215 protein-coding genes, 3 tRNA genes and 10 pseudogenes (1 of these 228 cut by a window edge) are annotated in these 226462 nt (G+C 59.7%); 119 read left to right on the forward strand and 109 right to left on the reverse strand.

Annotation, left to right across the window (positions count from 1 at the left end; all coding sequences use genetic code 11):
- The first annotated feature begins 196 nt into the window (after nucleotides 1-196).
- Nucleotides 197-664, forward strand: a complete 468-nt coding sequence (locus AACY08_RS14470) for a VUT family protein (RefSeq protein ID WP_049711670.1) — start codon at nucleotides 197-199, stop codon at nucleotides 662-664.
- A 70-nt stretch (nucleotides 665-734) separates the two neighbouring features.
- Entirely contained in the window at nucleotides 735-1916 is a 1182-nt protein-coding gene (purT, locus tag AACY08_RS14475; RefSeq protein WP_314567802.1) for a formate-dependent phosphoribosylglycinamide formyltransferase, read from the forward strand.
- A 106-nt stretch (nucleotides 1917-2022) separates the two neighbouring features.
- On the opposite strand, the gene AACY08_RS14480 is transcribed toward purT, so the two are convergent.
- The 3 genes from AACY08_RS14480 to AACY08_RS14490 form a co-directional block, all read right to left on the reverse strand.
- Complete coding sequence (locus AACY08_RS14480) at nucleotides 2023-3333, reverse strand: MFS transporter (protein ID WP_339470054.1); 1311 nt, start codon at nucleotides 3331-3333, stop codon at nucleotides 2023-2025.
- Between the two features lie 385 nt (nucleotides 3334-3718).
- The gene (locus AACY08_RS14485; protein WP_339470055.1) at nucleotides 3719-4960 is read right to left on the reverse strand and encodes a transporter associated domain-containing protein; all 1242 of its coding nucleotides are present in this window, start codon (nucleotides 4958-4960) and stop codon (nucleotides 3719-3721) included.
- Nucleotides 4961-4972: 12 nt separating this feature from the next.
- On the reverse strand, nucleotides 4973-5785 hold the full coding sequence (locus AACY08_RS14490) for a cytochrome C assembly family protein (protein WP_370467834.1): 813 nt from the start codon (nucleotides 5783-5785) through the stop codon (nucleotides 4973-4975).
- Nucleotides 5786-6019: 234 nt separating this feature from the next.
- Here AACY08_RS14490 and ffh point away from each other — a divergent pair, with 234 nt between their 5' ends.
- The 5 genes from ffh to rplS all read left to right on the forward strand — a co-directional run bounded on the left by ffh (nucleotide 6020) and on the right by rplS (nucleotide 9592).
- Complete coding sequence (gene ffh / locus AACY08_RS14495; RefSeq protein ID WP_339417311.1) at nucleotides 6020-7396, forward strand: signal recognition particle protein; 1377 nt, start codon at nucleotides 6020-6022, stop codon at nucleotides 7394-7396.
- A 251-nt stretch (nucleotides 7397-7647) separates the two neighbouring features.
- Entirely contained in the window at nucleotides 7648-7899 is a 252-nt protein-coding gene (gene rpsP / locus AACY08_RS14500; RefSeq protein ID WP_003175899.1) for a 30S ribosomal protein S16, read from the forward strand.
- Between the two features lie 5 nt (nucleotides 7900-7904).
- The gene (rimM, locus tag AACY08_RS14505) at nucleotides 7905-8441 is read left to right on the forward strand and encodes a ribosome maturation factor RimM (RefSeq protein ID WP_339417310.1); all 537 of its coding nucleotides are present in this window, start codon (nucleotides 7905-7907) and stop codon (nucleotides 8439-8441) included.
- Nucleotides 8423-9196, forward strand: coding sequence for a tRNA (guanosine(37)-N1)-methyltransferase TrmD (gene trmD / locus AACY08_RS14510; RefSeq protein ID WP_339417309.1), 774 nt, complete (start codon nucleotides 8423-8425; stop codon nucleotides 9194-9196). The genes rimM and trmD overlap by 19 nt, the downstream gene beginning before the upstream one ends.
- A 45-nt stretch (nucleotides 9197-9241) precedes the next feature.
- A complete protein-coding gene (gene rplS, locus AACY08_RS14515; protein ID WP_003175895.1) occupies nucleotides 9242-9592 on the forward strand; it encodes a 50S ribosomal protein L19 in 351 nt (116 codons plus the stop codon).
- Nucleotides 9593-9679: 87 nt separating this feature from the next.
- On the opposite strand, the gene AACY08_RS14520 is transcribed toward rplS, so the two are convergent.
- Nucleotides 9680-11479: a cation:proton antiporter gene (locus AACY08_RS14520; RefSeq protein ID WP_339417308.1), complete on the reverse strand. Its 1800-nt coding sequence runs from the start codon at nucleotides 11477-11479 to the stop codon at nucleotides 9680-9682.
- A gap of 107 nt (nucleotides 11480-11586) precedes the next feature.
- Between AACY08_RS14520 and xerD the strand changes: the two genes are divergently transcribed.
- From xerD to AACY08_RS14545, 5 genes are all read left to right on the forward strand, one after another.
- Nucleotides 11587-12483, forward strand: a complete 897-nt coding sequence (xerD, locus tag AACY08_RS14525) for a site-specific tyrosine recombinase XerD (protein ID WP_339470057.1) — start codon at nucleotides 11587-11589, stop codon at nucleotides 12481-12483.
- Between the two features lie 141 nt (nucleotides 12484-12624).
- The gene (locus AACY08_RS14530) at nucleotides 12625-13356 is read left to right on the forward strand and encodes a thioredoxin fold domain-containing protein (protein WP_064053737.1); all 732 of its coding nucleotides are present in this window, start codon (nucleotides 12625-12627) and stop codon (nucleotides 13354-13356) included.
- Nucleotides 13357-13485: 129 nt separating this feature from the next.
- Entirely contained in the window at nucleotides 13486-14790 is a 1305-nt protein-coding gene (locus tag AACY08_RS14535) for a homoserine dehydrogenase (RefSeq protein WP_339470061.1), read from the forward strand.
- A 103-nt stretch (nucleotides 14791-14893) separates the two neighbouring features.
- On the forward strand, nucleotides 14894-16303 hold the full coding sequence (thrC, locus tag AACY08_RS14540; RefSeq protein WP_339470063.1) for a threonine synthase: 1410 nt from the start codon (nucleotides 14894-14896) through the stop codon (nucleotides 16301-16303).
- A 248-nt stretch (nucleotides 16304-16551) separates the two neighbouring features.
- The gene (locus AACY08_RS14545; RefSeq protein ID WP_339470064.1) at nucleotides 16552-16836 is read left to right on the forward strand and encodes a DUF3509 domain-containing protein; all 285 of its coding nucleotides are present in this window, start codon (nucleotides 16552-16554) and stop codon (nucleotides 16834-16836) included.
- Between the two features lie 170 nt (nucleotides 16837-17006).
- On the opposite strand, the gene AACY08_RS14550 is transcribed toward AACY08_RS14545, so the two are convergent.
- Nucleotides 17007-17894, reverse strand: coding sequence for a TIGR02285 family protein (locus AACY08_RS14550; protein ID WP_339470065.1), 888 nt, complete (start codon nucleotides 17892-17894; stop codon nucleotides 17007-17009).
- Nucleotides 17894-19093, reverse strand: a complete 1200-nt coding sequence (locus AACY08_RS14555) for a CaiB/BaiF CoA transferase family protein (RefSeq protein ID WP_339470066.1) — start codon at nucleotides 19091-19093, stop codon at nucleotides 17894-17896. The genes AACY08_RS14550 and AACY08_RS14555 overlap by 1 nt, the downstream gene beginning before the upstream one ends.
- A 148-nt stretch (nucleotides 19094-19241) precedes the next feature.
- On the opposite strand from AACY08_RS14555, the gene AACY08_RS14560 reads away from it, so the two are divergent.
- The gene (locus AACY08_RS14560) at nucleotides 19242-19781 is read left to right on the forward strand and encodes a YaeQ family protein (RefSeq protein ID WP_339470067.1); all 540 of its coding nucleotides are present in this window, start codon (nucleotides 19242-19244) and stop codon (nucleotides 19779-19781) included.
- A gap of 64 nt (nucleotides 19782-19845) precedes the next feature.
- Nucleotides 19846-21555 (forward strand): single-stranded-DNA-specific exonuclease RecJ, encoded by a 1710-nt coding sequence (gene recJ, locus AACY08_RS14565; protein WP_339470068.1) that lies wholly within the window; start codon nucleotides 19846-19848, stop codon nucleotides 21553-21555.
- A gap of 153 nt (nucleotides 21556-21708) precedes the next feature.
- Here recJ and AACY08_RS14570 read toward each other — a convergent pair whose 3' ends face one another.
- From AACY08_RS14570 to AACY08_RS14585, 4 genes are all read right to left on the reverse strand, one after another.
- Nucleotides 21709-22995: a virulence factor family protein gene (locus AACY08_RS14570; protein ID WP_339470070.1), complete on the reverse strand. Its 1287-nt coding sequence runs from the start codon at nucleotides 22993-22995 to the stop codon at nucleotides 21709-21711.
- Nucleotides 22995-25637, reverse strand: a complete 2643-nt coding sequence (gene mprF / locus AACY08_RS14575; RefSeq protein ID WP_339470071.1) for a bifunctional lysylphosphatidylglycerol flippase/synthetase MprF — start codon at nucleotides 25635-25637, stop codon at nucleotides 22995-22997. Before mprF ends, AACY08_RS14570 begins: the two co-directional genes overlap by 1 nt.
- Before the next feature lie 278 nt (nucleotides 25638-25915).
- Nucleotides 25916-25992: transfer RNA gene (locus AACY08_RS14580), tRNA-Met, on the reverse strand.
- A gap of 195 nt (nucleotides 25993-26187) precedes the next feature.
- Nucleotides 26188-26264 (reverse strand) — tRNA-Met (locus tag AACY08_RS14585).
- A gap of 278 nt (nucleotides 26265-26542) precedes the next feature.
- Here AACY08_RS14585 and dinB point away from each other — a divergent pair.
- On the forward strand, nucleotides 26543-27601 hold the full coding sequence (gene dinB, locus AACY08_RS14590; RefSeq protein WP_339470072.1) for a DNA polymerase IV: 1059 nt from the start codon (nucleotides 26543-26545) through the stop codon (nucleotides 27599-27601).
- Between the two features lie 129 nt (nucleotides 27602-27730).
- Here dinB and AACY08_RS14595 read toward each other — a convergent pair whose 3' ends face one another.
- The 4 genes from AACY08_RS14595 to AACY08_RS14610 form a co-directional block, all read right to left on the reverse strand.
- Complete coding sequence (locus tag AACY08_RS14595; RefSeq protein WP_339470073.1) at nucleotides 27731-28684, reverse strand: hypothetical protein; 954 nt, start codon at nucleotides 28682-28684, stop codon at nucleotides 27731-27733.
- 20 nt (nucleotides 28685-28704) lie between these two features.
- On the reverse strand, nucleotides 28705-30420 hold the full coding sequence (locus AACY08_RS14600; RefSeq protein WP_339470074.1) for a proline--tRNA ligase: 1716 nt from the start codon (nucleotides 30418-30420) through the stop codon (nucleotides 28705-28707).
- Nucleotides 30421-30631: 211 nt separating this feature from the next.
- Nucleotides 30632-32164 (reverse strand): AmpG family muropeptide MFS transporter, encoded by a 1533-nt coding sequence (locus AACY08_RS14605; RefSeq protein ID WP_339470075.1) that lies wholly within the window; start codon nucleotides 32162-32164, stop codon nucleotides 30632-30634.
- A 43-nt stretch (nucleotides 32165-32207) separates the two neighbouring features.
- Entirely contained in the window at nucleotides 32208-32570 is a 363-nt protein-coding gene (locus AACY08_RS14610) for an MGMT family protein (RefSeq protein WP_339470077.1), read from the reverse strand.
- 141 nt (nucleotides 32571-32711) lie between these two features.
- Here AACY08_RS14610 and AACY08_RS14615 point away from each other — a divergent pair, with 141 nt between their 5' ends.
- The 10 genes from AACY08_RS14615 to AACY08_RS14660 all read left to right on the forward strand — a co-directional run bounded on the left by AACY08_RS14615 (nucleotide 32712) and on the right by AACY08_RS14660 (nucleotide 41445).
- A complete protein-coding gene (locus tag AACY08_RS14615; protein WP_339470078.1) occupies nucleotides 32712-33719 on the forward strand; it encodes a DUF481 domain-containing protein in 1008 nt (335 codons plus the stop codon).
- Nucleotides 33720-33835: 116 nt separating this feature from the next.
- Complete coding sequence (locus AACY08_RS14620; protein ID WP_339470080.1) at nucleotides 33836-34567, forward strand: HugZ family pyridoxamine 5'-phosphate oxidase; 732 nt, start codon at nucleotides 33836-33838, stop codon at nucleotides 34565-34567.
- A 66-nt stretch (nucleotides 34568-34633) separates the two neighbouring features.
- Entirely contained in the window at nucleotides 34634-35110 is a 477-nt protein-coding gene (locus AACY08_RS14625) for an FxsA family protein (RefSeq protein ID WP_339417283.1), read from the forward strand.
- Nucleotides 35111-35357: 247 nt separating this feature from the next.
- Nucleotides 35358-35654, forward strand: coding sequence for a co-chaperone GroES (locus AACY08_RS14630; RefSeq protein WP_003175874.1), 297 nt, complete (start codon nucleotides 35358-35360; stop codon nucleotides 35652-35654).
- A gap of 50 nt (nucleotides 35655-35704) precedes the next feature.
- Entirely contained in the window at nucleotides 35705-37351 is a 1647-nt protein-coding gene (gene groL, locus AACY08_RS14635) for a chaperonin GroEL (RefSeq protein ID WP_339417281.1), read from the forward strand.
- A 322-nt stretch (nucleotides 37352-37673) separates the two neighbouring features.
- Nucleotides 37674-38357 carry a two-component system response regulator ColR gene (gene colR, locus AACY08_RS14640; protein WP_049711697.1) on the forward strand — a complete coding sequence of 228 codons (684 nt, stop codon included), beginning with the start codon at nucleotides 37674-37676 and terminating at the stop codon, nucleotides 38355-38357.
- On the forward strand, nucleotides 38347-39621 hold the full coding sequence (locus AACY08_RS14645; protein ID WP_339470081.1) for a sensor histidine kinase: 1275 nt from the start codon (nucleotides 38347-38349) through the stop codon (nucleotides 39619-39621). The genes colR and AACY08_RS14645 overlap by 11 nt, the downstream gene beginning before the upstream one ends.
- A gap of 195 nt (nucleotides 39622-39816) precedes the next feature.
- Nucleotides 39817-40497, forward strand: a complete 681-nt coding sequence (locus AACY08_RS14650; RefSeq protein WP_339470082.1) for a class I SAM-dependent methyltransferase — start codon at nucleotides 39817-39819, stop codon at nucleotides 40495-40497.
- A gap of 4 nt (nucleotides 40498-40501) precedes the next feature.
- A complete protein-coding gene (locus tag AACY08_RS14655) occupies nucleotides 40502-41221 on the forward strand; it encodes a lipopolysaccharide kinase InaA family protein (RefSeq protein ID WP_339417277.1) in 720 nt (239 codons plus the stop codon).
- On the forward strand, nucleotides 41218-41445 hold the full coding sequence (locus AACY08_RS14660) for a hypothetical protein (RefSeq protein ID WP_339417275.1): 228 nt from the start codon (nucleotides 41218-41220) through the stop codon (nucleotides 41443-41445). Before AACY08_RS14655 ends, AACY08_RS14660 begins: the two co-directional genes overlap by 4 nt.
- Before the next feature lie 74 nt (nucleotides 41446-41519).
- Here AACY08_RS14660 and AACY08_RS14665 read toward each other — a convergent pair whose 3' ends face one another.
- The 6 genes and pseudogenes from AACY08_RS14665 to AACY08_RS14685 all read right to left on the reverse strand — a co-directional run bounded on the left by AACY08_RS14665 (nucleotide 41520) and on the right by AACY08_RS14685 (nucleotide 47170).
- Nucleotides 41520-42956 carry a hypothetical protein gene (locus tag AACY08_RS14665; RefSeq protein ID WP_339470083.1) on the reverse strand — a complete coding sequence of 479 codons (1437 nt, stop codon included), beginning with the start codon at nucleotides 42954-42956 and terminating at the stop codon, nucleotides 41520-41522.
- 122 nt (nucleotides 42957-43078) lie between these two features.
- Nucleotides 43079-43198 (reverse strand): annotated as a pseudogene (locus AACY08_RS30470) (hypothetical protein); the annotation flags it as partial.
- A pseudogene (locus AACY08_RS14670) lies at nucleotides 43197-43430 on the reverse strand (efflux transporter periplasmic adaptor subunit); the annotation flags it as partial. The pseudogenes AACY08_RS14670 and AACY08_RS30470, both read right to left, overlap by 2 nt.
- 116 nt (nucleotides 43431-43546) lie before the next feature.
- On the reverse strand, nucleotides 43547-44644 hold the full coding sequence (locus AACY08_RS14675) for a DUF1513 domain-containing protein (RefSeq protein ID WP_339417333.1): 1098 nt from the start codon (nucleotides 44642-44644) through the stop codon (nucleotides 43547-43549).
- Nucleotides 44645-44646: 2 nt separating this feature from the next.
- Nucleotides 44647-45711 (reverse strand): imelysin family protein, encoded by a 1065-nt coding sequence (locus tag AACY08_RS14680; RefSeq protein WP_339470085.1) that lies wholly within the window; start codon nucleotides 45709-45711, stop codon nucleotides 44647-44649.
- A 31-nt stretch (nucleotides 45712-45742) separates the two neighbouring features.
- Nucleotides 45743-47170: a di-heme oxidoreductase family protein gene (locus AACY08_RS14685; protein WP_339470086.1), complete on the reverse strand. Its 1428-nt coding sequence runs from the start codon at nucleotides 47168-47170 to the stop codon at nucleotides 45743-45745.
- A gap of 140 nt (nucleotides 47171-47310) precedes the next feature.
- Here AACY08_RS14685 and AACY08_RS14690 point away from each other — a divergent pair, with 140 nt between their 5' ends.
- Nucleotides 47311-47874: an NAD(P)H nitroreductase gene (locus tag AACY08_RS14690; protein ID WP_339417265.1), complete on the forward strand. Its 564-nt coding sequence runs from the start codon at nucleotides 47311-47313 to the stop codon at nucleotides 47872-47874.
- Between the two features lie 219 nt (nucleotides 47875-48093).
- On the opposite strand, the gene AACY08_RS14695 is transcribed toward AACY08_RS14690, so the two are convergent.
- From AACY08_RS14695 to gap, 6 genes are all read right to left on the reverse strand, one after another.
- Nucleotides 48094-48495: a YbaN family protein gene (locus AACY08_RS14695; protein WP_339438115.1), complete on the reverse strand. Its 402-nt coding sequence runs from the start codon at nucleotides 48493-48495 to the stop codon at nucleotides 48094-48096.
- A gap of 167 nt (nucleotides 48496-48662) precedes the next feature.
- Nucleotides 48663-49271 (reverse strand): biliverdin-producing heme oxygenase, encoded by a 609-nt coding sequence (locus AACY08_RS14700; protein ID WP_339470088.1) that lies wholly within the window; start codon nucleotides 49269-49271, stop codon nucleotides 48663-48665.
- A 134-nt stretch (nucleotides 49272-49405) separates the two neighbouring features.
- On the reverse strand, nucleotides 49406-51970 hold the full coding sequence (locus tag AACY08_RS14705; RefSeq protein WP_339470090.1) for a TonB-dependent receptor: 2565 nt from the start codon (nucleotides 51968-51970) through the stop codon (nucleotides 49406-49408).
- Between the two features lie 115 nt (nucleotides 51971-52085).
- A complete protein-coding gene (locus AACY08_RS14710; RefSeq protein ID WP_339470091.1) occupies nucleotides 52086-53054 on the reverse strand; it encodes a FecR family protein in 969 nt (322 codons plus the stop codon).
- A gap of 74 nt (nucleotides 53055-53128) precedes the next feature.
- Nucleotides 53129-53647, reverse strand: a complete 519-nt coding sequence (locus tag AACY08_RS14715; RefSeq protein WP_339470092.1) for an RNA polymerase sigma factor — start codon at nucleotides 53645-53647, stop codon at nucleotides 53129-53131.
- A gap of 137 nt (nucleotides 53648-53784) precedes the next feature.
- Nucleotides 53785-54786: a type I glyceraldehyde-3-phosphate dehydrogenase gene (gene gap / locus AACY08_RS14720; RefSeq protein ID WP_049711713.1), complete on the reverse strand. Its 1002-nt coding sequence runs from the start codon at nucleotides 54784-54786 to the stop codon at nucleotides 53785-53787.
- 221 nt (nucleotides 54787-55007) lie between these two features.
- On the opposite strand from gap, the gene edd reads away from it, so the two are divergent.
- From edd to AACY08_RS14740, 4 genes are all read left to right on the forward strand, one after another.
- Complete coding sequence (gene edd / locus AACY08_RS14725; RefSeq protein WP_339470094.1) at nucleotides 55008-56834, forward strand: phosphogluconate dehydratase; 1827 nt, start codon at nucleotides 55008-55010, stop codon at nucleotides 56832-56834.
- Entirely contained in the window at nucleotides 56831-57787 is a 957-nt protein-coding gene (locus AACY08_RS14730) for a glucokinase (protein WP_339417253.1), read from the forward strand. The genes edd and AACY08_RS14730 overlap by 4 nt, the downstream gene beginning before the upstream one ends.
- An 88-nt stretch (nucleotides 57788-57875) precedes the next feature.
- The gene (locus tag AACY08_RS14735) at nucleotides 57876-58610 is read left to right on the forward strand and encodes a response regulator (protein ID WP_025854798.1); all 735 of its coding nucleotides are present in this window, start codon (nucleotides 57876-57878) and stop codon (nucleotides 58608-58610) included.
- A gap of 31 nt (nucleotides 58611-58641) precedes the next feature.
- Nucleotides 58642-60069, forward strand: a complete 1428-nt coding sequence (locus AACY08_RS14740) for an ATP-binding protein (protein ID WP_339470241.1) — start codon at nucleotides 58642-58644, stop codon at nucleotides 60067-60069.
- Between the two features lie 35 nt (nucleotides 60070-60104).
- Here AACY08_RS14740 and AACY08_RS14745 read toward each other — a convergent pair whose 3' ends face one another.
- Nucleotides 60105-61034 (reverse strand): AraC family transcriptional regulator, encoded by a 930-nt coding sequence (locus tag AACY08_RS14745; protein ID WP_339470095.1) that lies wholly within the window; start codon nucleotides 61032-61034, stop codon nucleotides 60105-60107.
- Nucleotides 61035-61361: 327 nt separating this feature from the next.
- Between AACY08_RS14745 and AACY08_RS14750 the strand changes: the two genes are divergently transcribed.
- Nucleotides 61362-61703: an antibiotic biosynthesis monooxygenase family protein gene (locus tag AACY08_RS14750; RefSeq protein WP_339417250.1), complete on the forward strand. Its 342-nt coding sequence runs from the start codon at nucleotides 61362-61364 to the stop codon at nucleotides 61701-61703.
- Between the two features lie 8 nt (nucleotides 61704-61711).
- Nucleotides 61712-61990: a hypothetical protein gene (locus AACY08_RS14755; protein WP_339470096.1), complete on the forward strand. Its 279-nt coding sequence runs from the start codon at nucleotides 61712-61714 to the stop codon at nucleotides 61988-61990.
- Nucleotides 61991-62027: 37 nt separating this feature from the next.
- On the opposite strand, the gene AACY08_RS14760 is transcribed toward AACY08_RS14755, so the two are convergent.
- A complete protein-coding gene (locus AACY08_RS14760; protein WP_339470098.1) occupies nucleotides 62028-62660 on the reverse strand; it encodes a flavin reductase family protein in 633 nt (210 codons plus the stop codon).
- 190 nt (nucleotides 62661-62850) lie between these two features.
- Here AACY08_RS14760 and AACY08_RS14765 point away from each other — a divergent pair, with 190 nt between their 5' ends.
- Nucleotides 62851-63606: a COG4705 family protein gene (locus AACY08_RS14765; protein ID WP_032890866.1), complete on the forward strand. Its 756-nt coding sequence runs from the start codon at nucleotides 62851-62853 to the stop codon at nucleotides 63604-63606.
- Nucleotides 63607-63661: 55 nt separating this feature from the next.
- On the opposite strand, the gene AACY08_RS14770 is transcribed toward AACY08_RS14765, so the two are convergent.
- The 4 genes from AACY08_RS14770 to AACY08_RS14785 all read right to left on the reverse strand — a co-directional run bounded on the left by AACY08_RS14770 (nucleotide 63662) and on the right by AACY08_RS14785 (nucleotide 70016).
- Nucleotides 63662-64981 carry an MFS transporter gene (locus AACY08_RS14770; protein ID WP_339427478.1) on the reverse strand — a complete coding sequence of 440 codons (1320 nt, stop codon included), beginning with the start codon at nucleotides 64979-64981 and terminating at the stop codon, nucleotides 63662-63664.
- 268 nt (nucleotides 64982-65249) lie between these two features.
- Nucleotides 65250-66575 (reverse strand): sigma-54-dependent transcriptional regulator, encoded by a 1326-nt coding sequence (locus AACY08_RS14775; protein ID WP_339436020.1) that lies wholly within the window; start codon nucleotides 66573-66575, stop codon nucleotides 65250-65252.
- On the reverse strand, nucleotides 66569-68335 hold the full coding sequence (locus tag AACY08_RS14780) for an ATP-binding protein (protein WP_339470099.1): 1767 nt from the start codon (nucleotides 68333-68335) through the stop codon (nucleotides 66569-66571). Before AACY08_RS14780 ends, AACY08_RS14775 begins: the two co-directional genes overlap by 7 nt.
- A gap of 157 nt (nucleotides 68336-68492) precedes the next feature.
- The gene (locus AACY08_RS14785) at nucleotides 68493-70016 is read right to left on the reverse strand and encodes a fumarate hydratase (protein ID WP_010208051.1); all 1524 of its coding nucleotides are present in this window, start codon (nucleotides 70014-70016) and stop codon (nucleotides 68493-68495) included.
- A gap of 215 nt (nucleotides 70017-70231) precedes the next feature.
- Between AACY08_RS14785 and AACY08_RS14790 the strand changes: the two genes are divergently transcribed.
- Both AACY08_RS14790 and AACY08_RS14795 read left to right on the forward strand, forming a co-directional pair.
- Nucleotides 70232-71164, forward strand: coding sequence for an iron-sulfur-binding ferredoxin reductase (locus AACY08_RS14790; RefSeq protein ID WP_339470100.1), 933 nt, complete (start codon nucleotides 70232-70234; stop codon nucleotides 71162-71164).
- A gap of 30 nt (nucleotides 71165-71194) precedes the next feature.
- Nucleotides 71195-71944, forward strand: a complete 750-nt coding sequence (locus AACY08_RS14795) for an enoyl-CoA hydratase-related protein (protein WP_339470101.1) — start codon at nucleotides 71195-71197, stop codon at nucleotides 71942-71944.
- Between the two features lie 99 nt (nucleotides 71945-72043).
- Here the strand turns inward: AACY08_RS14795 and pyk are convergent, their stop codons facing one another.
- Entirely contained in the window at nucleotides 72044-73495 is a 1452-nt protein-coding gene (gene pyk / locus AACY08_RS14800) for a pyruvate kinase (protein WP_339417239.1), read from the reverse strand.
- A 173-nt stretch (nucleotides 73496-73668) separates the two neighbouring features.
- Here pyk and AACY08_RS14805 point away from each other — a divergent pair, with 173 nt between their 5' ends.
- Both AACY08_RS14805 and AACY08_RS14810 read left to right on the forward strand, forming a co-directional pair.
- Nucleotides 73669-74043 carry a hypothetical protein gene (locus AACY08_RS14805; protein WP_049711727.1) on the forward strand — a complete coding sequence of 125 codons (375 nt, stop codon included), beginning with the start codon at nucleotides 73669-73671 and terminating at the stop codon, nucleotides 74041-74043.
- 224 nt (nucleotides 74044-74267) lie between these two features.
- Complete coding sequence (locus AACY08_RS14810) at nucleotides 74268-74627, forward strand: PilZ domain-containing protein (protein ID WP_339470102.1); 360 nt, start codon at nucleotides 74268-74270, stop codon at nucleotides 74625-74627.
- A gap of 57 nt (nucleotides 74628-74684) precedes the next feature.
- Here AACY08_RS14810 and AACY08_RS14815 read toward each other — a convergent pair whose 3' ends face one another.
- The 6 genes from AACY08_RS14815 to AACY08_RS14840 are packed head-to-tail and all read right to left on the reverse strand — an operon-like array spanning nucleotide 74685 to nucleotide 81367.
- Entirely contained in the window at nucleotides 74685-76016 is a 1332-nt protein-coding gene (locus AACY08_RS14815) for a DUF58 domain-containing protein (RefSeq protein WP_339470105.1), read from the reverse strand.
- Nucleotides 76017-76023: 7 nt separating this feature from the next.
- Nucleotides 76024-77019, reverse strand: a complete 996-nt coding sequence (locus AACY08_RS14820; protein WP_339436024.1) for an AAA family ATPase — start codon at nucleotides 77017-77019, stop codon at nucleotides 76024-76026.
- A complete protein-coding gene (locus tag AACY08_RS14825) occupies nucleotides 77016-78185 on the reverse strand; it encodes a DUF4350 domain-containing protein (RefSeq protein WP_339470106.1) in 1170 nt (389 codons plus the stop codon). Before AACY08_RS14825 ends, AACY08_RS14820 begins: the two co-directional genes overlap by 4 nt.
- On the reverse strand, nucleotides 78182-79711 hold the full coding sequence (locus tag AACY08_RS14830; RefSeq protein ID WP_339470107.1) for a DUF4129 domain-containing protein: 1530 nt from the start codon (nucleotides 79709-79711) through the stop codon (nucleotides 78182-78184). The genes AACY08_RS14825 and AACY08_RS14830 overlap by 4 nt, the downstream gene beginning before the upstream one ends.
- Nucleotides 79698-80678: a stage II sporulation protein M gene (locus AACY08_RS14835; RefSeq protein WP_339470108.1), complete on the reverse strand. Its 981-nt coding sequence runs from the start codon at nucleotides 80676-80678 to the stop codon at nucleotides 79698-79700. Before AACY08_RS14835 ends, AACY08_RS14830 begins: the two co-directional genes overlap by 14 nt.
- Nucleotides 80675-81367: an RDD family protein gene (locus tag AACY08_RS14840; RefSeq protein WP_339470109.1), complete on the reverse strand. Its 693-nt coding sequence runs from the start codon at nucleotides 81365-81367 to the stop codon at nucleotides 80675-80677. The genes AACY08_RS14835 and AACY08_RS14840 overlap by 4 nt, the downstream gene beginning before the upstream one ends.
- A 167-nt stretch (nucleotides 81368-81534) precedes the next feature.
- Between AACY08_RS14840 and sbcB the strand changes: the two genes are divergently transcribed.
- Nucleotides 81535-82962: an exodeoxyribonuclease I gene (sbcB, locus tag AACY08_RS14845; protein WP_339470111.1), complete on the forward strand. Its 1428-nt coding sequence runs from the start codon at nucleotides 81535-81537 to the stop codon at nucleotides 82960-82962.
- A gap of 89 nt (nucleotides 82963-83051) precedes the next feature.
- Here sbcB and mvaT read toward each other — a convergent pair whose 3' ends face one another.
- Nucleotides 83052-83426 carry a histone-like nucleoid-structuring protein MvaT gene (gene mvaT / locus AACY08_RS14850; protein ID WP_005790963.1) on the reverse strand — a complete coding sequence of 125 codons (375 nt, stop codon included), beginning with the start codon at nucleotides 83424-83426 and terminating at the stop codon, nucleotides 83052-83054.
- 350 nt (nucleotides 83427-83776) lie between these two features.
- Here mvaT and purU point away from each other — a divergent pair, with 350 nt between their 5' ends.
- Together purU and AACY08_RS14860 are read left to right on the forward strand one after the other, a co-directional pair.
- Nucleotides 83777-84625, forward strand: a complete 849-nt coding sequence (gene purU, locus AACY08_RS14855; protein ID WP_339417226.1) for a formyltetrahydrofolate deformylase — start codon at nucleotides 83777-83779, stop codon at nucleotides 84623-84625.
- Nucleotides 84626-84711: 86 nt separating this feature from the next.
- The gene (locus tag AACY08_RS14860; RefSeq protein ID WP_339470113.1) at nucleotides 84712-84882 is read left to right on the forward strand and encodes a hypothetical protein; all 171 of its coding nucleotides are present in this window, start codon (nucleotides 84712-84714) and stop codon (nucleotides 84880-84882) included.
- A gap of 13 nt (nucleotides 84883-84895) precedes the next feature.
- Here the strand turns inward: AACY08_RS14860 and AACY08_RS30475 are convergent, their stop codons facing one another.
- Nucleotides 84896-85660 carry a methyl-accepting chemotaxis protein gene (locus tag AACY08_RS30475; RefSeq protein WP_371905447.1) on the reverse strand — a complete coding sequence of 255 codons (765 nt, stop codon included), beginning with the start codon at nucleotides 85658-85660 and terminating at the stop codon, nucleotides 84896-84898.
- 93 nt (nucleotides 85661-85753) lie between these two features.
- A pseudogene (locus AACY08_RS30480) lies at nucleotides 85754-86785 on the reverse strand (HAMP domain-containing protein); the annotation flags it as partial.
- 204 nt (nucleotides 86786-86989) lie between these two features.
- On the opposite strand from AACY08_RS30480, the gene AACY08_RS14870 reads away from it, so the two are divergent.
- Nucleotides 86990-88468 (forward strand): helicase HerA-like domain-containing protein, encoded by a 1479-nt coding sequence (locus AACY08_RS14870; RefSeq protein ID WP_339470244.1) that lies wholly within the window; start codon nucleotides 86990-86992, stop codon nucleotides 88466-88468.
- A 4-nt stretch (nucleotides 88469-88472) separates the two neighbouring features.
- On the opposite strand, the gene AACY08_RS14875 is transcribed toward AACY08_RS14870, so the two are convergent.
- Nucleotides 88473-88928, reverse strand: a complete 456-nt coding sequence (locus AACY08_RS14875) for a DUF721 domain-containing protein (RefSeq protein ID WP_339470115.1) — start codon at nucleotides 88926-88928, stop codon at nucleotides 88473-88475.
- A 304-nt stretch (nucleotides 88929-89232) separates the two neighbouring features.
- On the opposite strand from AACY08_RS14875, the gene secA reads away from it, so the two are divergent.
- From secA to AACY08_RS14890, 3 genes are all read left to right on the forward strand, one after another.
- Nucleotides 89233-91968, forward strand: a complete 2736-nt coding sequence (gene secA / locus AACY08_RS14880) for a preprotein translocase subunit SecA (protein ID WP_339436027.1) — start codon at nucleotides 89233-89235, stop codon at nucleotides 91966-91968.
- 123 nt (nucleotides 91969-92091) lie between these two features.
- Entirely contained in the window at nucleotides 92092-93309 is a 1218-nt protein-coding gene (gene argJ, locus AACY08_RS14885) for a bifunctional glutamate N-acetyltransferase/amino-acid acetyltransferase ArgJ (protein WP_339470116.1), read from the forward strand.
- Nucleotides 93310-93331: 22 nt separating this feature from the next.
- Nucleotides 93332-94276 carry a Nudix family hydrolase gene (locus tag AACY08_RS14890; protein WP_339470117.1) on the forward strand — a complete coding sequence of 315 codons (945 nt, stop codon included), beginning with the start codon at nucleotides 93332-93334 and terminating at the stop codon, nucleotides 94274-94276.
- Between the two features lie 56 nt (nucleotides 94277-94332).
- Here AACY08_RS14890 and AACY08_RS14895 read toward each other — a convergent pair whose 3' ends face one another.
- From AACY08_RS14895 to AACY08_RS14905, 3 genes are read right to left on the reverse strand one after another with little or no spacing between them, the layout of a single operon-like run.
- On the reverse strand, nucleotides 94333-94911 hold the full coding sequence (locus tag AACY08_RS14895) for a cob(I)yrinic acid a,c-diamide adenosyltransferase (RefSeq protein WP_339417218.1): 579 nt from the start codon (nucleotides 94909-94911) through the stop codon (nucleotides 94333-94335).
- A gap of 2 nt (nucleotides 94912-94913) precedes the next feature.
- A complete protein-coding gene (locus tag AACY08_RS14900) occupies nucleotides 94914-96950 on the reverse strand; it encodes a sensor histidine kinase (RefSeq protein ID WP_339470118.1) in 2037 nt (678 codons plus the stop codon).
- Between the two features lie 46 nt (nucleotides 96951-96996).
- On the reverse strand, nucleotides 96997-97914 hold the full coding sequence (locus tag AACY08_RS14905) for a putative 2-dehydropantoate 2-reductase (RefSeq protein WP_339470119.1): 918 nt from the start codon (nucleotides 97912-97914) through the stop codon (nucleotides 96997-96999).
- A 123-nt stretch (nucleotides 97915-98037) separates the two neighbouring features.
- On the opposite strand from AACY08_RS14905, the gene AACY08_RS14910 reads away from it, so the two are divergent.
- Both AACY08_RS14910 and AACY08_RS14915 read left to right on the forward strand, forming a co-directional pair.
- Nucleotides 98038-98523, forward strand: a complete 486-nt coding sequence (locus AACY08_RS14910) for a YajQ family cyclic di-GMP-binding protein (RefSeq protein ID WP_159955504.1) — start codon at nucleotides 98038-98040, stop codon at nucleotides 98521-98523.
- A 136-nt stretch (nucleotides 98524-98659) separates the two neighbouring features.
- Complete coding sequence (locus AACY08_RS14915; RefSeq protein WP_339470120.1) at nucleotides 98660-99502, forward strand: mechanosensitive ion channel family protein; 843 nt, start codon at nucleotides 98660-98662, stop codon at nucleotides 99500-99502.
- Between the two features lie 176 nt (nucleotides 99503-99678).
- On the opposite strand, the gene AACY08_RS14920 is transcribed toward AACY08_RS14915, so the two are convergent.
- Nucleotides 99679-101001 carry an OprD family porin gene (locus AACY08_RS14920; protein ID WP_339470121.1) on the reverse strand — a complete coding sequence of 441 codons (1323 nt, stop codon included), beginning with the start codon at nucleotides 100999-101001 and terminating at the stop codon, nucleotides 99679-99681.
- Between the two features lie 878 nt (nucleotides 101002-101879).
- Between AACY08_RS14920 and AACY08_RS14925 the strand changes: the two genes are divergently transcribed.
- Both AACY08_RS14925 and AACY08_RS14930 read left to right on the forward strand, forming a co-directional pair.
- Nucleotides 101880-102305: an HIT domain-containing protein gene (locus AACY08_RS14925; protein WP_339470122.1), complete on the forward strand. Its 426-nt coding sequence runs from the start codon at nucleotides 101880-101882 to the stop codon at nucleotides 102303-102305.
- 3 nt (nucleotides 102306-102308) lie between these two features.
- Nucleotides 102309-102515, forward strand: coding sequence for a SlyX family protein (locus AACY08_RS14930; protein WP_015885618.1), 207 nt, complete (start codon nucleotides 102309-102311; stop codon nucleotides 102513-102515).
- A gap of 69 nt (nucleotides 102516-102584) precedes the next feature.
- Here the strand turns inward: AACY08_RS14930 and AACY08_RS14935 are convergent, their stop codons facing one another.
- A complete protein-coding gene (locus tag AACY08_RS14935) occupies nucleotides 102585-103187 on the reverse strand; it encodes a cold-shock protein (RefSeq protein WP_339417205.1) in 603 nt (200 codons plus the stop codon).
- A gap of 413 nt (nucleotides 103188-103600) precedes the next feature.
- Between AACY08_RS14935 and AACY08_RS14940 the strand changes: the two genes are divergently transcribed.
- From AACY08_RS14940 to nadA, 20 genes are all read left to right on the forward strand, one after another.
- Complete coding sequence (locus AACY08_RS14940) at nucleotides 103601-104074, forward strand: Dps family protein (protein ID WP_003193874.1); 474 nt, start codon at nucleotides 103601-103603, stop codon at nucleotides 104072-104074.
- 181 nt (nucleotides 104075-104255) lie between these two features.
- On the forward strand, nucleotides 104256-104600 hold the full coding sequence (locus AACY08_RS14945) for a ribbon-helix-helix domain-containing protein (RefSeq protein WP_339470124.1): 345 nt from the start codon (nucleotides 104256-104258) through the stop codon (nucleotides 104598-104600).
- Nucleotides 104601-104771: 171 nt separating this feature from the next.
- A complete protein-coding gene (locus tag AACY08_RS14950; protein WP_010208103.1) occupies nucleotides 104772-104993 on the forward strand; it encodes an FmdB family zinc ribbon protein in 222 nt (73 codons plus the stop codon).
- A gap of 107 nt (nucleotides 104994-105100) precedes the next feature.
- Complete coding sequence (aspS, locus tag AACY08_RS14955) at nucleotides 105101-106876, forward strand: aspartate--tRNA ligase (protein WP_339470125.1); 1776 nt, start codon at nucleotides 105101-105103, stop codon at nucleotides 106874-106876.
- 150 nt (nucleotides 106877-107026) lie between these two features.
- Complete coding sequence (locus AACY08_RS14960) at nucleotides 107027-107773, forward strand: YebC/PmpR family DNA-binding transcriptional regulator (protein ID WP_339417200.1); 747 nt, start codon at nucleotides 107027-107029, stop codon at nucleotides 107771-107773.
- Between the two features lie 95 nt (nucleotides 107774-107868).
- Nucleotides 107869-108393: a crossover junction endodeoxyribonuclease RuvC gene (gene ruvC, locus AACY08_RS14965; protein WP_339417198.1), complete on the forward strand. Its 525-nt coding sequence runs from the start codon at nucleotides 107869-107871 to the stop codon at nucleotides 108391-108393.
- A gap of 66 nt (nucleotides 108394-108459) precedes the next feature.
- Nucleotides 108460-109071 carry a Holliday junction branch migration protein RuvA gene (gene ruvA, locus AACY08_RS14970; RefSeq protein WP_003175802.1) on the forward strand — a complete coding sequence of 204 codons (612 nt, stop codon included), beginning with the start codon at nucleotides 108460-108462 and terminating at the stop codon, nucleotides 109069-109071.
- Nucleotides 109072-110130 (forward strand): Holliday junction branch migration DNA helicase RuvB, encoded by a 1059-nt coding sequence (gene ruvB / locus AACY08_RS14975; protein WP_024077146.1) that lies wholly within the window; start codon nucleotides 109072-109074, stop codon nucleotides 110128-110130. It begins immediately after the preceding gene.
- 139 nt (nucleotides 110131-110269) lie between these two features.
- Nucleotides 110270-110725, forward strand: coding sequence for a tol-pal system-associated acyl-CoA thioesterase (ybgC, locus tag AACY08_RS14980; protein WP_049711751.1), 456 nt, complete (start codon nucleotides 110270-110272; stop codon nucleotides 110723-110725).
- Nucleotide 110726: 1 nt separating this feature from the next.
- A complete protein-coding gene (tolQ, locus tag AACY08_RS14985) occupies nucleotides 110727-111422 on the forward strand; it encodes a protein TolQ (protein ID WP_339417195.1) in 696 nt (231 codons plus the stop codon).
- Between the two features lie 23 nt (nucleotides 111423-111445).
- On the forward strand, nucleotides 111446-111898 hold the full coding sequence (gene tolR, locus AACY08_RS14990; protein WP_161793227.1) for a protein TolR: 453 nt from the start codon (nucleotides 111446-111448) through the stop codon (nucleotides 111896-111898).
- Nucleotides 111898-112971 carry a cell envelope integrity protein TolA gene (tolA, locus tag AACY08_RS14995; protein WP_339417194.1) on the forward strand — a complete coding sequence of 358 codons (1074 nt, stop codon included), beginning with the start codon at nucleotides 111898-111900 and terminating at the stop codon, nucleotides 112969-112971. The genes tolR and tolA overlap by 1 nt, the downstream gene beginning before the upstream one ends.
- 17 nt (nucleotides 112972-112988) lie before the next feature.
- Nucleotides 112989-114269, forward strand: a complete 1281-nt coding sequence (tolB, locus tag AACY08_RS15000) for a Tol-Pal system beta propeller repeat protein TolB (RefSeq protein WP_339470127.1) — start codon at nucleotides 112989-112991, stop codon at nucleotides 114267-114269.
- 55 nt (nucleotides 114270-114324) lie between these two features.
- Nucleotides 114325-114825: a peptidoglycan-associated lipoprotein Pal gene (pal, locus tag AACY08_RS15005; protein ID WP_003193861.1), complete on the forward strand. Its 501-nt coding sequence runs from the start codon at nucleotides 114325-114327 to the stop codon at nucleotides 114823-114825.
- A gap of 6 nt (nucleotides 114826-114831) precedes the next feature.
- Entirely contained in the window at nucleotides 114832-115659 is an 828-nt protein-coding gene (gene ybgF / locus AACY08_RS15010; RefSeq protein ID WP_339470128.1) for a tol-pal system protein YbgF, read from the forward strand.
- Nucleotides 115660-115823: 164 nt separating this feature from the next.
- Nucleotides 115824-116471: a 7-carboxy-7-deazaguanine synthase QueE gene (gene queE, locus AACY08_RS15015; protein ID WP_339470130.1), complete on the forward strand. Its 648-nt coding sequence runs from the start codon at nucleotides 115824-115826 to the stop codon at nucleotides 116469-116471.
- 16 nt (nucleotides 116472-116487) lie between these two features.
- Complete coding sequence (gene queC / locus AACY08_RS15020) at nucleotides 116488-117162, forward strand: 7-cyano-7-deazaguanine synthase QueC (RefSeq protein ID WP_339470247.1); 675 nt, start codon at nucleotides 116488-116490, stop codon at nucleotides 117160-117162.
- 63 nt (nucleotides 117163-117225) lie between these two features.
- Nucleotides 117226-117301: transfer RNA gene (locus AACY08_RS15025), tRNA-Lys, on the forward strand.
- A gap of 229 nt (nucleotides 117302-117530) precedes the next feature.
- Nucleotides 117531-119108, forward strand: coding sequence for a lactate dehydrogenase (locus AACY08_RS15030; protein WP_339470131.1), 1578 nt, complete (start codon nucleotides 117531-117533; stop codon nucleotides 119106-119108).
- 235 nt (nucleotides 119109-119343) lie between these two features.
- The gene (nadA, locus tag AACY08_RS15035; RefSeq protein WP_339417187.1) at nucleotides 119344-120402 is read left to right on the forward strand and encodes a quinolinate synthase NadA; all 1059 of its coding nucleotides are present in this window, start codon (nucleotides 119344-119346) and stop codon (nucleotides 120400-120402) included.
- 72 nt (nucleotides 120403-120474) lie between these two features.
- Here the strand turns inward: nadA and AACY08_RS15040 are convergent, their stop codons facing one another.
- The 12 genes from AACY08_RS15040 to arcD (AACY08_RS15095) all read right to left on the reverse strand — a co-directional run bounded on the left by AACY08_RS15040 (nucleotide 120475) and on the right by arcD (AACY08_RS15095) (nucleotide 134868).
- Entirely contained in the window at nucleotides 120475-120963 is a 489-nt protein-coding gene (locus AACY08_RS15040) for an RDD family protein (RefSeq protein WP_339438105.1), read from the reverse strand.
- A 95-nt stretch (nucleotides 120964-121058) separates the two neighbouring features.
- Nucleotides 121059-121271, reverse strand: a complete 213-nt coding sequence (locus AACY08_RS15045; protein WP_339470132.1) for a cold-shock protein — start codon at nucleotides 121269-121271, stop codon at nucleotides 121059-121061.
- Nucleotides 121272-121663: 392 nt separating this feature from the next.
- Nucleotides 121664-122788 carry a glycine cleavage system aminomethyltransferase GcvT gene (gcvT, locus tag AACY08_RS15050; protein WP_339417182.1) on the reverse strand — a complete coding sequence of 375 codons (1125 nt, stop codon included), beginning with the start codon at nucleotides 122786-122788 and terminating at the stop codon, nucleotides 121664-121666.
- Between the two features lie 39 nt (nucleotides 122789-122827).
- The gene (locus AACY08_RS15055; protein ID WP_339470133.1) at nucleotides 122828-124204 is read right to left on the reverse strand and encodes an L-serine ammonia-lyase; all 1377 of its coding nucleotides are present in this window, start codon (nucleotides 124202-124204) and stop codon (nucleotides 122828-122830) included.
- 187 nt (nucleotides 124205-124391) lie between these two features.
- Complete coding sequence (gene gcvP, locus AACY08_RS15060; protein WP_339470136.1) at nucleotides 124392-127232, reverse strand: aminomethyl-transferring glycine dehydrogenase; 2841 nt, start codon at nucleotides 127230-127232, stop codon at nucleotides 124392-124394.
- 10 nt (nucleotides 127233-127242) lie between these two features.
- Complete coding sequence (gene gcvH, locus AACY08_RS15065) at nucleotides 127243-127626, reverse strand: glycine cleavage system protein GcvH (RefSeq protein WP_032879722.1); 384 nt, start codon at nucleotides 127624-127626, stop codon at nucleotides 127243-127245.
- Between the two features lie 407 nt (nucleotides 127627-128033).
- Nucleotides 128034-129542 (reverse strand): sigma-54-dependent transcriptional regulator, encoded by a 1509-nt coding sequence (locus AACY08_RS15070; protein WP_339470139.1) that lies wholly within the window; start codon nucleotides 129540-129542, stop codon nucleotides 128034-128036.
- A 111-nt stretch (nucleotides 129543-129653) separates the two neighbouring features.
- Nucleotides 129654-130016 carry a DUF5064 family protein gene (locus AACY08_RS15075; RefSeq protein ID WP_339470141.1) on the reverse strand — a complete coding sequence of 121 codons (363 nt, stop codon included), beginning with the start codon at nucleotides 130014-130016 and terminating at the stop codon, nucleotides 129654-129656.
- Between the two features lie 18 nt (nucleotides 130017-130034).
- Complete coding sequence (gene arcC / locus AACY08_RS15080; RefSeq protein WP_339417173.1) at nucleotides 130035-130964, reverse strand: carbamate kinase; 930 nt, start codon at nucleotides 130962-130964, stop codon at nucleotides 130035-130037.
- Nucleotides 130965-131120: 156 nt separating this feature from the next.
- Complete coding sequence (locus tag AACY08_RS15085; protein WP_339470142.1) at nucleotides 131121-132131, reverse strand: ornithine carbamoyltransferase; 1011 nt, start codon at nucleotides 132129-132131, stop codon at nucleotides 131121-131123.
- Nucleotides 132132-132142: 11 nt separating this feature from the next.
- On the reverse strand, nucleotides 132143-133399 hold the full coding sequence (gene arcA, locus AACY08_RS15090; RefSeq protein WP_339470143.1) for an arginine deiminase: 1257 nt from the start codon (nucleotides 133397-133399) through the stop codon (nucleotides 132143-132145).
- Nucleotides 133400-133440: 41 nt separating this feature from the next.
- Nucleotides 133441-134868, reverse strand: coding sequence for an arginine-ornithine antiporter (arcD, locus tag AACY08_RS15095; RefSeq protein WP_339470144.1), 1428 nt, complete (start codon nucleotides 134866-134868; stop codon nucleotides 133441-133443).
- Nucleotides 134869-135312: 444 nt separating this feature from the next.
- On the opposite strand from arcD (AACY08_RS15095), the gene arcD (AACY08_RS15100) reads away from it, so the two are divergent.
- Nucleotides 135313-136740, forward strand: a complete 1428-nt coding sequence (gene arcD / locus AACY08_RS15100) for an arginine-ornithine antiporter (protein ID WP_339470145.1) — start codon at nucleotides 135313-135315, stop codon at nucleotides 136738-136740.
- Nucleotides 136737-137600, forward strand: a pseudogene (locus tag AACY08_RS15105) (DNA-3-methyladenine glycosylase family protein). Before arcD (AACY08_RS15100) ends, AACY08_RS15105 begins: the two are co-directional and overlap by 4 nt.
- Before the next feature lie 115 nt (nucleotides 137601-137715).
- Here the strand turns inward: AACY08_RS15105 and AACY08_RS15110 are convergent.
- From AACY08_RS15110 to AACY08_RS15140, 7 genes are all read right to left on the reverse strand, one after another.
- Nucleotides 137716-139065 carry a CoA transferase gene (locus AACY08_RS15110; RefSeq protein WP_339470146.1) on the reverse strand — a complete coding sequence of 450 codons (1350 nt, stop codon included), beginning with the start codon at nucleotides 139063-139065 and terminating at the stop codon, nucleotides 137716-137718.
- A gap of 40 nt (nucleotides 139066-139105) precedes the next feature.
- The gene (locus tag AACY08_RS15115; protein WP_339470148.1) at nucleotides 139106-140449 is read right to left on the reverse strand and encodes a sensor histidine kinase; all 1344 of its coding nucleotides are present in this window, start codon (nucleotides 140447-140449) and stop codon (nucleotides 139106-139108) included.
- Nucleotides 140450-140517: 68 nt separating this feature from the next.
- The gene (locus AACY08_RS15120) at nucleotides 140518-140982 is read right to left on the reverse strand and encodes an LTXXQ domain protein (RefSeq protein WP_339470149.1); all 465 of its coding nucleotides are present in this window, start codon (nucleotides 140980-140982) and stop codon (nucleotides 140518-140520) included.
- A 170-nt stretch (nucleotides 140983-141152) separates the two neighbouring features.
- A complete protein-coding gene (locus AACY08_RS15125) occupies nucleotides 141153-141830 on the reverse strand; it encodes a response regulator transcription factor (protein ID WP_339417163.1) in 678 nt (225 codons plus the stop codon).
- Between the two features lie 7 nt (nucleotides 141831-141837).
- Complete coding sequence (locus tag AACY08_RS15130) at nucleotides 141838-142245, reverse strand: translation initiation factor 2 (protein ID WP_339417162.1); 408 nt, start codon at nucleotides 142243-142245, stop codon at nucleotides 141838-141840.
- 106 nt (nucleotides 142246-142351) lie between these two features.
- Nucleotides 142352-142651, reverse strand: coding sequence for a YciI family protein (locus AACY08_RS15135; RefSeq protein WP_339470150.1), 300 nt, complete (start codon nucleotides 142649-142651; stop codon nucleotides 142352-142354).
- Between the two features lies 1 nt (nucleotide 142652).
- On the reverse strand, nucleotides 142653-143249 hold the full coding sequence (locus tag AACY08_RS15140; protein ID WP_314568617.1) for a septation protein A: 597 nt from the start codon (nucleotides 143247-143249) through the stop codon (nucleotides 142653-142655).
- 87 nt (nucleotides 143250-143336) lie between these two features.
- Between AACY08_RS15140 and AACY08_RS15145 the strand changes: the two genes are divergently transcribed.
- The 6 genes from AACY08_RS15145 to rluB all read left to right on the forward strand — a co-directional run bounded on the left by AACY08_RS15145 (nucleotide 143337) and on the right by rluB (nucleotide 148215).
- A complete protein-coding gene (locus AACY08_RS15145) occupies nucleotides 143337-144200 on the forward strand; it encodes a PHP domain-containing protein (protein WP_339470151.1) in 864 nt (287 codons plus the stop codon).
- Between the two features lie 13 nt (nucleotides 144201-144213).
- Entirely contained in the window at nucleotides 144214-144843 is a 630-nt protein-coding gene (locus AACY08_RS15150; protein ID WP_065873575.1) for an L-threonylcarbamoyladenylate synthase, read from the forward strand.
- Between the two features lie 120 nt (nucleotides 144844-144963).
- Nucleotides 144964-145662 carry a segregation and condensation protein A gene (locus AACY08_RS15155; protein ID WP_175403020.1) on the forward strand — a complete coding sequence of 233 codons (699 nt, stop codon included), beginning with the start codon at nucleotides 144964-144966 and terminating at the stop codon, nucleotides 145660-145662.
- Nucleotides 145663-145674: 12 nt separating this feature from the next.
- Nucleotides 145675-146619: an SMC-Scp complex subunit ScpB gene (scpB, locus tag AACY08_RS15160; RefSeq protein ID WP_339470152.1), complete on the forward strand. Its 945-nt coding sequence runs from the start codon at nucleotides 145675-145677 to the stop codon at nucleotides 146617-146619.
- Nucleotides 146620-146670: 51 nt separating this feature from the next.
- The gene (locus AACY08_RS15165) at nucleotides 146671-146862 is read left to right on the forward strand and encodes a DUF1289 domain-containing protein (protein ID WP_339417156.1); all 192 of its coding nucleotides are present in this window, start codon (nucleotides 146671-146673) and stop codon (nucleotides 146860-146862) included.
- A gap of 144 nt (nucleotides 146863-147006) precedes the next feature.
- Nucleotides 147007-148215, forward strand: a complete 1209-nt coding sequence (gene rluB / locus AACY08_RS15170; RefSeq protein ID WP_339470153.1) for a 23S rRNA pseudouridine(2605) synthase RluB — start codon at nucleotides 147007-147009, stop codon at nucleotides 148213-148215.
- Nucleotides 148216-148322: 107 nt separating this feature from the next.
- Here the strand turns inward: rluB and AACY08_RS15175 are convergent, their stop codons facing one another.
- Nucleotides 148323-149282: a leucyl aminopeptidase gene (locus tag AACY08_RS15175; RefSeq protein ID WP_339470154.1), complete on the reverse strand. Its 960-nt coding sequence runs from the start codon at nucleotides 149280-149282 to the stop codon at nucleotides 148323-148325.
- Nucleotides 149283-149355: 73 nt separating this feature from the next.
- Nucleotides 149356-149493 carry a hypothetical protein gene (locus AACY08_RS15180; RefSeq protein WP_003175756.1) on the reverse strand — a complete coding sequence of 46 codons (138 nt, stop codon included), beginning with the start codon at nucleotides 149491-149493 and terminating at the stop codon, nucleotides 149356-149358.
- 637 nt (nucleotides 149494-150130) lie between these two features.
- Between AACY08_RS15180 and AACY08_RS15185 the strand changes: the two genes are divergently transcribed.
- Together AACY08_RS15185 and arfB are read left to right on the forward strand one after the other, a co-directional pair.
- The gene (locus tag AACY08_RS15185) at nucleotides 150131-151552 is read left to right on the forward strand and encodes an amino acid permease (protein ID WP_339470155.1); all 1422 of its coding nucleotides are present in this window, start codon (nucleotides 150131-150133) and stop codon (nucleotides 151550-151552) included.
- Between the two features lie 111 nt (nucleotides 151553-151663).
- Nucleotides 151664-152077, forward strand: coding sequence for an alternative ribosome rescue aminoacyl-tRNA hydrolase ArfB (arfB, locus tag AACY08_RS15190; RefSeq protein ID WP_016975416.1), 414 nt, complete (start codon nucleotides 151664-151666; stop codon nucleotides 152075-152077).
- Here the strand turns inward: arfB and AACY08_RS15195 are convergent.
- The 3 genes from AACY08_RS15195 to AACY08_RS15205 all read right to left on the reverse strand — a co-directional run bounded on the left by AACY08_RS15195 (nucleotide 152074) and on the right by AACY08_RS15205 (nucleotide 154228).
- Nucleotides 152074-153270, reverse strand: a complete 1197-nt coding sequence (locus AACY08_RS15195; RefSeq protein ID WP_339470156.1) for an MFS transporter — start codon at nucleotides 153268-153270, stop codon at nucleotides 152074-152076. The two genes, arfB and AACY08_RS15195, sit on opposite strands and share 4 nt — an antisense overlap.
- Nucleotides 153271-153375: 105 nt before the next feature.
- Nucleotides 153376-153549, reverse strand: a complete 174-nt coding sequence (locus tag AACY08_RS15200; protein WP_339470157.1) for a hypothetical protein — start codon at nucleotides 153547-153549, stop codon at nucleotides 153376-153378.
- Nucleotides 153550-153916: 367 nt separating this feature from the next.
- On the reverse strand, nucleotides 153917-154228 hold the full coding sequence (locus AACY08_RS15205; RefSeq protein ID WP_049711785.1) for a DUF962 domain-containing protein: 312 nt from the start codon (nucleotides 154226-154228) through the stop codon (nucleotides 153917-153919).
- 160 nt (nucleotides 154229-154388) lie between these two features.
- Here AACY08_RS15205 and AACY08_RS15210 point away from each other — a divergent pair, with 160 nt between their 5' ends.
- Nucleotides 154389-155447, forward strand: coding sequence for an AraC family transcriptional regulator (locus AACY08_RS15210; RefSeq protein ID WP_339470158.1), 1059 nt, complete (start codon nucleotides 154389-154391; stop codon nucleotides 155445-155447).
- On the opposite strand, the gene AACY08_RS15215 is transcribed toward AACY08_RS15210, so the two are convergent.
- The 7 genes from AACY08_RS15215 to AACY08_RS15245 all read right to left on the reverse strand — a co-directional run bounded on the left by AACY08_RS15215 (nucleotide 155404) and on the right by AACY08_RS15245 (nucleotide 162966).
- Nucleotides 155404-156858: a TrkH family potassium uptake protein gene (locus AACY08_RS15215; RefSeq protein ID WP_339417138.1), complete on the reverse strand. Its 1455-nt coding sequence runs from the start codon at nucleotides 156856-156858 to the stop codon at nucleotides 155404-155406. The genes AACY08_RS15210 and AACY08_RS15215 overlap by 44 nt on opposite strands.
- Before the next feature lie 255 nt (nucleotides 156859-157113).
- Nucleotides 157114-158457 carry an imelysin family protein gene (locus AACY08_RS15220; RefSeq protein ID WP_339470159.1) on the reverse strand — a complete coding sequence of 448 codons (1344 nt, stop codon included), beginning with the start codon at nucleotides 158455-158457 and terminating at the stop codon, nucleotides 157114-157116.
- 126 nt (nucleotides 158458-158583) lie between these two features.
- Complete coding sequence (locus AACY08_RS15225) at nucleotides 158584-160635, reverse strand: putative bifunctional diguanylate cyclase/phosphodiesterase (protein WP_339470160.1); 2052 nt, start codon at nucleotides 160633-160635, stop codon at nucleotides 158584-158586.
- A 207-nt stretch (nucleotides 160636-160842) separates the two neighbouring features.
- Nucleotides 160843-161031 carry a hypothetical protein gene (locus AACY08_RS15230; protein ID WP_049711790.1) on the reverse strand — a complete coding sequence of 63 codons (189 nt, stop codon included), beginning with the start codon at nucleotides 161029-161031 and terminating at the stop codon, nucleotides 160843-160845.
- Nucleotides 161032-161184: 153 nt separating this feature from the next.
- Entirely contained in the window at nucleotides 161185-161781 is a 597-nt protein-coding gene (locus tag AACY08_RS15235; protein WP_017125974.1) for a superoxide dismutase, read from the reverse strand.
- A gap of 178 nt (nucleotides 161782-161959) precedes the next feature.
- Nucleotides 161960-162559: a LysE/ArgO family amino acid transporter gene (locus tag AACY08_RS15240; protein ID WP_339470161.1), complete on the reverse strand. Its 600-nt coding sequence runs from the start codon at nucleotides 162557-162559 to the stop codon at nucleotides 161960-161962.
- 5 nt (nucleotides 162560-162564) lie between these two features.
- On the reverse strand, nucleotides 162565-162966 hold the full coding sequence (locus tag AACY08_RS15245) for an ACT domain-containing protein (RefSeq protein ID WP_339470162.1): 402 nt from the start codon (nucleotides 162964-162966) through the stop codon (nucleotides 162565-162567).
- A 96-nt stretch (nucleotides 162967-163062) separates the two neighbouring features.
- On the opposite strand from AACY08_RS15245, the gene AACY08_RS15250 reads away from it, so the two are divergent.
- From AACY08_RS15250 to AACY08_RS15295, 10 genes are all read left to right on the forward strand, one after another.
- Nucleotides 163063-163959 carry a LysR family transcriptional regulator ArgP gene (locus AACY08_RS15250; protein WP_339470163.1) on the forward strand — a complete coding sequence of 299 codons (897 nt, stop codon included), beginning with the start codon at nucleotides 163063-163065 and terminating at the stop codon, nucleotides 163957-163959.
- Nucleotides 163960-164057: 98 nt separating this feature from the next.
- Nucleotides 164058-165056, forward strand: coding sequence for an NAD-dependent epimerase/dehydratase family protein (locus AACY08_RS15255; RefSeq protein WP_339470164.1), 999 nt, complete (start codon nucleotides 164058-164060; stop codon nucleotides 165054-165056).
- Between the two features lie 114 nt (nucleotides 165057-165170).
- Nucleotides 165171-166016: an ATPase gene (locus AACY08_RS15260; protein WP_339470166.1), complete on the forward strand. Its 846-nt coding sequence runs from the start codon at nucleotides 165171-165173 to the stop codon at nucleotides 166014-166016.
- Between the two features lie 210 nt (nucleotides 166017-166226).
- Nucleotides 166227-167486 (forward strand): D-mannose isomerase, encoded by a 1260-nt coding sequence (locus AACY08_RS15265; protein ID WP_339470167.1) that lies wholly within the window; start codon nucleotides 166227-166229, stop codon nucleotides 167484-167486.
- Between the two features lie 104 nt (nucleotides 167487-167590).
- Nucleotides 167591-168877, forward strand: a complete 1287-nt coding sequence (locus AACY08_RS15270; RefSeq protein WP_339417115.1) for an ABC transporter substrate-binding protein — start codon at nucleotides 167591-167593, stop codon at nucleotides 168875-168877.
- Between the two features lie 101 nt (nucleotides 168878-168978).
- Nucleotides 168979-169887: a carbohydrate ABC transporter permease gene (locus AACY08_RS15275; RefSeq protein WP_339470168.1), complete on the forward strand. Its 909-nt coding sequence runs from the start codon at nucleotides 168979-168981 to the stop codon at nucleotides 169885-169887.
- Nucleotides 169880-170725 (forward strand): carbohydrate ABC transporter permease, encoded by an 846-nt coding sequence (locus tag AACY08_RS15280; protein WP_065873551.1) that lies wholly within the window; start codon nucleotides 169880-169882, stop codon nucleotides 170723-170725. Before AACY08_RS15275 ends, AACY08_RS15280 begins: the two co-directional genes overlap by 8 nt.
- A gap of 2 nt (nucleotides 170726-170727) precedes the next feature.
- Nucleotides 170728-171888: an ABC transporter ATP-binding protein gene (locus AACY08_RS15285; protein ID WP_339417111.1), complete on the forward strand. Its 1161-nt coding sequence runs from the start codon at nucleotides 170728-170730 to the stop codon at nucleotides 171886-171888.
- A gap of 84 nt (nucleotides 171889-171972) precedes the next feature.
- Entirely contained in the window at nucleotides 171973-173319 is a 1347-nt protein-coding gene (locus AACY08_RS15290; protein ID WP_339417110.1) for a carbohydrate porin, read from the forward strand.
- Between the two features lie 102 nt (nucleotides 173320-173421).
- Nucleotides 173422-174267, forward strand: coding sequence for a D-hexose-6-phosphate mutarotase (locus AACY08_RS15295; protein ID WP_339438098.1), 846 nt, complete (start codon nucleotides 173422-173424; stop codon nucleotides 174265-174267).
- A 114-nt stretch (nucleotides 174268-174381) separates the two neighbouring features.
- Here the strand turns inward: AACY08_RS15295 and AACY08_RS15300 are convergent, their stop codons facing one another.
- On the reverse strand, nucleotides 174382-175242 hold the full coding sequence (locus AACY08_RS15300; protein ID WP_339436061.1) for a MurR/RpiR family transcriptional regulator: 861 nt from the start codon (nucleotides 175240-175242) through the stop codon (nucleotides 174382-174384).
- A gap of 219 nt (nucleotides 175243-175461) precedes the next feature.
- On the opposite strand from AACY08_RS15300, the gene zwf reads away from it, so the two are divergent.
- The 3 genes from zwf to AACY08_RS15315 are packed head-to-tail and all read left to right on the forward strand — an operon-like array spanning nucleotide 175462 to nucleotide 178311.
- On the forward strand, nucleotides 175462-176928 hold the full coding sequence (gene zwf / locus AACY08_RS15305) for a glucose-6-phosphate dehydrogenase (RefSeq protein ID WP_065873547.1): 1467 nt from the start codon (nucleotides 175462-175464) through the stop codon (nucleotides 176926-176928).
- The gene (pgl, locus tag AACY08_RS15310) at nucleotides 176915-177628 is read left to right on the forward strand and encodes a 6-phosphogluconolactonase (RefSeq protein WP_339470169.1); all 714 of its coding nucleotides are present in this window, start codon (nucleotides 176915-176917) and stop codon (nucleotides 177626-177628) included. Before zwf ends, pgl begins: the two co-directional genes overlap by 14 nt.
- 17 nt (nucleotides 177629-177645) lie before the next feature.
- On the forward strand, nucleotides 177646-178311 hold the full coding sequence (locus AACY08_RS15315; RefSeq protein WP_065873545.1) for a bifunctional 4-hydroxy-2-oxoglutarate aldolase/2-dehydro-3-deoxy-phosphogluconate aldolase: 666 nt from the start codon (nucleotides 177646-177648) through the stop codon (nucleotides 178309-178311).
- Nucleotides 178312-178453: 142 nt separating this feature from the next.
- Here the strand turns inward: AACY08_RS15315 and AACY08_RS15320 are convergent, their stop codons facing one another.
- Both AACY08_RS15320 and AACY08_RS15325 read right to left on the reverse strand, forming a co-directional pair.
- The gene (locus tag AACY08_RS15320) at nucleotides 178454-179629 is read right to left on the reverse strand and encodes an aminotransferase class V-fold PLP-dependent enzyme (RefSeq protein ID WP_339470170.1); all 1176 of its coding nucleotides are present in this window, start codon (nucleotides 179627-179629) and stop codon (nucleotides 178454-178456) included.
- Between the two features lie 9 nt (nucleotides 179630-179638).
- Nucleotides 179639-179875 carry a DUF3820 family protein gene (locus tag AACY08_RS15325; protein WP_010208204.1) on the reverse strand — a complete coding sequence of 79 codons (237 nt, stop codon included), beginning with the start codon at nucleotides 179873-179875 and terminating at the stop codon, nucleotides 179639-179641.
- A gap of 206 nt (nucleotides 179876-180081) precedes the next feature.
- On the opposite strand from AACY08_RS15325, the gene AACY08_RS15330 reads away from it, so the two are divergent.
- A complete protein-coding gene (locus tag AACY08_RS15330) occupies nucleotides 180082-180549 on the forward strand; it encodes a ferritin-like domain-containing protein (RefSeq protein ID WP_339470171.1) in 468 nt (155 codons plus the stop codon).
- Nucleotides 180550-180694: 145 nt separating this feature from the next.
- Here AACY08_RS15330 and AACY08_RS15335 read toward each other — a convergent pair whose 3' ends face one another.
- Nucleotides 180695-181165 carry a MaoC family dehydratase gene (locus AACY08_RS15335; protein ID WP_339417104.1) on the reverse strand — a complete coding sequence of 157 codons (471 nt, stop codon included), beginning with the start codon at nucleotides 181163-181165 and terminating at the stop codon, nucleotides 180695-180697.
- A gap of 71 nt (nucleotides 181166-181236) precedes the next feature.
- Nucleotides 181237-182181, reverse strand: a complete 945-nt coding sequence (locus AACY08_RS15340; protein WP_339470172.1) for an alpha/beta hydrolase — start codon at nucleotides 182179-182181, stop codon at nucleotides 181237-181239.
- A gap of 234 nt (nucleotides 182182-182415) precedes the next feature.
- On the opposite strand from AACY08_RS15340, the gene fadD2 reads away from it, so the two are divergent.
- Nucleotides 182416-184104 (forward strand): long-chain-fatty-acid--CoA ligase FadD2, encoded by a 1689-nt coding sequence (fadD2, locus tag AACY08_RS15345; RefSeq protein ID WP_339470174.1) that lies wholly within the window; start codon nucleotides 182416-182418, stop codon nucleotides 184102-184104.
- Between the two features lie 382 nt (nucleotides 184105-184486).
- Complete coding sequence (fadD1, locus tag AACY08_RS15350) at nucleotides 184487-186178, forward strand: long-chain-fatty-acid--CoA ligase FadD1 (RefSeq protein WP_065873541.1); 1692 nt, start codon at nucleotides 184487-184489, stop codon at nucleotides 186176-186178.
- A gap of 78 nt (nucleotides 186179-186256) precedes the next feature.
- Here the strand turns inward: fadD1 and AACY08_RS15355 are convergent, their stop codons facing one another.
- Nucleotides 186257-186634: a hypothetical protein gene (locus AACY08_RS15355; RefSeq protein WP_339417100.1), complete on the reverse strand. Its 378-nt coding sequence runs from the start codon at nucleotides 186632-186634 to the stop codon at nucleotides 186257-186259.
- Between the two features lie 199 nt (nucleotides 186635-186833).
- Here AACY08_RS15355 and AACY08_RS15360 point away from each other — a divergent pair, with 199 nt between their 5' ends.
- The 3 genes from AACY08_RS15360 (at nucleotide 186834) to def (ending at nucleotide 188693) form a co-directional block, all read left to right on the forward strand.
- Nucleotides 186834-187019 (forward strand): CsbD family protein, encoded by a 186-nt coding sequence (locus tag AACY08_RS15360; RefSeq protein ID WP_339470176.1) that lies wholly within the window; start codon nucleotides 186834-186836, stop codon nucleotides 187017-187019.
- A gap of 180 nt (nucleotides 187020-187199) precedes the next feature.
- Nucleotides 187200-188150: a YihY/virulence factor BrkB family protein gene (locus tag AACY08_RS15365; protein WP_339470177.1), complete on the forward strand. Its 951-nt coding sequence runs from the start codon at nucleotides 187200-187202 to the stop codon at nucleotides 188148-188150.
- A gap of 3 nt (nucleotides 188151-188153) precedes the next feature.
- A complete protein-coding gene (gene def / locus AACY08_RS15370; protein ID WP_339470178.1) occupies nucleotides 188154-188693 on the forward strand; it encodes a peptide deformylase in 540 nt (179 codons plus the stop codon).
- Between the two features lie 113 nt (nucleotides 188694-188806).
- On the opposite strand, the pseudogene AACY08_RS15375 reads toward def, so the two are convergent.
- From AACY08_RS15375 to gstA, 3 genes and pseudogenes are all read right to left on the reverse strand, one after another.
- Nucleotides 188807-189032: pseudogene (locus AACY08_RS15375) on the reverse strand (methyltransferase); the annotation flags it as partial.
- A 58-nt stretch (nucleotides 189033-189090) separates the two neighbouring features.
- Entirely contained in the window at nucleotides 189091-189528 is a 438-nt protein-coding gene (locus AACY08_RS15380) for a GNAT family N-acetyltransferase (protein ID WP_339470182.1), read from the reverse strand.
- A 240-nt stretch (nucleotides 189529-189768) separates the two neighbouring features.
- Nucleotides 189769-190377: a glutathione transferase GstA gene (gene gstA / locus AACY08_RS15385; protein WP_339470184.1), complete on the reverse strand. Its 609-nt coding sequence runs from the start codon at nucleotides 190375-190377 to the stop codon at nucleotides 189769-189771.
- Between the two features lie 96 nt (nucleotides 190378-190473).
- Between gstA and AACY08_RS15390 the strand changes: the two genes are divergently transcribed.
- From AACY08_RS15390 to AACY08_RS30490, 3 genes and pseudogenes are all read left to right on the forward strand, one after another.
- Nucleotides 190474-191343, forward strand: coding sequence for a LysR family transcriptional regulator (locus tag AACY08_RS15390; protein WP_339470186.1), 870 nt, complete (start codon nucleotides 190474-190476; stop codon nucleotides 191341-191343).
- Nucleotides 191344-191509: 166 nt separating this feature from the next.
- Nucleotides 191510-192286, forward strand: a pseudogene (locus AACY08_RS30485) (PAS domain-containing protein); the annotation flags it as partial.
- A 123-nt stretch (nucleotides 192287-192409) separates the two neighbouring features.
- Nucleotides 192410-192829, forward strand: a pseudogene (locus AACY08_RS30490) (methyl-accepting chemotaxis protein); the annotation flags it as partial.
- A 74-nt stretch (nucleotides 192830-192903) separates the two neighbouring features.
- Here the strand turns inward: AACY08_RS30490 and AACY08_RS15400 are convergent.
- The 5 genes from AACY08_RS15400 to AACY08_RS15420 all read right to left on the reverse strand — a co-directional run bounded on the left by AACY08_RS15400 (nucleotide 192904) and on the right by AACY08_RS15420 (nucleotide 197644).
- The gene (locus AACY08_RS15400) at nucleotides 192904-193401 is read right to left on the reverse strand and encodes a hypothetical protein (protein WP_339470188.1); all 498 of its coding nucleotides are present in this window, start codon (nucleotides 193399-193401) and stop codon (nucleotides 192904-192906) included.
- A gap of 132 nt (nucleotides 193402-193533) precedes the next feature.
- Complete coding sequence (locus AACY08_RS15405; RefSeq protein ID WP_339470189.1) at nucleotides 193534-194949, reverse strand: MFS transporter; 1416 nt, start codon at nucleotides 194947-194949, stop codon at nucleotides 193534-193536.
- A gap of 127 nt (nucleotides 194950-195076) precedes the next feature.
- A complete protein-coding gene (locus AACY08_RS15410) occupies nucleotides 195077-195829 on the reverse strand; it encodes an NAD-dependent epimerase/dehydratase family protein (RefSeq protein ID WP_339417086.1) in 753 nt (250 codons plus the stop codon).
- A 15-nt stretch (nucleotides 195830-195844) separates the two neighbouring features.
- Nucleotides 195845-196477, reverse strand: a complete 633-nt coding sequence (locus tag AACY08_RS15415) for a glutathione S-transferase family protein (protein ID WP_339470190.1) — start codon at nucleotides 196475-196477, stop codon at nucleotides 195845-195847.
- Between the two features lie 135 nt (nucleotides 196478-196612).
- Complete coding sequence (locus tag AACY08_RS15420; protein ID WP_339470250.1) at nucleotides 196613-197644, reverse strand: LacI family DNA-binding transcriptional regulator; 1032 nt, start codon at nucleotides 197642-197644, stop codon at nucleotides 196613-196615.
- Nucleotides 197645-197857: 213 nt separating this feature from the next.
- Between AACY08_RS15420 and AACY08_RS15425 the strand changes: the two genes are divergently transcribed.
- Both AACY08_RS15425 and AACY08_RS15430 read left to right on the forward strand, forming a co-directional pair.
- A complete protein-coding gene (locus AACY08_RS15425) occupies nucleotides 197858-198391 on the forward strand; it encodes a gluconokinase (protein ID WP_339470192.1) in 534 nt (177 codons plus the stop codon).
- Nucleotides 198392-198474: 83 nt separating this feature from the next.
- A complete protein-coding gene (locus tag AACY08_RS15430; protein WP_339470194.1) occupies nucleotides 198475-199827 on the forward strand; it encodes a GntP family permease in 1353 nt (450 codons plus the stop codon).
- A 162-nt stretch (nucleotides 199828-199989) separates the two neighbouring features.
- Here AACY08_RS15430 and alaC read toward each other — a convergent pair whose 3' ends face one another.
- Nucleotides 199990-201201 carry an alanine transaminase gene (alaC, locus tag AACY08_RS15435; protein WP_339470195.1) on the reverse strand — a complete coding sequence of 404 codons (1212 nt, stop codon included), beginning with the start codon at nucleotides 201199-201201 and terminating at the stop codon, nucleotides 199990-199992.
- 196 nt (nucleotides 201202-201397) lie between these two features.
- Here alaC and AACY08_RS15440 point away from each other — a divergent pair, with 196 nt between their 5' ends.
- Nucleotides 201398-201880, forward strand: a complete 483-nt coding sequence (locus AACY08_RS15440) for a GyrI-like domain-containing protein (protein WP_339436047.1) — start codon at nucleotides 201398-201400, stop codon at nucleotides 201878-201880.
- Nucleotides 201881-201945: 65 nt separating this feature from the next.
- Here AACY08_RS15440 and AACY08_RS15445 read toward each other — a convergent pair whose 3' ends face one another.
- Nucleotides 201946-202440, reverse strand: a complete 495-nt coding sequence (locus AACY08_RS15445; RefSeq protein WP_339470196.1) for a GNAT family N-acetyltransferase — start codon at nucleotides 202438-202440, stop codon at nucleotides 201946-201948.
- A gap of 347 nt (nucleotides 202441-202787) precedes the next feature.
- On the reverse strand, nucleotides 202788-203642 hold the full coding sequence (locus tag AACY08_RS15450) for a LysR family transcriptional regulator (RefSeq protein WP_339470198.1): 855 nt from the start codon (nucleotides 203640-203642) through the stop codon (nucleotides 202788-202790).
- An 89-nt stretch (nucleotides 203643-203731) separates the two neighbouring features.
- Between AACY08_RS15450 and AACY08_RS15455 the strand changes: the two genes are divergently transcribed.
- Entirely contained in the window at nucleotides 203732-204193 is a 462-nt protein-coding gene (locus tag AACY08_RS15455) for a multidrug/biocide efflux PACE transporter (RefSeq protein WP_339470200.1), read from the forward strand.
- 33 nt (nucleotides 204194-204226) lie between these two features.
- Here the strand turns inward: AACY08_RS15455 and AACY08_RS15460 are convergent, their stop codons facing one another.
- Nucleotides 204227-205144: a LysR family transcriptional regulator gene (locus tag AACY08_RS15460; RefSeq protein WP_339417077.1), complete on the reverse strand. Its 918-nt coding sequence runs from the start codon at nucleotides 205142-205144 to the stop codon at nucleotides 204227-204229.
- 121 nt (nucleotides 205145-205265) lie between these two features.
- Here AACY08_RS15460 and AACY08_RS15465 point away from each other — a divergent pair, with 121 nt between their 5' ends.
- The 3 genes from AACY08_RS15465 to AACY08_RS15475 are packed head-to-tail and all read left to right on the forward strand — an operon-like array spanning nucleotide 205266 to nucleotide 207931.
- A complete protein-coding gene (locus AACY08_RS15465) occupies nucleotides 205266-206024 on the forward strand; it encodes a 5-oxoprolinase subunit PxpA (RefSeq protein ID WP_339470202.1) in 759 nt (252 codons plus the stop codon).
- Nucleotides 206025-206081: 57 nt separating this feature from the next.
- On the forward strand, nucleotides 206082-206960 hold the full coding sequence (locus tag AACY08_RS15470) for a 5-oxoprolinase subunit B family protein (RefSeq protein WP_339470203.1): 879 nt from the start codon (nucleotides 206082-206084) through the stop codon (nucleotides 206958-206960).
- Nucleotides 206957-207931 carry a 5-oxoprolinase subunit C family protein gene (locus AACY08_RS15475; protein WP_339470204.1) on the forward strand — a complete coding sequence of 325 codons (975 nt, stop codon included), beginning with the start codon at nucleotides 206957-206959 and terminating at the stop codon, nucleotides 207929-207931. Before AACY08_RS15470 ends, AACY08_RS15475 begins: the two co-directional genes overlap by 4 nt.
- A 53-nt stretch (nucleotides 207932-207984) precedes the next feature.
- On the opposite strand, the gene AACY08_RS15480 is transcribed toward AACY08_RS15475, so the two are convergent.
- Nucleotides 207985-209004, reverse strand: coding sequence for a transporter (locus AACY08_RS15480; protein ID WP_339470205.1), 1020 nt, complete (start codon nucleotides 209002-209004; stop codon nucleotides 207985-207987).
- Between the two features lie 843 nt (nucleotides 209005-209847).
- Between AACY08_RS15480 and AACY08_RS30495 the strand changes: the two are divergent.
- Together AACY08_RS30495 and AACY08_RS30500 are read left to right on the forward strand one after the other, a co-directional pair.
- Nucleotides 209848-209958, forward strand: a pseudogene (locus AACY08_RS30495) (hypothetical protein); the annotation flags it as partial.
- 228 nt (nucleotides 209959-210186) lie between these two features.
- On the forward strand, nucleotides 210187-210891 hold the full coding sequence (locus tag AACY08_RS30500) for a methyl-accepting chemotaxis protein (protein ID WP_445261422.1): 705 nt from the start codon (nucleotides 210187-210189) through the stop codon (nucleotides 210889-210891).
- 55 nt (nucleotides 210892-210946) lie between these two features.
- Here the strand turns inward: AACY08_RS30500 and AACY08_RS15490 are convergent, their stop codons facing one another.
- Nucleotides 210947-211252, reverse strand: a complete 306-nt coding sequence (locus AACY08_RS15490) for a PepSY domain-containing protein (protein WP_339470208.1) — start codon at nucleotides 211250-211252, stop codon at nucleotides 210947-210949.
- Between the two features lie 155 nt (nucleotides 211253-211407).
- Here AACY08_RS15490 and AACY08_RS15495 point away from each other — a divergent pair, with 155 nt between their 5' ends.
- A complete protein-coding gene (locus AACY08_RS15495) occupies nucleotides 211408-212271 on the forward strand; it encodes a sterol desaturase family protein (protein ID WP_339470210.1) in 864 nt (287 codons plus the stop codon).
- On the opposite strand, the gene AACY08_RS15500 is transcribed toward AACY08_RS15495, so the two are convergent.
- Nucleotides 212263-212925 (reverse strand): helix-turn-helix domain-containing protein, encoded by a 663-nt coding sequence (locus AACY08_RS15500; protein ID WP_339470212.1) that lies wholly within the window; start codon nucleotides 212923-212925, stop codon nucleotides 212263-212265. The two genes, AACY08_RS15495 and AACY08_RS15500, sit on opposite strands and share 9 nt — an antisense overlap.
- Nucleotides 212926-214053, reverse strand: coding sequence for a glycerophosphodiester phosphodiesterase family protein (locus AACY08_RS15505; protein ID WP_339470214.1), 1128 nt, complete (start codon nucleotides 214051-214053; stop codon nucleotides 212926-212928).
- A gap of 232 nt (nucleotides 214054-214285) precedes the next feature.
- Between AACY08_RS15505 and AACY08_RS15510 the strand changes: the two genes are divergently transcribed.
- Nucleotides 214286-214609 carry a DUF2025 family protein gene (locus tag AACY08_RS15510; protein ID WP_339417066.1) on the forward strand — a complete coding sequence of 108 codons (324 nt, stop codon included), beginning with the start codon at nucleotides 214286-214288 and terminating at the stop codon, nucleotides 214607-214609.
- A gap of 262 nt (nucleotides 214610-214871) precedes the next feature.
- Here the strand turns inward: AACY08_RS15510 and AACY08_RS15515 are convergent, their stop codons facing one another.
- Both AACY08_RS15515 and AACY08_RS15520 read right to left on the reverse strand, forming a co-directional pair.
- Complete coding sequence (locus AACY08_RS15515; RefSeq protein WP_339470216.1) at nucleotides 214872-215192, reverse strand: antibiotic biosynthesis monooxygenase family protein; 321 nt, start codon at nucleotides 215190-215192, stop codon at nucleotides 214872-214874.
- Nucleotides 215189-215890: a CTP synthase C-terminal region-related (seleno)protein gene (locus tag AACY08_RS15520; protein WP_339470218.1), complete on the reverse strand. Its 702-nt coding sequence runs from the start codon at nucleotides 215888-215890 to the stop codon at nucleotides 215189-215191. Before AACY08_RS15520 ends, AACY08_RS15515 begins: the two co-directional genes overlap by 4 nt.
- 80 nt (nucleotides 215891-215970) lie before the next feature.
- On the opposite strand from AACY08_RS15520, the gene AACY08_RS15525 reads away from it, so the two are divergent.
- The gene (locus tag AACY08_RS15525; protein WP_339470220.1) at nucleotides 215971-216888 is read left to right on the forward strand and encodes a LysR family transcriptional regulator; all 918 of its coding nucleotides are present in this window, start codon (nucleotides 215971-215973) and stop codon (nucleotides 216886-216888) included.
- On the opposite strand, the pseudogene AACY08_RS15530 reads toward AACY08_RS15525, so the two are convergent.
- From AACY08_RS15530 to AACY08_RS15545, 5 genes and pseudogenes are all read right to left on the reverse strand, one after another.
- A pseudogene (locus tag AACY08_RS15530) lies at nucleotides 216873-217058 on the reverse strand (DUF1003 domain-containing protein); the annotation flags it as partial. The gene AACY08_RS15525 and the pseudogene AACY08_RS15530 overlap by 16 nt on opposite strands.
- Before the next feature lie 94 nt (nucleotides 217059-217152).
- Entirely contained in the window at nucleotides 217153-217704 is a 552-nt protein-coding gene (locus AACY08_RS30505) for a methyl-accepting chemotaxis protein (RefSeq protein ID WP_406984835.1), read from the reverse strand.
- A pseudogene (locus AACY08_RS30510) lies at nucleotides 217705-218562 on the reverse strand (PAS domain-containing protein); the annotation flags it as partial.
- Nucleotides 218563-218731: 169 nt separating this feature from the next.
- Complete coding sequence (locus tag AACY08_RS15540; protein ID WP_339470221.1) at nucleotides 218732-219790, reverse strand: diguanylate cyclase; 1059 nt, start codon at nucleotides 219788-219790, stop codon at nucleotides 218732-218734.
- A 190-nt stretch (nucleotides 219791-219980) separates the two neighbouring features.
- Nucleotides 219981-220607, reverse strand: coding sequence for a TetR/AcrR family transcriptional regulator (locus AACY08_RS15545; RefSeq protein WP_339470224.1), 627 nt, complete (start codon nucleotides 220605-220607; stop codon nucleotides 219981-219983).
- A gap of 122 nt (nucleotides 220608-220729) precedes the next feature.
- On the opposite strand from AACY08_RS15545, the gene AACY08_RS15550 reads away from it, so the two are divergent.
- The 4 genes from AACY08_RS15550 (at nucleotide 220730) to AACY08_RS15565 (ending at nucleotide 224901) form a co-directional block, all read left to right on the forward strand.
- Nucleotides 220730-221779: an MBL fold metallo-hydrolase gene (locus AACY08_RS15550; protein ID WP_339470225.1), complete on the forward strand. Its 1050-nt coding sequence runs from the start codon at nucleotides 220730-220732 to the stop codon at nucleotides 221777-221779.
- 272 nt (nucleotides 221780-222051) lie between these two features.
- Nucleotides 222052-222633 carry a hypothetical protein gene (locus AACY08_RS15555; protein ID WP_339470227.1) on the forward strand — a complete coding sequence of 194 codons (582 nt, stop codon included), beginning with the start codon at nucleotides 222052-222054 and terminating at the stop codon, nucleotides 222631-222633.
- A gap of 110 nt (nucleotides 222634-222743) precedes the next feature.
- The gene (locus tag AACY08_RS15560) at nucleotides 222744-224246 is read left to right on the forward strand and encodes an amidase family protein (RefSeq protein ID WP_339470228.1); all 1503 of its coding nucleotides are present in this window, start codon (nucleotides 222744-222746) and stop codon (nucleotides 224244-224246) included.
- A gap of 97 nt (nucleotides 224247-224343) precedes the next feature.
- Complete coding sequence (locus tag AACY08_RS15565; protein WP_339470230.1) at nucleotides 224344-224901, forward strand: hypothetical protein; 558 nt, start codon at nucleotides 224344-224346, stop codon at nucleotides 224899-224901.
- On the opposite strand, the gene AACY08_RS15570 is transcribed toward AACY08_RS15565, so the two are convergent.
- Nucleotides 224831-225211 (reverse strand): helix-turn-helix domain-containing protein, encoded by a 381-nt coding sequence (locus AACY08_RS15570; RefSeq protein WP_339428512.1) that lies wholly within the window; start codon nucleotides 225209-225211, stop codon nucleotides 224831-224833. The two genes, AACY08_RS15565 and AACY08_RS15570, sit on opposite strands and share 71 nt — an antisense overlap.
- 328 nt (nucleotides 225212-225539) lie before the next feature.
- Between AACY08_RS15570 and AACY08_RS15575 the strand changes: the two genes are divergently transcribed.
- Nucleotides 225540-225788 carry a hypothetical protein gene (locus AACY08_RS15575; RefSeq protein ID WP_339470232.1) on the forward strand — a complete coding sequence of 83 codons (249 nt, stop codon included), beginning with the start codon at nucleotides 225540-225542 and terminating at the stop codon, nucleotides 225786-225788.
- Nucleotides 225789-225829: 41 nt separating this feature from the next.
- Nucleotides 225830-226462, forward strand: the 5' portion of a protein-coding gene (locus AACY08_RS15580; protein ID WP_339470235.1) for a DUF6933 domain-containing protein. It continues 33 nt past the right edge of the window; 633 of the gene's 666 nt are visible here — the first part of the coding sequence; its start codon is at nucleotides 225830-225832; its stop codon lies off the right edge, out of view.

A 226462-nucleotide genomic window follows, 5' to 3' on the forward strand; every position in this document is an offset into this window, starting at 1 on the left:
TCGGCAGATGCGCGCCTTGGAACGCAAGGCACGCAAACTGGGATTGCAGCTGGTTAAAGCGGCTTAAATTTTAAGAGCAAAAACAATGAGTTAATTTTTGTTTGATAAGAGCTGGCTTGCCTGCGATGAGGCCCTCCCAGACGACATCTTTCCAATTGTGAAGTACCCTGTGCGGCATCACCCACAGGCCCCCCCCATGCTCTTCCTGATCGCCTATATCAGCAGCGTCGTGCTGATCAACTTCGCCTTTTCCACCGCCCCGCACCTGGATGTCATCTGGTCCGCCTGGGGTGGCCTGGTGTTTATCCTGCGCGACATGGTGCAAACCCGCTTCGGTCACGGCGCAATCCTCGCCATGCTGGCGGCGCTGGTGCTGTCGTATATCACCTCCGACCCTTCTATCGCATTGGCCAGTGCCACAGCGTTTGCGGTCTCCGAGTGCATCGACTGGCTGGTGTTCAGCATCACCAAGCGCCCGCTCCACGACCGCCTGTGGATCAGTTCGGCGCTGAGCATTCCCCTCGACACCTTTATCTTTTTCGGCCTGATCGGCGCGCTCACTCCCGCGGTAGCGGGCACCGCACTGGTGTCGAAATTTGCCGGCGTCACGGTGGTGTGGCTGATCATGGCGTGGCGGATCCGCAAGCGTGCCGTCGCCAACTGAGGCCAATTTTTACAGTTCATGTAAAATGCCGGCCTTTCTCCCCATGATCCGCTCCCCCTGAGGACCTGAGATGACCCGAATCGGAACTCCATTGTCGCCAACCGCGACCCGCGTTTTGCTGTGTGGCTGCGGTGAGCTGGGCAAGGAAGTGGTAATCGAACTGCAGCGCCTGGGCGTTGAAGTGATTGCCGTGGATCGCTACGCCAACGCGCCGGCCATGCAGGTGGCGCACCGTAGCCACGTCATCAACATGCTCGACGGTGCCGCCCTGCGTGCCGTGATCGAAGCCGAGAAGCCGCACTTCATCGTGCCGGAAATCGAAGCCATCGCCACTGCCACCTTGGTCGAGCTGGAAGCCGAAGGCTTCACCGTGATCCCGACCGCGCGCGCTACCTCGCTGACCATGAACCGCGAAGGCATCCGTCGCCTGGCCGCCGAAGAGCTGGACCTGCCGACCTCGCCGTACCACTTCGCCGATACCTTCGAAGACTACAGCAAGGCCGTGCAAGACCTGGGCTTCCCGTGTGTGGTCAAGCCGGTGATGAGTTCGTCGGGCAAGGGCCAGAGCCTGTTGCGCAGCGCTGACGACGTGCAGAAAGCCTGGGATTACGCCCAAGAAGGCGGGCGAGCCGGTAAAGGCCGGGTGATCATCGAAGGCTTTATCGACTTTGACTACGAAATCACCTTGCTGACGGTGCGTCACGTCGGTGGCACCACGTTCTGCGCACCGGTTGGCCATCGTCAGGAGAAGGGCGACTACCAGGAATCCTGGCAGCCACAGGCCATGAGCCCGATTGCGCTGGCCGAATCCGAGCGCGTTGCAAAGGCCGTGACCGAGTCCCTGGGTGGCCGTGGCCTGTTTGGCGTGGAGTTGTTCATCAAGGGTGATCAGGTGTGGTTCAGCGAAGTATCGCCGCGTCCGCATGACACGGGCTTGGTAACCCTGATTTCCCAGGACTTGTCGCAGTTCGCGCTGCACGCTCGCGCAATCCTGGGGTTGCCGATTCCGTTGATCCGTCAGTTCGGGCCTTCGGCTTCGGCGGTGATCCTGGTGGAAGGGCAGTCGACCCAGACGGCGTTCGCCAACCTTGGCGCTGCGTTGAGCGAACCGGACACGGCGTTGCGCCTGTTTGGCAAACCGGAAGTGAAGGGGCAGCGGCGGATGGGTGTGGCGTTGGCGCGGGATGAGTCGATTGAAGCGGCTCGGGCGAAGGCTACCCGTGCTTCCAAAGCCGTTGTAGTCGAGCTGTAATCGAGGCGCGCCTTTCGCGAGCAAGCCCGCTCCTGCATTCGACCGCGTTCCTATTGGATAAATGCGGTCAAACTGTGGGAGCGGGCTTGCTCGCGAAGGGGGTCTATCAGGCGACCTTGTTCAAGTCATTATCCCGCGTCTCTTTCAGGCACAGCACAGCAATCAAACTGAGCAACGCTGCCGCCGACACATACCCACCGACATAACTCAGCCCACCCATCGCCACCAGCTTGGTCGCGAAGAACGGTGCCGCTGAAGCCCCAACGATCCCACCCAGGTTATACGCCGCCGACGCGCCGGTATAACGCACGCGCGTTGGGAACAACTCCGGCAGCATGGCGCCCATCGGCGCGAAGGTCACGCCCATCAGGAACAGCTCCAAGGCCAGGAACAGCGCCACCGCCCAGGTCGAGCCGTGGGTCAGCAGCGGCTCCATGGTGAAGCCCGACAGGATCGCCAGGATCGCACCGACGATCAGCACCGGCCTGCGCCCGTAACGATCACTCGCCAGGGCTGCCAGCGGCGTGGCCAGGCCCATGAACAGCACGGCGAAGCACAACAAGCCAAGGAAGGTCTCACGGCTGTAGCCCAAGGTCGAAACGCCGTAGCTTAGGGAAAACGCCGTGGTGATATAGAACAGCGCATAGCACACCACCATGGACATGGCGCCCAGCAGTACGGGCAGCCAATGCTGGCTGAACAGTTCCACCAGCGGCACTTTTATTGGTGCTTCTTTGGCCACGGCGTTGGCGAATACCGGGGTTTCATGCAGCTTCAGCCGTGCGTACAGGCCAACCATCACTAACGCGGCGCTGAGGATGAACGGAATGCGCCAGCCCCAGCTGCGAAATTGCTCGTCGTTCAGGCTCATGGCCAGGATCAGGAACAAGCCGTTGGCCGCCAGGAACCCGATGGATGGCCCAAGCTGCGGAAACATGCCGAACCATGCGCGTTTGCCCTTGGGCGCATTCTCGGTCGCCAGCAGTGCCGCGCCGCCCCATTCCCCGCCCAGGCCAAGGCCCTGGCCGAAACGCAGTACGCACAACAGGATCGGCGCCCAGGCCCCGATGCTGTCATAACCGGGCAATAAGCCGATCAGCGTGGTGCACACGCCCATCAGCAGCAAGGACGCCACCAGTGTGGATTTGCGGCCGATGCGGTCGCCGAAGTGGCCGAACAGCGCCGAGCCCAGCGGGCGGGCGATAAAGGCGATGCCAAAGGTCAGGAACGACGCCAGCATCTGCGCGGTGCCCGAGGTCTGCGGGAAGAACACCGGGCCGATCACCAGCGCAGCAGCCGTGGCGTAGATATAGAAATCGTAGAACTCGATGGCGGTGCCGACAATGCTCGCGGTGGCAACCCGTGCAGTCGAGTTGGTCGGGGCGGCGGGCGCGGCCTCGTTATAGATGGTGCTCATGGCAGTATCCCTGATGGTCGTTGCGCGTTTGAACGCGGATTATTATTGGTCGAACACCCATGGATCAGGGTAGTGCGCGGGGCGGCTCGGGATGGGAGCGAACACCGGTCAGACAGGATGAAGCGGTGCCTGGACGCGTTGGGTGCGGGTAGCACACGGTCTGGCGGGGCTCTGGTAAGCCGCAGGGATTATAGGAAGGGGTTTGCGGATACAACAAGGGGGGGGCGAGGATCTAAGGTTTGGAGTGGGGTCTACGTGGGAGCTGGCTTGTCGAGTCGTCGCACCGCTGCGACGCAGGCACATCGGTCATTCAGTGAAACCGAAGTGATTTTATCGCAGCGGTGCGGCGATCCGACAAGCCAGCTCCCACAGGGAACGAGTTGATTCAGGCAGCCACCGGCATCCTGCTGGTATGCCAGATCAGTACCTTGCTCACGCGGTTGTCCTCGGTCTCGAGGATTTCCAGGCGATAGCGCCCGATTTTCAGGCACACCGCGCAGTCTGGGATGGTTTCCAGTGCTTCGGTCACCAGGCCATTAAGCGTCTTGGGGCCGTCGCTGGGCAGGTGCCAGTTCAGGCTTTTGTTCAGTTCGCGGATCGAGGCGGCGCCATCGATGATATAGCGGCCATCCGGTTGCGCTTCGATATGCGGGTTGTCGGTACTCTGTTCGCTCTCGAATTCGCCGACGATTTCTTCGAGGATATCTTCCAGGGTGACAATGCCCAGCACTTCGCCGTACTCGTCTACCACCATGCCCAGGCGTCGCTGCTGCTTGTGAAAGTTCAGCAGTTGCAGTTGCAGCGGCGTACTTTCGGGAACGAAATAGGGTTCGTGGCAGGCGGCGAGCAACGCTTCCTTGGTCAGGCTGGCGTCGGGCAGCAGGTGCTGGATCTGCCGCGTGTTGAGCACCGCCTGGACCTGGTTGATATCACTGTGAAACACCGGCAGGCGCGTACGCTCGGAGGTGCGCAGTTGCTCGATGATTTCTTCGGCCGAGTCATCCAGGTTGATGCCGTCCACTTCGCTGCGCGGTACCAGGATGTCGTTGACCGTGATGTTGTCCAGGGCGTGAATGCCGGGCATGCCGGGGCGCTGGTCTTCGTCGGCTTCCGGTTCCGTTTCGTCGTGGTCGTGGTCGGGCAGCGGTTCATCGCTCTTTTTCACCACGCCGGATTGACGTGCGAATGGACGCAACAGTAACAGGCTGATGCCATTGAGCAGCCAGGCAAGGGGGTAAAGGATTTTCAGCGGCATGCCCAAAAGCGTATTGCCAAAGCCCAGCACCGCTTGCGGATAACGAACGGCGAGGGCACGGGGCAGGTAGTCGGCGAGTATCAGCAGGATCGAGCAGGAGATCAGCCAGCCGAGCCAGGGGCCGTTCTGCGCCCAGGCATAGATCGCCAGCAGCGTGCAGAGGATGACCACTGCGGCGCGACACAGGCTGTTGCACAGGATCAGGCTGTTACGCGGGAAGCTCAGGCGGGCGGCAGCCTTGTCACCCTGGCGTGTACCCGGGCGCAAGGCCAGCAAGTGTTGTTGCGCGGCTTCGATGGCGGTAAACAGCGCGGCCCATAACACCAGCAAGGCGATTACTGCGAGCATCGGCTCCAGCGGCAAGTTGTCCATGATCGCAGCCCGTCAGATGTGCAGGATGTATTCGCGAACCAGCTTGCTGCCGAAATAGGCCAGCATCAGCAGGCAGAAACCAGCCAGGGTCCAGCGGATCGCCTTGTGCCCGCGCCAACCGAGGCGGTTGCGGCCCCACAGCAACACGCTGAACACCACCCACGCCAGGCACGCCAGCAGGGTCTTGTGCACCAAGTGCTGGGCGAACAGGTTTTCGACGAACAGCCAGCCGGAAATCAGCGACAGCGACAACAGCGTCCAGCCGGCCCAGAGGAAGCCGAACAGCAGGCTTTCCATGGTTTGCAGCGGCGGGAAGTTCTTGATCAGCCCCGAGGGGTGCTTGTGCTTGAGCTGGTGGTCCTGCAGCAGCAGGAGCAGGGATTGGAAGACGGCAATGGTGAACATACCGTAGGCCAGGATGGAAAGCAGGATGTGCGCGAGGATGCCCGGCTCTTCATCAATCACCTGCACCGTGCCAGTGGGCGCGAATTGCGCCAGCAACACGGTCAGCATGCCCAGTGGGAATAGCAGCACCAGCAGGTTCTCGACGGGAATCCGATAACAGGCCAGCAAGGTCAGTGCGATGACGGCCGCCGCAATCAGGCTGGCGGCGCTGAAAAAATCCAGGCCCAGGCCGACTGGGGTCATCAGGTGGCTAAAAAGACTGGCAGCGTGAGCCAGCAGGGCTAGGACGCCAAGGCCGACCAGCAGGCGTTTATCCGCCTTGGTGCCTTGGGCCAGACGAGTGCCCTGATAAAGAGTCGCAGCGGCATACAAAATGGCGGCGGCGAGGCTGGGTAGCAAACTGGGTGGCAAAGGGAGCATAAATCCTGATAGGCAAGCCCGAAAGGCGCTGAGTTTGGCATACCCCTGCGTAACACGAAAGACTCTCAGGCCAGACAGCGGGTGTGCATGGCGGCAGTCTTCGCTATAATCCGCGACCTGCCCACGCCGCAGGCTCGCCGAGCGCTGTTTCAAATAGCGATTTACCGCAGCCTGGGCCGCCATTACCTCGGTCTACCGATGCACTTCGTTGAATAGGGCCTGAAAGGATCGCGCATGTTTGAAAACCTGACTGACCGTCTCTCGCAGACGCTGCGCCATGTCACCGGCAAGGCCAAGCTGACCGAGGACAATATTAAAGACACCTTGCGTGAAGTGCGCATGGCGTTGCTGGAAGCCGACGTGGCTTTGCCGGTGGTGAAGGACTTCGTCAACTCGGTCAAAGAGCGCGCGGTAGGCACCGAAGTGTCCCGCAGCCTCACGCCGGGCCAGGCCTTTGTGAAGGTCGTCCAGGCCGAGCTCGAAAGCCTGATGGGCGCGGCCAACGAAGACTTGAACCTCAGCGCCGTGCCGCCGGCCGTCGTATTGATGGCCGGTCTGCAGGGTGCGGGTAAAACCACCACCGCCGGCAAGCTGGCGCGCTTCCTTAAAGAGCGCAAGAAAAAGTCCGTCATGGTGGTGTCGGCCGACGTGTACCGTCCGGCGGCCATCAAGCAGTTGGAAATGCTTGCCAGCGAAGTAGGCGTGACCTTCTTCCCGTCTGACCTGAGCCAGAAGCCGGTCGACATCGCCAACGCAGCTATTAAAGAAGCCAAGCTGAAATTCATCGACGTGGTCATCGTCGATACCGCCGGTCGCCTGCACATCGATGAAGAGATGATGGGCGAGATCAAAGCGTTGCACGCTGCGATCAACCCGGTCGAGACGCTGTTCGTGGTCGATGCCATGACCGGCCAGGATGCGGCCAACACCGCCAAGGCTTTTGGTGACGCACTGCCGCTGACCGGCGTGATCCTGACCAAGGTCGACGGTGACGCGCGTGGCGGTGCCGCGTTGTCGGTACGTGCCATCACCGGCAAGCCGATCAAGTTCATCGGTATGGGCGAGAAGAGCGAAGCGCTCGAGCCGTTCCACCCCGAGCGTATTGCCTCGCGAATCCTCGGCATGGGCGACGTGCTCAGCCTGATCGAGCAGGCCGAAGCCACGCTCGACAAGGACAAGGCCGATAAACTGGCCAAGAAGCTGAAGAAGGGCAAGGGCTTCGACCTCGAAGACTTCCGCGACCAGCTGCAACAGATGAAGAACATGGGCGGCCTTGGCGGCCTGATGGACAAGCTGCCGAACATCGGCGGTGTCAACCTGGCGCAAATGGGCAATGCCCAGGGTGCGGCAGAGAAGCAGTTCAAGCAGATGGAAGCCATCATCAACTCCATGACCCCGGCCGAGCGCCGCGACCCTGAGCTGATCAGCGGTTCGCGCAAGCGTCGGATCGCCATGGGTTCCGGCACCCAGGTGCAGGACATCGGTCGCTTGATCAAGCAACACAAGCAGATGCAGAAGATGATGAAGAAATTCTCCGCCAAGGGCGGTATGGCCAAGATGATGCGCGGCATGGGCGGTATGTTGCCCGGCGGCGGTATGCCGAAAATGTAAAGTATTCGAGCGCAAGCCCGGCTTGCGCTCCGACCCACAGGGACGTGGGATCTCCAGCAAACCCGCTATTGGCGGGGGCTGACCTGCCGTTTTAATCGACGGCTCTATAGCAGATCTGAATGGCACGCTGATAGGCGCCAGAAAAAGACATTTGCAAAAGTCCGGATATTCCTTAGAATATGCGGCCTTTCGGGCACCTATGCCCGCTGTGCATTTAGATTTGCAGCACCGACTACAGGAACGATGTTCACATGCTAACAATCCGTCTTGCCCTTGGCGGCTCCAAAAAGCGCCCGTTTTACCACTTGACCGTAACCGACAGCCGCAACCCGCGCGACGGTTCGCACAAGGAACAGGTTGGTTTCTTCAACCCTGTTGCTCGTGGTCAAGAAGTTCGTCTGTCCGTGAACCAAGAGCGCGTAGCCTACTGGCTGAGCGTTGGTGCACAGCCATCCGAGCGCGTTGCAAAGTTGTTGAAGGACTCGGCTAAGGCCGCAGCCTGAGCAATATGAGCGCGACGCCAGCTGTTGCTGATGATTTGATCGTTATCGGCAAGATTTACTCTGTTCATGGCGTTCGCGGCGAAGTGAAGGTGTATTCCTTTACTGATCCGACTGAAAACCTGTTGCAGTACAAAACCTGGACGCTCAAGCGCGAAGGTAGTGTGAAACAGGTCGAGCTGGTCAGTGGACGCGGGAGCGATAAGTTCCTGGTCGCAAAGCTCAAGGGTCTTGATGATCGTGAAGAAGCTCGTCTTCTAGCCGGTTATGAGATCTGCGTGCCGCGCAACCTGTTCCCTGAATTGACCGACGGCGAGTACTACTGGTACCAGCTGGAAGGTCTGAAGGTTATTGATCAACTCGGGCAATTGTTCGGGAAAATCGATCATCTTCTGGAAACCGGCGCCAACGATGTAATGGTGGTCAAGCCTTGCGCTGGCAGCCTGGATGATCGCGAACGCTTGTTGCCCTATACAGAGCAATGCGTGTTGGCCATTGACCTGGCGGCGGGCGAGATGAAGGTGGAATGGGATGCGGACTTCTAAGCGTGGCTAATCTGCGCATTGAAGTGATCAGTTTGTTTCCCGAGATGTTTTCCGCTATCAGCGAGTACGGCATCACCAGTCGGGCGGTGAAACAGGGGCTGTTGCAGCTTACCTGTTGGAACCCGCGAGACTACACGACGGATCGACATCACACTGTGGATGACCGCCCATTTGGCGGTGGCCCAGGCATGGTGATGAAGATCAAGCCCCTGGAAGACGCGTTGGCTCAGGCCAAGGCCGCCGCCGGGGAGAAGGCGAAGGTAATTTACCTGTCCCCTCAAGGCCGTCAGCTGAAACAGGCTGGGGTCCGCGAACTGGCGAATGAGGAAGCACTGATCCTGATTGCCGGTCGCTATGAAGGCATTGACGAGCGTTTTATTGACGCTCATGTCGATGAAGAGTGGTCGATTGGGGACTATGTCCTGTCTGGCGGCGAGCTGCCGGCGATGGTCCTGATAGATGCGGTTACACGACTGCTGCCTGGAGCTTTAGGGCATGCGGACTCCGCGGAGGAAGATTCCTTCACGGACGGTTTGCTGGATTGCCCGCACTACACCCGACCGGAGGTGTATGCGGATCAGCGTGTTCCCGACGTATTGCTAAGTGGCAATCACGCACACATCCGGCGTTGGCGTTTACAGCAGTCCCTTGGTCGGACCTATGAACGACGCGCCGATCTTCTGGATAGCCGCTCGCTTTCTGGAGAAGAGAAGAAGCTGCTCGAGGAATACATCCTCGCGCGGGACGATAGTTAACAACGTATCGATGGTAGGTCCATTGACTTACCTTAGGAGCACAGCATGACTAACAAAATCATCCTTGCACTCGAAGCAGAGCAGATGACCAAAGAGATCCCTACCTTTGCCCCGGGCGACACTATTGTCGTTCAGGTGAAAGTGAAGGAAGGCGACCGTTCGCGTCTGCAAGCGTTCGAAGGCGTGGTAATCGCCAAGCGTAACCGTGGTGTGAACAGTGCTTTCACTGTTCGTAAAATCTCCAACGGTGTTGGCGTAGAGCGTACTTTCCAGACCTACAGCCCGCAAATCGACAGCATGGCCGTCAAGCGTCGCGGTGACGTACGTAAAGCCAAGCTGTACTACCTGCGTGACCTGTCCGGTAAAGCAGCTCGCATCAAGGAAAAACTGGCTTAAGTCCAGCTTCCCGATGCAGAAAAAAGCAGCCTACGGGCTGCTTTTTTGTGCCTGCGATTTGTGTGGATCGCAGGGTGGCAGTTGAGGCTAGGACTGCCCTGGCTGGATGACTGCCAATAACGCCCATCCCGCCACTGGTTTCAAACCGCTCTCTGGTGTTACCACATGCACCCAGCCACTGTTGTCACGGGCAAACAACAGGATCGCCCGTTCACCATGCAGTGCCTGGTAGTCATTCCATCCAAACCCATCGGTCAGGTGGGTGGTGTACAGCTCGGCGCCTTGCCCCAGCAGGCTGGCGAGCTTGGTATAGCTCAAGGGTTGGCTGCCCAGCAGGTGCCCGCGGTGTTCATGACTGGCCCGGTGCTTGTCCGTGCGACGGCTCTCCTGGCTGCTGGTCAGGGTGAACAGGCGATGCCCGAAGTCGTGGCGAAAGCGCATGGCGGCCAGGGTATTCAGTTCACCCGAGGGCGAAAGTGCCAGCAAATGTCCGAGCCCCACAAGGTCCAGGTGCGATTCGGCATGCTGCGAGGCCGGGTTGCCGAAGTAGGTCGGTAGCCCCTCCATGCGACTGGCGCGGATGTTTTCCCAGCTGGAGTCGGTCAACAGCACGCGGCTGCCCAATTGCTGTAGAGCCTTGCCCAGGATGCGCGCCGGGCCATTTGCACCGACGATCAGAAAGCCACTGGGCGCAGGCTCGGCGACTTTCAGCAGGCGGGCCAGGGGGCGGGCGGTGGCGCTTTGCAGTACCACGGTGCCGATGATCACCGCAAAGGTCAGCGGCACCAGCAGCAATGCACCTTCGTGACCGGCTTCATCCAGGCGAATCGCAAATATCGCCGACACCGCTGCGGCCACAATCCCACGGGGCGCAATCCAAGCCAGCAGTGCGCGTTCCCGCCAGTTCAGCTTCGAACCGGCGGTCGACAGCGCGACATTGAGGGGGCGTGCAATAAACTGAATGATCAGCAACAGGATCAGGACGAAGGGCCCCAGGGCAATCAATGCATTCAGGTCCAGGCGTGCCGCCAACAGGATAAACAAGCCGGAGATCAGCAGTACGCTGAGGTTTTCCTTGAAGTGCAGGATGTGTCGCACATCCACGCCTTTCATGTTGGCCATCCACATGCCCATCAGCGTTACCGCCAACAGGCCTGACTCGTGCATGACTTCATTGGCGGCGATGAATACGCCCAGCACCCCGGCCAGGGTCGCCAGGTTGTGCAGGTATTCCGGCAACCACTGTCGACGCATGATCTGCCCCAGCAGCCAGCCGCCGGCAACCCCGAACAGGCTACCGCAGGCAATCACGCCGCCGAAAGTCAGCAGGCTATGGCTCAAGCCATCACCGGAAGCGCGGCTGATGATGAAGCTGTAGACCACCACGGCCAGCAGTGCACCAATCGGGTCGATGACGATACCTTCCCAGCGCAGGATGTTGGCGATGGAGGCTTTGGGGCGCACCACGCGTAGCATCGGGACGATCACCGTCGGGCCCGTCACCAACGTCAGCGTGCCGAACAGCAGCGCCAGCATCCAGTCGAAACCCAGCAGCCAGTGGGTTGCCAGCGTGATTACCGCCCAAGTCGAAAGTGCGCCGAGGGTCACCAGGCGGTGGACGACGCTGCCAATCTCCTTCCATTCCGACAGGTGCAGCGTCAGGCTGCCCTCAAACAGGATCAGCGCCACTGCCAACGACACCAGTGGCATCAGCAAGGGGCCGAACATTTCCTGCGGGTCGAGCCAGCCCAGTACCGGCCCGGCCAGAATCCCGCTCAGCAAGAGGAACAGAATTGCCGGCAGTTTCAGGCGCCAGGCCAGCCATTGGCAGCCGAGTGCGGCCACGCCAATGCCGCCAAAGGCCAACAAAATCTGTTGTTCGTTCATTAAAGCTCCCTGTTCCTTGAAGTAGCGGGCTATGAAAGACTAGTGACCCTAATCACAGTTCACTAATTAATTGCCGCAAAGCCCCGTGCCGCGTCACTTGAGTGCCCATGCCCGCCATTGATCATCCTCTTATCGACCGTTTCCTCGACGCCCTTTGGCTGGAAAAAGGCTTGTCGGACAACACACGCCAGGCTTACCGCAGTGACCTGGCCCTGTTCAACGGCTGGTTGCAGGCGAAAAACCTCGAGCTGACCGATGCCGGACGCGAGCTGATCCTCGATCACTTAGCCTGGCGTCTGGAGCAACACTACAAGCCACGTTCTACTGCGAGATTTCTCTCGGGTGTGCGTGGCTTTTATCGCTATTTACTGCGCGAAAAGCTGATCGCAGCCGATCCGACTCTACAAGTCGACATGCCACAATTAGGTAGGCCGCTTCCTAAGTCTTTGTCGGAAAATGACGTGGAGGCCTTGCTCGCTGCCCCCGACCTCAGCGAAGCCATCGGCCAGCGCGACCGCGCCATGCTCGAGGTTTTGTACGCTTGCGGCCTGCGGGTAACCGAGCTGATCAGCCTGACCCTGGAGCAAGTGAACCTGCGCCAGGGGGTATTGCGGGTGATGGGCAAGGGCAGCAAGGAGCGGTTGGTACCCATGGGGGAGGAGGCGATAGTGTGGGTCGAGCGCTATATGCGTGATGCCCGAAGCGAACTGCTTGGCGGACGCCCCAGTGATGTGTTGTTCCCCAGCCTGCGCGGTGAACAGATGACCCGCCAGACCTTCTGGCACCGCATCAAGCATCAGGCCAAGGTCGCCGGGATCAGCAAGTCCCTGTCGCCCCACACGTTGCGCCATGCCTTCGCCACCCATTTGCTCAACCACGGTGCGGATTTGCGCGTGGTGCAAATGCTGCTCGGCCACAGCGACTTATCCACCACCCAGATCTACACCCACGTGGCGCGCGCACGTTTGCAGGAAATGCACGCCAAGCACCACCCGAGAGGCTGAAAACCGCCAATTTATCCCGCCACGGGCTGCCCTGCGGCCCAACTGTGGTAGGCTTTGCCGGTTAGCAAAGGGGACGGCTCAGACCTGTATTAACAGACCCATGTCTTGCGCCCGTCCCTGCATCTGCCTTCAGGAGTTCCCATGCGCTTGACCCAGATTATTGCCGCCGCAGCCATTGCGTTGGTTTCCACCTTTGTTGTCGCCGATGACGCTGCCGAGCAGACCATCCGCAAGAGCTTGGCCAACCTGCAGCTCGACACCCCGATCGAAAGCATCAGTGCCAGCCCGATGGCCGGCCTTTACGAAGTCAAGCTCAAGGGCAGCCGCGTGCTGTACGCCAGTGCCGACGGCCAGTACATCGTCCAGGGTTACCTGTTCCAATTGAAGGACGGCAAACCGGTCAACCTGACCGAGAAAGCAGAGCGCCTGGGCGTGTCCAAGCTGATCAATGGCATCCCTGTGGCTGAAACCGTGGTCTACCCGGCGATCGGCGAGACCAAGACTCACATCACGGTGTTCACCGATACCACGTGCCCGTACTGCCACAAGCTGCACGCCGAAGTGCCCGCGCTCAACAAGCTGGGCGTGGAAGTGCGCTATGTAGCGTTCCCGCGCCAGGGCCTGGGCTCGCCGGGTGACGAGCAACTGCAAGCCGTATGGTGCTCGGCCGACAAAAAAGCGGCCATGGACAAGATGGTCGACGGCAAGGAAATCAAAGCCGCCAAGTGCGCCAACCCGGTTTCCAAGCAGTTCGCGCTGGGGCAGTCCATTGGCGTGAACGGTACACCGGCCATCGTTTTGGCTGACGGCCAAGTGATTCCGGGCTACCAGCCGGCGCCACAAGTTGCCAAACTGGCGCTGAGTGCCAAATAAACCAGCATCGTCGAACCTTTGACGATCATGGCCCGTGGATAAGTCCACGGGCCATTAATTGAAAGCCGCAGTTATGCGGCTGTTTTCCACGGCCGACCTCGCGTCGGCCGTTTCATGGGGAGTTCTTCAGTGAAACCGGTCAAAGTAGGCATCTGTGGGTTAGGGACCGTCGGTGGCGGCACCTTCAACGTACTTCAGCGTAACGCTGAGGAAATTTCCCGCCGCGCAGGCCGTGGGATTGAAGTGGCGCAAATTGCCACGCGTTCGCCAAAGCCTCAGTTCGCAACGACCGGTATTGCGATTACCAACGATGTCTTCGCCGTTGCCACCAACCCTGAAATCGATATTGTCATCGAGCTGGTCGGCGGCTACACCGTGGCCCGCGAACTGGTGCTCAAGGCCATCGAGAACGGCAAGCACGTGGTCACCGCCAACAAGGCGCTGATCGCCGTGCACGGCAACGAAATCTTCGCCAAGGCGCGTGAAAAGGGCGTGATCGTTGCGTTCGAAGCCGCTGTTGCCGGTGGCATCCCGGTGATCAAGGCGATCCGTGAAGGCCTGTCCGCCAACCGTATCAACTGGGTCGCCGGCATCATCAACGGTACCGGTAACTTCATCCTCACCGAAATGCGCGAGAAGGGGCGAACCTTCGAAGACGTGCTGGCCGAGGCCCAGGCCCTGGGTTACGCCGAAGCCGACCCGACCTTTGATGTGGAAGGTATCGACGCGGCGCACAAGCTGACCATCCTGGCGTCCATCGCCTTTGGTATCCCGCTACAGTTCGACAAGGCTTACACCGAAGGCATCACCCAGCTGACCACTGCTGACGTGAACTACGCCGAAGCCCTGGGTTACCGTATCAAGCACCTGGGCGTAGCGCGCAGCACGTCGGCCGGTATCGAGCTGCGTGTGCACCCGACGCTGATCCCGGCCGATCGCTTGATCGCTAACGTCAATGGCGTGATGAACGCCGTGATGGTCAACGGTGACGCCGCCGGTTCGACCCTGTTCTACGGCGCCGGCGCCGGCATGGAGCCAACGGCTTCGTCGGTGATCGCTGACCTGGTGGACGTGGTCCGCGCCATGACCAGCGACCCGGAGAACCGCGTGCCGCACCTGGCGTTCCAGCCGGACTCGCTGTCGGCCCACCCGATCCTACCGATCGAAGCCTGCGAAAGTGCCTACTACCTGCGAATCCAGGCCCAGGACCATCCGGGCGTGTTGGCCCAGGTCGCCAGCATCCTGTCGGAGCGCGGGATCAACATCGAGTCGATCATGCAGAAGGAAGTCGAGGAGCAAAACGGCCAGGTGCCGATGATCCTGCTGACCCACCGTGTGCTCGAACAACGCATGAACGACGCCATCCGAGCGCTCGAAGCTCTCCAGGGCGTGGTTGGGCCGGTAGTCCGTATCCGCGTCGAACATTTGAATTAATTCAGCTGCAAGCGCCAAGCTACAAGCTTCAAGTAGAAGCAGATCTGCTTTAACTTGAAGCTTGTCACTTGAAGCTTGAAGCCCAAACCGAAGGTTTGCCCCTATGCGCTACATCAGCACCCGCGGCCAGGCACCGGCCCTGAATTTCGAAGACGTTTTGCTGGCAGGTCTTGCCACTGACGGCGGCCTGTACGTGCCGGAAAACCTGCCACGGTTCACCCAGGAAGAAATCGCTTCCTGGGCCGGCCTGCCGTACCACGAGCTGGCCTTCCGGGTGATGCGCCCGTTTGTCACCGGCAGCATTCCGGATGCGGAATTTAAGAAGATTCTGGAAGAGACGTACGGCGTGTTTTCCCACAGCGCCATCGCCCCGTTGCGTCAATTGAACGGCAACGAATGGGTGCTGGAGCTGTTCCACGGCCCGACGCTGGCGTTCAAGGACTTTGCCCTGCAACTGCTGGGTCGCCTGCTCGATTACGTGCTGGAGAAGCGCGGCGAACGCGTGGTGATCATCGGCGCTACCTCCGGTGATACCGGCTCGGCTGCCATCGAAGGCTGCAAACACTGCGAAAACGTCGACATCTTCATCCTGCACCCGCACAAGCGCGTGTCGGAAGTGCAGCGTCGCCAGATGACCACCATTTTTGGTGAGAACATCCATAACATCGCCATTGAAGGCAACTTCGATGACTGCCAGGAAATGGTCAAGAACAGCTTTGCTGACCAGAGCTTCCTGAAAGGTACGCGCCTGGTGGCGGTGAACTCGATCAACTGGGCGCGGATCATGGCCCAGATCGTTTATTACTTCCATGCGTCCCTGCAGTTGGGCGGCCCGGCGCGTTCGGTGTCGTTCTCGGTGCCGACCGGCAACTTCGGCGACATTTTTGCCGGTTACCTGGCACGCAACATGGGCCTGCCGATCAACCAGTTGATCGTCGCCACCAACCGCAACGACATCCTGCACCGTTTCATGAGCGGCAATCAGTACGTCAAGGAAACCCTGCACGCCACGCTGTCGCCGTCGATGGACATCATGGTGTCGTCGAACTTCGAACGCCTGCTGTTTGACATGCACGGTCGCAACGGCGCGGCCATCGCGGGTTTGATGGACACCTTCAAGAGCGGTGGCGGTTTCAGCGTTGACGAAGAGCGTTGGACCGAAACCCGCAAGCTCTTCGACTCCCTGGCTGTGGACGATGCGCAGACCTGCGAAACCATCGCAGAAGTCTATGCCCAGACCGGCGAGTTGCTGGACCCGCACACTGCCATTGGTGTGAAGGCCGCCCGCGAATGCCGTCGCAGCCTGGATATCCCGATGGTGATCCTGGGTACCGCGCACCCGGTGAAATTCCCGGAAGCGGTGGAGAAGGCCGGCGTTGGCAAGGCGCTGGAATTACCGGCGCACTTGGCTGACCTGTTCGAGCGTGAAGAGCGTTGCACTGTATTGGCCAATGACCTGAATGCTGTGCAGGCGTTTGTCAGCCAGCATGGCAACCGTGGTAAGCCGCTGTAAGGCAAACCGTGCAGGCAAAAACGCCGCTTTCCCTTCTCTGGGGTCAGCGGCGTTTTTTATGGCTTGCAGGCCCGGTAGGTGCGGCCGTTTTTTCGTTGTCATGTTGCGAGCGCATGCTGGAATCCGTCAGCCCCTGACGGCCCCAAAAGATGAAAAAGCGAACTTTCCTACGTCACAACCAGTCACTTAGGATAGATGCAGCTCTCCCGTTGAAACGATTGTTCCCGAACTATTGAGTGGTGATCGAGATGGAAAGTATCAGCCTATTGCTAGAAGAAGCGCTGAGCCCTTATCAGGTTTCGCTGACCACCGCCGGTGTGCAGGGCGAGTGCCTGGTGACCGTGAAGAATCCTGCTGGCGCTATCGTGGTCGAGCGCGAAGTTGATCGTGCGCAATTGATGGATAAGCGCGTGCTGGTGGATGTAGTGGATTGCCTGTTGCGCGACATCAAAATTGCCGAGGGGCGCGTGGAACCCTCAGTCATTGCGGCCTTGCGCAACGCCGCCCAGACCCGTGGCGCTGCCGCTGCATGAAGAATTGTTTAAGTGTGGAAACTTCCTACAAGGTGGCCGGTCAGAGTTCGTAACAGCAAGAGCAGACATTGTGCTCCGGTGTTTGTGACGTGCTGTACGGGTCTTTGTAGGCCGCGTTTAACCCCGAGGTGTCTCCCCACACTCCGGGGTTTCTTTTTGCCTGCGATTTGTCAGGGGTCGGGTGAATCCAGGAAAAAGCTCGGGTTGTCCTGCAGATAGTGTTCACGCATGACCGGGTCCAGCCATTCGGCGTAGGAAGCCTGTAGCTGTTCCTGTGGGATATGGCGCAAGGCCCGATCAATTCGCTGTATGGCCTGGCGACCTTCAGGTGTGGCCGAACAACCGATATGCGTACGCTGGTAGGGCGCTGACCCCTTGATGGGGTAGAACATCAGGTCTTCAGGGGCAATGCCTTGTTGCATGGCGTGATAGCGGATCTCCGGCGCGTAACCCAGAACGGCTTCCAGTCGGCCCAGGCGCTGCATTTGCAGCAGGCTGCCCAGGGCGTCATTGCCGTAATGGAGTGCCAGTGTGTGAGGGGCGGCATCCTTGAGTTGTTCGTCGATCAACGGACCGTAGCTGCGTTCGGCGGTTGCGCCAATGCGTGCGGTGGGGGAGCCGAGGAAGGCTTGCAGGTCAAATTGGCCCTCATCAATGAACGCTGCCAGCTCGTCCTGCTGGAGGCGTCGAATGGTCACCCCGTTGCTCACCGAGACGAAGGCCTGGGCGGAAAATACAACATACCTGGCCCGTTCCGCCGTCCACAGCAGCGACGGATCGCACGTCAGGGTGGTGGGGTCGCGCAACATCTGATTACCCCGGGCACGATTGACGTGCATCACCTGGTGCCGATACTCCGGCAGGCGCTCGCTGAGTATGGGCAATAACCTGTCCAGCACCCCTTGGCCCTTCTGTGGTCCCTCAAAGATGGTGACCGGTGGTAAGTCGCGCAGCAGCCAGGTCAGTGTTTCTTCTGCGTGGGCGGACAGCGGCCATTCGCTCGCTATCGCGCAGACAAGGCAGAGTTGCAGTAGCCGGCGCTGAGCAGGGTAAACCATCAAATCGCGCCATCCTCACGCAAGCGAGTAATGGCAGCGCTGTCGTATCCCAGTTTATTGAGTAGCACGTTGTTATGTTCACCCAGCTGCGGCCCGACCCATTCGCAGCTACCTGGCGTGTCCGACAACTTGGGCACGATGCCAGGCATCTTGAAGTCCTTGCCGTCGGGAAGCTGGGCCTTGAGGAACATCTCCCGGGCGAGGAATTGCGGATCGCCGAGCATGTCCTCGGCACTGTAGATGCGACTGGCAGGCACTTCGGCTTTATTCAATATCGCGACCACTTCATCCAGTGGCAGCGAATTCACCCAGCGATCAATTACGCCATACAGCTCATCACGACGGCCATCGCGTCCGTCATTGCTGGTTAACTCTGGATCGTTGGCCAAATCTTCACGGCCAATGGCCGACATAAAGCGCTTGAAGATCGCATCGCCGTTGGCGCCGATCTGTACATGCTTGCCGTCGGCGCTGGTGTGGATGGAGGACGGCGTGATACCGGGCATGATGTTGCCGGTGCGTTCGCGAATAAAACCGAACACATCGAACTCCGGGATCATGCTTTCCATCATGGCGAAGATGGCTTCATACAGCGCTACATCGACCACCTGGCCCACGCCGCCGTTGACTTCGCGATGACGCAGCGCCATCAGCGCGCCGATCACCGCCCACAGCGCGGCAATCGAGTCACCGATGGAAATGCCGGTGCGCACCGGTGGGCGGTCTTCGAAGCCGGTGATATAGCGCAGGCCGCCCATGGATTCGCCCACCGCGCCAAACCCTGGCTGGTCTTTCATCGGGCCGGTCTGGCCAAAGCCGGAGAGACGCACCATCACCAGCTTGGGGTTGAGTGCGTGCAGGGTTTCCCAGCTCAGGCCGAGCTTCTCCAGCACGCCGGGGCGGAAGTTCTCGATCAGGATGTCGGCGTCCGCCAGCAACTGCTTGAGGATGGCCAGGCCGTCCGGGTGCTTGAGGTTCAGCGTCAGCGACTGCTTGTTGCGCGCCTGCACAAACCACCACAACGACGTGCCCTCGTACAGCTTGCGCCACTTGCGTAGCGGGTCGCCGCCGTCCGGCGATTCGACCTTGATCACCTCGGCGCCGAATTCGGCGCAGATACGTGAGGCGAACGGGCCGGCGATCAGGGTACCGAGTTCGATAACTTTCAGGCCGGCAAGCGGTTTGGCATGAAACGACATGATGATCCTTGTCTGCGCAGTGCGGTGGTGTGATGCCTTTTAACATAGGCGGACAGCCCAGGGATAAGGATGATGCAGCGCAGGATTCGTTGAATGGCCCCGCCATCGGTTAGACTGGCCGCCTTTCCCTGTCTCTAGAAGTCCGTTCATGGCCCAGCCGTCCACGACCTACAAATTCGAACTCAACCTTACTGACCTCGATCGCTCGGTGTACGAGAGCGTCAAACAGACCATCGCCCGACACCCTTCGGAAACCGAAGAGCGCATGACCGTGCGTCTGTTGGCCTACGCCCTGTTTTACAACGAGCAACTGGCGTTTGGTCGTGGACTGTCAGATGTAGACGAACCAGCCCTGTGGGAAAAAAGTTTGGATGATCGGGTTTTGCACTGGATCGAAGTCGGCCAACCCGATGCCGACCGCCTGACCTGGTGCTCGCGCCGCACCGAACGCACCAGCCTGCTGGCCTACGGTAGCCTGCGTGTATGGGAAGGCAAGGTGGTGCCGGTGGCGACCAACCTGAAAAACGTACACATCGCCGCCGTGCCCCAGGAAATCCTCGAAGTGCTGGCCAAAGACATGCCCCGTGTTATCAAGTGGGACGTGATGATCAGCGAAGGCACGATCTTCGTCACCGACGACCGTGGCCAGCATGAAGTGCAACTGCAATGGCTGGTCGGTGAGCGTTGAGCGGCAAGCTACAAGCTACAAGCTTGCAGCCAATAATCCCCCAATAGAGAATTCCCCACCCTCCATGCGTATCGATCCTCGCCCATTGCCCGCTATCCTGCCGTTCCTCGGAGATTTGCCACCGCTGTTGACCCGTCTCTACGCCGCACGCGGGGTGCAGTCGGAAGCCGAGCTGGATAAAAGTCTGGTGCGGTTGATCCCTTACCAGCAACTCAAGGGCATCGACGCGGCCGTGGACTTGCTGGTGACGGCGCTGGAGCAACGCCAGCGCATCCTGATCGTCGGTGACTTCGACGCCGATGGCGCCACTGCCAGCACCGTGGGTACCTTGGGCCTGCGTTTGCTCGGAGCGGCGCATGTCGACTATCTGGTGCCCAACCGTTTCGAATACGGCTACGGCCTGACCCCGGAAATCGTCGCCGTGGCCCTGCAGCGCGAACCGCAGTTGCTGATCACCGTGGACAACGGCATCTCCAGCGTCGAAGGCGTGGCAGCCGCCAAAGCCGCGGGGTTGAAGGTGCTGGTGACCGACCACCATTTGCCCGGCGATGAGTTGCCGGCGGCGGATGCCATCGTCAACCCGAACCAGCCGGGCTGTGAGTTCCCGAGCAAGGCCCTGGCCGGCGTGGGCGTGATCTTTTATGTGCTGATGGCCTTGCGTGCGCGCCTGCGCAGTTTGGGGTGGTACGAGAACACGCCGCAGCCGAACATCGGCGAGCTGCTCGACCTGGTCGCTCTGGGCAGCGTCGCCGACGTGGTGCCCCTGGATGCCAACAACCGCATCCTGGTGCATCAGGGCCTGGAGCGTATCCGTGCAGGTCGCGCACGGCCGGGTATCAAGGCGATCCTGGAGGTGGCCAAGCGCGACGCTGCACGCATCACCTCGACCGACCTGGGCTTTATTCTCGGGCCGCGCCTGAATGCCGCTGGGCGCCTGGACGATATGAGTCTGGGTATCGAATGCCTGCTCACCAGCGACTTCGCCGCCGCACGGGAAATGGCGGCGCAACTGGACGGCATGAACCAGGACCGCAAATCCATCGAGCAAGGCATGCAGCGCGAGGCCCTGGCCCAGCTGAAAGACTTGCCGGTGGAGTCGATGCCTTACGGGTTGTGCCTGTTCGACCCGGAGTGGCACCAAGGCGTGATCGGGATTCTCGCGTCGCGCATGAAAGAGCGTTACTTCCGCCCGACCATCGCCTTTGCAGACGCCGGTGACGGCCTGCTCAAGGGCTCAGGGCGCTCCGTGCCGGGTTTTCACATCCGTGATGCCCTGGCAGTGGTCGCAAGCCAGCATCCCAACCTGATCGCCAAATACGGCGGCCACGCCATGGCGGCGGGGCTCACATTGCCCGAGTCGAATTTCCCACTGTTTGCCGAAGCATTTGATGCTGAAGTGCGTCGGCAACTGTGTGAGGAGGACCTGACCGGCAGGTTGTTGACCGACGGTACTCTGGCAGTGGAAGAGTTTCACCTGGAGCTGGCGCGGGCCTTACGGCATGCCGGCCCGTGGGGGCAACACTTTCCCGAGCCGTTGTTCCACGGCGTGTTTCAGTTGGTGGAGCAGCGTGTCGTGGGGGAGCGGCACCTGAAAGTGGTGCTCAAGAGCGAATGCGGCTCGGTGAAACTCGATGGCATTGCGTTTGGGGTGGACCGTGACGTTTGGCCGAACCCTACCGTGCGTTGGGTCGAGCTGGCCTATAAGCTGGATGTGAACGAGTTTCGTGGGAATGAAACCGTGCAGCTGATGATTGCGCACATCGAACCGCGCTAAATATCGGTCACACCCTAAAGCAAATGTGGGAGCGGCGGTTCGACGCTTCGACTTGCTCGCGAATACGGAGTGTCAGTCAATGTTGCTGTGACTGATCCACCGCTTTCGCGAGCAAGCCCGCTCCCACATTTTTAATCCGTGTACAGCCTGAAGTTACTCGGCTTTATCCTTGGCCTGATGCTTCACAATGATATCCACCAACCGCTTGGCCAGCGCCGGGTAGTTCTCATCGAAGTGATGCCCACCTGGCAGCTTCAGCGCTTCACCCACGGCAGTCTTGTCCGTGCAGCCGCTCTCGTCGACTTCTTCTGCACCGTAGATGCACACCACTTTCTCAGGCGGCAGCTTGGCCATTTCCGGGCCCGTGGCGGCTTCTTTGCCGGCGTTACCCAGCCAGCCTTCCACTTCAATCTCAAAGCTGCCGGTGCGTGCGAACGCCAGCAGGATGATTGCATCGACCCGTTGCTGTTCGTTTTCGGGCATACGGTTGTAGATGGCTGGCAATACATCGGCACCGAATGAATAACCGGTCAGCACAAAGCGCTTGGTGCCCCACTTCTGACGGTAGTGTTGCATCAGCTCGGTGAGGTCCTTGGCGCTTTGTTCCGGGGTCTTGTGCTGCCAGTAGTAGCGCAGCGTGTCGATGCCGACGACGGGGTAGCCGATCTTGGCCATTTCGCCGGCCACGTCGCGGTCCAGGTCACGCCAGCCGCCATCACCAGAGAGGAACAGGGTGACGGTGTCCTTGGCCTGGCCTGCCGGCACTTCAACCACTGGAATCGCCAGGCCGCCATTGTCCGAACCTACCAGTTGCTTGCGCAGCTCGTTGTTCAGCACTTGCGGGTAGTGAATGTCGTAGTCGCTGATGCTGGTGGTGGCGCGTGGTGTATCGCGTACGAAACTGGCGCTTTCATCGTCAGGGTTGTCATTCCAGGCCACCAGCCAATTGCCGTGCGCGGCGGTTTTCGGCAGTGGGTCCTTGCAGCCTTCCTGCACCAGGGCGAAGCCGACGGAGATGGCATTGGCCTTGTCGTCATCCTGTGTTGCCAGCCAGCGCCAGGCGAGCGCTGCGCCTGGGCCGATGCCGCTGACCAGGGTGGCCGGGCCCTTGAGCTGGACCAAGGCGCTTTGCAGCGCTTGTTCCTGCAGCTTGCAATCGTCCTTGGGCAGGATCACCTGGACAATCTGCGCCTTGCCGCCTTGGCTCAGAGCGATCAGTTGGCTGTCGGTCAGGATTTCGTCGGCCATTACGGCCACAGCCACACGGGCTTTCGGCGTGCCATTGGGCGTCACGCGGGTCATCACCGATCCATCGGCCTGGGGCAATTGCTCCAGGGTCGGCTGTGGGGCAGGGCGGTTCCAGTACCAAAAGCCGCCGCCTGCGATCAAGGCGAGCAGCACTACAGAGGCCAATACATACCGCCAGGAACGTCGAATCATCAGCGTTTCACCAATCCAGTCAAGCCGCCCGCGATCAGGGCGGCGGTATCGGCCAGTGCCACCAGCGGATCAAGTCCCGCAGGCACGGCCATGTAACGGGGTTCCCAGTCAGGCTGGAACTTGTCTTTGAAGCGGCGCAAACCTTGGAAGTTATACAGTTGTTCGCCACGGCGGAACACCATCGAACCCAGGCGTTGGGTCAACGGCGCGCCGCGGCGTGGTTGCAGGCCCGACAACGGCACCATGCCGAGGCTGAAGCGGGCGTAGCCGTGACTCTTATAATGCTGAATCAGGCCGACCATCATGAATTCCATGGTCAGCTTGGGCGCGTCAGGGTGGGCGCGCATCAGGTCGAGACTGGCCAAGTCGTGGTTGTAGGTCTCGAGCAAGTTGGCGAAGGCCACCGGGTTCCCTTCGAAGCGAATGATCGCAATGCGAAAGTGCTTGAGGTAGTCGTCGCTGAAGCGTCCCAGGGAAAAGCCTTTTTCCCTCACGTTTTTGCCGGTCAGCCAGGCATCCGAGATCACTTTAAGCGCGTCCATCGGTGCCGTGCCCGGTTCAAAGATCTCCAGGGACAAGCCATCGCGGGTGCCGCGGTTCCAGGTATAGCGCAGGTCCTTCATCTCTTTGCCCTTGGCTTCCAGGTCAAAGCGTTTCAGGTCGACGCGGGCTTCTTCACCCAGTTTGATCGCGGTGAGGCCGATGTCCATGTAGTACGGCAGGTTCTCTGCGCGCACTTGATAGAACACCGGGCGCGCGTGGTGGATGTCGCACAGGTCGCGGAACTGCCAGATCATCTCGGCGCGTGGCTGGGTCGGGCCAATCGGGTCGTACAAGGCTACCAGGCTGCGCCCGCGACGGGCGTACATGAGGAAAGCTTCATCATTGGGGTGAAACAGCAGCGCCTTGTCGCCGGTGAGCGCCAGGCCGCCGTCGGGTTGGGACGAGGCCATCAGGATCTTGCTGGCGCGCTCGAGTTCGTCGGGCGTCGGCAGGTGGATCACCGGGCGCGCGGTGCGCAACAGCCAGGTCAGGGAGACGATCACCAGCAGGACGGCGGCGCCCAGCAGCGAGCGCAAACCACGGGGCGCGTTGGCGTCCAGGGTGAACTGCCACCACAGCTGGTGGCTGTAAGGCACGTCTTGATAAGCGAACAGCAGCAGCCAGATCGAAGCCCCTAGCACGCACACGCTTGCCACCAGGTACAGCGGCGAGAAGGGCAGCTCGGTGAGGCGGCTGGCGCGGTAGAACGAGCGTCGGAAGATCGCCAGCAGGATCGCGGTCATGGTCATCAAGCAGGCTTCTTCCCAGTCGAAGCCCTTGAGCAGCGAGAGCAACGCACCGGTCAGCAGCAGCACCATGGTCAGCATCCAGGCGGCCGACAAGCGTCGACGCAGGCCCTGGGCCAGCAACAAGCACAGCACGCCGATCAGGCTGGCGCCAAAGTGCGAGGCGTCAATCAGGCGGTGGGGAATCAAGAAGCCGATGTTTTCCAGGCGTGAGTCGATTTCGGGCGTGGCGCCAGAAAACAGCAGGACCACGCCGGACAAAAAAACCAGTACGGCCAGTACTGGCGCTGCCAGCCCCGAGGCGACCCGCAGGCTTTGCTGGGTCTGGAACAGACGCTGCGCTTCGTTGATCAGCAGGAACACACAGGCGATCAATAGGGGCAGCACCACGTAGATCATGCGGTACAGCAGCAGGGCAGCGGCCAGTGGCGCGGCGCCCAGTTTGTCGGCGAAGGCTGCGAGCAGAATTGCTTCGAATACGCCAACCCCGCCCGGTACATGGCTGAGCACGCCAGCGGCCAGCGCCAGCAGGTACACCAACAGGAAGGGGCCGAAGGGCGGCGCTTCTGGCAGCAACAGATAAAGGACGGTAGCAGCGGCGGCGACGTCCAGCGCGGTGATGATCAGTTGCAGGAAGGTCAAACGCCGGCCCGGCAGACGCAGGGTACGGCGGCCAGCTTTTACCAGCAGATTATCCGGGTAGGGTTGCTCCGGCAGGCGACGACGATAAATGCCGATGCACAGCGCGGCCGACAACAGCAGCACGGCGCCGGCAATGCCGCCCAGCAAACCTTGCGACAGATGCAGATAAGTGGACGCCGCCGGCAAGTTACTCAAGGTGGCCAGTGCCGCCAGCGGCGGCAGGGCGCAGCCCAGGGCCAGGCTGGCGAACACCGTCATGTGCGCCACTTCTGAAGCCCCGATGCCATGGCGTGCATATAAACGGTAACGCACCGAACCGCCCGAGAGCATCGACAAGCCAATCGCATTGCCGATGGCAAACGCGGTAAAGCCACCCAGGGCCAGGGTCTTGGCGGGCAGTTGTACCCCCGCGTAGCGCGCGCCGGAAAATTCATAGCCTAATAGAATGACGAAGCCGGCGACACCTGCGGTAAACGCACCGAGCAGGGCGGGCCTGGGTACTTCCAGAATCGAATCGTGGAGGGCGTAGAGATCCAGCTCCAGCAGCAGGTGTCGGCAGGCGATCAACGCGATGGCGAACAGCAATAGTGTGACGGCCAGCCCGATGGGTTGCCGGTATTTGCTCACCCGATCCAGCCAGCGCAAACGAGCGGGAGGGATCGGTTGTTCTGCTGTAACGGTGTCTTGTGGTTCAGACGAGTTGGCGCGCATCAATCACCTCGTGGATTGTGCGCGACAGGATGGAGGTATCCAGCCAAGTTACCAATCCCTATGGACAAAATAATTACAAATATTAACGCGTATCACCGGGGGCGGCGACAGCGGCCATTGGTCGTAGAGGGAAGCGCTGAGCATTGAGCATAGCTTGCAATGAGATGGACTCTGCAAACCGTGTACGGTTTCATGAAAGATGCCATGCCATTGTTTCAAAAGAACTTTTTTACCGGATACAAAAAAGGCCACTCTTTCGAGTAGCCTTTTTTGATGTTTGGTTGCGGGAGCCGGATTTGAACCGACGACCTTCGGGTTATGAGCCCGACGAGCTACCAGACTGCTCCATCCCGCGTCTGTGGGCGGCATTCTACAGCCCAACGGCAGGGTGTCAACCGTTAATGGATGTATCGGTCAAATAAGTGTGAATTAACCCACTGAGTGGTCACCGATAACGGTAAGTGCGCGATAGGCTTGGATTTTTGTCAGACAATCAAAAAACTGACAGGCACAAAAAAGGCCACTCTTTCGAGTAGCCTTTTTTGATGTTTGGTTGCGGGAGCCGGATTTGAACCGACGACCTTCGGGTTATGAGCCCGACGAGCTACCAGACTGCTCCATCCCGCGTCTGTGTGTCGGCATTCTACAGAGGATCGCGAGCGTGTCAACCCGTGTTCTGAAGAAAAGCGCTTGTGGTTCAATTGGTTAGCTCTCCACCGCTGTACGTGGAAGCGCTGCAAGCCAGTCCGGCCAAGGGTTTCAGCTCTATCGGAATACCAGATTCGATTGAGAAAATAAATTCATGTGCGAATTTTCCTACCGTTCAAACGGAAGAATCAAACTACTGGTGCTATGTACAGGTGTGAGTGCGATACTGGCCACCCGTAGTTTCACATCCTGTTTATATGACGCAGCGCAAAATCATCCACGTTGACTGTGATTGCTTCTACGCCGCCATCGAGATGCGCGATGACCCGAGCCTGGCGCAAAAGCCGCTGGCGGTGGGTGGCTCGGCGGACCGGCGCGGGGTGATCGCTACCTGCAACTATGAGGCGCGGGCCTATGGCGTGCGCTCGGCCATGTCGTCACGCCACGCCTTGAAGCTGTGTCCGGACCTGACCATCGTCAAGCCACGCATGGACGCCTATAAAGAAGCGTCGAAGGAAATCCAGACGCTCTTTCGCGACTACACCGACCTGATCGAACCGCTGTCGCTGGATGAAGCCTATCTGGACGTGTCTGACTGTACGCATTTTGGTGGCAGTGCCACGCGCATCGCCCAGGACATTCGCCGCCGCGTCTCCAACCAGTTGCACATCACCGTGTCCGCTGGTGTCGCGCCGAATAAATTCCTGGCCAAGATCGCCAGCGACTGGAAGAAACCCAATGGATTGTTTGTGATTACCCCGGACCAGGTCGAAGACTTTGTCTCGCAGTTGCGTGTGAGCAAATTGCACGGTGTGGGCAAAGTCACGGCAGAAAAGCTGGCGCGCCTGGGAATTGAAGACTGCCTGCAACTGCGTGAGTGGAACAAGCTGGCGCTGGTGCGGGAATTTGGCAGCTTTGGCGAGCGACTGTGGAGCCTGGCGCGTGGGATTGATGACCGCGCAGTGCACAACGATAGCCGTCGGCAATCCATCAGTGTGGAAAATACCTACGATGTGGACCTGCCGGATCTTTCAAGCTGTCTGGCAAAGCTTCCCGAGCTGATGGAAACCCTGGCCGGGCGTATGGCGCGTATAGACAGCAGTTACCGGGCGGGCAAGCCGTTCGTTAAAGTGAAGTTTCATGACTTTACCCAGACGACACTGGAGCAGGCGGGGGCGGGGAGGGATTTGGAAAGTTATCAACAGCTGCTGACCCAGGCGTTTAAACGGGGTGCGAAGCCGGTGCGGTTGTTGGGGATTGGGGTGCGGTTGCTGGATTTAAGCAACGGCAACGAACAGCTCGAGTTCTCCTGGTAGAAACCGAGAGCGCTATGTGGGAGCGGGCCTGCTCGCGAATGCGGTAGATCAGTCAATGCATCTGGTGACTGACACTCCGTATTCGCGAGCAAGCCCGCACACATTTAGATCTACGATATTCTTGAAGTCTTAGCGCGCGCCAGGATCCGCCACCAACCGCCCCGCATCCTTGGTCAGCGCCTGCAGGAATTCCTGCTGCAACTCGGGATCATTGCGGGTCAGTTCGATCAGGCTTTGTTCCAGCTCGCTTGCTTCTTCTTCCAGGCCCAGCTCTGACAGACGCTTGACCCGGTGCACCCACTGGCTGACTTCGTCGTCTTCCAGGTCGTCGTAGATCAGGCCGTGGGCTTCCAGCAACTTGCCGCGCAGCGTGTTGCTGATCGCCAGTGTCGAGTCCGAATGCACGTCGTCCTGGCCATCTTCCACGCTGATCTTCAAGGTCGTGACGCGGTTAAGGTCCTGCTCGGCAAACGGGCTGTCCAACAGGTTCAGGCGCAAGACGCCGTTGCGGTCGGTGGTCAACTCATGCACGTGCTTGCCCGCAGTAACCTGCACCGGGCGTTCGCTCCAGGGCAGGCTCGAATACTCCACACGCTTGTCGCGCTGGACTTCATCGATACCTGCCAGATTCTGTTGCGCACGGCCATGGGATTGCACGTTCATGAACGGGTTGAGGCCGTCCACGCCGTAGGTCAGCCAGTCGTGGGTCATGCTGGTAGGCAGGTTGCCGAGGGCGAAGATATTCGCCACGTTAGCCCCCGCACCCGCGACCAGGGCGACCGTACCCAAAGGCACTTCATAGAGTTCGCGCCAGGGTTGGTAGGGGGTGTAGCGGTCGTAACGACGGGTGACTTCGAACTCGGTGACCTCGAAGGTCTTTTGCTCGTGAATGCGCACTCGGCGTTGAGGCAGCTCCAGCACTTTGGGGTCGCCTACATCGATCTGCAGGCCGTGGTCGAGCAACTTACGCTCGACCCGCTCCTCGTGCTCACTGCGTTGCGACATCTGGTTGGCGCAGCCGCTGACCAGCAGGGCGCCGCACAAGGCGGCGCCCCCCAGGGCTCTGGTGTTTCGCTTGAACATGACTTCTCTTGATCTGGTTTTCAGCGACGAATACGCGCCTGAAGGAAAGACAGCACGTCAGCCACCGGCAACGGTTGGGCTTCGGCTTCGGTCCGGCTCTTGTATTCCAGATTGCCATCCGCCAGGCCGCGGTCGCTGACCACGATCCGGTGCGGGATGCCAATCAGTTCCATGTCGGCGAACTTGATGCCCGGGCTGGTTTTCTTGTCGCGGTCATCCAGCAACACTTCAAAACCAGCGGCCGTCAGTTCGGCATACAGTTTGTCGGTGGCTTCGCGTACTTGCTCGGTTTCATAGCGCAGCGGTACCAGGGCGACCTGGAACGGCGCCAGGGCGTCACTCCAGATGATGCCTTTCTCGTCGTTGTTCTGCTCGATGGCAGCTGCAACCACGCGCGAAACGCCAATGCCGTAGCAGCCCATTTCCAGGGTGATCGGCTTGCCGTTCTCGCCCAGCACTTCGCACTTCATCGCCTTGCTGTACTTATTGCCCAGCTGGAAGATGTGCCCGACTTCGATGCCGCGCTTGATCTCCAGGGTACCTTTGCCATCCGGGCTCGGGTCACCAGCGACCACGTTACGCAGGTCGGCCACGGTCGGAACCGGCAGGTCACGCTCCCAGTTCACGCCGAAGTAATGCTTGTCGTCGATGTTCGCGCCAATACCGAAGTCGCTCATCAGCTCGACCGAACGGTCGATGATAATTGGCAGCGGCAGGTTCAGTGGGCCCAGGGAACCCGCACCGGCGCCAATGGCGTCGCGCAGTTCGGCATCACTGGCCATGACCAGTGGGTTGGCCACGCCAGGTTGCTGGGCCGCTTTGATTTCGTTGAGTTCGTGGTCGCCACGGATCACCAGGGCGATCAGCTTGCCTTCTTCTTCGGCGTGCACGATCAGGGTCTTGATGGTCTTTTCAATCGGCAGATTGAATTTTTCCACCAGGGCCGCGATGGTCTTGGTCTCTGGTGTATCCACCAAGCGCAGCTCTTCAGCCGGTGCGGGGCGGGACGTTTCCCGTGGCACGGCTTCGGCTTTCTCGATGTTTGCTGCGTAGTCCGAACCGTTGCTGAACACGATATCGTCTTCGCCGGATTCGGCCAGTACGTGGAATTCGTGGGAGCCGGCACCGCCGATGGAACCGTTGTCCGCTTCAACCGCACGGAACTTCAGGCCCAGGCGGGTGAACACGTTGCAGTAGGCTTGGTGCATGCGGTCGTAAGTGACCTGCAGCGACGCCTGGTCGGCGTGGAACGAATACGCGTCTTTCATGATGAATTCACGACCGCGCATCAAGCCGAAGCGTGGGCGGATTTCATCACGGAATTTGGTCTGGATCTGATACAGGTTCAGCGGCAGCTGTTTATAGCTGCTCAGCTCGTTGCGCATCAGGTCGGTGATCACTTCTTCATGGGTCGGGCCGGCGCAGAAGTCGCGGCCATGACGGTCCTTGAAGCGCAGCAACTCAGGGCCGTACTCTTCCCAGCGCCCGGATTCCTGCCACAGTTCAGCCGGTTGGGTGCTCGGCATCAACACTTCCAGAGAGCCGGCAGCGTTCATTTCTTCACGAACGATGGCTTCGACCTTGCGCATCACCTTCAAGCCCATGGGCAGCCAGGTATACAGGCCCGAGGCCAGTTTGCGGATCATGCCGGCGCGCAGCATCAGCTGATGGCTGATTACGACCGCATCGGAAGGCGTTTCTTTCTGTGTGGCGAGCAAATATTGACTGGTGCGCATGGTAGGCCGTTGTCGGTTGCTTGGACTTGAAATGACGCTGGATTGTACGGGCGGTTGCCGCCGGAGTACAGGCATCAGGTTGCGGGGTGTTTCTGTCGGAACCGTGCTTGTGTGGGCGCTGGCTTGCCTGCGATGGGAGCGGCGCGGTGTATCTGTTGCACCCTGGTGATGCTATTGCAGGCAAGCCAGCGCCCATATTGACTGAGGTGTGTCAGTCGTCAGCGGGTGGATTCAACCGAATCCGCCGATTCTCCTGGTACCAATGCAGTGCAATCAGCAGCAATGTCGGTACACCCAGCATGCAGGTGATCAGGAAGAAATTATGGTAGCCGAACTTCTCCACCATCACCCCCGAATACCCGCCGATCAAGCGCGGCAGCAACAGCATGATTGAGCTGAGCAGCGCGTATTGGGTGGCGGAGAACTTGAGGTTGGTCAGGCTCGACAAGTAGGCCACAAATGCCGATGTGGCCATGCCCGAGCTGAAGTTATCCAGGGAAATCGTGAAAATCAGCATCTGCAGGTCCGGGCCCATGTCGGCGAGCGTCACGAACAGCAGGTTGGTGCCGGCAGAGAACACGCCGCCGATAAACAGGATCGGCAGGATGCCGAAGCGCACAATCAGCAGGCCGCCCATGCCGGCGCCGACCAGGGTCATGATCAGGCCGAAGATCTTGCTGACCCCGGCGATCTGGTCCTTGGTAAAGCCTTGGTCGATGTAGAACACGTTGGCCATCACGCCCATCACGGTGTCAGACATGCGATAGGTGGCGATCAGCCCCAGCAGCAGTAAAGCTTGCCAGCGGTAGCGCAGGATGAAGTCGTTGACCGGCGTCAGCACCGGCGCCAGGCCCCGGCGACCCATGGCCGAGAGGCACAGTGCGGTGAGCGTGATATAGAGAATGGCGCGCAGGAAGGCACGGTCGTCCATCAGCAGGTCCCATAGGCTCATACCGTGGAACAGCACGCTTGCGAAATCAGTATTGAACAGCTGGGTGAACATCGCGGGCACCGACACCAGCAATACGATCAGCACAAATACCGAGACCAGTTGATGCACGAAACTGTAGCGCCCGGCCTGCAGCTGGGTGCGCAGTGGCACATTGGGTTCGCGCATGAACAGCGTGGTCAGCAACGCAGGAACCATCAATACGCCGAACAGCACATAGGTGCCGGTCCAGGCCGAGTGTTTATAGTTGAAACCGGTGGAGCCGAAACCTTCAGCGAAAAACAGTGCACCTGCCGTGGCCAGCAGGGCGGCGATGCGATAGCCGGACATATAGCTGGCGGCCAACGCGGCCTGGCGGCTGTCATCGGCGATTTCCAGGCGGTAGGCGTCTACCGCGATATCCTGGGTGGCGGACGCGAAGGCAACGACGACGGCGATAGCGATCAGCCAGGACAAATGTTTCTGCGGGTCGCAAAAGCCCATGCCGATCAATCCGAGGATCACCAGCGACTGGGCAAGGACCAGCCAGGAACGGCGTCGCCCGAGTTTACCGAGCAACGGCAGGCGCCATTGGTCGAGCAGCGGCGACCAGACCCACTTAAAGGCATACGCCAAACCAATCAGGCTTGCATAGCCGATGGTCTCGCGGGCCACGCCGGCCTCCCGCAACCACACCGAAAGCGTCGAGAACACCAACATGTAAGGCAAGCCGGCGGCAAAGCCGAGCAACAACAGCACTAACGTCGAGGGGCTGGCATAGGCAGCGAGCGCGGCGCGCCAGGTTTTACGGGGCATGGGCTGGAGTCTGCCTCAGGTTTGCGGAAACAAAGCGCGCACTCTAACCGCTGTGCTCTACCGGGCGCCAGCCATGGCGCTGAATATCCACGCGATTATTGCGGACCGTGACGCCTTCTTCGCGCAAACGCGCGCGTTGCTCGTCACCCGAGGCACTGCCCACTGGCAGACTTATCCGACCACCGGCACCCAGCACGCGATGCCAGGGAAGTTTGGTGTCTGCAGGCAGTTGACTCAGGGTGCGGCCTACCCAGCGCGCCGCACGCCCCAGCCCAGCCAGGTGGGCCAGCTCGCCGTAGCTGACCACCCACCCTGCGGGCACTTGCGCCAGGGTCAGGTACAGCGCAGTGCGGCGCATTTCGGCAGGGCTTTGCGGGGGCTCGGCGGGTGGATTCACTGTGGGCATATCCGTTGAGATCGGCTGACTTATTGTAAGAAACGTCTGTAAGCATGGCATCGAGGATTGAACTGAATATAAATCCTTGAGTCAGTCGTATCTAACACGATAATGCCCTCTTTTCGCCAACCTCGAGCCCTGAATCCGCTTATGTTGTCCAGAACTCTGCTGTGCCTCGCTGTTTTCAGCGCCTCCACGCCCCTGATGGCCGATACCGTCTGGTTGAAGAACGGTGACCGTCTGACGGGCAAGATCAAGGTCTTCGACGGTGGCAAGTTGCTGATCCAGACCGATTACGCGGGCGCCATTCCTGTGGACTGGAAACAGGTGAAAACCCTGGAAAGCGACCAGGAACTGCTGGTCAAGCAAGATGCCTACACCGGCGAAAAGGCCAAGTCCCTGAAGCCGGCGGATGAAGGCAAGGTGGTGCTGGCCAATGGCGAGGCGCCAAAGACCGTCGAGCTGGCAAGCATCCAGCAGATCCTCAAGCCCAAGCCTGTGATCGAAGACTTGGTGTGGAAGGGCAATGTCGACATGGCCCTGGACTACAAGCGCGCCGAAAAAGATACCAACGACTACGACATCGACTTCAAGACCACCGCGCGGCATGGCCAATGGCGCCACACCGGGCAGGGCCAGTACAACCGCGAGTTCCAGGACGACGTGACCACCACCGACAACTGGGCGTTGGAATATGACCTGGACCGCTTCCTGACCGAGCATTGGTTCTGGCAGGGACGCTTGACTTACAAGCGTGACAAGGTTGAAGACTTGGCTCGACAGCGTACCGTCGGTACCGGCCCGGGCTACCAGTTCTGGGATGATGAGCTGGGCGCATTCTCCCTGGGGTCGCTCGTCAACCGCACCGATTACGAATACGCCGAAGGCGGCAAGGACAACTTCTATTCCCTGGCCATGAAGTGGAACTACAACCGCTACCTGGTGGGCAAGACCGTTGAATTCTTTACGAATGGCGAAGTGGGCAAACCTATCGATGGCCCAGCGGAGTACTCCCTGGATGCGGAAATGGGCCTGCGCTACAAAGTTACCGAGTGGGCTTCGCTCAACCTCAAGGCTGAACGCGACGTCATCAGTGGCGACTCGGAAAGCAGCCTGAGCAAAACCCGCTATACCGCAGGGTTCGGCGTGGCCTGGTAACACCCTTCGACAAATCCCGGCAGGGGCGCCTCTGGCAACCGGCGCGTAGATTGATTACCTTGTGTTGAGATCCATTCCCATGAGTCATGGGCGGCTGAATACCCGAGGAGTCAACGTTGAGCGCACAGGTTGCCAAGAACGCCCGAGAGCTGTTGCTCAAGGAATACCGTGGGGCTCTCGCCACACAGTCCAAAGCCATGCCGGGTTTCCCTTTCGGTTCGGTCGTGCCGTATTGCCTGGATGAGCAGGGCCGTCCGTTGATCCTCATCAGCCGTATTGCCCAGCACACCCACAACCTGCAAAAAGACCCTAAGTGTTCGTTGCTGGTGGGTGAGCGTGAGGCGGATGACGTGCAGTCCGTCGGGCGCCTGACCTACCTGGCTGAGGCCGTAAAACTCGAGGAGGGCGCTGCCATAGAGGCAGCGGCCGAGCGTTATTACCGCTACTTTCCCGATTCGGCCAACTACCACAAAGCCCACGACTTCGACTTCTGGGTGCTCAAGCCGGTGCGCCACCGTTACATCGGCGGCTTTGGGGCGATTCACTGGGTCGACCAGTTGACCCTGGCCAACCCGTTTGCGGGCACGGCTGAGCGCAACATGATCGAACACATGAACAGCGATCACGCCAAGGCCATCGCCCACTACGTCGACTTGGCCGGTTTGCCGACCTCCGAGCCTGCGCAGTTGGCCGGTATCGACAGCGAAGGCATGCACCTGCGTATCGGCCAATCCTTATATTGGTTACCGTTCGCGGAGCCTTGCAACACTCCGACACAAGTGCGCGAAGCTCTGGTTTCACTGGCTCACGCTGACGTCTGGCCAAAAAAAGAAGCGGCTGACGCTTGAATTCACGAAATGGCGACGTCATCTAAAGTGGACTGGCAAGGCATTCTTGCGTTGAGGAACCATTTGATGCGCCCTTTTTTATTGCTCTTTCTGCTGTTCCCGGTGTTGGAGCTGTTCGTATTCGTTCAAGTCAGCAGTGCGATCGGCTTTTTCCCGGCCCTGCTGTTGATCATTCTCGGCTCGATGCTCGGCGTATTGGTGCTGCGCGTCGCCGGCCTGGCCACGGCACTGCGTGCCCGTGAAAGCCTGAATCGTGGCGAGCTGCCCGCACAGACCATGCTTGAAGGCCTGATGATGGCCCTGGCCGGTGGCCTGTTGATCCTGCCGGGCTTTATCAGCGATGTGGTCGGCCTGGTGATGTTGCTGCCAGTCACTCGCAAGCTGCTGGCCGGCAAGATGCGCCAGCGTGCCGAAGAGGCGGCGATTCGCCAGCGTGCGTTCGCCGATGACCTGCAACCCCGTGGCGGTCCGGCTCCGCGCCAGCCACTGGGGCGTGAAGGTGATGTGATCGAAGGCGAATTCGAACAGCGCGACAGCAAATAACCGCTTCACTGGCACGGCACCTCAGGGTGCCGTGTTGCTTTGAGCCGTCGACACACGCAAAAAATTTCCGTCGGGGCCCCTTGTAATAAGCTTATGCGCCCTTATGTAACGGTCACCGCAAGGTTTCTGGTGGTGACACCAGACAGACTTCCGCGTCTTGCTTGGCGAGGCGCGACCGGCACTGCCGGAATACAACCTGCCGGTACTGATACCGGCCGATGAAAAACACAATTAGGAGAGATCGACAATGAGCAAGCTTCGTCCTCTGCACGACCGCGTCGTAATCCGTCGCAGCGAAGAAGAAAAGAAAACCGCTGGCGGTATCGTTCTGCCAGGTTCGGCTGCTGAAAAAGCCAACCACGGTGTGATCGTCGCTGCAGGCCCAGGCAAGACCCTGGAAAACGGTGACGTGCGTGCGCTGGCCGTTAAAGTCGGTGACAAGGTTGTATTTGGTCCTTACTCCGGCAGCAACACTGTGAAAGTCGACGGCGAAGACCTGCTGGTTATGGCTGAGAACGAGATTCTCGCTGTTCTGGAAGACTGATTTCCCCGCTCATTTTCCCGTTACTCCAAAGTATTTAAGGAATATCGATCATGGCTGCTAAAGAAGTTAAATTCGGCGATTCCGCCCGCAAAAAAATGCTCACCGGTGTCAACATCCTGGCTGACGCAGTAAAAGCGACCTTGGGCCCTAAAGGCCGTAACGTGATCATCGAGAAGAGCTTCGGCGCTCCGACCATCACCAAGGACGGCGTTTCGGTAGCAAAAGAAATCGAACTCGAAGATCGTTTCGAAAACATGGGCGCGCAGCTGGTCAAAGACGTTGCCTCCCGTGCCAACGATGACGCAGGCGACGGCACCACCACCGCTACCGTTCTGGCTCAGGCAATCGTCAACGAAGGCTACAAAGCCGTCGCTGCCGGCATGAACCCGATGGACCTCAAGCGCGGCATCGACAAGGCGACCATCGCCATCGTTGCTGAGCTGAAAAACCTGTCCAAGCCATGCGCTGACACCAAGGCTATTGCCCAGGTAGGTACCATCTCCGCCAACTCCGACAGCTCCATCGGCGACATCATTGCCGAAGCCATGGAAAAAGTCGGCAAAGAAGGCGTGATCACCGTTGAAGAAGGTTCTGGCCTGGAAAACGAACTGTCGGTTGTAGAAGGCATGCAGTTCGACCGTGGCTACTTGTCCCCGTACTTCGTCAACAAGCCAGAAACCATGGTTGCCGAGCTGGACAGCCCGCTGATCCTGCTGGTCGACAAAAAGATCTCCAACATCCGCGAAATGCTGCCAGTACTGGAAGCTGTTGCCAAAGCCGGCCGCCCACTGCTGATCGTTTCCGAAGACGTTGAAGGCGAAGCCCTGGCGACGTTGGTAGTGAACAACATGCGTGGCATCGTTAAAGTCGCAGCCGTCAAGGCTCCAGGCTTCGGCGACCGTCGCAAGGCAATGCTGCAGGACATAGCCGTTCTGACCGGCGGTACCGTTATCTCCGAAGAGATCGGCCTGAGCCTGGAAAGCGCCACCCTGGAAAACCTGGGTAGTGCCAAGCGCGTGACCATCTCCAAAGAAAACACCATCATCGTTGACGGTGCTGGCGTTGAAGGCGACATCCAATCGCGCATCACTCAGATCCGCGCCCAGGTTGCCGAGACTTCGTCCGACTACGACCGTGAAAAACTGCAAGAACGTCTGGCCAAGCTGTCCGGCGGCGTTGCCGTGATCAAGGTTGGCGCGGGTTCCGAAGTTGAAATGAAAGAGAAGAAAGCACGCGTTGAAGACGCCCTGCACGCAACCCGCGCAGCCGTCGAAGAAGGCGTGGTACCTGGCGGTGGCGTTGCGCTGATCCGTGCGCTGGAAGCCCTTACTAACCTGACCGGCGACAACGCTGACCAGAACGTCGGTATCGCTGTACTGCGTCGTGCTGTTGAAGCACCACTGCGCCAGATCGCTGCCAACTCCGGCGACGAGCCAAGCGTTGTGGTCAACGAAGTCAAGAACGGCAAAGGTAACTACGGTTACAACGCTGCGACTGGCGTCTACGGCGACATGATCGAAATGGGCATCCTGGACCCTACCAAGGTGACTCGTTCGGCATTGCAAGCTGCAGCCTCCATCGGTGGCCTGATCCTGACCACCGAAGCTGCCATTGCTGACAAGCCTAAGGCTGAAGGCGCTGGCGGTGGCGGTATGCCAGACATGGGCGGCATGGGTGGCATGGGCGGCATGATGTAAGCCAGCCTTACCCCCGTACTGAAAAAGCCCCGCCTGCAGTGATGCAGGCGGGGCTTTTTTATTGTTTGAATTTGAAATGCAGCCAACTGTGGGCGCTGGCTGGCCTGCGAGGGTGCCCTGCGAACCGATGAGGCGTTGAATTAACCGCAAATTTTCGCCCTGGCACTGTCTCCATTGTGTGAAGCCATAGTGAAAATCTCGTTCAATATAAATCTTGGTTGAAAAGCTTTATCAGCGTGCCCTCCAGGCCTATCCCTGAGCCACACTTGGCCTTAAGCTGCGCGAGCCAACACGGCTGTTACCGCGTACGGAGACACTGCCCATGCGAATTCTATTGGTTGAAGACAACCGCGATATTCTGGCCAACCTGGCCGACTACCTGGGGCTGAAAGGCTACACCGTAGACTGTGCGCAGGACGGTTTGTCGGGCCTGCACCTGGCCGCCACCGAGCATTACGATTTGATCGTGCTCGATATCATGCTGCCCGGCATCGATGGCTACACCCTGTGCAAACGCCTGCGCGAAGACGCGCGCCGTGACACGCCGGTGATCATGCTCACCGCCCGCGATCAACTGGATGACCGGCTGCAAGGCTTCAAGTCTGGTGCCGACGATTACCTGCTCAAACCTTTTGCCTTGTCGGAATTGGCGGCGCGGATCGAAGCCGTGCTGCGCCGTGCACAGGGCGGCGGTCGCCGCACGCTGCAGGTGGCTGACTTGAGCTACGACCTCGACACCCTGGAAGTCACTCGCGAAGGTCGCCTGCTCAAGCTCAACCCGGTCGGCCTGAAGCTGCTGGCGGTGCTGATGCAGAAGAGCCCGCACGTGCTACGCCGCGAAATTCTCGAAGAAGCCCTGTGGGGCGATGACTGCCCGGACAGCGACAGCCTGCGCAGCCACGTCCACCAATTGCGCCAAGTGATCGATAAACCGTTCGCCAAGCCATTGCTGCAAACCGTGCACGGCGTCGGTTATCGCTTGGCCGAGGGGCGTGATGGAGTTTAAGCAGAGCCTTGCCCAACGGATCATCATTGCCTTTGCGTTGATGAGTGCATTGGTGGCGGGCGCCTTCGCCATGGGCATCGTCGCGACCGTGCACCTTGTGGAAGAAAAACTGATCTCGGCGGGCCTGGGCGGTGACCTGCAGCGCCTGTTGCTGATGGACACCGTCGAGGACTGGCGCCACCGGCCTGAGCCGGACCAGCTGTTTTACTTCAGCGGTGGCCCCGGCGATTTTGAATTGCCCAAGGATCTGCGTCACCTCGAACCCGGTTTCCACGAAGTGTTCCGCGAGTCGCTCTCTTACCACGCCATGGTTGAAGTGGTCGACGGCCGGCGCTATGTGCTGCTGCAGGATCAAAGCGATTTCGAAGAGCGCGAGCGCGTGCTGTTTGCCGTGGTGCTGGTGGGTTTTGTGCTCAGCCTGGCACTGGCGGTGTTCCTCGGCTGGGTGCTCGCCCGCAAAGTGATGGCGCCGGTCGTACGCCTGGCCCGCCAGGTGCGTCACCGTGACCAATTGCTGGGCCTGGCACCACCGCTGGCGCCGGATTACGCGGCGGATGAAGTGGGTGAGTTGGCCGTGGCCTTCGATGCCACGCTGGGGCGCTTGCGCCAGGCGCTGTCTCGTGAGCAGTTGTTTACCAGTGACGTGAGCCACGAATTGCGCACCCCCTTGATGGTACTGGCGAGTTCTTGCGAGCTGTTGCTGGAAAATCCGGCCATTGATCAGCGAGGCCGTAGCCAGGTCGAGCGGATCGCCCGTGCTTGCGAAGAAATGCGTGAGCTGGTGCAGACCTTTCTCATGCTGGCCCGTGCCCAGCGTGACGATGGCAGCATGTCACCGCAGGTCAGCCTGGAGCAGGTCGCCGATGATCTGCTCGGCATCTGGCGCGAGCCCATTGAGCGTAAGGGCCTGGAGTTGATCTACCAGCCGGGTAACCCGCTGGACACCCGCTACAACGCCACCTTCCTGCATGCGGTGATGGGCAATCTGTTGCGCAATGCCTTGCACTACACCGAGCACGGCTTTATCCGCTTGACCCTCGAGCCGAGTGGCTTTGTGGTGGAAGACTCCGGCGTGGGGATTCCCGAAGACAAGCGCGAAGCGATGTTCGAGCCTTTCGTGCGCGGCAGCGAAAAACGCGGTGACGGCCTGGGCCTCGGTTTGTCACTGGTTCAGCGTATCTGTGAGAACCAGGGCTGGAGCGTGAGCCTCAGCACCATGGAGCCGAATGGCTGCCGTTTTCATGTGCAACTGAGCCAGGTCTAAGCCTGGCTCCACCCCCCTGCCGTTATCCTGCCAGAGTTCCCCGTAATTCGGCGAACATGGCCCCATGCTATTGCTTGTGTCTGTAAAGTCTTGAAATGTATGAGATCGGACAGGACAAGTTTTTCACAACGGGTTGACCTGTTGATCACAGGCTGCTGCTTAAGGTTGTAGGCATCAGCAACTGGAGATCCGCAGATGTCTACCCCGATAAAGCTCGAATTTTCCGAAAAGTACGACGACGAGCACGCCCACGACTATTTGCTCAAGCATCAGGACAATCTGGCACGCCGGCTGTCCCATAAACGCGACGCGCAATTGGCCCGTGGTGCGTTGGCGATGGCCGGTGAGCCTGGTTTGGTGCTGGATTTGCCCTGCGGTGCCGGGCGCTTCTGGCCGCTGCTGGCCGAAAAACCCAATCGTGTGATCATCGGCGCTGACAACTCTGCCTCGATGTTGAAGGTGGCGACGGCCGCTCAACCCGCCGATGTGGTGAAACGGGTACGGCCCTTGCAGACATCCGCGTTTGATATCGATCTGCCGGATAACGCTGTGGATAGCATTTTTTGTATGCGCCTGTTGCACCACATTGGTGATCCGGCGCATCGGGCGGCGGTATTGCGGGAGTTTCAGCGCGTTACCCGTGACAGCGTGATCATTTCGCTGTGGGTCGATGGCAACTTCAAAGCCTGGAAACGCAAGCGTCTCGAAGGGCAGCGTCGCAAAAAAGGTGAGCAGGAAGGTTACCAAAACAGATTTGTGTTACCGGCTGCTACTGTCGAAGCGGAATTCGAGGAAGCCGGCTTTCGTGTTCAGGAATCCCTGGACTTCATACCGCTCTACGCCATGTGGCGGGTGTACGTATTACGCAAGAGGTAACAGGATGGCAGTTGAGTGCGTAGCAGGCAGTCACGTAGCGCCCGAAGAGCGATTCGATTATTTCTGGCGCCAGCAGGGTGAGTGGGTCGAGGAGCCCAACCGCCGGCGCGGTGGTGAAAGTGGCGTGCAGCGCGTGATAAGTCCCAATGGACGTTTGCTCTACTGCAAGCGCCAGACCGGGCATATTTACCGCAGTTGGCTGCACCCCTTCGGCCGTCCCACCGTGCTGCGTGAGCGCGATGCCATCAAAGGCCTGCGCCTGTTGGACGTACGCGTTCCGGAAATGGTCTTTTGCGAGGCACGCCGCGACCCCGAGCACCGTTGGCAGGCACTGCTGGTGACCGCAGCCCTTGATGGCTTTGACGAAATTGAAAACTGGTACGCCGCCGGTGGTCGCGAGCAATACGGCGAGCAGGTGCATGAACGCGTGCTCAAGGAATTGGCCGGCACCCTGGCGCGCATGCACAAGGGGCGTTGGCAGCATGGCTGTCTGTACATCAAGCATATTTTTGTGCGGGTGACAGGCGAAGGTGATTCGGCCAATGTCGAAGTGGCGCTGCTGGATTTCGAGAAATGCCGCCAGCGCTTGACCGCTTATCGGGCGGCCTCCCATGACATGCTGCAATTGCGCCGCCATTCGTCGTGGAACGATACCGATTGGAAAAAACTCAGCTACTTTTACGAGACGGCGTTTGGCAGCGCTATCAAGGGTTTAACCAGATGAAGCTAGAAATAGCACGAGGTTTATTTTTGGTCGGTGCGCTGGGCGTTGCAGCCTTGGCGCTGGCGGCGTGGGAGCAGCCTCGCACACAGGTGCTCAGTGCAACGCAGAGTGGCGGGCAATGCCTGTTACCGCGCGTGGCCAAGGCGAGCACAGCGGTCAAGCCTGATCATGAGTTACTGCTCTTTATGTTCGGCATGTCTCAAGGGATGAGGCCACAGAGTTGAAACGATTCAAACCAACATGAAAAGACCTCGCAGTGCGAGGTTTTTTTTTGCAAAGTAGGTCGGTGTCTACCTGTTTAACCCGCTAACGCGGTGTAGCCGCTATTGCTAAAGTTGATAAGCGCGCTTGCCTCAGTGTGTGGGTTAGCGCCATCACTTGTGAAGCCAGTCAGATGGCCAGGACCGATGTCGTCAAACCCCTCGTCAAGCCTATAAAAGGTGGGGTTTGCGTCGAGGTAGTTTGCAACTTTAGCGATGTTGTACGCTGCGTTGGCACGCGACTCGGCATTTGTGTTGTTCTCGCTCCAGTCGCCTGTCAGTGCCTTCAGTTTCTCGAGAATCCTGGCACCACCTTGAATTCCAGCCAAGGACTCTTCCAACCTGCCAATGATTGGATTCGCGTTGAGGATTTGATCAGCTGTGCGCTTATCACCTTCAGGCCGCCCGGAAGGGGACGGAGGTATTTTCTGAGGGCGTTTTTCATTGTCTGAGGCAAGCGGAGTGCCGTGATTGCCCAAGGCTGCGTAACCTTCCTCGCTGAATTTTTTCACGAGGTCGGCCTCAGAGCCTTTCACAATCGTGACTTCATCGAAGGGCGGTGGGAGTGGGTCCTGATGTTCACCCGTGATCTTGCCGTCACCTTGCTTGCTCGGGTTTCTAGCGGATTCCTTTACGTCGAGGCCATCGATGTAATTGAACAGACGTGCAGCATTAAAGGCTGCATCCGCACGTTTTTCCGGATCCGGATTGCTGCCGGTCCAGTCACCCAGATGCTTGAACAGCGATTCTTTCGTAATAGACGAGGGCAAGTTGTTCAAGATGGGATTGTCCTTGATGATCTGTTCTGCTGTGCGACGGTCCCCTTTTGGTCTTCCGGTGGCGCCGTTCGGGGCGTAGTCAATATTGTTTTCAGTCCTTGAGGTTTGATCGCTCTTGGTGGTGTCCGTTTTCGAGGCGTTCTGCTGGTCTTTTATCCTGGCTTTTTCGGCTTCTATGGCTGTGTTTTCCGCCTTTTGTGATTCTGCCTCTGGGTCTATCAATGCCGAGTAGCCGTGTTGCAGGAAGTTCTCCATTAGTTCCGCATTACTGGCTTCACGGGGTGGATAACCAGCGTACCGAAGGCCATCAGTCGCCTCACTGTTGGGTCTGCTATTGGCCGTTCTGCTGTCTTTCCCGGATTCGATGTAACTGAACACTCGGGCAGCGTTGTACGCAGCATCGGCCCTCGACTTGGGGTCGGGGTTGTTCGGCGTCCAGTCACCCACCTGCTTGTAGAGTCGCTCTTTGTAACCTTTCGGGTAGTCGATTTTGTCGAAGATATCCAATGAGGGATTGGCCTGGAGAATGTCCTCAGCGCTTCGATGATCGCCGTACGGCCTGCCAGTGGCGTGGGACGGGGGGGCGGCGTTGTCTTTTTCAGTGGCCAAGACACCGCTTGTCTGGCTGGTTGATGGCGTCTGGCTTTTTAAGCAAGTGTTCAGGGGGACGGCATAGTTTGATGGTTTGAGTTCCATTTCTTCTTTTTACCTGGAGGTTAGATCGTGCCTGTAGTGGCGGTCGATAGGACCTTGGTTCCAAAGTCTGTAAAAAGTCGAGTTAGCGGCATTCTTTAGGCGTTGCAGGGTTTAGCCGTCGTTTAGATCGTTCGATCCTGTTTGGCAAGCAACGTATAGACACAGGGCAATACAAACAGCGTAAACAAAGTGCCAACCGACATCCCTGTCGCAATCACCATTCCGATATCAAACCGGCTCACCAGCCACCTCCAGGCTCAGGTTCACACCTTGTAAGGCTTTGAGTGAGCCGACGGATGGAAGGCGCTGTTGCCAGGATTGTTCGACCACCGTCGCGACCGCCACGCTGACCGCCGGTTTTGGCTTGGAAAAGACCTGGATCTGCTGGTAGATGGAAAAGGCTTTGTAGCCCCCCAGCAGCATGACGATTGACAGGACGATACCCAACATGATAAGCATGCGACGGCGCAGCATATTCCAATTCCCTGGAAAACATTGGCAGGCGATTTTTTGTAGAAGTGTAGTGGGTATTCCAGACGGTGTTTATCACCGGGAACAGGGCCAGGACTGGCCCTGTTCAGAGGGGAGCGTCAGATCAGATGCAGATGGTTATCCCAGAGCCCTGCCGGCAATTCCAACGGTTTTGCTGCCAACTGTTTCTGACGGCAATCGTAGAACCGGCAACGGCCTTGGCCCGAGGTCACGACAAAACCATCCTCGACGGCACCGACACCGGCACAGTCGGGTAATGGTCCATCCAGGCGCAGCTCGCCACTGTCCATGTCCCAGATAAAGAAGCGGTTGCCCCGTGGGGCGGTCAACGCCACCAGGCGCAATTCACTGTGCACCGCGACGCTGGCGGTGTAGTGCCCCATCGACTGCAACTGCTCATCGGCCACCGGGAACGCGACGAAAGGCTGGCCCGGTCGCTTGATCGCCAACAATTCGGAACGCTCCTGGGACGGCCCCATGAACTGCTGCCCGGTAAGGATGGTGCCATCGCTGGCGATCCCCATATGGCGCACGCTGTTCATCTGCTGGCCGAGGGTTTCCTTACTGATCAGCGTACCGTCGCGGTGCATCAGCACGAGACTCGGTTCCATGGCGTTGAGGTTCATCTCCACGCGGCTTTCGGCTTCGGTGCGAATGCCGCCGTTGGCCACCACCAGGGTTTCGCCGTCGGGCATCCACGACACCTGATGTGGGCCGATCCCATGGGTGGAAATCTCGCCACTGTGCACCAGCCGCTCGCCTTCGAACCTGTACACACCGAGCAGGCCACGGCCGGGGTCGGACGTGTCGTTTTCGGTGGCGTACAGCCAGTCGCCGCTTTTGTGAATGACCGCATGGCCATAGAAGTGGCGATTGGCGTGGGAGGTGATGGTTTGCAGCAGCGCACCACTGCGCAGGTCGATCAGATAACTCTCAGTGCCTGGGCGACGGGCAACAAACAGTGCAATGGGCAGCGTCGGGTGGTTGATGATGTCGTGACAGCGCTGGCCGACCTGGGTGGCAAACACTTGCTTGCCGTCCAGGCGATAGCCCACAGCGTAGTGCTTGCCGTCCGCATCATCGCGCGCCGAGAGCAGCAGCGGGCTTTTGTCTTTGCTTTTGAACAGCGTCCAGCCACCCAAGGTGAGCGCACTGAGCAGCATGCTGCCAACCGCCAAAGCCTGTCGCCTAAGCATCATCAGTCACCGTCGTTGGCATTGAAGCCCAGTTGGATGCCCAGCGCTTTGGCCAGCTCGCCTTCGTGCAGGCGGTGGACAACGTTGAGGCTGTCATAAATGTCGTTGAGCTGCTGGCGTCCGGCGTCGTCGGCCAGCAGTTCGTTGAAGGTACGCTGGTTGCTGTCTAACAGCTTCAGCGACGCGGCATAGGCGGCATCGATCTTGTCGGCCAACGGCTTCTGCTCGGCAGGCAACAGGCCGCGTAGGCCTTTGTTGTCGACGCCGACCCACACAGTCTGGGCCGCCGCGAGGCTGGCCTCGAGGCTTTGCAGGGACGACTGGCTGCGCCACGCATCGGCCTGGAATGGCTGCGGGATACCCTTGGTCTGGCGACCCATCGGCGTGCCGAGTTTTTTCTTCAGGGTGTCCAGTGCGGTCACCTGGACGCGCAGCAGGTCAGCGATGGCTTCGTGGGAGTCCGCGTAGCGCTGGTTAGGAAACTTGGTCATCTGCGCAAGCATGCCGTCGGTGCTGTTCCAGCTGGCCAGGATTTCTTCGGCCAGGGCCTTCTGACGGTCGCCGATAGCCACCAGCAGCGGGCAGTAACGGGCTTTCTGAGCGTCGTCGGCGATGTCGGTCTTGGCGTCGTAGAGGATGTATTCGTAGGCCGACAGGCCTTGCACGACCACGCTGGACTTGGCCAGGGCCGCGACGTCGATCTGTGGCTGGCTGTCGACCAGTTGTTCGACTTGGCGGCCGACCAGGTTTTTCTTGTCCGGCCAGAACTGCACCTGCCAAGCACGGTTGCCCTCGGCTAGCGGGCCGATCAGCAGCGGTTGCAACTCGGCCCAGGCCTTTTGCGCATGCAGGAAGTCGGCGCGGGCGGTGTCCAGGCTTTCCTTGCCTTGGCAGTAAGCCAGGGCGCTGACGGCCAGTTGGCGGTCGGCTTCAACCCAACGGCTGTACGTCGGCAAAATCACTTGCTTGGCGATAGCCGCCGAGGTCACTGCTTGCGGGTCTTGCGGTGAGCAAGCGCCGAGGGCGAGTGCGGCAAGGCTGGTGAACAACAACTTGGGACGGAACATGTCGAGCTCCCTTCTGTAATTGGGGCAAAGCTTATAAAGAATTTAGGAACGCCAGCAACGCAGCGCGCTGCTCGGCATTGAAAGACAACACATGCTGCTGCGCCGCTTGTGCTTCGCCGCCGTGCCACAGCACGGCTTCGAGCAGGTTGCGCGCGCGGCCGTCATGCAAGAACTGGGTGTGGCCACTCACGGTCTGCGTCAGGCCAATGCCCCACAACGGCGGCGTGCGCCAGTCTCGGCCACCGGCCTTGAATTCGCTACGGTTGTCGGTCAATCCGTCGCCCATATCGTGTAACAGCAGGTCGCTGTAGGGGCGGATCACTTGGCTGGCCAGTTCAGGTTCGGAGGCAGAGGCGGCCGTGGTGAACGCGGGTGTGTGGCAACCCTGGCAGCCCGCTTGATAGAACAGATTTTTACCGGCCAGCACTTGCGGCGAGTTGACGTCGCGGCGCACTGGCACCGCCAGGTTGCGCGTGTAGAACAGCACCAGGCGCAGAATGTTGTCGCTGACTTCAGGCTCGCCGTCGGGGCCATTGCCGTTAGGCGCCTGCTTGCAGGCGACTTGAGCATCGGTGCAGTCATCGAACGGTCTCAGGGACGTGGTGAGGCCCATATCACCAGAAAACGCGTGAACATTTTGTTGATTGAGGTTGGGTTGCCCGGCTTTCCAGCCGAAACGCCCCAGCACGGTTTTTTGCTGGGCGTCGTCCCAGACCCAATTGGCGCGGCCGACGATGGCTTCTTTGTCGGCCGTCTTGGGGTCACTGTTGCGCAGGATATCGGCGTCGCTGATGGCTTCCAGCAGGCCCAGGCCGATCATCGGCGGGGCGATGCGCGCGGAGAAGCGTGTATCCGGATGCATCGGGCCGTAGCCAAGCTGGGTGAATTGCAGGGCCGGCTTGCGTAGTTCGACTACCGTGCCGTCCGTGAAGGTAACGTTGACCGGCGTGTAGTCGACCCGCACCTTGCCTTCGGGCGCAACGCCGGGCACGGCCATGTCTTGCAGTTGCCCGCCGTAGACCGGTTCGGGCACTACGCCGATTTGTTCGATCAGCTTGGCATACGCAGGGCTACTTGGAATGGACAGGCGCACCAGCATCGACACCGCATTCGGTGCGTCGGGCAACGGTGGGTGCCCACGGCCGTCTTTTATATGGCAGTTCTGGCAGGCATTCGTATTGAACAACGGGCCCAGGCCATCACGCGCCGTGGTGGTGGACGGCGCGATCACCCATGGGCTGCGAAAGAAGCTGTTGCCCACGCTGAAATCCAGGCGCCGCGTGGCTGATAAGTTGGCCGAAGGCAGGGAAAACGCGTTCTGGTCGCGCTTGTTCACCGTCGCTGCGCCGCCCGCCCGTGATTCACCGGGCTCGGCCTTGGTGAACCTGGGTGCGTCATCGCAGGCCGCCAGGCTCAAGGACAGCAGTACTGCGGACAGGCGAAAAAACGGACGGAACATCGAAAGCCCTAAGCGAATGCGCAAATTATGGGCGCAAAGTCTAACAGGGCAGGGCGCAATGAATAAGAGCAATTATCGTTTAGTGGCATCCCGATTCATTCCCGCTAGAATGACCGCACATTTTTCTCTGGAGGTGGCCAATGCAGGCTCTCGACGCTTTGCTCAACCGTGTTTCCGTGCCGCGCTTGCTGGAACCGGCCCCGACCCAGGAGCAGCGCGACGTGCTGTTCGCCGCCGCCATGCGGGCGCCCGACCACGGGCAGTTGCGCCCTTGGCGTTTCCTGACGGTGGAAGGCGCCGCCCGCGAGCAAATGGGCACGTTGCTGGCTGAGGCGGCGCGCCTGCAAGACGCTGAAGCGCCGCAAGCCGCCATCGACAAAGCCCAGAATGGCCCGCTGCGTGCGCCGTTGGTCGTGGTGGTGATTGCCCACTTGCAGGAACATTTCAAGGTGCCGAAGTCCGAGCAACTGCTGGCTGCGGCCTGCGCTGCCCATGGGATCCTGTTGGCGGCCTACGCCCAGGGGATTGGTGCGGTGTGGCGCACTGGCGAATTGTCCTACTCGGCGCACGTTGCTAAAGGCCTGGGGCTGACGGCGGATGAGGAAGTGATTGGTTTCCTGTATCTGGGTACGCCGCAAAATCCGCCGCGTACTGCGCCGAAAGAGGATGTGGCGGCGTTTGTTCAAGCCTGGCCCGGTCGTTAAGTCGCTGCAAATCTGCTTTATGTGGGAGCTGGCTTGCCTGCGATGGCGGTGGGTCAGTCAATGATGTGTTGCTGATGCACCGCCATCGCGGGCAAGCCCGCTCCCACAGAGGGCGTCTTTGAATTTGGCTCGAATGCAGGGGCGCCACTCAGCGCTATGTCTGAAACATCGGTGTCATAAATCAATTCATGCGCGGTAGGTGAATGCCTAGAGGCAGCGTTATGTGGGGTGTGTAAGCCGTTCCGGGCGTGACCAGATCCACAGGTTGCCCAGGCTCATGCCGGCAATCGCCAGGTAGATCGGCCAGCCGTGGTCGAGTATCGCCAGCATCAGAATCGCGCAGAGCAGCATGCTCACGGTGGCGCTGACCTTGGCCCGCCGCGTGATGATCTTGCCGTTGCGCCAGTTGGACAGGATCGGCCCGAACAGCCGGTGGTTTTCCAGCCAGGCGCTAAGGCGCGGCGAACTTTTGGTGGCGGCCCAGGCGGCCAACAGGATGAATTCGGTGGTGGGCAAACCCGGGATGACGATCGCCACCAATCCGATGCCCAGGCTGACGTAGGCCAGCAGGCCAAAGAGGATCTGCGCGATTTTCGAGGTGGATTGGGGTTTGCGGGTCATGGTGAAGCTTATCTGGTAGGGAAAATGCGAATTATCTGAGCTGGAATGCAATCAAGTGTGGGAGCTGGCTTGCCTGCGATAGCTGTGTGTCAGTCACTGCATCTATACCTGACGCACCGCTATCGCAGGCAAGCCAGCTCCCACATTGATCCGGTTCTACCGGAACATTACGCCAGTTCAGGGGCGCTAGCGTACGCCTGTTCCAGCAAGATGGTGAAGCGTACAAACGCGTCGACCGCGCCTTTTTCCACTGCGGCTTCCTCTTCGGCGCTGAACGCCAAGGCGTCGAGGGTGCGGGTGAAGCGCTTCCAGCCTTCGGCACGACCGCCGGCCGGTTCACCCAAGTGGCGGGCACCGAAGGTTTCGCTCAGGCCCAGGCCCACGGCGCGCTTGATCAGGAACGCAGCGCCCAGCTTGGAACCCTCGGAAACGAACAGCCAGCCGAGGGCTTCGGCCTTGCTCGGGTTCTTCACGGCGCCAGCCACCGGCGCAGGCACTTCGGTGTCCAGGTCGGCCAGGTCCTGCTTGGCGGCGTCGGCACGGCAGCGCTCCGCCAGGTCCGGCACGATCTTGATCAGTTCGGCATCGTTGTAAAGGGCCACCAATTCCGACTGGAACAGATACTGCGCCACCACGAAACGCGCGAAGTTGGCCTGGGTCTCGAACGGCGCGTGGGCTTTGACCAATGCGTCGAGCTTGGTGTGCGGCTCGTTCGTGATCTGGTTCAGGCGCTGGGAGCGCAGGCTTGGACGTTCTGCGGTAGGAGAAGCGGTCATGAATAAGTCCTTGAGAAGGGGAGCGCCTTATTGCTCTTAAAGAGAGCGGTTATCAACTAGACGAACAAGAAGACGCGGCACAGTAAAAAATCCTCACCCCGGCGATGAAATTTCGACGAGGTGAGTGGTGCGGGTCAGATGTCCCAGACCACGTTGATCGCAACGTTGCGACCCGGCTGAGTCAGGCGGTCGAGGTTGGCGGGTGAGGTCACACCGGCCTCGCCGACACCGTCGTAGCTGCGCACGTCATCCCAGTTCCAGTACTTCTTGTCGGTCAGGTTGTAAAGACCACCGTTGAGGGTCACGTCGTGGGTGACCTTATAGAAGGCGGTCAGGTCGACAATGCCGAAGCCTGGGGTCTTGAAGGGGCCAGTGGTGCTGCCGTCAGGCGCATGGAAGGTGGTGCTGTCGACGCGATTCTGTTTTTTCACCAGGGTCCAGCTCAGCAGGCCACCGTAGTTGTCCTGGTCGTAGCCCAGGCCGAATACGCCCTTGAGCGGGTTGATGCTGTTGAGCGCCTCGCCATTATCGTCGTTGCGGCCATAGGTGTAGCCAACCGAACCCTGGGTGTACATGCCTTGCGGTGCGCCAAACGCGTCAAGGTTCAGGCGCCCTTTGGCTTCGATCCCCTTGATGGTGGCGTGCTTGATGTTGTTGGCTTCGAATTGCTGTGAGGTGCTGCCGGCGACGGAGGCGTCCTCGTCGATAAAATCGCGGTATTTGTTGTAGAACACGGCGATATCAAACGAACCGGAGTCGAAGTTGCCACGAATCCCGGTTTCCACGCCCTTGCTGCTTTCCGGCTTGAGGTCCGGGTTGGGCTCGACGGTGTAGCCCTGCTGCAGGTTTTCGAAGCGGCCGTACAAGGCTTTGGCAGACGGTGTGCGGAAGCCTTCAGCGTATTGACCAAACCAGGTGTAGTGATCGGTCAGCGCGTAGGTCAGGCCGAATTTGGGCGTCACACGGTGCCAGGTTTTTTCCTTGTCACTGTGGGCGTAGATCCGCGTCGGGTCGACGGTGTTGAGGAACGCTTCAGTTAACTTGGGCTTGAGTTGGGTGTAGTCATAGCGCACCGCGGGCAGGAAGGTCCACTTGTCCCAAGTGATCTGGTCCTGCGCGAACAGCGAGTAAGTGTTGATAGTCGGGTCCGGGAAGTCGCTGGCTTTTTTCACGCTGTCGCTGGCCATCGGGCTGGGTGCGCCGATGGCCGTGCAACCGCTGCCGACCGCCAGGCAGGTGGCGGCGCCTTCGCGGGAGCCGGTGACTTTCTGTTGTTTGAGGGTGGTGCCATAGGTCAGTTGGTGATCGGTTTCACCCAGGCTGAAGGTCTTATCCAGCTGTGCGTCGAACACCCACTGTTTTTCTTCATAAAGGGTTTCGCGGGTGCGCAATACACGCCGTGATGGCTGGTAGATCTCGGCGGTGGTCTGGTCGGTCTTGGCGATCTGGTAGTTGAGGCTGGTCTTGATGTGATCGGCAATCGGCGATTCGAGGGCGAAGCGGTTTTCGATACCGAAACGTTCACGGGTGATGGTGTCGTTGCCCGACCGCGCCCGGTAGAAGTTGAAGCCGCGCCCGCCTGTGAACGGGCCGCCCACGGCATTCTTGAGGTTGACGTCGCGATCGTCCTTGAACTTCTCGTAAGTCAGGCCCAGTCGGTTGTCATCGCCATAATTCCAACCGAGCTTGGCCAGCACGTTAGTGGTGCGCGCATCCTCGGGGTTGGCACCGGTACGCGCCAGGCCCGTGGCGTTGTTGCCGTCGTAGGATTCCATTTCGTGACCATTACGCTGGCTCAGGTGCAGCAAGCCGTCGAAGTCCTGTACGCGCCCGGCGACGGTGGCGGAGGTCAACCAGCTCTCGTCGGCGGAGCTGTAGCCGGTCTTCAGGCGGGCGCCGACGTCCTGGCCGGGCTTGATGATGTCATCCGGGTCGAGGGTGAAATAGCTGACGGCGCCACCAATGGCGCTGCTGCCATACAGGGCCGAGGCCGGGCCGCGCAGGATTTCCACGCGCTTGACGATTTCCGGGTCCACGTAATTGCGGCGGGTCTTCGCGTAAGGGCCGTTGAAGAAATTGTCCGGCACTTCCACGCCATCCACCTGGGTGAGGATGCGGTCGCCGTCAATGCCACGAATGTTGTAGCCCGAGTTGCTCGCCCGGCCGCCGGCGCCGCCCACTGAGACGTTGGGCTCGTAACGCACTAGCTCGCGAAGTGTGTTCACGTTCTGGCGGTCCAGCTCCTCACGTTCATACACGCTGACGCTGCTCGGCACGCTATTTACATCCTGCTCGTTACGGGTGGCGCTGATAGTCACCTGCTGCAGGTTGAGGGTGCTTCCCGCTGCGCGCTTTTCCAGGACGATGTTGTTGTTGCCCAGTTTGCGGTAGCTCAAGTTGGTCCCCACCAACAGCCGATCCAGGGCTTTTTCCGGCGACAACGGGCCGCGTGCGCCAGGGGACGATACGCCCTGGCCGAGTTCCGCTGGCAGGCCGACTTGCCAACCGGTTACGGCGGTAAAGGCGTTGAGTGCCGAGACCAGCGGCTGCTGCTCGATGCTGAAGGTGTAGTTGCCATGGCTGCGCGGCGCAGGTTCGGCAGCAGCGGCCGTCATCACTGGCGCAGCGGCCAGTAGGATAGCCGCTGTCAGCAAGGACAGGACGGGCGAGGAGGACCGGCGGTTGAAACAAGAGGACATCGAGAGCGCTCCGGGATACGAATCTTATAGTTGCGAACCGAGACAAATAAGAATCAGTTGCATTGGCTAAGACGAGACGTACCACCGACAGCTATCGAGTAAAAATAATTCTCATTTAGTTCAAGATCACCAGCGCCGGGTATTCCGACAGCTTGGCCGAGGTGATGTGAGCCAGTGAACGCACGACGTCCAGGGGCTGGTCGAGGCGGTAATTGCCGGTGACGGCGACGCTGGCGAGCCGGTCGTTGGTGTTGACGATCCAGCCGGGGTAATAGCGGCGCAGTTCGGCGAGCACTTCGCTCATCGGACAGTTTTCGAAGATCAGCCGGCCTTGTACCCAGGCCAGGTCTTTGTTGGCGTCCAGCTTGGCAGGCTGGCCGAAGCCGTTGGGCCCGATGCGGATACTTTCACCGGCGCTCAGGCGCACGCGGGCATCGTCGAAGGTATTGCTCAGGTCGACATCGCCGCGCTGCACTTGCACTTGGGCTTCACCGTTGAGGTAGCGCACGGCGAAAGTGGTGTCGCGTACGCTGGCACGTACGGGGCCGGCGTCGATTTCCAGGGGCAGGCCATGACTGGGCACGACGTCGAAAAACGCCTCGCCCTGATACAGGCGGGCGATGCGCTGGTGGTCCTTGATGCTGCTGGAAAACGCCGAGTTGGTGTTGAGCAACACCTTCGAACCGTCGTCCAATTGCAGGCGCTGGCGTTCGCCCACCACGGTGAGGTGGTCAGCTTGCAGACGTACCGGCAGGTCGCTGAAGCTGAACAGGCCGATCAACAGCACGGCGGCGGTGGCCAACGGTTTCCAATGCGGTTTGACCCGGCGCCAGGCGCTGGGCTTGCGTGGCACGGCCAGGGCAACGGCGGCGCTGTGTACCGGCGCGCCACCCCAGGCTGCCTGGGCCTTGCCGAAGGCGCGGACGTGAGCCGGGTCACGCGTCAGCCAGGCTTCAAATTCGGCCTGCTGCCCGGGCTGCGGGCACTGCAAGGCGATCAGCCAGTCGAGGGCTTGGTCCATAGCCGTGTCTTGCAACACCTCATGAGCCAGCTCATGGGGCCGCAGTTTATTCGGGTCCGTCACGGTGTTCCTCGGGTCTTCGCCACGTTCTATTCAACTTTCGTACAGCCTGTGCCTACGCTTCTGTCGGGTGAAGCTTAAGGCCGATCCAGCCGTTCAGCCACACCTACACAGATGGCCATGATCAATTTCAGTTCCTTTTGCACGGTGCTCAAGGACACGTGCAACTGATCAGCAATCTGCTGGTAGCTGCAACCATGCAGGCGGCTGAGGATGAAAATCTGCTGCTGACGGGCGCTCAACTGGCCCAGGCTGACGCTCAGGGCCTCAAGCATTTGCTCGGCCTGGGTGGCGTCCTCGGGTGTACTGATAGGGGCGGCGACGCTTTGCAGAACGTCCAGCGGGACATCTTCCTGCAACGTGCGGGCCTGGATCCGACGCGCGCGCAGGTGATCCAGCGCCAGGTTGCGCGCCGTCTGATAGACAAAAGGTTCAAGGTGATCGATCGGCCGCTCGCTCAGGGCCCGGGTGACGCGCAGGTAGGTTTCCTGCAACAGGTCCTCGGCGGTGCTGTGATTATTCACCATCCGCTGCAAGGTGCGAAGCAGAATCACCCGTTGGGTGAGAAAGACATGGTTGAAGCGAGATTGGCTCACAGTGATACCAGACCGATATGCAGTTAATGATAATGCTTATCATCAACTCAAATGGCAAGGGGCACTTTGAGCGGTTTTGCACAGGACAAGTGTGGGAGCGAGCAAGCCCGCTCCCACACAAGCCCACTCCCACTGGATTACTCGGCGTTGCACAGCGCCAGGCAGTTATCCAGCATACGGTTGGAGAAGCCCCACTCGTTGTCGTACCACGCCAGCACTTTCAGCAACTTGCCACTGACCTTGGTGTGATTGGCATCGAAGATCGACGACAGCGGGTTGTGGTTGAAGTCACTGGAAACCAGCGGCAGGGTGTTGTAGCCGAGGATCTTCGAGTGCTGGCTGGCTTCTTTGAGCAGCGCGTTGACCTGTTCGGCAGTGGCTTCTTTCTTCAGCTGTACGGTGAGGTCCACCAGCGACACGTTGATCACCGGCACCCGCACGGCCATGCCGGTCAGTTTGCCCGCCAGTTCCGGCAGCACCAGGCCGACCGCTTCAGCCGCGCCGGTCTTGCTCGGTATCATGTTCTGGGTGGCCGAACGCGCGCGGTACGGGTCGGTGTGGTAGACGTCGGTGAGGTTCTGGTCGTTGGTGTAGGCGTGAATCGTGGTCATCAGGCCGCTTTCGATACCCAGCTCGCGGTGCAGCACTTGGGCCACAGGCGCCAGGCAGTTGGTGGTGCACGAGGCGTTGGAGATGATCTGGTGGGATTGACGCAAAATGTCGTGGTTCACGCCGTAGACCACAGTGGCGTCCGCGCCCTTGGCCGGTGCAGAGATGATCACCTTGCGCGCGCCAGCAGTAATATGGGCGGCAGCCTTGTCCCGGTCAGTGAACAGACCGGTGCATTCGAACACCACGTCGATCTTGTGTGCAGCCCATGGCAGGTCGGCCGGGTTGCGAATGGCACTGACGGCAATCCGGTCACCATTGACGGTCAGGCTTTCCTGATCGTGTGCGACCTCTGCTTCGAAAGTGCCATGCACGGTGTCGTATTTGAGCAGGTGGGCGTTGATCGAACTGTCGCCCAGATCATTGATGGCGACGATCTGCAAATCCTGGCGGTAGCCTTGGGTATACAGTGCGCGCAGGACATTACGGCCGATACGGCCAAAACCATTGATTGCGATACGAAGAGTCATTGGAGAGTGCCTGTCGTCGATTTGTTGTAAGAATTACAAGATTATTCGCATAAAAATAGAAAACAAGCCTTTTTAGTGGCAATATTTTGTTCAATCTACAACGAGTGACCTGAATCAACTGGTCCGATGATCCAAATGCCTACCTGCCATCCCATGCGCTGCGGGCGTTTGATCAACCCAGGAACGAGGGTCGCCACATCCGTTAGCCTGGAGTTCTACACATGCATCCCCGCGTTCTTGAGGTCACCGAACGGCTTATCGCCCGCAGCCGCGTCACTCGCGAGGCTTACCTTGCGCTCATTCGCGGTGCAGCCATCGACGGTCCGATGCGCGGTAAGCTGCAATGCGCCAACTTCGCCCACGGCGTGGCCGGTTGCGGCACTGAAGATAAAAATAGCCTGCGTATGATGAATGCCGCCAACGTGGCAATTGTTTCGTCATATAACGACATGCTCTCGGCGCATCAGCCGTACGAACACTTCCCGGAACAGATCAAAAAAGCCCTGCGCGAAGTCGGTTCGGTCGGCCAGTTCGCCGGTGGCACCCCCGCCATGTGCGACGGCGTGACTCAAGGCGAGCCAGGTATGGAGCTGAGCCTGCTCAGCCGTGAAGTGATTGCCATGTCCACGGCGGTAGCGCTGTCCCACAACATGTTTGACGCGGCGCTGATGCTCGGCATCTGCGACAAGATCGTCCCCGGCCTCATGATGGGCGCACTGCGCTACGGCCACCTGCCGATGATCTTCGTCCCGGGCGGCCCGATGCCGTCGGGCATCTCCAACAAACAGAAAGCCGATGTGCGCCAGCGCTATGCCGAAGGCAAGGCGACCCGCGAAGAGCTGCTGGAATCGGAGATGAAGTCCTACCACAGCCCTGGCACCTGCACCTTCTATGGCACTGCCAACACCAACCAATTGCTGATGGAAGTGATGGGCCTGCACTTGCCGGGCGCCTCGTTCGTCAACCCGTACACGCCGCTGCGTGACGCACTGACCCGCGAAGCCGCGCACCAGGTCACGCGCCTGACCAAGGCCAACGGCAGCTTCACGCCGATCGGCGAGATCGTCGACGAGAAGTCCATCGTCAACTCCATCGTCGCCCTCAACGCCACCGGCGGTTCCACCAACCACACGCTGCACATGCCGGCTATCGCCATGTCGGCGGGCATTATTCTCACCTGGCAGGACATGGCCGACCTCTCCGAGGTGGTGCCGACCCTGTCCCACGTGTATCCGAACGGCAAGGCGGACATCAACCACTTCCAGGCGGCGGGCGGCATGTCGTTCCTGATCCGTGAACTGCTTGAAGCCGGCCTGCTCCATGAAGACGTCAACACCGTGGCTGGCAAGGGCCTGAGCCGTTATATCCAGGAACCGTTCCTGGTGGATGGCGAGCTGGTCTGGCGCGACGGTCCGATCGAAAGCCTCGACGAAACCATCCTGCGCCCCGTGGCCCGTGCATTCTCGCCGGAAGGTGGTTTGCGTGTGATGGAAGGCAACCTCGGCCGCGGTGTGATGAAAGTCTCTGCTGTAGCCCCAGAGCACCAGATCGTCGAAGCGCCGGCGGTGGTGTTCCAGGATCAGCAGGACCTGGCCGATGCGTTCAAGGCCGGTCAGTTGGAAAAAGATTTCGTCGCGGTAATGCGCTTCCAGGGCCCGCGCTCCAACGGCATGCCCGAGCTGCACAAGATGACGCCGTTCCTGGGTGTACTGCAGGACCGTGGTTTCAAGGTGGCATTGGTGACAGACGGGCGTATGTCCGGCGCGTCGGGTAAGATTCCCGCCGCGATTCACGTCAACCCCGAAGCCCAAAGCGGCGGGCCGCTGGCGCGGGTGCGCGATGGCGATATCATTCGTGTGGATGGCGTTACCGGCACCTTGGAGCTTAAGGTGGACGCCGAAGCATTTGCAGCGCGCACGCCTGCCACGGGCCTTCTGGGCAATAACGTGGGGGCCGGTCGTGAGCTGTTTGCATTTATGCGCTTGGCCGCAAGCTCCGCAGAGCAGGGCGCCAGCGCCTTTACCTCTGCCCTGGAGACGCTTAAGTGAAGCTAGCGCTGGTCGGTGATATCGGTGGAACCAACGCGCGTTTCGCGTTGTGGCGGGACCAGGCGTTGCATTCGATCCGCGTGCATGCCACGGCGGATCATTCCAGCCCCGAAGAGGCGATCAAGGTTTATCTCAAGGAAGAAGGCCTGGAAATCGGTGACATCGGTGCGGTGTGCCTGTCGGTGGCCGGGCCGGTCAGTGGGGATGAATTTAAATTCACCAACAATCACTGGCGCCTGAGCAAGACCGCTTTCTGTAAAGCCTTGCAGGTGGATGAGCTGCTACTGGTCAACGACTTCTCGGCCATGGCCTTGGGCATGACGCGCTTGCAGCCCGACGAGTTTCGTGTGGTCTGCGAAGGCACGCCGGAGCCGTTGCGCCCGGCGGTGGTGATTGGTCCTGGCACCGGCCTGGGTGTTGGCACATTGCTGGATTTGGGCGGCGGGCGTTTCGCCGCATTGCCGGGCGAGGGCGGCCATGTCGACCTGCCTTTGAGCAGCCCGCGGGAAACCCAGTTGTGGCAGCACATCTACAACGAGATCGGCCACGTCAGCGCCGAAACCGCCTTGAGCGGAGGCGGCTTGCCGCGCCTGTATCGAGCGATTTGTGCAGTGGACGGGCACCCTCCGGTGCTGGACACGCCCGAAGCCATCACGGCGGCAGGCCTGGCCGGCGACCCGGTGGCGATGGAAGTGTTAGACCAGTTCAGCATCTGGCTGGGCCGAGTAGCCGGCAACAACGTGCTGACCACCGGCGGGCGAGGTGGCGTGTACATCGTGGGCGGCGTGATACCGAGGTTTGCCGACTTCTTTATCAGCAGCGGTTTCGCCAAGAGCTTCGCGGACAAAGGCTGCATGAGCGACTACTTCAAGGGCATTCCGGTGTGGTTGGTGACAGCCCCGTATTCTGGATTGACCGGGGCTGGCGTGGCTTTGGAGCAGGCGTTTGCGTAGGCCGTGATGGCCCCATTGCGAGCAAGTCGAAGGGGCCCTTGAGAGCAACAAATGACTTAAGCTTGGCCATAACAACAAGGAGGACCCCGTGAGCGTAATCAGTAAATCCATTCTCCTCGTCGACGACGACCAGGAAATCCGCGAGTTGCTGCAGACCTACCTCAGTCGCGCCGGTTTCCAGGTGCGTGGCGTGCCGGATGGCGCGGGGTTCCGCCAGGCGATGAACGAGGCGCCGTGCGACCTGGTCATCCTTGATGTGATGTTGCCGGACGAAGACGGTTTCAGCCTCTGCCGCTGGATCCGCCAGCACCCGCGCCAGGCGCAGGTGCCGATCATCATGCTCACTGCCAGCTCTGACGAAGCCGACCGCGTGATCGGCCTGGAGCTGGGAGCCGATGACTACATCGGCAAACCCTTCAGCCCCCGTGAGCTGCAGGCGCGGATCAAAGCGCTATTGCGCCGTTGCCAGTTTGGCCAGGAACGCAGCGTAGGCGGGGATGTGCTGGTGTTTGATGAGTGGCGCCTGGACATGATCAGCCACCGGCTGTTTCATGTGGATGGCGAAGAAGTGATCCTCTCCGGTGCCGACTTTGCCCTGCTCAAATTGTTTCTCGACCACCCCCAACAGATCCTCGACCGTGACACCATCGGCAACGCCACCCGTGGTCGCGACTTGATGCCGCTGGACCGTATCGTCGACATGGCTGTCAGCCGCCTGCGCCAACGCCTGCGCGATACCGAAAAACCCCCGAGGCTGATCCGCACCGTGCGCGGCAGCGGTTATCAACTGGCAGCCAGCGTGGTTGCCGGCAATGCCCACTGAACATGTGACCGAGCGCCGCCGCCGTTTCCCGGTGCCACGCTCGCTGCTGGGGCGCATGCTGCTACTGACGCTGCTGGCAGTGTTGTTTGCCCAGGCGCTGTCCAGCGTGATCTGGGTGTCGCAGTTGCGCGCCACCCAGCTCGAGGGCCTGGTCACCAGTGCCCGCAGCCTGGCGCATTCGATGACCGCCAGCGTGAGCTACTTCCGTTCGTTGCCGGTGGCGTACCGCCCGTTGGTCCTGGATCAATTGCGCAGCATGGGCGGCACCCGTTTCGTGGTCACCCTCAACGACCGACCGCTGGACATGGAGGTCTTGCCGCAGACCCCGCGCAAGCAGGCCGTGCTGGTGGCCGTGGATGAAGTGCTGCGCCAGACCCTCGGTGCCGACGTGCACATCTCGGTGGAGTTCGTCAGCACCGAAGACCTGCGCATCTTCAACGCCGGCCTGAAACTCGACGAATTGCCGCGCTCCTGGGCGCATTACGCGTTGACCCTGGAACCGGTGAATCCGCCCGTGTTGGTGACCCAGATCCAACTCGCCCCGGGCGAATGGCTGTACATCGCTTCGCTGCTGCCCGAGCCCTACACCAGTCTTGAAGAACAAGGCCTGCCGTCCCAGCAAGTGTGGTTTATCGTGCTGACCAGCGGTTTCCTGCTGCTGTTTATCGGCTTGTTGGTGCACTGGCAGAGTCGGCCCCTCAAACGCCTGGCGAGGGCGGCGCGGGATATGTCCTTGGGGGCTGACGTAGAGCCGGTAGCCGAAGGCGGCGGCAGCGAAGTGGTGGAAGTGGGCCGTGCGTTCAACGCGATGCGCGAACGTATCAGCCGCTACCTGACCGAGCGCAGCCAGTTGTTCAGCGCCATTTCCCATGATTTGCGCACACCGATTACCCGTCTGCGCCTGCGCGTGGAACTGCTTGAGGACGAAAACCTGCAAACCAAATTCGGCCGAGATCTTGATGAATTAGAGTTGCTGGTGAAAGGCGCGCTGCAATGCGTGAAAGACACCGATATTCACGAAAATATCGAGCCGGTGGACCTGAACCACGTGCTCGACTGCCTGGTGGAACCGTACCTGGCGCCGAACGGCAATGGGCGCGTCACCCAGCATGGCCGTGCACTGACCCCTTATCCCGGCAAGCCGCTGGCGCTCAAACGTTGCATCGGCAACCTGATCGACAACGCGTTGAAATACGGGCAGAACGCGCATTTGCACATCGAGGATGATGGCTCGGAGTTCGTTCTGCACGTGGATGACGAGGGGCCTGGGGTTCCGGAGCAGCGGCTGGAGCAAGTGTTTGAACCGCACTTTCGTCTGGCCGGGCACCAGCAGGGTTACGGCTTGGGATTAGGGATTGCGCGCAATATTGCCCACAGCCATGGCGGTGAAGTCAGTTTGCAGAACCTGCGTGAGGGCGGGTTGCGCGTGACTCTTCAACTGCCTCGCGGCCTCGACTGAATAAACGCGGATCCCACACGTTGATCTCCATCCGGTCAGATGCTTTGGCGCAATCTAGCCAAATCCCTCAATGGCGGCGCCCCAAACAACCGGCTGTATTCGCGGCTGAACTGTGACGCGCTCTCATACCCCACGCGATATCCCGCCGCCGACGCCTCGAGCCCCTCGGCAATCATCAACCGCCGCGCTTCCTGCAAGCGCAACTGTTTCTGGTATTGCAACGGGCTCATGGCTGTAATTGCCTTGAAGCGGTGGTGCAAGGTCGAGACGCTCAGGTTCACTTCCCTGGCCAAGTCGTCGATGCGCAGCGGTTGCTCGTAGTTGCTGTTCAACCACTTGATCGCCTGGCTCACTCGGTGGCTCTGGCTGTTGGCCACGGCAATTTCATACAACCGATAGCCCTGCGGACCCCGTAACAGGCGATAAAGAATTTCCCGATTGATCAGCGGCGCAAGCATGGCGATGTCTTTGGGCGTATCCAGCAACCGCGCCAGGCGCAGCACCGCGTCGAGTAACTGGTTGTCGATGCGGTCGACGTACATGCCGCGGGAGGTCGGGCGCGACGGCACACCCATCGGGCCGGCTTCCGCGATCAGCGCAGTGAGTTGGGCCGGGTCGATGTTGATCCTGATCGACAGGTTGGGGTCTTGCGGCGTGGCCTCCATGATCCGGCCAGCCACCGGCATCGCTACCGAGAACACCAGGTAATTGAGCGGGTCGTAGGCGAACACTTCATCCGCGAGGCGTACTTCCTTGCTGCCGCTGGCCAGAATGCACAGGGCCGGCTCCACCAGTACCGGCATGAAGTCGCGCGGTGCATTGTGGCGGTTCAGGTACAGCGAGGTGATTGCCGTACCGTATGAGCCGTCTTCCCAGGTATGCCGCTGCACAATGCTCGCCAGTTCGGCGCGCTGCTTTTCCATCTCGGCATCGAGGGGGAGGGATCGGGGTTCGGGCGACGGCATGGGGCGTCCTCTACAGGCTACTTCGATGGGATCAGCTTAGCGGCGGCTGTGCAAACAGTGTTACGTCGATTCTGCACAATCCTTGCCTGATCCTGCGGCACACCGTGAATCAGGCAATCGTGGGGACTGTCATCTCCCTGAAACAAGGCGGTTGCCCTTGGAATAAATGCCGGGGCCAAACGTCCTATCTGCGCTTCTCGCAGGATTGTGCAATAAGCCAGCAGGAATCGACTAACCGCGCCCGCACCTGCGCCGTTATCGTTGATCCTGTGGCAACACGCCCCCACAGTGCTTGCCGAGCATCACTTCTCAACGGGAGAGTCGAACATGTCCACCCCCATTCCCGCGAGCCATATGGCCTTTATCCGCGCCCGCACCGGGTGCAGCACCGAACTCGGTGCACGCTTGAGCAGTTTGATCGAACCGGGCCGCCAGGCTCAGGGTTGCCTGCAATTCTCGTTGCAGCGTTCCCAGGTCGACCCCGATGTCTGGCTGGTCTCGGGCTTTTGGAGCAGCGAGCAGGCGATGAGCGCCTACTTCAATTCTCCGGCCCTGATGATTTTTACCGAGCTGTTGAACGACAGGGTGGTTCGCAGCATGGACTTCCAGACCTTTACCGATGCCTCAGCCGCCAATGCCTATGGCGAGTACCTGCAACTCGCCGGTTAGGGTTTAGAATGGCCGACTTTCCATTGGCCAGGACCTGCAACATGGCACGTAAACAATTTGCTCAACACGAAGCCGTTTCCGCCGTCGTACCCGGAGAAGGTGGCTACAGCGCCGCCGTTGCCGTCAAGGCACTCGATGGCATGGGCGCACCTCGGTTTCACAAGATCCTTGATGGACAGACGTTCAAGACGGCTTCCGATGCTGATGATGCGGCCACTGTGCAATTGGAGCGATTGGTCGATGTCGATGAAGACGGTCAGCTGAGTTGGGCAACTGCCGAAAACTAGAGCGCGCTGCCGCTCCCACATTTAGACCGCAGGCCAATCAGGGTTTTGTGGCACCAGGGCGATACATCTTGAACAGCGCCTCCGGCCCTAGCTGGAAGTAATCTGCCGGCCCGCCGCCACGCAAAATCGGCTCGGCGGCGGCGGTGTCATAGATGCCATCCTTGAGCAGCCACTTGGCGATATGCACCGCGACCACCTCGCCCAGCACCAGCCAGCTCGGCACCAGCGCCTTGTCGGCACGTTGCAGTTGGATGATTTGCGTCACCTTGCACTCGAACGACACCGGGCTCTCGCCCACCCGTGGTACGCCAACGATCTTCGAAGCTACCGGCGTCAAGCCGGACAACTCGAATTCGTTTACCTCTGGCGATACGGCGGCGCAGCTCTGGTTCATCTGCTCGGCCAACGGGCGGGTCGCCAGGTTCCACACAAACTCGCCGGTCTGCTCGATGTTGTTCAGGCTGTCTTTGCGCCCGACGCTGGAAAACCCAATGATCGGCGGAATGTAGTTGAACGCATTGAAGAAGCTGTAGGGCGCCAGGTTCAGGCGGCCTGCGCTGTCGTGCGACGAGATCCAGCCGATTGGCCGTGGACCAACGATGGCATTGAATGGGTCATGGGGCAGGCCGTGGCCGATGGCGGGTTCGTAGAAATGGATATCGTCAGACATGAGCCGGGGTTCCTGCTACGCAATTCTGGGAGGCAGTCATAGTGCAGCCCGTGGCAGCGAATTTCCATCAAGCCATGGAATTTTCATTCATCGCCCACCTATTTTTCACAGCGGTCCGTTCAGTCTGCGCTCAAGGTCGACATCCCTATAAGTCGGCCATCGAAAGACTGAGCTTCGGAGCCTTCTACTTATGAATAAACTTCCTCAGATCACCCTGGCGTTCTGGGTCATGAAAATCTGCGCAACCACCTTGGGCGAAACCGCCGGGGACTTGTTGTCGATGACCCTAAATGTCGGTTACGCGATCAGTTCGATGATTTTGATCAGCGTGTTCCTGGTCACCCTGGTGACGCAACTCTGGTCCAAAACCTACAACCCGGTGCTGTATTGGATCGTGATTTTGTCCACCAGTACTGCGGGTACCACGATGTCCGACTTCATGGACCGTACCCTGGGGCTGGGTTACGCCACGGGGTCGATGATCCTGATCGTGATCCTGATGATCATCTTTGCGTTGTGGCACCTCAGCGGTGACTCGCTGAACGTGAACAAGGTGCAGACCTTCCGGGGTGAGTTGTTCTATTGGATGGCGATCCTGTTCTCCAACACCCTGGGCACCGCATTGGGCGACTTCCTGGCGGATGATTCGGGTCTCGGCTTCGCCGGTGGTGCCTTGTTGATTGGCTCGACCATCGCTGCGGTGGTGGCGCTCAAGTACTTCACCCAAATCTCGTCGGTGTTGTTGTTCTGGGTGGCGTTTGTGTTGACCCGGCCGTTTGGTGCAACCCTGGGCGACTTCCTGACCAAGCCCCATGAAAAGGGCGGGCTGGATTTCGGCACCATTGGATCATCGGCGGTATTGGCGGCGGTGTTGGTGGTGATGATTGCCGGGGCGTCGTATGCGCAGCGGCGGTATGGGCGCAACGAGGTGGCGGAACTGTCCTGATTAACTCAGCGATATAAAACCAATATGGGAGGGGGCTTGCCCCCCTCCCACATGTTTAGTCGGTGGTAATCCGCGAATGCTTGCGCGTGTCTCTCATGGTCAAGTAGACCACCAGCGACACTGCAATACACGCCGTCACATACCAGTAGTAACCGGTTTCCATGCCGATGCTCTTGAACCACAGTGCGATGTATTCAGCGGTACCGCCGAAGATCGACACGGTCAGTGCATAGGGCAGGCCCACACCCAGTGCGCGGATTTCAGTCGGGAACAGCTCGGCCTTCACCACGGCGTTGATCGAGGTGTAACCGCTGACGATGATCAGTGCTGCCATGATCAGGAAGAACGCGCCCCACCAGCTCTGGATGGTGTGCAGGGTGGTGAGGATCGGCACGGTGAACAGGGTGCCGAGGATACCGAAGGCGATCAGGATTGGCCGACGGCCGACTTTATCCGACAGCCCGCCGACGATCGGTTGCAGGCACATGAACAGAAACAGCGTCGCCGCCGAGATGGTGGTGGAGTCGGAAATGCTCATGCCGACGGTGTTCACCAGGTATTTCTGCATGTAGGTGGTGTAGGTGTAGAAGGCCAGGGTGCCGCCCATGGTCAGGCCGACCACGGTCATCAGTTCCTTGGGGTGGCGCATCAAGGTGCGCATCGCGCTTTCCTTGGCTTTTTCCTTCTTGGTGAACGACTCGGTTTCTTCCATGCCGCGACGCAGGTACAGCGCGACGACTGCACACAGGGCGCCGATGGCGAACGGGATACGCCAGCCCCACGCGTACAACTGCTCGGTGGTCAGCACTTGCTGCAGCACGATCAGTACCGCCAGGGCGATGAGCTGGCCCGAGATCAGGGTTACGTACTGGAAGCTGGAGTAGAAACCACGACGTTCCTTGGTCGCCATCTCGCTGAGGTAAGTGGCGGAGGTACCGTATTCGCCCCCGACCGACAGCCCCTGCAGCAAGCGGGCAAACACCAGCAGGATCGGCGCACCGATACCAATCATTTCATAACCCGGGCTCAGGGCAATCAGCAGCGAGCCGAAGCACATCAAGTAGACCGAGGCCATCAGGGCCTTTTTACGCCCGACTTTGTCGGCGTACAGGCCCATCAGCCAGCCACCGATCGGGCGCATCAGGAAGCCGACGGCGAAGATCGCGGCAGTGTTGAGCAGTTGGGCGGTGGTGTCGCCTTTCGGGAAGAAGGCTTTGGCGAAGTACAGCGAGAAAGCGGCGTAGACGTACCAGTCGTACCACTCGACCATGTTGCCGACCGATCCGCTGAAAATCGATTTGATCCGGCTGGAAGTGGTGCGTGCTTTTGCCGGCGCAGCCGCCGACCCCAGAGGCAGGGAGTTGGAGTTATCCATTGAAGGATCCTTCATCTAATTGTTTTTGTGGAGCGTGCTTGAGCACTGCCTGGCTTGGGCTAAAGCAGGAGCTGTGCCAGGTAGATGAAGGCCCGGAATAGAAGGGTTACAGGGTTTTTTTGAGCGGAAAGTCGCTGATAATTTGCAGGTGATGAGCGGAAATCCGCTTATGGACACCGGCGTCATCGCAGGCCAGCTCCCATATTTTGAATGGTGAACACCGTCAACTGTGGGCGCTGGCCTGCCAGCGATGGCGATCAGAAGGTCGCTAGAGAAACATCTCTCGCACCAACCCATGCCGCTGCATCTTCTCATTCAAGGTTCGCCGGGGCAGTTGCAGCTCGGCCAGCACGGCCTTGATATCGCCCTTGTGCCGCGTCAGCGCAGCCTTCAGGCAATGTGCTTCAAACGCCTCCTGCTGCGCCGCCAACGATTGTCCGGCCTCGACGCCTTCCGGTTCCGGCTCGCCAAGGCCCAGTACCTGGCGCTCGGCAACGTTGGCCAATTCACGCACATTGCCCGGCCAGTCATGGCTGAGCAGGCGCCCCAGTTGCGCACCGCTCAGCGGTTCAACGCGGCGGCCCAGGCGTTCGGCGGCACTCTGTGCAAAGTGGTCGAACAGCAACGGGATATCTTCACGGCGCTCACGCAAGGGCGGTAGGCGCAATTGCGCGACGTTCAATCGGTAGGCCAAGTCTTCGCGAAAGCGCCCGGCGCGGGCCTCTTCCAGCAGGTCCGGCTTGGTGGCGGCGATGATGCGCAGATCCACGTGGATACTTTGGTTGGAGCCCAGTCGCTCGAGCTTCTGTTCCTGCAATACGCGCAGCAGTTTCACCTGCTGGGCCAGCGGCATGCTTTCGATTTCATCGAGGAACAGCGTGCCGCCGTGGGCGTATTCCAGTTTGCCGATGCGCTTGCCCTGGGCGCCGGTGAATGCGCCGCTTTCGTGGCCGAACAGCTCGGCCTCGAACAACTGCTCGGGGATCGCCGCGCAGTTGAGTGCCACAAAGGGTTTTTTCGCCCGGGGGCCGAAGTCATGCAGGCAACGGGCAACCCGCTCCTTGCCACTGCCGGTCTCGCCACGGATCAGCACATTGACCGGCAGGCTCGCCAAATCCAGCACCTGGCGGCGTAGGGTTTGCAAACCTCTAGACACGCCTAAAAGGGTCGACTCCAACTGTGCGCGATGATCGGCCTGTTGATGCAGGCGACGGTTTTCCAGGATCAATCCACGCTTGTCCAAGGCGCGGCGCAGGCTGTTGAGCAGGGCGTCGGGGCTGAAGGGTTTTTCCAGGAAGTCGTAGGCACCGTCGCGCATGGCGTCGACGGCCATCGGCACATCGCCGTGGCCGGTCAGCAATATCACCGGCAAATCCGCATCACGGCGCTGCACTTCGGCCAACAGTTCCAGGCCGCTGAGCCCCGGCATACGTACGTCGCTCAGGATCACCCCGGGAAAGTCCTTGGGCAGTTTCGCCAGGCATTCCTCGGCGCGGCTGAACAACTGCACTTCAAACCCAGACAGGCTCAACCACTGCTCGACCGCCTTACGGATACTGGCTTCGTCGTCGACCACAATCACCGCGTTCAACATAGGTCGGGCGTCTCCAGCGCGATAGGCAGGGTCAGGGTGAAAGCCGCGCCGTCGCCACGGTTGGCGGCGATCAGGCGGCCGCCCAGTTCGTGCACGATAGCGTAGGACACTGCCAGCCCCAGGCCGAGCCCGTCACCCACTGGCTTGGTGGTGAAGAACGGGTCGAACACGTTGTTCAGGTGTTCTTCGGCAATCCCGCCGCCGCTGTCGCTGACGGTGAGTTGCCACAGTTGTTCATCGGCGTGCAGGCGGATTTCCAGGCGTTTACGTGGCTTTTCGGCCATGGCGTCGAGCGCGTTGCGCAGCAGGTTGATCAGTACCTGTTCCAGGCGGATTGCATCGCCACGGACCCAGGCGGGGCGTGTCAGGTCCAGCACGACGCCGATGGCTTCATCGCGCAAGCGTGCGTCGAGCAGGTGCAAGGACTGATCGACCACGCTGGCCAAGTCCAGTCGTTCACGCAGGCCGCTCGGGCTTTTGCGCGCGAAGGTCTTGAGGTGGCCGGTGAGCGCGGCCATGCGCGTGAGCATGTCGTCCAGCGGCGTGAGCGCCTTGTAGGCGTCGTCGACGCGGCCGTGATCCAGCAGCAGGCGCAAGGTGGCCAACTGCATGCGCTGGGCGGTCAGCGGCTGATTGATTTCATGGGCGAGGGCGGCGGACATTTGCCCCAGTGCCGCCAATTTGGCCGACTGCACCAGGCCATCCTGGGCAGTGCGTAGCGCCTGGGTGCGTTCTTCCACCAGTTGCTCAAGCTCTTCGCGGCTGCGCTGGCGCAGGCGGGCCAGGCGCCAGCGCTGGGTCAGGAACAGCACCAGGAACACCAGCGCCAGCCAGGAACCGGCGGCGGCGAGGCCGGCGTTGCGCTGGTCCTCAAAAGCGAACTGCGGTTTACGCAGCAGGTGCAGGGTCCAGCCTTCGGCCTTCAGCGGCAGGGATTCCCAGATGTAATTGGCGTTACCGTCCGGACCATTGACGCGCATCAAATGGCTGTTTTCGTCAAAGCGTTGCAGCGTCTGGGTGTCCAACGGCTGCAGGTGTTTTTTGTCGTATTGGCGGGTGGCCTTGAGTTCGGCGAGATCGCTGGCCGACAGCGGCCGCAGGTTGCGATAACGCCAGCCCGGTTGATTGGCGATAAACACGATGCCACGCGCGTCGCTGACCAGCAGCAGGTCATTGCCCTGGGCCCACTCGCGCTCAAGTTCGGGGAACTCCAGCTTGACCACCATGGCGCCGAGAAACTGTTCGTGCTCGTCCACCACGGCGCTGGAGAGAAAGTAACCCGGTATGCCAGTGGTCACGCCGACCGCGTAAAAACGCCCGGTGCCCTGGCTCAGGGTCTGGATGAAATACGGCCGGAAGGCGTAGTTATGGCCGACATAGCTGCTCGGCAGGCTCCAGTTGCTGGCGGCAACGGCGAGGCCGGTGCGGTCCATCAATTCCAGGGTGGACGATTGCGCGGCACCGTTTATGCGTTCGAGCTTGCGGTTCAGTACGTCCTGAGTTTGAGCATCCACCGGCCTTTTCAAGGCATTGATCATCTCCGAGTCCAGCGCCAGCACAGCCGGGAGCGCTCGGTAGCGTTCGATCAGGGTATGCAGTGAGTTGGCATACAGCGCGAGTTGCTGGTTGGCACGGGCCGCATCCTCCCCCAGAGCCTGGCGTTCGGCATGGCGCGTGGCCAAGGCCGCGGCCAGCACCGCACCGGCGATGATCAGCAAGGAATAGAAGGTCAGGCGCAGGGGGCGAGGGATCACGATCATACGGTGATGAGCAGGCGCAGAAAGGGGAGTGCACCATAGCATGCGCGACGTTAATGTTGTGGCGAGCGGGGCCGGCTCACGGCAGAGAAATCAGCAGGCAATAAAAAGGCGACTGGGCCATGAGCCGCAGTCGCCTTTGTCCCCGCGAAAGAAGCGCTTACTGCACTTCTACCGCCAGGCTTTCACTGATCTTTTTCTGCCAGATGGCAGGACCGGTGATGTGCACGGATTCGCCCTTGCTGTCCACCGCAACGGTGACCGGCATGTCTTTCACGTCGAACTCGTAGATCGCTTCCATGCCCAGTTCGGCGAAGGCGACAACGCGCGACTTCTTGATGGCTTGCGCCACCAGGTAAGCAGCACCGCCAACGGCCATCAGGTACACGGCTTTGTGGTCCTTGATCGCTTCGATGGCGGTCGGGCCGCGCTCGGATTTGCCGATCATGCCCAGCAGGCCGGTTTGCTCGAGGATCTGACGCGTGAACTTGTCCATCCGCGTCGCGGTGGTCGGGCCAGCCGGGCCAACCACTTCTTCGCGCACCGGATCAACCGGGCCAACGTAGTAGATGAAGCGACCCTTGAGGTCCACTGGCAGGGTTTCGCCCTTGTTCAGCATCTCGACCATGCGCTTGTGCGCCGCATCGCGACCGGTGAGCATCTTACCGTTGAGCAACACGGTCTCGCCCGGCTTCCAGCTCTGCACTTCTTCTGGGGTCAGGGTGTCGAGGTTGACGCGACGGGCCGATGGGCCGGCTTCCCAGACGATTTCCGGGTAGGCGTCCAGCGGTGGCGCTTCCAGCGACGCCGGGCCCGAACCGTCGAGCACGAAGTGTGCGTGACGGGTGGCGGCGCAGTTGGGGATCATGCACACCGGCAGCGAGGCGGCGTGGGTCGGGTAGTCCATGATTTTGACGTCGAGCACCGTGGTCAGGCCACCCAGGCCCTGGGCGCCGATGCCCAGTTGGTTGACCTTCTCGAACAGCTCCAGGCGCATCTCTTCGATACGGTTCTGCGGGCCGCGCTTTTTCAGCTCGTGGATGTCGATGGATTCCATCAACACTTCCTTGGCCATCACGGCGGCTTTTTCGGCGGTACCGCCGATGCCAATGCCGAGCATGCCCGGTGGGCACCAGCCGGCACCCATGGTCGGAACGGTCTTCAAGACCCAGTCGACGATCGAGTCGGACGGGTTGAGCATGGCCATTTTCGACTTATTCTCGGAACCGCCACCCTTGGCCGCTACGTCCACTTCCACGGTGTTACCCGGGACGATGGAGTAGTGGATGACCGCCGGGGTGTTGTCCTTGGTGTTCTTACGCGCGCCTGCCGGGTCGGCCAGGATGGATGCACGCAGGACGTTTTCCGGCAGGTTGTAGGCGCGACGCACGCCCTCGTTGATCATGTCGTCCAGGCCCATGGTGGCGCCATCCCAACGTACGTCCATGCCCACGCGCACGAACACGGTAACGATACCGGTGTCCTGGCAGATCGGGCGATGGCCGGTGGCGCACATGCGCGAGTTGATCAGGATCTGGGCGATGGAGTCACGGGCCGCTGGCGATTCTTCGCGCAGGTAGGCTTCGTGCATGGCCTGGATGAAATCAACCGGATGGTAGTAGGAAATGAATTGCAGGGCGTCAGCAACGCTCTGAATCAGGTCGTCTTGCTTGATCACGGTCATGAGTCGCGCTCCTCTATAAGGGAACATTCAATAAGGTGGCTTCAGTGGGGTGCATCGGTCGGCTGAAACCACCTTTCCAAGGCACGCCACTGGTGCAGGCGCGACGCTAAAAAGGCGCGGCAGTATAACCCGACACGGTGGCCGATACACCCGACTATGGTCAAACTGTCGCAGGCATGATTCCCTGTGCGCGCCTCTTATGATGGAGTCCTTATATGCCTGAACTGTACGTCGGCGAACGCCATTGGTCGGTATCCACCGGCAGCAACCTGCTGGATGCCCTGAACCAGGCAGGTGTTGCTGTGCCTTACAGTTGCCGCGCTGGGAGTTGCCATGCCTGCCTGGTGCGTTGCCAAGGTGATGTCGAGGACAAGCAACCCGAGGCCTTGAGCCCGGCGCAACGCCAGGATGGCTGGCGGTTGGCCTGTCAGTGCCAGGTCAGCGGGGATGTGCGGGTCGAGGCGTTTGACCCGACGCGTGAGGGTTTGCCGGCGCAGGTAGTGGGTGCTGATTGGCTGAATCCGAGCGTGCTGCGCCTGCGCCTGCAGTCGGAGCGTGGCCTGCGTTACCGGGCCGGGCAGCACCTGGTGTTGTGGGCGGGGCAGGTGGCACGTCCATATTCCCTGGCGAGCCTGCCACAGGAAGATCCCTTTCTGGAGTTTCACCTTGACTGCTGCCACCCCGGCGAATTCAGCGATCTTGCCCGGCAGTTGCAGATTGGCGATCACCTGCGCCTGGGCGAACTGCGTGGCGGTGCGCTGCAATACGACCCCGACTGGCAATCCCGACCGCTGTGGCTGCTGGCCTCCGGCACAGGGTTAGGGCCGTTGTGGGGCGTGTTGCGCGAGGCGCTGCGCCAGGATCACCAGGGCGCCATCCGCGTGATTCACCTGGCCCATGATGCTCAAGGCCATTATCTCGCCGAACCCTTGGCGGCGTTGGCTGCGCAGCATCCCAACCTCACGGTGGAGCTGTGGACGGCGGCCGGGTCGGCACAGGCATTGGCGCAACTGCGGCTTGTTTCGCGGCAAACGCTGGCTCTACTCTGCGGTCACCCCGTCAGCGTCGAGGCCTTTTCCAAGCGCCTGTTCCTGGCGGGACTGCCGCGTAATCAACTGCTGGCCGATGTGTTCCTGCCCCGTGGTTGAGCGCTGAACTCCACAGCCGCGAGATCTGCCATGACTGACGCCCTCCTGCAGCACCGCGAACGCGGGCTGATGATCCTGCAGCTCAATCGTCCCGAGAAGAAAAATGCGCTGACTCGGGCCATGTATACCCAATTGGCCGAGGCGCTCGAGCAGGCCGATGCGGATGTGGATATCCGCTGCGTGCTGATCCAGGGCAGCAGTGAGTGTTTCACTGCGGGCAACGACATCGGCGACTTTCTCGAACAGCCGCCCAGCGACCTCGACAGCCCACCGTTTCATTTCATGAAGAGCCTGCTCAACTGCCGCAAGCCGGTGATCGCCGCGGTAGCAGGTGCAGCGGTGGGTATCGGTACAACCCTGCTGCTGCATTGCGACCTTGTGTATGTCAGCCGTGATGCACGATTGCGCATGCCGTTCGTCAACCTGGGGCTGTGTCCGGAGTTTGGTTCGAGCCTGATCCTGCCGAGGTTGTTGGGTCACGCCAAGGCGGCTGAGTTATTGCTGCTGGGCGAGGGCTTCAGCGGCGAGCAGGCGGCGGCGTGGGGGATTGCCACCGAGGCGTTGGGTAGCGGCGAGGCGGCGTTGGCCAGGGCGCGGGAAATGGCCGAGCGCTTTGAGACATTGGCGCCGGGAGCGGTGCAGGTGACCAAGCAACTCATGAAGAGTGTGGATCGCGAGCAATTGCGGCAGGTGATTGAGGAGGAGGGCGCGTTGTTTACCCAGCGGTTGAGGTCGCCGGAGGCGATTGCTGCGTTGTCGGCTTTCATTTCTCGGCGCTGATGTTGTATGGCTAGGCCATTGAAGCCAATACAAAAACCAATCTGAAAAACAAAAGCCCCGCCATTCACATGGCGGGGCTTTTGTTTTTCAGCGCGTCACTCAGACCATTGGGTCGCCCACGTGCAGGATCTTCATGCCGTTGGTGCCACCGATGGTGTGGTAGCTGTCGCCCTTGGTCAGGATGACCCAGTCGCCTTTCTCCACGACGCCGCGCTTGATCAGCTCGTCGATGGCCGCCTGGCTGACTTCATGCGGTGGCAACGAAGCCGGGTCGAACGGGACGGTGTACACGCCACGGAACATGGCCGCGCGGGCCTGGGTTTCGCGGTGCGGGGAGAACGCATAGATCGGTACCGAGGAACGGATGCGCGACATGATCAGCGGCGTATAGCCACTTTCGGTCAAGGCGATGATCGCCTTCACACCCGGGAAGTGGTTGGCGGTGTACATGGCCGCCAGGGCGATACTCTGGTCGCAGCTTTCGAACTCTTTGCCAATGCGGTGGCTGGAGGTCTTGCTGGTCGGGTGCTTTTCGGCGCCGAGGCAGATACGCGCCATGGCTTGCACCGCTTCCAGCGGATACGGGCCAGCGGCACTTTCAGCTGAGAGCATCACCGCATCGGTGTAGTCGAGCACGGCGTTGGCTACGTCGGACACTTCGGCGCGGGTCGGCATCGGGTTCTGGATCATCGACTCCATCATCTGGGTCGCTACGATCACCGCTTTGTTGTGGCGGCGCGCGTGCAGGATGATCTTCTTCTGGATACCGATCAGCTCAGCGTCACCGATTTCCACGCCCAGGTCGCCACGCGCAACCATCACCGCGTCGGAAGCCTTGATCAGGCCGTCGAGGGTTTCGTCGTTGGCCACAGCTTCGGCGCGTTCGATCTTCGCCACCAGCCAGGCAGTACCGCCGGCTTCGTCGCGCAGTTTACGGGCGTATTCCATGTCGGCGGCGTCGCGCGGGAAGGACACCGCGAGGTAGTCCACTTCCATTTCGGCGGCAAGCTTGATGTCGGCCTTGTCTTTTTCCGTCAGGGCCGGCGCCGTCAGGCCACCACCGCGACGGTTGATGCCTTTGTGGTCAGACAGCGGACCACCGATCAACACGACGCAATGCAGCTCAGTCGGGGTCGCGGTTTCGACGCGCATCACAACACGACCGTCGTCCAGCAGCAGTTCGTCACCGACGCCGCAGTCCTTGACCAGGTCCGGGTAGTCGATACCCACGACTTGCTGGTTGCCTTCGGTCAGCGGATGGCTGGTGGAGAACGTGAAGTTGTCACCGATCTTCAGCTCGATCCGCTTGTTGGCGAATTTGGCGATACGGATTTTCGGGCCTTGCAGGTCACCCAGCAGTGCCACGAAGCGGCCGTGCTTGGCGGCCAGGTCACGCACCAGCTTGGCGCGAGCCTTGTGCTCGTCTGGGGTGCCGTGGGAAAAGTTCAGACGGGCGACGTCCAAGCCAGCCAGAATCAGCTGTTCGAGGACTTCCGGCGAGTTGCTGGCCGGGCCAAGGGTGGCGACGATTTTGGTGCGACGGACGGACATGCACAGACTCCTGAGTTCAAGCGCTGAGGAAGGCTACTATGCTCTTTCGTTGTAGTCATTGTTCGTTTGCACTACTTATCGACGATTGACTTGTTTTCGTTGTGGCTGAATACGAACATCCTTGAAGATTTTCGACGATGGGTCGATACACTGCACAAGACAGGAGAACCCTCATGCGAATTTTGCTCATTGCTGCCCTGGCCGTCAGTGTTGTCGGCTGCACCCGTTGGTCGATGGATCACCATTTGAACAATGCCTACCGCGCCTACAAGGTCGGTGATTGTGAGCGTGTCACCCTGGAATTGTCCCAGGTCGACCGCGAAAGTCGTACCCGGCGTTATGTACAGCCGGAGGTCTCGATGTTGCGCGGCCAATGCCTGGAACGGCAAAAGCTGTTTGTCGACGCGGTACAGACTTATCAATTCATCATTAATCAGTACCCGTCGAGTGAGTACGCCTACCGTGCTCGCGCGAGGCTCGACACCTTGCAACAACTTGGGCATTACCCCGGAGCCCGCGTCGCTCAGCCGCGTCCAGCCTCCCTTTGATGATATTCGTCATTTCATAACTGGCCTGCTGCAAGTCTTGAGCTATTCTTTGAATGTTCGTTTGTACAAGTTTCCATTCGAACGAATCAAGGGTCCGGACTCGGCGGCCGTCCATCGGCAACTATTGCCTGTTGTCGCACCGAGATCCAGGGAGAGCGAGCGGTTTTTCTCGTACCGAATCACTGGCACGGCCGCAGTCATGGCCATTGGATGGCGATCTCACCATGTTTACCGACCGACGGATTGAGCGGCATCAGCTACCTTACTTTCTGCAAGTGTTTAACCGTCTCACCGATAAGCCCATCGGCTTCTTGGGCAATGTCTCGGAAGGTGGGCTGATGTTAATCAGCCAATTGCCCATGATGGTCGACGTGGACTTCGAGCTGCGGTTGAAGATTCCCAGTGCTGACGGCACCTTCCATCCAATCGATCTGACGGCAACCTGCCTGTGGAGCCACGAGGATATCAACCCGCAGCAGTACGATTCAGGTTTCAGCGTGCTCCACGCTCCTGAGGAATATGGGCAACTGATCAACGTGTTGCTGCACTACTTCAGTTTTGATCCCTTGCAGGCTTCGGCCTAGACACAGTGCATTTTCTATCCGGTTTTTTGGGGGGGCTGCCGTGTGCGCGTGCTCTTTTCAGAGCGCACCCGCTTTCTTCCAGCCCAGGTAACGTGTCACCAGGGCCGGTCCCAGTTCACACGGCAAGGTGTCCAATACGGATAGGCCTTGGGCGGCGAGGCGGTCATGCAATTCGTCGCGGGTATTCAGGTAGTCGATGGTGCCGCTGTAGGCCAAGGCTTCAGGCAAGGTTTGCACGGGCGCCTGGCGCAGTTGATCGAGTACTTCCTCGCGCAAACTGGCGACCAGCACCCTGTGCTGACGGCTGATACGCTTGACTGCAGTCAGCAGTGCCTCATCGTCCTCATCGCGCAGGTTGGTCACCACGATTACCAACGCGCGCCGCTTTTGTCGAGTCAGCAAATCACTTGCCGCGGTCTGGTAATCGGCAGTCCGTCGGGTGGTCTCGAGGTCGTACACGGCGTTGAGCAACAGGTTCAGCTGGCCGCTGCCCTTGACCGGTGCCAGGTAGCGTGGCGGGTCACCGGCAAAGGTGCACAGGCCCACCGCATCACCCTGGCGCAAGGCAACGTAGCTGAGCAACAGACAGGCATTGAGGGCGTGGTCAAAATGCGACAGCTCGCCATCCTGGCTACGCATGCGTCGTCCACAATCAAGCATGAACACGATCTGTTGGTCGCGCTCATCCTGGTATTCACGGGCGATGGGCGTGCGCTGTCGGGCGGTGGCCTTCCAATCGATCTGCCTTAGGCTGTCACCGTCGCGAAACTCGCGCAGTTGATGAAACGCCTGCCCCAATCCACGTCGTTGACGTTGACGCACACCCAGTTGGCTCAGCCAGTTGTCCACCCCCAGCAATTGCGCGCCGTACAGTCGGGCGAAATCCGGGTAGACACGTGTGGCATCGCTCACATCGATAAGTCGCCGCGCCGACCACAGGCCCATGGGGCTGGGCAGGTGAATTTCACAGCAACTGAAACTGAAATGCCCGCGCCGCAAAGGGCGAAGGCGGTAACCCAGCTCACTGCTTTCACCCGGGCGCAGCGCTATGGACTGGGGCAGGTTCTCGACACTCAATCCATCGGGGACATGATCGAATACCTGCACCGTCAGCGGCTGTGGGAAGTCATGCTCCAAAGCCAGCCGTACTTCGCCCCACCGTCCCAGCGCCAGGCTGCCGGGCAGCTGTCGTTGCACACGGGGGGATGGACGCCGACGCATGCGTATCGCATCCAGCGTAGCCAGCAGCAACAGTGCGAGGAGCAACCCCCATGCGATTGAGTGCAAGGTGTCGGGCACCTTGAACTGCAATGCTGTTGCGGTGCCTAGCAATATGCCCAAGGCCAGCAATACGCCGAGCCAGTTCAGCAGCAGACGGGTCGGTTTCATGGGCGAGTCATTGCCGAGGCGCCGGAATCTGATCGAGCATTTGCTTGAGCACCTGGTCGACCTCCAGCCCGTCGATGTCCAACTCTGGCGCTATACGCACCCGATGACGCAGTACGGCCAAGGCGCATCCCTTGATGTCGTCCGGGGTGACGAATTCACCACCGCGCAACAGGGCGCGAGCACGCGCGCAACGCACCAGGGCGATGGAGGCCCGCGGCCCGGCGCCGATGGTCAGCCCCGGCCAACTACGAGTGGTGCGCGCCAGGCGCACGGCATAGTCGAGCACCTGTTCATCCAGGGCCAATTCACTGGCAAACCGCTGCAGTTGCAGCACGTCCTCGGCCTGCAATACGGTGCGCAATGGGTGTACATCCAGCATGTCGGCCCGGGACGAGCGCGTTACTTCGCGCACCATATCCAGCTCCTGCTGCGCGTCGGGATAATCCATGCGCACCTTGAGCATAAAACGATCCAGTTCCGCTTCCGGTAAGGGGTAGGTGCCTTCCTGTTCGATGGGGTTCTGGGTCGCCAGTACCATGAACGGTTGGCCGATAGGCAGCGCCTCGCCTTCAAGGGTGACTTGCCGTTCCTGCATGGCCTCAAGCAAGGCCGCCTGGGTCTTGGCCGGGGCGCGGTTGATTTCGTCGGCCAGCAACAAGTGGGTGAACACCGGGCCTTTGCGCAATTTGAATTGCTCGGTGTGCAGGTCATATACGGCGTGGCCGGTGACATCGCTGGGCATCAGGTCCGGGGTGAACTGGATACGCGCGAAATCGCCATCAAAGCAACGTGCGAGGGCGCGTACCAGCAGGGTTTTGCCCAGCCCAGGCACCCCTTCGAGCAGCACGTGGCCACCGGCGATCAGTGCAGTCAGGACATCGTCGATCACCTGGTCCTGGCCAATCACCGCCTTGCGCAATTCAGTGCGCAGAGCCTGGGCTTGCCCGCTGGCACGTTGCAAGGTTTCGCTGGTCAGGGCAGTGGCGCTTGGAATTTCGCTCATAGGGCATTCCTGAGGGTTTGCAGGCACGCCACCTGCCGGCTGAAATCGGCGCTGGAAAGCCGTTTTGCCGGAAGTGGGCCAAGGGCCTGGCTGATGACGTGAGAGGGTTGGTGCGTCAGGTGTTCAAGTACCCGCCACTGTTCTGCATTGTCGAGGTGTTCAAAACCGGTGTGACGACGCTTGGCGGCACGCAAGACATCGCGCTGCAGGGCACGCAGCAGCGTGCCCTGGCCGCTGCGGCGCAGCAGGAAGTCGGCGCTGGCTTTCAGGTGTTCCTGCCACTGGCGGCGTGCATTGGGTGGGGCAGGCTGGATCGGGCCCTGACGCATTCCGGCCCGCCACAGTGCCAGGGCGACCAAAGCAATGACTGCGACCAGAGCCTGGGGGAAGTACCGCAACAGCAGGGTAAACAAGTCGTCGAAGTCGCTGTTGAACAGCAGGGTCACGGCTGTGCCCTGGGTCAGATACCACAGCAGCCAGGCATTGTCGTGCCTACCAATACTCGGGGTTTTCCACAGGTCACTGTCGGTGATCACCGTGACGCGGCCTCTGCCAAGGTCGAGTTGCATCAGGTGGCTCGACGTTGCGCTGTTGGCAGAAAACTGGGCCAGGTGCTTGGGGTCGGTAAGGTTGAAGTCCGTGTCGAAACTGACATAAGCCGGTGCGGTTTCATTGTCGACGTAGAGTTTGGTCAGGTCCGGGGCTTTCTTTTTGAGAGGCGTCTTCTCTGTAGGTGCAAGCTCTTCAGGTTCATCACTCAAGGTCTGGTGGATATCCAGGCGATCGAGCAGCAGGTCGCCGCTTTTGCCAGTCTCTTCATCCCATAGCGCCTCGGCCACCAATAACAGATGGCCGCCGGATTTGACCCAAGCTAACAGTTGCTCTACCTGGCGTGGTGACATGTTGCTGCGCTCGCCAAGCAATAAAAGGCTGTGGCCCTTGGCCGGCAGCGTCGTCAGCCGTTCCGCGCTGTTGGCATGGTCCACGGACAGGCCTTGTTGGCTTAGAAAGTGTTCCGCCGCCAGGTAGGGGTTTGCCAGGGCTTCTGGAGAAGGGCCGCGATCCACCACTTCGTCGTAGGGGATCGCCTTGCTCCACACGAAGTAACCACCCGCGCCAAGCAGGCACGCCAGCAATAGTCCCACCCATATTAGAGGCCGGTTCATGGGTTGTTCCCCGAGCTGAACAGGGTGCGCCAATCAGTGCAGAGTTTTTGCTGGGCTGAAAGGGGTGGAAGGTGATGGCCGTAGGCAAGGTTTTGCCAATGGCGGGTCAATTCGTCACTGAAGGCCAGCAACTGCGGTTGTTGCAGTTGGTGCACGCGCGCCAGGACCTGGCCTTCCGTGTCAGCGCTTTTAAGCGGCAGATTGAAATCATGCAGCAGTCGGCTTAACAGGCCGCGGTACAGCAGGCCGAGGGCTTCCCTTGGTTGGGTGGCCCATAGGTCCTCGGCGGCGCTGGCAACATCGTCGGGCAAGGTTTCGGTGCCCAGTTCGAGACCGAATAATTGTGTCGGCACGGGTTTCATGACGTTTGGCTTGCGCGGCCCGCGCCGGCTGACAAACGTGCTCAACCAGTCGCGATAACGCCATGCCAGCATGATCAAGACGCCGATCAGCAGGCCCCACAACAGTACCTCCAAGCCCTGGGCGATGCGCTTGAAGGTATTGCTGTTGAGGTTGTTCAGCAGCGCCTTCAACCAGTACGGGAGTTTACCGTCGCTGTGAGCCTTGTTTTTAACAGGGGTCTTGTCTTCGCCAAAGCGATAGCGGGTAACGGTTTCCGGATTTTTGAAGGGAGGCTTATCCAGCAGCGACTTGATGGATTGGCTCGCGTCCTGGGTGTTCAGTGGCTTGGCGGGGCTGGAAGCATCGGCCATGGCGGGTGGGCTGAATGGCAGCAGCGTCAGCCCTATTATCACTAATAATAGCGGCGCTACGCTGCTCAGGCGCTGACGAAGGCGTCGGAACGCCAGTTCCAGGTCCCAGGCCTCGAGTACGGTGCGGCGGTTAAGGTAAAGGCTGAAACCGCAGGCGACATAGATGGGCTCCCAAAACACCAGGATCAAGGCATAGAACGCGTTACTCAGGTGTTCCAGCCACAATTTTTCCGAGCTTGTCGCCAGTGCCAGACGTTGCCAGTCCCACTCCATCTCCACGTTCTGGGGAATGAACAGATAGAGCAGTGCCATGCAACCAAACCACAGGCCGATTTCCAGGTGCACCCCGATGGTTGTCAACCAACGTGCGGCTCCTGCGTTACGTTGCTGCAGCACGCCCAGTCGTTTTTGGCGTGCCGGACCCTCCAGGCCTTCGAGTTGACTCACTGGCATCAAAAAGCTGCGGCTCAGGCTGAACCGTCGCCAGGTCAGGCAGGCCAGCAGTTGGCCTTTCAGCAGTTTCGGCCACTGGCGCACGGCCTGCTTGATGCTGGGTGTTTCGCCAAATAAGGCCTTGGACAGGATGTAAAGCGGCAAGCGGTCAAAGGCCGGTTTGAGCCACCAGAACACGAATAGTGCAGTAGACGGGTACTGCCACAGCAGTGCAGTGAGTAAGACGAACACTGGCAGGCTCACCAGCGCCCAACTGCCCATCAGTAGCAGGCGATATTCGCGGGCCATCAATACGCCAAGGTCCATGGCTTCCCAGGCAGTACGTGGGCGGATTACCACGCTTGCATCACTCACGCGCATAGCGAGTCCTTCCGGCAAGGCCCAGGTAAGCCGCCACCAGCAGCCACAGAGCAGCGCCCACCAAGTATTTGACCCAAGGGGTGATGGCGGTGGTGGACGACCAATAAGCTTCGATAAAGGCTGCGATCAGCAGGAAGATCATGACGCCGCACAACATCTGCACGCTCTTGCGTGCCGCGCGCCGCAATGATTCGCCACGGGTCAATTGCCCTGGAGCAATCAGCGCCCAGCCCAGTTGCAAGCCTGCGGCACCGGCGAGCGCGATCGCTGTCAGCTCGAATGCACCATGGCCGATGACGAATGACCAGAAGGTCTGCCCGTAGCCGATTTCAGTCAGGTGCCCGGAGACTGCACCGATGACCAGGCCGTTGAAAATCAGAAAGAACACGCTGCCCAGCCCGAACAGTAAACCGGCGGCAAACGTCTGGAACGCTATGCCGGTGTTGTGCATAACGTAGTAGCCGAACATCATCCAGTCTTCGCTTGACGCACGCTCGGCGGCGCGGCCCAGGCGGCTGGCGTCGGGGTCATACATGCCCTGCATCTCGGCCACTTGCTGCGGGCTGACGATGCTGTAGATCAGGTCGGGGAACAGGTAGACCAACAGCGCGATACCCACCAGGCTGCCAAAGAACAGCAGGCTGGCGATCAGCACGAAACGCCATTGCTCGCGCACCAACCGAGGAAAATCAGCGAGTACGAACCCGAGCACATTTGCCGCCAATTGGCTGCGATGACGGTAGAGCTGTTGGTGGCCGCGCAGGGCCAGTTGTTGCAACGGGTCTATCAGATAGCTGCTGTAGCCCCGCGCCTGGGCTAAGGCCAGGTGTTGGCACAATCGTCGGTATTGATGGGGGAAGTCGGCCACGTCACTGGCTTTGGCCTTGCCCTGCTCCAACTGTTTCAGGTGTTCGGCAAAGGCTTGCCATTGAGGCTGGTGGCGGCTTTCGAAAAGGCTCTGTTTCATGTCGGCCCCAATAGGCCACGGGCAACACCATTGAGTTGCTCCACGGCGCGGGCCGGGGATACCTGCAAGGGAGAGGCGAGAATAGAGGCCAACTCATGAACGCGTTCGGTGGACAGTTCACCCTGACGTTCCGCGAAGCCAAGGATGGCCCGCTGTTCATTCAAATCCAGGGCGAAGGGCAGGCGCAAGGCCGCCGCTTGCGGGATTTGAGGGCGCGGCAACGACTGTTCCCGGTAGATCACCAGTGTGCCGGCGGCCAAGTCACCTAGGCGCTTGAAGTGAGGGTGTTGCAGGCAACTGATCGCGCCGAGAAAGTAGCCGAATGGCAGCATGTCGACAAACCGCAGCAGGTTACGGATCAGTGATGCGGACCAGCCAACCGGAGTGCCGTCATCTTGGACGACACGCAGCCCCATGACCTGTTTGCCGGGTGAGCAGCCCTGGTTGAGTACCTCGAACAGCACCATGTACCACCAACTGATCAGGAACAGCAGCAGCGAACCCAGGCCGATGCCGACGTTGCCGAGCAAGGCCAATGGCACCAGCAGAATGCCCATGACGATCCCGCGCAAACCAAGGTCGAAGGCAAAGGCCAGCACGCGTGGCACCAGGCCGGCCGGGCGCAGGGGCAGGTCGATGCCCTCAGGGGTTTCGATCTGGTAGCGGGTGTCCAATGGGGCTGACGGCATCGCGATCCTTGGCAGTGCGCAGAGGCTGGGAGACACGGATGCTAGCAGTGTCGGCGCTGGAAGCAACCATTCAAGGTTTTGCTGGATGTTTGTACAGTACATTTGGTGCTGGTCGCGGACGCCGTTCAGCGCCTAGACTTTGTCGATCTTCAGGACAGGAATAGCCCGTGACCTCCATTTTCTGGTACGACTATGAAACCACCGGCATCAACCCGCGTAGCGATCGTCCACTCCAGGTAGCCGGCATCCGGACGGACTTTGAACTCAATGAGATTGGCGCGCCGGTCAATCTTTACTGCCAGCCCAGCGACGATATCCTGCCGCATCCCGTCGCCTGCGCGATTACCGGTATCACGCCCGCAATACTCGCGGAAAAAGGCCTGGCCGAGGCCGACTTCATGACGCGAGTGCATGCTGAACTGGCCGCGCCGGGTACGTGCGGCGCCGGCTACAACACCTTGCGATTTGACGATGAAATGACGCGCTACAGCCTGTACCGCAATTTTTTCGACCCTTACGCGCGGGAGTGGCAGGGCGGTAACAGTCGCTGGGATTTAATCGACGTGGTCCGCACGGCCTATGCCTTGCGCCCGGAAGGTATTGAATGGCCGCAACAGGATGGGCGTGTCACGCTCAAGCTGGAGCGCCTGACCGAAGCCAACGGTATCGACCATGGCCAGGCTCATGATGCGTTGTCCGATGTACGCGCCACGATTGCGTTGGCTCGACGGGTTCGTGAGAAACAGCCCAAGCTGTATGAATGGTTGTTTCAACTGCGCAGCAAGCAACGTGTGATGGACCAGGTGCGCCTGCTGCAACCGATGGTGCATATCTCCGGGCGTTTTTCCGCCGAGCGCCATTACCTGGGGGTGGTGCTGCCGCTGGCGTGGCACCCGCGCAACCGTAATGCATTGATCGTCTGCGATCTGGGGCTTGATCCGCAAGGGTTGCTTGACCTTGATGCGGATGCCTTGCGCCAGCGCCTTTACACCCGTCGTGACGATCTTGGCGAGGGTGAGCTGCCGGTACCGCTCAAGTTGGTACATATCAATCGCTGCCCGGTGGTTGCCCCGTTGAATGTGCTGCGGGCTGAAGACCGTGAACGCTTGCACTTGGATATGAACATCTATCAGGAACGAGCGCTGCGGCTAACTGACGCACAGGAACTTTGGCGCGATAAGTTGGCGGCCATTTACGCCGAGGAAGATTTCGTACCGAGTTCAGACCCGGAGCAACAGCTTTATGATGGTTTTATCGGAGATCGTGATCGGCGCTTATGCGAACAAGTCCGGATGGCCGAGCCTGCGCAATTAGCTCGCCAGCAATGGCCTTTTGATGATCAGCGTTTGCCTGAATTATTGTTTCGCTACCGCGCGCGTAACTTCCCCGATACCTTGAACAATGAGGAGCAACAACGCTGGGCACTTTTCTGTCAGCAACGTTTGTCTGACCCGCAGTGGGGCGCGCCGAATACCCTCAGGGCATTTAAGCAGGCTCGGCAAGAGTTTTCCGTTAGTGCAACGCCGTTGCAGGCTGAGGTACTGGAGCAGTGGCAGGAGTATGCGGACTCTCTGGCCGCCAAGGTAAACCTGTAGTCGACTTTGACAAAATAGGCAGGCAATAAAAAACGCCAGCAGGCTGGCGTTTTTAAAATGTTGCGTATCAGGCGCAGGCCTGGCGAGTCTTAGCCCAGCAGGGTAGCCCAGCCTTCAACCACGTCACCGCCCCACTTGGCTTTCCACTCTTTCAGGGTTTTGTGGTTGCCACCTTTGGTTTCAATCACTTCACCGTTGTGCGGGTTTTTGTATTGCTTGACCTTGCGAGCGCGCTTGGTGCCAGTAGTTTTTACCGCGCCGCGCGGTGCTTTAACTTTCGACTCTGGATCCAGCAGCGCGATGATGTCACGCAGGGATTTGGAGTATTCACCCATCAGGGTGCGCAATTTGCCTTCGAATTCCAGCTCGGTTTGCAGTTTGTCGTCTTGGGACAGATTCTTCAAACGGGCTTGCAGCTCTTTGATAGCTTCTTCGGTGGCACGGTATTCGTTGATCAGAGACATGTGGACTACCTTATGTAGAGCGCTGATTGACAGGGACAGTGGCCCAATAATAGTCAGGCGGTTTCCCCAAGTAAACATTTAAGGTCGTATTTATGTGAATTACTTTGAATGTTTGTAGCCTTGCTATGCATTCGAGTTAATTACTAGGGCGTCAACCTAAAGATAACCTGCTTGACATGCGAGGAACACCCATCGGGTAACGCAGTAGATTCATATAAAGGTGGTAAAGCCATAGGCTATTAAGGGGCATGGTACGGGCCTGCGATCAGAATAAGCTTCAACGAATACTGCAGTTTTCTCGCGCAATCGCTAGAATGGCGGCCTTTGCGAAGTTCTGGAGTTTTCCCCTAATGCGCACTTTTCGGCTGGTGATTGCTTGCCCGGACCGGGTCGGCATCGTTGCCAAAGTCAGTAACTTTCTGGCCTCCCACAATGGTTGGATCACCGAAGCGAGTCATCACTCGGACAATCTCAGCGGTTGGTTCTTCATGCGTCACGAGATTCGTGCCGACTCGCTGCCTTTTGGTCTTGATGCCTTCCGCGAGGCGTTTGCGCCGATCGCCGAAGAGTTTTCGATGACCTGGCACGTCACCGACACCGAGCAGAAAAAACGTGTGGTGTTGATGGCCAGTCGCGAATCCCACTGCCTGGCTGATTTGCTGCACCGCTGGCACAGCGATGAACTGGACTGCGAGATCGCTTGCGTGATTTCCAACCATGACGACCTGCGCAGCATGGTTGAATGGCATGGCATCCCGTATTGCCACGTGCCGGTCAACCCGCAGGACAAGGAGCCGGCGTTCGCCGAAGTCTCGCGCCTGGTCAAGCAACATGAAGCCGACGTTGTGGTGCTGGCGCGCTACATGCAGATCCTGCCGCCGGAGCTATGCCGCGAATATGCTGGCAAGGTGATCAACATCCACCACAGCTTCCTGCCATCGTTCGTAGGGGCCAAGCCTTACCACCAGGCTTCTCTGCGCGGCGTGAAGTTGATCGGTGCGACCTGCCACTACGTCACCGAAGAACTGGACGCTGGTCCGATCATCGAGCAAGACGTGGTGCGTGTCAGCCACAGCGACAGCATTGAGGACATGGTGCGTTTCGGCCGTGACGTCGAAAAGATGGTCCTGGCCCGTGGCCTGCGTTACCACTTGGAAGACCGCGTGCTGGTGCACGGCAACAAGACGGTCGTGTTCTGACCGACGTGTTGTGATTGAAGAATGAAGGGCCTGGGCGTTAAATCGCTCCAGGCCCTTTTTCTTTGTGCGCTGTTGAGGATTGAGTCATGAGTGACCCGCTGGACAAAGCCACGTCAAAAGCCCCGGCGACCCTGGGGGAAGGGTGTTTGAGCCGATATGACCCGGATGACCTCGACAGTGAGGACGGCACCGAATTTCCCGGTGCCGCCGAGTTGTGGGAGCAGGAGCAGGGTAAGGCCGATCCCGAGGACGCGTAATCGCCCGCCTGGATCAGATGCGGAAACTGCCCACCAATTGCTTCAGTCGTGACGCTTGCCGCTCAAGGTCACCACAGGCGCGCAGCGTGGATTGCAGGTTTTCCACGCCTTCCTGATTGAGGGTGTTGATCTCGGTAATGTCCATGTTGATCGACTCCACCACCGAGGTTTGTTCTTCAGTGGCAGTGGCGACCGACTGGTTCATGCCATCGATCTCACCGATACGCTGAGTCACACTGTTCAGGCGTTCGCCGGCCAGGTTGGCGATGTCCACACTGTCGAGGCTGTGACGCTGGCTTTCACTCATGGTGCTGACCGAATCCCGGGCGCCGATCTGCAGTTCCTCGATCATCGTTTGTACTTGTTGCGCCGATTCTTGGGTGCGGTGAGCCAGGTTGCGCACTTCGTCCGCGACCACCGCAAACCCACGTCCGGCTTCCCCTGCGCGGGCCGCTTCGATGGCGGCGTTCAGTGCCAGCAGGTTGGTTTGCTGGGAAATACTGGTGATCACCTCAAGAATCTGGCCGATATTCACTGTCTTGCTATTCAGCGCTTCGATGTTGCTGCTGGAAGCGCTGATCATCGCCGACAGTTGGTTCATCGCCTTGATATTGCGCTCCACCACTTGCTGGCCGTCTTCGGCCAAGTGCCGCGCGTCGCTGGCCTGGCTCGACGCTTGAGCGGCATTACGCGCGATTTCCTGGGCGGCGGCGCCCAGTTCGTTGATGGCGGCAGCCACGCTGTTGGTGCGGTTGGCCTGCTCGTCGGAGTTGACCATCGACGAATTGGACGCGCTGACGACCCGCAGTGCCACTTCATTGACCTGTTCGGTGGCGGAGGACACTTCACGGATCGAGGTATGAATACGCTCCACAAACCGGTTGAATGCGTTACCCAGTGTGCCGAATTCATCATTGTTCTGGATGCTCAGGCGACGGGTCAGATCGCCTTCGCCGTCTGCAATGTCCTGCATGGCGCGCGTCATCAGATGCAGTGGTTGCAACAGCACGCGGATCAGCATGCCGAGCAGGGCGATGATGATCACCACGGCAATGATCGTAGCGATGACCGCGGAAGTGCGGAACTCGCTGAGCATGGCGAAGGATTTGTCTTTATCTACCGAAATGCCGAGGTACCAGTTCACCGAGGGCAGGCCCTTGATCGGTGTAAAGGTCACGATAGCGTCTTTGCCGTTGGCCTCGACTTCGCTGAAGTCTGCACTGATCTTCGGGGTGTTTTTCGGGTACACGTCGGCCAGGGTCTTCATCACCAGGTTTTTGTCCGGGTGTACCAGTACTTTGCCATCGGCACTGACCAGGAAGGCATAACCCATGCCGCCGAAGTTCAGCGCGCCAATGTTATCCACTAGGGTTTTCAGGCTCAGGTCGCCACCGACCACGCCGATGCTCTGGGTGCCCTGGGTGCTGGGGGTGGCAACGGAAATGATCAGTTTGCCGGTGGCGGCATCGATGTAGGGTTCGGTCAGGGTTGAACCGTTGCTGCTCTGGGCGCCTTTGTACCAGGGGCGCACACGCGGATCGAAGCCGTCCGGCATCTTGGTGTCGGGGCGGATGGTGAAGGCACCCTTGCTGTCGCCGACGTAGGTTGCCATGAACGAAGAGGTCAGTGTTTTTTGTTCCAGCAGGCTGGCAACGGCGGCAGGCTCGGGGTTGATAGCGATGTTTTGCGCGGCGTTTTCGACCAGTGCAATGCGCCCGGTCAGCCAGGTTTGAATGTTGCTGGCGGTGACATCGCCCATTTCATGCAGGTAGTTGTTGAGGTCGTCACGAATCGCGTTGCGTTGCAGGTAATCGTTGTAGAGGGTAAACAGCGCGAAAGCGGCGATGACGATAAGGGAGGCTGCAAGCAGGATTTTATGGCTGAAACGCAGATTTTTATTCATGGCTTGTAGGGTCCGCTATGGTCTTAATATCCGAGGCGCGTCCTCGTGGGATACGCAAAATAGTAGCGTCAAAAAAGGTGTAATAATTCGTTTGATAGCGCTGTGGGTCCCTGTAGGAACTATCCGACCTATTTTTAGACTTTGTGGGTCTCACATAGTCCTGTATCGACCTGACGACAGTAAAGATTAACCATGGGTGACGAAATGCCTGACTCCACGCAACTCCTTATCGGTGCTGACCTTACTGGCCAGCCTATCGCCCAGGCCATGCGCTTGGCCAACCGTCACGGGTTGATCGCCGGCGCCACCGGCATGGGCAAGACCGTCACGTTGCAACGTCTGGCCGAAGCCTTCAGTGATGCCGGCGTGGCAGTGTTTGCCGCCGACATCAAGGGTGACCTGTGCGGCCTGGGCGCTGCGGCGAACCCCCAAGGCAAGGTGGCCGAGCGTATCGCCGGCATGCCTTTCCTGAATTACACGGCCAAGGCTTATCCGGTCACGCTGTGGGACATCCACGGGCAGTCTGGCCATCCGTTGCGCACCACTATCAGCGAAATGGGGCCGTTGTTGCTCGGTAGCCTGCTGGAACTTACCGACAGCCAGCAGTCGGCCCTCTACGCAGCCTTCAAGGTGGCGGATCGCGAAGGCCTGTTGCTTCTGGACCTCAAAGACCTCAAGGCACTGCTTAACCATCTGCGCTATCACCCGGAATTGCTGGGCGAAGACGCAGCGCTGATGACCACTGGTTCCAGCCAGGCATTGTTACGACGCCTAGCGGTGTTGGAACAGCAGGGCGCCGAAGCCTTGTTTGGCGAGCCGGCCTTGCAATTGGAAGATATCCTGCAGCCCACCAGCGACGGGCGCGGGCGCATCCACCTGCTGGACGCCAGCCGCTTGGTGCACGAAGCGCCGAAGGTATACGCGACGTTCCTGCTGTGGCTGTTGGCGGAATTGTTCGAGCAACTGCCCGAGCGCGGTGACGCCGACAAACCGCTGCTCGCACTGTTTTTTGACGAAGCGCATTTGCTGTTCGCCGACACGCCCAAGGCGTTGCAAGAGCGTTTGGAGCAGGTGGTGCGGCTGATTCGTTCGAAAGGCGTTGGCGTGTATTTTGTCACCCAGTCGCCAGGCGACCTGCCGGACAGCGTATTGGCCCAACTCGGCCTGCGCATCCAGCATGGCCTGCGGGCGTTTACCACTAAAGAACAGAAGTCTTTGCGCGCCGTAGCGGACGGCTTCCGGCCAAACCCGGCCTTTGACGCGTTGTCGGTATTGACCGAACTGGGCACGGGTGAGGCTTTGGTGGGCACCTTGCAGGAAAAGGGCACGCCGGAGGTGGTCCAGCGCGTACTGGTCGCACCGCCACAATCACGGATCGGGCCGCTCAGCGAAACCGAGCGCGCTGCCTTGATCGCCAGTTCGCCCTTGCAGCGCCGGTATGACAAACCGATCGATCGGGAATCCGCTTATGAAGTGCTGATGTCACGCAAGGAGCTTGGGCCGACCGAGGAGGCCGCGCCGGCCACCGATGAGCCAAGCTTTACCGACAGGGCCGGGGCGTTTCTCGGCACGACGGCGGGCAAGGCGCTGAAGTCCGCGATGCAGCAAGCCGCCAATCAGATGGGCCGGCAACTGGTGCGTGGTTTATTGGGGTCGTTATTGGGCGGGAGCAAACGCAAATAGCGAATCAGGGTTTGGGCTTGGCGTGGGCGGCCAGCCGCTCAAGCGCCGCGCGCAAGCCGGGGTCGCTGATCCCGTCGGCCGTTGCCTGAATGGTTTCGGCCGCATTTGTCGAGAGGTCCAGGGTATGACCCTTCACGCCGGGTAGGGGGGTGGGCGGTTGTACTTTGAATTGGACGCGCGTCAAACCCGCAAACTCATCAAAGGTCATCAATTGACGCTGCAGGCGTTTTTGCTGATAACGCAAACGCGTTGCCCAGTGACCATCTGTGACAATAAGCAGCAGGTTCCCCTCACGCCACGACGCCACGCGGCAGTGTTCGCGCGCGGCGGGTTGCAGCTGGCTTTCGAGAAGGCGTTGCAGATGGCCCAAGCGTTGCGCATGGCCAAAGATAGCTTTCAACGGCTTGGCTTCGCGCAGCAACACGGCCGGCGCGCGGGCTGTTAGGGGGCGAAATGCCATTATTGGACACCTTAAGTAACAGAGCGGCCATCTTAGCAGAAAGCGCTTGTATGCCCCCAGGCCATGCCTTCGTGGGTTTTGTGCGTGAAATCAATCAGTAACTTCTTCGCTCCATGGGTTGAAGTTCCAGCAAAAGCCCTTATTTTAAACGTGCCCTCTCACGGCGCTATGCCAGCCTCGCGGAACAACGCCACTTTCCTCACCCACGAATCCGGGTAGAATGCGCGTTCGCATGCGGCCGTGAGGGCTGCTCGGGCCACTGACGGTGCGCCCTCCATCCCTATGTGTGGAAGAACCTGCCGATATGTTTGCGCCTTTGTTAAAGAAACTTTTTGGAAGCAAGAATGAGCGTGAAGTCAAACGCATGCTCAAGACGGTGCAGCTGGTCAATGCCTTCGAAGAGCAGATGGTTGCCCTTTCGGACGAGCAATTGCGCGCCAAGACCGAAGAGTTCAAGGCCCGCATAGCCAAAGGTGAAACCCTCGACAAGCTGCTTCCCGAAGCCTTTGCGGTCGCCCGAGAAGCCGGCAAGCGTGTCATGGGCATGCGCCACTTCGACGTCCAGTTGATCGGCGGCATGACCTTGCATGAAGGCATGATTGCCGAAATGCGTACCGGTGAAGGCAAGACCCTGGTGGCTACCCTGGGCGTTTACCTCAACGCACTGTCCGGCAAGGGCGTGCACGTTGTAACGGTGAACGACTACCTGGCTCGCCGGGACGCCAACTGGATGCGCCCGCTCTATGAATTCCTCGGCCTGACCGTCGGCGTTGTGACGCCGTTCCAGCCGCCGGAAGAGAAGCGTGCCGCCTACGCTGCCGACATCACCTACGGCACCAACAACGAATTCGGTTTCGACTACTTGCGCGACAACATGGCGTTCAGCATGGATGAGAAATTCCAGCGCGAACTCAACTTTGCCGTGATCGACGAAGTCGACTCCATCCTCATCGACGAAGCCCGTACCCCACTGATCATCTCCGGCCAGGCCGAAGACAGCTCGCGCCTGTACACCGAGATCAACAAGTTGATCCCGCGTCTGGAGCAGCACATCGAAGAAGTGGAAGGCGTAGTGACCAAAGAAGGTCACTTCACCATCGATGAGAAGACCCGCCAGGTCGAACTCAACGAAGGCGGCCACCAGTTCGTCGAAGACATGCTCACCCAGATCGGCCTGCTGGCCGAAGGCGAAAGCCTGTACTCGGCGCACAACCTGGGCCTGTTGACCCACGTGTATGCCGGTCTGCGCGCCCACAAGCTGTTCCATCGCAACGTCGAATATATCGTGCAGGACGGCCAAGTCGTTCTGGTTGACGAACACACCGGCCGTACCATGCCGGGGCGTCGTCTGTCCGAGGGCCTGCACCAGGCTATCGAAGCCAAGGAAGTGCTCAACATCCAGGCTGAAAGCCAGACGTTGGCCTCCACCACGTTCCAGAACTACTTCCGTCTGTACAACAAACTGTCCGGCATGACCGGTACGGCCGACACTGAAGCGTTCGAATTCCACCAGATCTACGGTCTGTCGGTGATGGTTATCCCGCCGAACAAGCCGCTGGCGCGTAAGGACTACAACGACCTGGTCTTCCTGACTGCCGACGAGAAATATGCAGCGATCGTCGCCGACATCAAGGAATGCATGACTCACGGCCGTCCAGTGCTGGTGGGTACTGCCACCATCGAAACGTCCGAACACATGTCCAGCCTGCTCAATAAGGAAGGCATCGAGCACAAGGTCCTCAACGCCAAGTTCCACGAAAAAGAAGCCGAGATCATCGCCCAGGCGGGTCGCCCAGGCGCGCTGACCATCGCCACCAACATGGCCGGTCGTGGTACCGACATCCTGTTGGGCGGTAACTGGGAAGTGGAAGTGGCTTCGCTGGAAGACCCGACTCCAGAGCAGATCGCGCAGATCAAGGCGGATTGGCAGAAACGCCACCAGGCCGTGCTGGAATCCGGTGGCCTGCAGGTGATCGCTTCCGAGCGTCACGAATCGCGTCGTATCGACAACCAGCTGCGTGGTCGTGCCGGTCGTCAGGGTGACGCCGGTTCCAGCCGCTTCTACCTGTCGCTGGAAGACAGCCTGATGCGCATCTTCGCCTCGGACCGCGTGAAGAATTTCATGAAGGCTTTGGGCATGCAGTCCGGTGAAGCGATCGAGCACCGTATGGTGACCAACGCCATCGAGAAGGCACAGCGCAAGGTTGAAGGGCGTAACTTCGATATTCGTAAGCAACTGCTCGAGTTCGATGACGTCAACAACGAACAGCGTAAAGTGATCTATCACATGCGTAACACGTTGCTGGCCGCCGACAACATTGGCGAGACCATTGCTGACTTCCGTCAGGACGTGCTCAATGCCACCGTCAGCGCTCACATCCCGCCACAATCCCTGCCGGAACAGTGGGATGTTGCCGGCCTGGAAGCGGCGTTGAAGAGCGACTTCGGTGTCGACTTGCCGGTTCAGCAATGGCTGGACGAAGACGATCACCTGTACGAAGAGACGCTGCGCGAGAAGCTGATGGCCGAGCTGCTGGCTGCGTACAACGAGAAAGAAGAGCAGGCGAGTGCCGAAGCACTGCGCACGTTCGAGAAGCAAATCGTACTGCGCGTGCTGGACGACCTGTGGAAAGACCACCTGTCGACCATGGACCACCTGCGTCACGGTATCCACCTGCGTGGCTACGCCCAGAAGAACCCGAAGCAGGAGTACAAGCGCGAGTCGTTCACGTTGTTCTCCGAACTGCTGGATTCGATCAAGCGCGATTCGATCCGCGTGCTGTCCCATGTTCAGGTGCGTCGCGAAGACCCGATCGAGGAAGAGGCCCGCCTGCGCGAGGAGGCCGAGGCACTGGCGGCACGCATGCAGTTCCAGCATGACGAGGCGCCAGGTCTGGAAGCCCCTGAAGTACTGGCCGAAGAGACTGATGTGGCCCTGGCTCAAACCCCGGTTCGCAACGACCAGAAGCTGGGTCGCAACGAGCTGTGCTATTGCGGTTCGGGCAAGAAGTTCAAACACTGCCACGGCCAGATCGAATAAGATTTCTGCCTGACGCTGCAACACCCTGCGCCGCGACCGGCCTCTGCCGTCGCGGCGTTTTGCCATTAATTTCGCCGTCGATCATGACGGTACAGACATCACCCATTTTTAAGGAGCGCATTCATGGCTGTTGGTCTTGGTCCTTTGCCCACATTGCACCCGGTTGCCGGTTTTGAACTGGGTATCGCTTCGGCCGGCATCAAACGCCCGGGTCGCAAGGATGTGGTGGTGATGCGTTGCGCCGAAGGCTCGACCGTCGCCGGGGTGTTCACCCTCAATGCGTTCTGTGCCGCGCCGGTGATCCTGGCCAAGCAACGCGTGGCTGGCACCATCCGTTACTTACTGACCAACACCGGCAATGCCAACGCCGGGACCGGCGAGCCTGGCCTGGTTGCTGCTGCTCGCACCTGCGCCAAGCTGGCCCAGTTGACCGGCGTCGACGCCAGCCACGTGCTGCCGTACTCCACTGGCGTAATCGGTGAGCCGCTGCCCGTGGAAAAAATCGAAGGCGCACTGCAAGCCGCACTCGATGACCTGTCTGTGGATAACTGGGCGGCAGCGGCTACCGGCATCATGACCACCGACACCCTGCCAAAAGGCGCGAGCCGCCAGTTCGTGCACGACGGCGTGACCGTCACCGTGACAGGCATCAGCAAGGGCGCAGGCATGATCCGCCCGAACATGGCCACCATGCTCGGTTACATCGCCACCGACGCCAAAGTCTCTCGCGACGTGCTGCACAGCTTGATCCTGGACGGCGCCAACAAGTCGTTCAACCGCATCACCATCGATGGCGATACCTCGACCAACGACTGCTGCATGCTGATCGCCACCGGCCAGGCCAACCTGCCGGAAATCACCGAGGCCAGCGGCCCGCTGTTCGCGGCCTTGAAGCAGGCAGTGTTCGAAGTGTGCATGGACGTGGCCCAGGCCATCGTGCGTGACGGCGAGGGTGCGACCAAGTTTGTGACGGTTGAAGTCAACGGCGGCGGCAATCACCAGGAATGCCTGGATGTCGGTTACACCGTGGCTCACTCGCCACTGATCAAGACCGCATTGTTCGCCTCTGACCCTAACTGGGGCCGTATCCTGGCAGCAGTCGGCCGTGCCGGCGTGCCAGACCTGGACGTGAGCAAGATCGACGTGTTTCTCGGTGATGTGTGCATTGCCAGCCGTGGCGCCCGCGCCGAGACCTACACCGAAGCCCAAGGCTCGGCGGTGATGCAGCAGGAAGAAATCACCATCCGCATCGAGCTCGGTCGCGGCGAGTGCAGCGAAACCATCTGGACCACCGACCTGTCCCACGAGTACGTGAAGATCAACGCGGAATACCGTACCTGATAGCAAAAAAAGGAAAAGCGCGGTGAAACGAGTGCATGTAGCAGCAGCGGTGATCCGCGGTGTCGACGGCAGGATCCTGCTGGCGCGCCGCGCCGATACCCAGCATCAGGGCGGCCTCTGGGAGTTTCCTGGAGGCAAGGTGGAGGCTGATGAGTCGGTCGCCAGCGCACTGTCGCGCGAATTGCAGGAAGAGCTGGGCATCCAGGTCACCACGGCGCGGCCGCTGATCAAGGTGCAACATGATTACCCGGACAAGCAGGTGTTGCTGGATGTCTGGGAAGTCTCGGCCTTTACCGGCGAACCCCACGGCGCCGAAGGGCAGCCGCTGGAATGGGTTGCCCCTCGGGACCTGCTCAACTATGAGTTCCCGGCAGCCAATGCGCCGATTGTGGCGGCTGCGCGTTTGCCGGCTGAATACCTGATCACCCCTGGCGAGCTGGAAACCCCGACACTGTTGCGCGGTATCCAGCAAGCCATCGCCGGCGGCATCAAGCTGGTTCAGTTGCGTGCACCCAACGGCTACGACCCCAAATACCGCGATCTTGCGGTGGATGCGGTGGGTTTGTGCGCGGGCAAGGCTCAGTTGATGCTCAAGGGGCCATTTGAGTGGTTGGGGGATTTTCCTTCGGCGGGCTGGCACATGACTTCGGCGCAACTGCGTAAATATGCGAGCAAAGGCCGGCCGCTGCCTAAAGATCGCTGGTTGGCGGCGTCTTGCCACTCTGCCGAGGAGTTGGCGCTGGCGGAAATGATGGACGTGGATTTTGTCACGCTGTCGCCAGTGCAGCCGACGCAGACTCATCCTGATGCACAGCCGTTGGGTTGGGAGCAGGCGGCTGAGTTGATCAGCGGGTTCAGCAAACCGGTGTTTCTGTTGGGTGGAGTTGGGCCTGCTGAGCGGGAAAAGGCTTGGGAGGCTGGGGCTCAAGGTGTCGCTGGGATCAGGGCGTTCTGGCCCGAGGCATGAAACTCCACCCTAGCAGCTGCCTCGCTTGAGCTCGACAGCTGCTACGCGAGGGTTTGTCAGTGAGGCTTGGCCGCTGCCTGCCACAACACCTCAGCAACACCCTGACGCCTGGCAATCACCCGCGCCGCCACAAACAACAAATCCGACAATCGATTGATATACGCCAACCCGACCCCTTCCAACGGCTCCACCGCATTCAAGTGCTGACACCGCCGCTCCGCAGTGCGTGCCAGGCTGCGGCATACATGGGCCTGGGCGATCAACGCCGAGCCACCGGGCAGGATGAAGTTCTCCAGCGGGCCCACTTCCTCATTCCAGCGATCAATTGCCGCTTCCAGCCGGTCCACTTCTGCCGCATTCAATGCCTTGTACACCGGCATGGCCAACTCACCGCCCAAGTCGAACAGTCGATGCTGGCAAGGCGTGAGTACTTCAACCACATCCATCAACTCAGGGTGCTTGCCGCTTTGCTCTTCAAGATTGGCCAGCAGCAACCCCAGCTGGCTGTTCAGCGTATCCACTTCACCAATGGCTTCCACCCGTGGGTGGTCCTTGGGCACGCGGCGGCCGTCGCCCAGGCCGGTTTCGCCGGTGTCGCCAGTGCGGGTGTAGATCTTCGACAGGCGAAAGCCCATGGTCAGTGCTCCAGTTGGTTCAATTCGTAGGCGGGCAGTTGGCTGCCGGCCAAGGGTAGGCGCAGGGTGAAGCAGGTGCCTTGGCCGAGGGTGGAGTGCACCTCCATCTGGCCTTTGTGGTTGTTGGTGATGATGAAATAGGACACCGACAGCCCAAGCCCGGTGCCCTGGCCGATTTCCTTGGTGGTAAAGAACGGTTCGAAGGTGCGCTTACGCACGTTCTCGCTCATGCCGATGCCGTTGTCTTCCACCTGGATCTCCGCCCACGGCGGGTTGAGACGGGTACGCAGGATAATGTGCCCCGGCTCACTACCGTCTGCACGCAGGTGGATGGCCTGGGCGGCATTTTTCAGCAGGTTGAGCAGCACCTGTTCCAACTCGTTGGCAGTGCCCGGAACCGGGCCCAGTTGGGGGTCGAACTGGCGGGTGATCGCCAGACCCTTGAAGTCAAAGCCGATAGCAAGGTCGAAGTCGTTACCGGCGATTTCCACGGCTTGGTCGATCAGCGCCGGCAAATCGCAAGGCGCCATTTGCCGGTTGCTACGGCGGCTGAAACTGAGCATATGGGTGACGATCTTCGCCGCCCGGGCTCCGGCCTGCTGAATACCATCGAGCAGTTGCGGCACTTCGCGGCCTTCGAGGTAACGGTTGACCGTGTCCAGTTCGATGCCAGCCTGTTCAGCGTGCTCCAGGTTCTTGGGTAGGTCGGGAGACAAGCGGCGGCGGATGTTCTGCACGTTATGCAGGATCGCCCCCAGCGGGTTATTGATCTCATGGGCCATACCAGCGGCCAGGCCACCCACAGAGAGCATTTTTTCCGACTGCACCATCATTTCTTCCAGGGACAGGCGCTGGGTGATGTCATCGATCCGGATCACCACGCCACGCCCAGCGCCCCCCATCAGCGGGTAGAAGGTCAGGGCATAGTGCTTGGGCTCATCGTCTTTGAACCACGTGACGCGCTCGATGCGCTCCACCGTGTGCTGTTCTACGGCTGCCCTGATCTGCGGCAGGTACGGTTTGAGCGGCTGGAACGCCAGGTAAATCGGCTGGTTCAGGGCTTCATCCAGGCGCGTGCCGGAGAGGGCGCTGGCCTCCTGGTTCCATTGGGTGACGTAGAGCTGTTCATCCAGGGCGATCAGCGCTGAGGGCATCGAGTCGATGATACTGTTCAGATAGTTCTGAAACCCGGTGAGCTTTTTCTCGATCTTGCTGCGAACCTGGACTTCCAGTTCGAGCTTGCGATTGGTGTGGCGCGTTTCTTCGGCCAGGCCTTGGGCCTGGTCATAGGCGGACTGGGAGTCGTCACGCGCACGCTTGAGTTGCTGCTCGCGCGCTTCGATACGCGACAGCATGGTGTTGAAGGCTTCGGCCAGGCTGCCGATTTCATCGTGATTGCCGCGGCCGGCGCGCAGGGCGTAGTTCTCTTCGCGGGTGACTTGGCGCGAGAGTTCTTCCAGTTCGTGGATCGGACGGGTGATCAGGCGTTTGATCTGGCGGGCAATGACCAGCCACAGCAGCACGCTGAAAATCAGGATACCCAGGCTGGCCGTGAGCGTGCCGGTATAGAACGCCACCGGCAATTCACTGCTGGCCACCAGCAACAGATGCCCGGACGGCTGGCCCGCACGGGGCAGGGTGATGATCTGATTGCTGCGAAACTCGGTGACACGCCAGGCTTCGATGTGCCGGTAGTGGTCCGGCAGGTGCAGGCGGTCGCCGTGTTGCATCTGCGCCAAAAGGTTGCCAGCACCGTCGTACAGGGCGGCGGCACGCAGGGGGGAATAGCTGGTCAGCTCATTGAGCAGGGCGTCAGCTTTCGCGGGCGACTCAAGGGCCTCGGCGGCGAGCGCGGGGTTGGACACCAGGCGGCCAATGGCCTGCAACGCCTGGGGCGCCATGCTTTCCTGGGAGATCCAGTAGGCAGCGCTGATAAAAGTCAGGTTGGCCACCAGCAAGACGGTGGTCAGCAGCACCAGCAGGGCTGCCAGCAGTTTCTGCCCGACCGGTAAGTTTTCAAGACGCTGGCGCAACGGCATCAGGGTTTTCCCAGGCAATAGACAGACGGGCAGGGTAGCGCGTGGCTCAGTCGCGGGGCAATCCGCGCGCGAGTAACTGCTCGACCAGGCGTACTTGCAGCTGTTGCAAATGCGGCAGGCTCAACTGATGACGGCTGGCTGCCTGGCAAGCATAGCCCAATAGATAGCTGATTTCGGTGCGTCGGCCGGCGGCCACGTCCTGGAACATGGAGGAGTAGTTGGCGGCCGTGGCGTGGATTACCCGTTCCACTTCTTGCAGCAGGTCCTGCGCGGCTGCGGCTTGGCCGCAGCATTCCAGCAGTTCACCGAGTTCGGCGCAGAGGGTGGCGACTTCGCAGTGATGGGCTTGCAGTTCTCCATTGCGGCACTGGTACAGCACCGTCAGTGGGTTGATCGCGCAATTGAGGGCCAATTTACGCCACAGCCGCGTGAGGATATCGGTGCTCCAATCGTGGGGGATGCTGGCGGCGTTCAAATCATCGAGCCAAAGTGGCGGGGTAGGGTGGCTGGCGTCTCCCAGCCAGGTATAGCCATGGCCGGCGAACACCACGCGCCAGTCGCCATCGCGAAATGCGCCTTCGGTGCTGGAGGCAAAGATGCAGCGAACCTGGGGCAGTTGCGCGGCCATTGCGTCTTGGCTGCCCAGGCCGTTCTGCAACAGGATCAGCTCGGCATCGGGTGTCAGTCGATGTTGCAACTGTGCGACAGCGTCTTGGGCGTCGTAGGCTTTGCACGCCACCAGCAGGCGATGAATCGGTTCGGGGCTGTCGGGCGTTTCGCCGATGACTGGGTAAGTGTGTTCGACGCCTTGTTCTATCAGGGTCAGCCCTTTGGCGGCCTGATAACTGGCCAGGCGTGCCTCATCGCGCAGGATCAACCTTACGGGCACGCCCGCACGTGCCAGGCGAGTGGCCCAGAGTGTGCCCAGGCTGCCAGCGCCGAGAATATGCCAGGTGGTCGACATCAGTTTGTGCTCCGTAGGGTCGCTCACAGTGAACGCGGCGAAAGAACCGCTATAATGCTCCGGCATTTTAGCTCGGGCGCGCTCCATCTCTACTGAGCCCGCCCCTTATATTGGAGAAATGACATGCCTTCGTTCGACGTGGTATCCGAACTGGACAAACACGAAGTCACCAACGCCGTCGAGAACGCCGTCAAGGAGCTGGATCGCCGCTATGACTTGAAAGGCAAGGGCAGCTTCGAATTCAAGGAAAAGGACCTGACCGTCAACCTGACCGCTGAAGCCGATTTCCAGCTGGAAGCGATGATCGAGATCCTCAAGCTGTCGCTGGTCAAGCGCAAGATCGATGCGCAGTGCCTTGAAATCAAGGACGCCTACGCCTCCGGCAAGCTGATGAAGCAGGAAGCCGTGCTCAAGGAAGGCATCGATAAGGAGCTGGCGAAGAAGATCGTTGCCCACGTCAAGGACGCCAAGCTGAAAGTCCAGGCCGCCATCCAGGGTGAGCAGGTGCGTATCACTGGCAAGAAGCGTGACGACCTCCAAGAGGCCATCGCGGCCTTGCGTGCCAAGACGTTCGATATGCCGCTGCAATTCAATAACTTCCGCGACTGATGGCACACTGGGGAACCCGCGGGCGTTTTTGACGTCCCACGCCCCACACACCTGCGCCCACTCTTGAGCCCTACGGGGCTCAATTGCATTTGTGGCCCGTGAATACGCCGAACATCCGGTAACCAGGAGAATGTTGATGGATTTGAACGCTGAAATGGATCACTTGATCAAGACCTCACAGTCGTGGATCCCGATGATCATGGAATATGGCAGCCGGGTATTGCTCGCAGTAATCACCCTGGCCATTGGTTGGTGGCTGATCAACGTATTTACCCACCGAGTAGGGCGGTTGCTGGCCATCCGTAACGCGGACCTGGCACTGCAGCACTTCGTCACCAGCCTGGCGAACATCGCGCTCAAAGTCATGCTGATTGTCAGCGTGGCCTCAATGATCGGCGTAGCGACCACCTCGTTCGTTGCTGCGATCGGTGCCGCTACCCTGGCCATTGGCCTGGCATTGCAAGGCAGCCTGGCCAACTTCGCCGGCGGCGTATTGATTCTGTTGTTCCGCCCGTTCCGTATTGGTGACTGGATCGAAGCCCAGGGCACCTCGGGTACGGTCGACAGCATCCAGATCTTCCACACTGTGCTGCGTACCGGCGACAACAAGACGGTGATCTTACCTAACGGCATCCTGTCCAACGGCATCATCACCAATACCAATCGTCAGCCGACTCGCAAGGTCGTGTTTGACGTGGGTGTGGACTATGACGCTGACCTGCAGAAAGCTCGCGAAGTGCTGCTGGAGTTGGCGCAAGATCCGCGCGTGCTGGCGGAGCCGATGGCTGTGGCCGTGGTTTCAACCTTGGGCGACAGTTCGATCACCGTGTCCCTGCGCTGCTGGACCAAGACGTCGGATTACTGGGATTTGGTGTTCTTGTTCAATGAGCTGGCACGTGACCGTTTGAAAGCGGTGGGAATTGATATTCCGTTTCCGCAGCGGGTTATTCGGGTGGTGCAGGAAACAGCCGAGAAGTAATAAATAACGATTGTTGCAAGGCAACGTGGGCGAAAAGTCGGACTCAGTGATGGTTAGTTTGCTAGCTATGTAATTTGAAGCCCTGACAGTAATAAAATAGACATAAAAAAACCGCGTACCCGAACAGGTATGCGGTTTTTTTATTGCATTTAAACGGTAATCGAACTACCGGTTAATTACAAAATGCTCAACGGGTATTCGACAATCAGACGAGTGTCATTGTTGTCAGCGGAATAACCACTGTAGGCACCGTTAGAGCGATACATGGCGAAGCGCAGGCGGAACGACAGGTCTTTGGCCGGTCCGCTTTGCATAACGTACTTGGACTCTGCGTCCCACTCGTTTTCCTTGCCTTCACCCAAGCCATTGGTCTTGATGTTGTCACCTTTGACGTAGCGGGTCATGAAGCTCAGGCCAGGAACACCGTAGGTCGCCATGTTGATGTCGTAACGAGCCTGCCAGGAACGTTCGTCGCGACCCACGAAGTCGGAGATCTGGATCGAGTTGGAGACGAAGATCGTACCGTTACCGTCGACGCCATAGTAGTAGCCGTTGTCACCGCTGGAGCGTTGGTGAGCGATCGTGAACTTGTGAGCGCCAATGCTGTAGGCGGCTTGCAGGCTCCACAGGTTGTTGTCTACACCCCGAGTACCGTCGCCGATCATATCGACCTGGTCACCACGCTTGTCACCCCGGGTACGGTACCCGTTGAGATCGAAGTTCAGCGATTGGGTGTCGCTCATCGGAAAGGTGTAGTTCAGATTGACATACTGCTTCTTGAAGTACTGATCAACATCCGACGCTGCGAAAGTGCCGGTAAGGCCTTCGGTAAATGCGTAGGTTGCGCCGAAGATATTGGCTGCGGTCAGACCTTTGCCATTGTCGAAGCCGTCGGAAACACCGCTGATGCTGTCGCGGCCCATGCCGGTTTGCTTGCTCAGGGCGGTGAAGCGACCTGCACTCAGCTCCAGGCCTTTGATTTCAGTGGAGGTGATCATAGTGCCCGTAGCGATTTCAGGCAGCAGGCGGCTGTCATCAGTCGAGAACACAGGGCTGGCGACGGTTTGTTGACCGTATTTCAAAACAGTATCGGAAATACGGAACTTGATGGCCGCGCCGCCCTTGGACTGAGTCCGTTCAGGGTTGCCATCACTGTCATTGGCGAACAGGCCGTTACCGCGACGGCCCGAACCGCCATCCAGCTTGGCCGAGCCCATCACGAATGCGTCAAGGCCAACACCAACGGTACCTTGCGTGAAGCCGGACTTGTATTGGAGCAGCTCACTGATACCGGTATCTTGACGATAGCCGCTTGTGCTCGAAGAAGGGTTACTCGCGCCATTCTTGTAATCACGGTTCATGTATTCCATCCGAGACTTGGCCGTGAGGCTTTGATCTTCGAGGAAACCCTTGGATTCGTCTTGAGAAGACGCCATTGCGAACTGCGTAGTGCCTGCTGAGACAGCCAGGGCGATCATGCTCCACTTCATCACGCGCATCGTGATTTGCTCCTTTGGTTTTAGGAAGAGTACTGCCGTCCCACCTGTATTTTTGTCTGGGCGGCTCTTTCTTTTTGTGTCGGCGCAAAGTTATATCACGCTGACAATGTTGGCGATACTTGCCCCACTTTCCTTTCAGCTTCTTTACGAGCGACGAGCGGGTCGTAAATTGCTAGATCCATGTCGCAATTTCACAGCCTCACTGTAGCGAGACTGACAACTTCAATGCGGTGTCCAAACCGTTAAAAGCGCGTAGAAAACGTGACTTTAAAGTTTGAAATCTTCCCTGGTGCACACTGAACCGCTGTTTTTTCATCGCGAAACACCTGGATCCCTTCAGGTGCCGTTGCCGACGATAGGGGGATGAATGCAACAAGCGCGCCCAAACCGAAAATTGAATGTCATTTTTTCGTGAAAAACGTTGCAGCTTCGTGAAAACCGCATAAGCACGGGGTTTTTACGCCGATTGGTTTGGCCGCGATGCCCATGCTCTTTGGCTGTCCGCGAGTGCATAAATCCTTAATCTTGCAAAAACGTTACCCGTTCACCCCATTCGGTGGGTAGACGGAGGCTCGCTTTGAGGCATGAGTGGGTCATTTTGGTGCAATAACCCTCATGGCTCGATGTGCAGTGATGGCTCAATGCCTTTTTGTGTTGAGGCCTCTGTATCGAGGGTCTCGTCGCAATGGTTCGACCAGCATCTGGCCAATCGCTGAAGTATTGGTCATTGAGCGTAGTCGAAATATTCGACTGTCTCGAAATGGTGCGCATTTTTTTTGCCATGCGTTGCCAATGCGCCTCTGGCGCGGCGTGAAGCAGTACCGATTCGCAGGTATGCTATCGGCCTTGAACCTGTCCTGCCGAACGGAGTGCCTGCGGTGTTCGCTTTAGATCAACGCCTTCAACAAGACACGCTGGTCATTGGGGATTTCCCCCTCTGTCGCCTGCTGCTGTCCAATGACTCGAACTACCCTTGGTTCATCCTGGTGCCGCGTATCAACGGTATCAGCGAAGTGTTTCAGCTGGATGTCACCGACCAGCAGCGCTTATGGCAAGAAACCACCGCCTTGGCGCAATTGCTGAATGAAGGCCTTGCGGCTGAAAAGATGAATATCGGCGCACTGGGCAACGTAGTCAGTCAGTTGCACGTGCACGTGATCGTGCGCAAACGCGACGACGCCGCTTGGCCGGCGCCGGTGTGGGGCAGGCATCCGGCCCAGCCTTACACCGATGAGCAAGTGACAGCCATCCGCGCTCGTCTGCGTGAGCTGCTGCCTGCCGATTTCATCTTTACCCAGGGCTGAATTATGGATTTGCAAGATCGCGTTACCGACCTGGAAAGCCGGCTGGCCTTCCAGGACGACACCATCGAGACCCTCAATGATATTCTGGTCACGCAGCAACGTGCGGTCGAGCGCCTGCAGTTGCAGATGACCGCGCTGCTCAAGCGCCAGGAAGAGATGGGCGGCCAATTCGAGACATCGGAAGAAGAAGCGCCGCCGCCTCACTATTAATAGCCGCGCATAAAAAAACCGCGATCCAGCAATGCTGGCTCGCGGTTTTTTTTGCTGCGAAGGCGCGTATCAGCGACGCGGCAGTGCAGCGATCACGTCTTCGGCTTGCAGGCCTTTGTCGCGATTCATGACGGAGAATTCCACGCGCTGGCCTTCCACCAGGACGCGATGGCCTTCGCCGCGAATGGCCCGGAAGTGGACGAAGATATCGTCGCCCGAATCGCGGGAAATAAAGCCGAAGCCCTTGGACGTGTTGAACCACTTGACGGTACCGGTATCCCGATTGGTCATGTCGTAGGTTGGCGACGAGGCCGCAGGAGACGAACGGTAGAAGCTGATGGCCAAGTGAAGAACGATGGCGACCACAGCAATCACCAGGCTGAGCAGGATGGCCGGGTGGCCACCGACTTCAGGCATGGGGGCCAGGAGGGTGAGGGTTTGTACGACAACGGTCAGCACCAGCAGCGCGCTGACCAGGTTTTGCAGTTGATGACGTGTGCCTTTGTTCCAGTAAGGGATCACGGGTGCCAGCGTCAGGTTAAGAAGGCCGAACAAGGCCAGGTACAGAGCGTCGTGTTGTTCCAGGTAGGGAGGGCTTCCCTGTTGCAAGCTCGGTATAAAGGACAGCAGCAAAGCTGCAACGCCCGTTAGCAGGTGGACGATTTTCAACATTTTGATTAACTCACGTTAAGACGGATCACGAGGAAGAGCTGACTGGCACGGTTCGCTTCTGAACAATGGGAGGCGTTGGGCACGTGCGCGGGTATCAGCCTATGTCGCTGCCGCAGAAAGTAACGGCGACGACACGCCGTCTATTTAACAGCAAAGGCTGTGCCTACTCAAATCAAGCATTTCGGGGTGTTGCAAGGAGGACCGCATTTCTGCGTCAAACGCTTGTCCTAGACACGTGCAGGCCATTCAAGCGGCTGGTAGAGATATTTCCCACATGGCTCGACGGCTGCGGCTGCGCCGTTTGGCAGGTTACACCGGGGCGAATTGCCGCTCCGGGCTGCGCATCACCGGCACTCTTGCTAGAGTGGTCCTGCACCTGATCAACAAATGCTTGTCAATTGAAGGGGATAAACATGGCAATCGATATCGGTATCAGTGAAGAAGATCGTAAATCCATCGTCGATGGGCTTTCACGACTGCTTTCCGATACCTACGTACTGTATCTGAAGACCCACAACTTCCATTGGAACGTCACGGGCCCCATGTTCCGTACGTTGCACCTGATGTTTGAAGAGCAGTACAACGAGTTGGCCCTGGCGGTGGACTCCATTGCCGAGCGTATCCGTGCCCTGGGTTTCCCGGCGCCGGGTGCCTATTCGATCTATGCCCGCCTTTCTTCTATCAAGGAAGAAGAGGGCGTACCCAGTGCCGAAGAGATGATCAAGCAACTGGTGGCTGGTCAGGAAGCCGTCACTCGCACAGCGCGCGGCATCTTCCCATTGCTCGACAAGGTCAGCGATGAGCCGACGGCCGACCTGTTGACCCAGCGTATGCAGGTTCACGAGAAAACCGCGTGGATGCTGCGTTCGCTGCTTGAAAACCAGTAAACGCCGACCCTGAGTGGCGCCGTCCTGGCGCCGCTCGCTTGTTTCCGCGCATTTCCTGGCGTTGTCCTACGCCGATCAACTCCCGCGTCTTCTGGCTGCCCGTTGCTCGCTGCTGTTTTATAGGGCCACTGCCCAAGGGGATATCCCGTGGGCTGCTGTTTGGCAATGGAGTGTCAGGTGTATGTCACGTGGAGTCGGTAATGGAGTGATGGAAACCGGTGGTTTTCATAAGATACAGGTCGACCCTTTTGCAAAAGGGTTCGATATGGGACTGGCCAAGCCATTGTCTCGGTCGGTGAGGCTCAATGGGTTTTCCACTTGTCTGCGGCTGGAGCAGATCTATTGGAATATCCTCACGGAAATAGCCAGGATCAACGCCTGTTCAGTCAGTGCGTTGCTGTCTTACGTCGATCGGGAAGTGCACTTGCGTTATGGAGGTGTGAAGAACTTCAGTGGGTTGGTCAGGGTGGTGTGCGTGGTTTACCTCTTGAAAGGGCGTATTGAACCTTCATACTCACCGAGGTAGTCACCGGGCACCGGGGCCGGCCCATGTATGAGCTGAGGTGGGTAAGGCTCAGGACAGAAAGCCGGCTGCGCTGCCTCGATTTACCAGATATAATCCCGCGCTTTGCTACGCATGCTGCGAACCCGCAGGGCAGGCGTGGCGCAGTAACGATCTGATCGCCGAGACATCTCCATGCCCATGTACGACTATCAATGCGCTTCCTGTGGTCATCAGTTGGAAGCCATTCAGAAGATCAGCGCCGCGCCGTTGGTCGATTGCCCTGCCTGCCAGGCTCCGGAGCTCAAGAAGATGTTGTCCATGCCGGGCTTCCGCTTGAGCGGCAGCGGCTGGTACGAGACCGACTTCAAGACCGGCTCGAAGAAGAACCTGGCCGGCGGCGACAAAGCAGACTGAGTTGAACTCTACGCGCAGGCTCCTGCATTATCCGTCCCCTGCTTTAATGTACGGTGACGAGGCGGGCCTCCACCGAATTTCGAATTACGAGAAGTGAAACCACTACCATGATGCGCAGCCACTATTGCGGCCAACTGAACGAGACCCTGGAAGGTCAGGAAATCACCCTTTGCGGATGGGTTCACCGTCGCCGCGACCACGGCGGGGTCATCTTCCTCGATATCCGTGATCGTGATGGTCTGGCCCAAGTGGTGTTCGACCCGGATCGCGCCGAGAGCTTCGCTGCCGCCGACCGCGTGCGCAGCGAATACGTTGTGAAGATCACCGGCAAGGTTCGCCTGCGTCCCGCTGGCGCTGTGAACAAGAACATGGCGTCCGGCGGCATCGAAGTGCTGGGCTACGAGCTGGAAGTGCTGAACGAGTCGGAAACCCCGCCGTTCCCACTCAATGAGTACTCCGACGTGGGCGAAGAAACCCGCCTGCGCTACCGCTTCCTGGACCTGCGTCGTCCGGAAATGGCCGAGAAGCTGCGCCTGCGTTCGCGCATGACCACCAGCATCCGCCGCTTTCTCGACGAAAACGGCTTCCTGGACGTTGAAACGCCGATCCTGACCCGGGCCACCCCGGAAGGCGCGCGTGACTACCTGGTGCCTAGCCGTACCCACGCCGGCAGCTTCTTCGCTTTGCCGCAATCGCCGCAGTTGTTCAAGCAACTGCTGATGGTGGCCGGCTTCGACCGTTACTACCAGATCGCCAAGTGCTTCCGTGACGAAGACCTGCGCGCCGACCGCCAGCCGGAATTCACCCAGATCGACATCGAGACCAGTTTCCTCGATGAAAAAGAGATCATGGGCCTCACCGAGCAAATGATCCGCAACCTGTTCAAGGAAGTGCTGGACCTGGAGTTCGGCGAATTCCCGCACATGACCTTCGAAGAAGCCATGCGCCGCTACGGTTCCGATAAGCCAGACCTGCGTAACCCGCTGGAACTGGTGGACGTGGCCGACCAGCTCAAGGAAGTCGACTTCAAGGTGTTCAGCGGCCCGGCCAACGATCCTAAATGCCGCATCGCCGCCCTGCGCGTGCCTGGCGGCGCGAGCATGCCGCGCAAGCAGATCGACGATTACACCAAGTTCGTCGGCATCTACGGTGCCAAGGGCCTGGCATACATCAAGGTCAACGAGCGCGCCAATGGCGTTGAGGGTCTGCAATCGCCGATCGTCAAGAACATCCCGCTGGACAACCTGAACGCGATCCTCGATCGCGTCGGTGCGGTCGATGGCGACATCGTGTTCTTCGGCGCCGACAAATCCAAGATCGTCAGCGAAGCGCTGGGCGCACTGCGCATCAAGCTGGGCACCGACCTCGACCTGCTGACCTGCAAGTGGGCACCGATGTGGGTTGTCGACTTCCCGATGTTCGAAGAGAACGACGACGGCAGCTTCAGCGCCTTGCACCACCCGTTCACCGCGCCGAAGTGCACGCCGGCAGAGCTGGAAGCCAATCCGGCTGGCGCTCTGTCCCGTGCCTACGACATGGTGTTGAACGGTACTGAGCTGGGTGGCGGCTCGATCCGTATCCACCGCAAAGAGATGCAACAGTCGGTCTTCCGTCTGCTGGGTATCAACGAAGCGGAACAGGAAGAGAAATTCGGCTTCCTGCTCGACGCCCTGAAATACGGTGCACCGCCCCACGGTGGCCTGGCCTTCGGCCTGGACCGCCTGGTGATGCTGATGACCGGCGCCCAGTCGATCCGTGAAGTGATCGCCTTCCCGAAAACCCAGAGTGCTGCGGACGTCATGACCCAGGCTCCAGGTGTGGTGGATGCCAAGGCATTGCGCGAACTGCACATTCGTCTGCGTGAGGCGCCGAAAGCTGAGTAAGGCCGCAGCGTGAAAGCGCACTGAGGTTTACGCAGTCTAAAAAGGCGCATCTTCGGATGCGCCTTTGCGTTACAAGGGCTGTGCTTTAAAGAGGGAAGTCCCACCTGGGGTGGGATTGTTAAGGTTTCTACAGAATTTCGGAGTTGTGTTATGGCTGGCCATTCCAAGTGGGCGAACATCAAGCACCGCAAAGAGCGTCAAGATGCCAAGAAAGGCAAGATCTTCACCAAGTGGATCCGAGAGCTGACCGTCGCTGCCCGCCAAGGCGGTGGTGACCCTGGCTCCAACCCGCGTCTGCGCCTGGCGCTGGACAAGGCCCTGGGTGCGAACATGAGCCGCGATATCATCGACCGCGCCGTGGCCCGTGGCGCCGGTGCCGCCGATACCGACGACATGGTCGAGCTGAGCTACGAAGGCTATGGCCCGGGCGGGGTGGCGGTGATGGTCGAGTGTATGACCGACAACCGCAACCGCACCGCAGCGGCTGTGCGCCATGCGTTCAGCAAATGCGGCGGCAACCTCGGTACTGACGGTTCGGTGGCCTACTTGTTCGAGCGCAAGGGGCAGATTTCCTTTGCACCGGGTGTGGATGAAGATGCACTGATCGAAGCCGCGATGGAGGCGGATGCCGACGACGTGGTGACCAACGACGACGGCTCCATCGACGTGTTCACCTCGTTTGCCGGGTTCTATGCCGTGCGCAATGCGTTGGAAGCCGCTGGTTTCAAAGGCACTGACGCGGAAATCGTGATGCTGCCGACCACCAGCGCCGAGCTGGATCTGGACGGTGCGCAGAAAGTGCTGAAGATGCTGGACATGCTCGAAGACCTGGATGATGTGCAGAATGTGTATTCGAACGCCGATATCCCGGAAGAAGTTGCCGCACAGCTAGGCTGATGGGTGACGTAGATCAAAATGTGGGAGCGAGCAAGCCCGTTCCCACATTGGATCTCCTCTGTATCGAAAATTGTTTTACCCAACCTGCAGGCGTTATGACTTTAATCCTAGGTATCGACCCCGGTTCGCGCATCACCGGTTTTGGCGTGGTGCAACACACCCCGCGCGGCTGCATCTATGTCGCCTCGGGTTGCATCCGTACCGGCGCGGGCGAGTTGGCCGAGCGCCTGCAGATTGTCTATCGCGGCGTGCGTGAGGTGATCCAGACGTACGGGCCGGTGACCATGGGCATCGAGAAGGTGTTCATGGCAAAGAACGCCGACTCAGCCCTTAAGCTTGGCCAGGCCCGTGGCGCGGCCATCGTGGCCGGCGCGGAGGAGGGCATGGAGATTGCCGAGTACACCGCGACGCAGGTCAAGCAGGCCGTGGTTGGCACCGGTGGGGCCAACAAGGAACAGGTGCAGATGATGGTCATGCACATGCTCAAACTCACCGCCAAGCCGCAGATTGACGCCTCCGACGCCCTGGCCATCGCCATTTGCCATGCGCACACCCGATCCAGTCTGCTACCGCACGGCCTCGGTACGGCACGCAGTCGTGGCGGGCGCCTGCGTCTCTGATAGCATCAGCGCAATCGTTATTTCCGGTCAGGCCTTGATCTGACCTCAAGCTTTAAGGAACGAACCGTGATTGGACGCTTGCGCGGCACCCTGGCTGAGAAACAGCCGCCGCACCTGATTCTGGATGTAAATGGGTTGGGGTATGAGCTGGAAGTGCCCATGACCACCTTGTATCGCCTGCCGTCGGTCGGTGAGCCGATAACACTGCACACTCATTTGGTGGTGCGCGAAGACGCACAACTGCTCTATGGTTTCATTGGCAAGCGCGACCGTGACTTCTTCCGCGAGCTGATCCGCCTCAATGGTGTGGGGCCGAAACTGGCCCTGGCCTTGATGTCGAGCCTGGAAGTGGATGAACTGGTGCGAGCCGTTTCGGCCCAGGATACCTCTGCGTTGACCAAGGTGCCCGGCGTCGGCAAAAAGACCGCCGAGCGCCTGCTGGTGGAACTCAAGGACCGCTTCAAGGCCTGGGAAGTCGTGCCGAGCATGTTTGCCCTGGTGCCGAACCAGCCGGATATGCCGGCGGGGCAGGTCGCGAGCGCCGAAAGTGATGCGGTCAGTGCGCTGATCTCCCTGGGCTACAAGCCGCAGGAAGCCAGCAAGGCCGTATCGGCCATCAAGGACAAGAACCTGAGCAGTGAAGACATGATCCGCCGTGCCCTGAAGGGAATGATTTAAGTGATTGAAGCTGATCGTCTGATCGCGGCCACCGGCCCGCGCGACCGTGAAGAAATCCAGGACCGCGCCATCCGTCCACTGAGCCTGGCGGATTATATCGGCCAGCCTACCGTGCGCGAGCAGATGGAATTGTTTATCCAGGCCGCGCGCGGACGCAGTGAATCCCTGGATCACACGCTGATCTTCGGCCCGCCGGGTCTGGGCAAGACCACCCTGGCCAACATCATTGCCCAGGAAATGGGCGTGTCGATCAAGTCGACCTCCGGCCCGGTGCTGGAGCGTCCGGGCGACCTGGCAGCATTGCTGACCAACCTTGAGCCGCACGATGTGCTGTTTATCGACGAGATCCACCGACTCTCGCCGATTGTCGAGGAAGTGCTGTATCCCGCGATGGAAGACTTCCAGCTCGATATCATGATCGGCGAAGGCCCTGCGGCGCGCTCGATCAAGCTCGACCTGCCACCTTTCACGCTCGTCGGCGCCACCACCCGCGCCGGCATGTTGACCAACCCGCTGCGAGACCGTTTCGGCATTGTTCAACGTCTAGAGTTCTATAGCACCGCAGACTTGGCGACCATCGTCAGCCGTTCGGCAGGCATTCTTGGCTTGCCGCTGGACCCGGAAGGCGCGTTTGAAATCGCCCGTCGCGCCCGTGGCACGCCACGGATTGCCAACCGCTTGCTGCGTCGCGTGAGGGATTTCGCCGAAGTGCGGGCCAAGGGCCATATCACCAAGCCCGTGGCCGACCTGGCCTTGAACCTGCTGGATGTGGATGAACACGGCTTTGATCACCAGGATCGACGTCTACTCTTGACCATGATCGAGAAGTTCGACGGGGGGCCGGTGGGCGTCGACAGCCTGGCGGCGGCGATCAGTGAGGAGCGCCATACCATTGAGGATGTGCTGGAGCCGTACCTGATCCAACAGGGTTATATCATGCGCACTCCGAGGGGCCGCGTCGTGACGCGCCATGCCTACCTGCACTTCGGATTAAACATTCCGTCACGATTGGGTGAGATGCCCGTGGTAGACGAATTCCTCGATGCAGTGGACGATTAAAAGCTTCACGAAAGTCGATTTATTCGATGTTTGTGCTGTCCTAGTGGCTGGCGTCGTCTTTCAGTCACTGGATATGTTTCAGAGAATGAAAAAACAGTTGCCTGGCCGGATTGGCAACCTGAGGAGTAAGCACTAGAGTATGCGCGCGCAAAACGGGGATCAGTCGTTCGCTCATCGCTGTCGCGTTTATTACGAGGACACCGACGCGGGCGGCATCGTGTATTACGTCAATTACCTCAAGTTCATGGAGCGGGCTCGAACCGAGCGGCTACGGGAGCTGGGCTTTGCCCAATCCGAGCTGGCAGGGGAGGACCTGTTATTCGTCGTGCATTCCAGCGAGGCGCGTTATCACGCGCCGGCGCGGCTGGACGATGAATTGCTGGTAAGCGCTGAAGTAATCGAATTGAACCGTGTCAGCCTGCGTTTCAAGCAGCAGGTCAGGCGGGCAACGGATGCAACGCTGCTCTGCGAGGGGCAGTTCCTGGTGGCCTGTGTGCGCACCAATAGTTTGAAACCCCGGGCCATTCCCGAAGCTCTACGTGCGGCCTTTGCTGGCGTAAGCGGCGCGGGTAAACAATCAAAGCAGGAGATTTAGCGTGGAACCTACCGTCGTCGACCATTCCTCCATGTGGAGCCTGGTCAGTAATGCCAGTGTTGTGGTTCAACTGGTGATGCTGACCCTGGTAGCCGCATCGGTTACCTCTTGGGTCATGATTTTTCAGCGCAGCAACCTGCTGCGTGCCGGTCGACGTGCCCTGGAGAGCTTTGAAGAGCGCTTCTGGTCGGGTATCGACCTGTCCAAGCTGTACCGCCAGGCCGGTAGCAACCCGGACCCGGATTCGGGCGTCGAGCAGATCTTCCGCGCGGGCTTCAAAGAATTCTCCCGTCTGCGCCAGCAGCCAGGCGTGGACCCGGAAGCGGTCATGGAAGGTGTGGCCCGTGCCATGCGCGTCGCCATTTCCCGTGAAGAAGAGAAGCTTGAGCAAAGCTTGCCGTTCCTCGCCACCGTCGGTTCCGTGAGCCCGTACATCGGCCTGTTCGGTACCGTGTGGGGGATCATGAACTCCTTCCGCGGCCTGGCCCAGGCCCAGCAAGCGACCCTGGCCACCGTGGCCCCGGGTATCGCTGAAGCCCTGGTCGCCACCGCGATCGGCCTGTTCGCTGCGATCCCGGCAGTAATCGCCTACAACCGTTTCGCCGCTACCAGCGAGACGTTGATTGGCCGTTACTACACCTTCGCCGATGAGTTCCAGGCGATCCTGCACCGTAAAGTGCACACCAGCGAAGAATAAGCAGGTAATTCCCAATGGCTTTAATCGCTCGAGCTCGCAAAAAGCGCAAGCCGGTCGCCGAGATGAACGTAGTGCCTTACATCGACGTGATGCTGGTGCTGCTGGTTATCTTCATGGTGACCGCGCCGATGCTCAACCAGGGCGTGAAGGTTGATCTGCCCAAGGTTTCCAGTGAAGCCTTGCCGCAAGACAACAACACCCAGGTCCTGACCATTTCGATCAAGGCTGACAAGACCTATTACTGGAACCTTGGCAGCGAAGTCGACACCCAGAAGCAGCAGGACAAGGCCCTCACCTTGCCAGCGATGACTGACGCTGTGACCAAGATCATTCGCTCCGGCAACGAAGGCGGCAAGCACACCCAGGTCTTCATTCGCGGTGACAAGTCGGTCGATTACGGCTCCGTCATGGGCGCCATGGGCGGGCTGCAGAAGGCCGGCGTCGGTAACGTTGGCTTGATTACCGAGGCGCCCTGATGCAGCAACAGCGAGAGCCGTCCGCCTCGGAAAGCTTCTTCTGGCCTAGCGTCTGGGCAATTGCCCTGCACGTCCTGGTGTTTGGCATGCTGTTCGTCAGCTTTGCCATGACCCCGGACCTGCCGCCAGCCAAGCCGATCGTGCAGGCGACCCTGTATCAGCTGAAATCGAAAAGTCAGGCCACCACCCAGACCAATCAGAAGATTGCGGGTGAGGCCCAGAAGTCGGCTGCGCGCCAGACTGAAGTCGAACAGATGGAACAGAAGAAGGTCGAGCAGGAAGCGGTGAAGGCTGCTGCGGAACAAAAGAAAGAAGAGGCGGCTCAAAAGGCCGAGGAATCGAAAAAGGCTGACGAAGCCAAGAAAGCTGATGAGGCGAAAAAGGCTGATGAGGCCAAGAAGTCCGAGAAAGCTGCCGAAGCTAAAAAGGCTGAAGAGAAACAATTGGCTGATATAGCCAAAAAGAAATCTGAAGAAGAAGCCAAGAAAGCTGCTGAAGAAGAGGCCAAGAAAAAGGCCGCTGAAGACGCCAAGAAGAAAATAGTCGAAGACGCGAAGAAAAAAGCCGCCGAAGACGCCAAGAAAAAAGCTGAAGCAGACCAGGCGAAGAAGAAAATCGCCGACGACGCGAAGAAGAAAGCTGCCGCCGACGCCACCAAGAAAAAGGCCCAGGAAGCAGCGCGTAAATCCGCCGAAGAGAAAAAGGCCCAGGCCTTGGCAGATTTGCTTTCCGACACGCCTCAGCGTCAGCAAGCCTTGGCCGATGAGCAAGGCGATGATGTCGCAGGCAGTTTCGACGACCTGATTCGGGCGCGGGCAGCAGAAGGCTGGACACGTCCACCTTCGGCGCGTAAAGGCATGACAGTAGTGCTGCAGATCGGCATGTTGCCGGACGGTACGGTGACTTCGGTCAGCGTGGCCAAGTCCAGTGGTGACGGTTCGTTCGACAGTTCGGCGGTTGCCGCGGTCAAGAATATTGGCCGGTTGACCGAGATGCAGGGAATGAAACCAAGCGACTTCGCTCCCTATCGATCATTCAAGATGACATTCACACCTGAGGATCTAGCCTTGTGAGAAACCTTCTTCGAGGAATGCTTGTCGTTATTTGCTGTATGGCAGGGATAGCGGCGGCGGATGAAAAGAACATCCTGGTCACCAGCGGTAGCGATCGGGCCACCCCGATCGCGGTAGTACCGTTCGGCTGGCAGGGCGGCAGCGTGCTGCCGGACGACATAGCCCAGATCGTCAGTGACGACCTGCGCAACTCCGGCTACTACGCACCGATTCCAAAGGGCAACATGATCAGCCAGCCTAACCAGGCCAGCGAAGTTGTGTTCCGAGACTGGAAGGCTGTTGGCGCCCAATACCTGATGGTCGGCAACATCACGCCGGCCGGCGGTCGCCTGCAAATCACCTACACCTTGTTCAACGTGGCGACCGAGCAGCAGGTCTTGACCGGCAGCGTTTCGGGCACCGCCGAACAACTGCGGGACATGGCCCACTACATCTCGGACCAGTCGTTTGAAAAACTCACCGGCATCAAGGGTGCGTTCTCGACGCGTCTGCTTTATGTAACGGCTGAACGTTTTTCCGTGGATAACACGCGCTACACGCTGCAGCGCTCGGACTACGACGGTGCACGCGCAGTGACCCTGCTGCAATCGCGTGAGCCAATCCTGTCGCCGCGCTTTGCGCCGGACGGCAAGCGTATTGCCTATGTGTCTTTTGAACAGCGCCGCCCACGGATTTTCGTGCAGCACATTGATACTGGCCGTCGTGAGCAGATCACTAACTTTGAAGGCCTCAACGGTGCACCCGCGTGGTCGCCGGATGGTTCGCGCCTGGCGTTCGTGCTGTCCAAAGATGGCAACCCGGATATCTATGTGATGAACATGGCTTCGCGCCAGCTCAGCCGCGTAACCAATGGCCCTGGCATCAATACCGAGCCGTTCTGGGGTAAGGATGGTTCGACCATTTACTTCACCTCTGACCGTGGCGGTAAGCCACAGGTCTACAAGGCAAACGTGAATGGCGGCGGTGCGGAACGTGTGACCTTTATTGGTAACTACAACGCCAACCCTAAGCTTTCGGCCGATGAAAAGACGTTGGTGATGATTCACCGTCAGGATGGTTTCACTAATTTCCGGGTTGCGGCCCAGGATTTGCAGCGCGGAACCGTAAAAATCCTCACAGATACCAACCTTGATGAGTCAGCCACTGTTGCGCCCAACGGCACCATGGTAATCTACGCCACCCGCCAGCAGGGCCGGGGAGTCTTGATGCTCGTGTCCATTAATGGACGCGTAAGGCTCCCGCTTCCTACCGCACAAGGCGAAGTCAGAGAACCATCCTGGTCCCCTTACCTGAACTGACGCGGCGCTACAAAAAGAAGTACTTAACACACTGGGGTTCATTAGGAGTTTCACGATGGAAATGCTGAAGTTTGGTAAGTTTGCTGCTCTGGCTCTGGCTCTGTCCGTAGCTGTTGGTTGCTCGTCTAAAGGCGGCGACAATGCCGGTGAAGGCGCAGCTGTTGATCCAAACGCTGGTTACGGCGCTAACACTGGTGCAGTTGACGGCTCCCTGAGCGAAGAAGCTGCTCTGCGCGCTATCACCACTTTCTACTTCGAATACGACAGTTCGGACCTGAAACCAGAGGCCATGCGCGCTCTGGACGTTCACGCGAAGGACCTGAAAGCTAACGGCGCTCGCGTTGTTCTGGAAGGTAACACTGACGCCCGTGGTACTCGTGAGTACAACATGGCACTGGGCGAGCGTCGTGCGAAAGCCGTTCAGCGCTACCTGGTACTGCAAGGTGTTGCTCCAGGCCAACTGGAACTGGTTTCCTACGGTAAAGAGCGTCCAGTTGCCACCGGTAACGATGAGCAGTCCTGGGCTCAAAACCGTCGCGTCGAACTGCGTAAGTAATTCGTCATGCGAACGTGCCGTCGTGCTCTAACTGTATTGGCTCTCAGTCTCGCACCGCTTGCGGTGTGGGCTGCGGTTCCTGTGGAAGATAGCAACTCAGGCTATAACAATAGCGCGAGCAGCTATCCACCAGCGGGTTATGGTACGAACGGCGCCTATGCGGGGGGAGCGGCTACGTCCGCTCCCTCGGCACAGGGCGAACTGTTCAACCAGCTGCAACGCATGCAGGATCAATTGGCGCAGCAACAAGGCACCATTGAGGTACTGCAGAATCAAGTGAACCAGCTGAAGCAAGAAGGCCTGGAGCGTTACCAGGATCTTGATCGACGTATTGGAGCCGGTGTTGCACCTGCCGCCACTCCTGATAATTCTTCTGCCGGTGGTGCGCCTAGCGCTGCTGCCGGTGGTGTCGCAGCGGGGGCTGCAAGCCAAGCCCCTGCCAGCAGCGAACCGGGTGATCCGGCGAAGGAAAAGCTGTATTACGATGCAGCCTTCGACCTGATCAAAGCCAAGGATTTCGATAGGGCCAGCCAGGCTTTTACCGCTTTCCTGCGCAAATACCCGAACAGCCAGTACGCGGGCAACGCCCAATACTGGTTGGGCGAAGTCAACTTGGCCAAAGGTGATCTGCAGGGGGCGGGCCAGGCATTTGCCAAGGTCAGCCAGCTGTACCCCAAGCACGCCAAGGTGCCGGATTCGCTGTACAAACTCGCTGACGTAGAACGCCGCCTGGGTCATACCGACAAGGTCAAAGGTATTCTGCAGCAGGTCGTGGCCCAATATCCGGGTACTTCCGCTGCCCAGTTGGCCCAGCGGGACCTGCAACGCTTGTAAGCGATGCCGCCCGTTTAGAAGAAACCCGCGCCTGGCGCGGGTTTTTTCGTTAGAATCCACGCCCTTTTATGAAACACGCTTCCTGGGGTCTACGCGTTGGCGGGGTCTCTTGAGGTGCCTGACGGAGGCGGACAGCCTGTTTAGCTGTTACGCCCGTGGCGACTATGCACGACACATTAAGAATTACCGAAGTTTTTTACTCGTTGCAGGGTGAAACGCGAACGGCTGGCCTGCCCACAGTATTCGTGCGGCTGACCGGTTGCCCTTTGCGTTGCCAATACTGCGACAGCGCCTACGCCTTCAGTGGCGGCACGGTGCGCACCCTCAATGACATCCTGGAGCAGGTTGCCGGTTATAAGCCGCGCTACGTCTGCGTGACCGGCGGTGAGCCGCTGGCCCAGCCCAATGCCATCCCTTTGCTCAAGCAGCTGTGTGATGCCGGCTATGAAGTGTCGCTGGAGACCAGTGGCGCTCTGGACATCTCTGCGGTTGACCCCCGTGTAAGTCGCGTGGTCGACCTCAAGACTCCAGGCTCCAAGGAAGCACATCGCAACCGCTACGAGAACATCGACCTGCTGACGGCGAACGACCAGGTCAAGTTCGTTATCTGTTCCCGCGACGATTACGACTGGGCAAACTCCAAGCTGATTCAATATGGCTTGGATCGTCGCGCGGGCGAGGTGCTGTTCTCGCCAAGCCACCATGACCTGAACGCGCGTGACCTTGCCGATTGGGTCGTGGCGGACAATCTACCGGTCCGCCTGCAATTGCAGTTGCATAAATACCTTTGGAACGACGAGCCAGGACGCTGATATGACAGAACAAACAATGGATCAAAAACGCGCGGTAATCCTCCTTTCCGGTGGCCTTGATTCCGCCACAGTGGTTGCCATGGCACAAGCGCAAGGCTACAGCTGCTATACCATGAGCTTCGACTACGGCCAGCGCCACCGTGCCGAGCTGAACGCCGCCGCCCGCGTCGCTCGTGAGATGGGCGTGGTAGAGCACAAGGTGATCGGCCTCAATCTCAACGGCATCGGCGGCTCCGCGCTGACCGACAGCAGCATCGATGTACCGGAAGCGCCCAGCGAAGGTATCCCGGTGACTTATGTGCCTGCACGTAACACCGTGTTCCTGTCCCTGGCCCTCGGCTGGGCAGAAGTGCTCAGCGCCCGTGACATCTTTATCGGCGTCAATGCGGTGGATTACTCCGGCTACCCGGACTGCCGCCCAGAGTTCGTTGAGTCGTTCGAGCGCATGGCCAACCTGGCAACAAAGGCCGGTGTAGAGGGGCAGGGCTTCCGCATCCTCGCGCCGCTGCAAAACCTGAGCAAGGCCGATATCGTCAAGGCTGGCGTAGGACTTGGCGTTGATTATTCGCTGACTGTTTCCTGCTATCAGGCAGACGATGACGGCCGTGCTTGTGGGAAATGCGATAGCTGCCGACTGCGTGCAGAAGGCTTCCAAGCGGCCGGAATTGCTGACCCAACGCGTTATTTCTGATTTATTTCAAATAAGGTGTTGAATAATCCTTAGAAATCAGTATTATACGCGCCACCACACAGCGGGTCGTTAGCTCAGTTGGTAGAGCAGTTGGCTTTTAACCAATTGGTCGTAGGTTCGAATCCCACACGACCCACCATATTTGGCGGATTTAGAAAATCCGGAAGGCCCACGCAAGTGAGGATTTCCGGGTTTTTTTTTGCCTGTTTGAACATACCCAAAGCCCCAGGCGGACCAGAAGCCTGGGGCATTTTTGTTTCTGTTCGACGGCAAGCGTCACAGGGGCAAGGCTTTTTCTCCCCGTTTGTTGTCAAACGATCCGAATCGCGAGTAGATTGAGTGCTATACAGCTCAGGACAAGGACCGTCATGACCACGCTTTCGCCTATCACCTCCGCCACTACGCTTGTTCCCCGTCCGGCAGAAGCGCCGAGCGCCACTCTGGCGCAAAGCACGGACGTCAGCGTAAAGCGACCGTCCCTGGTCGTCAGCCTGGGCAATGTTGTCTCCGATACGCTTGCTGACACGTATTCCCGCAGGGGGCAATTACCGGGTCAAGAGACCGTGCGTGCCTGGGAAAGCGAAAGCCAGGATGCGCTCAGCAAAACCCTAAATACCAACTTCAACTCGTTGTCCACAGCCAGCCGCTTCAGTGGCCTCGGCACCGGCTTGGTTGCGCAATTCGTCAAGGGCGGCGGGGTGGGGGTTTCCCAGTCTGTTTTGTACGCGAGTGCGGATCGGGCGCAAAACGCCGGCGAACTCAAGATCGATCAGAGCCTGCTGCACACCAAGGCCGATAATCTGCTGAGCCTCAGCATCCAGACCGCCAGCGGCAAGACCGTGACCTTCAGCCTCTCCAGCCAGGCCGATGGCCTGGGTGTGCAGGCCACCGTGGATGGCGGCACCTTGAGCGATGACGAACTCGAGGCGGTCGGCAAATTGGGCAGCGCCTTCCAGGCCGCCGTAGACGGGGTGACTGCGACGCCGCCGAAGCTCGACCTCAGCCAACTGACGCAGTTTGATTCCAAGCTGCTGGCCTCGGTGAACCTCAACGCCACGCTAAAGGGCCTGGACGGTCAGGACCTGAGCCTGGCCTTCCACGCCGACAGTCAAAGCCGTACTACACGCATGAGTGGCCCGCTGGGCGAACTTAACGTGGCAGTGGACCTGAAAAACAGCGCGATCCTGGGCGATGCCAAGCAGCAGGCCAATGCGCTGAAAAGCTACCTCACCCAGTTTGATCGCGCGCAGGAACGCGGCAGCGCCAAGCCGGAGTTGATGGCGATGTTCAAGGACGCGTTCCGCGCCATGAACAGCCATTATCCACAGGCCATTTCCCTGCCGGAAGCGCTGACCCGCAACCCGACCGACCAGGGACTGCTGACCGGCCTTGCTGATTTCAAGGCGTCGATCAAGCAGGCCACTGACTCACCCAACCCGATGCGCCCGTCCGAGGTGGACGGCTTTGCCTATCAAGTGTCGCAAAAGACCCGCGTCGGCGGCAGCAGCGCATTGGACCGCAACGTCAGCCAGGACCAGCAGTCGAGCCTCTCCGCGAGTTTCCATAAAGGCCTCAAGGGTGGAAAGGCACCGGCTCTGGATGGCAGCCTGGAGTCGCAGAACTATCTTTATGTGCAAGTGCAGGACAAGGCCAGCAGTTCGGCCAATCTCTCCTACAAGGACGGCTTGCTGGTCAACGCATCCGTCGAGCAGAGTGCCAGCCAGAACACTCGTACGCAGAAGTATGTGATGGGCAAGCTGATGGAGGACACCACTGTGCCGAAAGACGCCTCGGTCAAGCGCGATTACCTCGTCCTTCTCGAATACGCGGCCAAGGAAAGCAAGAAGTCCAAAGATGCACTGCAGGCGTCCACATTGAAAGATGCCCTGGCCGACCTGCATGCCTCGGTAATGTTGCAGGAAGATCCATCCGCACTGGTGCGCTGACACCGCTTGCGAGAACGGGCAGCCCCGCCCTGGGGTTTCCCGTTTTTTGCCTGACAGACGCGCCCGCAGATGCCAGATTAGGCTTTTGAATCCATTCGATATTCTGTAGCCTTGCCGAGCTTCACCTTTACCCGTGCTTGATGAACACAATCACTTCGTCCGGCGGCGCCCGAAGGGCTCCAGAGCCGGTGGTACACTCGACTTTCGCGCTACTGCGCCTGCAGGTCTTGCGAACATGACGCAAATTTCTGAACGCCTTCTGGTCCAAGCCCATCTCGACGCCAAGCAGCCCAAGGCCCTTAGCGCCGATGAAGAGGCGAGCCTGCGCACCGCCATCGCTGCTGAGCTCAAAGCTCAAGACGCCGTCCTGGTTGCCCACTTCTATTGTGATCCGGTGATCCAGGCCCTGGCCGAAGAAACCGGTGGCTGTGTCTCCGACTCCCTGGAAATGGCCCGCTTCGGCGCCGCGCATCCGGCCAAGACCGTGCTAGTTGCCGGTGTGCGCTTCATGGGCGAGACCGCCAAAATCCTTACGCCCGAAAAACGCATTCTCATGCCGACGCTGGAAGCCACGTGTTCCCTGGACCTGGGTTGCCCGGTGGAGGAGTTTTCGGCGTTCTGTGATCAGCATCCCGAGCGCACCGTGGTGGTGTACGCCAACACGTCGGCGGCGGTCAAAGCCCGGGCGGATTGGGTGGTGACCTCCAGCTGTGCGCTGGAAATTGTCGAAAGCCTGATGGACAACGGCGAGACGATCATCTGGGGCCCGGACAAGCACCTGGGTACTTACATCCAGCGCCAGACCGGTGCCGATATGCTGTTGTGGGACGGTGCCTGCATCGTCCACGAAGAGTTCAAGTCCAAGCAGTTGGAAGACATGAAGGCGCTGTACCCGGATGCAGCCATTCTGGTGCACCCGGAGTCGCCGACCGCGGTGATTGAACTGGCTGACGCCGTGGGTTCAACCAGCCAACTGATCGCGGCTGCCCAACGCTTGCCGAACAAGACCTTTATCGTCGCCACCGACCGCGGCATCTTCTACAAGATGCAGCAGCTGTGCCCGGACAAAGTCTTTATCGAAGCGCCTACCGCCGGCAACGGCGCCGCGTGCCGCAGTTGCGCACACTGCCCGTGGATGGCGATGAACACGCTGGAGCGCACGCTGCAGTGCCTGCGTGAGGGTAGCAACGAGATCTTCGTCGAGCCGTCGGTGATCCCGCATGCGGTGCGCCCGCTCAAGCGCATGTTGGACTTCACCCAGGCGGCGCGCCTGAAGCTGGCCGGCAACGCCTGACCCCGTTGTGAACACTGTCAAACTGTGGGAGCTGGCAAACCAGCTCCCACAGTTGATGTGTGTCGTCTGCAATTACTTCTTCTGCTTCGGAACCCGCACCAGTTGCGTATCCGAATAGATATCGTGCCAGCTGCGCTTTTGCTTATCGAACAGCGACCAGATAAACCCCAGGCCCACGCACAGCCACGACGCAATCGACACCACAAAGCGCAACAGCGCCTGCCACAGGCTGATCCGCGAGCCGTCGGCGTTCTGCACGCGCACGCCCCACACCTGCATGCCCAGGGTCTGCCCGGAATGGGTCCAGAACTTGGCGAAGAAACCAAACAGCACAAACAACAGAATCGTCGACAGCAGCGGATCGCCATCCAGTGCGCCGGACTCGGTGAGCGTGCGCATCCTGGCTTCGCCCATAAACGCGATCCAGATCAGCTTGTAGATGAACGCAGTAACGATCAGCAGCGCGGTGCACAACAGGAAGTCGTAGAACATCGCTGCCAAGCGACGGCCCAGGCCAACGGCGGGGAAATCGCCTGTGGGGCTCAGCAGGGGTTTCGACATGGCAGGGCTCTCTAATGGAAAAAGCCATTTTACGAGCAATCGCACATAAAAAAGCCCCTGATGTCAGCATCAAGGGCTTTTTGTCGCAGTTGGGATCAGCCTTCTGCTTGTACTTCGTCAGCCTGCATGCCTTTCTGGCCTTGCACAGCAACGAACGTCACTTTCTGGCCTTCTTTCAGGCTCTTGAAGCCGTTGCCCTGAATGGCGCGGAAATGCACGAACAGATCCGGACCGCTTTCTGGCGTGATAAAACCAAACCCTTTCTCGTCGTTAAACCACTTGACGGTACCGCTCTGACGTTCAGACATTTTCTTATTTCCTTGACGCTAAAATTAATGACAGCCTCTTTCACATGAAAGAGCACTGGGCTGGGTTGCAGGAAAGTAAGAGACGTCGAACGGGTTGTAGCACAACTACTTCAGCTACTGCCCAGGTCCAGGTTCCAAGCGACCCATGCAAACACAGTGCGCAAACTCTACGCCAACTAATAGATAAAAAACAAGCCCTGGCAAATGCCCCGTGTTTGCTGGGCTTTATGACGCGTTGGTGAATAATGAGGCGTCGACTTATTCGATAGAGTTGGTCACTTGTTATAGGTTTAAACACTTAATAAAGACTATCGGTGATGCACTGTTTTGTGGCGGTTGCGTTACAGATTAGTGCACGCTGGCCCAACCGCGTTACTTATAGAAACAGTCAATCAGCCGCGGTAGTAACGTTGCGGCACAAATGGCATTTTACTTACACGCAGTGGCACTTTTTTCCCACGCACCAGCGCAGACACTTCGGTATCCAGCGCGATGAATGCACTGTCCAGGTAACCCATAGCCAGCGGGCCACCCAGCGTCGGACCGAAACCACCGCTGCACACCCTGCCAATCACTGTGCCGTGTTCGTCAACGATTTCCGCGCCTTCACGCACTGGCGTGCGCTCCTGTGGCAACAGGCCAACACGTTTACGGCTTACGCCGGCTTGCTGCTGGGTGAAGACCTTGTCGGCGCCCGGGAAGCCACCGGCACGCGCGCCGTCGGCGCGGCGGGCCTTGGAGATCGCCCACAACAGGCTGGCTTCGATGGGTGTGGTGTCGGTGTTCATGTCGTGGCCATACAGGCACAGGCCGGCTTCCAGGCGCAGCGAATCGCGGGCGCCCAGGCCGATGGCCTGTACTTCGGTCTCAGCGAGCAGGCTGCGGGCCAGGCTTTCGGCGTTGGCGGCCGGCACGGAGATTTCAAAGCCGTCCTCACCGGTGTAGCCCGAACGACTGACGTAGCAGTCCACACCCAGCAGGCGCAGGGTGGTGAACTGCATGAAGGTCATCTTGGTGACTTCCGGTGCCAGGCGTGCCAGTACCTTGACCGCCGCCGGCCCCTGCAGGGCCAGCAATGCACGCTCTTCGAACAGCGGTTCGATGCTGCACTGGTCGCCGATATGCTGGCGCAGGTGCGCCAGATCCTGATCCTTGCAGGCGGCGTTGACCACCAGGAACAGCTCGTCGTTACCCAGGTTGGCCACCATCAGGTCGTCGAGAATGCCGCCCTGGTCATTGGTGAACATCGCGTAGCGCTGCATGCCCACCGGCAAGTCGATGATGTCGACCGGCACCAGGGTTTCCAGGGCTTTGGCCGCATTGGCGCCGGTGAGGCGGATCTGGCCCATGTGGGACACGTCGAACAGCCCGGCTTGATCACGGGTGTGCAGGTGTTCCTTCATCACACCCAGAGGGTATTGCACCGGCATGTCGTAGCCGGCGAAGGGCACCATGCGCGCGCCCAGCTCAATGTGCAGGGCGTGCAATGGGGTTTTCAACAGGGTTTCGGTGGACATATTCAGCTCCTGAAAAACGTGCTGGCGCGCCGTTAGGCGTCAGCACTCGATAATGTTGACCGCCAAACCGCCACGGGCGGTTTCCTTGTATTTGCTTTTCATGTCGGCGCCGGTCTGGCGCATGGTGCGGATGACTTTATCCAGCGAGACGAAATGTTGGCCGTCGCCGCGCAAGGCCATACGCACTGCATTGATCGCCTTGACCGAACCCATGGCATTGCGCTCGATGCAGGGCACTTGCACCAGCCCGCCAATCGGGTCGCAGGTCAGGCCTAGGTTGTGTTCCATGCCGATCTCGGCGGCGTTTTCCACTTGGGAGACGCTGCCACCCAATACTTCGCACAGCGCGCCCGCCGCCATCGAACAGGCCACGCCTACTTCACCCTGGCAACCGACTTCGGCGCCGGAAATCGAGGCGTTTTCCTTGTACAGAATGCCGATGGCAGCAGCGGTGAGCAGAAAACGCACCACGCCGTCTTCGTTCGCGCCGGGGATAAAGCGCATGTAGTAATGCAGTACGGCTGGCACGATCCCGGCCGCGCCGTTGGTCGGCGCCGTGACTACGCGCCCGCCGTTGGCGTTTTCTTCGTTGACTGCCAGGGCGTAAAGGTTGACCCAATCCAGCACCGACAACGGGTCGCGCAGCGCCGATTCCGGGTGCTTGCACAGCTGGCGATGCAGCGCAGCAGCGCGCCGCTTGACCTTCAAGCCACCCGGCAAAATCCCCTCATTGCGGCAGCCCGCGTCGACGCAGTCCTGCATCACTTGCCAGATTTTCAACAGGCCTGCGCGGGTCTCCGCTTCGGGGCGCCAGGCACTTTCATTGGTCAGCATCACCTGGCTGATGGACAACCCATAGGTAGTGCAATGACCGAGCAGGTCTTTGGCGTGTTTGAAGGGGAAGGTCAGCGGCGTGGCGTCTTCGACAATCCGATCAGCGCCTGCGGCGTCCTCATCTACCACAAACCCGCCACCGACCGAGTAGTACTCGCGGCTGCGGATCTGGATGTTGGTGGCGTCAAAGGCACGAAAGATCATGCCGTTGGGGTGGTAGGTGAGGGGTTTGCGAATCATCGCCAAGTGTTCTTTCTCATTGAACGCAATGCTGTGTTCGCCGAGCAAATTCAGGCAGCCGTCCTTGCGCATCTGCGCCAGGCGCGTCGCCACGGTTTCGGTGTTGACGCTGTCCGGGTGTTCGCCTTCCAGTCCGAGCAGCACGGCCTTGTCGCTGCCGTGGCCTTTGCCGGTGGCGCCCAGCGATCCATAGAGTTCCACCTTGACGGTGGTGGTGGCGCTCAGCAGGTTGTCACGGCGCAAGCCCTCAACAAACCGGGCTGCGGCGCGCATCGGGCCGACGGTGTGGGAACTGGAGGGGCCGATGCCAATCTTGAACAGGTCGAACACGCTAAGGGACATGGTTGTTCTCCGGTTTCTTATTATGTGTGGGAGGTACTCGATTCAACTGTGGAAGAGGTTTGTGTGGGAGCCGGGCTTGCCCGCGATGCAGGCACCTCGGTCCATCTGGCAGACCGAGGTGAGGCTATTGCAGGCAAGCCAGCTCCCACACAAGCCAGCTTTCACATCTAATCGAGCACAGCCTCAGTTATGCGTAGCTCTCGATCGACGGGCATGCACACACCAGGTTGCGATCGCCAAACACGTTGTCGACCCGGCCAACCGGCGGCCAGTATTTGCCTTCGATCAACGAAGCCACCGGGTACACAGCCTGTTCACGGCTATACGGGTGTGTCCACTCGCCCACCAGCTCGGCTGCGGTGTGCGGCGCGTTCTTCAGCGGGTTGTCATCCTTGTCCAGGGTGCCATTTTCCACGGCGCGGATTTCTTCGCGGATGGCGATCATGGCGTCGCAGAAGCGGTCCAGTTCTTCCTTGGATTCGCTCTCGGTCGGCTCGATCATCAACGTGCCCGCGACCGGGAACGACATGGTCGGCGCATGGAAGCCGAAGTCGATCAGGCGCTTGGCCACGTCATCTACGCTGATGCCACTGCTGTCTTTGAGTGGGCGCAGGTCGAGGATGCATTCATGCGCTACCAGGCCGTTGCTGCCCGTGTAGAGCACGGGGTAGTGCTCCTCCAGACGACGGGAAATGTAGTTGGCATTCAGGATCGCCAGTTGCGAAGCGCGCTTGAGGCCCGCGCCGCCCATCATGCTGATGTACATCCAGGTGATCGGCAGAATGCTTGCGCTGCCGAACGGCGCCGCGCAGACCGCGCCTTCCTTGCGTTCCATGGCTGCGTGGCCTGGCAGGAACGGCGTGAGGTGCGACTTGACGCCAATCGGGCCGACGCCCGGGCCGCCACCGCCGTGGGGAATGCAGAAGGTCTTGTGCAGGTTCAGGTGGGACACGTCGCCGCCGAACTTGCCCGGGGCGCACAGGCCGACCATGGCGTTCATGTTGGCGCCGTCGATGTACACCTGGCCGCCGTTGTCGTGAATGATGCCGCAGATTTCGCGGATACCTTCTTCGAACACACCATGGGTGGACGGGTAGGTAATCATCAGCGCGGCGAGGTGGTCGCTGTGCTCGATGGCCTTGGCACGCAGGTCTTCGATATCGACGTTGCCACGCGCATCGCAGGCTGTGACGACAACGCGCATGCCAGCCATGTTGGCGGTGGCAGGGTTGGTGCCGTGGGCCGACGATGGGATCAGGCAGATGTCGCGGCGTTCATCGCCACGGCTCTGGTGGTAAGCACGGATGGCCAACAGGCCCGCGTACTCGCCTTGGGAGCCGGCGTTCGGTTGCAGGGAGATTGCATCGTAACCGGTGGCCGCGCAGAGCATGGCTTCCAGGTCGGAGGTCAGCTCCAGGTAACCGGTGCTTTGCTCGGCCGGGGCGAAGGGGTGCAGGGCACCGAACTCGGCCCAGGTCACCGGGATCATTTCGCTGGCGGCGTTTAGCTTCATGGTGCACGAGCCCAGCGGGATCATGGTGCGGTCCAGCGCCAGGTCCTTGTCGGCCAGCTTGCGCAGGTAGCGCATCAGCTCGGTTTCCGAGTGATAACGGTTGAACACCGGGTGGCTGAGGACGGGCGACTGGCGCAGCAGTGCGGCCGGTAGGGCGCTGTCAGCGTTGGCAGTGAAGGCTGGCAGCGGCTTGCCGTCGGCGAAGATGCTCCACAGCGTTTCGATATCCGCCTGGGTGGTGGTTTCGTCCACCGACACGCCAAGACGCTCAGCGTCCACCACACGCAGGTTGATGCGCTGGGCACGGGCCTTGTCGTGCAGGGCGGCGGTGTTGGCGCCGGTGTTGAGGGTAATGGTGTCGAAGAAGTTGGCTTGCTCGACTTTCAGGCCCAGGGCGGTCAAGCCCTTGGCCAGGATCGCGGTCAACTGGTGCACGCGCTGGGCGATCTGGGTCAGGCCTTTGGGGCCGTGGTACACGGCGTACATGCTGGCGATGTTGGCCAGCAGCACTTGGGCGGTGCAGATGTTGCTGGTGGCCTTTTCGCGGCGGATATGCTGCTCGCGGGTCTGCATCGCCAGGCGCAGGGCCGGCTTGCCGAAACGGTCGACGGACACACCAACCAAGCGGCCCGGCATGTCGCGCTTGAACGCATCCTTGGTGGAGAAGTACGCCGCGTGCGGGCCACCGAAGCCCAGCGGCACGCCGAAGCGTTGCGCGCTGCCGATGGCCACGTCGGCGCCGAATTCACCCGGTGGGGTCAGCAGGGTCAGGGCCAGCAGGTCAGCGGCTACCGCGACCAGTGCGTTGGCGGCGTGGAAGCGCTCGGTGAGCTCGCGGTAGTCGAACACGTCACCGTTGCTGGCTGGATATTGCAGCAAGGCGCCGAAAAACGGGGTGACGTCGTTCAGTTCGCGCTCATCGCCTACGACCACATCGATACCCAACGGCTCGGCACGGGTGCGCAGCACGTCGAGGGTTTGCGGGTGGCTGTGGATCGAGGCGAAGAAGGCATTGCTGCTCTTGTTCTTGCTCAGGCGTTTGCAGAAGGTCATGGCCTCGGCGGCAGCGGTGGCTTCGTCGAGCAGTGAGGCGTTGGCGATCGGCAGGCCGGTGAGGTCGCTGATCAGGGTCTGGAAATTCAGCAGCGCTTCCAGGCGGCCTTGGGAAATCTCTGGCTGGTACGGCGTGTAGGCGGTGTACCAGGCCGGATTTTCCAGCAGGTTGCGCAGGATCGGCGACGGTGTGTGGCAGTTGTAGTAGCCCTGGCCGATGTAGGTTTTGAACAATTGGTTCTTGCCGGCGATGGCCTTGATCCTGGCCAGGGCCTCGGCTTCGCTCAGGCCGTCTTCCAGGCCGAGCACGCTGGTGCCCTTGATGCTTTCCGGGATCACGCTGGCGCTCAGGGCTTCCAGGGAGTCGAAACCCAGGCTGGCGAGCATGTGCTGCTCGTCTTCCTGGCGCGGGCCGATGTGGCGGGCGATAAATTCGTTGGCAGTGCTCAAGTTGATCGTCATGGCGCGCTCCTCAGGCTTCAGCGTTGGCTTTGATCAGGCGGTCGTACGCGTCCTGATCCAGCAGTTTAGCTACCGCCTCGGCGTCGGCCGGTTTAAAGCGGAAGAACCAACCTTCGCCCATCGGGTCTTCGTTGACCAGTTCCGGGCTGCCATCGAGTTTGTCGTTCACTTCGAGCACTTCACCGTCCAAAGGCATGTACACGCCGCTGGCGGCTTTTACGGACTCGACGGTAGACGCTTCGGCGCCCTTGTCGTAAGCCTGCAACTCCGGCAGTTGCACGAAAACCACATCACCCAGCGCGTTCTGCGCAAAAGCGGTGATACCCACGGTGACACTGCCGTCAGCTTCGGCGCGCAGCCATTCGTGATCTTCAGTGAAACGCAACTCGCTCATGGAAACTCCTCGGGGCCAGATTCGTCTGGTGGACGGGATTGGAATAATGTGGAGTTACTTAGCAATATCGCGGCCAAGCTTGTTAAAGCCTTTTAAATCAAGGGTTTAATAAAAAATGGTTATGACGATAGGGCATTTAGCTGTAGCGATTTCGCTACACTCCGACGCGCAGAAAAAAGCCTATGCGGATCAAAGCCTTGCATGGCGCGCAAAAAACAAGGTTGTAGCGATATCGTTCCACTGTAGCGCTTTCAGTACAGCCGATGTCGTTCTCAGACCACCTTTTGCAATACGGTCCTGTGGGGGCTGGCTGGCCTGCGATGGCGGTCCATCAGACCCAAATGGGCCGGCTGACCCACCGCTATCGCAGGCCAGCCAGCTCCCCCATTGAGACTGCGTTTGTTCAGTCAGGGTTTGTTGGGAATGCCGTACTTGCGCAGGCGATGGGCAATCGCCGTGTGGGAAGTCTGCAAGCGGCTGGCCAGTTGGCGCGTCGAGGGGTAGCTGCTGTAGAGCTTTTCCAGCAGGCTGCGCTCGAAATCTTCCATGGCCTGTTCCAGGCTGTCGACTTCACCGTCGCCCTGGCGCGCTACTGACGTGCCGGCGATGTCGAGGTCGCCAATGTCCACCAGGCTGCTTTCACAGATGGCGGCGGCGCGGAAGACCACGTTTTGCAACTGGCGCACATTGCCCGGCCAGCGGTTGCCCAACAGCGCCGGGTAAGTGCCGGGCGCCAGGCGGCAGACCGGACGCTGGATCTGCGCACAAGCCTGCTGCATGAAATAGCGCGCCAGCAGCAGGATGTCCTGGCCGCGTTCGCGCAGCGGCGGTACTTCGACGTTGAGCACATTGAGACGGTAGAACAAGTCTTCGCGAAAGGTGCCCTCGCTGACCATCTTTTCTAGGTCGCGGTGGGTGGCGCTGAGGATGCGCACATTGACCTTAACTTCACGGTCACCACCGACGCGACGGAAGCTGCCGTCATTGAGAAAACGCAGCAGCTTGGCCTGCAGGTACGGCGACATCTCACCGATCTCATCCAGGAACACCGTGCCCTGGTTGGCCAACTCCATCAGCCCCGGCTTGCCGCCGCGTTGCGCGCCGGTAAAGGCGCCCGGTGCATAACCGAACAGCTCACTTTCGGCGAGGTTTTCCGGCAGCGCCGCGCAGTTCAATGCCAGAAAGGGCGCGCTGTGACGCGCGCTGATGGCGTGGCAGGCACGTGCCACCAGCTCCTTGCCGGTGCCGGTTTCGCCTTGAATCAGTAACGGTGCATCCAATGCCGCCACCCGCTGCGCGCGCGCCTTGAGCGTGCGGATGACGGGGGATTCGCCGAGCAGCGCATCAAACCCTTCGGCATGGTCGTGGTGCAGCGCCGACAGTTGTTCGCCGATACGGTTGGGTTGGTAGAGGGTGAGCAGGGCACCGGCGTCGGTGATCGGCGTGGCGTCCAGCAGCAAGGTCTGGCCGTTGACGCTGATCTCACGCAGCGGCAGGCGAAAGCCGTGTTCCAGCAACGTGTCCAGCAGCGTCGGGTCGTTGAACAGCTCGCTGATGCTTTCCCCGGCCGGTTCGCGGCCATACAGGGCGATCAGTGCCGGGTTGGCCAACAGAATCTTGCCGGCGCTATCCAGGGCCAGCACCGGGTCGGTCATGGCGGCCAGCAGGGCATCGAGTTGCAGGTGGCGGCGTTGACCGGGGAGGATATCCACCACCGTGACCGCCTGTACGCCGTGCACGCGGAAGAGGGCGTCGCGCAGCGCTTCCAGCACCTCAGCGCTCAGGGTCGGCGCATCGATGTAGACATTGGGCGGCACCATTTCCACCGCATCCAGGTTGAGATTACGCCCACCGAGCAAGGCCAGGACTTCCTGGGTGATGCCGACGCGGTCGATGAAGCTGACGTGGATACGCATGGGGCGGATCTTGATTCTGGAGTGCGGAGGGTGGCCAGTATGCCTTGGAGATGATGGAGATCAAAATGTGGGAGCAAGCCAGCCAGCTCCCACAGGGGATTTGCGGTGTTGTTACTCCAGGTGCTCGGGCTTGACTGGATCACCCGGTTTCACATCCAGCTGATGCCGCACATCCTCGAACATCAAGTCGTACTGCTTGTGCATCGAGCCGTTTAACACCGCGGCCTTGGGCATTCCATACTTCTGCGCAATATTCATCGCATGCCGCGCAAAGTCGAACGCCTGGTCCTTGGGCAGGAAGAACGCTTCCTTGAGGTCCTTGCCCTGCACCGAGCCATGCAGCTTGAACAGCATTCCCTTGCCTTCCTTGGGGTCCTGGCTGACTTCATAGTCGATGCACAGGTTGTAGCTGTAGTCCTGGGCATTCAGCGCGTGACGTTCAACGTGCAAGTGACCCGGTTCAAAGGTGGCCATAGGCGTCTCTCCTCCACTTCACAGATAGGTGATGCCAGGTTTTGCCGTGCTGATGCGTGTACCGGCGCTGCCCTGGACGATGGCTTCGATGTCCGAGAGTGAACCGATGACGGCGGTTTTGCCAGTCTGGCGGGCGAACTCGCAGGCGGCTTGCACCTTGGGCCCCATGGAACCGGCGGCGAAGCCGAGTTTTTCCATTTCGTCAGGGTGGGCCTGGCCGATGGCTTTTTGGGTCGGCTTGCCGTAGTCGATGAAAGCGGCGTTGACATCGGTGGCGATCACCAGCAAATCGGCGTCCAGTTGCGCAGCCAGCAAGGATGAGCAGAGGTCTTTGTCGATCACCGCTTCGATGCCTTGGAGCTTGCCGTCTTCGCCGTACATTGTCGGGATGCCGCCACCTCCGGCGCAGATCACGATGGCGCTTTTTTCCAGTAGCCACTTGATCGGGCGGATTTCAAAGATTCGTTTCGGCCGTGGGCTGGCGACCACACGGCGGTATTTATCGCCGTCTGGTGCAATTGCCCAGCCTTTTTCGGCGGCGAGCTTTTGCGCTTCGGCCTTGGAGTACACCGGGCCGATGGGCTTGGTCGGGTTCTGGAACGCTGGGTCCTTGGCGTCGACTTCCACCTGGGTGAGCAAGGTGGCGAACGGCACTTCGAAGTCCAATAGATTGCCCAGTTCCTGCTCGATGATGTAGCCGATCATGCCTTCGGTCTCGGCGCCGAGCACGTCCAGCGGGTAGGGCGAAACCTGGGTGTAGGCCGCCGCCTGCAATGACAGCAGGCCGACTTGCGGGCCATTGCCGTGGGCGATCACCAGCTCGTTGCCGGTATGGATCTTGGCGATCTGCTCGGTGGCGATGCGGATATTGGCGCGTTGGTTGTCCGCCGTCATGGGTTCACCACGGCGGAGCAGGGCGTTGCCGCCCAGGGCTACGACGATGCGCATACAGAGTGTCCTTCTGAAAGTTCTGATGAAGGAACGCGGTCAATGTGGGAGCTGGCTTGCCTGCGATAGCATCACCGCGGTCTGCTTGATAGACCGAGGTGCCTGCATCGCGGGCAAGCCCGGCTCCCACATTTGTCCTCATTGCCAACTTAAGGGTTAGATATCCGCCAACGCCGACACCAGAATCGCCTTGATGGTATGCATGCGGTTCTCCGCCTGCTCAAACGCGATGTTGGCCGGCGATTCAAACACCTCTTCAGTCACTTCCACGCCATTGGCCAGGTTCGGATAGCGCGAGGCGATGTCCTTGCCGACCTTGGTTTCGCTGTTATGGAACGCCGGCAGGCAGTGCATGAACTTCACGCGTGGGTTGCCCGAGGCTTTCATCATCTTGGCGTTGACTTGGTACGGCAGCAGTTGCTCGATGCGCTCGTCCCACGCTTCCACCGGCTCACCCATCGACACCCAGATATCGGTGTGGATGAAGTCCACGCCTTTCACGGCTTCTTTCGGGTCTTCGGTGATGGTGATGCGTGCGCCGCTTTCTTCGGCGAACGCCTGGCATTGCTTGATGAAATCTTCGTGCGGCCACAGGGCTTTCGGCGCACCGATGCGCACGTCCATGCCCAGCTTGGCGCCGATCATCAGCAGCGAGTTGCCCATGTTGTAACGGGCATCGCCGAGGTAGGCGTAGCTGATGTCATGCAGCGGCTTGTCGCTGTGTTCGCGCATGGTCAGGGTGTCGGCGATCATTTGCGTCGGGTGGAATTCGGCGGTGAGTCCGTTGAACACCGGCACGCCGGCGAATTTGGCCAGCTCTTCGACGATTTCCTGCTCGAAGCCACGGTACTCAATGGCATCGAACATGCGCCCGAGCACGCGGGCGGTGTCTTTCATGCTTTCTTTGTGGCCGATCTGCGATGAAACCGGATCGATATAGGTGACGTGGGCACCCTGGTCATGGGCCGCGACTTCGAAAGCGCAACGGGTGCGGGTCGAGGTTTTTTCGAAGATCAGCGCGATGTTCTTGCCTTTCAGGTGTGCACGCTCGGTGCCGGTGTATTTGGCGCGTTTGAGGTCGCGGGACAGGTCCAGCAGGTAGTGAAGCTCGCGGGTGGTGTGGTGCATCAGCGAGAGCAGGCTGCGGTTGCGCATGTTGAAAGCCATGATGGATCTCCTTAATAGTCGATTGGGTCGCGGATGATCGGGCAGGTCATGCAGTGGCCGCCGCCACGGCCGCGGCCGAGTTCACCGGCGCTGATGGTGATGACTTCCACACCGGCCTTGCGCAGCAAGGTGTTGGTGTAGGTGTTGCGGTCGTAACCGATCACCACGCCAGGCTCCACGGCGACCACGTTGTTGCCGTCGTCCCACTGCTCGCGTTCGGCGGCGAAGCTGTTGCCACCGGTTTCAACCACACGCAGGGCCTTGAGGTTGAGCGCTGCGGCTACGGTCTCAAGGAAGTTGGTTTTCTCGCGTTGGATATCGATACCGTGCGGCTTGCTTTCGTCAGGGCGCAGGGTGAAGGGGACGATTTGGTTGACCACTTCGGGGAAGATGGTGACCAGGTCGCGATCGCAGAAGCTGAACACGGTATCCAGGTGCATCGCCGCGCGGGATTTCGGCAGGCCGGCAACGATCACGCGTTCCACGGCTTTGTTTTTGAACAAGTTGCGCGCCAATTGGCCGATGGCTTGGTGGGACGAGCGTTCGCCCATACCGATCAAGACCACGCCGTTACCAATCGGCATCACGTCGCCGCCTTCCAGCGTGGCGGCACCGTGTTCCTGGTCGGGGTCGCCGTACCAGATCTGGAAGTCCGCGTGGGTGAACTCAGGGTGGAATTTATAGATGGCGCTGGCCAACAGGGTTTCCTGGCGTCGCGCCGGCCAGTACATCGGGTTCAGCGTCACGCCGCCGTAGATCCAGCAGGTGGTGTCACGGGTGAACTGGGTGTTGGGCAGCGGGGGCAGGATGAAACTGGCGTGGCCGAGGAAGTCGCGGAACATCTCGATGGTCTTGCCACCAAAGCTGCTCGGCAGGTCATCCGCCGATACGCCGCCGATCAGGAACTCAGCGGTCTTGCGCGGCTCCAGGCTGCGCAGCCAGGAGCTGACTTCATCAACCAGGCCCAGGCCAACCGTGTTGGAGGTGATCTTGCGCGCCAGGATCCAGTCGAGCGCTTCAGGGTTGGCAACGATGTCGGTCAGCAGGTTGTGCATTTCCAGCACATCAATGTCCCGCTCGCGCATCTTGGTCACGAAGTCGAAATGGTCGCGCTTGGCCTGTGCGACCCACAGCACATCATCGAACAGCAGTTCATCGCAGTTGTTGGGCGTCAGTCGTTGATGGGCCAAGCCAGGGGAGCACACCATGACTTTGCGCAGTTTGCCGGCTTCGGAATGTACGCCGTACTTTACTTTTTCCGTGGTCATTACAGATCCTCCAAGGAACAACAGTTTCTTTGGGTAAAAAGCTACAAGGTCAAAAAGCCGTCGTAGAGCCCATACGCCGCCACTAGGGCGCCAATGACCACTGCGGCGAAAATCAGCTTCTCGACGAGGGTGAAAATCGGTTTGCCCAGTTCACGCTTGGCCTTGGCGAACAGGATCGCGCCAGGGGCGTAGAGCAGGGCGGAGAGCAACAGGTATTTGGTGCCGCCGGCGTAGAGCAGCCAGATCGCGTAGATCAGGGCGACCGCGCCAATGAACAGGTCTTTCTTGCGTTCGGCCAGGGCGTTTTCGTAGGTTTCGCCACGCACCGCCAGCAGCAGGGCGTAGGCCGCCGACCACAGGTAAGGCACCAGGATCATCGAGGTGGCGAGGTAGATCAGCGACAGGTAGGTGCTGGCGGAAAACAGTGTGATTACCAGGAAAATCTGCACCATCGCGTTGGTCAGCCAAAGGGCATTGACCGGCACGTGGTTGGCGTTTTCCTTACGCAGGAACTCCGGCATGGTGTGGTCCTTGGCAGCGGCGAACATGATCTCCGCACACAGCAGCACCCATGACAGCAACGCCCCGAGCAGCGAGATGATCAAGCCGACGCTGATCAGCACCGCGCCCCAGTGGCCCACCACATGCTCCAGCACGGCGGCCATCGACGGGTTCTGCAGCTTGGCCAGTTCTGGCTGAGTCATGATCCCCAGGGACAGTACGTTCACCAGCATCAGGAACAGCAGCACCGTAATAAAGCCGATCACGGTGGCCTTGCCCACGTCGGAGCGTTTTTCCGCACGGGAGGAGAAGATGCTCGCGCCTTCGATGCCGATGAACACCCACACAGTGACCAGCATCATGTTGCGCACCTGGTTCATCACACTGCCCAGGTCAGGGTTTTTCACGCCCCAGATGTCCGCGGTGAAGATGTCCAGCTTGAACGCGAACACTGCGATCAACACGAACAGCACCAGCGGCACGACCTTGGCGACGGTGGTCACCAGGTTGATGAACGCCGCTTCCTTGATCCCGCGCAGTACCAGGAAATGCACGGCCCACAGCAGTACCGACGCACCGATCACTGCGGCCGGCGTGTTGCCTTCGCCAAAGATCGGGAAAAAGTAGCCGAGGGTGCTGAACAGCAACACGAAGTAACCGACGTTGCCCAGCCAGGCGCTGATCCAGTAGCCCCACGCGGAGGAGAAACCCATGTATTCGCCAAAACCGGCCTTGGCGTAGGCGTACACCCCGCCGTCGAGGTCGGGCTTGCGGTTGGCAAGAGTTTGAAAGACAAACGCGAGGGTCAGCATGCCGATGGCGGTAATCACCCAACCAATCAACACCGCACCGACATCGGCGCTGGCGGCCATGTTTTGCGGCAGTGAGAAGATCCCGCCACCAATCATTGAACCGACGACAAGTGCAACCAGTGCGCCTAATCGAAGTTTTCCGGGAGATTCAGACATCGCATAACTCCAATGCAGGAGAAGAGAGGCCACAGAATAATTGCGTGCGCTAATCAATCATCTGACTCAGATCACTTCATTGGCAGATACCCTTGTGAATTAATAACTTGGGGTGGAAAGTCTCAGGCACTATTTTTCCGCGCAAAGCCGCTTCCCAGAGCGATCCCTGCATTTTGATTAATCATTTAGTGCTGCGTATGGACGTTTGAAGCTAGGCCGTTTTTCGATGATGCAAGCTTTTCGAAAATGCGACAGCAAGTGGCTCGGACGCGACAAAGTAGTGCCCTATTTAAATTATAAATAAGCCTGAACTATAAAAACTGTCATGCCTTTGGGTTATGAGGGGGTGTTTTTATCGCTGTCTCTAATAAACGTTATACTCGCTGAATTAATTAGTTGAGTGCGCGGCTGTCAACTCAAGCTGTTATTTGCTCAGGAGTCCACATGTCCCAGCCGGCCCAGAAACTTCGACTCAGTGCCTTGATCGCCCTGGTGGTGGGGTCGATGATCGGCGGCGGGATCTTCTCCCTACCGCAGAACATGGCCGCGCGCGCCGAGGTAGGTGCCGTATTGATCGGCTGGGCGATCACCGCCGTCGGCATGCTGACCCTTGCGTTTGTGTTCCAGACCCTGGCCAATCGCAAACCCGATCTGGACTCGGGGGTGTATGCCTACGCCAAGGCGGGTTTCGGCGACTATATGGGCTTCTCCTCCGCATGGGGCTATTGGATCAGCGCATGGATGGGCAACGTCGGTTACTTCGTGTTGCTGTTCAGTACCCTCGGTTACTTTTTTCCGGTGTTTGGCCAGGGCAACACACCAGTGGCCATCGGCTGTGCGTCGTTGCTGCTGTGGGGCGTACATTTCCTGGTAATGCGCGGGATCAAGGAGGCGGCCCTCATCAACCAGATCACCACGGTGGCCAAGATCGTGCCGTTGCTGATGTTCATCGTGATCGCCGCCGTAGCGTTCAAGGCGGATATTTTCACCCGGGACATCTGGGGCCTGGGCAATCCGGACATCGGCAATGTGGTGGACCAGGTGCGCAACATGATGCTGGTCACCGTGTTTGTGTTTATCGGCATCGAGGGCGCCAGCGTGTATTCGGCGCGCGCCGAGAAACGCTCGGACGTGGGCCGCGCCACGCTGATCGGCTTTCTTGGCGTGTTGGCGTTGCTGGTGCTGGTGAATGTGCTGTCCCTGGGGATCATGAGCCAGCCGGAGCTCGCGCAGTTGCAAAACCCGTCCCTGGCCGGTGTGCTGGAGCATATCGTCGGGCCCTGGGGCGCGATGGCAATCAGCATTGGCCTGGCGGTGTCACTGCTCGGCGCCTTACTGTCCTGGGCGCTGCTCTGCGCGGAAATTCTCTACGCCACCGCCCATGACAAGACCATGCCGGCCTTTCTGAAAAAGGCAAATGCCAACCAGGTGCCGGTCAACGCGTTGTGGCTGACCAATGTGATGATCCAGGCCTTCCTGGTGATTACACTGTTTTCCCACAGCACCTACACCACCCTGATTTACCTGGCCTCGTCGATGATTCTGGTGCCGTACCTGTGGTCGGCGGCGTATGCGGTGTTGTTGAGCGGGCGTGGCGAAACCTATGAGGGCGCTCACGGCCAGCGCATGAAAGACTTGCTGGTGGGCCTGATCGCCCTCGGCTATGCGGTGTGGCTGCTCTACGCTGGCGGCTTGAAGTACCTGCTGCTGTCGGCGCTGCTGTATGCACCGGGCGTGATCCTATTTGCCCTCGCCAAGCGTGAGCAGGGCCAGCCTCTGTTTACCCACCTGGAAAAAGGCATTTTCAGCTGCGTGATCGCGGGCGCCGGGTTGGCGGCGTATGGGCTGTATAGCGGAGTGCTGTCGCTGTGAGACTGGCGTATCAGCCGCCTTATGACTGGGCGGCGATGGTGGGTTTTCTATCGGCGCGCGCTATCGCTGGGATGGAGACGGTCGAAGCTGGCATGTACCGGCGCAGTATCAGCGTGAGCGGCCAGCACGGCTGGCTCAGCGTGGTACCGGGGGCTGGCGATTGGTTGGACGTGGCGGTGGAGTTTCCAGAGGGTTCGGCGCTGCCTGAGATCGAACGGCGCTTGCGCAAGCTGTTTGATCTGGATGCCCAGCCTGAGTTGATCAACGCGCAATTGGCGACGGACCCGTTGATGGCGCAGTTGGTGGCGGCGCGTCCCGGCCTGCGCGTGCCGTGCACTTGGGATGGCCTGGAACTGGCGATTCGGGCAGTGCTGGGCCAGCAGATCACGGTAGTGGCCGCGATTCGTTTGGCGGGCAAGCTGGTGGCGCAATACGGCCAGCCGCTGCAAACGCCGTATGCGGGTATCACGCATGTTTTTCCCACGCCCGAGGTATTGGCGGCGGCGGACCTGGCGACCTTGGGCATGCCCAAGGCGCGCGGGCGCACGTTGTCGGGTGTCGCACAGGCGTTGCTGGATGATCCTGAAGTGTTCGAACCCAAGGCCAGCCTCAAGGAAGGCGTGGCACGGCTGGTGGCTTTACCGGGGATTGGCGATTGGACGGCGCAGTACATCGCAATGCGCCAGATGCGTGAGGCGGATGCGTTTGCGACGGGGGATATCGGGCTGATTAATGCGCTGGCAGCGTTGGAGGGGGGGCCGGTTTAGGCGCGGCAGTTGTCGGCGCGGGCTGAGGCTTGGCGGCCGCTCAGGGCTTATGCGGCGCAGCATTTGTGGACGTTGTTGCAACGGTCAGATTGATAGTGTCTGTACTGGCCTCTTCGCGAGCAAGTCCGCTGCCACATTCGACCGCATTCCAAGGGATGTACTCGGCCAAAATGTGGCAGCGGGCTTGCTCGCGAAAGCTATTCCAAGGTCACCACTGCGGCCGGTGCGCCCCCAATTCCCCAGCCGGCAAATCCCACTGCAACGGCGTGCCGCTGATGGTCAGCGGCGCCAACAACCGATGGGCCTGGCCCCAGCTTGTTTGCTCCATCACCAAACCCTGATCCCCTGGCTCTTCAGCGCGCAACCCCGGTTGCTCCGGCACCTGTCCCGCCTCCACCAATAACTTCGCCGTACGTGCCAACGACAACCGCGCCGAACCGCCGCGCCCGGTTTTCAACCGTTCGCTCACTGCCTGAATCGCACTGGCCGCCATCAAATACCCGGTCGCGTGATCCAGCGCCTGCAACGGCAGCGGTACCGGTTTATCCGATTGTTTCCAGGCCATGCCCGCGTCGGCAATCCCGCTGCTCATTTGCACCAGGCTGTCGAAACCCCGGCGATTTCGCCACGGGCCGCTCCAGCCGTAGGCGTTGAGACTCACGTCGATCAGGCCGGGGGTGAGGGTTTGCAGTTCGTTGGCGGTGTAACCCAATTGCTCCAAGGCGTCGGCACGGTAGCCGTGGAACAGAATGTCGGCCTCCTTGAGCAGGCTTTCGAAAATCCGACGGCCTTCGGGGGTCTTCAAGTCGAGACGGGCACAGCGTTTGCCGAGGGTCATTTCCGGTACTACGCCGGGTTCGTTCCAGGTCGGCGAGTCGATACGCAGCACGTCGGCGCCCAGGCCCGCGAGAAAACGACTGGCCACGGGGCCGGCCAGCACGCGAGTCAGGTCCAGCACCTTGATGCCCGCGAGTGGCCGCGTCACCGAGCCGAGCCAGGGTTTGTCGGCGTCGGTTTCAAAGGTCTGGCGCTGCACCAGGTCTTCAGCATTCACCGCCAACCCTTGCGGATGCACTTGCCAGGCCTGCCAGGCACGCATCTGCGCCGCACAGCCACCTTCATCGACGACCGCCTGTTCCAGTTCAGCGGCGCTCCATGGGGCAACGCGGGCAGCCATCTCGGCACGGTCAGTGACTTTGCCTAACACCCGCTCGGCGGCGCCTCGGTGATGGGGGGCGTTGGTGTGCAAGCGAATCCAGCCATCGGCGCTGGCATAGTCACCGGCTACCGGATCCCACAGCGGCGGCACTTGCCAGCCCACCGGGCGAATCGAGGATGAAAACCAGAAAGAGGCGAGGCGCCGGTCCACGCTGATGCCGGGCAAGCGCCCGGTCTGTTGCCGGATCAACTGGGCCAAGGCCTGGCCGGCAGCGCCGATACTGGCGCTGGCCAGCTCGGTCACGGCGAAGGTCGAGGGCAGGGCGCCGGCTTCGGTAAAGGTCAGGGGCGTTTGCGGCAGGTCGAGTGCAGCTTGGATGGGAGTCAGCAGGTCAGTCATCGAAGGCCCTCCGTAAGAGAAGGGCCACTATAAGAGATGATCAGCCCGGTGTGACAACCCCAGGCACCAACGGCAGCTCGATGCTGGCGATAAAACCACCCTCTGCAGGGTTGGCCAGGATCAGGCTGCCACCGTGGCGTTCGGCGGCGCGACGGGCAATCGCCAGGCCCAGGCCGTGGCCTTGTGCTGTTTGGCCGGGAGCGCGATAGAACGGTTCGCCCAACTGGCTCAAGTGTTCGGCTTCAACGCCTGGGCCGTGGTCGCGCACGCTGATCAGGATGCGCTCGCCCAGGCGCTGGGCCTGCAACTCGATCGGCAAGCCCGGCGGGTTAAAGCGCTGTGCATTGCGCAGCAAGTTATCCACAGCACGTTCGATCATGGTCGGCCACCCCTTGAGGTGCAGGTCGGTGTGAGTGATCAGGTTCACTGCTTGGTCCGGCGCGCTAAGTTGCGCGTCTTTCTGCAGGGTCTTGAGCAGCGGGTTGAGGTCGATGTCTTCGGCGCTGGCATTGTCGGCGTCGACACGGGCCAATACCAGGATTTCGCTGATCAGCGCTTCCAGTCGATCGCATTCGCGGGTCAGGCGTGGCCAGAGTTTTTCCCGCTCTTCGGGGTTGGCGCGTTCGGCCAAGGCCAGGGCGATTCGCAAGCGGGCCAGGGGCGAGCGCAGTTCGTGGGACACGTCCCGCAGCAATTGGCGCTGACTGCCGATCAGGCTTTGCAGGCGCGCGCCCATGCGGTTGAAGTCGGTGGCCAACACGCCGAACTCATCGCGCCGGTTAGCCAGTTGCGCCAAGCTGTTTTGCTGGTAGGTGGCCTGGCCGAGGTCATGCACTGCACCACGCAGACGGCTGAGCGGGCGAGTGATGGACAACGTCACCAGCAGGCTGAACAGGGTCAGCACTACCAGCGCAATTGCCAGTGCACTCAACGGCCACGTCAGGCTACTGCGGTGCCATTCGTCCAGTTCCGGGTGCGGGATGCGGTAGATCAACAGGTAGGTGTCGCCGGTTTTTGCACTGGTGTATTCGGCGGTCAGGCGGCGCCAGGGCAGGTGCCCGTCCTGGCTGTCATTCTGGCGAGCTTCGAAGGCGGCGGCGCGACGTGGGAAAGTGCCGCGCACCACCGGGTCGCCGCTTTCGTTGAGCACTTGCACGTCGATGTGGTACTGGCGTTTGCGCTGTTGCAGCAGATCCTGCGCAGCGGCCTCACCCTGGGCTTCGTAGAGTTGGGTCCACTCTTGCGCCAGGTTATTGAGGCCGGGGTGACGGCTGAGAATCCAGGCATCTTGATTGAGCATGTGCCCAATCAGGATCGACAACCCGGCAACCAGGGCGATGGCCAGCCAGAAACTGGCCAGGATGCGCCAGAACAATGAACGCACAGGAAACCCTCAAACAGGAAAAGCCCAGTGGCGCAGGCCACTGGGCTGGGAACGTTAATGGGAGGGCATTATTGCGCTTTTTGCGGCTGTTGCGCTTTCCAGGCTTGGAATTCCTTCCATTCGGCACGACGCTGTTCTTGCTTCTTGACGATCTCGTCGAACTTTTTCTGCTGGTCAGGCTTGAGTACCGCGCGGATATCGGCCTGGGTTTTCAGCTTGCCGGCGGCGATTTCGTCCTGCATGGCTTTCTGGTCAGCGGCTGGCAGTTTGTCCAAGTACTTCTTGGTCAAGTCTTTGCGAGCGTGCCATTGGTCGCCCATCAGTTTGCCGATCTGCTGGCGCTGTTCCTTGCTCAGGTCCAGTTGGCTGAAGGGGCCGCCTTTGCCACGCGGACCGTGTTCACCGCCGTGGCCCGGGCCACCCATCATGTGACCTTCCGGGCCACCCATCGGGCCTGGGCCTTCCGGCATTGCTGCCATGGCAACGGTCGGCAGGGCAGCGGCGAACATCAAAGCGATAAGGGTCTTGCGCATGGTGATTCTCCTGTCTCTATTCCGGTGAGTCCGGATGTGAGTAGATTACGCAGATCAAGGTCAGCCGCCGTCAGGAGAGGGTAAAGGTTTGGTAAGGGGAGGGGGGGCAGCTGCAAGTTTTTAGCTGCAAGCGGCAAGTAAGAGCTGTTCGCTTGCAGCTTGCAGCTGCTTTAAAGACTGTAATAGTAACCACGGCTACGCAATGCCACGATCCGCGGCCGGCCATCCGGGTGCGGGCCGATCTTTTTGCGCAGGTTGCTGACGTGCATGTCCAGGCTGCGATCGTAAAGGGTCAACTTGCGGCCCAGGGCGATCTGCGCCAGTTCCTGTTTGTCCAGTGGCTCGCCGGGTTGGCGTAGCAGGGCTTCCAGCAGACGACTTTCAGAGACGGTGAGGGTGAACTCCTGTTCATCGATGCTGACCACGCCGCGCACCGGGCTGAAGCACAAGTCGCCCAGTTCCAGCTGTGAGGACACGGCAGCCGGGTGGCTGCGGCGCAGCACGGCGCGCAGGCGAGCGGTAAGCTCACGCGGGTCGCAGGGCTTGGCCAGGTAATCGTCGGCGCCCAGTTCCAGGCCGAGGATGCGGTCCAGGGGTTCGCCGCGGGCCGAGAGCATCAGCACTGGCAGCTCCGGGTGGTCGTTGCGCAATTGCTTGAGCAGCTCCAGCCCGCTGCCGTCGGGCAGCATCACGTCGAGCACCACCGCCGCCGGGGCGCTGTCGGCCAAGGCTTTGCGTGCGCTCAAGCCGTCATGGCAGGCGCGCACCTGGAAGCCTTCCTGGCTCAGCCAACGGGTCAGCAGCTCGCAGAGCTCCTGGTCATCATCTATCAGTAACAGCTCGCTCATGACTCACTCAATTTAGCCATTGTCGACGGCGACGGTGCCCACCGCTGGCGAAGATCCCGCACAGCAGGGCGATCAGAGCGACGGCCCCGCCGGTGACAAACCATTGCTGTTGCTCGGTCAGCCAGCGGGTCAAGGCGCCGCCCTGTGAATCTTTGAGTTGCTGGGCCAGGCGTTGATTCTCTTGGCGAAGGCGACTCAATTGGGCGCTTTCGCGGGAGGCCTCCGCACTTTGCAGCTGCTTGCCCAGTTCTTCACGCTGGCGTTCGCTTTCTTTCAAACGTTGCTGCAACTCGGTGATCTGGGCGCCGGCACTCAAGGACAGGGGCGTGGAACTGCCGGTGTTCGAGGTTTCTTCAGCGTGGGCCGTAGCCCCGATCATTAACACTGCCAACAGACACAACTGACGTAAGCGCATCGGAACTCCTGATTCCACACGAATATTCAGAACGTTGTCGGCAGGTTACTCAGAATAATGAGCAATTAGGAGCGCGCCGAACTGAAATGGTTCGGCGCGACCTGAGTCAAGGCAGGACTTGCTTGAACGGCTTGATCACGACGTCAGCGTAAACGCCTGCTGCAACGTAAGGATCGGCCTTGGCCCAAGCCTGGGCATCGGCCAGGGAAGCGAAGTCGGCGACGATCAGGCTACCGGTGAAACCGGCATCGCCTGGGTCATTGCTGTCCACCGCCGGATGCGGGCCAGCCAATACGATACGGCCTTCGGCTTGCAGCTGTTTGAGGCGCTCGACGTGCGCCGGGCGCACGGAAAGGCGCTTTTCCAGCGAGTTGGCAACGTCGGTAGCAATGATGGCGTAGAGCATGTCAGTCCTCGGTTTTTGGCGTGGTAGGGTCGGTGTCATGCAGATGGCGCGACAGGTAAATACCCTGGGCAACCAGGAACAGCACGGTCATGCCAAGGCTGCCGAAGACTTTGAAGTCGACCCAGTAGTCCTGGAAGGTGAACGCCACGAACAGGTTGGCGGCGCCGCAGAACAGGAAAAACACGATCCAGGCAATGTTCAGGCGCACCCACACCGGCTCTGGCAGGGTCAGGGCATGGCCCATGATCCGCTTGATCAGCAGGCGGTCACCGATGAAATGGCTGCCGATAAACGCCAGGGCGAACAGCCAGTTCACCACCGGGGCTTTCCATTTAAGGAAGGTTTCGCTGTGAAAGGCCAGGGTCAGGCTGCCGAAGACCAGGCACGCAACCAGGGTCAGCCATTGGCTTTTTTCCAGCTTGCGCTGGGAGATGAAGAGGGCGCCGTAGACCACGAGTGAGCTGATGATGAGCACGGCGGTGGCGCTGTAGATGCCCCCGAACGTCAGCTCATGGCCGGCCAGATCAATGACCCTGGGGTCGAGTTTGTAAACGATGAAAAACAGCAACAGCGGGATGAAGTCGATGAATTGTTTCACAGTAAGAGCCAGAAGCTGGATGTGGCGGCATAATAACAAACATCCTTGGTAGCGAAAGCGCCAGCTGACTTGAGGTTACAAAGCCCCGTGAATGTTGATTTGCACTGCCACAGCACGGCCTCCGACGGCGCCCTGGCGCCTGCGGTACTGGTTGCGCGTGCGTTTGAAAAAGGCGTGCGAGTCCTTTCGTTGACCGACCACGACACCCTCGAAGGGCTGGACGAAGCCCGCGAAACCGCGCAGGCGCTGGGCATGCAGCTGGTCAACGGTGTGGAATTGTCCTGCACCTGGGGCGGCGCCACCATTCATGTGCTTGGCTACGGGTTTGATCAGAAAGCCCCGGCATTGGTGCAGGCCATCGCTAATTTGCACGATGGCCGTTGGCTGCGGTCAGAAGAAATAAGCCGCAAACTCAGCCTTAAAGGCATGCCCAATGCCCTCGACGGCGCCCGCGCCATCCAGCAGGAACTGGGCGACAGCGGCAACGCACCGGCCCGGCCGCATTTTGCCGACTGGATGGTACGTGAAGGTTTTGTTAAAGACCGTGCCGAAGCCTTTCGCAAATGGCTGGGCGCCGGCAAGTTGGGGGATGTGAAGTTGCATTGGCCGACCTTGGAAGACACCGTCGAGACCCTGCGCGCCTCCGGGGCCTGGGTCAGCCTGGCGCACCCTTGGCATTACGATTTCACCCGCAGTAAGCGCCGCAAGCTGATCAGCGACTATATTGGTGCGGGTGGCCACGCGATTGAAGTGGTCAACGGGCATCAACCCGCCGAACAAGTGGGCAGCCTGGCGATTCTTGCTCGCGAATTTGGTCTGCTGGTCAGCGCCGGCAGTGACTTTCATGGCCCAGGCGGCTGGTCCGAGATCGGCGAGTATCGCCAGGTCCCGGAGGACTTGCCGCTCTTGTGGGGGCGATTCAAGCATGACCCCATTATTGCCACCGTCTGAACAGGTAGAACACGTGAGTCAATTTTTCCAGATTCATCCGGAAAACCCCCAGGCGCGCCTGATTAAACAGGCCGTCGAGATCATTCGCGCCGGCGGCGTGGTGATCTACCCAACGGATTCGTCCTACGCTATTGGTTGCCAGATCGGCGACAAGGGCGCGGTAGAGCGTGTAAGGCGACTGCGTGACCTGGACAAGAACCACAACTTTGCGCTGATCTGCAGCGACTTGTCCCAACTGGGGCTGTTCGCCAAGGTCGACACCGGCACCTTCCGCCTGCTCAAGGCTCACACGCCGGGCCCCTACACGTTCATTCTCAACGCCACCCGTGAAGTGCCGCGCCTGCTGCTGCACCCGAAGAAGCGCACCATCGGTCTGCGCGTGCCGGAGCATCCGATTGCCCTGGCGCTGCTGGCCGAGCTGGGTGAGCCACTGATGAGCGTGTCGTTGATCATGCCCGGCGACAGCGAACCGCTGGAAGACCCGTACGAAATGCGCCAGCTCCTGGAAAAACAGGTGGACCTGATCATCGACGGCGGCTTCGGGGGTGGCAAAGCCTCTACGGTGATCAACCTGGCCGACGGCGAACCGGAGGTAATCCGTGTGGGGTGCGGCGACCCGGCTCCGTTTATGGTTGAGGCCTGAATGTCGTCTGTGGAAACCGTCGACAGCCAGGCCGGCGCCCAGCAGGAACTGCCATTTGCAATGGTGTATGGCCAGGCCGTGCTGGAAATGCCGCTGGACTTGTACATCCCGCCGGACGCCCTGGAAGTCTTCCTTGAAGCCTTCGAAGGCCCGCTGGACTTGCTGCTCTACCTGATCCGCAAGCAGAACATCAACATCCTCGACATCCCGGTGGCGGAAATCACCCGTCAGTACATGGGCTATGTCGAGTTGATGCAGTCGGTGCGCCTGGAACTGGCCGCCGAGTACCTGGTGATGGCCGCCATGCTTGCCGAGATCAAGTCGCGCATGCTGCTGCCGCGGTCGGAGACGGTTGAGGCCGAAGAAGACGACCCGCGCGCCGAACTGATCCGTCGCCTGCAAGAATACGAGCGCTTCAAGGCGGCCGCCGAAGGCATCGATGGTTTGAGCCGGGTCGGCCGTGACGTGGTGGTGCCCAAACTCGACGCGCCCGAGGCCCGTGCGCGCAAGTTGCTGCCGGACGTGAGCCTGGAAGAATTATTGATGTCCATGGCCGAGGTATTGCGCCGTGGGGATATGTTTGAAAGCCACCAGGTCAGCCGCGAAGCGTTGTCGACCCGCGAGCGCATGAGTGATGTGCTGGATCGCCTCAAGGGTGGCGGGTTTGTGCCTTTTGTCGAACTGTTTACGAAAGAAGAAGGGCGCCTGGGGGTGGTGGTGACGTTTATGGCGATCCTTGAATTGGTCAAGGAGTCCTTGGTCGAGCTGGTCCAGAATGAGCCTTTTGCGGCTATCCACGTGCGGGCGCGAGCCGAATAAAGAGCTGAATCGATGAATCTGACTGAACCCCGCGAACTGGCGACGCTGCTGGAGGCTTTTCTCCTGGCCTCGGGTAAACCGCAATCCCTGGAGCGCTTGTTCGAACTCTTTGAAGCGTCCGAGCGCCCTGAGCCGCCGGTGTTCAAGAAGGCGCTGGAGATATTGCGCAAATCCTGCGACGGCCGTGCCTTTGAACTGCGCGAGGTGGCGTCGGGTTATCGCCTTCAGATCCGTGAAAAGTTTTCCCCGTGGGTTGGGCGTTTATGGGAAGAGCGCCCGCAACGTTATTCGCGTGCAATGCTGGAAACCATGGCGCTGATCGCCTACCGCCAGCCCATCACCCGAGGCGAGATCGAGGACGTACGTGGCGTGGCGGTCAATAGCCATATCGTCAAGACCTTGCTGGAGCGCGAGTGGATCCGCATCGTTGGCTACCGTGACGTTCCCGGCAAACCGGCGATGTTTGCCACCACCAAGGTGTTCCTCGACCACTTCAACCTGAAAAACCTCGACGACCTGCCGCCGCTCGCCGAACTGCGCGAAATGGAGCCAGACCCGGTGCTGGACTTCGACGACGCCCCCGTGCCCGCCAGTTTGCAAGCGTTGGCGGATGCCAGTGCCGAGCCGGAAGAGCCGAAGGACGAGACCAGTTTCCACACGTTGTTGCTGGAGCTGGACGACATGGAGCAGGGGATCAAGACCGACTTCGACGATTTGCTGCGTGACGGCGCGTTTGAACCTGAAACCCAGCTGAACGTTGAAGTTGAGCCTGAAGTCGAACCTGAGATTGAGGTTCAGCCTGAGCCCGAGGAAGATAGCCTCGGCGTCGCCGAAGCCCGCGAGAAACTCCTGGCCGCCGTCGCCGCCCTCGAACAGCCGCCGCTGAGCGACGAAGAAGACGAAGCCCGCGCCCTGGCCGAAGCCATCGAAAACGAGCGCCGCGAGTTCGAAGACTGACGCGAGCAAACCCGCTCCCACATTTGATTATTGTTGCCAGGGAGAAATCATATGAGTTCAACCAAAGACCCCTGCATCAGCGTCTGCAAATTCAGCGACGACATTTGCGTCGGCTGTGGCCGCAACAAGCGCGAAATCCGTGCCTGGAAGAAACTCGACAAGGTCGACAAGCGCACAGTGTTGGCCGAGGCCGAGCTCCGATTGCTGGCGCTGGGCGCCACCGGTCGGCGGAAAAGCAAATGACTTGGGCCATATCGACTAGTCTCTGATGCGCAACGCGCGTCATGCGCGTATGATTCGCGACCCTTTGCCGAGCTATTCGGCCAAAGCCCCGCTTTCAACACTCTTCAGGCCACGCCTGAATCGACCCACCGGGAGGTGCTTAAGATGAACGACAAAGACCAGAACGACAGCCAGGAAATCGGCCCAGCAGGTGAAAAACTGCAAAAGGTGCTGGCGCGTATCGGCGTGGGCTCGCGCCGCGACGTCGAAGCCTGGATCACTCAGAAGCGCATCAAGGTCAACGGCGTCGAGGCCACCCTCGGCCAGCGCGTCGACCTGCACGATGCAATCACCATTGATGGCAAGGTCATCAAGCGTGAAGAGGCCGCCGAATCGGTGCGCCGCGTGATCATGTACAACAAGCCCGATGGCGAGATTTGCACCCGTGACGACCCGGAAGGCCGTCCGACCGTGTTCGACAAGATGCCTAAGCCAAAAGAAGGCCGTTGGATCAACATCGGTCGTCTCGACATCAACACCACCGGCTTGCTGATGTTCACCACTGACGGTGAATTGGCCAACCGCCTGATGCACCCGTCCTACGAGATGGACCGCGAATACGCTGTGCGTGTGCGTGGCGAAGTCGATGACGAGATGATCGAGCGCTTGAAAGCCGGCGTGGTGCTGGAAGACGGCCCGGCCAAGTTCACCGATATCAAGCAGGCCCCAGGTGGCGAAGGTTTCAACCACTGGTACCACTGCGTGGTGATGGAAGGTCGTAACCGTGAAGTCCGTCGCCTGTGGGAATCCCAGGGCCTGGTGGTCAGCCGCCTGAAGCGCGTGCGTTTCGGTCCGGTGTTCCTGAACTCCGACCTGCCGATGGGCCGCTGGCGCGAAATGAGCCAGTACGAAGTCGACATCCTCAGCGCCGAAGTCGGCCTGACGCCAGTCGCGATGCCGCAGATGAACGCCAAGAGCAAAGACAAGCTTGAGCGTATGCAGCGTAAATCGTCGCGTCCGGTTGCTCGTACCGAGCGCGTTGCCCGCACCCTGCGCCCTGCGCTGAATGCACCGGCTACCGGCGGTCGTATTTCCCGTGAGCCGCAGATCGAAGGCGAGCGTCGTCCAACCGCGCCATCGCGCCAGGAAGGCGAGCGTGCTCCACGCACGCCGCGCCCAGCTCCGGCCGGTGGTCGCAGCAATCGCGGTGAAGCGGATCGCCCCGCCGACAGCGCCAGCACCAAGCGTCCAGCCAAGCCGACGGCAAACAAGCGCCCCGGCCCGAAACTGGTCGCGGACGAGCCGTCGGGCAAGCGCCGTGGCGCTCCGGCCGGTTCGGGTCAGCGTCCTGGTTTTGGTCGTAAGAAGCCTTAAGAGCAGCGGCAAGCTTTTAGCTTCAAGCTGCAAGAGAAACGCGCTGGCCCTCACAGGTTGGCGCTTTTTTTTGCTTGAAGCTTATAGCTTACGACTTGTAGCTGGCTCTAAAACGCAAATCTCCCATCAAAAACCGGTTTATCGTCCAGGGCCAAAGTCCCACTGGCAAAGATCAGGTCCAGGTGATGGCTGCCTTTCTGCCCACCTCCCAAGCCCAAATGCAACCCACAATGGCGCTCCTCAAACCCGGCATTGCGCGCATACAAATCCTTGACCCCTTCATTGGTACCAATCCCCAATTCCTCCACGCGCCGGTTGGACGGGTTGGCATTCAGGTACTTGTTGAAGTCATCGGCCAACCCCGGCACCTCACTGGCTACGCTGCAGACGGTCGAGTGCTCGATCCACAGCTCCAGCGGTGATTGCAGCACGCCATATTTGCGTGCAAACGGGATGGTGCTGAGAAAGGTGCCGACAAACCGCACCTGGCCATTGATGGCTTCGCTGTGGGTCGCGATCTCGCCGGGTGCGAGGTCGTGGTTGCCGATGCCGTTGATATTGGTCCACTTCTTGATGCTGCTCAGCGGCGCCTCCAGCCGCGAGCCGTGCTTGTCGGTGAAGCGCAGCACATTGGCCTGGGACATGCGCCGGATCAACGTGGCATTGAGGTCGGCAATGCGCTGTGGCTCGACGCTGAAGGTGTCGTAGAAATAGTCGCCGTAATCCTTGAACAGCAGGGATTTCTTCCAGTGCTCGGCCATCACGCCCTGCAGCGCGCGGATAAAGTCCGGGCCTTCGGCGCGTGGGTTGGGCAAGGTCGAGGAATCGTATAAAAACAGATAGAGGTCGCAGGCTTCGATGGCTTGGGCCAGCGCGTCGCTGGCGGCCAGGTCCAGGCGCTGCACCTGGAAATTGAAACGGGCGGCGCTGCTGTGGGTGATCGCCTGGGCAATGGCGTCGTAGCGCTCGGTATGGCCCAGTAACACGGTGGGACGATTCAGGCCGCTGAGGGCCGGGTGGTGCGCGAGGTAGTAGAGAAAGTGTTCGACGGCGCGGGCCTTGTCCATGACGTGCATCCTTTTGTGCCTTGGGTAAGGGTGGCAGGTGCCGTGCACAGCACCTGCCGGATACCTGCCGATTTTAGAAAGGCCACATCGCGGTGCCGAACGGCACGACGGCATCGGCTTGCATCATTTCAACGGCGGCCTCATGGGTCGGCGCTTCAAACCAATCGTCGAGTTGCAGTTCGGTTTCCAGGTCGTTTTCCAGTGCTTGCATGGTGTATCTCCTAGAGGACGGTGTTTGAGAACGGCTTGCCAACGGGCTGCGCTGGGCAAGTGGGATGAACCTAGGAGAGCCTGTTTCAGAATGCAAAATATTTATTGACACGGTTCCAATTGAATAATTTTTTCTGTTTTGGGTCGTCAGCTTTTTTTTCATAAAAAACAGCAGGCTGATCAGGATGATTTTTAAGAAGTTTCCCGTCGCCAATTTTCCGTGAGTTCACGCTTGTAACGTAGATTTTCCGCGCTGTAACGATTAATTGACGATAAAACCGCGTGCTTGTTGAGCGGTGAAGTCCTGTAAGAAATGCCTGACAGATCGTCGCATGCACCGTTGCGGGGCGGCCTCAAGCTGTCGAGCGGTGTACAATCCGCCGCGTTTTACTGTGACGCCCTTGCGTACCCACGCAAAAGGCCAAGACCTCAGGGTTATCGACCCTGATCACTCCGCCCGGCCACGAGCCAGACGGGTTCGATTTCGTCACAGATAAAAATAAACAGGTGACGCATGACCGTTAGAAAGACGCTGTACTCCTGGTGCCTGCGCTGGGGTTTGAGCAGCGCTGCTTGAGTCGAGATTCAAGGCAGCAACGTGCATTCAACATCATCAAACCTTGCGTGAGATCCTTTTCATGAGCGGACCCCATTCCTCTTCAGGCGAGCTGAAACGCGGCTTGAAAAATCGGCATATCCAATTGATCGCCCTCGGTGGCGCCATCGGCACCGGCCTGTTCCTGGGCTCTGCCGGGGTGCTCAAATCCGCCGGCCCTTCGATGATCCTGGGTTATGCCATCTGCGGCTTCATTGCCTTCATGATCATGCGCCAGCTCGGCGAAATGATCGTTGAAGAGCCGGTCGCTGGTTCCTTCAGCCACTTTGCTCACAAGTACTGGGGCGGTTTCGCTGGCTTCCTGTCGGGTTGGAACTGCTGGATCCTGTACATTTTGGTGGGCATGTCGGAGCTGACGGCCGTCGGCAAATACGTGCATTACTGGTGGCCGGAGATTCCGACTTGGGTCTCGGCGGCAGCGTTCTTCGTGCTGATCAACCTGATCAATCTGGCCAACGTCAAAGTCTTTGGTGAGGCTGAGTTCTGGTTCGCCATCATCAAGGTGGTGGCCATCGTCGGCATGATCGCCCTGGGCAGCTACATGCTGGTCAGCGGCAGCGGCGGGCCGCAGGCTTCGGTGACTAACCTGTGGGAGCACGGTGGGTTCTTCCCTCACGGCGTCGGCGGTTTGGTGATGGCCATGGCGATCATCATGTTCTCCTTCGGTGGCCTGGAAATGCTTGGCTTCACCGCTGCCGAAGCTGACCAGCCACGCACCGTGATCCCGAAAGCGATCAACCAAGTGATCTACCGCATCCTGATTTTCTACATCGGTGCTCTGGTCGTGCTGTTGTCGCTGACACCGTGGGACAGCCTGCTGACAACCCTCAACGCCTCCGGCGATGCCTACAGCGGCAGCCCGTTCGTGCAGGTGTTCTCGATGCTGGGCAGCAACACCGCCGCGCATATTCTTAACTTCGTGGTCCTGACGGCGGCGCTGTCGGTATACAACAGCGGCACTTACTGCAACAGCCGCATGCTGCTGGGCATGGCCGAACAGGGTGATGCGCCCAAAGCACTGGCGAAGATCGACAAGCGCGGCGTGCCAGTGCGCTCCATCCTCGCCTCGGCGGCGATCACCCTGGTGGCGGTGTTGATGAACTACCTGATCCCGCAACACGCACTGGAACTGCTGATGTCTCTGGTCGTGGCTACGCTGGTGATCAACTGGGCGATGATCAGCTTCTCCCACTTCAAGTTCCGCCAGCACATGAACCGCACCGGCCAAGTGCCGTTGTTCAAGGCGCTGTGGTACCCGTATGGCAACTATGTATGCCTGGCGTTCGTGGTGTTTATCCTGGTGATCATGCTGATGATTCCAGGGATTCAGGTGTCGGTGTACGCGATCCCGGTGTGGGTGGCGTTTATGGCGGTGTGTTACTGGATCAAGAACAAGCGCGCTGCGCAGCCGTACCCTCACGTGGTAACGCCAGCCGCGAAGTAACCCTTTGGCGTGTTGAGCAAACCCGGACCTGCGCCGGGTTTGCTGTTTCAGGGGCAAGGGCAAGGCGCATTCGCGTATCCTTGGATACCTTCGACCGGAACCCTTTGCCCAATGCTGGTGATTTCCAACAACGTGCACCTGCCCGACGCCGAGATCGAGCTGACCGCCATTCGCGCCCAAGGCGCCGGTGGGCAGAACGTGAATAAGGTGTCGAGCGCGGTGCACCTGCGTTTTGACATTCCGGCGTCGTCGCTGCCGGAGTTCTATAAGGAGCGGCTGCTGGCGCTGCGCGATAGCCGTATCACCAGCGAAGGCGTGCTGGTGCTCAAGGCCCAGCAATACCGGACCCAGGAACAGAATCGAGCGGATGCGCTGGAGCGTTTGGTGGAGTTGATTCTCAGCGCCACCAAGGTCGAGAAGAAGCGCCGCCCGACCAAGCCGACCCTGGGCTCGAAAAAGCGTCGCCTCGAATCCAAGACCAAGCGTGGCAGCATCAAGGCTGGGCGCGGCAAGGTCGACTTTTAGTCGCCGCGCGCTTCACGGGCCTTGGGTGCCTGGCGGTACAGGTACACGCTCAGTAGCAAACCACCCAGGGCGGCGAGGGCGGCGAACAGGAAGATCGACGCAAAGCCGAAGCCAGCCGCCACGGCCCCGGCGAGCGGGCCGGTGATGCCCAGCGATAAATCGATAAACAGCGAATAGGCCCCCACCGCCGAGCCACGGCTGGACGCCGGTACCAGGTTCACTGCCTCCACCCCCAACGCCGGAAACACCAGGGAAAAGCCGAAGCCGCTCAACGCCGCGCCGGCCAGGGCCAGGTTGGCGTCCGGCGCCAGCCACAGCAACAGCAGCCCTAGGATTTCTACCGACAGGCAGGCAATCGCCACGCGAAAGCCGCCGATCCGGTTGATCAGGTTACCGAACAGCAAGCGCGCGCTGATGAAACTGGCGCCGAACAGGCTCAGGGCCCACACCGCGTTATCCCAGTGCTGGGTGGTGTAATACAAGGTGATAAACGTGGCGATGGTGCCAAAGCCGATGGAGCCCAACGCCAGCGCGCAGCCGTGGGGCAATACCCGGCCCAGTACATTCATGAACGGCAGGCGCACGCCAGCGACGATCGGCGCTGCGACTTTGTTCCAGGCCAGCAATAAGCCGACGACCGCCAGCAGAATGATGCTGACGCCCATGCTCCATAGCCCGAAGTTTCTCACCAGCAGCACACCCATAGGTGCTCCTACTGCCAAGGCGCCATAGCTGGCGATGCCGTTCCAGGAGATGACTTTGGCGGTATTTGCCGCACCGACCCGGCCGATGCCCCAGCCGATGGCGCCCGAACCCACCAGGCTTTCAGCGCTGCCTAGGACCAGTCGGCCAATCAGCAGGCTGCAGAGGCTCACGGCAGGCACGCTTGAAAACCACGCCGCGAGCAGCATGAACACGCCACTCAGGCCACAGCCCGCTAAACCGATCAGCACCGCACGCTTGCTGCCCAGGTTGTCGATGATTTTGCCCGCGTAGGGGCGGCTCAGCAGGGTGGCCAGGTATTGCACGCTGATCACCAGGCCGGCAATCACCGCGCCGTAGCCCAGTTCACTGTGGACATAGCCTGGCAATACGGCCAGGGGAATGCCGATATTCAGGTAGCCGATAAAGGTGAACAGTACGATGGAAACAACGTGCAGCGTGACCGCCATGGGGCGCTGGGTATCTGGCATGGGGAGAGGTCCACTGTCGCAGCAGGTAAAGATAGGCTGCTAATGATACCGGTGGTTTGGCCCGCGCAGGGCGGTAAAACGCAAAAACCTCAGGTCACAAAGAACTCAGGTTTGCGCAGGGGCCAGCAATTGCGTAGTGACCAGGGCGGCCAGCGCGTTTTCCTGGGTGCCGAAGCGCTTGAGCAGCACGGCTTGTTTGTCTGCGCTGAGGCGGTTCCAGACCTCGACCATCTGCAGGGCAGCATCGAGTACGGCGGTGTCCGGGGGAGTGTCAGTCATGGCAGGTATCTCGGATGATTCAGGCAGTGTGGAAAGCGCTCAAAGCTGCGCTTTCCACACGGTCTGGTACGGCGTCAGTCCTGGCTTTTGCTGTCGACTGGTTTTGCTTCTTTGGCCTCAGGCTGCTTGTCGCTGGCCTGCTGCGGTGTTGGCTGCTCTGTAGGGTGCAGGCTTGGGAAGGGGAGATTAGGTATCTCGTGCATTGTCGTCGCTCCTCGCAAGGTCTGTTTTTTCAATCGCAGGTGATTGCGCGCTCTCAAAAAGCCTTGGCAGGATACAGCACTGTAAATGACAAATAGACTTTTATCTCGACGAATAGGTGACCCTTGATCCTGCAAACGCAAGTGACATGGGGTCACACTTACCTTTAGAAAGGCACTTTGCCCAGGATCATGTCGCGATACATCACAAAATCCCCGAGCAAGCTGTAGAACGGGTGCTGAAACGTCGCCGGGCGGTTTTTTTCGAAGAAGAAGTGACCGATCCACGCAAAGCTGTAGCCAGCAATCGGCACGGCAATCAGTAGGCCCAGCGAGCCTCTCCCGATGGCGTACGCCAAAATCCCGATCACCAGCGTGGTGCCGATAAAATGTAGGCGCCGGCACGTGCTGTTGCCGTGCTCGCTCAGGTAATAAGGGTAGAACTCAGCAAAGCTATTGAATTGCTTGACGTTTTCCACAGTGACCGGCCCTTTGATTGTTATGCCGCCCAACAGGTGTTCGGCGGGGAGCTTATTTGAGTCTAGAGTGATCAGTGGTAACGGCCAGTGACAATAGATGCCACTTTAGTATCCTTGGCTTCCTGGCTGCCATTTGAACCTGCTTTTTTAAGAAGACGCCATGAGCGAACGAACAACTTCTGCAAGCTGGGCGATGGGGATCGTCAAGGCATTGGAAATGGACGGCTTGGATTGCCGCGCCTTGTTCAAGCAGCTCGGCCTGGACTACGCCGCCCTGAATGACCCCGATGCGCGGTTTCCGCAAGACTCCATGACGCGCCTGTGGCAACGGGCGGTAGCGCTTTCAGGCAACCCGGCGATCGGCCTGAACATGGGTAAAGTGGTGCGCCCGGCGTCGTTTCATGTGGCTGGCTATGCACTGATGTCCAGCAATACCCTTGCCGAGGGCTTTATGCGCCTGGTGCGCTACCAGCGCATCATTGCCGAAAGTGCAGACCTGAGTTTCCGACTGATCCCCGAAGGTTATGCGCTGATTCTGACGGTGCATGGCGATCACCTGCCGCCCACCCGGCAAAGCGCCGAAGCTTCGCTGGCCAGCGCCTTGGCCCTGTGCGGTTGGCTGACCGGTCGTACCCTGCAGCCGCGCAAGGTGGTGTTGCAAGGTGATCAGCCGGCGGACCTGTCACCCTACAAACAAGCCTTCCATGCGCCTTTGGAATTCAACGCGCCCTATGACGCGCTGATTTTCGAGCGGGCCGACATGGACGCGCAGTTGCCCACGGCCAACGAGGCCATGGCGCTGCTGCATGATCGATTTGCCGGCGAATACCTGGCGCGTTTTTCGGAGAGCCGCGTGACCCACAAGGCACGGCAGGTGTTGTGCCGGCTGTTGCCCCAGGGTGAGCCCAAACGAGAAGTGGTGGCCCAGACGTTGCACCTTTCCCAGCGCACCTTGCAGCGGCGTCTACAGGAGGAGGGCACCAGCTTTCAGACCCTGCTCGATGACACCCGCCGCGAATTGGCCGAGCAGTACCTGGCGCAGCCCAGCATGACGTTATTGGAAATCGCCTACCTGTTGGGTTTTGCCGACCCGAGCAACTTCTTTCGCGCGTTTCGTCGTTGGTTCGACGCCACGCCCGGCGAATACCGGGCGCGGTTGCTGGAAGCGTCGGCCGTCAGTGGCGCCAAAACGCCGGAATGCACAGAACAAAGACTGTAATGATCTCCAGTCGGCCCAGCAGCATGCCGAGTGACAGGATCCACTTGGCCGCATCCGGCAGGCTGGCGAAGTTACCCGCAGGGCCAATGGTTTCGCCCAGGCCAGGGCCGACGCCGGAGACGGTACTGGCTGCGCCGGTCAAGGCGGTCATCCAGTCCAGGCCCAGAAGCGACAAGGCCAGGGCGATGGCGCAGATGGTAATGGCGAAGAAAAACGAGAACGTCAGGATCGAACGCACGATCTCTTCGTCAAGGCGATGGCCGTTGTACTTCTGCTTGATCACCGCGCGCGGGTGAATCAGTTGGTTCAAGTTGGCCTTGAGCAGGATATAGGCGACCTGAAAACGGAAGATCTTGATCCCACCCGCCGTAGAGCCTGAACAACCACCGATAAAGCCCAGGTAAAAGAACAGCATCAGTGAGAAGTTGCCCCACAGGCTGTAGTCCCCCAATGCAAAACCCGTGGTGGTGACCACCGAGGTCACGTTCAACGCCACATGACGCAAGGCTTCCAGCCAATGCAGGTTGGTGGTCCACCAGTACCAGGTGCCCAGTACCAGCCAGGTCACGATCAACAAACCGAGCAAACCCTGCACTTGCTGATCCTTGATCAACGCCTTGCGGTTGCCACGCAAGGTGGCCACATAGAGCGTGAACGGCAAGCTGCCGAGGATCATCACCACCACCGCCACCCAGTGCACGGCAGGTTGTTTCCAGTGGGCCAGGGACTCATCCGAAGTGGAGAAGCCCCCGGTGGAAATCGCCGACATCGCGTGGTTGATCGCATCGAACAGGCCCATCCCGGCCCACCAGAACGCCAGGCTGCCGAGGATGGTGATGCCGACGTAGGCCGCCACGATCAGCCGCGCCACCATGTGCGAGCGGGGCATGACCTTTTCCGAGCGGTCCGAGGATTCGGTCTGGAACAGGCGCATGCCACCAATGCGCAGCAGTGGCAGGATCGCCACCGCCATGCCGATAAAGCCGATGCCACCCAGCCAGTGCAGCAGCGAGCGCCAGATCAGGATGCCTGGCGACATGGCGTCCAGGCCGCTCAACACGGTGGAGCCGGTGGCGGTGATACCGGACATGCTTTCAAAAAACGAGTCGGTGTAGCTGATGTGTTGGGTCAACAGAAACGGCAACGCCGCAAAGATGCACACCACCACCCAGCTTGTCACTGTGAGCAGGTACATGTCCCGCGGGCGCAGGTGCACATGCTCGGGGCGACCTGGAATCACCAGGGCCAGGCCGGCAAGAAAGGTGATCATGCTGGCCCACAGGAAAGAGGGCAGGTCACTGGTGCGTTCGAAGATCACCAGGGTCGCCATTGGCACGACCATGGCGATCGCGAGGGTGATCAGGAAGATGCCGATGATGAAACCGATAATGCGTAGGGTCGGCAACGCCATGAAGTGAGCTCGGGGTTATTGGGCAGAGGCGCCATTCTACCTGCGGTGCAGGTCTTGTAAACCGGGGCTTGGAAGCGATGTAAGTCTGATGTGGGCTTGCTCGCGAATGCGCAGTGTCAGTCAACGGATTCACTTGCTGATCCACCGCATTCGCGAGCAAGCCCGCACACATTGGTTTTGTGGCGCCTGATTGATTGTCGACAGGCGCACACAAAAAAGGCGACCCAAAGGCCGCCTTTTCCAATTCGCTACTGATCAGAACTCGTGATCAGCGCTGTCCGGGTTCAAGTCGCTGATGCCCAGCTTGCCTGCCGCCGCTTCGATCGAACCGGTCTGCTTGACCAGCGCAGCGATGGCGTCACGCACGATCTGGTTGCCCGCATCGTTACCGGCAGCGATCAACTGGTCGTAGTGCTCACCCTTGTTGGCGTGGTCAACCATGACCTGGATCTTCGCTTCGGTGGCTGCCAGCTCCGCTTTCAGCGCGGTATCGGCAGCTGGATCGGCCTTGGCCACCAGGGATGACAGGCTGGCGCCGGTCATTTTGGTGCCGTCAACGCGGGTGTACTCGCCCAGGTAGACGTTGCGGATACCCTTGGCGTCATAGAAGTGCGAGTTGTGGGTGTTGTCGCTGAAGCAGTCTTGCTCGTCTTCCGGCGAGTTGGCTTCCAGGGAAACCTTCATGCGCTCACCGGCCAGTTCGCCGAGGGACAGGCTGCCCATGCCGAACAGCATCTTGCGCACGCCGTCGGTGGCAGGTTCTGCCTCCAGGGTGGCGCGGTAGTTGTCTTCGACGTTTGGTTTCCAGTTGCCGACCATTTCTTCCAGGTCGCTGACCAGCAGTTGAGTCACAGCGCTCAGGTAGGCACGGCGACGCTCGTTGTGGCCGCCTGTAGCGCCGTCGCCGGTCAGGTAGTCCGACGCAGGACGGTTGCCGGCGCCTGGGCCGGTGCCGTTCAGGTCTTGGCCCCAGAGCAGGAATTCGATGGCGTGGTAACCGGTGGCGACGTTGGCCTCGGAGCCGCCCAGCTCATTGAGGCTGGCGAGTTTTTCCGGGGTGATGTCCTTCACGTCGACCTTGTCTTCGCCGACCTGGATCTCGGTATTGGCGATGATGTTGGCGGTGGCGCCTGGGTTACCCAAGGCGTGTTCGTAGGACTTGTCGGTGTAGTCGATCAGGCCTTCGTCGAGCGGCCATGCGTTCACCTGGCCTTCCCAGTCGTCGATGATGGTGTTGCCGAAGCGGAATACTTCGCTTTGCAGGTACGGAACGCGGGCGGCGACCCAGGCGGTACGCGCGGCTTTCAGGGTTTCGTCGTTCGGCTTGGCGAGAAACGCGTCGATCGCAGTTTGCAGGGTTTTAGCGGTGGACTCGGCGTCACTGTAGACCGCAAACACCATGTCTGCGTAATGCGCGACCACGGCCTTGGCGGCGGCTTCGTCGATCTGACCGGCAGGGGTGGCAGCGGCTGGAGCGGTGGTGCTGGTAGCCGGGGTCGGCGCCTGGTTTGCAGGGGCCTTGTCTTTACCTTCGCCGCAACCGGCGAGAGAAATGGCAATGGCCAGTAGACTGGCGGTGGCCAGGGGCATACGAATCATGGCGAACATCCTGCTTCGGTTGTTGAGAGGGCGCGCGGGGGCGCGCAAAGCTGCGACATAATGCGAAAGATTTGCATTTTGTGTAAAGGGTTATACGCGGGAAATATTCAGTATCATCTTGCCAGGTCAGAGAATGGCGGCGTTATTGCGCTCCGATTGCTTCAAAAAAGCCGCCAGCTCTCGGGCCTGCAAGGGTTTGCTGTAGTGGTAACCCTGACCCTCATGGCAGCCTTCGGAGATGATGTAAGCCTCCTGCTCAGCGGTTTCCACGCCTTCGGCGATCACCTGCATGCCCAGGCTTTTGCCCAGCTGGATGATCGCGCGCACGATGGTGGCGTCGTCATCATCGTCCAGCAGGTCCTGGACGAAGCTCTTGTCTATCTTGATCTTGTCCAAGGGCAGGCTTTTCAAGTAGCTGAGGGATGAGTAGCCGGTGCCGAAGTCATCAATCGCGATCAACGCCCCGGACCGGCGCAGGCTCAGCAGGTGCTGGGCGGCGGTGCTGATGTCTTCCATCAAGCCGGTTTCCGTGACTTCCAGTTCCAGGCTGCGCGGCGGCAAGCGGTAGATTTGCATCAGGTTATTGACCACCCGCGGCAACTCGGTGTGGTGCAACTGCACGGTGGACAGGTTGACCGCCATGCGCAGGTCGGTAAAGCCCAGGTCGTGCCATTCGCGTAATTGGCGGCAGGCTTGGTCGAGTACCCATTCGCCTATCGGGATAATCGTGCCGTTTTGCTCCGCCAGCGGGATAAACAGGTCCGGCGGGACCATGCCGTGTTCCGGGTGCTGCCAGCGCAGCAGGGCTTCCACGCCCACTACACGGTGGTCGCGGTAACTGATCTGCGGCTGGTACACCAGGTGGAATTGATTGCGGCTGAGGGCGTCGCGCAGGTCTTTTTCCAGCTCCCGGCGGCGGCGCATTTCACTGTCGACGCTGGCGATATAGAACTGATAGCGGTTGCGCGAGCGGGTCTTGGCCAGGGTCATGGTCTGTTCGGCTTTTTGCAGCAGCGTTTCAGTGCTGTCGCCGTCTTCCGGGAATAAGGTGATGCCGATGGTGGCGCGCAGTCGAATCTGTTGGTGATCGAGGACGAAGTCTGCTTCCAGGTCATCAAGGATGCTTTGCGCCAGCTCGGCGGCTTCGTAAGGCTGTTCGATATCGGCTTGGACCAGCGCAAACTGATCTCCGCCCAGACGGGCCAGGGTGCCGAGGCGCCCACTGTGCGCGCGTAAACGGTCTGCCAGCGCCAGCAGCAGTTTGTCGCCGGCCTGATAGGTGAACTGTTCGTTGACGCTTTTGAAATCATCCAGCCCCACGCACAACACTGCTACGCGCCGTTGTCGGCGGCCTGCGTCAATAAGGATCTTGTCCAGTTGCTCCTGCAGTTTCTGGCGGTTCGGTAAACCGGTCAGGAAGTCGTACTGGGCCATGCGCAGCAGGCTGGTTTCGGCTTCATGGCGCAGGTGGGTGTTGCGCTCGATTGACTCGAGCAGCTGGTTGGCGGTGTTGATCCACAGCCCCAATTCGTTGCGTTCGTGACCCTTGAGCTGCGGGATCTTGTGTTCGCTGGGCCGGTCCGGGTTGATCGACGTCAGGTGTTCGATAATCCGCGACAGCGGCTTGGTCAGCAGCCAGTGATAAACCAGGTAGAGCACTAGGCCCATGGCGAGGGCGCGCAATACACCGGAAATAAAAATGATCACCGAATTGACGATAAATCCCTGGCCATAGGTGGCCGTGTCGAGGGTGATACTCAGGTCACCGTAATACTCGCTGTAGGGGCCTTTGCCGACCAGGGGCGTGGTAAACGTGCGTTCCTGGCCAAGAATCAGGTCGGTCAACCAGCGGCTGGGGGCGTGCTGCAAAGTGCGGCTCTTCTCGGCCAGCATGGTTTCGTCGGGGTGGCCGATGGACGCCATGCGCACCGCGTCATCCTGGAACAGCCCCTCAATCACTTGCATGCCCATTTCGCGGTCCAGGCTGTAGATGGCCTGGGTCGAGGGGTCGCGAAACATGTCGAGGATGCGCTGTGCATCGCTGACCACGGCCTGGCGCGTCTTGTAGGCATCGTAAACGATCTGCGCCACGCTCAGCGATACGCCCACAATCAATGCCGACAGCAGCACAACCCGTAGCAACTTCACGGACAAGCTGTTCTTGAGTTCCAGCTTCAAAGGGGCATTCCTTGTCTCATGCGGGTGGCCTTCAATATGCCATGAGTATTGGCAATCACGTGAGGGCAGTCAAAGGAACATTAGAGCCGCAGACGTCTTGATGCGGGATACGCAGAAAAAACCAAAAAAAACGGCGGATTTACTCCGCCGTCTGGGTGCTCGACTGACCTGTGGTCAGGTCAATGCCCTTCCAGGCCGTGAGCGTGTTCACTGATAGGCGGAAATCTCGATCTTTGGCGGCGGTGGCGGCATCATGTCTTCGCCTGGCCGGCCGGGTGCATTGGCACCACCGCCTTCACCGCCCCCTCCACCACCCGCACCACCGGCGAGGCCTTTCATCAGCCCGCTGATGAGTTGCATCGCCATCTGCCCACCTGCTTTTCCGATTTCTTCCATCGTGACTCTCCAGAAGCGTGTGAGAGGGTTATTCCTCTCACTGCGTGGGTGGCACATTCCTTTGTGCGGGTTCCACCATTCCGGGCAAGTCGCTGATGTTGAACGCACAAAAAAGCCCGGCAATCGCCGGGCTCTTTCTACTGCAAGCGTTGCTTAGGCAGTGAAGGTTTTGCCTTCGAACTGCTCAGCCACGAACTTCCAGTTGACCAGGTTCCAGAACGCTTCCACATACTTTGGACGCACGTTGCGGTAGTCGATGTAGTAGGCGTGTTCCCACACATCGCAGGTCAGCAGCGGGGTGTCACCGCTGGTCAGCGGGTTGCCGGCGCCGATGGTGCTGGCCAGGGCCAGGGAACCGTCAGCCTTTTTCACCAGCCAGCCCCAACCGGAACCGAAGGTGCCGACAGAAGTCTTGGTGAACTCTTCCTTGAACTTGTCGAACGAACCAAACGCAGCGTTGATGGCTTCAGCCAGCGCGCCGGTAGGTTGGCCGCCGGCGTTTGGCGCCAGGCAGTTCCAGTAGAAGGTGTGGTTCCAGACCTGAGCGGCGTTGTTGAAGATGCCGCCCGAAGAGGATTTAACGATCTCTTCCAGGGTCTTGCCTTCGAACTCGGTGCCTGGCACCAGGTTGTTCAGGTTCACGACATAGGTGTTGTGGTGCTTGTCGTGGTGAAATTCCAAGGTTTCCTTGGAGATGTGCGGCTGCAGGGCATCGTGTGCGTAGGGCAGCGGCGGCAATTCGAAAGCCATGATGATTCTCCTAATCAGGTCAGTTGCGGTGAGCGCAAGGCCGATCACGGGCGGCCAAACAAGCGCCGGGGAGTTTGTACTCTTTGCGGCGCCGGGTCCGGATCATAGCACCGGGGGTGCGGCAAAACCACGCAACAACTGTGTGGGATAGAGGTTCCAGAGCGTTTTGGAATATTCCTCAGGCGCTGATCAATTGGTAGGCCACGCTGAACATCATCAGTGCTACCAACAGGTCCAGCAGGCGCCAGGTGGCGGGACGCGCCAGCCAGGGGGCCAGCCAGGCCGCGCCGAGTGCCAAAGTCGCGAACCACAGGAGCGAGGCGCTGGCGGCACCGGCCACATAGGCGCCGGGCTCGGTTTGTTGCGCGCCGAGAGAGCCGATCAGCAATACAGTGTCCAAGTACACGTGAGGGTTGAGCAGTGTCACCGCCAAGGCACTGAGCAACACGGCGCGCAAGGACCGCACCTGCAGGTTGTCGCCTTGTTCCAGGCTCTGTTTTGAACAGGCCCGACGCAGTGCACAAGCCCCGTACCAGATCAGGAATGCTGCGCCGCCCCAGCGCGCAATCGCCAGCAGTAAAGGGTTTTGTGCCAGCACTGTGGCCAGGCCAAACACCCCGGCAGCCACCAGCAGGGCATCGCAGATCACACACAACGCCGCGACCGGCAAGTGATGCTCGCGACGCAGGCTTTGCGCCAATACAAAGGCATTCTGGGAACCGATGGCCATGATCAGGCCGAGCGCGACCAGCAGGCCATTCAGATAGCTTTGCCACATAGGGTTTACTCCGCGTCCGCTGCCAATCGCCGCAAAACGTGCAGGGCGCGCTCGGCGTCGGCACGCCCGACAAACAGGTGGTCGTGGTAATAGCCGGCAATCACATTGCAACTGATGCCGGCCTTGCCCAGTGCGCTGGCGAAGGCGGCGGTCAAGCCCACGGCTTCCAGGGCCGAGTGCACATTCAAGGTGATCCACGCGGCAACGTAGTCAAAGGCCAGGCCCGCCTGTTCCGCCTGCTGGCGTTCAACGATCAGGGTCAGGCCTTCCTGCTCGCGAAAGCTGCCGATCACCTCGCAACCGGCAGGGATACGGTGATCGGGCAGGGTGCAGAACACGTAGTCACCCTCATTGAGATGGGGGCTCATGCTGCGCAGCAAGGTTGCCAGGGCGGTTTCGCCAGCCATGGGAGGTTCCTTATAGAGAGAAGCGATGCTGGCTATTCTCTTGGCATAGGCTGTATAAGAAAAACAAATATTACTGATCGCTCATTAGAGAAACTGATGTTCGACTATAAATTGCTTTCTGCCCTGGCGGCGGTGGTGGAACAGGCTGGCTTCGAGCGCGCCGCGCAAGTGTTGGGGCTCTCGCAATCGGCGATCTCCCAGCGCATCAAGTTGCTCGAGGCGCGCATCGGCCAGCCGGTGCTGGTGCGGGCCACGCCGCCGACGCCTACCGAGATCGGCCGTCGCCTGCTCAACCATGTGCAACAGGTGCGCCTGTTGGAGCGCGACCTGCAAAGTCAGGTGCCGGCACTGGACGAGGAAGGCATGCCCGAGCGTCTGCGCATCGCGTTAAACGCCGATAGCCTGGCCACCTGGTGGGCCGAGGCCGTCAGCGATTTTTGCGCCGAACAACATTTGCTGCTGGATTTGGTGGTGGAAGACCAGACCGTGGGCCTCAAACGCATGCGTGCTGGCGAAGTGGCCGCCTGCATCTGCGCCAGCGAGCGCCCGGTTGCTGGGGCACGCAGCCTGTTGCTGGGCGCTATGCGCTACCGGGCGCTGGCGAGCCCGGTTTTTATAACCCGGCACTTTCCGGATGGCGTACGCGCTGATCAACTGGCGCGCACCCCGGCACTGGTGTTCGGCCCGGATGATTTCCTGCAACACCGTTACCTGGCGTCCCTCGGTGTGGACGGTGGTTTCGAGCACCATTTGTGCCCATCGTCCGAAGGCTTCATCCGTTTGACAGAAGCAGGCCTGGGCTGGGGGCTGGTGCCGGAATTGCAGGTGCGCGACCAACTGGAAAAGGGCGTATTGCTCGAGTTATTGCCAGATAAGCCCATCGACGTGCCGTTGTACTGGCATCATTGGCGCAGTGGCGGGCAACTGCTGGGCTTGTTGACCGATCACCTGGCCCAGGCATGTGGCCAATGGTTGGTGCCCTATCAGCAGTGACAAGCGTCAAGCTGCAAGCTGCAAGAGAAGAACTTGCAGATCGTATTTAACTTGCGGCTTATAGCTTGAAGCTTGCAGCTGCATCCGTAGGAGGCTCCATGAAAGTTCTGGTCACCGGCGCAAGCGGCTTCATTGGCGGGCGCTTTGCGCGTTTCGCCTTGGAGCAGGGCCTGGACGTGCGGGTCAACGGGCGGCGCGCCGAAGGTGTGGAACACCTGGTGAGGCGCGGCGCTGAGTTTATCCAGGGTGATCTGAATGACGCCGACCTGGTGCGCGGGCTGTGCCGCGATGTCGAAGCCGTGGTGCATTGCGCTGGCGCTGTCGGGCTGTGGGGGCGCTATCAGGACTTTCACCAGGGCAACGTGCTGGTCACTGAGAACGTGGTCGAGGCCTGCCTCAAGCAACGGGTCGGCCGACTGGTGCACCTGTCGTCGCCATCGATCTACTTTGACGGCCGCGACCACCTGGGCCTGACTGAAGAGCAAGTCCCCAAGCGCTTCAAGCATCCCTATGCAGCCACCAAATACCTGGCGGAACAAAAGGTATTCGGCGCCCAGGAGTTCGGCCTCGAAGTGCTGGCCCTGCGCCCGCGCTTCGTTACTGGCGCCGGCGACATGAGCATCTTCCCACGCCTGCTGAAAATGCAGCGCAAGAACCGCCTGGCTATCGTCGGCGATGGCCTGAACAAAGTCGATTTCACCAGCGTGCACAACCTCAACGAAGCGCTGCTCAGCAGCCTGCTCGCTACCGGTTCAGCGCTAGGCAAGGCCTACAACATCAGCAACGGCACGCCGGTGCCGGTGTGGGATGTGGTGAACTACGTGATGCGCCAAATGGAGTTGCCGCAGGTAACGCGGTATCGGTCCTACGGTTTGTCCTACAGCGTAGCGGCCCTCAACGAAGCCTTCTGCGCAATGTGGCCAGGGCGTCCGGAGCCAGCATTGTCACGCCTGGGCATGCAAGTCATGAACAAAGATTTCACGTTAGACATCAGCCGCGCCAGGCATTATCTGGACTACGAGCCCAAGGTCAGCCTGTGGACCGCCCTCGACGAGTTCTGCAGTTGGTGGAAGGCCCAGGACCCAGGGTTCAAGTAAGCACACAACAGGCAACACTTCGGGAACCGAATCTGGCATTCCAGGTCGATCAGTGCGCCGGGAAGGCGGTTTATACTCCCGTCGCTCGCCACTTCACCGATTCAGGGTTGATTCATGCGCAACGATGCTAAAGACGACTTCGACAACGTTCCCAGCCTGCGGGCCGATGTCGGGGATGACGATGATTTCGAACCTACCCCGGCCACCTCGGTGCGTTCGCGCAACACTAAGGTCGTCAAGGTCAAGAGCGCCAGCACTGGCCCGTTGTGGGCTTTGATCGGCGCTTTGCTGATCGCTTTTGCGGGCCTGGCCTGGTGGAGCTTCCAGCAGATTTCCCTGATGGGCCAGCAATTGGTTGCCACCCAGGAAAGTTTTGCGCGCATCAGCGAAGAAGCGGCGGGGCGTCTGCAAGATATTTCCGGCAAGGTGGTGGCCAGTGAAGCCAGCGTCAACAACGGCAGCGAAGCGTTGAAACTGCAGATCAAGCAACTCGAAAGCCAGTTGCTGGAGCAGGGCAAACAGCAGGTCGGCGTGGCCGGCCGGGCCACCGAGTTGGATAAGCGCCTGGCGCAAATGACAGCCAGCACCACTGAACTGTCTAACGCCAACAGCAAGCTGCAAGGCCAGGTCCAGGCCCTGACCGACGCCGTGGCGACGCTTAAGGCGGCGCAAGGCGACGCAGGTAAGCGCGATGCCGAAATCAAAGAGCTTTCCGCTGACGTGGCCGCGTTGAAGAAACAGGGCAACCCAAGTGCGGCCATCGCCCGCATCGAGCAGGATCTGGTAGTGCTCAAAAGCGCGCAGGATAACCAGCCGGTCAATAGCGATGCGCCTACGAATAAAGAGTTCGACGTGTTCCGCATCCAGACCACGCGTAATATCACCACCTTGCAGAGCCAGGTGCGGAACCTGCAGCAACAGCTCAACGCGCCGGCGAAGATCACCCCGCGTGGCCAGTGACCGTTGCTGAGATAACACGGGTGTAAACCGATTTAAATGGGGGGGGGCGAGCACGCCCGCTCCCCCATTCGAGTTGCAGCCAAGCGCTCGATAATGGTCGCTTGCAACATTGTCACCAGTCGGTGACATTTCCCATCCCCTTCGTTACATGCCCCCACCGCGCCCTTGTTTAGACTCCGGTCATCCCACAAAAAATAATAAGGGCCACCCATGACCACGCAACCACTGCCTGCCAGCAGTTGGCTGAACGCGCCTGCCCATCACGCTTGGCTTGCCGCCGAAGGCCAGCGCCTGCTGGCATTCGCCAAGGCGTCTCGACTGCCCGATGGTTTCGGTAACCTTGACGACAAGGGCCAGTTGCCAGCCGATGCCCACGCCGAAACCATGAACACCGCCCGCATGACTCACAGCTTCGCCATGGCTCATGCCTTGGGCTTGCCTGGGTATGCCGAGCTGGTCGCACACGGTGTGGCGGCCCTCAGTGGTCCGCTGCGCGACGCTGAGCACGGAGGCTGGTTCGCCGCCCCCCACGCCCTCGATGGCAATCGTGGCAAGGCTGCTTACCTGCACGCCTTTGTCGCCTTGGCCGCGAGCTCGGCGGTGGTGGCCGGCGCTCCCGGTGCACAAAACCTGTTGAACGACGCCATCCATATCATCGACCAGTTTTTCTGGAGCGAGGAGGAGGGCGTGATGCTCGAGTCGTTCGCCCAAGACTGGAGCGGCATCGAAGCCTATCGCGGCGCCAACAGCAACATGCACGCCACCGAAGCCTTCCTCGCCCTGGCCGATGTCACCGGCGATACACGCTGGCTGGACCGCGCGATGCGGATCGTCGAGCGGGTGATCCACACCCACGCCGCCGCCAACCAGCACATGGTGATCGAGCATTTCGACGCGCACTGGCAACCGCTGCTCGGTTACAACGAAGACAACCCCGCCGACGGCTTCCGGCCCTACGGCATTACCCCCGGCCACGGTTTTGAATGGGCACGGTTGGTGCTGCATTTGGAAGCGGCACGCCTGCAAGCCGGGTTGGCCACGCCGGACTGGTTGGTGAACGACGCCAAGGGCCTGTTCGCCAGCGCCTGCGAATATGCCTGGTCCGTGGATGGCGCCCCCGGCATCGTCTACACCCTGGACTGGACCTACCGACCGGTTGTGCGCGAGCGCTTGCATTGGACCCACGCCGAAGCCAGCGCCGCTGCCCAAGCCTTGCTCAAGCGTACCGGCGAGTTGCACTACGAAACGTGGTACCGGCGCTTCTGGGAGTTTTGCGAGGCCCACTTTATCGACCGTACCCACGGCAGTTGGCACCACGAACTCAGCCCTCATAACACGCCCAGCAGCAACATCTGGGGCGGCAAGCCAGACCTGTACCATGCCTGGCAAGCGGTATTGCTGCCTGTGCTGCCGTTAGCGCCAAGCATGGCCAGTGCAATAGGGGCTGGGCGTTATGTCACCAGTTGGTGACATTTGGGCGTCCCTTTGTTACCTGCGCCTCAAAAATCCATGTTTAAACTCCGTGCAGCGCAAGCTTAAGACTTGCATGCATAACAACAAGAAAAGGTATTCAGATGAACGCGATTAATCGCCTCGCCGTAGCTATTTCCATTGCCTCGTTGTTTCCCCTCAGTGCATTTGCCGCCGACTCGAAAGGGACGGTTGAAGTTGTGCATTGGTGGACCTCGGGCGGTGAAAAAGCGGCTGTAGATGTCCTGAAGGCCCAAGTTGAAAAAGACGGCTTCACCTGGAAAGACGGTGCCGTCGCAGGTGGCGGTGGCGCCACGGCCATGACCGTGCTGAAAAGCCGCGCGGTCGCCGGCAACCCGCCCGCCGTTGCCCAGATCAAAGGCCCCGACATCCAGGAATGGGCGTCCACCGGCCTGCTCGACACCGACGTTCTGAAGTCTGTCGCCAAAGACGAAAAATGGGACTCCCTGCTCGACAAGAAAGTCTCCGACACCGTGAAGTACGACGGTGACTACGTTGCCGTACCGGTCAACATCCACCGCGTGAACTGGCTGTGGATCAACCCGGAAGTCTTCAAGAAAGCCGGCATCACCAAGAACCCAACCACCCTCGAAGAATTCTACGCAGCGGGCGACAAGCTCAAGGCCGCGGGCTTCATTCCGCTCGCCCATGGTGGCCAGCCGTGGCAGGACAGCACCGTTTTCGAAGCCGTCGTCCTGTCGGTGATGGGTGCCGATGGCTACAAGAAAGCCCTGGTCGACCTGGATAACGCCGCACTGACCGGTCCGGAAATGGTCAAGTCGCTGACCGAGCTGAAGAAAGTCGCGACTTACATGGACGTCGACGGTAAAGGCCAGGACTGGAACCTCGAAGCGGGCAAAGTCATCAACGGCAAGGCCGGCATGCAGATCATGGGTGACTGGGCCAAGTCCGAATGGACCGCTGCCAAGAAAGTCGCCGGTAAAGACTACGAGTGCGTAGCGTTCCCGGGCACCGACAAAGCCTTTACCTACAACATCGACTCCCTGGCGGTGTTCAAGCAGAAAGACAAAGGCACTGCGGCGGGTCAGCAGGACATCGCCAAAGTCGTGCTGGGTGAAAACTTCCAGAAAGTGTTCAGCATCAACAAGGGTTCGATCCCTGTGCGTAACGACATGCTGACCAAAATGGATTCGTACGGCTTCGACTCTTGCGCCCAGGCTGCCGCCAAGGACTTCCTGGCAGACGCCAAGACCGGCGGCCTGCAGCCAAGCATGGCGCACAACATGGCTACGACCCTGGCTGTGCAAGGTGCGTTCTTTGACGTCGTGACCAACTTCATCAACGACCCGAAAGCTGACCCAGCCGACACCGCCAAGAAACTCGGCGCTGCGATCAAGTCGGCCAAATAAGCTACAAGCTGCAAGTTAAACGCTGCAACTGGTGTGCTGCCTCTCTTGCCGCTTGTAGCTTGTAACTTGCAGCTGCCTTTATTCTTTTAGTGGATTTTCCCATGAGTTCTGTTGCTGTGTTCAGCAAAGCCTCGCCGTTCGATGCACTGCAGCGCTGGCTACCCAAACTGGTGCTGGCGCCCAGCATGTTCATCGTGTTGGTGGGCTTCTACGGCTACATCCTGTGGACGTTTGTACTGTCGTTTACGACATCTACGTTCCTGCCAAGCTACAAATGGGCGGGTCTTGCGCAATATGAGCGTCTGTTCGACAACGACCGCTGGTGGGTCGCGAGCAAGAACTTGGCCCTGTTTGGCGGGATGTTTATCGGCATCACCCTGGTTATCGGCGTGACACTGGCGATCTTCCTCGACCAGAAAATCCGTCGCGAAGGCTTTATCCGCACCGTTTACCTGTACCCCATGGCGCTCTCGATGATCGTCACCGGTACCGCCTGGAAATGGCTGCTCAACCCGGGCATGGGCCTGGACAAACTTCTGCGTGACTGGGGCTGGGAAGGCTTCCGTCTCGATTGGCTGATCGACCCGGACCGCGTGGTCTACTGCCTGGTGATTGCCGCGGTATGGCAAGCGTCGGGCTTCATCATGGCGATGTTCCTCGCCGGCCTGCGGGGGGTTGATCAATCGATCATCCGCGCCGCGCAGATCGACGGCGCGAGCATGCCGCGCATCTACTGGAGCGTGGTGCTGCCGAGCCTGCGTCCGGTGTTCTTCAGTGCGGTGATGATCCTGGCGCACATTGCGATCAAGAGCTTCGACCTGGTGGCGGCGATGACTGCTGGCGGCCCAGGCTATTCGTCCGACCTGCCTGCGATGTTCATGTACTCGTTCACCTTCAGCCGTGGCCAGATGGGCGTGGGCTCGGCCAGTGCAATCCTGATGCTCGGTGCGATCCTCGCGATCATCGTGCCTTACCTCTACTCCGAGCTGAGGACCAAACGTAATGACTAGTCTCGTCTCCAAATCGCCCATCAGCCTGAGTCGCATCGCGATCTACGCGGTGCTGATCCTTGCCGTGCTGCTGTACCTGGTGCCGCTGGTGGTGATGCTGCTCACCAGCTTCAAGACCCCGGAAGACATCAGCACCGGCAACCTGCTGAGCTGGCCAACCGTGGTCTCCGGCATCGGCTGGGTCAAGGCCTGGGCCACCGTGGATGGCTACTTCTGGAACTCGATCAAGATCACAGTGCCCGCTGTGCTGATCTCCACCGCTATCGGTGCGTTGAACGGCTACGTGCTGTCGTTCTGGCGCTTCCGGGGTTCGCAGTTGTTCTTCGGTCTGTTGTTGTTCGGCTGCTTCCTGCCATTCCAGACCGTGCTGCTGCCGGCTTCCTTCACCCTCGGCAAGATGGGCCTCGCCAGCACCACCACCGGCCTGGTGTTTATCCATGTGGTCTACGGCCTGGCGTTCACCACGCTGTTTTTCCGTAATTACTACGTCAGCATTCCGGATGCGCTGATCAAGGCGGCGCGCCTGGACGGTGCCGGTTTCTTCACCATTTTCCGCCTGATCATCCTGCCGATGTCGACCCCGATCATCATGGTCTGCCTGATCTGGCAGTTCACCCAGATCTGGAACGACTTCCTGTTCGGTGTGGTGTTCTCCAGTGGCGACTCCCAGCCCATCACGGTGGCGCTGAACAACCTGGTCAACACCAGCACTGGGGCCAAGGAATATAACGTGGACATGGCGGCGGCGATGATCGCCGGGCTGCCGACCCTGCTGGTCTATGTGATCGCAGGCAAGTATTTCGTGCGCGGCCTCACGGCCGGCGCGGTCAAGGGGTAATCATGGCTACGCTTGAACTTCGCAATGTAAACAAGACCTATGGCGCCGGCCTGCCCGACACCTTGAAGAATATCGAACTGTCGATCAAGGAAGGCGAATTCCTGATCCTGGTCGGCCCTTCGGGGTGCGGTAAATCCACGCTGATGAACTGCATCGCTGGCCTGGAAACCATCACCGGTGGCGCGATCATGATCGGTGATCAAGACGTGAGCGGCATGAGCCCCAAGGATCGCGACATCGCCATGGTGTTCCAGTCCTACGCGCTGTACCCGACCATGAGCGTGCGCGAGAACATCGAGTTCGGCCTCAAGATCCGCAAGATGCCCCAGGCCGAGATCGACGCTGAAGTGGCGCGCGTGGCCAAGCTGCTGCAGATCGAACACCTGCTTAACCGCAAGCCGGGCCAGCTATCCGGTGGCCAGCAACAGCGTGTGGCCATGGGCCGTGCCCTGGCGCGTCGGCCGAAGATCTACCTGTTCGACGAACCGCTGTCCAACCTCGACGCCAAGCTACGCGTCGAGATGCGCACCGAAATGAAACTGATGCACCAGCGTCTCAAGACCACCACGGTCTACGTGACCCACGACCAGATCGAAGCGATGACCCTGGGCGATAAAGTCGCGGTGATGAAGGACGGCATCATTCAGCAGTTCGGCACGCCAAAAGACATCTACAACAACCCGGCCAACCAGTTCGTGGCGAGCTTTATCGGTTCGCCGCCGATGAACTTCGTGCCCCTGCGCCTGCAGCGCAAGGACGGTCGCCTGGTGGCCGTGCTCGACAGCGGCCAGGCCCGTTGCGAGCTGGCGCTGAACGTGACAGACGCCGGCCTTGAAGACCGCGACGTGATCCTGGGCTTGCGTCCGGAGCAAATCATGTTGGCGGCGGGTGAGGGCGACACGGCGTCGAGTATTCGTGCCGAAGTCCAGGTCACCGAGCCGACCGGCCCGGATACCCTGGTGTTTGTGCAACTCAACGACACCAAGGTCTGCTGCCGACTGTCGCCCGACGTGGCACCCCAGGTGGGCGAGACCCTGACGTTGCAATTCGACCCTTCCAAGGTCTTGCTGTTCGACGCCCAAACGGGCGAGCGATTGGGCACTGCTTCCTCATTGCCTGCACAGGGGCATGCCGACAATGTGGCCCAATTCAAAGGCCGCTGAAGCAGATAACGTGTTGTTTTAGATAAAAAAGTTAACCGCGTTAAATAAAAACAGTTTAATAACAATAAAGACGAGGATGTAGGGATGAAAAAGCAACACAACAACACTCGATTGATCTGCCAAATGTCAGCCGCAGCAGCCCTGGTATTGTCCGCCAATGCGATGGCGGCCGATGCGTTCAGCGCTGATTCGAAGTGGATGACCGGCGATTGGGGCGGTGAACGTACCAAGCTGATCGAGCAAGGTATCGACATCAAGGCTGACTACGTAGGGGAGATGGGCTACAACGCGCATGGCGGTTACAACACCGACAAGACGGGTCGTTACGCCGACCAGTTCGGTTTGGGCGTAGCGCTGGACCTGCAAAAGCTGTGGGGTTGGGATAACACCCAGGCCAAGATCCAGTTCACCAACCGTAATGGCCAGAACATCTCCAACGACCGCATCGGCGACCCACGTGCCGGCACGCTCAGTTCGTCGATGGAAGTCTACGGCCGTGGCCACATGGTGCGTCTGACCCAGTTCTGGATCCAGCACCAGATGTTCGACAACAAGCTGGACGTCAAACTCGGCTACTTCGGTGAAGGCGAAGACTTCAACACCTTCCCGTGCGACTTCCAGAACCTGTCGTTCTGCGGCTCCCAGGTCGGCAACTACGTGAACACCTGGTACAACTGGCCCGTCAGCCAGGCCGCGATCCGCGTGAAGTACAACATCACGCCTGAGCTGTATGCGCAAATCGGTGCCTACAACCAGAACCCATCGCAGCTCGAGCACGGCAACGGCTTCAAGCTCAGCGGCAGCGGCACCAAGGGCACCGTGATTCCTGTGGAATTGGTTTGGTCGCCGAAGGTCAACAACCTGCCGGGCGAATACCGTGTGGGTTACTACAAGAGCGCGGCTGATGCTGCCGACGTACGTGAAGACGTGAACGGCAACGATGCGGCTACCACTGGCGCCGCGTACCGTACCCGCAGCAGCAAGAAAGGCTACTGGTTTGTTGCCCAACAGCAACTCACCACGCATAACGGCGACGCTTCCCGCGGCTTGAATATCGCGGCCAACGCCACCTTCCACGACAAAGAAACCAACCTGGTCGACAACTACCAGTCGTTGATGCTGGTGTACAAAGGCCCATTCGACGCACGTCCAAAAGATGACGTCGGCATTGGCGCTGCTCGCCTGCACGTCAACGATGACGTGAAGAAGAACGCTGAGCTGCTGAACGTCGCCAATGGTGTGAATGATTACGACAATGCGCTGTTCTCGCCCATTCGCGAGACCGAGTACAACTTCGAAATCAACTACGGCTTCCACGTTACCAACTGGCTGACCGTGCGTCCTAACCTGCAATACGTCGTCCAGCCTGGCGGCGTGGATAAAGTCGACAACGCGCTCGTGGCGGGTCTGAAAATTCAGTCTACGTTCTAACGCTGTTGCGATAAGCTCCTCTCTCTGTGCGCATTTTGCGGGTAGCCATGGCTATCCGCTTTTTTTTGGGTCGCATTGTGAAGATATTCAGGACCGTGGCACATGCATGAGCAACCGCTGCAACGTTTTTTCAAATCCCTGCGCGAGCGTCCAGTGTTCGCCTGGGAGCGCTTTCAGATGCGCGATGTATTGGTCATTGATCATCCGCTGTGCCAGGCGGTGTTCAGTCGCCAGGGCGCGCAGCTGTTGCACTTCCAACCCCGTGGCCAGAAACCCTGGTTGTGGTGTGCAGCCAAGTGGCCACAGGTCGGCGCCATCCGTGGTGGCGTACCGGTGTGCTGGCCGTGGTATGGCCGCCACCCGAGCGAAAATGCCTGGCCGTCCCATGGCTGGGCGCGGCTGATCGACTGGAAACTGCTCGACAGCAGCACTGACGACGAGGGTGTGCGCCTGCACTGGCAATTGCAGTTGTGCGACTGGCAGGTGGACTTGCACGCGCACCTGGGGGAGACCCTGGAACTGCGCCTGAGCACCGAGCACCAGGACGAGCTGCCGTGCCAGCTGAGCCATGCTTTGCACGCTTATTGGCGTATCGGTCACGTTGATGAGGTAGCGCTGTCTGGGCTTGATGGCGCGCAAGGTTACGACCAGCTCAATCGCCAGGTTTGCCAGCAGGAAGGTGAGCTAAGGGTAGAGGGCGGGTGCCAGCGGGTGTTTCAGCATGACGGTGAGTTGCAGCTCAAGGACCATGCCTGGCAGCGTGAACTGTGCATTGATACGGGTGACAGCGCCGACACGGTGGTGTGGCATCCCGGCAGCCGGCCACTGTTGGGGGTGAGCTTTAACGAGGCGTCGGGGTTTGTGTGCGTGGAGTCGGCGATGCCCGGGGCCAGTTTGGCGCCGGGGGAGAGGGCGCATTTGAGTTTGCAGGCGCGGGCAGGGTTTTAGCGGTGTGGCTGATGACGCTATCGCGGGCAAGCCCGGCGCCCACATGGGAATGCATTCCAGTGTGGAAGCGGGCTTGACCGCGATCAGGCCGGTAGTGCCACGGCAAATTTCTGTTTAGTTGAACTCATCGCCCACCGGATACCGGCTGTCATTCAAGCTTTCCTTGATCTTGCGCAAATGCGGCTGGAAATCCACGCCACGACGCAAAGTCATGCCGGTCGCCAACACATCCAGCACCGTCAACTGGATGATCCGCGAGGTCATCGGCATGTAGATGTCGGTGTCTTCCGGCAGCGGAATGTTCAAGCTCACCGTACTGGCCTTGGCCAGCGGCGAATTCTCAGCCGTCACGCCCAGCACGGAAGCGCCGTTTTCCCGTGCGATCCTCGCCACTTCCACCAGCTCACGGGTACGCCCGGTGTAGGAAATGATCACGAACAACTCGCCCGTGTGCGCCACCGAGGCGATCATGCGCTGCATCAGCACGTCGGCGTGGGCGGTAACGGCCAGGTTGAAACGGAAGAACTTGTGCAGCGCATCCATGGCCACCGGGGCCGAAGCGCCCAGGCCGAAGAAGTGGATCTGCCGTGCCTGGATCAACAAATCCACGGCTTTGCTGATCAGGGCAGGGTCCAGCGCCTGGCAGGCACTGTCCAGCGAGGCGATGGCGCTGCCGAAGATTTTCTGGGTGTAGGCCTCAGGGTTATCATCGGCCTCCACCGCGTGGCTGACATACGCCGCGCCACTGGCCAGGCTTTGCGCCAGCTGCAATTTCAGTTCAGGGTAACCGCTCACGCCGAACGAACGGCAGAAACGGTTGACCGTCGGTTCACTGACCGAGGCAGCCTGGGCGAGGGCGGCGATAGAGAAGCGGGTCGCCTGCTGCGGGTTGAGCAGGATGACCTCGGCGACTTTTTTCTCTGCCTTGTTCAATTCTTCGAGGCGATTCCGGATCTGTTCCAGAAGATTTCGCACGCGGTCCATTCAGTCTTTCCTTCGGGCGACGATGCAAATAAAAGGTGGCGACCAATCGATGAGTGGTCTTTTGCGGTGGCCTATCCTACTGAGGGTAGCTGAACACCACCACTCGCAATGCGTATTTCGGGAAAATGTTGTGGTTATTACTACATTTTTCCTTGAGTGATGCCTTGAAAAAAGGTATTTGTAGCTTAACTTGATAAAAGAACAAACATCATGCCTTCGATAACCGTAGAACCCTGCACCTTTGCCCTGTTTGGCGCCTTGGGTGATCTGGCGCTGCGCAAGTTATTTCCTGCCCTCTATCAACTCGATGGCGCGGGGCTGCTGCACGACGACACGCGCATCCTGGCCCTGGCCCGTGAAGCCGGTTCCGAGCAACAACACCTGGCCCATATCGAGCAAGCACTGCGCAAATACGTCGGCAAGGAACTGGACGAAGCCATCGCCCAGCGTTTCCTCGCGCGCCTGACTTACGTTCACGTCGACTTCATGAAGGCTGATGATTACGTGGCCCTGGCTGAAATCGCCGGCACAGAGCAGCGTCTGATCGCCTATTTCGCCACGCCTGCAGCAGTCTACGGCGCGATCTGCGAGAACCTGTCCAAGGTCGGCCTGGCGGAAAACACCCGCGTCGTGCTGGAAAAGCCGATCGGTTCGGACCTGGAGTCCTCGCGCAAGGTCAATGACGCCGTTGCGCAGTATTTTCCGGAAAACCGCACCTACCGCATCGACCACTATCTGGGCAAGGAAACCGTCCAGAACCTGATCGCGCTGCGTTTCGCCAACAGTCTGTTCGAAACCCAGTGGAACCAGAATTACATTTCCCACGTGGAAATTACCGTGGCCGAGCAGGTCGGTATCGAGGGTCGTTGGGGCTACTTCGACAAGGCCGGCCAACTGCGCGACATGATCCAGAACCACCTGTTGCAACTGCTCTGCCTGATCGCCATGGACCCGCCGGCCGACCTGTCCGCAGACAGCATCCGCGACGAGAAGGTCAAGGTGCTCAAGGCCCTGGCGCCAATCAGCCCGGACGGGCTAACCACCCAAGTGGTGCGCGGCCAGTACATTGCCGGCTACAGCGCCGGCAAGCCAGTGCCGGGTTACCTGGAAGAAGAGAACTCCAACACCCAGAGCGACACTGAAACCTTCGTCGCCCTGCGCGCCGATATCCGCAACTGGCGTTGGGCCGGCGTGCCGTTCTACCTGCGCACCGGCAAGCGCATGCCGCAGAAGTTGTCGCAGATTGTCATCCACTTCAAGGAACCGTCCCACTACATTTTCGCCCCCGAGCAGCGCTTGCAGATCAGCAACAAGCTGATCATCCGCCTGCAACCGGACGAAGGTATTTCCTTGCGCGTGATGACCAAGGAGCAGGGCCTGGACAAGGGCATGCAACTGCGCAGCGGCCCACTGCAACTGAATTTTTCCGACACCTACCGCAGCGCACGGATTCCCGATGCTTATGAGCGGTTGTTGCTTGAAGTGATGCGCGGCAATCAGAACCTGTTTGTTCGCAAAGATGAAATCGAAGCCGCGTGGAAGTGGTGTGACCAGTTGATCGCCGGGTGGAAAAAATCCGGTGATGCGCCCAAGCCGTACGCGGCGGGTTCCTGGGGGCCGATGAGCTCGATTGCCCTGATCACGCGGGATGGGAGGTCGTGGTATGGCGATATCTGAATTGAAACTGCCTCAGGGTGTCAGCGCCCATGAGTACCGTACGCCGGCCTTGTTGGCGGACGGCCTGGCCAATGACGTGGCCGAACAACTGCGCGCGGCTATCAGTGCCCGTGGCGAAGCGACCCTGGTCGTCTCCGGCGGGCGTAGCCCCGTGGCGTTTTTCCAGAACCTGGCCAAGCAAGGCCTGGACTGGTCCAAGGTCACGGTCACGCTGGCCGATGAGCGTTGGGTGCCGGTTGAGCACGCCGACAGCAATGCCGGCCTGTTGAAGCAACACCTGCTGCAGGGCCCGGCGGCCAAGGCCAGGTTCCTCAGCCTGTACAGCGCCGCAGCTAATCTTGAAGACGCTGCCGAGCAGGCTGATCGCCTGCTGGGCGAGTTGCCAGCCATCGATGTGCTGGTGCTCGGGATGGGCGATGACGGCCACACCGCATCGCTGTTTCCCAACAGCCCGAACCTGATTGAAGCCTTGCAGGCCGACGGTACCCGCCGTTGCTGGCCGATGCTGGCGCCGACCGTGCCACATCAGCGCTTGACCATGAGTCGCGCCCTGCTGGCCACTGCCCATTACACCGTCCTGTCGATTTCCGGCAGTTCGAAGTTGACCACCTTGAGCGCCGCGCTGGCCAGTGACGATGTCTCTGCCATGCCGATTCGCGCGTTTTTGCAACCTACATTAGAGATTTACTGGTGCCCATGAGCCAAGGATCAGCCGCTATGAAAAGCCCTCAACCGACCGTGTCCATGGCGGATAAAGTTGCCCTGATCGACAGCCTCTGCGCGAAGGCGCGGATCCTGCCGGTGATCACCATTGCCCGCGAACAGGACATCCTGCCGCTGGCCGATGCCTTGGCAGCCGGCGGTTTGACCGCATTGGAAGTGACCCTGCGTTCCGAGTTCGGCCTCAAGGCCATTCAGGTATTGCGCGAGCAACGCCCTGAACTGTGCACCGGTGCCGGCACTGTGCTGGATCGCCACATGCTCGAAGCGGCCGAAGTGGCGGGCTCGCAATTCATCGTCACCCCCGGCATTACCCGCGACCTGCTGGAAGCTTCGGTGCACAGCCCGATTCCGCTGCTGCCGGGCATCAGTAATGCGTCGGGCATCATGGAAGGCTATGGCCTGGGCTATCGCCGCTTCAAGCTGTTCCCAGCCGAAGTCAGCGGTGGCGTTGCTGCCATCAAGGCCCTCGGTGGCCCGTTTGGCGAAGTGAAATTCTGCCCGACTGGCGGCGTTAGCCCGGCCAATATCAAAAGCTACATGGCGTTGAAAAACGTGATGTGCGTGGGTGGCAGCTGGATGCTCGATCCTGAGTGGATCAAGAACGGCGACTGGGCTCGTATCCAGGAAGTCACCGCCGAAGCGCTAGCACTGTTGGATTGATCTGATTTATCGAATCGTTGTTGCTGTGCTTAACGGCATTTTTGCGGTGCACTTGGTCGGTGTGCCGCTTTTTTTTGCCTGCATAAAACCTCAAGAACATTGATGTTCAGATGCAGGAGCTGGCAAGCCAGCTCCTGCATTTTTAATCTGCGTTCAGTTGGGTAATTGCTTGGACCAACACATTGATATCTGCCGATGAAGTCAGCAACCCCGGCGTCACCCGGATACAGGTGCCAAATGCTGCGCCGGTGCGGGTAGTGGTAAACAAGTCATAGTCCTTGAGCAGCCTATCCACCATCACCTGCTGATCCCGCCCGACAAACTTGAACGCCGTAATCCCGCAATACAGCCTCGGATCATCCGGGGTCAGCACTTCAATCCCCGGCAACGCCCGCACCTGGCTTACCCACCGATCCCGCAGGTAGTTCACCCGCGCACCCTTGGCCGCCGAGCCACCCAATTCCCGGTGCTCTTCAAACACTAACGGCAAGGTCATCAGCGCTGGAAAGTTCGGCGTGCTGTAGGACGTGCGCGCGCGTACGTCGGTAGCCGGGTAGTGAAACTCGCCCATGTCCGTGTCGATATCGCCCAGGCGCTCCGGGGCGATGTACAGAAAGCCCACTGTCAACGGCGCGCCGATCCATTTGTGCAAGTTGAAGCCGGCAAACTGAATGCCCAATTCGGCGAGGTTGAACTCGATCTGGCCCAGAGCGTGGGCGCCATCCAGGATCACATCGATTTCATGCTCGCGCGCCGCCTGGGCAATCGCTGCAACGGGCATGACCAGCCCGGTGCGGTGGGTAACGTGGGTCAGCGCCATCATTTTGAGGCGTGGGTACTTAACGAACGCTTCGCGATAAGTGTGCACCAAGCTGTCGAAACTGGCCGGGTGCGTGTGGGACAGTTCGATCACCTCCACGCCGCGATAGCCTGCCAGCCAGCGCATGGCGCCTTTCACGGTGTCGTACTCCAGGTCACTGATGAGCACTTGATCGCCCGGTTGCAGGCGGTTGTAGTTGCGGATCAGCGATTGCAGGGCTTCAGTGGCGTTACGGGTAAAGGCCACTGACGCTGGGTCGACATCCATTAGCCCGGCCAACTGCCGACGAATCTCGACGTTTTCGCCTGTTTCGAACGTCTGACGCACATAGAGCGAGTTGCTGCGGTTGATAAACGCAACGTGTTCCAGGTACTGCGTTTGCACCGCTTGGCTCATGTGGCCGAAGTAGCCGTTTTCCAGATTGATCGGGCCGGGTTCCAGGGCATAGCGCTGGGCGATGGCCAGCCAGTGAAGTTCGTTGTCTGCATTGCGTGGCATAGGGCGCTCTTAATGACGAGGGGCGGGTTTACCGTGTTTAGCGCGCAGCGGTTCAAGCAATTCAGACAATCCGTTGCTGTCGATTTCCTGCATCAATGCCAGCAACCCGCCCAATTCGCCGTGAGGGAAGCCTTCACGGGCAAACCAGTTCAGATAGGGGCCTGGCAGGTCGGCGATGATCCGTCCCTTGTATTTGCCGAAGGGCATTTCGCGGGTGATCAGTAGTTCGAGTTTTTCGGGGTTCATGGGCGCTTCGTGAAGGTCAGTCGTAGCAGTGGAAAATACAGGCATTCTGCATGAAGGCCAAATGACAGATCATGCAAAAAACGCAAATACAGAAGGTTCAAGAATTTTTAAGCTATTGATTTATAAGGATAAATATTTTTTAAAGAAGCTGGCACGGACGCTGCAATTCTTATTGCAACCTTCTAACCTGCCAAAGGAATTGAAAAATGACTGACATCAATAAAGAATCCATCTCCGTACTCAACGACCTGATCGAGACCAGCATTGACGGTCAGAAAGGTTTCAAAGAGTGCGCTGAAGACATCAAGCACCCAGAACTCAAAGCACTGTTCGCCAAACGTTCCACTGATTGCGCGACAGCTGCAGCTGAACTGAAAACCGCCGTACGTGCCCTGGGTGGCGATCCGGAAGATTCCGGCAGTGTTTCTGGCGCCCTGCACCGCGGCTGGGTCGATGTTAAATCGATGGTGACTGGTAAAGATGAAGAAGCTGTGCTGAATGAGGCCGAGCGCGGTGAAGACCACGCACTGAAGGCTTATCGTGAAGCGATTGAGAAGATCAACAACCACAACCTGCTGGGTATTCGTGATCTGGTTGAGCGTCAGTACCACGGCGTACAACGCAACCACGACCAGGTAAAAGCCCTGCGTAACCAGGCTCGCGCTCAGTCGTAAGCTTCGCGCTGTAAATGCTGTAAACAATGTGGGAGCGGGCTTGCTCGCGAATGCGGTTTTTCAGTCTCATCTCTATTGACTGAACTATCGCTTTCGCGGGCAAGCCCGCTCCCACATTTGTAGTGCGTGAATCTTAAGATCTGGGTCAGCCGATGCTGATTGGCGGCAGCTCGGTCAAAGTAACAACCTGCTGTTTACGCGGCGCCAAAATCTCCGCCTCACCGTCCACCACCAATTCATCACGCTGGTTGAACACACGGGTGGCAATCCGCACACGAAACTTCGGCAACTTCTCGAGAATTTCCAGGCGCACGGTCAGGGTGTCGCCGATCTTCACTGGCTTCTGGAAGCTCATCTGCTGGCCAATGTAGATCGTGCCCGGCCCAGGCAACTCGCAAGCAACCGCCGCGCTGATCAGGGCGCCGCTGAACATGCCATGGGCGATACGCTCCTTGAACATGGTGGCCTTGGCGTATTCGGCGTCCAGGTGCACCGGGTTGTGGTCACCGGACATGGCGGCGAACAGCTGGATATCGCGCTCTTCCACCCGCTTGCTGTAGCTGGCGGTCTGGCCGACTTCGAGGGCTTCGTACGGGGTGTTGGTTACCTGGGTCATCTAAAGGTGCATCCTGTGGCTAATCGGTAATTTAATTGGCTGATTTTAAAAGGCTAATTTTCACAAAGAGGTTATTCGCAGCGAGTCGGCCTGCGTAATGTCAGGGCCTGGTCGAGCCACGCCAGCACATCCGCTGTAACGTGATCACGGTTGGTTTCATTGAACACTTCATGGCGCGCCTGCGGGTAGATATTCAGGTGCAGGTGCTGGCAGCCGGCTTCACGCAACGCATGGGCCAGGCTTTTGAGACGCTTGCCTTCACTCACCGGATCACATTCGCCGCCCATCACCAGGATCGGCAGGCCCGGATCGATCTGCGCGAGATTGGACGCTTTGCTGATTTGCTGCAAGCCGCCGAGCAGGTCGATCCACAGTTGGTTGGTGCAGCGGAACCCACACAGCGGGTCATTGATGTAATTATCAACTTCGGCCGGGTCACGGCTGAGCCAGTCGAAAGCGGTGCGATTGGGTTTGAACGCCTTGTTGAACGATCCAAACGACAGGAATTCGATCAGCGCACTGCGCCCGCGCAAGCCCTGGCGCAAGCGTTCGGCCCGGGCAATCACCCGTGCGGCGCGATACAGCGCCACCGGCTGGAAATTCGAACCGCTGAGAATCACCCCATGCAGGCTGGCGCTATGGTGCAGCAAGTACGCCTGGGCGATATAACTGCCCATGCTGTGGCCCAGCAGAATGATCGGCAGCCCCGGCTGCTGTTGGCCGATATGCTGGTTGAGGCTGGCGAGGTCGCCCACCACTTTGTTCCAGCCGTCCTTTTCGGCGTAGAGGCCCAAGGAGCCTTCATCGGCAGTACGGCCATGGCCCCGCTGGTCCAGCGCATATAAACCGTAGCCGGCGCCGCACAAGGCTTCAGCCAGGCGTGCATAACGACCGCTGTGCTCGGCCATGCCATGGGACAGCATCACCACGGCCTTGGCGCAGCCGTCGGGCATCCATTGGTTGACGTACAGGCGGCTGCGGTCATTCGCGGTCAGCCAGAAGGTGCTGTGGTTCATGGCGGTTCCTTTGCTCACGTTCTGCTCAAGGTCTGCGTTGCAGTGTATAGCTCATCCCACGGAAGCGTCTGATCAGTGCGGGCACGTGTAGGAAGATTCACGCAATCAATGAAGCGCCGTCCTGTATTTGCCTGTTTGGCCATAGCTGCTAACGTCCCCAAAGCTCCGCTTTTTATCGCTGTACACTTTTGCAGCAGCAGCGGCCGGACACACTCAGGTAAGAGGACAAGAATAATGCAACCTGATTTCTGGAATGACAAACGCGCGGCGGGCGTTCCCAATGACATCGACCTGGGGGCCTACAAGTCGGTGATCGAAGTCTTCGAGCGCTCGTGCAAGACTTTTGCCGACCGTCCGGCATTCAGCAACATGGGCATCACCCTGACCTACGCCGAGCTTGAACGCCAGAGCGCGGCGTTTGCCGGCTACCTGCAACAGCACACCGACCTCAAGCCGGGCGAGCGTATCGCGGTACAAATGCCCAACGTGCTGCATTACCCGATTGCCGTGTTCGGCGCACTGCGCGCCGGGCTGATCGTGGTCAACACCAACCCGCTGTACACCCCGCGCGAGATGCGTCACCAGTTCAAGGACGCTGGCGTGCGGGCGCTGGTCTACCTCAACCTGTTCGGTTCGCGGGTGCAGGAAGTGTGCAGCGACACCGAGATCGACTACCTGATCGAAGCCAAGATGGGCGACTTCATGCCCGCCGCCAAGGGCTGGCTGGTCAATACCTTGGTTGATAAGGTCAAGAAGATGGTCCCAGCCTACAGTCTGCCGCGCGCCGTCTCCTTCAAGCGGGCGTTGCGCATGGGCTCGGGCCTGGGTCTTACCCGTCACCCGATGACCCTGGACGACATCGCCGTGCTGCAATACACCGGCGGCACCACCGGCCTGGCCAAGGGCGCGATGCTCACCCACGGCAACCTGGTGGCCAACATGCAACAGGTGCACGCCTGCATGTCTCAGACCGGCGAGGACGGCCACCCGCTGATCAAGGAAGGGCAGGAGGTGATGATCGCGCCGCTGCCGCTGTACCACATCTATGCATTCACCGCGAATTGCATGTGCATGATGGTCTCCGGCAACCATAACGTGCTGATCACGAACCCACGGGACATCGGCGGCTTTATCAAAGAGCTGAAGAAGTGGCGGTTTACTGGGTTGTTGGGGCTAAACACGCTGTTTGTCGCGTTGATGGACCACCCGGACTTCAAGACCCTGGATTTCTCCCACCTCAAGCTCACCAACTCCGGCGGCACTGCGTTGATCAAGGCCACAGCTGAGCGTTGGGAGCAAATCACCGGTTGTGCGATTGGTGAGGGCTATGGCCTGACAGAAACCTCCCCGGTGGCCAGCACCAACCCGTACGGCAACAAATCCCGGCTGGGCACCGTGGGCATTCCGGTGCCGGCCACGGCGATGAAGGTGATTGATGATCAGGGCGTCGAGCTGCCGTTGGGCGAGCGCGGCGAGCTGTGCATCAAAGGCCCGCAGGTGATGAAGGGCTACTGGCAGCAACCGGCCGCCACCGCCGAGGCCCTGGACGCCGAGGGGTGGCTGAAGACCGGTGACATCGCGGTGATCGATGACGATGGCTTCGTGCGCATCGTCGACCGCAAGAAAGACCTGATCATCGTCTCGGGCTTCAACGTGTACCCCAACGAAATCGAAGACGTGGTAATGGCCCACCCGGCCGTGGCCAACTGCGCGGTGATTGGCGTGCCGGATGAACGCACCGGGGAGGCGGTGAAGCTGTTTGTGGTGGCGCGCGCGGAGGGTGTGAGCCTTGAGGAGTTGAAGGCGTACTGCAAGACCAACTTCACGGGGTACAAAGTGCCTAAGCATATTGTGTTGCGCGAATCGTTGCCGATGACGCCGGTGGGGAAAATTCTGCGGCGTGAGCTGCGCGACATCGCCTGATTTGAAACGGGGTAAAAGATGCGGGAGCGGGCTTGCTCGCGAATGCGCTGGATCAGTCACCAAATGTATCGACTGAACCACTGCATTCGCGAGCAAGCCCGCTCCCACATTCTTATTTGTCGCTCTGTAGCGCGCATTCCAGAGCCGTTTTCTAGCTTATAGAATCTTTGCTCTAAAAATGACCACTGGCTATTCTTGAGTCATGTTTATGACCGTAGGGCCCTCGTTTGGCTCTAGGCGGCCCTTGGCAAAGCTGCTACTCTCGGCGCGCTTTGTGACGTCTCGGCCTGCTTTAAAGCGCCAGATTCACCTAAAAAACACACACCAATAATAATCGCATCAAATGCGATGATGAATTCGCGTCGCTGAGGAGTGGGCTTCCATGAACGAAGACTTTTGGAAGGATAAGTACCCCGCCGGGATTGCTGCAGAAATCAATCCAGACGAGTATCCGAATATTCAGGCGGTACTGAAGCAGTCCTGCCAGCGCTTCGCCAACAAACCGGCTTTCAGCAACCTGGGCAAGACAATCACCTACGGTGAATTGTACGAACTGTCCGGCGCCTTCGCCGCCTACCTGCAACAGCATACCGACTTGAAGCCCGGCGATCGAATCGCCGTGCAACTGCCCAACGTCCTGCAATATCCGGTCGCGGTGTTCGGCGCCATCCGTGCCGGCCTGATCGTGGTCAACACCAACCCGCTGTACACCGCGCGGGAAATGGAACACCAATTCAACGACTCCGGTGCCAAGGCCCTGATCTGCCTGGCCAACATGGCGCACCTGGCGGAAAAGGTCGTGCCCAAGACCGCCGTCAAGCATGTGATCGTCACCGAAGTCGCCGACCTGTTGCCGCCGCTCAAGCGTCTGCTGATCAACAGCGTCATCAAGTACGTTAAGAAAATGGTCCCGGCTTACCACTTGCCACAGGCGATCAAATTCAACGACGTACTCGCCAAGGGCCATGGCCAGGCGGTCAACGAAGTCAGCCCGGCCAGCAGTGATGTGGCCGTGCTGCAATACACCGGCGGTACCACCGGCGTGGCCAAGGGCGCGATGCTCACCCACCGCAACCTGGTCGCCAACATGCTGCAATGCAAGGCGCTGATGGGCTCCAACCTCAACGAAGGCTGCGAGATCCTCATCACGCCGCTGCCGCTTTACCACATCTATGCGTTCACCTTCCATTGCATGGCGATGATGCTGATCGGTAACCACAACATCCTGATCAGCAACCCGCGTGACTTGCCGGCGATGGTCAAGGAACTGTCGAAGTGGAAGTTCAGCGGCTTTGTCGGCCTTAACACCCTGTTCGTGGCGCTGTGCAACAACGAGGCGTTCCGCAAGCTGGACTTCTCTGCGCTGAAAGTCACCTTGTCGGGCGGTATGGCCCTGCAACTGGCGGCAGCCGAGCGTTGGAAGGCCGTGACCGGCTGTGGCATCTGCGAAGGTTACGGCATGACCGAAACCAGCCCGGTGGCGACGGTGAACCCGATCCAGCATATCCAGCTCGGTACCATCGGGATTCCGGTGCCGTCTACTGTGTGTAAAGTCATTTCCGACGACGGCACCGAGCTGGCGCTGGGCGAAACCGGCGAGCTGTGCGTCAAGGGCCCGCAAGTCATGAAGGGTTACTGGCAGCGCCAGGACGCCACCGACGAGATGCTCGACAGCGAAGGTTGGCTGAAGACCGGCGACATCGCGATCATCCAGCCCGACGGCTACATGCGCATTGTCGACCGCAAGAAGGACATGATCCTGGTCTCGGGCTTCAACGTGTACCCCAACGAGCTCGAAGACGTACTGGCGGGCCTGCCGGGCGTGCTGCAGTGCGCAGCCATCGGCGTGCCGGACGAGAAGTCCGGGGAGCACATCAAGCTGTTTATCGTGGTCAAGCCGGGCGCAACCCTGACCAAGGAGCAGGTGATGGAGCATATGCGCGCCAACGTCACCGCCTACAAAGTGCCCAAGGCGGTGGAGTTCCGTGATGCGTTGCCGACCACCAACGTGGGCAAGATCCTGCGGCGTGAATTGCGCGATGAAGAGTTGAAGAAGCTAGGTCTGAAAAAGTAACCCATAAAAAACCCCGCAAATGCGGGGTTTTTATTGGGCTATCGCAGGCAAGCCTGCTCCACATTTTTAATCCGGTGTTTACAGGGCGAACGGGGCGAAGCTCACGCCTGCACCCGCCGGGCGCACGTCCTTCAAGAACGAATCCTTATCCGCACTCAGCTCCAGGGTGATCTCCGGGCTACGCTTGCCCGCATTACGCACCACCAGGCCTTCGACCTTCTCACGCAAAAACACCGTCGGCACCTTCAGGTGCAGCAACTGGTCAGTCTCGGCGTTGTGCATCAACAAGTGAATCCACTCGTACTGGCCCACGGCGATACGGCCCAGCGGCAGGTCGAACCACCAGATGTTGCGTTTCTGGTCCAGTTCGGTGAAGTGGCAGTTGTTGACGCCGAGTACGGCACCGCCCAGTTCAGTGTTTCTGCGGGCGATAGCCTGTGCTTTATTGAGTTTCATAACCTTCCTACGGGATCTGTTATTCAGCGTTGTAGCCTGAATGTGCCGGGCATTCTCGTGGGTTGGCCACAAAACATAAAGCCCAACCTGCGACTGGCGATGAAATGCACAGGCAAAAATAATTGAAACTCTGCCAAATCGCCTCGGGTCAATCTTTACGTGATGACCAAAAACCATCGATTGTTCCAGGAGAAATACCATGAGCAGCACATCGGATAAGGTAAAAGGTGTAACGAACGAAGTGGCCGGCAACGTGAAGCAAGGTGTCGGTAAAGTGACTGGCGACGAAAAACTGCGCGCTGAAGGTGTGGTACAGGAAAAGAAAGGCGAAGTGCAGAAAGCGGTCGGCGATACCAAAGACGCTGTGAAAAAAGCGACCCAGTAATTTCGAATCGCGGGCTGGTTTTACGCAGCCCGACGGCCATCCACGGATGGCCGTTTTTGTATCCCTCGTTGCAACTAAACTTTCGAAATTGTTTCAAAGTCGCCAAATGGGCTACTTTGATGTAGAAAACGGCCCCTGAGTCGCCCACGAACTCAACCTTTTGCGGCGAAAGGAGACGCTATGCTTTTTCCGGTATTACAAGGCCTCAAACTGCACAAAGTGCTGGTGCGCACCGTCACGGAATTCGTCGATGACGAGATGCCCACCTACGCCTCGGCGCTGGCCTACCAGATGCTGTTCTCGCTGTTTCCCTTTCTGCTGTTCCTGATCGCGCTGATCGGTTTCCTGCACCTGCCGGATTTCTTCTCCTGGCTGCGCCTGCAGTCGGAGCTGGTGTTGCCGCCCCAGGCGCTGGAGCAGGTCAACCCGGTCATCGACCAGTTGCAGCAATCCAAGGGTGGCCTGCTGTCCGTGGGTATCGTGATCGCGCTGTGGACGGCTTCGGCCGGCGTGCGCCTGATGATGAGTGCGATGAACGCCGCCTACGACGTGGTTGAAGGCCGGCCGATCTGGAAGCGTTTCCCGCTGTCGATTCTCTATACCATCGGTATTGCCGGCATGCTGTTGGCCGCCGCCGCGCTGATGGTGCTTGGCCCGCAGGTGATGGAGTGGATCGCCGCGCAGATCGGCATGCAGGAATTCGTGGTCACCCTGTGGACCATCCTGCGCTGGCCGCTGATCGTGATCCTGCTGATGTTCTCCGTGGCCCTCATGTACTACGTGATGCCCGACGTCGAGCAGGAATTCCGTTTTATCACGCCAGGCTCGGTGCTGGCGGTGGTGGTGTGGATCGTCGCGTCCCTGGGGTTTGGCTATTACGTCAAAACCTTTGCCGACTACAACGCCATGTATGGCAGTATCGGCGCAATTATCGTGCTGCTCCTGTACTTCTATATTTCCGCCGCGGTGCTGCTGCTGGGTGCGGAGATGAATGCAGTGATCGAACACATGTCCGCCGAAGGTAAGGAACCGGGTGAAAAAGAGTTTGATGCGCCGGCTCATACCACTGAAAAACAGCACGTCTCAGGCCTCGGCCGGGACCATTCCAAGCCCACCCCTGACGAAGTCTGATCGATGATCCGTGAAATCCTGAAAATGGGCGACGAGCGCCTGCTGCGTATCGCGCCGCCGGTTCCGCCGGAAATGTTCGACAGCCCCGAGCTGTGGCAATTGATCGATGACATGTTCCAGACCATGGAACATGTGGGCGGCGTCGGCCTGGCCGCACCGCAGATTGGTGTCGACCTGCAATTGGTGATCTTTGGTTTCGAGTCCAGCGAACGCTACCCGGACGCGCCGCCGGTGCCGCAGACCATCCTGATCAACCCGCTGATCACACCACTGAGCCCAGTGCTGGAGGAGGGCTACGAAGGTTGCCTGTCTGTGCCGGGCCTGCGTGGCGCGGTGAGCCGTTACCAGCAGATTCGCTACGAGGGCTTCGATCCGAAGGGTGAGCCTATCGTGCGTTTTGCCGATGGTTTTCATGCGCGGGTGGTGCAGCATGAGTGCGATCACTTGATCGGCCGGTTGTACCCGTCACGAGTTACGGATTTCAGTAAGTTCGGGTTTATTGACGTGATGTTCCCGGAGCTCGAGCCCACTGCTGACGAATAGCTTTCAGATCCAATGAGGTCCAAATGTGGGAGCGAGCAAGCCCGCTTCCACATTGAGCCCGCGTTCTGCTCAGGTTATTTAGCAGGCTTTACGAACCGCAACGTCCTCCCATCCTTTTTCTTCAGGTTTTCTTCGGATGTGTGCGCGTAAGCACTGCTGCTTGCGGCCTGCACGGCGGCGATGGATGCCGATAGCCGTCGAGGGCCCTTTGGCCGGGTCGCGCCAACTGCCGGCGAGCACGCTCTGGTATTGCTTGGCGCTGATCGGTGCCTCGGCCGCCTGGCTCAAGACCGGGGCGAGCAGGGCGGTGAGGGAGAGAACTGCAAGCGTCGTGTTCATGATCATCCTGTAAGCGCCACTGTGCCGCCGAGGCTAGCATGGCGCTCGCAGGCGCTGATCACACATTATCCGGGGTCGACGTCACCAAACGATCCAAGCCCATCGCGATCATGGGTTTGTTGCGTTTGTAGCGCACCAACCGCTCGCTAAGCGATTGCGGCAGCAGCGTGTCCTGTGTGAATCCCATGCGCTGGTATAGCCCTTCCAGATCCGGATGACACAACAACCAAACGGTTCCCTCGCAAGCAGCCACCGCCGTAAGAATCAATCGCGCCGCCAACCCCTGGCCGCGATACGCGGGTGCCACACACACACCGCTCAACCACTGCCCACCCACCACCGGCGTGAGGCACAGCCCCGCGACGATCTCACCCTCCCGGGCCACCCACAAACGCCCGCCCTTGAGCGCCTTCATCGGCGAATTATGGCTGCGGTAAAACTTGTTCAGCAGCGGCCACAACGGCTCTGCCAGCGGTTCGATGTGTAATTCGGGCATGGTGTTCAGGCAGCGTTATCAAGGGCTGGGGATTATAAGCGCCTTCTACGTCGCAATAGGTGGTATACCCAGTGCTACATCCCCTGTTCAGTGGAGCACGCATCATGGCCAAAGGTATGGATTCAAAGAAAGCCGCGAAGAAAAAACCGGCAAAGACCGCCGATGAAAAACGCGCTGACAAGAAAGCCAAGAAAACCGAGACAGGTCTGTTCGGTCACTGAGACCCGTTTTTGAATGAACTCAGCTTTCGGGGGATTCGGCGGCCAGCGAGGCAATCACTGCTGGCCGCTCACCCACCCGCTGCTGAAATGCCGCCAGCGCCGGCCACTCGCTCAGATCAATCGCGTGAAAGGCCGCCCAGCGCAGCACCACGAACAGGTACGCATCCGCTACTGAGAACTGCGAACCCAGCAAGTAATCCTGGCGTTCCAGCGTCTGCACCAGCACCGCAAAACGCTTGAACAGCGTCGCCTGGAACATGGCCCGCACCTCGCCCTGAATCGCATCATTGAAGAACACCGCCGACCCACCATGCACTTCGGTGGCGATAAAATTCAGCCATTCCTGCAAACGCACACGCTCCCAGCGGCCATTGGCCGGCGCTAGATTTGCTGTGGGTTTCAGGTCAGCCAGATACTGCAGGATCGCGCTGGCTTCGGTCAGCACCTGGCCGTTGTCCAGTTTCAGCGCTGCAACGTAGCCCTTGGGGTTGATCTGCAGGAAGTCTTCGCCGTCGGCGGTGGTCTTGGCCTGGTTATCGACCCGCACCAGGTCGAACGGCAACGCCAGTTCGCGCAGCACGATATGCGGTGCGAGGGAGCAGGCGTGGGGGAAGAAATACAGTTTCATCTTGAACAGCTCCGTTGAATTTGCGCCAGTCTCGCGGGCATGGCACCGTGCGTAAAATTAAACCTTCAGACTCCTGCCATAAGGACAGCGAATGCCATGATGAACCTGATGCACTGGCGCCTGCTGGTGGCCGTGGCCGATCACGGCAGCATCACTGCCGCCGCCGAGCGCGTCGGTATGACTCAATCCGCCGCCAGCCAGGCCATGGCCGGCATGGAGGCGACCCTGGGCGCGCAGCTGTTTACCCGTGCACCACGCAAGACCTCGCCCACCGCACTGGGCTTGAGTGTGATCGAACAGGCGCGGGTGATGCTCAAAGCCTTGCAGACCATTCGCAGCACCGTGGATGAAGCCCGCCCAATGCTGCGTGGGACGATTCGCATCGCCAGTTTTCCCATGGTGCTGGCCAGGTTCCTGACGCCGTTGTTGCAGCGCTTTGCCCAGCTTTATCCGGGGATCGAGGTGACCACCCTGGATGTCACCGACAACGAAGTGCTCACCTTGCTCGACGCGGAGTTGATCGACTTGGGTGTAGTGCTCAACCCCAAGCCCGAGCGCAATGCCACGGTATTGGGCCGGGACTTCTGGATGGTCGTACTACCGGTGGCCCATGCGCTGGCGCAACGTCCGGCCGATGCCAGTGTGTCGCTTGAGGAATTACTTGAGCAGCCGTTCGTGCTTGCCACCGGTGGGTGTACCGCGAATGCGCGCAGCCTGGGCGCCGCAGCGGGGCTGACGCTGCGCGATATCCGCGTGGAAGTGCGCGAATGGAACAGCGCGTTCAGCCTGGTGCGCGAGGGCGTGGGCGTTACGCTGGTGCCGGAAATGGCTCTGCCGGCCCAGCGCAAAGGCTTGCGCGTGATGCCGCTGACGGTGCCGCTGCACCGTGAGTTTGCCTTGGTCGGCTCGCCCACCCGTGACCCTTCAGCCGCTGCCCGCGCTTTATTAGAAATGCTGGCTGATTAGTGGCCTTGCATAGTGCCTAGCCCTGTCTATGCTCACCCATAACCGTTGATGACGCTTGGCAGATAAAGCGATTTGGATGGTTATTCCCCATGAAGGTGTACCAGCACTACCCAACATATGAATGGAACGCGCCTTCCGTGCGCCGGGAATCCAGGGTGATCTGACCATGTTCAACCGCCATCACAAATCCGACCTGCTTGAAATCCAACGCTTTTCCTGCGCACTTACCGAAACCAACGCCAAACTCGCGGCCATCAGCCGCTCCATGGCCATGATCGAGTTCGACGCCAGTGGCGTGATCCTCGACGCCAACGACAACTTCTGCAAAACCATGGGCTACAGCGCCGAGGAGATTCGCGGCAAGCATCACCGCCTCTTTTGCGACGACGCCTACACCCACACCTACGGTTACGCCAAGCTATGGCGCGACTTGGCGCGGGGCGAGGCGCTGAGTGGCACCTTCATGCGCTTGAACAAGCACGGCCAGGAGGTGTGGCTGGAAGCCAGCTACATGCCGGTGCTGGACAAGGACAATCAGGTGCAGAGCGTGATCAAAGTCGCGTCGGATATTTCTGCGCGGGTTCACCACGAACATGAAAACCAGAGCCTGATCGACGCCATAGGCCGTTCCATGGCAGTCATCGAGTTCACGCCTCAGGGCCAGATTCTCAATGCCAACGAAAACTTCCTGAAGACCGTGCAGTATTCCCTGGATGAAATCGTCGGCCAGCACCACAGCATGTTCTGCCACCGCAACGAAGTGGAGTCGCCGGCCTACACTGCATTCTGGGCTTCCCTCAATCGCGGTGAATACCATTCACACCGCTTCGAGCGCAAAAACAAATACGGCAAGACCCTGTTCCTGGAAGCCTCCTACAACCCGATCTTCGACCCCAATGGCCGCTTGTACAAAGTGGTGAAGTTCGCGAGCGACATTACCGACCAGGTCACCACCCTGCGCACCGCTGCCGACTCGGCCCACGCCACCTCGGTGCAAAACGATGCCTGCGCGCGCAAGGGCTCGGAGGTGGTGCAGCAAACCGTGCAGATCATCGAACAGATTTCCCACGACTTGAACCAGGCCGCCGAGAGCATTGATGCGGTCAACAAGCAGTCGGACATCATCGGCGCCATCGTCCAGACCATCAGCGGCATTGCCGAGCAAACCAATATGCTCGCGCTGAACGCTGCAATTGAAGCAGCGCGGGCCGGTGAGCAAGGGCGCGGCTTTGCAGTGGTGGCCGACGAAGTGCGCAGCCTCGCGGCGCGCACCAGCCAAGCGACGGTGGAGATAGTGGGTGTGGTGCGCAAGAACCACGACCTGTCGCTGAGCGCGGTGTCGAGCATGCAATCGAGCTTGAGCCGCACGGGGCTCGGGGTGGAGCTGGCAAATGAAGCGGGGCAGGTGATCCTGGAGATTCAGGAAGGGTCACGGCATGTGGTGGATGCGATCGGGCTGTTCAACTCGACCCTAAAACTTCAGTAACACTGAGCAGGCTTGTAGTAATGAGCGGGCTGTGCGACGACTCGACAAGCCCGCTCATTACAGGTCGAACAAGATTAGATCGCGGCCAAGGTTTCTTTCACGGTTTGCGCCTGAGGCTCAACCGTCTTCGCCGCTACCTGCTGCTCTTGTTGCTGCTTCAAACGGTCAGCCACTTGCTTTGAAATAGCGTCCTGCTTTTCCTGCGACAAGTTCTGCACATCCGCCTCGGTCAAACCCTGTTCCTTGAGCAATTGCTCACGGATACGCTCGGCCGGCGTCTTGCTCATGTAGTCGGTAAAATCCGCCCGCGCGCCGGAGGTAGCGCTGGTCGCCGGCACATCGGAGGCCGAAGCGGAGGCCTGCAGTTGCACGCGGGTCTTGGCGAAGGCTTCGTCGATACGGTCGGTAGCCTTGTCCAGTTCCTTTTGCGCGGCCGGCATGGTCACGCTTTGCTGCGTCGCCTGCAGGGCACCGCTGTACAGCGCGCTGGCAGCGGCGTTGGCAGGGTCCATATCAGGCCGTTTGATCTGTTGAACGGTCGACATGGCTTGTGTGTTGTTGTTAACCAGCATGATCGGTCACCTGTGGAGTGTTCGGTGCCACAGCTGGAGCAAATAGCGTGCCGGGTGCGAAGCGCCCGGTTTTATTGGGGATGATGTCGCCGCCGCGGCAAGTAGTGTCCCACAGGCGGCCAACCGTTGCCGTCAATGGGCGATATTTTCCAATGCCAAGTTACGCGTACGCGGCCCGAACCAACTGATGGTGATCATCACGATCAACATGCTGCTGGCAATAAACGCCAACACCCCAGGCGTGCCCAGGTGTTCAAGGATAAAACCGATCAACAGGCTGCTGAACACCGTGGACAAACGGCTGAACGAATAATAGAACCCCACCGCCCGCGCGCGGATGTTGGTGGGGAACAGCTCGCTCTGGTACGAGTGATAGCTGAAGCTCAGCCAGGCATTGCAGAACGTGATCATCACCCCGCAGATCACCAGCCCCACCGCCGTGGTTTGCAGCGCGAACAGGCTGCCGAAGATCACCGCGCCCATGGCTGAGCCGACGATCTGCCATTTGTTTTCAAAGCGGTTGGCCACTTTCACAAACAGCAACGGCCCCAGCGGGTAGGCGAGTGTGATGATAAAGGCGTAGAGCAAGCTGTGGGTCACGCTGACGCCCTGGCCCGAAAGCAGCGCCGGCAACCAATTGCCAAAGCCGAAAAAGCCGATGGCCTGAAACACATGAAACACAATCAGCATCAACGCGCGGCGACGGTACGGCGGTTGCCAGATGTCGGCAAAACGGCCACTGCCCTGCACGCTGACGGCCTGCGGCTCGGGTTCGTCCAGCGGTTTGCCGTGATCTTTCTGACAGCGCGCCTCCAGGTTATCCAGGATCGCACCGGCTTCTTCGAAGCGGCCCTTTTGCGCAAGCCAACGCGGTGACTCCGGCAGGCGTTTGCGCAGTTGCCAGATAAACAACGCAAACACCGCGCTCGACAGTACCACCCAGCGCCAGCCGGACACGCCGAACGGCGCTTGCGGCACCAGCCACCACGACATCAATGCCACGGCCGGCACTGACAGAAATTGGATAAAGAATGCGAAGGCAAACGCCGAGCTGCGCATGCGCTTGGGCACCAGTTCCGAGAGGTAGGCGTCGATGGTCACCAGCTCAATGCCCAGGCCAATCCCCACCAGAAAACGCATGCAGATGATGCCCACGGCGGAGGTCTGGATACCCATCAACACGGTGGCGACGGTGTACCAGATCAACGCAAAGGTGAAGATCGCCCGCCGACCATAGCGGTCGGCGATGGGGCTGAGCAGGCTGGCGCCGAGGAACAGGCCAAGGAAGGTTACCGAGGCGAACGCGGCTTGGTCGGAGAAGCCGAATACGCCCGCGCTGCCGGTATGGAAAATCCCGTCGCTGATCAAGCCGGGGCTGATATAGGCGGTCTGGAACAGGTCATACAGCTCGAAAAAGCCGCCAATCGACAGCAGTGCCACCAGGCGCGAGACCGTCGCAACGGCGGGCAGGCGGTCGATGCGCGCGCTGATATGGGCTGCACGGAGGGGGTCGATGCCGTCGGCGGCAGAGGCGGTGAGTGTGGACATGGGAGGAGATTCCAGGGGCAGTGACCTGGAATCTTAGCGGGCTAACGGAAATCGGTGCTTGTGAAGTTGTGCATGTTTGGCTGCACATTCACCGATTTATTGCGCCAAAACTTCATATTTCAAGGTTTTATGGCGCAGAGCCTCCGTAGGCTATGGGTATTTCGAACGTCTGGAAGGCGTCGTCCACCGGTTGGTAACCCAGCACGCGTGTGGTTTCGCTCAGGTCCAAGCGCTTGAAGCGGTTATTGGATATGCCATGGGCGATCAGGTGCTTCACGCCTTCAGCCTCCACCGAACGCTGCAGCAACTGCACCGCATCACGCGGGCTGAGCCAGGCGCTGAGGTCGCGGGCGTTGTTCAGGTCGTGGGTTTCGGGGAATTCAAAGGCGCCGATGCGCAGGGCGATCGTCGAAAGTGGCGTTTTGGCTGCGTAGTAACCACACAGCGCTTCGCCATAGCATTTGCTCACGCCATACAGGTTGGCGGGCATGACCTGCATGCCAGGCGTGATCTGGCGGTCTACCGGGTAGCCTTCGATGGTCTGGGCGCTGCTGGCGAACACCAGGCGTTTTACCCCGGCGGCCACGGCGGCTTCGAACAGGTAGGTGGTGGCGAGGATATTGTTGGGCAGCAATTCGTCGAATGAGGCGCTGGCGTGCGGAATACCTGACAGGTGCACGATAACCTCGATGCCGTCGAGCAGGGCGACCAGGCTGGATGGGTCGCTGAGGTCGGCGTGCACAAAACGGTGCTCGGCCAGGTCGAAATTCGGCGCGATACGGTCCGTGAGGGTGAAACGGTAGCGGTCTTTCGAGGCTTCGAAAAACGTCTTGCCGATTCTGCCGCAGGCGCCAGTGAGCAGTACGTTGAGGCCTTTCACGGTGGAGTCCTTCTTTTAGTTATGGCCGTCAAGGGCGAAAGCCTGGAACCCTTGGTGCTGGCCCAGTCGCTGATAGTACGCGGCAATGGCCGGGTAGGGCGGGCGCTCCATAGGCGTCATCTGCCAGCGGTGCACCGACAGCCCGATCAGGATGTCGGCGAGGGTGAATTCATCACCGGCCACGTAAGCGTTTGTGCGAACGAGCTGTTGTTCCAGAATGCCCATCTTGTCGTTCCAGACCTGCACAGCAGCGGCGATCTGCGCGGCGTCCAGACCATCCGGGTTGTTGCGCACCAAGGCCGTGAACGCATCGCCCCAGGCGCGGTTGAGTTCGATGGCTTGCCAGTCTATCCATTGCTCGATCCGGGCCCGCGGCGCAGGTTCGGCGGGCAGCAGGTCATGCCGTTGGTAGAGGTTCACGAGGTAGCGGCAGATGGTGTTGGACTCCCACAGCACGCCGTGGTCGTCGATCAGCACGGGGATTTGGGCGTTGGGGTTCAAGGCGAGGAATTCAGCGGACTGGGTGGGCTTGAAGCCGATGCCCCAGTCTTCGCGCTGGTAGTCGATGCCCAGTTCCTGGCAGGTCCATAGCACTTTGCGCACGTTGATGGAGGACGTGCGGCCGAGGATTTTCAGTGAGTGTCCCATGGTGCTTCCCTTGCGATGGAGAGCAGCCAATCTAGCAGGGGCAGGAAGCTACGGCGATATTTCAACGCGGGCACGGTAAAAAATGTGGGAGCTGGCAAGCCAGCTCCCACATTGGAGGGTGTGCTGCATTACAGGTCAGGTACTCTCCCGCACCTGCAATTCAAACCCCATATCCACCACCGGCTTGGCGATCTTGTTACCCGCCATGATCGTCAGCAAATGCTCCGCCGAACGCCGGCCAATCGCTTCACGCGGCGTGCTGATGCTGCTCAGGCGCGGCACCATATAGGACGAGGCGGGCAGGTCGTTGAAACCCAGCACCGCGACGCGCTCCGGCACCTTGATGCCATGGCGCATGGCTTCCAGCAGCGCGCCTTGGGCCAGGTCGTCGTTGCCAAAGAAGATCGCATCCACATCCGGATGGGCGGCCAACAGCTGCAAAAACAGCTCGCCACCCAAGCCGACCGAAGAGGGCCGCGGTGTCAGCAATTCCAGCGCCGGGTCATACAGGCCGGCCTGTTGCAGCGCCCCGCGGAAACCTTCGCCACGCAGCAAGGTGCGTTGGTCCAGTTGCGCGCCGATATACGCCAATCGTTTGTACCCACGGGACAGCAAATGCGCTGCCGCCGTTTCACCCGCCGCCAGCTGCGAGAAACCCACGCAGTTCACGCCGGCATTCGGGTCCAGGTCCATCATGTACACGCAGGGCACGTTGCTGGCCTCGACCATCCGTCGGGCGCTTTCGGTGCGATCGAACCCGGTGAGTAGCAATCCACGTGGCTGGTAGGCCATGTAGTTGCGCAGCAGGTTTTCTTCTTCATCACGCGAATAGTGGAAGTTACCGATCAACACTTCAAAGCCCTTGGGCCGCAGCACTTGGTGAATGGCTTCAAGGGTTTCGATGAACAGCAGGTTGGACAGCGACGGCACCAACACCACCACCGAATGGCTCTGCGCCGAGGCCAGGGCACGGGCGGCGGGGTTGACCACGTAGTTGAGTTCGGCGGCGGCCTGCTGCACTTTTTCCACCAGCTCGGTGGCGACGGTGCTGATGCCACGCAGGGCGCGCGACGCGGTAATCGGGCTGACGCCGGCCAGGCGGGCGACCTCGTTAAGGGTCGGGCGACCCGTGGTGCGCAATTTTTTATCGTTCTTAGAGGTCATCAGGCGGCTTGCCAAACAAAAATCGAGGCACTAAGGTAGCGCTGTCTCCAAACGGCTGCAAATGCTTGAACGTTGGGTTGCCTGATCCCGTTCGAATGATTGGAGCGGATGCACGCGTCACTCCATAAAAAAAGACAAGACGGCGCGGGAAAAGCCTGTTTTTGCACTAGCCTTACAGCGTGCAAAGGTAGCGCTATCTGCGTCCTGAGGTGTTTCATGAGTCAACCTGTTACCGCCCTGGTTATCATGGGTGTTGCCGGCTGTGGCAAGACCAGCGTCAGCGAGGCCCTGTGCCGGCTGAACGGCGCCACCGCCATTGAAGGCGACAGCTTTCACCCCGCCGCGAATATCGAAAAGATGAGCGCCGGCCACCCCCTCGACGACGACGACCGCGCCGGCTGGCTCGACATCCTGTGCGAGGAACTGCGCCGTTCGCTCAAGGCCGGCGAACACCCGGTGCTCACCTGCTCCTCACTCAAGAAAAAATACCGCGACCACCTGCGCGAAGCCGCGCCGGGCCTGGGGTTTGTCTTTTTGGAGCTGACCCGCGAAGTGGCCGCCGACCGCGTGTCCCATCGCCCCGGCCATTTCATGCCGGCCAGCCTGATCGACAGCCAGTTCGCTACCCTCGAATCGCCGATAGGCGAACCGCTGACCCTGGCCCTCAACGCCAGCGAAGACAGCATCGAGGAACTGGCCGAGCAGACCAACACCTGGTGGCTGCAACACGGCTTTGAACCAACCCGATAATTTTTTGCCGGAAAGATAGCGCTATCCCCGGCGAAAGATTCAACACCCGCTTTAATAACAACAACAAACAGGAGAGACCCCCCATGTTTGGCATGTCCCACGAGTCCTACCTGCTGCTAGACGCAGTGGTCACTATCATCGGGTTGATCGTTCTGATCACCAAGTTCAAGGTGCACCCGTTCATTGCACTGATCATCGCGGCCGGCTTCCTCGGCCTGACCTCGGGCATGCCCGTGGACAAGATCATCAAGGCGTTCCAGGACGGTTTCGGCGGGGTGCTCGGCTTTGTCGGCATCATCCTCGCGCTGGGCACCATGCTCGGCAAGATGATGGCCGAATCCGGCGGCGCCGATCAGATCGCCCAGACCCTGATCCGCGCCTTTGGCAAGGACAAGGTCCAGTGGGCGATGATGTTTGCCGCGTTCCTGGTGGGTATCCCGCTGTTCTTCGAGATCGGTTTTGTCTTGCTGATCCCGCTGGTATTCATCGTCGCGCGACGCACCGGCGTGTCGCTGATCAAGATCGGCATCCCGCTGCTGGCCGGCCTGTCGGCCGTACACGGCCTGGTGCCACCGCACCCGGGCCCGCTGCTGGCCATCGGCGTGTTTGGCGCGGACATCGGCAAGACCATCCTGTACGGCCTGATCGTCGCACTGCCGACTGCCATCATCGCCGGCCCGATCTTCGGTACGTTTATCGCCAAGTACATCCCGGGCAACCCGTCCCAGGAACTGGTCGACCAACTGGCCCGCGATACCGATAACAAGTCGTTGCCGAGCTTTGGCATCACCCTGGTCACCGTGCTGCTGCCGGTGTTCCTGATGCTGCTCAAAACCTTTGCCGACATCGCGTTTGCCGAAGGCAGCGTGGTGCGCAACTGGATGGACATGATCGGTCACCCGATCACTGCGCTGCTGCTGGCGTTGCTGCTGTCGCTGTATACCTTCGGCCATCGCCAGGGCATTCACTCCAAGCAAATCCTCAAGCTGCTCGACGCCAGCCTTGCGCCGACCGCCGCGATCATTCTGATCATCGGTGCCGGTGGTGGCTTCAAGCAGATGCTGGTGACCAGCGGTGTGGGCGACGTGATCGGCCATATGGCGGTGAACGCGCAGATCAACCCGATCCTGCTGGCGTGGCTGGTGGCGGCGGTGATTCGCGTCGCGACGGGCTCGGCCACCGTGGCGACCATTACTGGCGCGGGCATTGTGGTGCCAGTGGTAGGCATGATTCCAGGGGTTAACCGTGAGCTGCTGGTGTTGGCGACAGGGGCGGGTTCGTTGATCCTGTCTCACGTCAACGATGCGGGGTTCTGGCTGGTGAAGCAGTACTTCAACATGACCGTGGCTGAGACGTTCAAGACGTGGACGGCGATGGAGACGATTCTGTCGATCGTGGCGTTGATCTTTATCATGCTGTTGTCGTTGGTGGTGTGACGTACACACCCTGAAGCTTGGGTGAAAACCCGATGCAAATGTGGGAGCGGGCTTGCTCGCGAATGCGGTGGATCAGTCGCCAACTCCATTGACTGACATTGCGCTTTCGCGAGCAAGCCCGCTTGTACACAGTTTTAATCACATCCCAACAGGTGAGTCGGGTCAGGCCTTGGTGACCAGGCCATCCGCCCGGAACATCCCGCGAATCCCCCGCACTGCCTGGCGAATCCGGTCCTGGTTCTCGATCAGCGCAAAGCGCACATGATCATCGCCATACTCGCCAAACCCAATCCCCGGCGACACACACACCTTGGCTTCCAGCAGCAGTTTCTTGGCAAACTCCAGCGAGCCCATGGCAGCATACGCTTCGGGGATTTTCGCCCAGACGTACATCGACGCCTTTGGATTCTCGACCATCCAGCCCAGCTCATGCAGGCCCTTGACCAGCACGTTACGCCGCTGGCGATACTGCTCGGCAATGTCCTTCACGCACTGCTGATCGCCTTCCAGCGCCGCAATCGCCGCCACTTGCAGCGGAGTGAAAGTGCCGTAGTCGTGATAACTCTTGATCCGCGCCAGGGCGTTGACCAGTTCCGGGTTACCCACCATGAAACCGATGCGCCAGCCGGCCATGTTGTAGCTCTTGGACAGGGTGAAAAACTCCACCGCAATGTCCTTGGCGCCCGGCACCTGCATGATCGACGGGGCTTTCCAGCCGTCGTAGACGATGTCGGCGTAGGCCAGGTCGTGCACCACCAGCACGTCGTACTGCTTGGCCAGCGCAATCACACGCTCGAAGAAATCCAACTCCACGCACTGCGCAGTGGGGTTGGACGGGAAGCCCAGGATCATCATCTTCGGTTTGGGGATCGAACCGCGAATCGCCCGTTCCAGTTCAGCGAAGAAGTCCACGCCAGGAATCAGCGGCACCGAGCGGACCTGGGCGCCGGCAATCACGGCACCGTAGATGTGGATCGGGTAGCTCGGGTTCGGCACCAAAACAGTGTCGCCCTGGTCCAGGGTGGCCAGCATCAAGTGCGCCAGGCCTTCCTTGGAACCGATGGTCACGATGGCCTCGGTTTCCGGGTTGATGTCCACTTCATAGCGGTCTTTGTACCAGCGCGAAATCGCCCGGCGCAGGCGCGGAATGCCTTTGGAGGTGGAGTAGCCGTGGGTGTCTTCACGCTGGGCGACGGTGACCATTTTCTCCACGATATGCGGTGGGGTCGGGCCGTCAGGGTTACCCATGCTCAAGTCGATGATGTCTTCGCCGCGCCGACGCGCAGCCATCTTCAGCTCGGCAGTGATATTGAACACGTAAGGGGGGAGTCGATCTATGCGCGCAAAGCGGCGCGGCAAACCTTGGTCAGCCATTGTTGCCTCGAGAGTACGTAAGCGCCCGGAACCGTCCGAGCGACGTCGGCCACTGCGGTGGCCTGCGGGGCAGACAATACGGTCGGTGATGGCCAGTTGTCCAGATGCGTAGGAAAATTTTCTGCATGGAGTCCAATACGGATATGCCCCTATACTCGATACGGGTTTGTTCCCTCATAAGAAGGAGACTGTTCGTATGGATCAGCAGACAAAACAACCGTTAGAACCGCGCATGGAAGCGGGCAAGGCTCTGGTGATTGCCGGTGTACAAGGGCGTTATTCAAAAGCCACCGTGGGTGATATCCCCAAACTGTGGGAGTTGTTTGATACCTGCATCAAGGACATCAAGCAGCGCGTTGGCGGGGTGACGTATGGCGTTTGCCATAACCCCCATCACGGCGAATTCGATTACATGGCCGGTGTTGAAGTCCCGAGTAAAGCCGAAGTGCCGGGCAATTTCGAGTCTATCGAAATTCCGCCGCTCAACTATGCCGTGTTCCCGCATTACGGGCCGGTGCAGGCGCTTGAGCAAACCTACGAGCGCATCATGTTCGAATGGCTGCCATCTTCGGGCTATAAGGTGATAGGCGCGGATTTCGAGCGATACAGTGCGGATTTTGATGGGCGCAAAGGCACCGGCACGGTGGAGATCTGGTTGCCGGTTGGCGAAAGAGGCTGAAACTGCTGCCCATGCCACGTAAACAGGACATGCACGTGCGAACGTCCTGTTTACGTGACATTCCGCTAAGGATTAAACGCCCACCTCAACCGGCGCTCATACCCAATCCGCCCCTTGTACGCCTCCCCACTGTCCACCCATCCTGCCGCCAGATACAGTCGCATCGCCGGCACATTTTCCGCGTCCACCGACAACTCCAAGCCCTTGATCTGTGGCCACGCTTGCAATGCCGCCGCCGGCAACGCCTGCAAACATGCCTTGCCGAATCCGCGCCCTTGCTGGTGCCGGTCCACCTGCAATGCATGCAGCGTCGCGCTGTGTTCATCGGCCCAATGGGGCAGGCAAGGTGGGCGTTTGAGCAACAGGAAGGCCACGGGCTGGTTGTCGGCGAGCAGGGCGAAGCCTTTGATCGCGTCGGGATAGGGATTGACCAGCAGGCTGTTCAGCGCACAGTAGATATCACCGGAATACGCCAGTTGCTCGGGATGCACTTGCAGGGTGTCGAGCTGCTGTTTCTGTACAAGGCTCAGCGTCTCATAGGAGACGAGGCGGGTTTCCATGGGGGGGCGCATCCGAAATCCTACGAAGAGGCGTGATTCTAGCGGGTTTGGCGTCTGTCGGGTCGACCGGAAACCTTGAGCGACGCGAACTATAGTGAGTCCCGTGCGCCCATTGAGTCTCTGAACACAGCACTCATAAGACTCAAGAGGTTTCATGACAGATGGGGTCAGAGCCTGGATCGGTTGGTGACGCGGGTCACCGAAGGCATGCGGGATCGAGCGCACGGTAGGTGATCAAAATGTGAGAGCAGGCTTGCTCGCGAACGCGATGTTCCAGCCACACATAAATTGACTCACCCCCCGCTCTCGCGAGCAAGCCCGCTTTGATCTTCATTGTCTGGCCGGGATCACTCAAGCATCTTGCCCAACAACCAACTCCCCGCCGGCCCAGGCGGGTGCTGCCGCGACCACAGCGCATCCACCGCCACCGAGCGCGGCCAACTGCGTGCTTTGAGCTCGACCAATTGGCCGCCATCAAAACGTTCGACCAACCAGCGCGGCAGCGGTGCCCAGCCGAAGCCCAGTTGCGCCATTTCCATCAACATCAAGTAACTCGGCGCCGACCACACGCGGCCGCTGGGGCGGGTTTCAGTCGGGTTGATGATGCTGGCCAGGCGCAGTTCGCGATGCTGCTGCAGCGTGTCGGCGGGGATGTTTTTCAGGTTGGCCAGTGGGTGTCTGGCCGCGACGAACAGTGAGATTTCCGTGCTTTCTGCTACCGGCGCGCCGGTGAGGTCGGGCGGGTAGTTATCCTGTTTTTCAATAAAAGCGAGGTGCGCGCGGCCACTTTGTACCAAGGCAACCAAATCCTCGCACTCAGCGATCAGGCATTCCAGTTCAAGGTCCGGGTAACGCTGCTCAAAGGCGCTGAGCGCGACCTCGAAGCGATCGGACTGGTAAGTATCGGACATGGCGATGGTCAGCTTCGGCTCCAAACCCTGGGCCAACTGGCTCGCTGCCAGCTCCAAACGACTGCTGGCCTCCAGCACCTGCTCGGCGCGTTGCAGCAACACATGGCCGGCCGGCGTCAGCGTCGGCTTGCGGCTAGTGCGGTCAAACAGCACCACATTCAGGTCAATCTCCAGGCTCGCCACTGCCGCGCTGACGGTGGACTGGCTCTTGCCCAGCTTGCGCGCCGCTGCGGAAAACGAGCCCTGGGTGGCTGCCTGCACAAACGCCAGCAGCACTTCATGGGAGGCCATTACTATCGCCTTGATCGATGGTTATTGGTTATGAAGTATCGAGTCAGAGAGCGATCATGGCAACCCTCGTCACTCACTGAGCCCAGGTTATGAGCCCTACCAAGTCGGTTACTGAACGTGTTTGCCAAGCCATCGGTTTTGAGGGATTGGCATTGTTGATCTGCACCCCATTGCTGGCGTGGATCATGGACAAGCCCGCCCTGGAAATGGGCATGGTCACCCTGGCGATCAGCCTGATCGCGCTGACCTGGAACGTGATCTTCAACGGCCTGTTCGACCGCCTCAAGGTGCGCCTGCAACTGGCCAACACGCCGTGGACGCGGGTGTTGCATGCGTTGCTGTTTGAAGGCGGGCTGATTCTGGTGTGCGTGCCGCTGATCGCGGCGTGGCTGAACATCAGCCTGATCCAGGCGTTCATCCTCGACATAGGTGTACTGCTGTTTTTCCTGCCGTACACCTATGTGTATCACTGGGGCTATGACGTGCTGCGCGAGAAGCGCCTGGGGATTAAAGAAACATCCCCCCCGAAGCCTCAATGCGCTGACCGGTGATCCAGTTGCTGCCGCCACCTTGCAAGCCCGGCTCTAGCGTCGCGCCGACAACTGCTGCGGCGCCAGGAACGCGTCGTGGAAGTAATCGCGCACCGCCTGCATCGCCGGGGTAAACGCACGCTCACGGTGCCAAGCCAGGCCGACGCTCATGGGCGTTACCGGGTCGGTGACGGTCAGGGTTTCGATGCGTTTGCCTTCCAATGACCAAGGCCTGTGCACCAGGTCTGACAGGATCGCCACACCACTGCCATTGGCAACCATGCTGCGCACTGCCTCCACCGAACTGGTGCGCAGCCGCACCTCTGGTGCTTGCCCGGCCTGCTCCCAGTAGCGCATGGCGCTGTGCTCGGCCTCGTCGACGGTGAGCAGGATGTAGGGCTCCTGGGCCACATCCGCCAGGCTCACGGCGCCGCGTTCGCACAGGGGGTGATGGCTGGGCAGCCACAGGCGGCGTTCCGAATTGAACAGGATTTCCGAGACGATATCCGGGTGGGTGAGGTTGGCGGTGAGCACCACCGCCATGTCGAACTGGCCGTCGAGCAAACCTTGTTCGATGGCTTGGCGCTCCTGCTCAAAGACCTCGATGGTGACGTCCGGGTGCCAGTGTTCCATGCGTTGCAAGTGGTGGGGCAGGAAGTAGCCGAGCACCGTATAGCTGGCCGCCAGGCGCAACACGCCACTGGCGCGGTAGTCGGGCAACGGGCTGTTCAACGCATCATCGACACTGCGCACAATTACATAGGCGCGGTTGAGAAAGTGCCGGCCGGCGTCGGTCAGGTTCATGCCCTGGGCCGAGCGTACGAACAGTTGCACACCCAGCATGGCCTCCAATTCCTTGATCGCCGTGGTCACTGCCGATTGGGAGATATTCAGGTGAATCGCCGCCTGGGAAATCTGGCCAATCTCAGCCGTGGCGACGAAATAGCGGACTTGGCGCAAGGTCAGGGACATCTGCCTCTCCAAAACGTAGGGCTATCTGATTTTCAGAAGATGGGCTATCTGATAATAGATCTTCCCAAGGGGTCAAGCTGCAGCCTACTTTCCAGCATCACCTTTTGGCGGAGCGACCCTGATGCAGGCAGTGGATTTCAACTCAGACATGGGCGAAGGCTTCGGCCCCTGGACCATTGGCGACGGCGTCGACGCGGAGCTGATGGCTTATATCAGCTCGGCCAATATCGCTACCGGCTTTCATGCCGGTGACCCCGGCACCATGCGCCGTACCGTCGAGCGTGCCAAGCAACTGGGCGTCGCTATCGGTGCGCACCCTGGCTTTCGTGATTTGGTCGGCTTCGGCCGGCGCCACATCAACGCCCCGGCGCAGGAACTGGTGGACGACATGCTCTATCAGCTCGGCGCGCTGCGTGAAATTGCACGTGCCCAAGGTATGATCCTGCAACACATCAAGCCCCATGGCGCGCTGTATATGCACCTCGCCCGCGACGAAGAAGCCGCGCGGCTGCTGGTGCAAAACCTGCAAATCATCGAGCCGACATTGCTGCTGTACTGCATGCCCAACTCGGTGATCTGGCGCGTCGCCCAGGAACTCGGGCAGCCGGTGGTGCGCGAGTTTTATGCCGACCGTGAGTACGATCTGACGGGCTCCATCGTGTTTACGCGCAATGTGCGGGCGCTGGATCCGGCGACGGTGGCGGCGCGAGTCCTGCGTGCGTGCCAGACCGGTCTGGTGCGTACCGTTGAAGGCGAAGACTTGTTTATCGAATTCGATTCCATCTGCCTGCACAGCGACACGCCCGGCGCGCTTGAACTGGTGGAAGCGACCCGCGAAGCCCTGGACCGAGCGGGCATCACCGTCAAAACACCCCAATAAGATCGAAACATTATTTTTTTCGCCTGCCTTTCTACAATGATTCCAAGAGGAACAGACATGGCTGAAACGTCTCCCATCCGCTACAGCTTCGGCGGTGATGAACACCTGTTTGCCGAGGTCAGCGAGAGCATGTCCCTGGAGGCCTTTTTCAAAGGCATGGCCGTGACGCGTGCGGTGGAACGCCTGGCGCTGGAGGGCGTGCTGGACGTGTGCCTGGCCAATGCATCGTTCCAGATTCGCTTCGACCCCGACCGCATCGCGCCCCATGCACTGCTCGATGCGGTGCAAACCGCCGAATCCCAGGCCGTGGCCGAACGCATCCTGCACACGCGCATCATTGAAATTCCAGTGCTCTACAACGACCCCTGGACCCATGAAACCCTGATGCGCTTTCGCGACCGCCATCAAGACCCCAGCGGCACCGACCTTGAATACGCGGCGCGCATCAATGGCCTGGCCGATGTGGATGCGTTTATCGCCGCCCACAGTGGTGCGCCGTGGTTTGTGTCGATGGTCGGCTTTGTCGCGGGCTTGCCGTTCATGTTCCAGATGGTCGAGCGCGAGCGGCAGTTGCAGGTGCCCAAGTACCTGCGCCCGCGCACCGACACGCCGAAACTCACCCTCGGCCATGGCGGCTGCTTTGGTTGCATCTATTCGGTACGCGGTGCCGGTGGTTACCAGATGTTCGGCGTGACCCCGGCGCCGATCTACGACCCGGCGCAGCAATTGGCGTACCTCAAGGAACACATGGTGTTCTTCCGTCCCGGCGATATCGTGCAATTCAAACCGATGGACCGTGACGCCTACGACCTGGCGGTGGCCGAAGTGGACGCAGGACGTTTCGACCTGCGCATCCGCTCGGTGGAGTTTTCCCTCGACGCCTTTCTCGCCGACCCCATTGGTTATCCGAAATCTTTGCAGGAGGCGCTGGCATGATCAAGGTCCTCAAACCCGGCCTCGCCACCTCCGTGCAAGACCTTGGCCGCGAAGGTTATTACCACTTGGGCATCCCGCCGTCGGGCGCGTTGGACCAATATGCGTTGAGTGCGGCCAATCACCTGGTGGGTAATCCGGTCGGCGCGGCGGGGTTGGAATGCACGCTGATAGGCCCCGAACTGGCGTTTCAACAGGACGCGTTGGTGGCACTCAGCGGTGCCTTGATGTCGCCGCGCCTGGACGGTGAAGTGGTGCACCAGGACACCGCGTTCCAGGTGCGCGCCGGGCAGGTTTTACGCTTTGAATTTCCCAAGGCCGGCGCGCGGACCTATCTCGCGGTGGCCGGTGGTATTGATGTGCCGCGGGTGCTCGGCAGTCGTTCGACCTACACCCTCGGCGCACTCGGTGGGTTTCACGGTCGGCGCTTGCAGGAAGGCGATGAATTGCCCATCGGTGAGGCCAGCGGTACGGGCCGTGCGGGCAACAGTTTGCCGATGGCGTTGCGCCGATCGGTGGGCGGTGATGTGACCCTGCGTGTGGTGCCGGGGCTGTATTACGAGCGCCTCACGGATGCGGCCAAAAGCAGTTTTTTTGCCGAGCCCTGGACGGTGGGTTCCGAAGCCGACCGCATCGGCTATCGCTTCAAAGGCGGCAGTGCACTGAGCTTTCAGCCAAGGGAGCAGCCGTTTGGCGCGGGCTCCGATCCTTCGAATATCGTCGACAGTTGCTACCCGATTGGTTCGATCCAGGTGCCGGCCGGGTTGGAGCCGATCGTGTTGCATCGGGACGCGGTGTCGGGCGGCGGGTACGCGATGATTGGCACGGTCATCAGTGCCGATCTGGACTTGATCGGGCAGATGCAGCCGAACCAGCGGGCCGGGTTTGTGGCGGTGACGCTGGAGGAAGCACTGGAGGCGCGGCGGGTGTACAAGAAACGGGTCAACGCGATGGTTGGACTCTTCAATCACTGAAGAAATACACAACCAAATGTGGGAGCGAGCCCGCTCCCGCAGTTGATCTCATTTCAAGATGAAAATTTGCGGAAGGCCCAGCGCCCGGCAATCAAGGTGAAGGTCGCCACCAACGCCACCAGAATCCAAAACCCCTCCGGATCCTGGGAAAGTGGCACACCCCCCACGTTCATCCCAAAAAAACCGGCAATGATGTTGATCGGCAATGCCAGCACCGTCACCACCGTAAGGGTGAACAACGTGCGGTTGCTTTGCTCGTTGAGGTTGGCTGCGATCTCTTCCTGCAGCAGCTTGATGCGTTCGCCCAAGGCCATCAGGTCGTTGATGATCAGCGCAAACTCCTCGGTGGATTTACGCAGTTCCTTCACGTCTTCCTTTTGCAGCCACTGCGGCGGGCGGTTGAGCAGACGCAGCAGCGAGCCCGGCTCCAGCGCCAGCAGGCGTTGCAGGCGCACCAGCACCCGGCGCGCGGCACCCAGTTCGGCGCGGTTGGTGGACAAGCGCGAGGACAGCAACTGGTCTTCGATATGGTCGACGCTGATGCTGGTCTTGCGCACGATCTGCGTCAGTACTTCACCCTGGTCGCGCAGCAGGTGCACCAGCAATGCCAGCGGTGAGCGGAAGCTCTCACCAGCCTTTACCGACGAACGTAATTTGTCCACCGAGTGCAGTGGTTGCAGGCGCGCGCTGATCAACAGACGGCTGCGGGCGCAGACCCAGAGCGTGGAAATATCCGACGAGACCATGCTGCTGAAGTTGAACACCACGTCGTTGACCACTGCCAGCAAGGCCGAGTCGACATGTTCGATACGCGTGGAGCGCGAGCCTTCATGCAAGGCTTCGAAGAACTCTTCCGGCAGGTCCAGGTGTGCCTGCATCCAGCGTTCGCACGCCGCGTGGGCCAGGTTCAGGTGCAGCCACAAAAACGCTTCCGGGTCGGCCGGTTGCTGCAGGGCCTGAAGCGCCGTGGCCGAATCTATCTGCTCGCCCTTTTCACCGGGCCGAAAACGGAAACCGTAGAGCAAGCCAAACAGATCGGGATCCTGGTGGCTGTGATCAATGCTGTGGTTCATGGGGGCTCGCAGAGAAATGGCCTGTAGGACGTTTCACAGGTCGCGTGGGCGATCATTGCAAGGTGAAATGACAGTTTTGTGACGATTTTGGAATTATTTCGTTGTGGTGACATTTATTTGACCGGTTGTCAGCAACCGTTCAAGAAGCCTCCAGCTCGGCCGATTCATGGCATATGAACCGCCGTGGATGGGCGGTGCTTTGACGACAAGGACGTTAGGCGTGCACGCACCAATTCCTTGTATCGAGGCTTTTCCCCGATGAATGCTTTGCGAACCTCCTTGAGAGCACAAATCCTGTCGCTGCTCGGTGGCAGCCTGTTGGCGATGTTGCTGATCGCCCTGGCGTGTTTCAACTTCCTGTCCAACGGCGTGCAGAGTTATCGCAGTTTGATTGATGGGCCGTTACTGACTTCACAGATGATTGACGAGGCCAACCTGCAATTCAAAGTGCAGGTGCAGGAATGGAAAAACGTCCTGCTGCGCGGTAAGCAGCCTCAGGACATGGAGAAATATTGGGGCCAGTTCCAGGACCGTCAGCGCGATGTGCAAGACATCCTTACGCGGCTGGTCACCCAGACCACCGGCGACCCGACCCTGAGCCGGCGTATCGAAACCCTGCGCCAGGAACACGTGCAACTCGGCGTGGCCTACCAGAAGGGCCGCGATGCCTACGTAGCGGCGGGCGGCGATGCAACCGCCGGCGACACGGCGGTCAAGGGCGTGGACCGCGCTGCCAGCGAGCAGATGAGTGCACTGGTCAACGACCTGCGTGCGCACGGCAGCCAGCAATCCAAAGCCATTAGCGCCTACGCTGAGCGCACCGTGTTGGTGGGCCTGGCGGTTATGTTGCTGTCCGGTGTGTTGATCGGCCTGTTCAGCCTCTGGCTGATCAACCGTAACCTGATCCTGCCGATCCGCAGCCTGATCGATTACGTGACGCAACTGAGCCACGGTCGCTTCGCCGAGCGTGTGGCCAGCCGTCGCCAGGATGAGCTGGGCCATCTGGCCGCAGCGGCGAATACCTTGCGCGATTTTCTTGCCGAAACGTTCAGCCGCCTGCAGCGCAGCGCCACCGACCTGGTCAGCTCCAGCGGCGAGTTGAATGCGATCGCCGGGCAGATGGCGAACGGTACCAGCGATCAATTCAACCGCACCGACCAGGTGGCCACGGCCATGACGGAAATGTCGGCCACCGCCCAGGAAGTCGCGCGCCACGCCGCCAGTGCCTCCCGTGCTGCTGATGAGGCCGATCATTCGGCCCGCGAAGGTGGTGAAGTGATGAAGGTTACCATCGCCACCATCGGCCAGATGCGCAACGAGATCCTCAACACCGGCACCATCATCCGCCGCCTGGAAACCGATAGTGTGCGCATCGGCAAGGTGCTGGAAGTGATACGCGGGATCGCCGAGCAGACCAATCTGCTGGCGCTCAACGCCGCCATCGAAGCCGCGCGCGCAGGCGAGGCCGGCCGTGGTTTCGCGGTAGTGGCCGATGAAGTGCGCAGCCTGGCGCAACGCACGGCGGCGTCGATCATCGAGATCAACGGCATTATCGAGGCCGTGCAAACCGGCGCGGTGGACGCGGCCGAAGCCATCCTGAGCGGCCAGTCGTGCAGTGATGACAGTGTGGAGAAGGTGACGCAGGCCGGCGCCATGCTGGCTCACATCACCCAGGCGGTGGAGGCGATCCGCGACATGAACCGCCAGATCGCCACGGCTGCCGAGGAGCAGACGTCGGTGGCGGAGGATATCTCGCGCAACATCACGCAGATCACCACTGTGGCCACGGCCAACCTCGATAACGTCAAGCGCACCGAAGCGGCAAGCCACAACCTGCGCGGGTTGTCGAGCGAGTTGAATGAGGTGACGGCGCGTCTTGGCGCCTGATCGGGCATAAAAAAACGCCACACCCTAGGGTGGCGTTTTTTTTTGCGTATTCGACTCAAGTATCGAGTTTGTTTTCCAGGACTTCGCTGGTTTTGGCGTCGAGTTTCAGGTCCCACTTTTTGCCGGTGGTGTCGGTCAGGTCCACTTCGTAGACCAGGCGACCGGCTTCGTTGTCCAGCTCGGTGTCATTGATGGTGGCGCCGGGGTGTTTGGCCAGGGCGTCTTTGTTGAGCTGCTCGAAAGGCTTCACGGCGCCGGACTGCAACAGGCCTGGAATCTGGTCTGGGCGAACGTCTGCCTGAGCCAGGCCAGCAGTCAGGGTCAGGGCGGTAGCGGCGAACAAAGCGGTCAGGTTTTTCATGGTGTGTGTCCTTGTCTGGTGAGCTGTTTAAGTGGGGTCAGGTTATCCAGCGCAACTTAATTCATCCTTAATTATTTCAAGCGGTTGCGCAGTTTGTTCAATCCGACGCGCGCGGGGGATTTCATGCTGGGGGCTCACTTCAAAGGAGACTCGGCATGAAACGGTTAGTGAGTTGGATCTACGCGCCCGCCTTTTTGCTGGGGTTTATCGGTTGCGGACTCTGGCAGCCGAACAGCTTGATTCTGCTGTTCGTGATTGCCGTCGCAGTGTCATTCCTGGCAGAGCGGTGGTTGCCCTATGAACCGCAGTGGAATCGTAGCCTGGGCGATCGGCGGCGCGACACCTTGCACGCCTTGGTCAACGAAAGCCTGAATGCCGCTGGATTGTTGATCCTGCCGGGGCTCACGGCGCTGTTGGCGTTTGAAGGTATCTGGCCGCGTGGCTGGCCGCTGTGGGAGCAACTGCTGATGGCGATTGTGCTCGCTGATGCCGGTATTACCTTGATGCATTACGCCAGCCACCGCATTAGGCCGCTGTGGCGTTTGCATGCGGTGCATCACAGCGTGCAGCGGCTTTACGGTTTCAATGGGTTGATGAAGCATCCGTTGCACCAGATGCTGGAAGCCACGGCGGGGCTGCTGCCATTGATCCTGCTGGGCATTCCCTCTCCGGTGGCGCAGTTGCTGGCATTGGCCATCGCCGTTCAATTGCTGTTGCAGCATTCCAATGTGGACATGCGCCTGGGGCCGTTGCGCTGGGTGTTCGCCTGGGCGCCTGTGCATCGGTTTCACCATATGAAGTATGGTCGCGCCGGGGATGTGAATTTCGGGCTGTTTTTCAATCTGTGGGATTGGCTGCTGGGCACGGCGTTCTATCGCGAGGGGTATCGCATGGGGCCGGGAGATCTGGGGATTGGCAGTCGACCGGATTTCCCGGTGGCGTATGGGGAACAGTTGCGTGACCCGTTCAGGCCGGTTGCCTTGAGCAAGGAACCGGCACTGCCAGACGATTTACGCTAATAGCTGCACCTCCAGCTGGCGCAATGAGGCTGCCGCCGTGACGCCAAACAACTGCTTCATGGTCCGTGAGAAGTGCGCGGAATCAGCAAAACCCGCACCGTGCGCAGCGTCGGTCAGCGTGCCGCCGGCGAGTGCCAATTGCAGGGCGATGCGCAAGCGTCGCCATAGCACCAGGCGGCGCACGGGCAAGCCGAATTGATCCGAGAACAGCCGCTCCAGTTGGCTCAATGACAGGTGCGCCGCTTCGGCCAGGGCGTGGGCAGAAACCTTGCCGCTCAACTGCTGATCCAGTGCAGCAAGGGCACGCTCCACCCGTGGATCATCCTGCGTGCGCCGGGGGAGTTGGCGTAACCCGTCCAGGGACAGCTGTTCGTGGATCAACAGGTGTTGCAAGTGGGCGGTATCAAACACGGCGGGTTCGGCATACAGCACCCTCACCTCACCCTCAGTGTCGAGAATGGCGTGGGTCTGCCGCGAAGGGATAAACAGGCGATGGGCTGTGGTGACCTGGCCATCAAGGCTGACCGTGATTGGCCGGGCGCAGAGCATCAACTGATGGGCGTAATGCGCATGGGGCGCGGTGCGCCCCAGCTCGCCGAGGATCAGGCCGTAGTCACGCCCCAACCACAGGCGGCCTGACCATTGGGCCTTCACTCAGTACTTATAGTCGTTCAGCAGGTCCTGCACGCTGGACGACGGCCAGCGTTTGTAGAACTTCAGCAGTTCGGCGGCGCGGTTGGTGAAGATGCCATCGACGCCCGCTTTCATCACCTTCTCGAAGTCGACCGGCTCATCCACGGTGTAGACGTGTACCAGCAAGCCTTTGTCGTGGGTCAGCTTGTTCATCTCGGGTTTGACCAAGTCCGAATAGCTCTGGTCGCCGTGGTCTGTCAGCTCAGCCGATGGGCCGGTGCCGATGGCGCCGAGGTTCTTGGCTTCGTCGACCCATTTTTCGAACTCGGCAGCGTCCTTAGGCGCCTGCTTGGCGTAGTAGGCGGCCTTGGTCGGTTCGCCGGATTCGGCGAAGGTCTGCTTGTTTTTCGGTTCGATGCTGCCTTCGCCCACCCACAGCAGGAGGATTTTCGGGGTGTTGGGCATTTCGTTCTGCAGCGCTTTGAGGCTCGCCACTTCGAAAGTTTGCAGCACCACGCGGCCCTTGCCCTGGCCGACGCCGGTGTTGCTCTTGCCCAGCTTGGAACCGGCGGAACTCAGCCAGCCTTTGTCCAGCAGCTTGTTCTTCAGGTCGGCTTCGATGCCCGGGAATTGCTTGGGCTCCTTGGTTTCGATGTAGAGGCCGGGTTTGTGCTGCGGGTTGCCCTCGGCGATCTTGATGATGTCGTCCAGGCTCTGGATTTTCAAGCCGACGAAACCCGGGCGCGCACGGTCCGGGTAGGCGGCGTTGAACCAACTGCCGGCGTCTAGGGTTTGCAATTCTTTCCAGGTGAATTCGTTGGCCGGGGCGTCCTTGCGGTCGGGAAACTTGGTGGCCACGTCGGTGGTGCGCTGCAGGTTGTTGTCGTGCAGGGCGAACAGCACGCCGTCCTTGCTGCGCTGCAGGTCCAGTTCCAGGTAGTCGGCGCCCAAGTCACGCGCAACCTTGTAGGCGGCGGCGGTGGACTCAGGCGCGTCGTATGAAGCGCCCCGGTGGGCGATCACGGCAGGGTAGGGGATGCCTTCGTTAGTCGCCAATTCAGCCGGTCTGATCGGGTCGGCAGCCTGTGCTTGGCCAAGGCCGAGCATCAGGGCCAGCAGCAGGGCGCTCTTGGTAAACGTGACAGGCATATGCGAAGTCCTTTCGTGGAGGAGGCTTTGAGAAGGCCTCCTTTTTAACAATTGATGGCGAAAGGCGCTATCACCAAACCGACATTAAAGTGCGCATGGGCAAAATTTTCGGGTTTTTAGGGGATGCATTGCAGTACTCTTGCCCGAAGCTGCCCCATTAGAGGACGCTACTTTTTGCCACGCGTGTAAACCATCTTTCCAGTCCATATAGGACTTTTCAGTGAGGTTTACCATGCGCATCACCTCCGAGCTTATCTGCCAGGCCGCCGACCAACTCCACGGATTTGTTGGCCTCAACCGCAAGACCGGCCAGTACATCGTACGTTTCAGCGAAGACGCCTTCGGTATGGACGTGGCCGATGACGGCATCATCCCCACCGCCGAGTTTGTCTGGCTGCCGGCCCCGGAGCAGACCATGACCCTGTCCCGCGAGCGCCTCCAGTTGTTGCTGGATCAGAACATCGACGACCGCATCAACATCACCGAACCGCTGCGGGTGTACATGCGGAGGGCGGAGATTGCGCAGATCAGTGCGTTGCGCAGTCTGGTGAGCTGAATAACGAGGCCGATAAACTGTGGGAGCAAGCTTGTCGAATCGCAGCATAGCTAACTACACACTTTAAATATGATCGTGCGTAGCAGATGTCGAGCCCTGGCGAGGCTGCGTTTGCGGCCTGTCTGACACAACGCTGACGCAGCCACGCCGTGGCTCGACAGTTGCTATGCAGAAAATGTATAGACCTCTGGCTATCGTAGCGATGCGGCGATCCGACAAGTCAGCTCCCACAGAATTTTTGTGCTGCTCTTCAGGCACTATTTCAATGGTGGAGTGTGTAAGCCCGCTCTACTTTGCACACCCGGGTCTGAAAGGCCGAGTACCAAGTGGCGCGCCCCTGTTCGCGCACCGCTCGATGCTCGGCGTGCTGCTTCCACGCCAAAATCGCCGCCTCACTCTCCCAGTACGACACGGTAATCCCCAGGCCATCTTCCCGTGCCGATTCCACACCGAGAAACCCCGGTTGTTCGCGCGCCAGTTCCAGCATGCGGTTGGCCGCCTGGCCGTAACCTTGATCGCCCTCGGTGCGCAGTGAGCTGAAAATCACCGCGTAGTAGGGCGGGGCAGGCGTGCGCGCGATCATGCCGACACCGCCTGACAGGCTTTGAGCAGGGCAATCGCCAAGGGTGGGGTGATGCCTTTTAATGCGTTGCGTTCGGGTTGGAACAGGGTGGCCACGAAGAACGGGTGGCCGAGCAGTTCCACCACGCGCAGGTCACCTGCCGCGTCATGGCCACTGGGGATCAGATCGCCTTCCAGCAGGGCATTGAGAAACTCAGGGTTCACGCCATAGCGGCAACGATAACCTTCCTGTACATCAAGAGCCCCGTAGGCTTCGGCGATGCGGGTGTAGGGCGCCAAACGCACGGTGTCGGTGGCTTCCACCAGTGTGCAGCTCAGTGGCGTGATCACCGCGCGCTTTGCATGCGGAGCGAGTTCGCCATGCTCGGCGTCCTTCCAGCCCAGCACATTGCGGGCATATTCCAACACCGCGTGTTGAAAACCGCCGCAGGTGCCGAGAAACGGACGCCGCTGTTCGCGGGCAAAACGGATCGCTCGCAGTGCGCCATCGGTGTCGCGGTAGGGACTGCCGGGCACGCACCAGAACCCGTCGAAGCCATGCAGTGACTGGGGCAGCGCATCCGTGTCGAGCCACTGGGTATGAACGATCAGACCCAAGGTGTCAGCTGCCTGTTGCAACGCCACGGGTATGGCCTGGTGGGCGATAACATCGGGGTTGTAATCGCCGATCAGGGCGAGGTGCAAGGGTGTGGCGTTCATCGTGTACGTCCCATGGCTTGTGGAGTCCTGGGGTGCACTATAGATTGGCGCCAGCGCAATCAAAATTGGCGTTTGCCCACATGTTCAATGCAGCAACGCACTATTCAATTGACTACCCTGACCTGTCGCTGATCCTCGCCCTGGTGCGCGGCGGCACCCTCGCGCGGGCGGCGGCGTTGTTGCGAGTGGACGTGTCCACGGTGTTCCGCGCAGTGCGGCGCCTGGAGGCGGCGCTGGGCCAGACACTGTTTGAAAAGAGCCGCACGGGCTACTTGCCCACCAGCCTGGCAAGCAACCTGGCCCAGCAGGCGGAGCGCGCTGAACAAGCACTGGAGGCGGCGCGTGTTGGCGTGGAGCAGGGGGGGGAAGTGATCAGCGGCACGGTGCGCCTGACCTGTACCGATTCGGTGTTGCAGGGTTTATTGCTGCCGGCCCTGGCGCAATTCATGCCGCAGTACCCTGCGCTGATCCTGGAGCTGAGCACGTCGAATGATTTCGCCAACCTCAGCCGCCGCGACGCTGACATCGCCCTGCGCCTGACCCGCACGCCGCCGGAGCATCTAGTGGGCCGTCGCCTTGGTAGCGTGGCCTATCAGGTATGCGCCAGCCCTGGTTTCGCCCGCCAACATGCGGGCCGTGAGTTGGCCGACCTGCCCTGGATCGCCCCGGATGACTTCCTGCCCGACCACCCTACGGTCGCCTGGCGCCGCGTGCACCTGCCCGGTGTGCGCCCCAGTTATCGCTGCAACAGCATGTTGTCGGTCACCGAGTTGGTGCGGGCGGGGCTAGGGGTGGCGGCGTTGCCGGACTTTCTATTGGATGCAGGCCTGCAACCGCTGGGTCCCGCGTTGGCCGGGCACGATACGGCGTTGTGGTTGCTCACGCGCGCGGACTGCCGGGCGTTGCGCTCGGTGGTGACGTTGTTCGATGAACTGGGGCGGCGTATTGGGATGAAGTGTGGCACCGCCGCTCCCACCGGGGATCACGGGTGTTCTTGAGGTTTTCGGACAAAGTGCTCATGCATTTCACACGTCAGGCTTTCGATGTGTTCTGTCAGTTGTTTGGTCATTTCCGTAAGCCGGGTATTTTGCTCCAGCCGTTCCAGTAACCGTCTGGTGGCCTGCTCGGTCTGGGCCTGGCGCTCGGTATTGACAGTCACCAAGGCTTCGGGCTTTTCTGGGGGCATGCTGAGCTCGGGTCTTTTGCTTGCAGACAATTCAGCACTATTGACCGAGCCCCCCGGCAGGCACATGAAGAACCGGTCAGTTGCCGCCGCGCTCATTGGCAAACGCACTCACCGCCTGGACCGCCTCGCTGGTGCCTTCGCGAATCTGCAGGATTACCGTGCCGGCGCGATTCGCCAGGTCGACCCCTTGCGCAGCGCGGTCGCGGGTGCCGTCCATGCTGTGGATGGCCTGGCGGGTTTCATCCTGGATCATCGCGATCATGCTGGAAATTTCCGTCGTGGAACCGCTGGTGCGCGCCGCCAGTTGGCGTACTTCATCTGCCACCACGGCGAACCCGCGACCTTGTTCGCCTGCACGCGCCGCCTCGATGGCGGCGTTGAGTGCCAGCAGGTTGGTCTGGTCGGCGATGCCGCGAATGGTATTGACGATGGTGGTAATCTGCTGCGAACGCTCGCCCAACTTGGCGATCAGTTGCGAAGAGCTATCGATGTCCGCGGCAATGTCGCGCATGCCACTGGCCGTTTGCTGGATTACTTCGGCGCCTTTTTCGGCGATGTCCCGAGTGGTCAGGGAGATGTGGTACGCCTGGGCCGCGCTGGCGGCGTCGGCGGCATGTTGTTGCACCATAGCGGTGACGTCGGAGGCGAACTTGACCACTTTGCACAGGCGCCCGCTGGCGTCGTACACCGGGTTGTAGTTGGCTTCGAGCCACACGGTTTGGCCATTTTTATCCACCCGCTCGAACTGGCCGCTGAACAATTCGCCCTGGTTCAGGCGCTGCCAGAAATCACTGTAGGCCGAGCTTTTGGTCATCTCTGCGGTGCAGAACATGCGGTGATGCTGACCCTGGATCTGCGCCAGGCTGTAGCCCATGCGCTGCAGGAAGTTTGCGTTGGCAGTGATGATGGTGCCGTCGAGGTTGAACTCGATCACCGCCATGGCACGGCCGATGGCCTCGAGTTTGGCATTGGCTTCGCTTTCGGCCTGTAGCCGTGGGGTGACGTCCATGGCGTACTTCACCACTTTGATCACTTGACCTGCGTCATCGCGCACCGGGTTGTAGCTGGCTTCCAGCCACACCGACTGGCCATCGCCGGCCACGCGTTCAAAGGTGCCGGACTGGAACTGGCCATTGCGCAAGGTCGACCACAATTGGTTGTACTCGGCGCTGCGGGCGAACGCTGGCGTACAGAACATTCGATGGGACTGCCCCTCGATCTGCTCGGCGCGGTAGCCCATGGTCTGGAGGAAGTTGAGGTTGGCTCGCAACACGTTGCCGGACAGGTCGAATTCGATCACCGCCATGGAGCGCTCTATGGCGTCCAGCAAGCTGGACTGTTGGGCAATGGTGTGTTGCAAGGTGTTGATGGTTTTTTTATGGGCGTTGAATAGCATGTTCGGGTGCTCGGGCAAGCAAACTTCTAGGGTTTCCGTGGGTACGCGCCTGCCCCCGTAGGGCATCCGCCATACGGTTGACTTGCTCATTGTCAGCTTCCTTGTGCTGACAGGGGGGGGACAACGGGTTCAGAGTGATCAGCCTGGCAAGAAGTTCGCCCCAGGGGCAGGACCTTTTTGGGTAGCCGACCAATAGTGGCATTGTGCTTCCTTCTCGGGTGCTGAGAGGAAGATTCAGACGAAGAGTCGTAGGACAACTTCAGGCGGAATGGGCGATCATTCCTTCGCTGACATTGACCCGGTTACGCCCGGTGTCCTTGGCGGCGTACAGTGCCCGATCCGCCGCATTCAGCCACATCGCGGCATCGGTGAAGAAGGGCTGGAAATCTGCCAGGCCGATGCTCAGTCTGGCACGCAGCTCTGGGATCTGCGGGTTGCGATAATTGCAGAAGGTTTCGCGCATGCGTTCCATCACCTGCGCCGCCTCTTCCAACGGTACTTGCGGAAGAATCACACAGAACTCATCGCCACCGTAACGCCCCGCCAAGTCGTTTTCACGCAGATTGCGCCGCAGTTCCAGGCTCAATTGGCGCAGTACGGCATCACCGACGATGTGGCCGTGGGTATCGTTGATCTGTTTGAAGTGATCGATATCGATCAAGGCAATCGTGGCGTGGCTTTGTTGCTGCTGGCACTTGTGGAACTTGAGGTGCAGCAGGTCTTTCCATGAACCGTGGTTAAGCAGGCCGGTGAGGCTGTCAGTGCGGCTGAGGGCGCTGAGCGCGCGTTTATGCTCCGACAGTTTGATCGCCAACTGGTAGCAGACCGCGCCGATGACCATGGGGTAGAGGGTCAACATCGGCAGGCAGGTGTAAACCTGAATGAGGCTGACACTGGGGTTGAACGTGAAGCCGAACAGCGCACCTGCGACTCCGATACCGGCGGCTTGCGCCAACAACCCGCGCAGGAACAGACGCTTGCCGCCCGCAGCGACGTTGTTCATGGTCATCATTGAAAGGATCGTCACGGTTGTCAGGGGCGTGAACTGCGTGGCCGCGGCCCAGAATCCACCACACAACGAGTCGTACAGCAGATTGCGCTGTTCGGCCTGATAGGGGAATTGCGAACGAGTCGAGAGTTGGTACGCCAGATGCGCCCAGGCAAAACCGTGGAACAGCAGGAATGCCCAGACCCAGCCCGGCATCGCGAGCGGATAAAGGGCGCCTGTGACACTGATGCAGCCGATACCAAAACCGATAATCCTTGGCTTGTAGATACGCCTGGCAAATGAAAGCCCTTTGCCTCGTCTGTTTTCCATAAATTCCTGGGGCCGTTCTTTTTCTGCGGGTGCAGCAATGTGCGTCAGCGGGTTGAACCGTTGCTCGGATAATAATTGTGAATTGTCAGTGATCCGCGTGGGAATAATCAGTGTCCTTCCAAGCCATTTGTGCAGGACAGCGTGCGAATACGTCAAAAACGACTAGGAATGTCGCTCAAGCAATGGTTTGTTACTGATGACTGGGAAGGGTGACCGCGTAGCCGGCCAGGAACAGGTCAATGGCTGACTCGATAACGCTGGCCTGATTGGCCGCGTCGAGTACCGGCTGGCCCAAAGTGATCTGCGGCCAGAATGCAAAGGCTTTGAGCAGGCTCTGGATCTGGTGCGCGGCAAATGCCGGGTCGCTGCAGTTGAGCCGGCCGTCCTCTTGAGCGGCGCGTACCCATTGGGTGAAGCCTTCTTCACGTTTGCTCAGGCGGGTGACCATGTCTTGTGCGCGCTCCGGTGAGTGGATGGTGGCGGCGATCGCCACCCGGGCCAGGTCGAGGAAATTGGCGTCCGACATCATCTTCATCTTCGCTTCCAGCAACCCACGCAGTTGTTCACGCAGCGGGCGATCGCTGGCGTAGCTGACGTCGAGTTGTGCGACGCTGCTGGCCCAGAGTTGATGGAGTATTTCGGCGAACAACTCTTCCTTGCTGGGGAAGTGGTTATACACCGTGCGCTTGGAAACGCCGGCGGTGGCGGCGATCTTGTCCATGCTGGTGACCTCGAAACCGCAAACGCGAAACTCGGCGATGGCCGCTGCCACGATGGCTTCGCGTTTGCGGTCGGTGAGGCGTTGAGGGGCAGTCATGGGTAGCGCTCGGCTCTTCAGGGGAAATTACACTCGGTAGTTTACTTGCTCCGGATTTTGTTGCAATCTTGAAACTACACTGTGCAGTGTAACTTATACCGATCCGTAGGAGTCACCCGGTAATGGCCACGATCTCGTCCCGTGTCGATTCTTCGCCAGCAGCGCCCCGGCAAGACCAGGGCCACTTCAGCAATGATGCCCCTGTGCAGCAGGGTGGTTTTGGCAAGACCTTGCGTATTTTCTGGAACATGCTGTTCAACAAGCCTCGCAGCACGCGACCGGTGGGACAGATCCCGGTGCAACCGCTGACCCGCGAGCAGTTACTGGCGGCTCCGGATCACAGCGTGTTCCGCCTCGGGCATTCCACCGTACTGCTGAAAATGCGCGGTAAATTCTGGGTGACCGACCCGGTGTTCGCCGAGCGTGCGTCACCGTTCCGTTGGGCCGGCCCCAAGCGTTTCCATCAGCCGCCCATCAGTCTTGAGGAATTACCGCCGTTGGAAGCGGTAATTCTTTCCCACAACCACTACGACCATCTCGACCGCAAGGCTGTCGTCCAATTGGCTGACAAAACCCGCTATTTTCTTGCGCCCCTGGGCGTGGGCGACATCCTGGTGAAGTGGGGCGTGGAGGCAAGCAAAGTGCGGCAGTTGGATTGGTGGCAAGGCACCGAGGTGGATGGCATTCGCTTTGTCGCCGCGCCTGCGCAGCATTTTTCCGGGCGCGGCCTGTTTGATGCCAACCAGACTTTGTGGTGTTCCTGGGTGATGATCGATGGCGCGCGGCGGATCTTTTTCAGCGGAGATACCGGTTACTTCGATGGCTTTAAGCGTATTGGCGAACAGTACGGCCCGTTTGACCTGACGTTGATGGAAACAGGTGCTTACAACGTCGATTGGCCCCATGTGCACATGCAGCCGGAGCAAACCCTGCAAGCGCACATCGACCTCAAAGGCCGCTGGCTGCTGCCGATTCACAACGGCACCTTCGACCTGGCGTTTCACGCGTGGCACGAACCGTTTGACCGCATCATGGCCCTGGCGTGGGAGCGCAGCGTTTCGATTACCACGCCGCCGATGGGGCAGGCATTCAGCTTGAATCAACCCGAGCGTGGGTATGCATGGTGGTTGGAGGTGGAAACCCGAGGCGCACAGGAACACCTCGCCAACTGACGAAAGAGGTACCGGAAAAAGGAGTTATCAAGCTGTTTCAGAGCTGCGACAGGTGCCAGGCAAGGGTGCGATGATTCCCGGGAAGTCATTTCTCGGGGGCAGATCTTATGGAGAGTAAGTGTGGGAAATATTGGCAAGCGGGTATGGCGTGTCCGACAGATCAACCCGCACCTGTGTTCGCTGAACGTTCAGGTCTGGCAATTACGTCCAAGGATCATGCGAGCCTGAGAGGCATCAATTTTGGTGTCGATCCCCGCGCTCATGATCAGCCTGTGAGCAGCGTTCCGGTCCCGGGGTATGACGCCCCAGGACTTCCCCTTAAACCCCTGCGCGACCCGTCGCTGTCTCTGATTGCCTTGAGTGGTGTCGATCCTTCTGGGCCGGTGATGGTGCAAGTGCCCCTCGTCCAAAATAACAGCCCCTTTACGCCAGCCCAGGCGTTGAGCGGCAGGCGCGTGGGGTTTGCCGAGCGGTTTGCCGGCGGCCATGAACATGCGTTCATAGACCACAGCCCATCCTTCCTGAGAGCGCTGGACATCCTGTCACGGGCGGGGGCTCAGCCGGTGCCGGTGCTTGCCCACCAAGGCAATGGCCGGCAGTACACGCGCAATGAAATCGATGAACTTGTGCATGAATATCAACTGGACGCGTTGGTGTCTGACAGCCGCAGCGCCGCGTTCCATAGCGCTTGCAGGAGTGGGTATCCGGTGCTTGGCGAACCACTGGGGGATGGTGCGACACTTTGGTTCTACGGTGCGCAATGGTCGAGGGATTCGCTGAAAAGCCTGGTACAGGGGTATCGGAGCGTTCGGGATCTGATGGATGCAGGAGTGGCTACCCACAGCGTTGAATAATCCTACGTTGTAAATGACCTGCGTCGCGCTGCTGAACGGGGGATGGGTTTTTAGGCTGGGGCACGGATCAATTTGGGTCCTTCGTCATTTCTTACCCCCGAAGAGGTCTTATGTTAGGTATCGCATATGGTATGGGCTCCATCGTTCGGCAACTCGTGCAGTCTTTTGCTGGCGACTACGCGCCCGTAGCGTCAAAGGCAGTTCCTCCAGGTACCGAGTACCTGAGTGTCAAAGAACTCGGCACGCAAATGGCCCGGTCGGACGGGCTAACATCGGCCGATCTGGTCACTTACCTGCAGGAACGGATTCGCAAGGTGGACCCGCAACTGAGCTCCGTCATTGAACTCAATCCTGAAGCACTTGAGACGGCACGCGAGTTGGATCGTGAGCGAGCCAGCGGCAAAGTGCGCGGGCCGCTGCATGGCATTCCTATTTTGCTCAAGGACACCATTGAAACCTCAGGCATGCAAACCAGTGCAGGTGCGTATGGACTGTTCGGCGCAACGGCCGGCAAGAACGCGCCGTTGGTTGATCGCCTGATTCAGCAGGGCGCGGTGATCCTGGGTAAAACCAATATGACCGAACTGGCTGGGTTTCGAGGTGGCCCTGACGGCTGGAGTAGCCGGGGTGGGCAAACCCGCAACCCTCACCATCCTGATGCTGACGTCGGCGGTTCCAGCTCCGGTTCCGCCGCCGCAGTCGCCGCTGGCCTGGCACCCTTGGCGGTGGGGGCTGAAACCAATGGTTCGATCATTGTGCCGGCAGCGTTCAATGGTGTTGTCGGGCTCAAGCCCAGCGTCGGTCTGCTGGATCGCAATGGGATTATCCCCGCGAGCCAGCGCCAGGACACACCGGGCCCGATGGCTCGCTCGGTGTTCGACGTAGCGCTGATGCTCAACGCCATGTCCGGCAGCGATCCTCAGGACCCAGCGAGTGTAGGCGCGCTCCAAGGTATTGATTACACCGGTCTACTGGTTTCGGGCGCCTTGAAAGGCAAGCGTATTGGATATCCCGCGACGTTCTCCGCACATGGCGAAACCCTGCCAGTGGTGAATAGTGTGCAATTTGGCCGGACACTTGAGGTGCTTCGCGAGCAGGGTGCGGTATTGGTGCCGGTCAACATGCGCCTGGCCGATGCTTCACGCTACGACGAGTTGCTACTTTCGGATGTGAAAGAGGAGTTGAATGGTTACCTGGCCCAGCGCTCGGGCTTGCCGGTCAAGTCACTGACCGAACTGATCAAGTTCAACGATAAACGCGATGGATCCGACGCGGATCATCAGCCAGTGCTCAAGCAAATCAGCGCTTCAACCCTGACGCCGGAGGAGCGCAAGCCACTGTGGGACGCGCTCATCCAGGATTTTCGCAGCACGGTGGACGGCCCTATCAAGTCGGAAAAACTCGACGCCATGGTCTCGGATTTCGAGACCAACAGTTACTTCGGTGTCGCAGCGGCCGGCTACCCAGGGATCGCCGTACCTTCCGGGACGAACGAGGACGGGCTACCGACCAGTGCGTACTTTTTTGGTACCCGCTGGTCCGAGCCCACTTTGTTGGCAGTGGCCCATGGGTATGAGCAGGCAGCCCAGGCGGCAATCAAGCCTGGGCTTTGACCGGGCACATAATTTCACATCACAAATGGGGCGTCGGGTACTGCAACCGCCGTCCTGAGGTTCCCGGCGTCTTAGATCAGTGCCATGGAGGGCCGCCATGGCCTACAGAATTTACATCCTCGGTGCAGCGGGCGCCGGTACCACGACGTCGGGCAAGGCCTCGGCCGAACGCTTGAACGTTGCCTATTTTGATTCGGACAACGTTTACTGGCAGCAGACGCCAAACTATTCCACCGTCGCACGCCCCAAAGATGAACGCATCCGCCTGCTGCAGGACCCGACCACCGATCTCGAAGGTTGGGTGCTGTCCGGCTCACTGTGCGGCTGGGCCGACCCCATGATCCCGCACTTCACCCACGTGGTGTTCCTGCGCCTGGATTCGGAAGTACGCCTGCACCGTCTGCTCTTGCGGGAAGTGCAGCGTTACGGCGCTGAAATCCTCCAAGGTGGCAGCCGACATGAAAATAGCGTGGCCTTTCTGGCCTGGGCTGCCCGCTATGATGGCGGTAACCACAGCCTGGGTAGCTTGCGTCGGCATGAAACCTGGTTAAAGGCGCTGACGTGCCCGGTGATAGGGCTGGACTCTACGCACCATTCGGTTGAGGGGTTGGTGAGTCAATTGATGCCGTTGTTGTGCCGATCAAGCGGGAGATGATGCCTTGGGGTGTGGGCTCGGTTGAGGTCGTGTCAAACCGGCGCACACTCATCCCCCACCCCGGCGCAAACCCCGGGAAAAACACCAACCCCTCGGCCTCCAACCGAAACGCCAATGCCAGGCGGGTTTCATCACCCACATCGCGCTGGCGTTCAAACTGTTGAACCGCCTCCACCGACACACCTGCCAGGCGGGCCAGGTCTTCCCGGCTCCAGCCCAGCATCGCGCGTGCCTGTACGCTGTGTTTGGCGGTGAATTGATGCAGGACGATCTGCTGTTCTACGAAAGAGCTCATTGCCAGAGAGGACATGGGGTTTCTCCAGGGTTCGACGGGGAGGACAAACTATACTGTTTTTTTGTACAGTTGTTTTGACCGCTCATCAACTGGATATTTTTCAGCGCCTGCTTTGGACTATTTTGAGGCCTGCAACATCGTGCCTTCGAGCTGGATCTCCGCTCGGCCGAATTGACCGCGTGGATTGCGATATTCAAACTCTGAGAGAGACGCAGGAGGGGGTGATGGCTATTTCCGAAAGCGATTGGAAGAAATGTAAAGCGCTGAGAAAAATCGCGCTGGAGCGGTTCCACCTTGGCGTACTGAGTGACGCGAAGTCTGTCAGTGAGAACGGAACGGTGCATTGTCTCCGGTCAACCGCTACAGAACGCTCTACTGCCTTGTTAGGGGCCGTGACAAGGACATTGTTGAAATATTCGACGGATTCAGTCGTTCACGCGCCCTCAGCAATCTGGCTATGAGGGTGGCTCATGATTTGTTGACGGATACTGAGCTTGCCGTGCTCAGCGAGGACGCTCGGGATGCCATTAGCTATGCGGTCAGGCAGCCTTATGAAATCAATTGGGTTGATGAGCCTGAATCAGACCCCTGAGTATTGGCTTAGGCGCCCTGTTTAGTCTTTAAGGAAAAACGGTGACATTAACGTTCAATTGTTCACAAGCTGCCTGTGATTTCTTCAGCCGCATTCATAAGGGCAAAAAAATCACAACGGTTCATCAAGCGCCTCCGACGCAAGCTTCAGGGGAGGATCTGCATACCAACCCCGATCAATGGCTGGTGCACGCAGCAACCGTTCAGCGTAAACATGTACTGCTGGCGATTCACTTGAAAACCCGTTATTGCATGCTGTTTTTTGACATGAAAAAAGCTGATGCCGAAGGGTTTGTGCAGACGTTTATCAACCGCTGGACAAACGGTGTCATGGATTTGGCCATGAAGGGCGGGCTACTGGACTTTGTTGATTCGCAAATCATCGAGCAGTTATCGAACGATTTGCGCCAATCCTTTCTTATGCTCCAGCGCGGCGATCGCAGTGGCCAAACACACATCAATGAAGTGCTTCGATTTTTCAAATGGGATGCTGAAGATTTTGATTTTGTAAACCAACCCTGGAGCGCTGTTCGCTACGACGCTCTTACTAATCAAAGACCTAGAAGCATCAAGCAGCAGAAGGGTTACATCTACCCCGATGAGGAGATGTTGATTCACTGGTTGATCACCGTAGGCCGCGTGCCTGTTTCGAAAGCGGAACAGGTTCGTGAGATC

It is taken from the genome of Pseudomonas sp. EL_65y_Pfl1_R83, assembly GCF_963970695.1.
In the GTDB taxonomy this organism is placed as follows: Bacteria; Pseudomonadota; Gammaproteobacteria; order Pseudomonadales; family Pseudomonadaceae; genus Aquipseudomonas; species Aquipseudomonas tritici.

Coding starts and splice junctions, on each gene's coding strand:
- AACY08_RS14470 (WP_049711670.1), top strand. CDS start 197: ATGCTCTTCCTGATCGCCTATATCAGCAGCGTCGTGCTGATCAACTTC.
- purT (WP_314567802.1), top strand. CDS start 735: ATGACCCGAATCGGAACTCCATTGTCGCCAACCGCGACCCGCGTTTTG.
- AACY08_RS14480 (WP_339470054.1), bottom strand. CDS start 3,333: ATGAGCACCATCTATAACGAGGCCGCGCCCGCCGCCCCGACCAACTCG.
- AACY08_RS14485 (WP_339470055.1), bottom strand. CDS start 4,960: ATGGACAACTTGCCGCTGGAGCCGATGCTCGCAGTAATCGCCTTGCTG.
- AACY08_RS14490 (WP_370467834.1), bottom strand. CDS start 5,785: ATGCTCCCTTTGCCACCCAGTTTGCTACCCAGCCTCGCCGCCGCCATT.
- ffh (WP_339417311.1), top strand. CDS start 6,020: ATGTTTGAAAACCTGACTGACCGTCTCTCGCAGACGCTGCGCCATGTC.
- rpsP (WP_003175899.1), top strand. CDS start 7,648: ATGCTAACAATCCGTCTTGCCCTTGGCGGCTCCAAAAAGCGCCCGTTT.
- rimM (WP_339417310.1), top strand. CDS start 7,905: ATGAGCGCGACGCCAGCTGTTGCTGATGATTTGATCGTTATCGGCAAG.
- trmD (WP_339417309.1), top strand. CDS start 8,423: ATGGGATGCGGACTTCTAAGCGTGGCTAATCTGCGCATTGAAGTGATC.
- rplS (WP_003175895.1), top strand. CDS start 9,242: ATGACTAACAAAATCATCCTTGCACTCGAAGCAGAGCAGATGACCAAA.
- AACY08_RS14520 (WP_339417308.1), bottom strand. CDS start 11,479: ATGAACGAACAACAGATTTTGTTGGCCTTTGGCGGCATTGGCGTGGCC.
- xerD (WP_339470057.1), top strand. CDS start 11,587: ATGCCCGCCATTGATCATCCTCTTATCGACCGTTTCCTCGACGCCCTT.
- AACY08_RS14530 (WP_064053737.1), top strand. CDS start 12,625: ATGCGCTTGACCCAGATTATTGCCGCCGCAGCCATTGCGTTGGTTTCC.
- thrC (WP_339470063.1), top strand. CDS start 14,894: ATGCGCTACATCAGCACCCGCGGCCAGGCACCGGCCCTGAATTTCGAA.
- AACY08_RS14545 (WP_339470064.1), top strand. CDS start 16,552: ATGGAAAGTATCAGCCTATTGCTAGAAGAAGCGCTGAGCCCTTATCAG.
- AACY08_RS14550 (WP_339470065.1), bottom strand. CDS start 17,894: ATGGTTTACCCTGCTCAGCGCCGGCTACTGCAACTCTGCCTTGTCTGC.
- AACY08_RS14555 (WP_339470066.1), bottom strand. CDS start 19,093: ATGTCGTTTCATGCCAAACCGCTTGCCGGCCTGAAAGTTATCGAACTC.
- AACY08_RS14560 (WP_339470067.1), top strand. CDS start 19,242: ATGGCCCAGCCGTCCACGACCTACAAATTCGAACTCAACCTTACTGAC.
- recJ (WP_339470068.1), top strand. CDS start 19,846: ATGCGTATCGATCCTCGCCCATTGCCCGCTATCCTGCCGTTCCTCGGA.
- AACY08_RS14570 (WP_339470070.1), bottom strand. CDS start 22,995: ATGATTCGACGTTCCTGGCGGTATGTATTGGCCTCTGTAGTGCTGCTC.
- mprF (WP_339470071.1), bottom strand. CDS start 25,637: ATGCGCGCCAACTCGTCTGAACCACAAGACACCGTTACAGCAGAACAA.
- dinB (WP_339470072.1), top strand. CDS start 26,543: ATGACGCAGCGCAAAATCATCCACGTTGACTGTGATTGCTTCTACGCC.
- AACY08_RS14595 (WP_339470073.1), bottom strand. CDS start 28,684: ATGTTCAAGCGAAACACCAGAGCCCTGGGGGGCGCCGCCTTGTGCGGC.
- AACY08_RS14600 (WP_339470074.1), bottom strand. CDS start 30,420: ATGCGCACCAGTCAATATTTGCTCGCCACACAGAAAGAAACGCCTTCC.
- AACY08_RS14605 (WP_339470075.1), bottom strand. CDS start 32,164: ATGCCCCGTAAAACCTGGCGCGCCGCGCTCGCTGCCTATGCCAGCCCC.
- AACY08_RS14610 (WP_339470077.1), bottom strand. CDS start 32,570: ATGCCCACAGTGAATCCACCCGCCGAGCCCCCGCAAAGCCCTGCCGAA.
- AACY08_RS14615 (WP_339470078.1), top strand. CDS start 32,712: ATGTTGTCCAGAACTCTGCTGTGCCTCGCTGTTTTCAGCGCCTCCACG.
- AACY08_RS14625 (WP_339417283.1), top strand. CDS start 34,634: ATGCGCCCTTTTTTATTGCTCTTTCTGCTGTTCCCGGTGTTGGAGCTG.
- AACY08_RS14630 (WP_003175874.1), top strand. CDS start 35,358: ATGAGCAAGCTTCGTCCTCTGCACGACCGCGTCGTAATCCGTCGCAGC.
- groL (WP_339417281.1), top strand. CDS start 35,705: ATGGCTGCTAAAGAAGTTAAATTCGGCGATTCCGCCCGCAAAAAAATG.
- colR (WP_049711697.1), top strand. CDS start 37,674: ATGCGAATTCTATTGGTTGAAGACAACCGCGATATTCTGGCCAACCTG.
- AACY08_RS14645 (WP_339470081.1), top strand. CDS start 38,347: ATGGAGTTTAAGCAGAGCCTTGCCCAACGGATCATCATTGCCTTTGCG.
- AACY08_RS14650 (WP_339470082.1), top strand. CDS start 39,817: ATGTCTACCCCGATAAAGCTCGAATTTTCCGAAAAGTACGACGACGAG.
- AACY08_RS14655 (WP_339417277.1), top strand. CDS start 40,502: ATGGCAGTTGAGTGCGTAGCAGGCAGTCACGTAGCGCCCGAAGAGCGA.
- AACY08_RS14660 (WP_339417275.1), top strand. CDS start 41,218: ATGAAGCTAGAAATAGCACGAGGTTTATTTTTGGTCGGTGCGCTGGGC.
- AACY08_RS14665 (WP_339470083.1), bottom strand. CDS start 42,956: ATGGAACTCAAACCATCAAACTATGCCGTCCCCCTGAACACTTGCTTA.
- AACY08_RS14675 (WP_339417333.1), bottom strand. CDS start 44,644: ATGCTTAGGCGACAGGCTTTGGCGGTTGGCAGCATGCTGCTCAGTGCG.
- AACY08_RS14680 (WP_339470085.1), bottom strand. CDS start 45,711: ATGTTCCGTCCCAAGTTGTTGTTCACCAGCCTTGCCGCACTCGCCCTC.
- AACY08_RS14685 (WP_339470086.1), bottom strand. CDS start 47,170: ATGTTCCGTCCGTTTTTTCGCCTGTCCGCAGTACTGCTGTCCTTGAGC.
- AACY08_RS14690 (WP_339417265.1), top strand. CDS start 47,311: ATGCAGGCTCTCGACGCTTTGCTCAACCGTGTTTCCGTGCCGCGCTTG.
- AACY08_RS14695 (WP_339438115.1), bottom strand. CDS start 48,495: ATGACCCGCAAACCCCAATCCACCTCGAAAATCGCGCAGATCCTCTTT.
- AACY08_RS14700 (WP_339470088.1), bottom strand. CDS start 49,271: ATGACCGCTTCTCCTACCGCAGAACGTCCAAGCCTGCGCTCCCAGCGC.
- AACY08_RS14705 (WP_339470090.1), bottom strand. CDS start 51,970: ATGTCCTCTTGTTTCAACCGCCGGTCCTCCTCGCCCGTCCTGTCCTTG.
- gap (WP_049711713.1), bottom strand. CDS start 54,786: ATGACTCTTCGTATCGCAATCAATGGTTTTGGCCGTATCGGCCGTAAT.
- edd (WP_339470094.1), top strand. CDS start 55,008: ATGCATCCCCGCGTTCTTGAGGTCACCGAACGGCTTATCGCCCGCAGC.
- AACY08_RS14745 (WP_339470095.1), bottom strand. CDS start 61,034: ATGCCGTCGCCCGAACCCCGATCCCTCCCCCTCGATGCCGAGATGGAA.
- AACY08_RS14750 (WP_339417250.1), top strand. CDS start 61,362: ATGTCCACCCCCATTCCCGCGAGCCATATGGCCTTTATCCGCGCCCGC.
- AACY08_RS14755 (WP_339470096.1), top strand. CDS start 61,712: ATGGCCGACTTTCCATTGGCCAGGACCTGCAACATGGCACGTAAACAA.
- AACY08_RS14760 (WP_339470098.1), bottom strand. CDS start 62,660: ATGTCTGACGATATCCATTTCTACGAACCCGCCATCGGCCACGGCCTG.
- AACY08_RS14765 (WP_032890866.1), top strand. CDS start 62,851: ATGAATAAACTTCCTCAGATCACCCTGGCGTTCTGGGTCATGAAAATC.
- AACY08_RS14770 (WP_339427478.1), bottom strand. CDS start 64,981: ATGGATAACTCCAACTCCCTGCCTCTGGGGTCGGCGGCTGCGCCGGCA.
- AACY08_RS14775 (WP_339436020.1), bottom strand. CDS start 66,575: ATGTTGAACGCGGTGATTGTGGTCGACGACGAAGCCAGTATCCGTAAG.
- AACY08_RS14780 (WP_339470099.1), bottom strand. CDS start 68,335: ATGATCGTGATCCCTCGCCCCCTGCGCCTGACCTTCTATTCCTTGCTG.
- AACY08_RS14785 (WP_010208051.1), bottom strand. CDS start 70,016: ATGACCGTGATCAAGCAAGACGACCTGATTCAGAGCGTTGCTGACGCC.
- AACY08_RS14790 (WP_339470100.1), top strand. CDS start 70,232: ATGCCTGAACTGTACGTCGGCGAACGCCATTGGTCGGTATCCACCGGC.
- AACY08_RS14795 (WP_339470101.1), top strand. CDS start 71,195: ATGACTGACGCCCTCCTGCAGCACCGCGAACGCGGGCTGATGATCCTG.
- pyk (WP_339417239.1), bottom strand. CDS start 73,495: ATGTCCGTCCGTCGCACCAAAATCGTCGCCACCCTTGGCCCGGCCAGC.
- AACY08_RS14805 (WP_049711727.1), top strand. CDS start 73,669: ATGCGAATTTTGCTCATTGCTGCCCTGGCCGTCAGTGTTGTCGGCTGC.
- AACY08_RS14810 (WP_339470102.1), top strand. CDS start 74,268: ATGTTTACCGACCGACGGATTGAGCGGCATCAGCTACCTTACTTTCTG.
- AACY08_RS14815 (WP_339470105.1), bottom strand. CDS start 76,016: ATGAAACCGACCCGTCTGCTGCTGAACTGGCTCGGCGTATTGCTGGCC.
- AACY08_RS14820 (WP_339436024.1), bottom strand. CDS start 77,019: ATGAGCGAAATTCCAAGCGCCACTGCCCTGACCAGCGAAACCTTGCAA.
- AACY08_RS14825 (WP_339470106.1), bottom strand. CDS start 78,185: ATGAACCGGCCTCTAATATGGGTGGGACTATTGCTGGCGTGCCTGCTT.
- AACY08_RS14830 (WP_339470107.1), bottom strand. CDS start 79,711: ATGCGCGTGAGTGATGCAAGCGTGGTAATCCGCCCACGTACTGCCTGG.
- AACY08_RS14835 (WP_339470108.1), bottom strand. CDS start 80,678: ATGAAACAGAGCCTTTTCGAAAGCCGCCACCAGCCTCAATGGCAAGCC.
- AACY08_RS14840 (WP_339470109.1), bottom strand. CDS start 81,367: ATGCCGTCAGCCCCATTGGACACCCGCTACCAGATCGAAACCCCTGAG.
- mvaT (WP_005790963.1), bottom strand. CDS start 83,426: ATGTCTCTGATCAACGAATACCGTGCCACCGAAGAAGCTATCAAAGAG.
- purU (WP_339417226.1), top strand. CDS start 83,777: ATGCGCACTTTTCGGCTGGTGATTGCTTGCCCGGACCGGGTCGGCATC.
- AACY08_RS14860 (WP_339470113.1), top strand. CDS start 84,712: ATGAGTGACCCGCTGGACAAAGCCACGTCAAAAGCCCCGGCGACCCTG.
- AACY08_RS30475 (WP_371905447.1), bottom strand. CDS start 85,660: ATGGTCAACTCCGACGAGCAGGCCAACCGCACCAACAGCGTGGCTGCC.
- AACY08_RS14870 (WP_339470244.1), top strand. CDS start 86,990: ATGCCTGACTCCACGCAACTCCTTATCGGTGCTGACCTTACTGGCCAG.
- AACY08_RS14875 (WP_339470115.1), bottom strand. CDS start 88,928: ATGGCATTTCGCCCCCTAACAGCCCGCGCGCCGGCCGTGTTGCTGCGC.
- secA (WP_339436027.1), top strand. CDS start 89,233: ATGTTTGCGCCTTTGTTAAAGAAACTTTTTGGAAGCAAGAATGAGCGT.
- argJ (WP_339470116.1), top strand. CDS start 92,092: ATGGCTGTTGGTCTTGGTCCTTTGCCCACATTGCACCCGGTTGCCGGT.
- AACY08_RS14895 (WP_339417218.1), bottom strand. CDS start 94,911: ATGGGCTTTCGCCTGTCGAAGATCTACACCCGCACTGGCGACACCGGC.
- AACY08_RS14900 (WP_339470118.1), bottom strand. CDS start 96,950: ATGCCGTTGCGCCAGCGTCTTGAAAACTTACCGGTCGGGCAGAAACTG.
- AACY08_RS14905 (WP_339470119.1), bottom strand. CDS start 97,914: ATGTCGACCACCTGGCATATTCTCGGCGCTGGCAGCCTGGGCACACTC.
- AACY08_RS14910 (WP_159955504.1), top strand. CDS start 98,038: ATGCCTTCGTTCGACGTGGTATCCGAACTGGACAAACACGAAGTCACC.
- AACY08_RS14915 (WP_339470120.1), top strand. CDS start 98,660: ATGGATTTGAACGCTGAAATGGATCACTTGATCAAGACCTCACAGTCG.
- AACY08_RS14920 (WP_339470121.1), bottom strand. CDS start 101,001: ATGCGCGTGATGAAGTGGAGCATGATCGCCCTGGCTGTCTCAGCAGGC.
- AACY08_RS14930 (WP_015885618.1), top strand. CDS start 102,309: ATGGATTTGCAAGATCGCGTTACCGACCTGGAAAGCCGGCTGGCCTTC.
- AACY08_RS14935 (WP_339417205.1), bottom strand. CDS start 103,187: ATGTTGAAAATCGTCCACCTGCTAACGGGCGTTGCAGCTTTGCTGCTG.
- AACY08_RS14940 (WP_003193874.1), top strand. CDS start 103,601: ATGGCAATCGATATCGGTATCAGTGAAGAAGATCGTAAATCCATCGTC.
- AACY08_RS14945 (WP_339470124.1), top strand. CDS start 104,256: ATGTCACGTGGAGTCGGTAATGGAGTGATGGAAACCGGTGGTTTTCAT.
- AACY08_RS14950 (WP_010208103.1), top strand. CDS start 104,772: ATGCCCATGTACGACTATCAATGCGCTTCCTGTGGTCATCAGTTGGAA.
- aspS (WP_339470125.1), top strand. CDS start 105,101: ATGATGCGCAGCCACTATTGCGGCCAACTGAACGAGACCCTGGAAGGT.
- AACY08_RS14960 (WP_339417200.1), top strand. CDS start 107,027: ATGGCTGGCCATTCCAAGTGGGCGAACATCAAGCACCGCAAAGAGCGT.
- ruvC (WP_339417198.1), top strand. CDS start 107,869: ATGACTTTAATCCTAGGTATCGACCCCGGTTCGCGCATCACCGGTTTT.
- ybgC (WP_049711751.1), top strand. CDS start 110,270: ATGCGCGCGCAAAACGGGGATCAGTCGTTCGCTCATCGCTGTCGCGTT.
- tolA (WP_339417194.1), top strand. CDS start 111,898: ATGCAGCAACAGCGAGAGCCGTCCGCCTCGGAAAGCTTCTTCTGGCCT.
- tolB (WP_339470127.1), top strand. CDS start 112,989: ATGCTTGTCGTTATTTGCTGTATGGCAGGGATAGCGGCGGCGGATGAA.
- pal (WP_003193861.1), top strand. CDS start 114,325: ATGGAAATGCTGAAGTTTGGTAAGTTTGCTGCTCTGGCTCTGGCTCTG.
- ybgF (WP_339470128.1), top strand. CDS start 114,832: ATGCGAACGTGCCGTCGTGCTCTAACTGTATTGGCTCTCAGTCTCGCA.
- queE (WP_339470130.1), top strand. CDS start 115,824: ATGCACGACACATTAAGAATTACCGAAGTTTTTTACTCGTTGCAGGGT.
- queC (WP_339470247.1), top strand. CDS start 116,488: ATGGATCAAAAACGCGCGGTAATCCTCCTTTCCGGTGGCCTTGATTCC.
- AACY08_RS15030 (WP_339470131.1), top strand. CDS start 117,531: ATGACCACGCTTTCGCCTATCACCTCCGCCACTACGCTTGTTCCCCGT.
- nadA (WP_339417187.1), top strand. CDS start 119,344: ATGACGCAAATTTCTGAACGCCTTCTGGTCCAAGCCCATCTCGACGCC.
- AACY08_RS15040 (WP_339438105.1), bottom strand. CDS start 120,963: ATGTCGAAACCCCTGCTGAGCCCCACAGGCGATTTCCCCGCCGTTGGC.
- AACY08_RS15045 (WP_339470132.1), bottom strand. CDS start 121,271: ATGTCTGAACGTCAGAGCGGTACCGTCAAGTGGTTTAACGACGAGAAA.
- gcvT (WP_339417182.1), bottom strand. CDS start 122,788: ATGTCCACCGAAACCCTGTTGAAAACCCCATTGCACGCCCTGCACATT.
- AACY08_RS15055 (WP_339470133.1), bottom strand. CDS start 124,204: ATGTCCCTTAGCGTGTTCGACCTGTTCAAGATTGGCATCGGCCCCTCC.
- gcvP (WP_339470136.1), bottom strand. CDS start 127,232: ATGACGATCAACTTGAGCACTGCCAACGAATTTATCGCCCGCCACATC.
- gcvH (WP_032879722.1), bottom strand. CDS start 127,626: ATGAGCGAGTTGCGTTTCACTGAAGATCACGAATGGCTGCGCGCCGAA.
- AACY08_RS15070 (WP_339470139.1), bottom strand. CDS start 129,542: ATGCGTATCCACGTCAGCTTCATCGACCGCGTCGGCATCACCCAGGAA.
- AACY08_RS15075 (WP_339470141.1), bottom strand. CDS start 130,016: ATGGCCACCTTTGAACCGGGTCACTTGCACGTTGAACGTCACGCGCTG.
- arcC (WP_339417173.1), bottom strand. CDS start 130,964: ATGCGCATCGTCGTAGCCCTGGGCGGCAACGCCCTGCTCCGCCGTGGT.
- AACY08_RS15085 (WP_339470142.1), bottom strand. CDS start 132,131: ATGGCTTTCAACATGCGCAACCGCAGCCTGCTCTCGCTGATGCACCAC.
- arcA (WP_339470143.1), bottom strand. CDS start 133,399: ATGACCACGGAAAAAGTAAAGTACGGCGTACATTCCGAAGCCGGCAAA.
- arcD (WP_339470144.1), bottom strand. CDS start 134,868: ATGTCTGAATCTCCCGGAAAACTTCGATTAGGCGCACTGGTTGCACTT.
- arcD (WP_339470145.1), top strand. CDS start 135,313: ATGTCCCAGCCGGCCCAGAAACTTCGACTCAGTGCCTTGATCGCCCTG.
- AACY08_RS15110 (WP_339470146.1), bottom strand. CDS start 139,065: ATGACTGACCTGCTGACTCCCATCCAAGCTGCACTCGACCTGCCGCAA.
- AACY08_RS15120 (WP_339470149.1), bottom strand. CDS start 140,982: ATGCGCAAGACCCTTATCGCTTTGATGTTCGCCGCTGCCCTGCCGACC.
- AACY08_RS15125 (WP_339417163.1), bottom strand. CDS start 141,830: ATGAGCGAGCTGTTACTGATAGATGATGACCAGGAGCTCTGCGAGCTG.
- AACY08_RS15130 (WP_339417162.1), bottom strand. CDS start 142,245: ATGCGCTTACGTCAGTTGTGTCTGTTGGCAGTGTTAATGATCGGGGCT.
- AACY08_RS15135 (WP_339470150.1), bottom strand. CDS start 142,651: ATGCTCTACGCCATCATTGCTACCGACGTTGCCAACTCGCTGGAAAAG.
- scpB (WP_339470152.1), top strand. CDS start 145,675: ATGAATCTGACTGAACCCCGCGAACTGGCGACGCTGCTGGAGGCTTTT.
- AACY08_RS15165 (WP_339417156.1), top strand. CDS start 146,671: ATGAGTTCAACCAAAGACCCCTGCATCAGCGTCTGCAAATTCAGCGAC.
- rluB (WP_339470153.1), top strand. CDS start 147,007: ATGAACGACAAAGACCAGAACGACAGCCAGGAAATCGGCCCAGCAGGT.
- AACY08_RS15175 (WP_339470154.1), bottom strand. CDS start 149,282: ATGGACAAGGCCCGCGCCGTCGAACACTTTCTCTACTACCTCGCGCAC.
- AACY08_RS15180 (WP_003175756.1), bottom strand. CDS start 149,493: ATGCAAGCACTGGAAAACGACCTGGAAACCGAACTGCAACTCGACGAT.
- AACY08_RS15185 (WP_339470155.1), top strand. CDS start 150,131: ATGAGCGGACCCCATTCCTCTTCAGGCGAGCTGAAACGCGGCTTGAAA.
- arfB (WP_016975416.1), top strand. CDS start 151,664: ATGCTGGTGATTTCCAACAACGTGCACCTGCCCGACGCCGAGATCGAG.
- AACY08_RS15195 (WP_339470156.1), bottom strand. CDS start 153,270: ATGCCAGATACCCAGCGCCCCATGGCGGTCACGCTGCACGTTGTTTCC.
- AACY08_RS15200 (WP_339470157.1), bottom strand. CDS start 153,549: ATGACTGACACTCCCCCGGACACCGCCGTACTCGATGCTGCCCTGCAG.
- AACY08_RS15210 (WP_339470158.1), top strand. CDS start 154,389: ATGAGCGAACGAACAACTTCTGCAAGCTGGGCGATGGGGATCGTCAAG.
- AACY08_RS15215 (WP_339417138.1), bottom strand. CDS start 156,858: ATGGCGTTGCCGACCCTACGCATTATCGGTTTCATCATCGGCATCTTC.
- AACY08_RS15220 (WP_339470159.1), bottom strand. CDS start 158,457: ATGATTCGTATGCCCCTGGCCACCGCCAGTCTACTGGCCATTGCCATT.
- AACY08_RS15230 (WP_049711790.1), bottom strand. CDS start 161,031: ATGGAAGAAATCGGAAAAGCAGGTGGGCAGATGGCGATGCAACTCATC.
- AACY08_RS15235 (WP_017125974.1), bottom strand. CDS start 161,781: ATGGCTTTCGAATTGCCGCCGCTGCCCTACGCACACGATGCCCTGCAG.
- AACY08_RS15240 (WP_339470161.1), bottom strand. CDS start 162,559: ATGTGGCAAAGCTATCTGAATGGCCTGCTGGTCGCGCTCGGCCTGATC.
- AACY08_RS15245 (WP_339470162.1), bottom strand. CDS start 162,966: ATGGCTGGCGAAACCGCCCTGGCAACCTTGCTGCGCAGCATGAGCCCC.
- AACY08_RS15250 (WP_339470163.1), top strand. CDS start 163,063: ATGTTCGACTATAAATTGCTTTCTGCCCTGGCGGCGGTGGTGGAACAG.
- AACY08_RS15255 (WP_339470164.1), top strand. CDS start 164,058: ATGAAAGTTCTGGTCACCGGCGCAAGCGGCTTCATTGGCGGGCGCTTT.
- AACY08_RS15260 (WP_339470166.1), top strand. CDS start 165,171: ATGCGCAACGATGCTAAAGACGACTTCGACAACGTTCCCAGCCTGCGG.
- AACY08_RS15265 (WP_339470167.1), top strand. CDS start 166,227: ATGACCACGCAACCACTGCCTGCCAGCAGTTGGCTGAACGCGCCTGCC.
- AACY08_RS15270 (WP_339417115.1), top strand. CDS start 167,591: ATGAACGCGATTAATCGCCTCGCCGTAGCTATTTCCATTGCCTCGTTG.
- AACY08_RS15275 (WP_339470168.1), top strand. CDS start 168,979: ATGAGTTCTGTTGCTGTGTTCAGCAAAGCCTCGCCGTTCGATGCACTG.
- AACY08_RS15280 (WP_065873551.1), top strand. CDS start 169,880: ATGACTAGTCTCGTCTCCAAATCGCCCATCAGCCTGAGTCGCATCGCG.
- AACY08_RS15285 (WP_339417111.1), top strand. CDS start 170,728: ATGGCTACGCTTGAACTTCGCAATGTAAACAAGACCTATGGCGCCGGC.
- AACY08_RS15290 (WP_339417110.1), top strand. CDS start 171,973: ATGAAAAAGCAACACAACAACACTCGATTGATCTGCCAAATGTCAGCC.
- AACY08_RS15295 (WP_339438098.1), top strand. CDS start 173,422: ATGCATGAGCAACCGCTGCAACGTTTTTTCAAATCCCTGCGCGAGCGT.
- zwf (WP_065873547.1), top strand. CDS start 175,462: ATGCCTTCGATAACCGTAGAACCCTGCACCTTTGCCCTGTTTGGCGCC.
- pgl (WP_339470169.1), top strand. CDS start 176,915: ATGGCGATATCTGAATTGAAACTGCCTCAGGGTGTCAGCGCCCATGAG.
- AACY08_RS15315 (WP_065873545.1), top strand. CDS start 177,646: ATGAAAAGCCCTCAACCGACCGTGTCCATGGCGGATAAAGTTGCCCTG.
- AACY08_RS15320 (WP_339470170.1), bottom strand. CDS start 179,629: ATGCCACGCAATGCAGACAACGAACTTCACTGGCTGGCCATCGCCCAG.
- AACY08_RS15325 (WP_010208204.1), bottom strand. CDS start 179,875: ATGAACCCCGAAAAACTCGAACTACTGATCACCCGCGAAATGCCCTTC.
- AACY08_RS15330 (WP_339470171.1), top strand. CDS start 180,082: ATGACTGACATCAATAAAGAATCCATCTCCGTACTCAACGACCTGATC.
- AACY08_RS15335 (WP_339417104.1), bottom strand. CDS start 181,165: ATGACCCAGGTAACCAACACCCCGTACGAAGCCCTCGAAGTCGGCCAG.
- AACY08_RS15340 (WP_339470172.1), bottom strand. CDS start 182,181: ATGAACCACAGCACCTTCTGGCTGACCGCGAATGACCGCAGCCGCCTG.
- fadD2 (WP_339470174.1), top strand. CDS start 182,416: ATGCAACCTGATTTCTGGAATGACAAACGCGCGGCGGGCGTTCCCAAT.
- fadD1 (WP_065873541.1), top strand. CDS start 184,487: ATGAACGAAGACTTTTGGAAGGATAAGTACCCCGCCGGGATTGCTGCA.
- AACY08_RS15355 (WP_339417100.1), bottom strand. CDS start 186,634: ATGAAACTCAATAAAGCACAGGCTATCGCCCGCAGAAACACTGAACTG.
- AACY08_RS15360 (WP_339470176.1), top strand. CDS start 186,834: ATGAGCAGCACATCGGATAAGGTAAAAGGTGTAACGAACGAAGTGGCC.
- AACY08_RS15365 (WP_339470177.1), top strand. CDS start 187,200: ATGCTTTTTCCGGTATTACAAGGCCTCAAACTGCACAAAGTGCTGGTG.
- def (WP_339470178.1), top strand. CDS start 188,154: ATGATCCGTGAAATCCTGAAAATGGGCGACGAGCGCCTGCTGCGTATC.
- AACY08_RS15380 (WP_339470182.1), bottom strand. CDS start 189,528: ATGCCCGAATTACACATCGAACCGCTGGCAGAGCCGTTGTGGCCGCTG.
- gstA (WP_339470184.1), bottom strand. CDS start 190,377: ATGAAACTGTATTTCTTCCCCCACGCCTGCTCCCTCGCACCGCATATC.
- AACY08_RS15390 (WP_339470186.1), top strand. CDS start 190,474: ATGATGAACCTGATGCACTGGCGCCTGCTGGTGGCCGTGGCCGATCAC.
- AACY08_RS15400 (WP_339470188.1), bottom strand. CDS start 193,401: ATGCTGGTTAACAACAACACACAAGCCATGTCGACCGTTCAACAGATC.
- AACY08_RS15405 (WP_339470189.1), bottom strand. CDS start 194,949: ATGTCCACACTCACCGCCTCTGCCGCCGACGGCATCGACCCCCTCCGT.
- AACY08_RS15415 (WP_339470190.1), bottom strand. CDS start 196,477: ATGGGACACTCACTGAAAATCCTCGGCCGCACGTCCTCCATCAACGTG.
- AACY08_RS15425 (WP_339470192.1), top strand. CDS start 197,858: ATGAGTCAACCTGTTACCGCCCTGGTTATCATGGGTGTTGCCGGCTGT.
- AACY08_RS15430 (WP_339470194.1), top strand. CDS start 198,475: ATGTTTGGCATGTCCCACGAGTCCTACCTGCTGCTAGACGCAGTGGTC.
- alaC (WP_339470195.1), bottom strand. CDS start 201,201: ATGGCTGACCAAGGTTTGCCGCGCCGCTTTGCGCGCATAGATCGACTC.
- AACY08_RS15440 (WP_339436047.1), top strand. CDS start 201,398: ATGGATCAGCAGACAAAACAACCGTTAGAACCGCGCATGGAAGCGGGC.
- AACY08_RS15445 (WP_339470196.1), bottom strand. CDS start 202,440: ATGGAAACCCGCCTCGTCTCCTATGAGACGCTGAGCCTTGTACAGAAA.
- AACY08_RS15450 (WP_339470198.1), bottom strand. CDS start 203,642: ATGGCCTCCCATGAAGTGCTGCTGGCGTTTGTGCAGGCAGCCACCCAG.
- AACY08_RS15455 (WP_339470200.1), top strand. CDS start 203,732: ATGAGCCCTACCAAGTCGGTTACTGAACGTGTTTGCCAAGCCATCGGT.
- AACY08_RS15460 (WP_339417077.1), bottom strand. CDS start 205,144: ATGTCCCTGACCTTGCGCCAAGTCCGCTATTTCGTCGCCACGGCTGAG.
- AACY08_RS15465 (WP_339470202.1), top strand. CDS start 205,266: ATGCAGGCAGTGGATTTCAACTCAGACATGGGCGAAGGCTTCGGCCCC.
- AACY08_RS15470 (WP_339470203.1), top strand. CDS start 206,082: ATGGCTGAAACGTCTCCCATCCGCTACAGCTTCGGCGGTGATGAACAC.
- AACY08_RS15475 (WP_339470204.1), top strand. CDS start 206,957: ATGATCAAGGTCCTCAAACCCGGCCTCGCCACCTCCGTGCAAGACCTT.
- AACY08_RS15480 (WP_339470205.1), bottom strand. CDS start 209,004: ATGAACCACAGCATTGATCACAGCCACCAGGATCCCGATCTGTTTGGC.
- AACY08_RS30500 (WP_445261422.1), top strand. CDS start 210,187: ATGTCGGCCACCGCCCAGGAAGTCGCGCGCCACGCCGCCAGTGCCTCC.
- AACY08_RS15490 (WP_339470208.1), bottom strand. CDS start 211,252: ATGAAAAACCTGACCGCTTTGTTCGCCGCTACCGCCCTGACCCTGACT.
- AACY08_RS15495 (WP_339470210.1), top strand. CDS start 211,408: ATGAAACGGTTAGTGAGTTGGATCTACGCGCCCGCCTTTTTGCTGGGG.
- AACY08_RS15505 (WP_339470214.1), bottom strand. CDS start 214,053: ATGCCTGTCACGTTTACCAAGAGCGCCCTGCTGCTGGCCCTGATGCTC.
- AACY08_RS15510 (WP_339417066.1), top strand. CDS start 214,286: ATGCGCATCACCTCCGAGCTTATCTGCCAGGCCGCCGACCAACTCCAC.
- AACY08_RS15515 (WP_339470216.1), bottom strand. CDS start 215,192: ATGATCGCGCGCACGCCTGCCCCGCCCTACTACGCGGTGATTTTCAGC.
- AACY08_RS15520 (WP_339470218.1), bottom strand. CDS start 215,890: ATGAACGCCACACCCTTGCACCTCGCCCTGATCGGCGATTACAACCCC.
- AACY08_RS15525 (WP_339470220.1), top strand. CDS start 215,971: ATGTTCAATGCAGCAACGCACTATTCAATTGACTACCCTGACCTGTCG.
- AACY08_RS30505 (WP_406984835.1), bottom strand. CDS start 217,704: ATGGTGCAACAACATGCCGCCGACGCCGCCAGCGCGGCCCAGGCGTAC.
- AACY08_RS15540 (WP_339470221.1), bottom strand. CDS start 219,790: ATGGAAAACAGACGAGGCAAAGGGCTTTCATTTGCCAGGCGTATCTAC.
- AACY08_RS15545 (WP_339470224.1), bottom strand. CDS start 220,607: ATGACTGCCCCTCAACGCCTCACCGACCGCAAACGCGAAGCCATCGTG.
- AACY08_RS15550 (WP_339470225.1), top strand. CDS start 220,730: ATGGCCACGATCTCGTCCCGTGTCGATTCTTCGCCAGCAGCGCCCCGG.
- AACY08_RS15560 (WP_339470228.1), top strand. CDS start 222,744: ATGTTAGGTATCGCATATGGTATGGGCTCCATCGTTCGGCAACTCGTG.
- AACY08_RS15565 (WP_339470230.1), top strand. CDS start 224,344: ATGGCCTACAGAATTTACATCCTCGGTGCAGCGGGCGCCGGTACCACG.
- AACY08_RS15570 (WP_339428512.1), bottom strand. CDS start 225,211: ATGTCCTCTCTGGCAATGAGCTCTTTCGTAGAACAGCAGATCGTCCTG.